Annotated in this window: 218 protein-coding genes and 5 pseudogenes (1 of these 223 only partly in view); 134 read left to right on the top strand and 89 right to left on the bottom strand. The window is 62.3% G+C overall.

What is annotated here, in order from left to right; genetic code table 11:
• The first annotated feature begins 178 nt into the window (after positions 1-178).
• From J2X76_RS11990 to J2X76_RS11960, 7 genes are all read left to right on the top strand, one after another.
• Positions 179-1,258, top strand: coding sequence for an enoyl-CoA hydratase/isomerase family protein (locus J2X76_RS11990; protein ID WP_310216203.1), 1,080 nt, complete (start codon positions 179-181; stop codon positions 1,256-1,258).
• 24 nt (positions 1,259-1,282) lie between these two features.
• Complete coding sequence (gene mmsB, locus J2X76_RS11985; protein WP_310216201.1) at positions 1,283-2,170, top strand: 3-hydroxyisobutyrate dehydrogenase; 888 nt, start codon at positions 1,283-1,285, stop codon at positions 2,168-2,170.
• A gap of 471 nt (positions 2,171-2,641) precedes the next feature.
• Positions 2,642-2,845, top strand: coding sequence for a DUF1059 domain-containing protein (locus J2X76_RS11980; protein WP_113130359.1), 204 nt, complete (start codon positions 2,642-2,644; stop codon positions 2,843-2,845).
• 240 nt (positions 2,846-3,085) lie between these two features.
• Positions 3,086-4,084: a thiosulfate ABC transporter substrate-binding protein CysP gene (gene cysP, locus J2X76_RS11975; protein ID WP_310216199.1), complete on the top strand. Its 999-nt coding sequence runs from the start codon at positions 3,086-3,088 to the stop codon at positions 4,082-4,084.
• A gap of 203 nt (positions 4,085-4,287) precedes the next feature.
• The gene (gene cysT, locus J2X76_RS11970) at positions 4,288-5,109 is read left to right on the top strand and encodes a sulfate ABC transporter permease subunit CysT (RefSeq protein WP_310216196.1); all 822 of its coding nucleotides are present in this window, start codon (positions 4,288-4,290) and stop codon (positions 5,107-5,109) included.
• 2 nt (positions 5,110-5,111) lie between these two features.
• A complete protein-coding gene (cysW, locus tag J2X76_RS11965) occupies positions 5,112-6,011 on the top strand; it encodes a sulfate ABC transporter permease subunit CysW (RefSeq protein ID WP_310216194.1) in 900 nt (299 codons plus the stop codon).
• Positions 6,008-7,030: a sulfate/molybdate ABC transporter ATP-binding protein gene (locus J2X76_RS11960; RefSeq protein WP_113130355.1), complete on the top strand. Its 1,023-nt coding sequence runs from the start codon at positions 6,008-6,010 to the stop codon at positions 7,028-7,030. Before cysW ends, J2X76_RS11960 begins: the two co-directional genes overlap by 4 nt.
• A gap of 181 nt (positions 7,031-7,211) precedes the next feature.
• On the opposite strand, the gene J2X76_RS11955 is transcribed toward J2X76_RS11960, so the two are convergent.
• Both J2X76_RS11955 and J2X76_RS11950 read right to left on the bottom strand, forming a co-directional pair.
• Positions 7,212-8,318 carry a DNA alkylation repair protein gene (locus tag J2X76_RS11955; protein WP_310216191.1) on the bottom strand — a complete coding sequence of 369 codons (1,107 nt, stop codon included), beginning with the start codon at positions 8,316-8,318 and terminating at the stop codon, positions 7,212-7,214.
• Positions 8,319-8,448: 130 nt separating this feature from the next.
• The gene (locus tag J2X76_RS11950; RefSeq protein WP_113130353.1) at positions 8,449-9,885 is read right to left on the bottom strand and encodes an NAD-dependent succinate-semialdehyde dehydrogenase; all 1,437 of its coding nucleotides are present in this window, start codon (positions 9,883-9,885) and stop codon (positions 8,449-8,451) included.
• Between the two features lie 336 nt (positions 9,886-10,221).
• On the opposite strand from J2X76_RS11950, the gene J2X76_RS11945 reads away from it, so the two are divergent.
• Together J2X76_RS11945 and J2X76_RS11940 are read left to right on the top strand one after the other, a co-directional pair.
• The gene (locus J2X76_RS11945) at positions 10,222-10,695 is read left to right on the top strand and encodes a VOC family protein (RefSeq protein WP_113130352.1); all 474 of its coding nucleotides are present in this window, start codon (positions 10,222-10,224) and stop codon (positions 10,693-10,695) included.
• Positions 10,696-10,843: 148 nt separating this feature from the next.
• Positions 10,844-11,335, top strand: coding sequence for an SRPBCC family protein (locus J2X76_RS11940; RefSeq protein ID WP_310216187.1), 492 nt, complete (start codon positions 10,844-10,846; stop codon positions 11,333-11,335).
• A 96-nt stretch (positions 11,336-11,431) separates the two neighbouring features.
• Here J2X76_RS11940 and J2X76_RS11935 read toward each other — a convergent pair whose 3' ends face one another.
• Complete coding sequence (locus J2X76_RS11935) at positions 11,432-12,607, bottom strand: acyl-CoA dehydrogenase (RefSeq protein ID WP_310216186.1); 1,176 nt, start codon at positions 12,605-12,607, stop codon at positions 11,432-11,434.
• 114 nt (positions 12,608-12,721) lie between these two features.
• Between J2X76_RS11935 and J2X76_RS11930 the strand changes: the two genes are divergently transcribed.
• The gene (locus tag J2X76_RS11930; protein WP_310216183.1) at positions 12,722-13,660 is read left to right on the top strand and encodes a LysR family transcriptional regulator; all 939 of its coding nucleotides are present in this window, start codon (positions 12,722-12,724) and stop codon (positions 13,658-13,660) included.
• A 248-nt stretch (positions 13,661-13,908) separates the two neighbouring features.
• On the opposite strand, the gene J2X76_RS11925 is transcribed toward J2X76_RS11930, so the two are convergent.
• The gene (locus tag J2X76_RS11925; RefSeq protein ID WP_310216181.1) at positions 13,909-15,336 is read right to left on the bottom strand and encodes an amidase; all 1,428 of its coding nucleotides are present in this window, start codon (positions 15,334-15,336) and stop codon (positions 13,909-13,911) included.
• 155 nt (positions 15,337-15,491) lie between these two features.
• Between J2X76_RS11925 and J2X76_RS11920 the strand changes: the two genes are divergently transcribed.
• The 21 genes from J2X76_RS11920 to J2X76_RS11820 all read left to right on the top strand — a co-directional run bounded on the left by J2X76_RS11920 (position 15,492) and on the right by J2X76_RS11820 (position 37,564).
• Entirely contained in the window at positions 15,492-16,583 is a 1,092-nt protein-coding gene (locus J2X76_RS11920) for a LacI family DNA-binding transcriptional regulator (RefSeq protein WP_310216179.1), read from the top strand.
• Positions 16,580-17,614, top strand: coding sequence for an extracellular solute-binding protein (locus tag J2X76_RS11915; protein ID WP_310216176.1), 1,035 nt, complete (start codon positions 16,580-16,582; stop codon positions 17,612-17,614). The genes J2X76_RS11920 and J2X76_RS11915 overlap by 4 nt, the downstream gene beginning before the upstream one ends.
• Before the next feature lie 248 nt (positions 17,615-17,862).
• Positions 17,863-18,705 carry an ABC transporter permease gene (locus J2X76_RS11910; RefSeq protein WP_113130342.1) on the top strand — a complete coding sequence of 281 codons (843 nt, stop codon included), beginning with the start codon at positions 17,863-17,865 and terminating at the stop codon, positions 18,703-18,705.
• Positions 18,702-19,484, top strand: a complete 783-nt coding sequence (locus J2X76_RS11905; RefSeq protein ID WP_310216174.1) for an ABC transporter permease — start codon at positions 18,702-18,704, stop codon at positions 19,482-19,484. The genes J2X76_RS11910 and J2X76_RS11905 overlap by 4 nt, the downstream gene beginning before the upstream one ends.
• The gene (locus J2X76_RS11900) at positions 19,477-20,502 is read left to right on the top strand and encodes an ABC transporter ATP-binding protein (RefSeq protein ID WP_310216171.1); all 1,026 of its coding nucleotides are present in this window, start codon (positions 19,477-19,479) and stop codon (positions 20,500-20,502) included. Before J2X76_RS11905 ends, J2X76_RS11900 begins: the two co-directional genes overlap by 8 nt.
• Positions 20,503-20,514: 12 nt before the next feature.
• Positions 20,515-21,459 carry a nucleoside hydrolase gene (locus J2X76_RS11895; protein WP_310216169.1) on the top strand — a complete coding sequence of 315 codons (945 nt, stop codon included), beginning with the start codon at positions 20,515-20,517 and terminating at the stop codon, positions 21,457-21,459.
• On the top strand, positions 21,456-23,243 hold the full coding sequence (locus tag J2X76_RS11890; protein ID WP_310216166.1) for an adenine deaminase: 1,788 nt from the start codon (positions 21,456-21,458) through the stop codon (positions 23,241-23,243). Before J2X76_RS11895 ends, J2X76_RS11890 begins: the two co-directional genes overlap by 4 nt.
• Positions 23,244-23,252: 9 nt before the next feature.
• Positions 23,253-23,930, top strand: a complete 678-nt coding sequence (locus tag J2X76_RS11885; protein ID WP_310216164.1) for a phosphoribosyltransferase — start codon at positions 23,253-23,255, stop codon at positions 23,928-23,930.
• A 92-nt stretch (positions 23,931-24,022) separates the two neighbouring features.
• On the top strand, positions 24,023-25,072 hold the full coding sequence (locus J2X76_RS11880; protein ID WP_310216161.1) for a dipeptidase: 1,050 nt from the start codon (positions 24,023-24,025) through the stop codon (positions 25,070-25,072).
• Positions 25,073-25,122: 50 nt separating this feature from the next.
• The gene (locus J2X76_RS11875; protein WP_113130335.1) at positions 25,123-26,766 is read left to right on the top strand and encodes an ABC transporter substrate-binding protein; all 1,644 of its coding nucleotides are present in this window, start codon (positions 25,123-25,125) and stop codon (positions 26,764-26,766) included.
• A gap of 80 nt (positions 26,767-26,846) precedes the next feature.
• Positions 26,847-27,851, top strand: coding sequence for an ABC transporter permease (locus J2X76_RS11870; protein WP_405030016.1), 1,005 nt, complete (start codon positions 26,847-26,849; stop codon positions 27,849-27,851).
• Positions 27,848-28,792, top strand: a complete 945-nt coding sequence (locus J2X76_RS11865; RefSeq protein ID WP_310216155.1) for an ABC transporter permease — start codon at positions 27,848-27,850, stop codon at positions 28,790-28,792. Before J2X76_RS11870 ends, J2X76_RS11865 begins: the two co-directional genes overlap by 4 nt.
• 5 nt (positions 28,793-28,797) lie before the next feature.
• On the top strand, positions 28,798-29,634 hold the full coding sequence (locus J2X76_RS11860) for an ABC transporter ATP-binding protein (RefSeq protein ID WP_310216556.1): 837 nt from the start codon (positions 28,798-28,800) through the stop codon (positions 29,632-29,634).
• Entirely contained in the window at positions 29,631-30,380 is a 750-nt protein-coding gene (locus J2X76_RS11855) for an ABC transporter ATP-binding protein (protein WP_113282669.1), read from the top strand. Before J2X76_RS11860 ends, J2X76_RS11855 begins: the two co-directional genes overlap by 4 nt.
• An 81-nt stretch (positions 30,381-30,461) precedes the next feature.
• Positions 30,462-31,391, top strand: coding sequence for a LysR family transcriptional regulator (locus J2X76_RS11850; protein ID WP_113130330.1), 930 nt, complete (start codon positions 30,462-30,464; stop codon positions 31,389-31,391).
• Positions 31,392-31,543: 152 nt separating this feature from the next.
• Positions 31,544-33,064, top strand: coding sequence for an ABC transporter substrate-binding protein (locus J2X76_RS11845; RefSeq protein ID WP_405030015.1), 1,521 nt, complete (start codon positions 31,544-31,546; stop codon positions 33,062-33,064).
• A 274-nt stretch (positions 33,065-33,338) separates the two neighbouring features.
• On the top strand, positions 33,339-34,289 hold the full coding sequence (locus J2X76_RS11840; RefSeq protein WP_113282671.1) for an ABC transporter permease: 951 nt from the start codon (positions 33,339-33,341) through the stop codon (positions 34,287-34,289).
• A 10-nt stretch (positions 34,290-34,299) separates the two neighbouring features.
• Positions 34,300-35,118, top strand: coding sequence for an ABC transporter permease (locus tag J2X76_RS11835; RefSeq protein ID WP_310216149.1), 819 nt, complete (start codon positions 34,300-34,302; stop codon positions 35,116-35,118).
• A 21-nt stretch (positions 35,119-35,139) separates the two neighbouring features.
• Positions 35,140-36,534, top strand: coding sequence for an amidase (locus tag J2X76_RS11830; protein WP_310216146.1), 1,395 nt, complete (start codon positions 35,140-35,142; stop codon positions 36,532-36,534).
• 227 nt (positions 36,535-36,761) lie between these two features.
• On the top strand, positions 36,762-37,109 hold the full coding sequence (locus tag J2X76_RS11825) for a YqjD family protein (protein WP_113125766.1): 348 nt from the start codon (positions 36,762-36,764) through the stop codon (positions 37,107-37,109).
• Positions 37,109-37,564 carry a hypothetical protein gene (locus J2X76_RS11820; protein WP_162732053.1) on the top strand — a complete coding sequence of 152 codons (456 nt, stop codon included), beginning with the start codon at positions 37,109-37,111 and terminating at the stop codon, positions 37,562-37,564. Before J2X76_RS11825 ends, J2X76_RS11820 begins: the two co-directional genes overlap by 1 nt.
• 17 nt (positions 37,565-37,581) lie before the next feature.
• Here J2X76_RS11820 and J2X76_RS11815 read toward each other — a convergent pair whose 3' ends face one another.
• Entirely contained in the window at positions 37,582-38,340 is a 759-nt protein-coding gene (locus J2X76_RS11815; RefSeq protein WP_113125764.1) for a Crp/Fnr family transcriptional regulator, read from the bottom strand.
• Between the two features lie 133 nt (positions 38,341-38,473).
• Here J2X76_RS11815 and J2X76_RS11810 point away from each other — a divergent pair, with 133 nt between their 5' ends.
• Positions 38,474-38,818: a hypothetical protein gene (locus J2X76_RS11810; RefSeq protein WP_162732052.1), complete on the top strand. Its 345-nt coding sequence runs from the start codon at positions 38,474-38,476 to the stop codon at positions 38,816-38,818.
• 24 nt (positions 38,819-38,842) lie between these two features.
• On the opposite strand, the gene J2X76_RS11805 is transcribed toward J2X76_RS11810, so the two are convergent.
• Both J2X76_RS11805 and J2X76_RS11800 read right to left on the bottom strand, forming a co-directional pair.
• On the bottom strand, positions 38,843-39,409 hold the full coding sequence (locus J2X76_RS11805; protein ID WP_038589909.1) for an RNA polymerase sigma factor: 567 nt from the start codon (positions 39,407-39,409) through the stop codon (positions 38,843-38,845).
• Positions 39,406-39,588 carry a NepR family anti-sigma factor gene (locus tag J2X76_RS11800; protein ID WP_113125774.1) on the bottom strand — a complete coding sequence of 61 codons (183 nt, stop codon included), beginning with the start codon at positions 39,586-39,588 and terminating at the stop codon, positions 39,406-39,408. Before J2X76_RS11800 ends, J2X76_RS11805 begins: the two co-directional genes overlap by 4 nt.
• A 168-nt stretch (positions 39,589-39,756) precedes the next feature.
• Between J2X76_RS11800 and J2X76_RS11795 the strand changes: the two genes are divergently transcribed.
• The 3 genes from J2X76_RS11795 (at position 39,757) to J2X76_RS11785 (ending at position 41,902) form a co-directional block, all read left to right on the top strand.
• Positions 39,757-40,551 (top strand): response regulator, encoded by a 795-nt coding sequence (locus tag J2X76_RS11795; RefSeq protein WP_113125762.1) that lies wholly within the window; start codon positions 39,757-39,759, stop codon positions 40,549-40,551.
• Between the two features lie 81 nt (positions 40,552-40,632).
• Positions 40,633-40,797: a DUF1328 family protein gene (locus tag J2X76_RS11790; protein WP_113125761.1), complete on the top strand. Its 165-nt coding sequence runs from the start codon at positions 40,633-40,635 to the stop codon at positions 40,795-40,797.
• Positions 40,798-40,960: 163 nt separating this feature from the next.
• Positions 40,961-41,902 carry a sensor histidine kinase gene (locus J2X76_RS11785; protein ID WP_310216140.1) on the top strand — a complete coding sequence of 314 codons (942 nt, stop codon included), beginning with the start codon at positions 40,961-40,963 and terminating at the stop codon, positions 41,900-41,902.
• 371 nt (positions 41,903-42,273) lie between these two features.
• On the opposite strand, the gene J2X76_RS11780 is transcribed toward J2X76_RS11785, so the two are convergent.
• The 3 genes from J2X76_RS11780 to J2X76_RS11770 form a co-directional block, all read right to left on the bottom strand.
• Positions 42,274-43,200, bottom strand: coding sequence for an ABC transporter permease (locus tag J2X76_RS11780; protein ID WP_113125759.1), 927 nt, complete (start codon positions 43,198-43,200; stop codon positions 42,274-42,276).
• Positions 43,193-44,203 (bottom strand): ABC transporter permease, encoded by a 1,011-nt coding sequence (locus tag J2X76_RS11775; RefSeq protein ID WP_310216135.1) that lies wholly within the window; start codon positions 44,201-44,203, stop codon positions 43,193-43,195. The genes J2X76_RS11780 and J2X76_RS11775 overlap by 8 nt, the downstream gene beginning before the upstream one ends.
• Positions 44,204-44,279: 76 nt before the next feature.
• The gene (locus tag J2X76_RS11770) at positions 44,280-45,989 is read right to left on the bottom strand and encodes a peptide ABC transporter substrate-binding protein (RefSeq protein ID WP_310216133.1); all 1,710 of its coding nucleotides are present in this window, start codon (positions 45,987-45,989) and stop codon (positions 44,280-44,282) included.
• 337 nt (positions 45,990-46,326) lie between these two features.
• On the opposite strand from J2X76_RS11770, the gene J2X76_RS11765 reads away from it, so the two are divergent.
• The 12 genes from J2X76_RS11765 (at position 46,327) to J2X76_RS11710 (ending at position 59,591) form a co-directional block, all read left to right on the top strand.
• On the top strand, positions 46,327-47,490 hold the full coding sequence (locus tag J2X76_RS11765; protein WP_310216131.1) for a M20 aminoacylase family protein: 1,164 nt from the start codon (positions 46,327-46,329) through the stop codon (positions 47,488-47,490).
• A 24-nt stretch (positions 47,491-47,514) separates the two neighbouring features.
• A complete protein-coding gene (locus J2X76_RS11760) occupies positions 47,515-49,362 on the top strand; it encodes an ABC transporter ATP-binding protein (protein ID WP_113125755.1) in 1,848 nt (615 codons plus the stop codon).
• Positions 49,363-49,466: 104 nt separating this feature from the next.
• Positions 49,467-49,661, top strand: coding sequence for a hypothetical protein (locus tag J2X76_RS11755; RefSeq protein ID WP_310216127.1), 195 nt, complete (start codon positions 49,467-49,469; stop codon positions 49,659-49,661).
• A 101-nt stretch (positions 49,662-49,762) separates the two neighbouring features.
• Entirely contained in the window at positions 49,763-50,269 is a 507-nt protein-coding gene (locus J2X76_RS31615) for a Fic/DOC family protein (protein WP_405030014.1), read from the top strand.
• Between the two features lie 87 nt (positions 50,270-50,356).
• A complete protein-coding gene (locus J2X76_RS11745; protein ID WP_113125752.1) occupies positions 50,357-51,310 on the top strand; it encodes a sugar-binding transcriptional regulator in 954 nt (317 codons plus the stop codon).
• A gap of 145 nt (positions 51,311-51,455) precedes the next feature.
• Entirely contained in the window at positions 51,456-52,781 is a 1,326-nt protein-coding gene (locus tag J2X76_RS11740; protein ID WP_113125751.1) for a sugar ABC transporter substrate-binding protein, read from the top strand.
• 190 nt (positions 52,782-52,971) lie between these two features.
• Positions 52,972-53,844, top strand: a complete 873-nt coding sequence (locus J2X76_RS11735) for a sugar ABC transporter permease (protein WP_310216122.1) — start codon at positions 52,972-52,974, stop codon at positions 53,842-53,844.
• 9 nt (positions 53,845-53,853) lie between these two features.
• Positions 53,854-54,678, top strand: coding sequence for a carbohydrate ABC transporter permease (locus tag J2X76_RS11730; RefSeq protein WP_310216121.1), 825 nt, complete (start codon positions 53,854-53,856; stop codon positions 54,676-54,678).
• Between the two features lie 11 nt (positions 54,679-54,689).
• Positions 54,690-55,694 carry an ABC transporter ATP-binding protein gene (locus J2X76_RS11725; RefSeq protein WP_113282681.1) on the top strand — a complete coding sequence of 335 codons (1,005 nt, stop codon included), beginning with the start codon at positions 54,690-54,692 and terminating at the stop codon, positions 55,692-55,694.
• Positions 55,695-55,716: 22 nt separating this feature from the next.
• Entirely contained in the window at positions 55,717-57,198 is a 1,482-nt protein-coding gene (locus J2X76_RS11720; RefSeq protein ID WP_310216116.1) for a mannitol dehydrogenase family protein, read from the top strand.
• 25 nt (positions 57,199-57,223) lie between these two features.
• The gene (locus J2X76_RS11715) at positions 57,224-57,934 is read left to right on the top strand and encodes an HAD family hydrolase (RefSeq protein WP_310216113.1); all 711 of its coding nucleotides are present in this window, start codon (positions 57,224-57,226) and stop codon (positions 57,932-57,934) included.
• A gap of 52 nt (positions 57,935-57,986) precedes the next feature.
• Positions 57,987-59,591, top strand: a complete 1,605-nt coding sequence (locus J2X76_RS11710) for an FGGY-family carbohydrate kinase (protein WP_310216110.1) — start codon at positions 57,987-57,989, stop codon at positions 59,589-59,591.
• Positions 59,592-59,679: 88 nt separating this feature from the next.
• Here the strand turns inward: J2X76_RS11710 and J2X76_RS11705 are convergent, their stop codons facing one another.
• Positions 59,680-61,434: a penicillin-binding protein 2 gene (locus J2X76_RS11705; RefSeq protein ID WP_310216106.1), complete on the bottom strand. Its 1,755-nt coding sequence runs from the start codon at positions 61,432-61,434 to the stop codon at positions 59,680-59,682.
• A 366-nt stretch (positions 61,435-61,800) separates the two neighbouring features.
• Between J2X76_RS11705 and J2X76_RS11700 the strand changes: the two genes are divergently transcribed.
• Positions 61,801-62,514: a sulfate transporter family protein gene (locus J2X76_RS11700; protein ID WP_310216103.1), complete on the top strand. Its 714-nt coding sequence runs from the start codon at positions 61,801-61,803 to the stop codon at positions 62,512-62,514.
• Positions 62,515-62,541: 27 nt separating this feature from the next.
• Here J2X76_RS11700 and nth read toward each other — a convergent pair whose 3' ends face one another.
• Positions 62,542-63,369, bottom strand: coding sequence for an endonuclease III (nth, locus tag J2X76_RS11695; RefSeq protein WP_310216102.1), 828 nt, complete (start codon positions 63,367-63,369; stop codon positions 62,542-62,544).
• A 36-nt stretch (positions 63,370-63,405) separates the two neighbouring features.
• Between nth and J2X76_RS11690 the strand changes: the two genes are divergently transcribed.
• Together J2X76_RS11690 and J2X76_RS11685 are read left to right on the top strand one after the other, a co-directional pair.
• Complete coding sequence (locus J2X76_RS11690; protein WP_310216099.1) at positions 63,406-63,888, top strand: DUF2244 domain-containing protein; 483 nt, start codon at positions 63,406-63,408, stop codon at positions 63,886-63,888.
• Positions 63,889-64,036: 148 nt separating this feature from the next.
• A complete protein-coding gene (locus J2X76_RS11685) occupies positions 64,037-64,918 on the top strand; it encodes a bifunctional helix-turn-helix domain-containing protein/methylated-DNA--[protein]-cysteine S-methyltransferase (RefSeq protein ID WP_310216097.1) in 882 nt (293 codons plus the stop codon).
• Between the two features lie 210 nt (positions 64,919-65,128).
• On the opposite strand, the gene J2X76_RS11680 is transcribed toward J2X76_RS11685, so the two are convergent.
• A complete protein-coding gene (locus tag J2X76_RS11680; RefSeq protein ID WP_405030023.1) occupies positions 65,129-66,061 on the bottom strand; it encodes a sugar-binding transcriptional regulator in 933 nt (310 codons plus the stop codon).
• A gap of 232 nt (positions 66,062-66,293) precedes the next feature.
• Between J2X76_RS11680 and tal the strand changes: the two genes are divergently transcribed.
• Positions 66,294-67,259, top strand: a complete 966-nt coding sequence (tal, locus tag J2X76_RS11675; protein ID WP_310216094.1) for a transaldolase — start codon at positions 66,294-66,296, stop codon at positions 67,257-67,259.
• A gap of 234 nt (positions 67,260-67,493) precedes the next feature.
• On the top strand, positions 67,494-69,203 hold the full coding sequence (locus J2X76_RS11670; protein ID WP_310216091.1) for a PAS domain-containing methyl-accepting chemotaxis protein: 1,710 nt from the start codon (positions 67,494-67,496) through the stop codon (positions 69,201-69,203).
• 88 nt (positions 69,204-69,291) lie between these two features.
• On the opposite strand, the gene J2X76_RS11665 is transcribed toward J2X76_RS11670, so the two are convergent.
• The 3 genes from J2X76_RS11665 to J2X76_RS11655 all read right to left on the bottom strand — a co-directional run bounded on the left by J2X76_RS11665 (position 69,292) and on the right by J2X76_RS11655 (position 72,013).
• Positions 69,292-70,116, bottom strand: a complete 825-nt coding sequence (locus tag J2X76_RS11665) for a methyltransferase domain-containing protein (protein WP_310216089.1) — start codon at positions 70,114-70,116, stop codon at positions 69,292-69,294.
• A 123-nt stretch (positions 70,117-70,239) separates the two neighbouring features.
• Positions 70,240-71,535, bottom strand: a complete 1,296-nt coding sequence (locus J2X76_RS11660) for an MFS transporter (RefSeq protein WP_113125736.1) — start codon at positions 71,533-71,535, stop codon at positions 70,240-70,242.
• Between the two features lie 76 nt (positions 71,536-71,611).
• Positions 71,612-72,013 carry a MarR family winged helix-turn-helix transcriptional regulator gene (locus J2X76_RS11655; protein WP_113282694.1) on the bottom strand — a complete coding sequence of 134 codons (402 nt, stop codon included), beginning with the start codon at positions 72,011-72,013 and terminating at the stop codon, positions 71,612-71,614.
• Between the two features lie 219 nt (positions 72,014-72,232).
• Between J2X76_RS11655 and J2X76_RS11650 the strand changes: the two genes are divergently transcribed.
• A complete protein-coding gene (locus tag J2X76_RS11650) occupies positions 72,233-73,630 on the top strand; it encodes a hypothetical protein (RefSeq protein WP_310216081.1) in 1,398 nt (465 codons plus the stop codon).
• 225 nt (positions 73,631-73,855) lie between these two features.
• Here the strand turns inward: J2X76_RS11650 and J2X76_RS11645 are convergent, their stop codons facing one another.
• The 4 genes from J2X76_RS11645 to J2X76_RS11630 all read right to left on the bottom strand — a co-directional run bounded on the left by J2X76_RS11645 (position 73,856) and on the right by J2X76_RS11630 (position 79,655).
• A complete protein-coding gene (locus J2X76_RS11645) occupies positions 73,856-74,404 on the bottom strand; it encodes a putative immunity protein (protein WP_310216078.1) in 549 nt (182 codons plus the stop codon).
• A 172-nt stretch (positions 74,405-74,576) separates the two neighbouring features.
• On the bottom strand, positions 74,577-76,076 hold the full coding sequence (gene lysS / locus J2X76_RS11640) for a lysine--tRNA ligase (RefSeq protein WP_310216076.1): 1,500 nt from the start codon (positions 76,074-76,076) through the stop codon (positions 74,577-74,579).
• Positions 76,077-76,308: 232 nt separating this feature from the next.
• A complete protein-coding gene (gltX, locus tag J2X76_RS11635; RefSeq protein ID WP_310216074.1) occupies positions 76,309-77,766 on the bottom strand; it encodes a glutamate--tRNA ligase in 1,458 nt (485 codons plus the stop codon).
• 116 nt (positions 77,767-77,882) lie between these two features.
• Positions 77,883-79,655, bottom strand: coding sequence for an SLC13 family permease (locus J2X76_RS11630; protein WP_310216072.1), 1,773 nt, complete (start codon positions 79,653-79,655; stop codon positions 77,883-77,885).
• Positions 79,656-79,862: 207 nt separating this feature from the next.
• On the opposite strand from J2X76_RS11630, the gene J2X76_RS11625 reads away from it, so the two are divergent.
• Positions 79,863-80,408: a glutathione peroxidase gene (locus J2X76_RS11625; RefSeq protein WP_310216070.1), complete on the top strand. Its 546-nt coding sequence runs from the start codon at positions 79,863-79,865 to the stop codon at positions 80,406-80,408.
• 111 nt (positions 80,409-80,519) lie between these two features.
• On the opposite strand, the gene J2X76_RS11620 is transcribed toward J2X76_RS11625, so the two are convergent.
• From J2X76_RS11620 to J2X76_RS11605, 4 genes are all read right to left on the bottom strand, one after another.
• Positions 80,520-80,882 carry a hypothetical protein gene (locus tag J2X76_RS11620; RefSeq protein WP_310216069.1) on the bottom strand — a complete coding sequence of 121 codons (363 nt, stop codon included), beginning with the start codon at positions 80,880-80,882 and terminating at the stop codon, positions 80,520-80,522.
• The gene (locus J2X76_RS11615) at positions 80,879-81,166 is read right to left on the bottom strand and encodes a DUF6516 family protein (protein WP_310216067.1); all 288 of its coding nucleotides are present in this window, start codon (positions 81,164-81,166) and stop codon (positions 80,879-80,881) included. The genes J2X76_RS11620 and J2X76_RS11615 overlap by 4 nt, the downstream gene beginning before the upstream one ends.
• A gap of 82 nt (positions 81,167-81,248) precedes the next feature.
• The gene (locus J2X76_RS11610; RefSeq protein WP_113125726.1) at positions 81,249-82,013 is read right to left on the bottom strand and encodes a TerC family protein; all 765 of its coding nucleotides are present in this window, start codon (positions 82,011-82,013) and stop codon (positions 81,249-81,251) included.
• A gap of 98 nt (positions 82,014-82,111) precedes the next feature.
• On the bottom strand, positions 82,112-82,813 hold the full coding sequence (locus J2X76_RS11605) for a TetR/AcrR family transcriptional regulator (RefSeq protein ID WP_113125725.1): 702 nt from the start codon (positions 82,811-82,813) through the stop codon (positions 82,112-82,114).
• A 135-nt stretch (positions 82,814-82,948) separates the two neighbouring features.
• On the opposite strand from J2X76_RS11605, the gene J2X76_RS11600 reads away from it, so the two are divergent.
• The 5 genes from J2X76_RS11600 to xylA all read left to right on the top strand — a co-directional run bounded on the left by J2X76_RS11600 (position 82,949) and on the right by xylA (position 89,933).
• Entirely contained in the window at positions 82,949-84,166 is a 1,218-nt protein-coding gene (locus J2X76_RS11600; RefSeq protein ID WP_113125724.1) for an HlyD family secretion protein, read from the top strand.
• Between the two features lie 21 nt (positions 84,167-84,187).
• Positions 84,188-85,780, top strand: a complete 1,593-nt coding sequence (locus J2X76_RS11595) for a DHA2 family efflux MFS transporter permease subunit (protein ID WP_113125723.1) — start codon at positions 84,188-84,190, stop codon at positions 85,778-85,780.
• 143 nt (positions 85,781-85,923) lie between these two features.
• Positions 85,924-86,964: a LacI family DNA-binding transcriptional regulator gene (locus J2X76_RS11590; protein WP_113125722.1), complete on the top strand. Its 1,041-nt coding sequence runs from the start codon at positions 85,924-85,926 to the stop codon at positions 86,962-86,964.
• A 22-nt stretch (positions 86,965-86,986) separates the two neighbouring features.
• Positions 86,987-88,441: a xylulokinase gene (xylB, locus tag J2X76_RS11585; protein ID WP_310216057.1), complete on the top strand. Its 1,455-nt coding sequence runs from the start codon at positions 86,987-86,989 to the stop codon at positions 88,439-88,441.
• 181 nt (positions 88,442-88,622) lie between these two features.
• A complete protein-coding gene (gene xylA, locus J2X76_RS11580; RefSeq protein ID WP_310216054.1) occupies positions 88,623-89,933 on the top strand; it encodes a xylose isomerase in 1,311 nt (436 codons plus the stop codon).
• 59 nt (positions 89,934-89,992) lie between these two features.
• Here xylA and J2X76_RS11575 read toward each other — a convergent pair whose 3' ends face one another.
• Positions 89,993-90,301, bottom strand: a complete 309-nt coding sequence (locus J2X76_RS11575; RefSeq protein ID WP_113282708.1) for a HigA family addiction module antitoxin — start codon at positions 90,299-90,301, stop codon at positions 89,993-89,995.
• A gap of 33 nt (positions 90,302-90,334) precedes the next feature.
• Complete coding sequence (locus J2X76_RS11570; protein WP_113282709.1) at positions 90,335-90,613, bottom strand: type II toxin-antitoxin system RelE/ParE family toxin; 279 nt, start codon at positions 90,611-90,613, stop codon at positions 90,335-90,337.
• 269 nt (positions 90,614-90,882) lie between these two features.
• Here J2X76_RS11570 and J2X76_RS11565 point away from each other — a divergent pair, with 269 nt between their 5' ends.
• The 14 genes from J2X76_RS11565 (at position 90,883) to J2X76_RS11500 (ending at position 106,399) form a co-directional block, all read left to right on the top strand.
• Positions 90,883-92,406, top strand: a complete 1,524-nt coding sequence (locus J2X76_RS11565; RefSeq protein ID WP_310216051.1) for a sugar ABC transporter ATP-binding protein — start codon at positions 90,883-90,885, stop codon at positions 92,404-92,406.
• Positions 92,406-93,407: an ABC transporter permease gene (locus J2X76_RS11560; RefSeq protein ID WP_310216048.1), complete on the top strand. Its 1,002-nt coding sequence runs from the start codon at positions 92,406-92,408 to the stop codon at positions 93,405-93,407. The genes J2X76_RS11565 and J2X76_RS11560 overlap by 1 nt, the downstream gene beginning before the upstream one ends.
• Positions 93,408-93,479: 72 nt before the next feature.
• Positions 93,480-94,430, top strand: a complete 951-nt coding sequence (locus J2X76_RS11555; protein ID WP_113125717.1) for a substrate-binding domain-containing protein — start codon at positions 93,480-93,482, stop codon at positions 94,428-94,430.
• 226 nt (positions 94,431-94,656) lie between these two features.
• Complete coding sequence (locus tag J2X76_RS11550) at positions 94,657-95,709, top strand: sugar phosphate isomerase/epimerase (RefSeq protein WP_310216044.1); 1,053 nt, start codon at positions 94,657-94,659, stop codon at positions 95,707-95,709.
• A gap of 218 nt (positions 95,710-95,927) precedes the next feature.
• Positions 95,928-96,155: a DUF4160 domain-containing protein gene (locus tag J2X76_RS11545; RefSeq protein ID WP_113125772.1), complete on the top strand. Its 228-nt coding sequence runs from the start codon at positions 95,928-95,930 to the stop codon at positions 96,153-96,155.
• A complete protein-coding gene (locus J2X76_RS11540; protein ID WP_113125715.1) occupies positions 96,148-96,561 on the top strand; it encodes a DUF2442 domain-containing protein in 414 nt (137 codons plus the stop codon). Before J2X76_RS11545 ends, J2X76_RS11540 begins: the two co-directional genes overlap by 8 nt.
• Positions 96,562-96,607: 46 nt before the next feature.
• Positions 96,608-97,780, top strand: a complete 1,173-nt coding sequence (locus tag J2X76_RS11535) for a Gfo/Idh/MocA family oxidoreductase (RefSeq protein WP_310216038.1) — start codon at positions 96,608-96,610, stop codon at positions 97,778-97,780.
• Between the two features lie 179 nt (positions 97,781-97,959).
• Positions 97,960-99,390: a GH1 family beta-glucosidase gene (locus J2X76_RS11530; protein WP_310216035.1), complete on the top strand. Its 1,431-nt coding sequence runs from the start codon at positions 97,960-97,962 to the stop codon at positions 99,388-99,390.
• A 143-nt stretch (positions 99,391-99,533) separates the two neighbouring features.
• Positions 99,534-100,283 carry an EAL domain-containing protein gene (locus tag J2X76_RS11525; protein WP_310216032.1) on the top strand — a complete coding sequence of 250 codons (750 nt, stop codon included), beginning with the start codon at positions 99,534-99,536 and terminating at the stop codon, positions 100,281-100,283.
• A gap of 339 nt (positions 100,284-100,622) precedes the next feature.
• Positions 100,623-101,660, top strand: coding sequence for an ATP-binding cassette domain-containing protein (locus J2X76_RS11520; RefSeq protein ID WP_310216551.1), 1,038 nt, complete (start codon positions 100,623-100,625; stop codon positions 101,658-101,660).
• Positions 101,650-102,318, top strand: a complete 669-nt coding sequence (locus J2X76_RS11515) for a methionine ABC transporter permease (protein WP_113125712.1) — start codon at positions 101,650-101,652, stop codon at positions 102,316-102,318. The genes J2X76_RS11520 and J2X76_RS11515 overlap by 11 nt, the downstream gene beginning before the upstream one ends.
• Before the next feature lie 68 nt (positions 102,319-102,386).
• Positions 102,387-103,163: a MetQ/NlpA family ABC transporter substrate-binding protein gene (locus J2X76_RS11510; protein WP_113125711.1), complete on the top strand. Its 777-nt coding sequence runs from the start codon at positions 102,387-102,389 to the stop codon at positions 103,161-103,163.
• Between the two features lie 115 nt (positions 103,164-103,278).
• Positions 103,279-105,477 (top strand): EAL domain-containing protein, encoded by a 2,199-nt coding sequence (locus tag J2X76_RS11505; RefSeq protein WP_310216029.1) that lies wholly within the window; start codon positions 103,279-103,281, stop codon positions 105,475-105,477.
• A 523-nt stretch (positions 105,478-106,000) separates the two neighbouring features.
• Complete coding sequence (locus J2X76_RS11500) at positions 106,001-106,399, top strand: RidA family protein (protein ID WP_113125709.1); 399 nt, start codon at positions 106,001-106,003, stop codon at positions 106,397-106,399.
• Between the two features lie 45 nt (positions 106,400-106,444).
• Here J2X76_RS11500 and J2X76_RS11495 read toward each other — a convergent pair whose 3' ends face one another.
• From J2X76_RS11495 to J2X76_RS11485, 3 genes are read right to left on the bottom strand one after another with little or no spacing between them, the layout of a single operon-like run.
• Complete coding sequence (locus tag J2X76_RS11495) at positions 106,445-107,401, bottom strand: rhodanese-related sulfurtransferase (RefSeq protein WP_310216024.1); 957 nt, start codon at positions 107,399-107,401, stop codon at positions 106,445-106,447.
• Positions 107,402-107,446: 45 nt separating this feature from the next.
• Positions 107,447-108,412: a CHAD domain-containing protein gene (locus J2X76_RS11490; protein ID WP_113125707.1), complete on the bottom strand. Its 966-nt coding sequence runs from the start codon at positions 108,410-108,412 to the stop codon at positions 107,447-107,449.
• Entirely contained in the window at positions 108,412-108,885 is a 474-nt protein-coding gene (locus J2X76_RS11485) for a CYTH domain-containing protein (RefSeq protein WP_113125706.1), read from the bottom strand. The genes J2X76_RS11490 and J2X76_RS11485 overlap by 1 nt, the downstream gene beginning before the upstream one ends.
• A gap of 165 nt (positions 108,886-109,050) precedes the next feature.
• On the opposite strand from J2X76_RS11485, the gene J2X76_RS11480 reads away from it, so the two are divergent.
• From J2X76_RS11480 to J2X76_RS11470, 3 genes are all read left to right on the top strand, one after another.
• Positions 109,051-109,689 (top strand): 2-dehydro-3-deoxy-phosphogluconate aldolase, encoded by a 639-nt coding sequence (locus J2X76_RS11480; RefSeq protein ID WP_113282720.1) that lies wholly within the window; start codon positions 109,051-109,053, stop codon positions 109,687-109,689.
• A gap of 45 nt (positions 109,690-109,734) precedes the next feature.
• Positions 109,735-110,115 carry a GFA family protein gene (locus J2X76_RS11475; RefSeq protein WP_310216015.1) on the top strand — a complete coding sequence of 127 codons (381 nt, stop codon included), beginning with the start codon at positions 109,735-109,737 and terminating at the stop codon, positions 110,113-110,115.
• Between the two features lie 109 nt (positions 110,116-110,224).
• Positions 110,225-110,941 (top strand): tellurite resistance TerB family protein, encoded by a 717-nt coding sequence (locus J2X76_RS11470; protein ID WP_113125703.1) that lies wholly within the window; start codon positions 110,225-110,227, stop codon positions 110,939-110,941.
• A gap of 108 nt (positions 110,942-111,049) precedes the next feature.
• On the opposite strand, the gene J2X76_RS11465 is transcribed toward J2X76_RS11470, so the two are convergent.
• Positions 111,050-111,454: a heavy metal-binding domain-containing protein gene (locus tag J2X76_RS11465; protein WP_310216011.1), complete on the bottom strand. Its 405-nt coding sequence runs from the start codon at positions 111,452-111,454 to the stop codon at positions 111,050-111,052.
• Between the two features lie 243 nt (positions 111,455-111,697).
• On the opposite strand from J2X76_RS11465, the gene J2X76_RS11460 reads away from it, so the two are divergent.
• The 3 genes from J2X76_RS11460 to J2X76_RS11450 all read left to right on the top strand — a co-directional run bounded on the left by J2X76_RS11460 (position 111,698) and on the right by J2X76_RS11450 (position 113,839).
• Complete coding sequence (locus J2X76_RS11460; protein ID WP_113125702.1) at positions 111,698-112,408, top strand: GNAT family N-acetyltransferase; 711 nt, start codon at positions 111,698-111,700, stop codon at positions 112,406-112,408.
• On the top strand, positions 112,405-112,611 hold the full coding sequence (locus tag J2X76_RS11455) for a hypothetical protein (protein ID WP_310216008.1): 207 nt from the start codon (positions 112,405-112,407) through the stop codon (positions 112,609-112,611). The genes J2X76_RS11460 and J2X76_RS11455 overlap by 4 nt, the downstream gene beginning before the upstream one ends.
• A gap of 166 nt (positions 112,612-112,777) precedes the next feature.
• Positions 112,778-113,839: an acyltransferase gene (locus tag J2X76_RS11450; protein ID WP_162732051.1), complete on the top strand. Its 1,062-nt coding sequence runs from the start codon at positions 112,778-112,780 to the stop codon at positions 113,837-113,839.
• A gap of 26 nt (positions 113,840-113,865) precedes the next feature.
• Here J2X76_RS11450 and J2X76_RS11445 read toward each other — a convergent pair whose 3' ends face one another.
• The 4 genes from J2X76_RS11445 to J2X76_RS11430 form a co-directional block, all read right to left on the bottom strand.
• The gene (locus J2X76_RS11445) at positions 113,866-114,936 is read right to left on the bottom strand and encodes a nickel/cobalt transporter (protein WP_310216004.1); all 1,071 of its coding nucleotides are present in this window, start codon (positions 114,934-114,936) and stop codon (positions 113,866-113,868) included.
• Positions 114,930-115,574, bottom strand: a complete 645-nt coding sequence (locus tag J2X76_RS11440; RefSeq protein ID WP_113125699.1) for a DUF1007 family protein — start codon at positions 115,572-115,574, stop codon at positions 114,930-114,932. Before J2X76_RS11440 ends, J2X76_RS11445 begins: the two co-directional genes overlap by 7 nt.
• Before the next feature lie 81 nt (positions 115,575-115,655).
• Positions 115,656-116,831, bottom strand: a complete 1,176-nt coding sequence (locus J2X76_RS11435; protein WP_310216000.1) for a glycosyltransferase — start codon at positions 116,829-116,831, stop codon at positions 115,656-115,658.
• Between the two features lie 157 nt (positions 116,832-116,988).
• Complete coding sequence (locus J2X76_RS11430; protein ID WP_007766786.1) at positions 116,989-117,882, bottom strand: LysR family transcriptional regulator; 894 nt, start codon at positions 117,880-117,882, stop codon at positions 116,989-116,991.
• A gap of 530 nt (positions 117,883-118,412) precedes the next feature.
• Between J2X76_RS11430 and odc2 the strand changes: the two genes are divergently transcribed.
• From odc2 to J2X76_RS11415, 3 genes are all read left to right on the top strand, one after another.
• Complete coding sequence (gene odc2, locus J2X76_RS11425) at positions 118,413-119,546, top strand: ornithine/lysine decarboxylase (RefSeq protein WP_210008362.1); 1,134 nt, start codon at positions 118,413-118,415, stop codon at positions 119,544-119,546.
• A gap of 120 nt (positions 119,547-119,666) precedes the next feature.
• The gene (locus J2X76_RS11420) at positions 119,667-120,236 is read left to right on the top strand and encodes an N-acetyltransferase (protein WP_310215994.1); all 570 of its coding nucleotides are present in this window, start codon (positions 119,667-119,669) and stop codon (positions 120,234-120,236) included.
• A gap of 253 nt (positions 120,237-120,489) precedes the next feature.
• On the top strand, positions 120,490-121,179 hold the full coding sequence (locus J2X76_RS11415; RefSeq protein ID WP_113282730.1) for an OmpW family protein: 690 nt from the start codon (positions 120,490-120,492) through the stop codon (positions 121,177-121,179).
• 118 nt (positions 121,180-121,297) lie between these two features.
• On the opposite strand, the gene J2X76_RS11410 is transcribed toward J2X76_RS11415, so the two are convergent.
• From J2X76_RS11410 to J2X76_RS11400, 3 genes are all read right to left on the bottom strand, one after another.
• On the bottom strand, positions 121,298-122,377 hold the full coding sequence (locus J2X76_RS11410) for an aspartate-semialdehyde dehydrogenase (protein WP_310215989.1): 1,080 nt from the start codon (positions 122,375-122,377) through the stop codon (positions 121,298-121,300).
• 281 nt (positions 122,378-122,658) lie between these two features.
• Positions 122,659-122,877: a 4-oxalocrotonate tautomerase family protein gene (locus J2X76_RS11405; RefSeq protein ID WP_113125693.1), complete on the bottom strand. Its 219-nt coding sequence runs from the start codon at positions 122,875-122,877 to the stop codon at positions 122,659-122,661.
• Between the two features lie 33 nt (positions 122,878-122,910).
• Positions 122,911-123,651, bottom strand: coding sequence for an SDR family oxidoreductase (locus tag J2X76_RS11400; protein WP_310215986.1), 741 nt, complete (start codon positions 123,649-123,651; stop codon positions 122,911-122,913).
• Positions 123,652-123,751: 100 nt separating this feature from the next.
• Between J2X76_RS11400 and J2X76_RS11395 the strand changes: the two genes are divergently transcribed.
• Positions 123,752-124,645: a LysR family transcriptional regulator gene (locus J2X76_RS11395; protein ID WP_113125691.1), complete on the top strand. Its 894-nt coding sequence runs from the start codon at positions 123,752-123,754 to the stop codon at positions 124,643-124,645.
• A 254-nt stretch (positions 124,646-124,899) separates the two neighbouring features.
• On the opposite strand, the gene J2X76_RS11390 is transcribed toward J2X76_RS11395, so the two are convergent.
• From J2X76_RS11390 to J2X76_RS11375, 4 genes are all read right to left on the bottom strand, one after another.
• Complete coding sequence (locus J2X76_RS11390; RefSeq protein WP_113125690.1) at positions 124,900-125,139, bottom strand: hypothetical protein; 240 nt, start codon at positions 125,137-125,139, stop codon at positions 124,900-124,902.
• Positions 125,139-125,405, bottom strand: a complete 267-nt coding sequence (locus J2X76_RS11385; RefSeq protein ID WP_113125689.1) for a hypothetical protein — start codon at positions 125,403-125,405, stop codon at positions 125,139-125,141. The genes J2X76_RS11390 and J2X76_RS11385 overlap by 1 nt, the downstream gene beginning before the upstream one ends.
• A gap of 184 nt (positions 125,406-125,589) precedes the next feature.
• The gene (locus tag J2X76_RS11380; protein ID WP_310215981.1) at positions 125,590-126,576 is read right to left on the bottom strand and encodes a WD40 repeat domain-containing protein; all 987 of its coding nucleotides are present in this window, start codon (positions 126,574-126,576) and stop codon (positions 125,590-125,592) included.
• Positions 126,576-127,676 (bottom strand): GTP-binding protein, encoded by a 1,101-nt coding sequence (locus tag J2X76_RS11375; RefSeq protein WP_310215979.1) that lies wholly within the window; start codon positions 127,674-127,676, stop codon positions 126,576-126,578. Before J2X76_RS11375 ends, J2X76_RS11380 begins: the two co-directional genes overlap by 1 nt.
• Before the next feature lie 250 nt (positions 127,677-127,926).
• Between J2X76_RS11375 and J2X76_RS11370 the strand changes: the two genes are divergently transcribed.
• Positions 127,927-128,568: a GNAT family N-acetyltransferase gene (locus J2X76_RS11370; RefSeq protein WP_310215976.1), complete on the top strand. Its 642-nt coding sequence runs from the start codon at positions 127,927-127,929 to the stop codon at positions 128,566-128,568.
• Positions 128,569-128,579: 11 nt separating this feature from the next.
• On the opposite strand, the gene J2X76_RS11365 is transcribed toward J2X76_RS11370, so the two are convergent.
• The 3 genes from J2X76_RS11365 to J2X76_RS11355 form a co-directional block, all read right to left on the bottom strand.
• Positions 128,580-128,978 carry a type II toxin-antitoxin system VapC family toxin gene (locus tag J2X76_RS11365; RefSeq protein WP_310215972.1) on the bottom strand — a complete coding sequence of 133 codons (399 nt, stop codon included), beginning with the start codon at positions 128,976-128,978 and terminating at the stop codon, positions 128,580-128,582.
• Positions 128,975-129,232 carry a type II toxin-antitoxin system Phd/YefM family antitoxin gene (locus tag J2X76_RS11360; RefSeq protein ID WP_113131686.1) on the bottom strand — a complete coding sequence of 86 codons (258 nt, stop codon included), beginning with the start codon at positions 129,230-129,232 and terminating at the stop codon, positions 128,975-128,977. Before J2X76_RS11360 ends, J2X76_RS11365 begins: the two co-directional genes overlap by 4 nt.
• Positions 129,233-129,492: 260 nt before the next feature.
• The gene (locus tag J2X76_RS11355) at positions 129,493-130,284 is read right to left on the bottom strand and encodes a creatininase family protein (RefSeq protein ID WP_310215969.1); all 792 of its coding nucleotides are present in this window, start codon (positions 130,282-130,284) and stop codon (positions 129,493-129,495) included.
• Positions 130,285-130,367: 83 nt separating this feature from the next.
• On the opposite strand from J2X76_RS11355, the gene J2X76_RS11350 reads away from it, so the two are divergent.
• Both J2X76_RS11350 and J2X76_RS11345 read left to right on the top strand, forming a co-directional pair.
• Positions 130,368-130,868 (top strand): MarR family winged helix-turn-helix transcriptional regulator, encoded by a 501-nt coding sequence (locus J2X76_RS11350; RefSeq protein ID WP_113130657.1) that lies wholly within the window; start codon positions 130,368-130,370, stop codon positions 130,866-130,868.
• A 107-nt stretch (positions 130,869-130,975) separates the two neighbouring features.
• The gene (locus tag J2X76_RS11345; RefSeq protein WP_113130658.1) at positions 130,976-131,998 is read left to right on the top strand and encodes a LacI family DNA-binding transcriptional regulator; all 1,023 of its coding nucleotides are present in this window, start codon (positions 130,976-130,978) and stop codon (positions 131,996-131,998) included.
• A gap of 2 nt (positions 131,999-132,000) precedes the next feature.
• On the opposite strand, the gene J2X76_RS11340 is transcribed toward J2X76_RS11345, so the two are convergent.
• On the bottom strand, positions 132,001-132,774 hold the full coding sequence (locus tag J2X76_RS11340) for a gamma-glutamyl-gamma-aminobutyrate hydrolase family protein (protein WP_310215966.1): 774 nt from the start codon (positions 132,772-132,774) through the stop codon (positions 132,001-132,003).
• A gap of 296 nt (positions 132,775-133,070) precedes the next feature.
• Here J2X76_RS11340 and J2X76_RS11335 point away from each other — a divergent pair, with 296 nt between their 5' ends.
• A complete protein-coding gene (locus tag J2X76_RS11335; protein WP_113130660.1) occupies positions 133,071-134,177 on the top strand; it encodes a TRAP transporter substrate-binding protein in 1,107 nt (368 codons plus the stop codon).
• 405 nt (positions 134,178-134,582) lie between these two features.
• Here the strand turns inward: J2X76_RS11335 and J2X76_RS11330 are convergent, their stop codons facing one another.
• Both J2X76_RS11330 and J2X76_RS11325 read right to left on the bottom strand, forming a co-directional pair.
• Positions 134,583-136,091, bottom strand: a complete 1,509-nt coding sequence (locus J2X76_RS11330) for a TRAP transporter large permease subunit (RefSeq protein ID WP_310215963.1) — start codon at positions 136,089-136,091, stop codon at positions 134,583-134,585.
• A gap of 27 nt (positions 136,092-136,118) precedes the next feature.
• Positions 136,119-136,658, bottom strand: coding sequence for a TRAP transporter small permease subunit (locus J2X76_RS11325; protein WP_310215961.1), 540 nt, complete (start codon positions 136,656-136,658; stop codon positions 136,119-136,121).
• A gap of 316 nt (positions 136,659-136,974) precedes the next feature.
• On the opposite strand from J2X76_RS11325, the gene J2X76_RS11320 reads away from it, so the two are divergent.
• The 11 genes from J2X76_RS11320 (at position 136,975) to J2X76_RS11270 (ending at position 146,404) form a co-directional block, all read left to right on the top strand.
• A complete protein-coding gene (locus J2X76_RS11320) occupies positions 136,975-139,296 on the top strand; it encodes an EAL domain-containing protein (protein WP_310215958.1) in 2,322 nt (773 codons plus the stop codon).
• A 169-nt stretch (positions 139,297-139,465) separates the two neighbouring features.
• Positions 139,466-140,224, top strand: a complete 759-nt coding sequence (locus J2X76_RS11315) for an N-acyl amino acid synthase FeeM domain-containing protein (RefSeq protein ID WP_113130664.1) — start codon at positions 139,466-139,468, stop codon at positions 140,222-140,224.
• A 197-nt stretch (positions 140,225-140,421) separates the two neighbouring features.
• Entirely contained in the window at positions 140,422-140,646 is a 225-nt protein-coding gene (locus J2X76_RS11310; protein WP_113130665.1) for an aa3-type cytochrome c oxidase subunit IV, read from the top strand.
• An 86-nt stretch (positions 140,647-140,732) separates the two neighbouring features.
• Entirely contained in the window at positions 140,733-142,013 is a 1,281-nt protein-coding gene (locus J2X76_RS11305) for a Re/Si-specific NAD(P)(+) transhydrogenase subunit alpha (RefSeq protein WP_310215954.1), read from the top strand.
• Entirely contained in the window at positions 142,013-142,411 is a 399-nt protein-coding gene (locus tag J2X76_RS11300) for a proton-translocating transhydrogenase family protein (RefSeq protein WP_113286154.1), read from the top strand. Before J2X76_RS11305 ends, J2X76_RS11300 begins: the two co-directional genes overlap by 1 nt.
• Positions 142,412-142,423: 12 nt before the next feature.
• Complete coding sequence (locus J2X76_RS11295) at positions 142,424-143,824, top strand: NAD(P)(+) transhydrogenase (Re/Si-specific) subunit beta (RefSeq protein WP_310215951.1); 1,401 nt, start codon at positions 142,424-142,426, stop codon at positions 143,822-143,824.
• A gap of 101 nt (positions 143,825-143,925) precedes the next feature.
• Positions 143,926-144,192: a type II toxin-antitoxin system ParD family antitoxin gene (locus J2X76_RS11290; RefSeq protein WP_310215948.1), complete on the top strand. Its 267-nt coding sequence runs from the start codon at positions 143,926-143,928 to the stop codon at positions 144,190-144,192.
• Positions 144,185-144,478 carry a type II toxin-antitoxin system RelE/ParE family toxin gene (locus J2X76_RS11285; protein ID WP_310215946.1) on the top strand — a complete coding sequence of 98 codons (294 nt, stop codon included), beginning with the start codon at positions 144,185-144,187 and terminating at the stop codon, positions 144,476-144,478. Before J2X76_RS11290 ends, J2X76_RS11285 begins: the two co-directional genes overlap by 8 nt.
• 54 nt (positions 144,479-144,532) lie before the next feature.
• A complete protein-coding gene (locus J2X76_RS11280) occupies positions 144,533-144,703 on the top strand; it encodes a hypothetical protein (RefSeq protein WP_310215944.1) in 171 nt (56 codons plus the stop codon).
• A 10-nt stretch (positions 144,704-144,713) separates the two neighbouring features.
• Positions 144,714-145,679, top strand: a complete 966-nt coding sequence (locus J2X76_RS11275) for an acetylxylan esterase (protein WP_310215942.1) — start codon at positions 144,714-144,716, stop codon at positions 145,677-145,679.
• Positions 145,676-146,404 carry an esterase family protein gene (locus J2X76_RS11270; protein ID WP_113130670.1) on the top strand — a complete coding sequence of 243 codons (729 nt, stop codon included), beginning with the start codon at positions 145,676-145,678 and terminating at the stop codon, positions 146,402-146,404. Before J2X76_RS11275 ends, J2X76_RS11270 begins: the two co-directional genes overlap by 4 nt.
• 17 nt (positions 146,405-146,421) lie before the next feature.
• On the opposite strand, the gene J2X76_RS11265 is transcribed toward J2X76_RS11270, so the two are convergent.
• Both J2X76_RS11265 and rpsU read right to left on the bottom strand, forming a co-directional pair.
• Positions 146,422-147,243 (bottom strand): tetratricopeptide repeat protein, encoded by an 822-nt coding sequence (locus J2X76_RS11265; protein ID WP_310216547.1) that lies wholly within the window; start codon positions 147,241-147,243, stop codon positions 146,422-146,424.
• Positions 147,244-147,479: 236 nt separating this feature from the next.
• On the bottom strand, positions 147,480-147,710 hold the full coding sequence (gene rpsU / locus J2X76_RS11260; protein WP_113130672.1) for a 30S ribosomal protein S21: 231 nt from the start codon (positions 147,708-147,710) through the stop codon (positions 147,480-147,482).
• 456 nt (positions 147,711-148,166) lie between these two features.
• Here rpsU and J2X76_RS11255 point away from each other — a divergent pair, with 456 nt between their 5' ends.
• The 5 genes from J2X76_RS11255 (at position 148,167) to J2X76_RS11235 (ending at position 153,679) form a co-directional block, all read left to right on the top strand.
• Positions 148,167-149,420: a sarcosine oxidase subunit beta family protein gene (locus J2X76_RS11255; protein WP_113130673.1), complete on the top strand. Its 1,254-nt coding sequence runs from the start codon at positions 148,167-148,169 to the stop codon at positions 149,418-149,420.
• A gap of 15 nt (positions 149,421-149,435) precedes the next feature.
• On the top strand, positions 149,436-149,777 hold the full coding sequence (locus J2X76_RS11250; protein WP_113130674.1) for a sarcosine oxidase subunit delta: 342 nt from the start codon (positions 149,436-149,438) through the stop codon (positions 149,775-149,777).
• Positions 149,774-152,749 (top strand): sarcosine oxidase subunit alpha, encoded by a 2,976-nt coding sequence (locus tag J2X76_RS11245; protein WP_310215936.1) that lies wholly within the window; start codon positions 149,774-149,776, stop codon positions 152,747-152,749. The genes J2X76_RS11250 and J2X76_RS11245 overlap by 4 nt, the downstream gene beginning before the upstream one ends.
• Positions 152,742-153,305, top strand: coding sequence for a sarcosine oxidase subunit gamma (locus J2X76_RS11240; protein ID WP_310215933.1), 564 nt, complete (start codon positions 152,742-152,744; stop codon positions 153,303-153,305). The genes J2X76_RS11245 and J2X76_RS11240 overlap by 8 nt, the downstream gene beginning before the upstream one ends.
• Positions 153,306-153,370: 65 nt before the next feature.
• The gene (locus tag J2X76_RS11235) at positions 153,371-153,679 is read left to right on the top strand and encodes a hypothetical protein (RefSeq protein WP_162732415.1); all 309 of its coding nucleotides are present in this window, start codon (positions 153,371-153,373) and stop codon (positions 153,677-153,679) included.
• A 10-nt stretch (positions 153,680-153,689) separates the two neighbouring features.
• On the opposite strand, the gene J2X76_RS11230 is transcribed toward J2X76_RS11235, so the two are convergent.
• The 19 genes from J2X76_RS11230 to J2X76_RS11140 form a co-directional block, all read right to left on the bottom strand.
• Positions 153,690-153,818, bottom strand: coding sequence for a hypothetical protein (locus J2X76_RS11230; protein WP_310215929.1), 129 nt, complete (start codon positions 153,816-153,818; stop codon positions 153,690-153,692).
• Positions 153,815-154,054, bottom strand: a complete 240-nt coding sequence (locus tag J2X76_RS11225; protein ID WP_113286144.1) for a hypothetical protein — start codon at positions 154,052-154,054, stop codon at positions 153,815-153,817. Before J2X76_RS11225 ends, J2X76_RS11230 begins: the two co-directional genes overlap by 4 nt.
• The gene (locus J2X76_RS11220; RefSeq protein WP_310215927.1) at positions 154,051-155,109 is read right to left on the bottom strand and encodes a DUF2332 family protein; all 1,059 of its coding nucleotides are present in this window, start codon (positions 155,107-155,109) and stop codon (positions 154,051-154,053) included. The genes J2X76_RS11225 and J2X76_RS11220 overlap by 4 nt, the downstream gene beginning before the upstream one ends.
• Before the next feature lie 5 nt (positions 155,110-155,114).
• Entirely contained in the window at positions 155,115-155,600 is a 486-nt protein-coding gene (locus tag J2X76_RS11215) for a MaoC family dehydratase (RefSeq protein WP_113130680.1), read from the bottom strand.
• Between the two features lie 133 nt (positions 155,601-155,733).
• A complete protein-coding gene (gene glgX / locus J2X76_RS11210) occupies positions 155,734-157,683 on the bottom strand; it encodes a glycogen debranching protein GlgX (RefSeq protein ID WP_310215924.1) in 1,950 nt (649 codons plus the stop codon).
• Positions 157,684-157,978: 295 nt separating this feature from the next.
• The gene (locus J2X76_RS11205) at positions 157,979-159,607 is read right to left on the bottom strand and encodes an alpha-D-glucose phosphate-specific phosphoglucomutase (protein ID WP_310215921.1); all 1,629 of its coding nucleotides are present in this window, start codon (positions 159,605-159,607) and stop codon (positions 157,979-157,981) included.
• A 2-nt stretch (positions 159,608-159,609) separates the two neighbouring features.
• On the bottom strand, positions 159,610-161,067 hold the full coding sequence (gene glgA, locus J2X76_RS11200) for a glycogen synthase GlgA (RefSeq protein ID WP_113130684.1): 1,458 nt from the start codon (positions 161,065-161,067) through the stop codon (positions 159,610-159,612).
• A 6-nt stretch (positions 161,068-161,073) separates the two neighbouring features.
• Positions 161,074-162,336 carry a glucose-1-phosphate adenylyltransferase gene (glgC, locus tag J2X76_RS11195; RefSeq protein WP_113130685.1) on the bottom strand — a complete coding sequence of 421 codons (1,263 nt, stop codon included), beginning with the start codon at positions 162,334-162,336 and terminating at the stop codon, positions 161,074-161,076.
• 20 nt (positions 162,337-162,356) lie between these two features.
• Positions 162,357-164,567, bottom strand: coding sequence for a 1,4-alpha-glucan branching protein GlgB (gene glgB / locus J2X76_RS11190; protein WP_113130686.1), 2,211 nt, complete (start codon positions 164,565-164,567; stop codon positions 162,357-162,359).
• Positions 164,567-167,029 (bottom strand): glycogen/starch/alpha-glucan phosphorylase, encoded by a 2,463-nt coding sequence (locus J2X76_RS11185; protein WP_310215918.1) that lies wholly within the window; start codon positions 167,027-167,029, stop codon positions 164,567-164,569. Before J2X76_RS11185 ends, glgB begins: the two co-directional genes overlap by 1 nt.
• 199 nt (positions 167,030-167,228) lie before the next feature.
• A complete protein-coding gene (locus J2X76_RS11180; RefSeq protein ID WP_162736528.1) occupies positions 167,229-168,464 on the bottom strand; it encodes a TadE/TadG family type IV pilus assembly protein in 1,236 nt (411 codons plus the stop codon).
• Between the two features lie 133 nt (positions 168,465-168,597).
• A complete protein-coding gene (locus J2X76_RS11175) occupies positions 168,598-169,479 on the bottom strand; it encodes a transglutaminase family protein (RefSeq protein WP_310215915.1) in 882 nt (293 codons plus the stop codon).
• Entirely contained in the window at positions 169,479-171,890 is a 2,412-nt protein-coding gene (locus J2X76_RS11170) for a circularly permuted type 2 ATP-grasp protein (protein ID WP_310215912.1), read from the bottom strand. Before J2X76_RS11170 ends, J2X76_RS11175 begins: the two co-directional genes overlap by 1 nt.
• A gap of 8 nt (positions 171,891-171,898) precedes the next feature.
• Positions 171,899-175,225 carry a transglutaminase family protein gene (locus J2X76_RS11165; RefSeq protein WP_310215910.1) on the bottom strand — a complete coding sequence of 1,109 codons (3,327 nt, stop codon included), beginning with the start codon at positions 175,223-175,225 and terminating at the stop codon, positions 171,899-171,901.
• A 160-nt stretch (positions 175,226-175,385) separates the two neighbouring features.
• Entirely contained in the window at positions 175,386-176,546 is a 1,161-nt protein-coding gene (locus J2X76_RS11160; RefSeq protein WP_310215909.1) for an ABC transporter permease, read from the bottom strand.
• Positions 176,543-177,493 carry an ABC transporter ATP-binding protein gene (locus tag J2X76_RS11155; RefSeq protein ID WP_310215907.1) on the bottom strand — a complete coding sequence of 317 codons (951 nt, stop codon included), beginning with the start codon at positions 177,491-177,493 and terminating at the stop codon, positions 176,543-176,545. Before J2X76_RS11155 ends, J2X76_RS11160 begins: the two co-directional genes overlap by 4 nt.
• On the bottom strand, positions 177,490-178,455 hold the full coding sequence (locus J2X76_RS11150; RefSeq protein WP_310215904.1) for an HlyD family efflux transporter periplasmic adaptor subunit: 966 nt from the start codon (positions 178,453-178,455) through the stop codon (positions 177,490-177,492). Before J2X76_RS11150 ends, J2X76_RS11155 begins: the two co-directional genes overlap by 4 nt.
• Entirely contained in the window at positions 178,452-179,072 is a 621-nt protein-coding gene (locus J2X76_RS11145; RefSeq protein ID WP_310215903.1) for a TetR/AcrR family transcriptional regulator, read from the bottom strand. Before J2X76_RS11145 ends, J2X76_RS11150 begins: the two co-directional genes overlap by 4 nt.
• A gap of 115 nt (positions 179,073-179,187) precedes the next feature.
• Positions 179,188-179,379, bottom strand: a complete 192-nt coding sequence (locus J2X76_RS11140; protein WP_310215900.1) for a hypothetical protein — start codon at positions 179,377-179,379, stop codon at positions 179,188-179,190.
• 198 nt (positions 179,380-179,577) lie between these two features.
• Between J2X76_RS11140 and J2X76_RS11135 the strand changes: the two genes are divergently transcribed.
• Together J2X76_RS11135 and J2X76_RS11130 are read left to right on the top strand one after the other, a co-directional pair.
• A complete protein-coding gene (locus tag J2X76_RS11135) occupies positions 179,578-181,356 on the top strand; it encodes an ABC transporter ATP-binding protein/permease (protein ID WP_113130696.1) in 1,779 nt (592 codons plus the stop codon).
• Position 181,357: 1 nt separating this feature from the next.
• Entirely contained in the window at positions 181,358-182,080 is a 723-nt protein-coding gene (locus tag J2X76_RS11130; protein WP_113130697.1) for a DUF1003 domain-containing protein, read from the top strand.
• A gap of 63 nt (positions 182,081-182,143) precedes the next feature.
• Here the strand turns inward: J2X76_RS11130 and J2X76_RS11125 are convergent, their stop codons facing one another.
• The 3 genes from J2X76_RS11125 to J2X76_RS11115 form a co-directional block, all read right to left on the bottom strand.
• Positions 182,144-182,854 carry an alpha/beta hydrolase gene (locus J2X76_RS11125; protein ID WP_310215898.1) on the bottom strand — a complete coding sequence of 237 codons (711 nt, stop codon included), beginning with the start codon at positions 182,852-182,854 and terminating at the stop codon, positions 182,144-182,146.
• A 132-nt stretch (positions 182,855-182,986) separates the two neighbouring features.
• Positions 182,987-184,039: a dipeptidase gene (locus J2X76_RS11120; RefSeq protein ID WP_310215896.1), complete on the bottom strand. Its 1,053-nt coding sequence runs from the start codon at positions 184,037-184,039 to the stop codon at positions 182,987-182,989.
• A 138-nt stretch (positions 184,040-184,177) separates the two neighbouring features.
• Positions 184,178-186,247 carry an ATP-dependent helicase gene (locus J2X76_RS11115; RefSeq protein WP_310215893.1) on the bottom strand — a complete coding sequence of 690 codons (2,070 nt, stop codon included), beginning with the start codon at positions 186,245-186,247 and terminating at the stop codon, positions 184,178-184,180.
• A gap of 286 nt (positions 186,248-186,533) precedes the next feature.
• Between J2X76_RS11115 and J2X76_RS11110 the strand changes: the two genes are divergently transcribed.
• The 4 genes from J2X76_RS11110 to J2X76_RS11095 all read left to right on the top strand — a co-directional run bounded on the left by J2X76_RS11110 (position 186,534) and on the right by J2X76_RS11095 (position 190,477).
• Complete coding sequence (locus J2X76_RS11110) at positions 186,534-187,547, top strand: iron ABC transporter substrate-binding protein (RefSeq protein WP_113129495.1); 1,014 nt, start codon at positions 186,534-186,536, stop codon at positions 187,545-187,547.
• Between the two features lie 72 nt (positions 187,548-187,619).
• Positions 187,620-189,188: an iron ABC transporter permease gene (locus J2X76_RS11105; RefSeq protein ID WP_310215889.1), complete on the top strand. Its 1,569-nt coding sequence runs from the start codon at positions 187,620-187,622 to the stop codon at positions 189,186-189,188.
• The gene (locus J2X76_RS11100; RefSeq protein ID WP_310215886.1) at positions 189,185-190,213 is read left to right on the top strand and encodes an ABC transporter ATP-binding protein; all 1,029 of its coding nucleotides are present in this window, start codon (positions 189,185-189,187) and stop codon (positions 190,211-190,213) included. Before J2X76_RS11105 ends, J2X76_RS11100 begins: the two co-directional genes overlap by 4 nt.
• A gap of 90 nt (positions 190,214-190,303) precedes the next feature.
• A complete protein-coding gene (locus J2X76_RS11095) occupies positions 190,304-190,477 on the top strand; it encodes a DUF1328 domain-containing protein (RefSeq protein WP_113129493.1) in 174 nt (57 codons plus the stop codon).
• A gap of 243 nt (positions 190,478-190,720) precedes the next feature.
• Here J2X76_RS11095 and J2X76_RS11090 read toward each other — a convergent pair whose 3' ends face one another.
• The gene (locus J2X76_RS11090) at positions 190,721-190,960 is read right to left on the bottom strand and encodes a hypothetical protein (RefSeq protein WP_113129492.1); all 240 of its coding nucleotides are present in this window, start codon (positions 190,958-190,960) and stop codon (positions 190,721-190,723) included.
• A gap of 424 nt (positions 190,961-191,384) precedes the next feature.
• Here J2X76_RS11090 and J2X76_RS11085 point away from each other — a divergent pair, with 424 nt between their 5' ends.
• From J2X76_RS11085 to J2X76_RS11075, 3 genes are all read left to right on the top strand, one after another.
• Positions 191,385-192,128, top strand: a complete 744-nt coding sequence (locus J2X76_RS11085; RefSeq protein ID WP_162736522.1) for a hypothetical protein — start codon at positions 191,385-191,387, stop codon at positions 192,126-192,128.
• Between the two features lie 213 nt (positions 192,129-192,341).
• Positions 192,342-193,247: a hypothetical protein gene (locus J2X76_RS11080; protein ID WP_113286212.1), complete on the top strand. Its 906-nt coding sequence runs from the start codon at positions 192,342-192,344 to the stop codon at positions 193,245-193,247.
• Positions 193,248-193,369: 122 nt separating this feature from the next.
• Complete coding sequence (locus J2X76_RS11075) at positions 193,370-194,968, top strand: DUF927 domain-containing protein (protein WP_162736523.1); 1,599 nt, start codon at positions 193,370-193,372, stop codon at positions 194,966-194,968.
• Positions 194,969-195,076: 108 nt separating this feature from the next.
• Here J2X76_RS11075 and J2X76_RS11070 read toward each other — a convergent pair whose 3' ends face one another.
• Positions 195,077-195,331 carry a hypothetical protein gene (locus tag J2X76_RS11070; RefSeq protein ID WP_113286214.1) on the bottom strand — a complete coding sequence of 85 codons (255 nt, stop codon included), beginning with the start codon at positions 195,329-195,331 and terminating at the stop codon, positions 195,077-195,079.
• 381 nt (positions 195,332-195,712) lie between these two features.
• Positions 195,713-195,943: pseudogene (locus tag J2X76_RS11065) on the bottom strand (enoyl-acyl carrier protein reductase FabMG); the annotation flags it as partial.
• 963 nt (positions 195,944-196,906) lie between these two features.
• Between J2X76_RS11065 and J2X76_RS11060 the strand changes: the two are divergent.
• The 7 genes from J2X76_RS11060 (at position 196,907) to J2X76_RS11030 (ending at position 200,552) form a co-directional block, all read left to right on the top strand.
• A complete protein-coding gene (locus tag J2X76_RS11060; protein ID WP_310215880.1) occupies positions 196,907-197,470 on the top strand; it encodes a hypothetical protein in 564 nt (187 codons plus the stop codon).
• 373 nt (positions 197,471-197,843) lie between these two features.
• A complete protein-coding gene (locus J2X76_RS11055) occupies positions 197,844-198,098 on the top strand; it encodes a DUF1488 domain-containing protein (protein ID WP_113286217.1) in 255 nt (84 codons plus the stop codon).
• 29 nt (positions 198,099-198,127) lie between these two features.
• On the top strand, positions 198,128-198,394 hold the full coding sequence (locus J2X76_RS11050) for a hypothetical protein (RefSeq protein ID WP_113286218.1): 267 nt from the start codon (positions 198,128-198,130) through the stop codon (positions 198,392-198,394).
• Positions 198,395-198,443: 49 nt separating this feature from the next.
• Positions 198,444-198,701: a hypothetical protein gene (locus J2X76_RS11045; protein ID WP_113286219.1), complete on the top strand. Its 258-nt coding sequence runs from the start codon at positions 198,444-198,446 to the stop codon at positions 198,699-198,701.
• 52 nt (positions 198,702-198,753) lie between these two features.
• A complete protein-coding gene (locus tag J2X76_RS11040; protein ID WP_113286220.1) occupies positions 198,754-199,041 on the top strand; it encodes a hypothetical protein in 288 nt (95 codons plus the stop codon).
• A gap of 671 nt (positions 199,042-199,712) precedes the next feature.
• A complete protein-coding gene (locus J2X76_RS11035; RefSeq protein ID WP_132408640.1) occupies positions 199,713-199,916 on the top strand; it encodes a hypothetical protein in 204 nt (67 codons plus the stop codon).
• Positions 199,917-200,297: 381 nt separating this feature from the next.
• Positions 200,298-200,552 (top strand): DUF6894 family protein, encoded by a 255-nt coding sequence (locus tag J2X76_RS11030; RefSeq protein WP_113286221.1) that lies wholly within the window; start codon positions 200,298-200,300, stop codon positions 200,550-200,552.
• Between the two features lie 11 nt (positions 200,553-200,563).
• On the opposite strand, the gene J2X76_RS11025 is transcribed toward J2X76_RS11030, so the two are convergent.
• Positions 200,564-200,851, bottom strand: a complete 288-nt coding sequence (locus J2X76_RS11025; protein ID WP_310215875.1) for a hypothetical protein — start codon at positions 200,849-200,851, stop codon at positions 200,564-200,566.
• Positions 200,852-201,474: 623 nt separating this feature from the next.
• Between J2X76_RS11025 and J2X76_RS31610 the strand changes: the two genes are divergently transcribed.
• The gene (locus J2X76_RS31610; RefSeq protein ID WP_113286224.1) at positions 201,475-201,885 is read left to right on the top strand and encodes a DUF982 domain-containing protein; all 411 of its coding nucleotides are present in this window, start codon (positions 201,475-201,477) and stop codon (positions 201,883-201,885) included.
• 70 nt (positions 201,886-201,955) lie between these two features.
• On the opposite strand, the pseudogene J2X76_RS11015 reads toward J2X76_RS31610, so the two are convergent.
• The 3 genes and pseudogenes from J2X76_RS11015 to J2X76_RS11005 all read right to left on the bottom strand — a co-directional run.
• Positions 201,956-203,075, bottom strand: a pseudogene (locus J2X76_RS11015) (ISNCY family transposase); the annotation flags it as partial.
• A 255-nt stretch (positions 203,076-203,330) separates the two neighbouring features.
• Positions 203,331-203,438, bottom strand: a pseudogene (locus tag J2X76_RS11010) (DUF1488 family protein); the annotation flags it as partial.
• Positions 203,438-203,725, bottom strand: a complete 288-nt coding sequence (locus J2X76_RS11005) for a hypothetical protein (RefSeq protein WP_113286226.1) — start codon at positions 203,723-203,725, stop codon at positions 203,438-203,440. The gene J2X76_RS11005 and the pseudogene J2X76_RS11010, both read right to left, overlap by 1 nt.
• Positions 203,726-204,045: 320 nt before the next feature.
• Between J2X76_RS11005 and J2X76_RS11000 the strand changes: the two genes are divergently transcribed.
• Together J2X76_RS11000 and J2X76_RS10995 are read left to right on the top strand one after the other, a co-directional pair.
• Positions 204,046-205,185, top strand: a complete 1,140-nt coding sequence (locus tag J2X76_RS11000) for a glycosyltransferase family 4 protein (protein ID WP_113286227.1) — start codon at positions 204,046-204,048, stop codon at positions 205,183-205,185.
• Positions 205,186-205,193: 8 nt separating this feature from the next.
• Entirely contained in the window at positions 205,194-207,380 is a 2,187-nt protein-coding gene (locus J2X76_RS10995; protein ID WP_113286228.1) for an amylo-alpha-1,6-glucosidase, read from the top strand.
• Between the two features lie 240 nt (positions 207,381-207,620).
• Here J2X76_RS10995 and J2X76_RS10990 read toward each other — a convergent pair whose 3' ends face one another.
• Positions 207,621-207,887 (bottom strand): DUF982 domain-containing protein, encoded by a 267-nt coding sequence (locus J2X76_RS10990; RefSeq protein ID WP_105381551.1) that lies wholly within the window; start codon positions 207,885-207,887, stop codon positions 207,621-207,623.
• Positions 207,888-209,114: 1,227 nt separating this feature from the next.
• On the bottom strand, positions 209,115-209,774 hold the full coding sequence (locus J2X76_RS10985; protein WP_310215866.1) for a substrate binding domain-containing protein: 660 nt from the start codon (positions 209,772-209,774) through the stop codon (positions 209,115-209,117).
• A gap of 9 nt (positions 209,775-209,783) precedes the next feature.
• Between J2X76_RS10985 and J2X76_RS10980 the strand changes: the two are divergent.
• Both J2X76_RS10980 and J2X76_RS10975 read left to right on the top strand, forming a co-directional pair.
• Positions 209,784-210,122, top strand: a pseudogene (locus J2X76_RS10980) (hypothetical protein); the annotation flags it as partial.
• 12 nt (positions 210,123-210,134) lie between these two features.
• Positions 210,135-211,121 carry an NAD(P)H-quinone oxidoreductase gene (locus J2X76_RS10975; RefSeq protein WP_113286229.1) on the top strand — a complete coding sequence of 329 codons (987 nt, stop codon included), beginning with the start codon at positions 210,135-210,137 and terminating at the stop codon, positions 211,119-211,121.
• A gap of 154 nt (positions 211,122-211,275) precedes the next feature.
• On the opposite strand, the gene J2X76_RS10970 is transcribed toward J2X76_RS10975, so the two are convergent.
• Both J2X76_RS10970 and J2X76_RS10965 read right to left on the bottom strand, forming a co-directional pair.
• Positions 211,276-211,827 carry a recombinase family protein gene (locus J2X76_RS10970; RefSeq protein ID WP_113286230.1) on the bottom strand — a complete coding sequence of 184 codons (552 nt, stop codon included), beginning with the start codon at positions 211,825-211,827 and terminating at the stop codon, positions 211,276-211,278.
• Positions 211,828-211,964: 137 nt separating this feature from the next.
• Positions 211,965-212,231: a DUF982 domain-containing protein gene (locus J2X76_RS10965; RefSeq protein ID WP_162736525.1), complete on the bottom strand. Its 267-nt coding sequence runs from the start codon at positions 212,229-212,231 to the stop codon at positions 211,965-211,967.
• Between the two features lie 399 nt (positions 212,232-212,630).
• Here J2X76_RS10965 and groES point away from each other — a divergent pair, with 399 nt between their 5' ends.
• From groES to J2X76_RS10940, 5 genes and pseudogenes are all read left to right on the top strand, one after another.
• The gene (gene groES / locus J2X76_RS10960; RefSeq protein WP_113128648.1) at positions 212,631-212,927 is read left to right on the top strand and encodes a co-chaperone GroES; all 297 of its coding nucleotides are present in this window, start codon (positions 212,631-212,633) and stop codon (positions 212,925-212,927) included.
• Positions 212,928-212,992: 65 nt separating this feature from the next.
• Complete coding sequence (gene groL, locus J2X76_RS10955; RefSeq protein ID WP_113319071.1) at positions 212,993-214,618, top strand: chaperonin GroEL; 1,626 nt, start codon at positions 212,993-212,995, stop codon at positions 214,616-214,618.
• A gap of 265 nt (positions 214,619-214,883) precedes the next feature.
• The gene (locus J2X76_RS10950; RefSeq protein WP_113128646.1) at positions 214,884-215,792 is read left to right on the top strand and encodes a beta-1,6-N-acetylglucosaminyltransferase; all 909 of its coding nucleotides are present in this window, start codon (positions 214,884-214,886) and stop codon (positions 215,790-215,792) included.
• A gap of 13 nt (positions 215,793-215,805) precedes the next feature.
• Positions 215,806-216,069 carry a hypothetical protein gene (locus J2X76_RS10945; protein ID WP_113286740.1) on the top strand — a complete coding sequence of 88 codons (264 nt, stop codon included), beginning with the start codon at positions 215,806-215,808 and terminating at the stop codon, positions 216,067-216,069.
• A gap of 40 nt (positions 216,070-216,109) precedes the next feature.
• Positions 216,110-216,220: pseudogene (locus tag J2X76_RS10940) on the top strand (transposase domain-containing protein); the annotation flags it as partial.
• A 191-nt stretch (positions 216,221-216,411) separates the two neighbouring features.
• On the opposite strand, the gene J2X76_RS10935 reads toward J2X76_RS10940, so the two are convergent.
• A complete protein-coding gene (locus J2X76_RS10935; protein WP_113286736.1) occupies positions 216,412-216,789 on the bottom strand; it encodes a VOC family protein in 378 nt (125 codons plus the stop codon).
• A gap of 253 nt (positions 216,790-217,042) precedes the next feature.
• Here J2X76_RS10935 and J2X76_RS31605 point away from each other — a divergent pair, with 253 nt between their 5' ends.
• Complete coding sequence (locus J2X76_RS31605) at positions 217,043-217,261, top strand: DUF982 domain-containing protein (protein WP_405030022.1); 219 nt, start codon at positions 217,043-217,045, stop codon at positions 217,259-217,261.
• Between the two features lie 84 nt (positions 217,262-217,345).
• Here the strand turns inward: J2X76_RS31605 and J2X76_RS10930 are convergent, their stop codons facing one another.
• The 3 genes from J2X76_RS10930 to J2X76_RS10920 all read right to left on the bottom strand — a co-directional run bounded on the left by J2X76_RS10930 (position 217,346) and on the right by J2X76_RS10920 (position 218,929).
• The gene (locus J2X76_RS10930; protein WP_113286734.1) at positions 217,346-217,990 is read right to left on the bottom strand and encodes a hypothetical protein; all 645 of its coding nucleotides are present in this window, start codon (positions 217,988-217,990) and stop codon (positions 217,346-217,348) included.
• Complete coding sequence (locus J2X76_RS10925; protein ID WP_113286733.1) at positions 217,983-218,336, bottom strand: hypothetical protein; 354 nt, start codon at positions 218,334-218,336, stop codon at positions 217,983-217,985. The genes J2X76_RS10930 and J2X76_RS10925 overlap by 8 nt, the downstream gene beginning before the upstream one ends.
• Positions 218,337-218,410: 74 nt before the next feature.
• Positions 218,411-218,929, bottom strand: a complete 519-nt coding sequence (locus tag J2X76_RS10920) for a DUF805 domain-containing protein (protein WP_113286732.1) — start codon at positions 218,927-218,929, stop codon at positions 218,411-218,413.
• 138 nt (positions 218,930-219,067) lie between these two features.
• On the opposite strand from J2X76_RS10920, the gene J2X76_RS10915 reads away from it, so the two are divergent.
• The gene (locus tag J2X76_RS10915) at positions 219,068-219,334 is read left to right on the top strand and encodes a helix-turn-helix domain-containing protein (RefSeq protein ID WP_113286739.1); all 267 of its coding nucleotides are present in this window, start codon (positions 219,068-219,070) and stop codon (positions 219,332-219,334) included.
• 59 nt (positions 219,335-219,393) lie between these two features.
• Here the strand turns inward: J2X76_RS10915 and J2X76_RS10910 are convergent, their stop codons facing one another.
• The gene (locus tag J2X76_RS10910) at positions 219,394-219,795 is read right to left on the bottom strand and encodes a DUF3768 domain-containing protein (protein ID WP_310215850.1); all 402 of its coding nucleotides are present in this window, start codon (positions 219,793-219,795) and stop codon (positions 219,394-219,396) included.
• A gap of 7 nt (positions 219,796-219,802) precedes the next feature.
• Positions 219,803-220,351, bottom strand: coding sequence for a hypothetical protein (locus J2X76_RS10905; RefSeq protein ID WP_113319072.1), 549 nt, complete (start codon positions 220,349-220,351; stop codon positions 219,803-219,805).
• Here J2X76_RS10905 and J2X76_RS10900 point away from each other — a divergent pair.
• Positions 220,350-220,568 (top strand): hypothetical protein, encoded by a 219-nt coding sequence (locus tag J2X76_RS10900; RefSeq protein WP_113319073.1) that lies wholly within the window; start codon positions 220,350-220,352, stop codon positions 220,566-220,568. The two genes, J2X76_RS10905 and J2X76_RS10900, sit on opposite strands and share 2 nt — an antisense overlap.
• A 591-nt stretch (positions 220,569-221,159) precedes the next feature.
• On the opposite strand, the gene J2X76_RS10895 is transcribed toward J2X76_RS10900, so the two are convergent.
• Positions 221,160-221,606 (bottom strand): hypothetical protein, encoded by a 447-nt coding sequence (locus J2X76_RS10895; protein WP_113286730.1) that lies wholly within the window; start codon positions 221,604-221,606, stop codon positions 221,160-221,162.
• A 216-nt stretch (positions 221,607-221,822) separates the two neighbouring features.
• Here J2X76_RS10895 and J2X76_RS10890 point away from each other — a divergent pair, with 216 nt between their 5' ends.
• Positions 221,823-222,089: a hypothetical protein gene (locus J2X76_RS10890; protein ID WP_310215846.1), complete on the top strand. Its 267-nt coding sequence runs from the start codon at positions 221,823-221,825 to the stop codon at positions 222,087-222,089.
• A gap of 59 nt (positions 222,090-222,148) precedes the next feature.
• Positions 222,149-222,974: the 5' portion of a site-specific integrase gene (locus J2X76_RS10885; RefSeq protein WP_310215844.1), read on the top strand. It continues 101 nt past the right edge of the window; only the first 826 of its 927 coding nucleotides appear in the window; it begins with the start codon at positions 222,149-222,151; its stop codon lies off the right edge, out of view.

Raw genomic sequence — 222,974 nt, 5'->3', positions numbered from 1 at the left:
GTGCCCCTCACCCTAACCCTCTCCCCGCAAGCGGGGAGAGGGGACGTGCCATACGCCACGCCGCAGTTTGAGGCAGCGGTGCGGCATATGTCCTTCTCCCCGCGTGCGGGGAGAAGGTGGCGGCAGCCGGATGAGGGGCAGACGTGGCGGCAAAACGTTTATTGTAAAAGGAAACAACATGGCGGACGGAACGATCAAGACCGACGAAGTCCTCATCGATTACATCGGCTCGGCGGCCGTCATCCGGCTCAACCGGCCGAAGGCGCTGAACAGCCTGAGCCTTGCCATGGTGAGGGCGATGAAGGCGGCGCTGGAGCGGTTCGCCGGCGACCCGGAGATTTCCTGCGTCATCCTGACGGGCGAAGGAGAACGCGGTCTCTGCGCCGGTGGCGATATCCGCGTCATCTACGAGAGCGGCAAATCGGACGATCCCGAGGTCACGCGGTTCTGGCGGGAGGAGTTTCCCGTCAACTACATGATCTCCCGCTACGAAAAACCCTATGTGGCGCTGATGGACGGCATCGTCATGGGCGGCGGCGTCGGGATCGCCTCGCATGGCGCGCATCGGGTCGTCACGGAGCGCACCCGGCTCGCCATGCCGGAAACCGGCATCGGTTACGTGCCGGATGTCGGCGCCACCTGGCTGCTGCCCCGCGCGCCGGGCGAAACCGGCACCTGGACGGGGTTGACCGGCGAGGTGATCGGCGCGGCGGATGCCATCTATGCCGGTCTCGCCGATGTCACCGTGCCCTCGGAACGGCTCGGCGCGCTGGTCGAGGCGCTGGGGGAGCTGAAGGGCGGCGCGTCCGACGAGCAGGTGAGGGCGGTGATCGACCGCTTCGCCGTCGTGCCCGGCCAAAGTCGGCTCGAAGCTCATCGCGAACTGATCGACCGGAATTTTTGCTTCGATACGATCGAGGAGATTGTGGAAGCGCTGAATAGGGAGGATGATGCATTCTCCATCGCAGCGCGCGAGACCATCGCCAAGCGTTCGCCGACCAGCCTCAAGCTGGCGCTGCGGCTGCTTCGTCGCGGCCGCGAAAGCTCGAGCCTGGTCGAGTGCCTGGAGCGGGAATTCACCGCCGGCGCGGAAATCCTGCGCAACCACGATTTCTACGAGGGCGTGCGCGCCGCGATCATCGACAAGGACCGCAATCCGAAATGGTCTCCGGCAACGCTGGAGGAAGTCGCGGACGCCGATCTCGACCGCTATTTCGCCGCGCGCCATCCGGTGCTGTTTCCGGATCACAGGCTTTAGGACAGATAAGACGGGAGGAAGACAATGACCAGGATCGCTTTCGTGGGGCTCGGCAATATGGGCGGGCCGATGGCTGCCAATCTGGTAAAGGCCGGTCACGACGTGCGCGGCTTCGATCTCTCGGAAGCCTCGGTGAAGGCGGCCATCGAGACGGGCGTCAAGGGGACCGTGGCGCTTGCCGAAGCCGTTTCGGATGCGGATTGCGTCATCACCATGCTCCCCAAGGGCCAGCATGTGATCGCGGTCTGGACCGATCTCGCCACCCTCATTCCGGAAGGTACCCTGGTCATCGACTGCTCCACCGTCGACGTGGAAAGCGCCCGCAAGGCGCATGAGCTGGCGGATGTGATGAACTGCATCTCGCTGGACGCCCCGGTCTCCGGCGGCACCGGCGGTGCCGCGGCCGGCACGCTCACCTTCATGGTCGGCGGTTCGGAAAAGGCGTTCGCGCTCGGGCTGCCGATCCTTCAGGCGATGGGCAAGAAGATCGTACATTGCGGCGGCGCCGGGGCGGGCCAGGCGGCAAAGATCTGCAACAACATGATATTGGGCATTTCGATGATCGGCGTCTGCGAGGCATTCGGCCTGGCGGAAAAGCTCGGACTTTCGCACCAGGCGCTGTTCGATGTCGCCTCCACCTCGTCCGGCCAGTGCTGGTCGCTCACCACCTATTGCCCTGTTCCGGGCCCGGTGCCGACTTCGCCGGCCAACCACGATTACAGACCGGGCTTTGCCGCGGCGCTGATGCTGAAGGATCTGGTGCTGTCGCAGGAGGCTGCAAGCCAGTCCGGCGCCGCGACGCCGCTCGGTGCCCACGCGGCGGAGCTTTATGCCGCCTTCGAGAAGGCAGGCCATGGCGGCGACGATTTTTCCGCGATCATCCACATGCTGCGCGAGAAGGCGGGTTCCTGAACCGGTGCCGGCGGTAACGCGTCCGGCCACGCCGGCGATACCGGCATGGTTGGGAATGGGGCAGGCAGTGGGTGATGTGGGTATAGGTAGATCTGGTCTGCCTGCCCCGGCCGCTTAGATGATCTTTCCGAGGATTGCCAGGCCCTCGTCCATTCACCTTGTCGACCATCATCGGAACCGAGCCGAAAACCCGTGAGGAAGGCCGGTTCGCGAACCCGGTTCCCATCCGATGACATGTGGATTGTCGCGCCGGTTCCGGAGGCGGGGACGAAGTCGAGCCGCTGGAGCGGCCAAGCCGTTGATCGCAGGCGGAGATATTTTCCGGGAGGGTGAATTCATCCCCGCGAACGAACGATTGGCCCGCGAACGAACGATTGGCTTCAATCTTTTGGGTCGTTTGTCTGTGATCGACGAAGGGAGTAAAATCGCTGCTCCTGACCGATCGGGTCAGGGTTTGCGATGGAGGCAGACATGGGACGCCAATACATCGATTGCCGCGAATTTCCGAGCGAGATGAAATGCACCGTTGCCATCTCGGCGGACAATACCGATGAACTCGTCAATGCAGCCGTGCAGCATGCGATGACCGTGCACGGTCATCAGGACACGCCGGAATTCCGCTCCGAGATCAGAAAAGCCATCCACGAGATGGAAGCTCCCCGCAGCGTCGCCTGACGGGGTCGTGCCGGAGTTCCGGTCATGCCGGGACGCCGCCTCTCTTCACGAGGGCGGCGTTTCTCGATCGGTCCCTCGGGCGCGGACAAGGCTTGCGAGCGCCCCGAGGGAAAAGCTCCGCCGAATGTGGCTGAAAATGGACAAAATTTCTAAGGTGCCCGCCATGCGGGGTGCCCGGTTCCTCGCGATCCGATGCGTCTCCCGGTAGTTTGCAGTCACAATCCAACACCGGAGACTTGCATGAACCGCCTCCCGATCCTTGGGCTTGCCCTTAGCGCGTCCTTGGCTGCGCTTTTCGTTAACCCGGCGCTGGCCCAGTCGCCGACGAAACTGCTCAACGCGTCCTACGACGTGTCGCGCGAACTGTTCGTCGCCGAGAACGAGGCCTTCATCAAGAGCCATCCGGGCGTCACCATCGACCAGTCGCATGCCGGCACGTCCAAGCAGGCCCGCTCGATCCTCGAAGGCCTGGAAGCGGACGTGGTGACCTTCAACCAGTCGACGGATATCGATTTCCTCGCAAAGAACGGCTTCGTTTCGAAGGATTGGACCAAGGCTTATCCCAACAACGCCTCGCCCTTCTACTCCTTCCCGTCCTTCCTGGTGCGCGCCGGCAATCCGAAAAACATCAAGGACTGGGGTGATCTCGCCCGCGCCGACGTGCATGCCGTCTTCCCGAACCCGAAGACCTCGGGCAATGCGCGCTACACCTATCTGGCGGCCTATGCCTGGGCGAAGGAAACCTACAAGGGCGACGCCGAGAAGATCGACGCCTACATCACCAAGATCTTCGACAACGTCCCGGTCTTCGATACCGGCGGCCGCGCCTCCACCACCACTTTCGTCGAGCGCGAAACCGGCGACGTGCTGATCACCTTCGAGGCCGAGACCCGCGGCATCGCCAAGCAGTATGGCGCGTCCAAGGTCGAAAGCGTCATCCCGTCGGTCAGCCTGCTCGCCGAATTCCCGGTCGCGGTGGTCGACAAGGTCGCCAAGAAGCATGGCACCGAAGCGCTTTCCAAGGCCTATCTCGATTTCCTCTATACCGAGGAAGGCCAGCGGATCGCCGCCCAGTTCGGCCATCGCGTCAACAACGAGAAGGTCGCCGGCGAGTTCAAGGATCAGTTCCCGGCGATCCGCCTCGTCAAGGTCGACGACGTCTTCGGCGGCTGGGACCAGATCCAGAAGGAGCACTTCGCTTCCGGCGGTACTCTCGACAAGCTCTACGGCAGCCGTTAAGCGGTCTTCGGTAACTGATCGGCGGCGCGAGCGCTCCTCCGTCATGCTCGGGCTTGTCCCGAGCATCTGCCGAGGCTAGATCGTGAGCACAGCAGATCCTCGGCACAAGGCCGAGGAGGACGTCGAGGAGAAGCAACGTCTGTCATCCCTTCCTCCCGGTGGATCTCATCCGCCGGGTTTTGCTGTGAAAAGGAAACGACCGCTTGAGACGCAATGTCCTGCCCGGATTACGCCTGTCGCTGGGTGTGACGCTGCTTTATGTCGGGCTGATCGTCGTCCTGCCGCTGGTGGCGCTCGTCTTCAAGGCGGCGAGCCTCGGTCCGGAGGACTACTGGCGGATCGTTTCCTCCACCCGGGCGCTCGCCAGCTACCGCGTCACCGTTCTCAGCGCGCTGGGCGCCACGATCTTCAACCTGTTCTTCGGCTTAGCACTTGCCTGGGTGCTGACGCGCTACCGCTTTCCGGGTTGGCGCATCGTCGATGCCATGGTCGATCTGCCGTTCGCATTGCCGACGGCGGTTGCCGGCATTTCGCTGACGGCGCTGTTCACCGCCAACGGCTGGTTCGGCTCCATCCTCGCCGATCTCGGCGTCAAGGTCGCCTATACGCCGCTCGGCATCATGATCGCCATGTGCTTCACCTCGCTGCCCTTCATCGTGCGGACCGTGCAGCCGGTGCTGGAGGATCTCGATCCGGCGCTGGAAGAGGCAGCGCAGTCGCTCGGCGGCTCGGACTGGACGATCTTCCGCAAGGTCATCCTGCCGCTCCTGACCCCGGCGCTGCTGGCCGGCGTGTCGCTTTCCTTCGCCCGCTCGCTCGGTGAATTCGGCGCGATCATCTTCATCGCCGGCAACCAGCCGATGTCGACGGAGATCACCGCGTTGCTCGTCTTCATCCGGCTGGAGGAATACGACTATCAGGCGGCTGCGGCGATTGCCTCGGTGCTGCTGCTCACCGCCTTCGTCATGCTCGCGCTCACCAACTGGATGCAGTCGCGGGCGCTTCGCTACACGGTGAGGAACTGACCATGAGCGCCACACCCAGAGGCCGCAAACCGCCGCGCGTCGGCGACGGGCCGCTCTTCCGCCGTCTGCTGATCGGCATCGTGCTGATCGTCGGCGCGTTCCTGATCCTTGCGCCGCTTCTGATCATCGGCGTGGAAGCCTTTTCCAAAGGCTGGCAGGTCTATCGGGACACCATCGCGCATCCCGATACGCTGCATGCGATCGGGCTTACCGTTTTGACGGCGCTGGTCGCGGTGCCTGTCAACACCGCTTTCGGGGTGGCGGCCGCGTGGTCGATCACCAAGTTCGATTTCCGGGGCAAGCGTTTCCTGCTGGTCGTGATCGAGATCCCGTTCTCGGTGTCGCCGATCGTCGCCGGCGTCGCCTATCTGTTCGTCTACGGCCTGCAGGGCATTTTTGGCCCGACGCTCGATGATTACGGCGTCAAGATCCTGTTCGCGATACCCGGCATCATCCTCGCCTCGATGTTCGTGACCGCCCCCTTCGTCGCCCGCGAGCTGATCCCGCTGATGCAGGCGCAGGGGCGCGATCTCGAAGAGGCGGCAACCTCGCTTGGCGCTTCCGGCTGGCGCACCTTCTTCTCGGTGACGCTGCCGAACATCAAATGGGCGCTGCTTTACGGCGTCGTGCTGTGCAACGCCCGCGTCATGGGCGAGTTCGGCGCGGTCTCGGTCGTTTCGGGCAATATCCGCGGCCAGACCAATACGCTGCCGCTGCATATCGAACTGCTCTACCACGACTACCAGGCGGCCGGCGCCTTTGCCGCCTCCTCCATCCTGGCGCTCATCGCCGTCTTCACCATCATCGCCAAGGTGGCGCTGGAACGGCAAGGCGCCGGCCGGGTCCGTCGCCCCGCCACCCGGCCTGCTCTCGTTGCCAGTCCCGCGGAGAAAACCTCATGAAAATCCGCCTCGACCACGTGGTCAAAACCTTCGAGACTTTTCGCGCCGTGCGGGATGTCTCACTGGAGATCGAAAGCGGCGAGCTCGTCGCGCTGCTCGGCCCTTCCGGTTCGGGCAAGACGACCATCCTGCGCATGGTCGCAGGCCTCGAATATGCCGATGGCGGCCACATCTATTTCGGCGACCAGGACGCGACCGACATTCCCGTGCGCGACCGCGGCGTCGGCTTCGTTTTCCAGCACTACGCGCTTTTCCCGCATATGACGGTGGCGGAAAACATCGCCTTCGGCATGAAGGTTTCCCGGGTAAAGCGCGAGAAGGCAGCGATCGAAGCCCGCGTCGCCGAGTTGCTACGGCTCGTGCGCCTCGAAGGTCTCGGCGACCGGTTCCCGGCGCAGATCTCCGGTGGCCAGCGGCAGCGGGTGGCGCTCGCCCGGGCGCTGTCGGTCGATCCCAAGGTTCTGCTGCTCGACGAGCCGTTCGGCGCGCTCGACGCCAATGTGCGCCACGACCTGCGCCGCTGGCTGCGTGAGATCCACCGCGAGCTCGGCATCACCACGATCTTCGTGACCCACGACCAGGAAGAGGCGCTGGATCTTGCCGACCGCGTCGTCATCCTGAAGGACGGCCATATCATCCAGCAGGGCACGGCGGAGGAAGTCTGCCGCAACCCGCAATCGGCGTTCGTGATGAAATTCCTCGGCGACGCCAATGTGCTTGCCGCCGAAGTGCGCGACGGCCGGGCCTATGCCAGCGGCGCGGCGATCGATGTCTCCGGCATGGCGGACGGCAAGGCCGAACTTTACGCGCGTCCGGCCGATCTCGACTGGTCCGCCCAGGGACCGGGCATTCCGGCCAGCATCACCCGCGTCCTCGACCGCCCGGACGGACGGCGGGTGCTGGCGACCGCCGAGACGGGTGAGCAGCTGGAATTCGACGTCGAGCCGGAACGCGCGCTGCAGGCCGGCGACGGTGGGTTCGTGACATTGCGGCGCGCGAAGGTGTTTGCGCTGGGGTGAGCGGGTTTCGGGGGCGGGAGATGCCCCTCATCCGCCTGCCGGCACCTTCTCCCCGCCTGCGGGGAGAAGGACACGTGCCGCGCCGTCTCCGTTCCCCCCCTCGCCCCGCGAGCGGGGAGAGGGTGCGCCGAGCGAAGCGGAGGCGGGGTGAAGGGCCGCTCGGTCGATTCGGTTGAAGATTCTACGCCAGAAGCTCGAACACGCCCTCGGCCAGCACCTCGCCATTGACGATCAGCTCGACCGCATGCCGTCCGGCATAATGAACGCGGGTGGTGAAGTCGCGAATGGCGCGGCTGATCGCGAGTTCCAAGGTCCGGCCCGGATCAAGGGTGACCTCCTTCCACTTGAAGACCTTCTTCGAGGTTCCGCCCGCCTTCTTCACGTAGTGGACCGCATAGTCGATGACGAGCTTCTGCGGCGACGATGCGGTCGAGACGAGCCTTGCCGATATCTTCACCGCCCCGCCGAGTTTCAGGGATGACGGTGTCACGGAAAAACTCTCGACCGTCACCTCCGCCTTATGCCCGGCGCCGAAGAAGTGCAGCGCCCGGGTGTCGCCCTTCTTGATCAGCGTGCGCAGCGCCTGTTTCATGATCCAGGCCGTGCACGGGTCGTCCTTCGGCCAGTCGGCGATCCGGTGGAAGACCCAGGCCGGGTGATCCTTGGTGATGTCGTTCAGATGGTTGGCGACGGACTTGCGGACATAAAGGCTCGGATCGCTCCGCAGGTTTTCGAGGATCGGGGCGACGGGCGACGGGTCGGCAATCAGCTCTTTCAACTGGAAGGACCAGGGCAGGCGTGGCCGGCAGCCTTCGCTCGACAACCGGCGCACATGCTCGTTGTCGTCCCGCGACCAGCGTTCCATCACCTTCAGCGTCCGGGCGAGGTCCTTCGCCAGGAAATGCCGGACGGCGAATTCGGACGAGCCGAAGCGGGTAAAGAAGGCGAGCGCATCCATCGACAGGTCGAAATGGTCCTGGCCGTAGAGCGCCACATATTCCGGCAGGACCATCGAGGCGAAGCCGTGGTTGACGCGCGGCGCGAGCGCCCGGAGGATTTCGAGATTGGTCGCAAAACCGCCGGGCAGAATGTCGTGGTAGACGACCGCGATCTGCCGCAGCCGCTGCATGATGCTGAGATCGTCGAGGCCGATGGAGGCGAGCGTCAGGAAACGTGCGCCGTCGAAACCCGGATGCACGGCGACCGTCTCGCGGGCGAAATGCTCCAGGCGCTCGCGGTTGAAGATTTCCTTCAGGAGCGGTGCTGCTTCGGTCTCAGTCTCGGCCATGGCGCTTCATCCGGTGTTCACTGTTTGTTTTCGTATTCGACTCGGACGCAAGCGGCAAGCGCAAAAGAAAACGCCGGCCGATGCGTCAGCACCGACCGGCGTTGAGAACTTAGGTCGAAAAACCGTCGGATCAGCTCATCTGGCTGACGAAACGGGTTTCGAGATAGGCTTCGGTGGCTTCCGAGCCGCCTTCCGTGCCGTAGCCCGAGTCCTTGATGCCGCCGAACGGCACTTCCGGAAGCGCAAGGCCGTTGTGGTTGATGGTCAGCATGCCGGCTTCCACCTGGCGGCTCAGCGCATGGGCGGTCCTGACCGAGCCGGTAAAGGCATAGGAGGCGAGGCCGAAGGGCAGGCGGTTGGCTTCCGCGATCGCATCGTCGTAATGCGAGAAGCGGTTGATGATCGCCACCGGGCCGAAGGGTTCGTCGTTCATGATATTGGCCGAGGTCGGGACTTCGGCGAGAACGGTCGGCTCGAAGAAGTGGCCCTTGTTGCCGATGCGGTGGCCACCGGTCTTCAGTTCGCCGCCATGGCTGATGGCGTCCTGGATCAGCGCTTCCATGGCCGGGATGCGGCGCTCGTTGGCGAGCGGGCCCATGCCGACACCCTCTTCCAGGCCGTTGCCGACCTTGATCGCCTGCGCCGCCTTGACGAAGCCGGCGGTGAACTTGTCGGCGATGCCGTCCTGCACGAGGAAGCGGGTCGGCGCGACGCAGACCTGGCCGGCATTGCGGAACTTCGACATGGCGGTCACTTCGATCGCCTTTTCGAGATCGGCATCGTCGAAGATCATCACCGGCGCATGGCCGCCGAGTTCCATCGTGGCGCGCTTCATGTGCTTGCCGGCCAGCGCCGCCAGATGCTTGCCGACCGGGGTCGAGCCGGTGAACGAGATCTTGCGGATGACCGGATGCGCGATCAGGTATTCGGAAATCTCGGCCGGAATGCCGTAGACGAGGTTGACGACACCCGCGGGCACGCCGGCATCGACGAAGGCGCGGATCAGTTCGGCAGGCGATGCCGGGGTTTCCTCAGGCGCCTTGACGATGATCGAGCAACCGGTGGCAACGGCTGCGGAGAGCTTGCGGACCACCTGGTTGAGCGGGAAATTCCAGGGCGTGAAGGCTGCGACCGGGCCGACCGGCACCTTGATCGCAAGCTGCGAGACGCCCGTGAAACGGGCCGGGATGACCTGACCGTAGGTGCGGCGGGCTTCTTCGGCGAACCAGTCGATGGTGTCGGCGGCGCCCATCACCTCCATTTTCGACTGGGCGAGCGGCTTGCCCTGTTCGCGGGTCATGTAATAGGCGACCTGGTCGACGCGCTGACGCAGCAGGTCGGCAGCCTTGCGCATCACCTTGGAACGGTCGAAAGGCGAGGTGTCGCGCCAGATCCTGAAGCCCTTGTCCGCTGCTTCCAACGCCAGATCCAGATCCGCCTTGCGGGCATGGGCTATTCTGCCGATCACTTCTTCGGTCGCGGGATCGGAAACCTCGAGGGTTTCGCCGCCGATGGCATCGCGCCATTCGCCGTTGATGAAAAGCTTGACGTTCGGATAGCTGTGCATGGTGTCCACTTTCGGTTTGAAACATTGCGGGCGGGACGGGCTGAAGACGCGGGAGGCCTTCCGGAGCCGCCGGCGGATGCGCGGGGGGAATCCGGTGCCTGAGTTAAGATATCTGCGCCCGGTAATCAACGGTGTGCGCGGCTTTAAAGCGAATTTTTTGCGTTAAAGCCGCGGCTGGATGAGGGGCAGAATTCGCCGATGGCGAACGGATGTCGGAGGCGATGGAGGATTTTCAGTTTTTTTCGAATGGATGTCGGATCGCCGAAAGTACCTGCGTCTTTAAGGCATGGTCGTGACCAACGGCCGAGTAGCCAGATTTCAAAAGGGAGAAATGAAATGGCAAAGAACACGATCTGCCTGTGGTTCGACAAGGACGCAGAAGAGGCTGCCCGCTTTTACGCCAAGACCTTTCCGGATAGCGCGGTCGGCGCGATCACCCACGCGCCCGGCGATTATCCGGACGGCAAACAGGGAGACGTGCTTGTGGTGGAGTTCACCGTTGCAGGCGTCGCCTGCATTGGCCTGAACGGCGGCCCCATCTTCAAGCACAACGAAGCCTTTTCCTTCCAGATTTCGACCGAGAACCAGGAGGAAACCGACCGCTACTGGAACGCCATCGTCGGTAATGGCGGTCAGGAAAGCGAATGCGGCTGGTGCAAGGACAAGTGGGGCATTTCCTGGCAGATCACGCCACGCGTCCTCCTGGAGGCCATGGCAGCCGGTGGCGCCGAGGCAAAGCGCGCATTCGACGCGATGATGAAAATGCAGAAAATCGACGTTGCGGCGATCGAGGCTGCCCGGCGGGGTTAAGGAGGCATCCCCCAACGATGGTCCATTGCCGGCTGGCCATGCCAGCCGGTGGAAGGCGGCCTGGATCGATCAGGCCAAGAGATCAAGAAGCCGCGCTTCGACGTGCTGAAAGAAGCCGTCGATGCTTTGAAACGGAAGGAGAAAATCGATGGGTACGAATGTGAGTGACGGCCATACCGCGGTCGAGCGGAGGTCCGAACGCGAACTCGTGGTGACGCGCAGTTTCAACGGCCCGGTCCGCCTCGTATTCGACGCGTGGACCAAGCCCGAATTGTTCAAGCAGTGGTGGGCGCCGAAATCCAGCGGCGTCCCGCTTCTTTCCTGCGAGATGGATGTCCGCACCGGAGGCGGCTACAGCGTCACGTTCGGACATGATGCCGATAGCTCGATGACCTTCTTCGGCAAATATCTCGAAGTGTCGCCGCCCTCGCGCCTCGTCTGGACCAATGACGAAAGCGAAAACGGCTCCGTGACCACGGTCACCTTCGAAGAACGGTATGGCAAGACGCTGCTGGTGCTGAGCGAACTCTATCCTTCCAAAGAAGCCTGCGACGAGTCCTGTGCCGGCATGGAAGGGGCGATGCCCGAACAGTTCAGGCAGCTTGATGAACTTCTCGCCACCCTTCGCGCGAGCGCCTAAACAGACGATCGCTGCTTGGCCGAAAATGCGGGCATAAGAAGGCCCGGCGCGCTGGAAAGCGGCCGGGCCGGTTTGTCAAAGCGGTATAGTTTCCGCTCAGAAGAACGCCTGAATGCCCGTCTGGGCGCGGCCCAAAATCAGGGCGTGGACGTCGTGCGTGCCCTCGTAGGTGTTGACCGTTTCGAGGTTCTGCGAATGGCGCATCACGTGGTATTCGATCTGGATGCCGTTGCCGCCATGCATGTCGCGAGCCTGGCGGGCAATGTCGAGCGCCTTGCCGCAATTGTTGCGCTTGACGATCGAGATCATTTCCGGGGCCATCTTGTGCTGGTCCATCAGCTGGCCGACGCGCAGCGAAGCCTGCAGGCCAAGCGTGATTTCGGTCTGCATGTCGGCGAGCTTCTTCTGGTAGAGCTGCATGCCGGCGAGCGGCTTGCCGAACTGCTTTCTGTCGAGGCCGTATTGGCGGGCGCGGAACCAGCAGTCTTCGGCAGCGCCCATGACACCCCAGGAAATGCCGTAGCGGGCGCGGTTGAGGCAGCCGAAGGGACCCTTGAGGCCCGAAACGTTCGGCAGGATCGCATCCTCGCCGACTTCGACGCTGTCGAGCACGATCTCGCCGGTGATCGAGGCGCGCAGCGACAGCTTGCCGCCGATCTTCGGAGCGGAGAGGCCCTTCATGCCCTTTTCGAGCACAAAACCGCGGATCTCGTTGTTATGGGCTTCCGACTTCGCCCAGACGACGAAGACGTCGGCGATCGGCGCGTTGGAAATCCACATTTTCGAGCCGCGCAGGCGATAGCCGCCCTCGATCTTTTCGGCGCGGGTCTTCATGCCGCCCGGGTCGGAGCCGGCATCCGGCTCGGTCAGGCCGAAACAGCCGATCAGTTCGCCGGAGACGAGGCCGGGGAGGTATTTCTTCTTCTGTTCGTCGGAGCCATAGGCATAGATCGGGTAGATGACCAGCGACGACTGCACGCTCATCATCGAGCGGTAGCCGCTGTCGATGCGTTCGATCTCGCGGGCGACGAGGCCGTAGGCGACGTAGGAGGCGTTAGCGGCGCCGTATTCCTCCGGCAGGGTGACGCCGAGCAGGCCGGTCTGGCCCATCAGCCTGAACAGGCCCTTGTCGGTGGTTTCATCGAGATAGGCTTCGTTGACGCGCGGCGCGAGTTCGGACTTGGCGAAGGCGGCCGCCGCATCGCGGATCATCCGCTCCTCTTCGGTCAGCTGTTCTTCGAGAAGAAAAGGGTCGTTCCAGGAAAAAGCCACGGGTCTCGCCTCCGGTTTCGATTTTGGCAATTTGAAGTTTGAAGAATTATCGCCAGCCGGTGCCGGAGAGCAAGCACCGTTTACTCATCCTGCCATGATCTATAGTAATAGGGCATGGTCAGCCTCTCGCGAAAACTGCTTCCCTCCACCTCGGCGCTCGCCGCCTTCGATTCCGTCGCGCGGCTCGGCAGCTTTTCGGGGGCTGCGGAAGAGCTGTCGCTGACGCAAGGTGCGATCAGCCGGCAGGTTTCGGGGCTGGAAGAGCAGCTTGGCATCCAGCTGTTCGACCGCACCAGCCGCGGCGTGGCGCTGACGGCCGCCGGCGCTGATTATGCCAAGGCGGTCGCCAACGCACTGTCGCAGATCCGCTCGGCCTCGCTGGCCGTCATGACCAAACGGCATAGCGACCAGTTGAACCTTGCCATCCTGCCGACGTTCGGCACCCGCTGGCTGATGCCGCGCATCCCGCAATTCGTCGCCCGGCACCCGGAGATCACCCTCAATTTCGCCACCCGGATCGGCATTTTCGATTTCGACCGCGACGGCATCGACATGGCGATCCATATTGGGCCCATGGGTGAAAAGGGGCCGGACTGGCCAGGGGCGGAGTGCACCTTCCTGATGGAGGAAATGGTGGCGCCGGTCTCATCGCCGGCGTTCCTTGCCGCGCATCCGATCAAAAAGGGCGAGGACCTCATGCGCCTGCCGCTGCTGCACATGGCCTCGCGGCCGGGCGCCTGGAACCACTGGTTCGAAAGCCTCGGCGTTACCGGCACGCCGGCGCAGGGCATGCGGTTCGAGCAGTTCGGCAATGTCGCGCAGGCCTGTATCGCCGGGCTCGGCGTCGCGCTGATGCCGCTTTTCCTGATCGACTCGGAGCTGGCGAGCGGCCAGCTCGTCGAGGCCTTTCCGCATCAGGTAACGAGCCCCAGCGCCTATTATGCGGTGGCGCCGATGAGCAAGACGGGTTTCCGGCCGGTGGTGGCTTTCCGGGCGTGGCTGCTGGAGGAGGTGGGAAGGTATCGGGAGAATGTGGATGTGGTGGGGTGGTAGGCGCTGAGGTGGTCTTAACCCTCCCACAAGGGCAGAGGCTTAACCGGTTGAACCAAAAGGGCTGAGAGGGCAAAACGGTGCGGCATGTCGATCTCCCCCCTTGAGGGGGAGATGCCCGGCAGGGCAGAGGGGGGTATCGCGGCATACTCCCTCTTCTATTGAGTTCGCGGCTGCACCCCCCTCTGTCACTTTCGTGACATCTCCCCCTCAAGGGGGGAGATTAGAGGGAGTCCGTTGGGCCCTCGCGGCTAAAGCGTCGGCCTCCTACCCAGCCAGTCCGTCGCCTCCTCATAAGCCAGCGCGATCTCCAGCACCGCCTTGTCGGCGCGCGGGCGGCCGATGATCTGGATGCCGGCGGGCAGGCCGTTGTCGCCGAAACCGGCGGGCATGGCGGCGACCGGCAGGCCGGCCATCGAGGCGGGGATGACGACTTCCATCCAGCGGTGATAGGTGTCCATGGTCCGCCCCGCGATCTCCTTCGGCCAGTGGGTTTCCGCATCGAAGGGGAAGACCTGGGCGGCGGGCAGGATCAGGTAGTCGTAACTGTCGAACACCGTCAGCAGATATTGATACCAGGCGCTGCGGCGCTTGGAGGCGAAATGGATTTCGCGGGCGCTCATGTCGAGCCCGCGTTCGATTTCCCAGATGATCTCCGGCTTCATCCTGGCGCGCTTGGCGGGATCGTCGTAATTGTCGCGCATGCCGCTGGCGGTCAGCCAACTTCTCAGTGTCGTCCAGGAGCGCCAGACGTCGGCCATGTCGAAATCCGGCACGAGATTTTCGACGGTGCAGCCGATCTTTTCGAAGACCGGCAGCGTCGCCCGGCAGAGGTCGAGCACGCCGGGTTCGAAGGGCAGGTAACCGCATAGATCGCCGAGCCAGGCGATGCGGGCGCCGGAAAAATCGCGGCCTTCCCGCGGCGTCAGGTCCTCGGTCGGCAGGGACAGCGGATCGCGCGGATCGTAGCCGGCCTGGGTCGAAAGCAGGGCGGCGACATCGCGCACGGTGCGGCCCATCGGCCCGAGCACGGAAAGCTGGCCGAGGAAGCTTTCGGGCTTCAGGGAGGAGGGGACGCGGCCGAAGCTTGGGCGGAAACCGACGACATTGTTGAAGGCGGCGGGGTTGCGTAGCGAGCCCATCTGGTCGCCGCCATCGGCGACCGGCAGGAGATGCGCCGAAAGGGCCGCCGCCGCGCCGCCGCTCGATCCGCCGACGGTTTTGGTCAGGTCGTAAGGATTTCTCGTGACACCGTGCACCGGGTTGTAGCTCTGCGAGCCGAGCCCCTGTTCCGGCGTATTGGTCTTGCCGATGATGATCGCGCCGGACGCGCGGATGCGCTCGACCATTACCTCGTCCTTGTCGGGCACGAAGTCGGCAAAGATCGGCGAGCCGTAGGTGCAGCGGATGCCCTTCACCTCGCAGAGATCCTTGATGGCGATCGGCATTCCATGCATCCAGCCGCGCGATTTTCCGGAAACAAGCTCGGCATCGCATTCGGCCGTCTCGGCCAGAAGCGCGTCCCGGCCGCGCAGGCTGACGATCGCGTTGATTGCCGGATTGAGCCTGTCGATCCGGTCGAGATAGGCGGTCATTACCCGAACGCAGGAGGTCCGACCGTCGTGGATCGCTTCCGAAAGGGCTGTCGCCGAAAGTCCGGTGATCTCGTCGTCCCGCATCGCTCTTCCCTCGTGAATACCTTGAGGATTTCCACTGGTCGAAGCCAAAGAGTCAAGGCAGGATGTGGGGATATTGGTCGGCCGGTAGTTACAAACGACTCGACAAAGCCTTTTCATCAAAGTATGCGTGCTTAAACGTTTAATCAGAGACTATCATGGCTTCACCCCGTCCCGGCTCCAACATGAGCGCAATCGCCGCCGCGCTTGGCGTGTCGGCTGCGACCGTGTCGAATGCGCTTTCGGGCAAGGGGCGGGTCTCTCCGGAGCTCATCGAGAAGGTGCGCGCCAAGGCAATCGAACTCGGTTACGTGCCGAGCCTCACCGCGCGGGCGCTGCGCACCGGCCGTACCGGCGTGCTCGGCCTCGTGCTACCCGACATTGCCAATCCGCTCTTTCCGCAGATCGCCCAGGCGATCGAGAACGCCGCCTCGAATGCCGGCTACGGCGTTTTGATCGCCGACTCCCGCGGCGACATCGCCACCCAGACGGAAGCGATCGGCCGGCTTCTGGAACGCGGCGTCGATGGCATGGTCATCGTTCCCCGGCGCGGCACGCGGATCGCCGATATCGGCTGCCCGGTCGCCGTCATCGACACGCCCTCCACCCCCGGCAACACGGTTTCTGCCGACCACTGGGAAGGCGGTGCGCAGATGGGCCGGCATCTTGCCGAGCTGGGCCACGCCAAGGTCCTGCTGATCGGCACCAGCATATCCTCGAACGTGCAGAACGACCGGATCGGCGGGCTGAAGGCCGGTCTCGGCCCGGACGCCGAATGCGAGACGATGTGGATCGAAAGGGTCGAGGCTGTCTCCGGCGAAGGCTGCCCGCTCGGTCTCGCAGACAAGGCGGCGGCGGGGTTCACGGCTTTTGCGGCGGTCTCCGACCTTTCGGCGCTTCGGGCGCTGACCGAGCTGCAGCGCGCCGGCATCGGCGTGCCGGAAATGGTCAGCGTCACCGGTTTCGACGACCTCATCTGGTCGCCGGTGGTGACCCCAGCACTCACCACCGTGCGGATGGATATGGCTGCCATCGCCGATCTCGCGATCGCGGCGCTCATGCGGGCCATCGAATCCGAGGGCGAGCCGGGGGGCGATGAGAACGAGGTTGTTGCCGGCAGGGTGACCTCCGAGACCGACCGGGTCCCGATGCAGCTCGTCGTACGCCAGTCGACGGGCACTGCCAATTTACATGCCAGTTCAGACGCCAGAACCCCAAACAAGCCGACAGCAGGAGAACTCAAATCATGAACAAGGTCATTCTCGCATCCGGCGCCGCCCTGATGCTTACCATCGGCGCCGCACAAACCCCGGCGCTCGCCCAGCAGAAGACGCTGACGATTTCCGTCTATGCGCTCGCCCAGGACGAATACAAGCAGATCGTCTACGAACCCTTCGAGAAGATCTGCGGCTGCAAGCTGGTCGTCGAGACCGGCAACAGCGTCGAACGCATTGCCAAGATGGAAGCCAACAAGGCCAACCCGGTCGTCGACATGGCCGTCGTGTCGATGGCGGATGCGCTCGCCGCCTCCCGCGCCGGCCTGATCGACAAGATCGACACGTCGAAGCTCGCCAATTTCGGCAAGCTCTATGACGTCGCCAAGGACCCGAACAAGGACGGCATGAGCGTCGGTTATACGTTCTACGCCACCTCGATCGCCTATCGTTCCGACAAGATGAAGATCGAAAGCTGGGCGGATCTCCTGAAGCCGGAATATGCAAGCCATGTCGCATGGCCTAATGTCACCACCAACCAGGGCCCGCCGGCGCTCTACATGCTGGGCCAGGCTCTCGGCAAGGACACGCCGGACCTCAAGGCTCCGATCGAAGCCGTCGGCGCCAAGAAGGGCGAGCTCGTCACCTTCTATGAAAAATCCTCGCAGCTCGTGCAGCTGATGCAGCAGGAGGAAATCTGGGCAGCGCCGATCGGCCGCTTCACCTGGGCTCCGTTCACCAAGCTCGGCTTCCCGATCGCCTGGGCCATGCCGAAGGAAGGCCAGACGGGCGGCATGAACGTCATGATCCTCACCAAGGGCGCCAAGAACCAGGAGCTCGCCCTGCAGTTCATGGATTACTGGTTGTCCACCGATGTTCAGACCAAGCTCGCCGAAAAGCTGATCGACAGCCCGGCCAACAAGGACGTCAAGCTTTCCGACGCGATCGCCAACAACCTCACCTATGGCGAGGAAACGGCAAAGAGCCTGAAGCTGATCCCGTCCGCCGTCGCCCTCGACAACCGTGCCGGCTGGCTCAAGACCTGGAACGAGAAGGTGGGGCAGTAAGCCTTTCCATCTGCGGCGTGCCCCTCATCCGGCTGCCGCCACCTTCTCCCCGCTCGCGGGGAGAAGGGATATGCCGCCCCGTTTCGGCCCATTCCTTCGCCGGAGGGAAGACGGGCTCGAAGAGTCCGCCGCTCGTGTCCTTCTCCCCGTCCCGACGGGGAGAAGGTGCCCGGCAGGGCGGATGAGGGGCACGCACTAGATCAAGATCAAAGCCGTCCGGACCGGACGGCGCAGGAGAAAGACGACCAATGTTCCAGAACAGGACTGAAGCGCTGGCGCTTGCGCTGCCGGCCGCGATCTTCGCGGCGGCGGTGTTTCTCGTGCCCGTGGTGATCCTGCTGTCGGATGGATTTCGCGCGCCCGCCGGCGGCTGGACGATTTCCGCCTATACGGATTTCTTCTCCAATCCGCTGAACCAGGCCGTCTTTCTGCGCACGCTCAGGCTCGGCGCTCTCGTCACCATCGCCTCGGCGGTGATCGGTTATGCAGCGGCGTTCGCGATCGTCAGCCTGGAGCCCGGCGCCAAGGGCAAGGTCACCGGCCTCGTCGTGCTGCCGCTGATGATCTCGCCGGTCGCCCGCACCTATGCCTGGATCGTCATCCTCGGCCGGACCGGCATCGTCAACCAGGCTTTCCAGGCGCTCGGCATCACCGAAGCGCCGCTGCGCATCCTGTTTTCGGAGACGGCGATCTTCATCGGCCTGTTGCAGCTCTTCCTGCCGCTGATGATCATCTCGCTGATCTCGGCGCTCGAGAACATGCCGAAGGACGCGATACCGGCGGCCCGGGTGCTCGGCGCCAACTGGTTCCAGGTGTTCTGGAAGGTGGTGCTGCCGCTGACCAAGGAGGGCCTCGTGATCGGCGGCACGCTGGTCTTCACCGGCTCGCTGACCGCCTATATCACGCCTGCCATCCTCGGCGGCTCCAAGGTGCTGATGCTGGAAACGCTGCTTTACCAGCAGGTTTCGGTTTCCAACAATTTCGTCGCCGCAAGCGTCATCGCCTTCATCCTGATCGTCATGAGCTTTGCCGCCAACATTCTCCTGAAGCGCGTCGCCACGGCGCGCAACAAGCAGAGGAGCCCGCAATGACGGCGCGCAGCCTCTTCATCCCGATCACGCTCTTGCTGGTGATCGCCTTCCTGATCGGGCCATTCCTGATCATCGTCGCGGCCTCGTTTTCGGCCGGCGAGACGCTCGCCTTCCCGCCGCAGGGCTTTTCGCTGCGCTGGATCGCCAAGGTGTTCACGGTCGAGAGTTTCCGCGCCTCGTTCGGCATGTCGCTGTTCCTGGCGATCGGCGGCACGGCGGCGGCACTGGTTCTGGGCATCCCGGCCTCCTATGCGCTGTCGCGCTACAAGCTGCCGGGTGCGGAAATCGTGCGCACCGTCGTTTCCGCGCCGATCATCGTGCCGGGCATCATCGTCGGGCTGGCGCTGCTGCGCTATATCGTCGTGCCCTTCCAGGTCGGCATCACGCCGGCGCTGTTCCTCGCCCATACGGCGCTGGTTCTGCCCTATGCGGTGCGGGTCGTGTCGGCCAGCCTCGACAACCTGCGCTCCGATATCGAGGAAGCGGCGGTGCTGCTCGGCTCGTCGCGGCTGGGCGCCTTCTTCCGGGTGGTGATGCCGAATATCCGCGGCGGCATCATGTCGGCCTTCATCCTCGGCTTCGTCACCAGTTTCAACCAGGTGCCGGTCTCGCTGTTCCTGTCGGGGCCGGGCGTGCGCACCCTGCCGGTCGACATGATCGCCTATATGGAAATCGTCTTCGATCCGTCCGTCGCGGCGCTTTCCTCGCTGCTCGCCTTCCTTTCCATCGGCATCGTCTTCATTGCCGAACGTTTCCTGGGGTTCTCCCGCTATGTCTGATGCGTCCTATCTCTCTCTCGAAAAGCTGACGCTCGCCTATGGCGATTCCGTCGCTGTCGCGAACCTCGATCTCAACATCGGCAAGGGCGAGCTGATCGCGCTGCTCGGCCCCTCCGGCTGCGGCAAGACGACGACGATGCGGGCGATCGCCGGCCTGCTGGCGGTGAAAAGCGGCCACGTGCGCCTGGATGGCGCCGATATCACCCGCGTGCCCGCCAACAAACGCGCCGTCGGTCTGATGTTCCAGTCCTATGCGCTCTTCCCGCATCTGTCCGTCTACGAGAACGTCGCCTTCGGGCTGAAACTCAAGGGCATGCGCGGGCCTGAGCTCGATGCCAAGGTCCAGTCCGGCCTCAAGTCTGTCGGCCTTTCGACCTTCGCCAACCGCAAGCCGGCCGAGCTTTCCGGCGGCCAGCAGCAGCGCGTGGCGCTTGCCCGGTCGATGGTGATGGAGCCGAAGGTTCTGCTGCTCGACGAGCCGCTCTCCAATCTCGACGCCCGACTGCGTCTGGACATGCGCACCGAGTTGCAGCGCGTCCAGAAGGAGACCGGCGTGACGATGATCTTCGTCACCCACGACCAGGCCGAAGCTTTGGCGCTCGCCGACCGCATTGTGGTCATGAAGAGCGGTAAGATAGAGCAGATCGGTTCGCCGGAAGACATCTACAACCGCCCGACATCGTCCTTCGTTGCGGACTTTGTCGGGTTCGAAAACATTTTCCCGCTCGAAAACGGAAAGATGAAGACCAGCGCAGGTCTGGTCGATCTCTCGGGCAAGACCCCTTCAGCGGCGGGTCTTGCCTGGCGGCCGCGTATGGTGACCCTGGGGACAGGTCCTTTCCAGGGCACCGTGCGCGGTACATCCTTTGCCGGCGACAGCAGGGAGTATCTGCTGGATAGCCCGCTCGGCCCGATCAAGGCCGAGGTGGAGGCGAGCCAGCCGGCGCATGCGCTGGGCGCCGGGCTGTCCTTCGATCTGCCGGCCGAAAAGGCCGCGCCGCTGTCGCGGTTCGTGTAAGGAGCGGCTGACATGGGCATCTGGATCGACACCGACATGGGCTTCGACGACGTCGCCGCGATCATGGTCGCGGCGCATGCCGGGCTCGGCATTGACGGCGTTTCGCTGGTCTTCGGCAATGCGCCGCTGGAACATGTCCGGCGCAACGCGGCCGGCGCCGCATCGGCCTTCGTCTGGCCGTTTCCGGTGCATGCCGGTCGCGCCGCACCGGTGCTGGCGAGGCTGGAGACCGCAACCGGCATTCTCGGCGAGAGCGGCATCCCGACTGCGGGCCAGGCCCTGCCGGAAGCCCCCGACACGTTCCATACCGACGCATTCGAAGCGCTCTGCGCCTGGCTCGAAAAGGGCAGGGAGGATGGCGAAGAAGAAGAGGGCGAGCGCCGCATCATGGCGCTTGGTCCGCTCACCAATATCGCGGCGGTGGCGCTGGCCCGGCCGGATCTCGCGGCAAGGATCACCGACCTCACCTGGATGGGCGGCGGCGTCACCACCGGCAATCACACGGCATCCGCCGAGTTCAACGCCTTTGCCGATCCGGAAGCGCTGGCGATCGTGCTCGCCCACAAGATCCCGTTGCGGATGATCGATCTCGATCTCTGTCGCAAGGTGCTCTGCGGACCGCAAGACGTTGCGCCGATCCGGGCTGCCGGCGGGCGCAATGCGGAACTGGTCGCCGATCTGCTCGCCGGTTTCGTGGCGATCGCCACCAGCCGCGGCCGTCCGGCCATGGCGCTCTACGATGCGGTGGCGGCCGTCGCCTTCGCCTTTCCCGAACACGTTACCTGGCGCGAGGCACGGCTCGACATCGAACTTTCCGGCACGCTGACGCGGGGCCGCACCGTGATCGAGACACGCGCCGGGCGGGGCGAATTCAATGCGGCCTACGGCGTCGAGATTGACGTCGAGAAGGCGAAGGCGATCATTCTCGAGACATTGCATGCGGAGGCGAGCTGGTGAAGAACATCATCTCAAGCGTACAGGAATTCACCGAACCGGGCTTGCGTGATCGCGCCGTCACCGCGGCACGCGGCGATGCGCCGTTCGACATCCTGATATCGGGCGGCACGCTGGTCGATATGGTGACGGGCGAGCTGCGCCCCGCCGATATCGGCCTTGTCGGGCCGGTGATCGCCAGCGTCCACGAGGCGGGCACGCGCTCGGATGCCATGGAGATCGTCGATGCGACGGGCATGTTCATCTCGCCCGGCCTGATCGACACGCATATGCATATCGAAAGTTCGATGGTGACGCCGGCGACCTATGCCGGCGCCGTGCTGCCGCGCGGGGTGACGACCATCGTCTGGGATCCGCATGAATTCGGAAACGTGCATGGGACCGAAGGTGTCGCCTGGGCGCTGGAGGCGGTGAAGCCGCTGCCGTTGCGCGCCGTCGTTCTGGCGCCGTCCTGCGTGCCGTCCGCGCCCGGCCTGGAAATGGCCGGCGCCGATTTCGACGCCGCCACCATCGAGGAAATGTTGTTCTGGCCGAAGATCGGCGGGCTTGCCGAAGTCATGAACATGCGCGGCGTCATCGACCGCGACCCGCGCATGAGCGCCATCGTGCAGGCGGCGCTGGTGTCCGAAAAGCTCGTCTGCGGCCATGCCCGCAGCCTGGCCGGCCCGGATCTGGCGGCCTTCATGGCGTCGGGCATCACCTCCGACCACGAGCTGGTCTCCGGCGCCGACCTGATGGCGAAGCTGCGCGCCGGCCTGACCATCGAGATGCGCGGTTCCCACGATCACCTTCTGCCGGAATTCGTCGAGGCGCTCAATACGCTCGGCCACCTGCCGCAGACGGTGACGCTCTGTACCGACGACGTGTTTCCTGACGATCTGGTTCAGGGCGGTGGCCTCGACGACGTGGTGCGCCGGCTGGTGCGCTACGGGATGAAACCGGAATGGGCGCTGCAGGCGGCGACGCTCAATGCGTCGGTTCGCATCGGTCGTCCCGACCTCGGCCTGATCGCCGCCGGCCGCCGGGCCGATATCGTCCTCTTCGACGACCTCAAGGATTTTCGCGCCCGGCACGTCTTCGCCAGCGGCATGCGGATCGCGCGGGACGGGGTCATGACGGTCGGGCTTCATGCGACCGATCCCTCTCTCCTGCAGGGCTCGGTGAAGCTCCAGCCGCTCCGGGCGGAGGATTTCAAGCTGCCTGCCGAGGGCCGCAAAGTCAGGCTTGCGACGATCGATCGTCCGCGCTTCACGAACTGGGGGCAGACGGATGCGGATGTCGTCGATGGTTACGTGGTACCCCCGGAGGGCGCGACGCTGATCGCCGTGACCCACCGCCACGGCCGTGCCGACAGCCGCACCCGTCTTGGGTTCCTGACCGGCTGGGGCGTCTGGAAGGGCGCATTCGCCACCACGCTCGCCCATGACAGCCACAACCTCACCGTCTTCGGATCCGATCCGGCCGACATGGCCGCGGCCGCCAACGCGGTGATCGAAGCCGGCGGCGGAATGGCGGTCGCAACCGGCGGCAAGGTGGAAGTACTGTTGCCGCTGCCGCTCTCCGGCCTCGTCTCCGAAGCGCCGATGGCGGAGGTTGCCGAAGGTTTTCGAAACATCCGTGCCGTCATGGACCGTCTCGTCGACTGGCAGCCGCCCTATCTCGTGTTCAAGGCCTGTTTCGGCGCGACGCTTGCCTGCAATCCCGGCCCGCACCAGACCGATCGCGGCATTGCCGATGTCGCCACCGGCACGCTATTGGAATCGCCGATCCTCGAAATTCTCGAATAGGAAAAGCGAATGCAGCCGCATGATTTCTGGCAGGACGTCCATCCGGCGGGTTCGTTCGATCGGGCAGGGCCGTTTTCCGGCTTCTTCCCGGCGACGCTCGAGGACGGCCGACAGATCCGGCTGCCGATCCGGCCGCTTGCCGACGGAGAGCATGCGCTCGCCTCGCTGATCATCAACCAGGCGAGTTTCGACGTTCAGGACGCGCTTGCCGCCGATCTCGCGCCGAAGCTCGCGGCGTTTCGCCCGGAAGTGATCGTCGGCCTGCCGACGCTCGGCCTGACGCTTGCCGCTGCCGTCGCCCGGGCCCTGGGTTATGCGCGCTATGTACCGCTCGGGACCTCGCGAAAATTCTGGTACGACGAGAGCCTCTCCGTGCCGCTCTCCTCGATTACGACACCGGAACAGCAGAAGCGCCTCTATGTCGATCCGCGCATGCTGCCGCTGATAAAGGGCAAGCGCGTCGCGCTGGTCGACGACGTGATCTCCAGCGGCACCTCGATCGTCTCCGGCCTGACCCTGATGGCCTCGCTCGGCATCGAACCGGTCGTCATCGGCGCCGCCATGCTGCAATCGGAGCGCTGGCACGACAAGCTCGATGCCTTCGGCGCAGAGTGGCGACCGCGCGTCGCCGGTGTTTTCAGAACCCCGATGCTGAAAAAGGCGGGTGAGGGGAGCTGGGCGGCCTGACGCGTTTTCCGGCTTGCGAAAGAGGAGGGGCTGGCTAGGATCGGCGCATTGCTCACCTTGGAACTTTCACAAGAAAATCGGGAATAGACTTCATGGAACTGGTGTTCGACGGCCATAACGACGTGCTCCTGCGGCTCTGGCGGAACATGAAGGCCGGCGGCGATCCGATTGCCGAATTTGTCAACGGCACCCCGAGCGGCCATATCGACGGGCCGCGGGCCAAGGCCGGGGGCCTGGCCGGCGGTCTCTGCGCCATCTATATCCCGTCGGGCGAGCTGGTGCTGAAAGAGCCGGATCAGAACGGCCATTACGTCACGCCGCTCTCCACCCCGCTCGATTATCTTCCCTCGCTGACGATCGCGCTCGAAAAGGCATCGATCGCGCTGCGCCTCGACCGCGCCGGCGCCTGGCGGCTGTGCCGTTCGACCGCCGAGATCCGCAAGGCTATGGAAGAGGGCATTTTCGCAGCCGTCATGCATATGGAAGGCTGCGAGGCGATCGATCCGGACCTCGACAATCTCGAAGTCTTCCATGCCGCCGGCCTGGGGTCGCTTGGCCCCGTCTGGAGCCGCCACAACATCTTCGGCCATGGCGTGCCGTTTGCCTTTCCGATGTCGCCCGACACCGGCCCCGGCCTCACCGACCACGGCTTCGAACTGGTCAGGGCCTGCAATACGCTCGGCATCCTGATCGATCTCGCCCATATCACCGAGAAGGGGTTCTGGGATGTCGCCAAGACCTCCGACCAGCCGCTGATCGCCAGCCATTCGAACGCGCATGCGCTGACGCCGGTCGCCCGCAACCTCACCGACCGGCAGCTCGATGCGGTCAAGGAAAGCGGCGGTCTCGTCGGCCTCAACTATGCCGTGACGATGCTGCGCCCCGACGGCCGCGACAATGTCGCGACGCCGATCTCCGACATGGTGCGCCATGTCGACCATATGGTGAAGCGCATGGGCATCGATCACGTGGCGCTCGGATCGGACTTCGACGGCGCGTCGATTCCGCAGGAAATACATGACGCTGCGGGCAATCAAAATCTGGTTGCGGCGCTCAAGGGAGCGGGCTACGCTGACGCAGAGCTAAAAAAGCTGTGCCGGGAAAACTGGCTGAGAGTTTTGGGGAAGGCCTGGCACGAATAGGGCCGTTTTCCCCAGAGGTCCAACAAATAAAACCAGGGGAATATAGAACCATGATCCATTCGCTCAACAAGAGCCTTCGAGTACTGTCCACCAGCGCGGCACTCGGGCTGCTGCTGTCTGCGGCACCCCAGGCCTTTGCCGCGACGCCGGCCGATACGCTCGTGGAAGGCTTTGCGATCGACGACATCATCACGATCGATCCGGGCGAAGCGTTCGAATTGTCCACCGCCGAGATCACGGCCAATTGCTACAGCAAGCTCGTCATGCTGGATCCGGCCGATACATCCAAGGTGATCGGCGACCTGGCCGAGAGCTGGACGACGTCCGCCGACGGCCTCACCTACACGTTCAAGCTGAAATCCGGCCTGAAATTCGCATCGGGCAATCCGATCACTGCCGCCGATGTTGCCTATTCCTTCGAACGCGCGGTCAAGCTCGACAAGTCGCCGGCCTTCCTGCTCACCCAGTTCGGCCTGACGGGCGACAATGTCGCAGACAAGGCCAAGGCCGCCGACGACGCGACCTTCGTATTCACTGTCGACAAGCCCTATGCTCCGACCTTCGTGCTGAACGTGCTGACCGCCACGGTCGCTTCCGTCGTCGACAAGAAGGTCGTGATGGAACATGCAAAGAAGGTGACGCCGAATGCCGACTACAAATACGACACGGACTTCGGCAATGAATGGATGAAGACCGGCTATGCCGGCTCCGGCCCGTACAAAACGATGGCCTGGCGCGCAAACGAAGCCGTCATCATGGAAGCCAACCCCAACTATTACGGCGAAAAGCCGAAGCTGAAGCGGGTCATTTACCGTCACATGAAGGAAAGCTCGGGCCAGCGCCTGGCCCTTGAAAACGGCGATATCGACGTTGCCCGCAACCTGGAGCCGGGCGATCTCGATGCGGTTCAGAAGAAGAACGGCATCCAGCTCACGTCCGCGCCCAAGGGCACGGTCTATTACTTCAGCCTCAACCAGAAGAACAAGAACCTGGCCAAGCCGGAAGTGGCCGAAGCCTTTAAGTATCTCGTCGATTACGAGGCGATCGGCGCGACGCTGATCAAGGGCATCGGCGAGATCCACCAGACTTTCCTTCCCAAGGGCCAGCTCGGCGCGCTCAACGACAATCCCTACAAGCTGGACGTGGCGAAGGCCAAGGAGCTGCTGGCAAAGGCAGGTCTTAAGGACGGTTTCACGGTGACCATGGACGTGCGGAATAATCAGCCGGTGACCGGCATTGCCGAAAGCGTGCAGCAGACGCTGGCGCAAGCCGGCATCAAGCTTGAGATCATCCCAGGCGACGGCAAGCAGACGCTGACCAAGTTCCGTGCCCGCACCCATGACATCTACATCGGCCAGTGGGGCTCGGATTATTTCGATCCGAACTCCAACGCCGAGACCTTCACGATCAACCCCAACAATTCGGACGAAGGCAAGACCAAGACGCTCGCCTGGCGCAATGCCTGGGACGTTCCAAAGGATCTCTCGGACGCGGCCAAGGGTGCGCTGCTCGAAAAGGATGCGGGCAAGCGCGCCGCCATCTATGAAGACCTGCAGCGGAAGGTTCTGGCGCAAAGCCCGTTCGTGCTCATCTTCCAGCAGACTGAAGTTGCCGGCTATTCGGCCAAGCTCAAGAACTTCAAGCTTGGCCCGAGCTTCGATACGAACTTCGTTTATACGGTGTCGAAGGAATAGCCTGAAAGGCCGCTTCCTTGACCTTGATCGATACGACATCCGCGACACGGCGCAGACGGCGCCGTGCATCGTCTACAACAATGGTATTGCTGCGGTTCATCGTGACCGCGGCCACCACATTTCTCGGCCTCCTGGCCGTCACCTTCTTTATCGGCCGCGTCGTGCCGATCGATCCGGCACTCGCTATCGTCGGCGACCGGGCGCCGGCGCATGTGGTGGAGAGGGTGCGGGAAGAGCTCGGCCTCAACCTGCCGCTCTACCAGCAGTTCTGGGTCTATCTCAAACAGGCCGTGACGGGCGATTTCGGTACCTCGGTGCTGACGACCAATCCTGTGATGGCCGATATCGCGCGGGTGTTTCCGGCAACGGTCGAGCTTGCCACGATCGGCACGATCATCGGGGCGCTCATCGGCGTGCCGCTCGGGGTGCTGGCGGCGGTCAAGCGGGGAAGCATCGCCGACCAGATCGTTCGCGTGATCGGCCTGATCGGCTATTCCGTGCCGATCTTCTGGCTGGGCCTGCTGTCGCTGGTACTCTTTTATGCGCGCCTCAACTGGGTTGCCTATCCGGGCCGCATCGACATCGTCTACGAATACACGTTCACGCCGATAACCGGCTTCTACCTTCTGGATGCCATCTGGCAGGGTCAATGGGACGTAGCCTGGGATCTGTTCCGTCACATCATCCTGCCGGGCTCGCTGCTCGGTTATTTCTCGCTCGCCTATATCAGCCGCATGACCCGTTCCTTCATGCTGAACGAACTGGCGCAGGAATATGTGGTGGCGGCGCGGGCAAAGGGATTATCGGAGACGCGGATCATCTGGTTCCACGCATTGCGCAATGCTGCGGTGCCGCTGGTGACGGTCATCGCGCTGTCCTATGCGGGTCTGCTCGAGGGCTCGGTGCTGACGGAAACGATCTTTTCCTGGCCGGGGCTCGGCCTCTACATCACCAACTCGCTGCAGAATGCCGATATGAATGCGGTGCTCGGCGGTACGATTGCCATCGGCGTCGTTTTCGTCAGCATCAATCTCTTCTCCGACCTTCTGTATCGGACGCTTGACCCCAGGACGCGAAACCGATGAGCCGGCCCTCAATCACCCTGGGCGAGACCCCGAAGCCCTATAGCCGCGAATGGCTGCTTTCCGACCGGCCGGCCTCCCGCCACCAGGCGCGCTTAGGTCGCGCCTATGTGATCTGGCGGCGGTTCGCCGAAAACCGGCTGGCGCTCGTCGGGCTCGCCATCCTCGTCCTCCTGCTGTTCGTCGCGGCCTTCGCCGACCTGCTGGCACCCTACAATCCTGTGCAGGGGGATTTGCGCAATGCCCGGCTTTTGCCGCCCGGCACCGCCGGTTACCTGCTCGGCACCGACGACCAGGGCCGCGACATTCTCTCGCGCCTGATCTACGGCTCGCGGCTGACGCTGCTGGTCGTCGTGCTGGTGGCGATCATCGCCGCGCCAATCGGCCTGATCGTCGGCACGGTCTCCGGTTACGCCGGCGGCTGGGTCGATGCGGTGCTGATGCGGATCACCGACATTTTCCTCGCCTTCCCGAAGCTCGTCCTGGCTCTGGCGCTGGTGGCGGCGCTCGGCCCCGGCATCGAGAACGCCATTCTGGCGATCGCCGTCACCTCCTGGCCGCCCTATGCGCGTATCGCCCGCGCCGAGACGCTGACCTTCCGCAATTCGGAATTCATCGCGGCGGTGAAGCTGATGGGTGCCTCGCCCTTCCGCATCGTGCTGCGCCACGTCATGCCGCTCTGCGTCTCGTCGCTGATTGTGCGTGTCACGCTCGACATGGCGGGCATCATCCTGACGGCGGCCGGCCTCGGTTTCCTCGGCCTCGGTGCCCAGCCGCCGCTTCCCGAATGGGGCGCGATGATCGCATCCGGCCGCCGCTTCATTCTCGACCAGTGGTGGGTCGCCGCCATGCCGGGTGTCGCGATCCTGATCGTCAGCCTCGGCTTCAACCTGCTCGGCGACGGCCTGCGCGATGCGCTCGACCCGAAGGAGGCCGGCCAATGACAATGTTGGGGAAACCGCTTCTGACGGTCGAGGATCTGCGCGTCACCTTTCCGACCCGCACCGGCGACGTGCAGGCGGTGCGCGGCGTTTCCTTCGCGCTCGGCCGCGAGAGGCTCGGCATCGTCGGCGAGTCCGGCTCCGGCAAGTCGCAGACCGGCCGTGCGATCATGGGCCTGACGCCCGGCCACGCGAAGATCAGCGCGCGAAAGCTCGCTTTCGGCGACCGCGATCTCCTGAGGATGCGGGCGAGCGAGCGGCGCCATCTGCGCGGCAAGAAGGTCGCGATGATCCTGCAGGATCCGAAATATTCGCTGAACCCGGTGATGACCATCGGCCGGCAGATCGTCGAGACGCTGAAGACGCATGAGCGGATTTCGACCTCCGCGGCCAAGGCCCGGGCGCTCGCCATGCTGGAGGCGGTGCAGATCAACGACCCGGAACGGGTCTTCTCGCTCTATCCGCACGAAGTGTCCGGCGGCATGGGCCAGCGGGCGATGATCGCGATGATGCTGGTCTGCGGCCCGGAACTTCTGATCGCCGACGAGCCGACCTCGGCGCTCGATGTCACCGTGCAGCTCGAAGTGCTGGATATCCTCGACAAGCTGGTGGCCGACCGCGGCATGGGGCTGATCTTCATCTCCCATGATCTCCGCCTCGTCTCCTCCTTCTGCGACCGCGTCATCGTCATGTATGCCGGCCGGATCGTCGAGGAACTGCCGGCTGCCAATCTGGCCGACGCGCAGCATCCTTACACGCGCGGGCTGCTCAACTGCCTGCCGACCATCGGTTCCGACCGGCACCCGCTGCCCGTCCTCGACCGCAAGCCGGAGTGGGCGCTATGACATCGGCTCTTTCGATCCGCGACATGGTCGTCACCTATGATGAATTCACCGCGCTCGACCATGTCAGCTTCGATATCGGCGCCGGCGAATCCTTCGGCATCGTCGGCGAATCCGGTTCCGGCAAATCCACGCTGCTGCGGGCGGTCTCCGGCCTTGCCTCGTTCGATCAGGGCACGCTTACGGTGAACGGCCACTCCTATTCCGGTCGCAAGCGGGACAAGGAATTCTACCGCACCGTCCAGATGGTGTTCCAGGATCCCTATGGTTCGCTGCATCCGCGCCAGACGGTCGACCGTCTGCTGCTAGAGCCGCTGCTCATCCACGGGTTCACCGATATCGAGACACGCATCAACCGCGCGCTGGACGAGGTGGGTCTCGGTTCGGGCTTCCGCTTCCGTTATTCGCACCAGCTTTCCGGCGGCCAGCGGCAGCGCATCGCGATCGCGCGGGCGCTGATCCTGGAACCGAAAATCCTGCTGCTCGACGAGCCGACCTCGGCGCTCGATGCCTCGATCCAGGCCGAGATTTTGAACCTGCTCGAGCAGGCGCGCCGCGACCGCAACCTCACTTTCGTGATGGTCAGCCACGATCTCGGCGTTATCAGCCATATGTGCGAACGGCTGGCGGTGATGAAAAACGGCAAGGTGGTCGAGACCGTGCCGCGGAAAGCACTGGAAAACCGCGAGTTTTCCGCCGACTATACCCGCCAGCTGCTCGTCGCCAGCGAAGGTTTCCGCCGCGGCTGACGGGCGCCCTGATTTTATGTATGTCACTATTCCGAAACCGGTCGCCGTGTTCTGGTGACATATTTTAGCCGGCAGGATCGCATGCAGCTTCGGGCGCTTATGTATTTCGACGAACTGGTCCGTACCAATTCCATGCGGGCGGCGGCCGAAAACCTCAACGTGGCGGCGACCGCCGTGTCCCGGCAGATCGAGAACCTCGAGCATTATTTCGGAACGCCGCTTGTCGAGCGCAGCAATCGCGGCATCAAGCTGACGGCGGCGGGCGAGCTTCTGGCGGCGCGGGCAGGGAAGACGCTGCGCGAACTTGAACACGTCCACCAGCTGATCGACGACCTGCAGGGCCTGCAGCGCGGCAAGGTGGTGATCTATGCCAACGGCGCTACCGTCGCCAACCTGATCGCCCCGGTGCTGGCGGAATTCAGCCTGCGTTATCCCAAGCTTCGGTTCGAGGTGGCGATCACCAGCGCGCGCGAAGCGGTCGAGGCGCTGGCCGCCGCCGAGGCCGATCTGGTGGTGACGCTGTTTGCGCCAAAAATCTCCGGCGTAAAGGTGCGGCTGCGCTCCGAGATCACCTATGACGTCATCATGGCCGCGGACCATCCGTCTGCCGGCGCCAGGGAACTGACGCTGCGCGACCTCGTCCACATGCCGCTCGCGCTCCCCGACAAGAATTTTGGCGCCCGGCAGGCCTTTGAGGAGCTGTTCGCCAAGGATGGGCTGGAGCTTGATCCCGTCTTCGTCACCGGCTCGCTGGAAATGCTGAAGGAACTGGTTTTGCGCCGAGCGGCGGTCACGCTGCTGCCGGCACTTGCGGTGCAGCGGGAAATCGACGCGGGGCAGCTTGCCGCCGTGCCGATCGCGGCCGGCAAGGGAGTGCGCACCCCGATCGATCTCTGCGTCGCACCCGACCGCCAGCTTTCGTTTGCCGCAGGCAAGCTCGTCGACTTCATCGAGCGCTTCATGCGCGGCGCCGATACCCGAAAATCCGCGCCCAGGAAAGCGTCAGCTTAAATGTGTTTGTGTAGCGTTTTCGGCTACACAGAGCACACAAAATTCTGCATTGTGTGTGCACCTGCGAAATGACACACTTTTGGCAATCGACGATCCCGCAGGTGCCGATCAGGCGGGTCTCGTTCCAAAAAAGGGGATGACGGATGGGCAGAATGACGCTCTTGGGCTCTGCTACCATATGGAAGAATGCGGCCTTTGGCCTGGCTATGAGCACGGGTCTGCTTCTGGGCCAGACGGGCGCAGAGGCCGCGGCGAAGACCGCGATCACGATCGGCATGGCGATCGAGCCGGCCGGGCTCGACCCGACGATCGCCGCACCGGTCGCGATCGGCCAGGTGACCTGGCAGAACATTTTCGAAGGCCTGACGACGATCGACAAGGCCGGCAAGATCCAGCCGCAGCTTGCCGAAAGCTGGCAGATCTCGCCCGATGGCCTGACCTACACGTTCAAGCTTCGCCAGGGCGTCAAGTTCCACAATGGCGTTGCGTTCGACAGCTCGGTCGCCAAGTTTTCGATCGACCGCGCCCGCGGCGCCGACAGCGTCAATCCGCAGAAGCGCTATTTCGCCTCGATCGATACGATCGAGACGCCGGATGCCGCGACGCTTGTCCTGAAGCTCAAGCAGCCGGCCGGCAGCCTGCTCTACTGGCTCGGCTGGCCGTCCTCGACGATCGTCGAGCCGAAATCCGCCGCCGACAACAAGACGACCCCGGTCGGTACCGGCCCGTTCAAGTTCGTCAGCTGGTCGAAAGGCTCCAAGGTCGATCTTGCCAAAAATGCCGACTACTGGAACAAGGCCGTATCGCTGAAGCTCGATACCGCCGCCTTCCGCTTCATCAGCGACCCGCAGGCCCAGGCCGCGGCGCTGAAGGCCGGCGACGTCGATGCCTTCCCGGAATTCGGCGCGCCGGAACTGATCAAGTCCTTCGAGGGCGACAAGCGGCTGGCGACCGTCATCGGCAATACCGAGCTCAAGGTCGTCGCTGGCATGAACAACACCCGCAAGCCGTTCAGCGACAAGCGCGTCCGCCAGGCGCTGATGATGGCCGTCGACCGCGCCACCGTCGTCGAGGGCGCATGGTCGGGCTTCGGCACGCCGATCGGCAGCCACTACACGCCGAACGACCGCGGCTACAAGGACCTGACCGGCGTCTATCCCTATGACGCCGCCAAGGCGAAGGCGCTGCTCGCCGAAGCGGGCTTCCCGAACGGCTTCACCTTCACCATCAAGGCGCCGCAGATGGCCTATGCGCAGCGTACCTCGCAGGTGCTGCAGGCGATGTTTGCGGAAATCGGCGTGACGATGAACATCGAGACCACCGAATTCCCGGCGAAATGGGTGGCGGACGTGCTGAAGGCCGCCGATTACGACATGACCATCGTCGCCCATGCGGAACCGATGGACATCGACATCTATTCCCGCGATCCCTACTATTTCAACTACAAGAACCCGGCCTTCAACGAGGTGCTGAAAAAGGTCGAGATGACCTCGAGCGCCGCCGAGCAGGAAAAGCTCTATGGCGAGGCGCAGACCATCCTCGCCAACGACGTGCCATCGCTCTTCCTGTTCGTGATGCCGAAGCTCGGCGTGTGGGACGGCAAGGTGAAGGGATTGTGGGAAAACGAGCCGATCCCGTCGAACGTGCTCACGGATGTGCATTGGGAAGAGTGATGCATCTGCCCCTCACCCTAACCCTCTCCCCGCTTGCGGGGAGAGGGGACCTGGCTCGCGAAGCGTCCGGTGGGGGCGAAATCGGGGCGGCATACCGATCTCCCCCCTTGAGGGGGAGATGCCCGGCAGGGCAGAGGGGGGTGACCTCTCCACATATTCTCCTGCCACTGCATCTGCCGCACCGTCGCCACCCCCCTCTGTCACCTTCGGTGACATCTCCCCCTCAAGGGGGGAGATCATTGGGAGACTGCCGCGCCGGCATGGTGGCCTGCCCATGATCTCCATCCTCATCCGCCGCGTCCTCAGCCTCGCCATCACGCTGCTCGTCGTCTCGCTGCTGATCTTCACCGTCATGGACCTGCTTCCCGGCGATCCGGCCTCGATCATGCTGGGCACGTCTGCGAGCCCTGAAACGCTGGCAGCGCTCCAGAAACAGCTCGGCCTCGACCAGCCGCTGCCAGTTCGCTACCTCGCCTGGCTCGCCGGTGTCTTCCGGGGCGATCTCGGGCAGTCCTATACCTATGGCGTGCCGGTTGCAGGGCTGATTGCCGAGCGCCTCGCGGTCACGTTGCCGCTGGCGCTGATCGCCATCGTCCTTTCGGTCGCGATCGCCATTCCGCTCGGGGTGCAGGCGGCGCGCAAACATAACGGCGTGTTCGATTTTGCGGCCGGCCTGTTCTCCTATATCAGCATCGCGGTGCCGGCCTTCTGGGTCGGGCTGCTTTTGATCATCCTGTTCTCGACCATGCTCGGCTGGATGCCGGCCGGCGGGTTTCCGGGCTGGGATGCCGGGCCGTTCGCCGGCCTCAAGGCGCTCCTCCTGCCGGCCGTGGCGCTCGCCCTGCCGCAGGCCGGCGTGCTGACGCGCGTGGCGCGGGCCGCGGTGCTGGAGGTGATGAACGAGGATTTCGTGCGCACCGCCCGCGCCAAGGGGCTCAGCGAAGGCACGGCGCTCTGGCGGCATGCGGTGCCCAATGCGCTGGTGCCGGTGTTCACCATGCTCGGGCTGCAATTCACCTTCCTGATCGCCGGCGCGGTTCTGGTCGAAAACGTCTTCAACCTGCCGGGCCTCGGTCGGCTTGCCTATCAGGCGCTCTCCCAGCGCGACATCATCGTCATGCAGGATGTCGTGCTGTTCTTCTCAGGCCTGGTGATCCTGATGAATTTCCTGGTCGATCTCGCCTATCTGGCGGTCGATCCGCGCCTGAGGGCCAATGCGCAATGAGGCGGGCCCAATGACAAGAGCCCTCCGCCGCCCCGTCCTCCTCATCGGGCTCGCCATCACGCTGGCGCTGTTTGCCGTGGCGCTCCTCTCTCTCGTCTGGACGCCGTTTGCGCCGACCAAGATGAACATCGTCCACAAGCTGAAAGCCCCGCTGGATTTCGGCCTTCTCGGCACCGACCAGTTCGGCCGCGACGTCGCCTCGATGCTGATGGTCGGGGCGTGGAATTCGCTGTCGACCTCCATTCTCGCCGTACTTCTCGGTGCGAGCATCGGCACGGCGACCGGGGTCGTCGTCGCCATGCGGCGCGGCTGGCTGGAACTCGTCGTGATGCGCGGCTGCGACATCGTCTTCGCGGTGCCGCCGATCCTGTCGGCGATGATGCTCGGCGCCTTTATCGGTTCGGGCCGGTTCACCGCGATCATCGCCATCGGCACCTTCATGGTGCCGGTCTTTGCGCGGCTCGCCCTTGGTGCTGCGCTGCAGATCTGGACGCGGGATTATGTCACCGCCGCCGTCAGCATGGGCCGGCCGAAAGCCAGGATCACGCTCGTGCATGTCTTGCCGAACATTTCCAACCAGATCATCGTACAGGTGACGATCCAGCTGGGTCTCGCCATCCTCACCGAGGCAGGCCTGTCCTTCCTCGGCCTCGGCATGCCACCGCCGACGCCGACCTGGGGACGGATGCTGGCGGATGCGCAGACCTTTCTCGGCCAGGCACCCTGGCTGGCGCTGATGCCGGGCCTGGCGATCGCGCTTGCCGTGCTTGGCCTCAACATGCTCGGCGACGGCCTGCGCGATCTTCTCGATCCCCGCGACAATTCCTGATTTCGAAATGAAGATATTGCCATGAATGACCTGCTCAAACTGACGATCCGTGAATTGCTCGCCCTTTATTCAGCCCGGAAACTCTCCCCCTCGGAATACTGGCTGGCGGTGGAAGACCGCGTCGCCGCCTTCGAGCCGCATGTGCAGGCGCTCTACCTCTACGATCCCGAGAGCGCGCGGTCGCAGGCCGCGGCCTCCACCGACCGCTGGATGAAGGGCGAGACGCTGGGCTTGCTCGACGGCATACCGGTGACGCTGAAGGAGCTGATCGCCACCAAGGGTCAGCCGGTGCCGCTCGGTACGGCGGCTGTCCAACTGGTGCCCGCCGCCGAGGACGCGCCGATCGCGGCCCGATTGCGCGAAGACGGCGCGGTGATCTTCACCAAGACCACTTGCCCGGATTACGGCATGCTTTCTTCCGGCCTGTCGAGTTTCCACCAGCTCAGCCGCAACCCCTGGGACCTGACCCAGAATCCCGGTGGTTCCAGCGCTGGGGCATCGGCTGCCGGTGCGGCTGGTTTCGGGCCCCTGCATATCGGTACGGATATTGGCGGCTCGGTGCGGCTGCCGGCCGGCTGGACCGGGCTGTTCGGCTTCAAGCCGAGCCAGGGCCGCATTCCGGTCGATCCCTATTATGTCGGGCGCTGCGCCGGGCCGATGACCCGCACGGTGGAGGACGCTGCCTATTCCATGGCGACGCTGTCGCGCCCCGACTGGCGCGACGGTACCTCGCTGCCGCCGAACGATTTCGACTGGCTGGATTTCGATATCGACGTGAAGGGGTTGAAGATCGGCCTGATGCTCGACGCCGGCATCGGCCTTGCCGTCGACGAAGAGGTCCGCAATGCGGTGGTGGCCGCGGCGAAGCGCTTCGAGGAAGCGGGCGCGATCGTCGTTCCGGTGGAGCCTGTGATGACCCGCGTCATGCTCGATGGGCTGGACAATTTCTGGCGCTCGCGGTTCTGGGGCGATATCGAGACGATGCCGCAGGAGCGCCGGGCGCTGATCCTGCCCTATATCTACCAATGGGCGGAAGGCGGCACCTCTATTTCGGGCGTCGAGGCGGTGCGCGGCTTCAACCAGACGATCGAGATGCGCAAGGCATGCGGTCGCCTGTTCACCGCCGTCGATGCGGTGATTTCGCCGACCAACCCGATCGTTTCCTATCCGGCGGAATGGGCCTCGCCAACCAACGATCCGGCTTTGCCCTTCGAGCATATCGGCTTCACCGTGCCGTGGAACATGTCGGAACAGCCGGCATCCTCGATCAATTGCGGCTTTTCGAAATCCGGCATGCCGATCGGCCTGCAGATCGTGGGACCGCGCTACGACGACCTCATGGTGCTGAAACTCTCCCGGGCCTTCGAGCAATGGACCGGCGGCGTCACCGCCTGGCCCGAACCGCCGGCAGCCTGAGGCCGCCAGCCCCCGGATATTTCCGGCCCGGCACATTCATGCCGGGAACAATCACGCTTTTGCCGCGTTCACCGCCGGCGACAAGAACCGTGAAGCGAGCTGCGGGTGCCGGTTGCACGGCATTCGCCTGGGAAACCGATCCCGATCCACGTTTCTGACGCCGTTTGATTCCGCGCAAAGCCATTTCCGGCGCGCATCCTCTAAGGTCCTCAAAACAGGAGATCGATATGCCCGCAGCCAACTCCACCACCGACTTCGCCCGCAATGGCACCGGCCCGAATTCGGCAGCCAGCAAGGATGTCGAAGCCCAGATCCAGCAGCTCCGCGAGGACATCGCAGCGCTCGCCCGCAGCGTTGCCGCAGTCGGCAACGACAAGGCCAGCGAATACAAGGGCAAGGCCCGCCGGGTTGCGAGCGACGCCGCCGACGCATCGATGCAGATGGTGGAAGCCGCGCGCGATCAGGCCCTGTCGATGGAAAAGGACCTGGAGCGCCAGATCCGCACCAACCCTATCCAGGCCGTCGCCATCGCCGCCGGCGTTGGCTTCCTGTTCGCGCTTCTGACGCGTCGCTGATGATGACAGGACTTGGTCCGCTTTTGGCTTCGCTCGCCGCGATGGATATCGCGGCGCTGATGGGCAGGCTGAAAAGAAACGCAATCCTCTACGCCTTCGCGCTGCTGTTCGTGCTGACGGCCTACGGGTTGGCGGTTGCGGCGCTCGCGGTCTATCTGGCCGGCATATGGGGGGCGCCGCTGGCGCTGCTTGCCGTCGCCGGAGGCTCTCTCGTCCTGGCGCTGATCATGTATCTGTGCGTGGTGATCGCCAATCGCGCCGAACAGCGCCGCAAGCGGGAAGCCGCCGCATCCAACAGCTCCAAGGCGCTGATGATGACGGCAGCCCTGACGGCATTGCCGCTGCTCGCCAAATCGCGTCCGCTGCTGCTTGTCGCGATCGTTGGCGGTCTCGGTTTCCTTGCCACGAAGACCATGGGGGCTTCGAGCCGCCGATATTCCGAGCCGGCCGAATAGGGGGCCGGTGAAATCGTCTAGATGAACGGCCGCCGGCCTTCCGCCGGCGGCCGCCATTCTGCGGCCTGATAAAGCCCCTCGCGGTTCAGCACCTCGCAACCGCGATCGAGCCAGCGGACCAAGCCCTGATCGACGAGCTTGCGCAACGTCTTGTTGGTGTGCACGAGCGACAGGCCCAGCGTGTCGGCCACATGCTGCTGCGTCAGCGGCAGGGGCGCAGGCTTGTCCGCCGGGGCCGCACCCGCCGCCCTGGCGCGCGCATCGAGGAATGCCAGCAGATAGGCTGCACGTTCGCGTGCCGTGCGTCGTCCGATACTGAGGATATGCTCGTCGAGCATGGACTCCTCCCGCGCCGCGAGCCAGGTGATGTCGTAGGCGAGCGACGGGTGGTTCTGGAACAGGGTGGAAAGCCGGTCGCGCTCGAACATGCAGAGCGTCATCTTCGTCAGCGCCTCGACGGAATGCTGCATCTCGACCATGATATTACCCTGCAGGCCGACTAGGTCGCCGGGCAGCACGTAGTTGAGGATCTGCCGCCGTCCGTCCTCCAGGATCTTGTAGCGAAAACCCCAGCCGGACAGTACCGTATAGAGTTGCGGGTTGCGTTCGCCTTCGACCATGATCGACATGCCCGGATCGGCCAGCAATTCGCCGATCTTGAAGCTCGACACGAAGGCCAGCTCCTCGGGTGCGAAGTCACGGAAACTGGGGCGCCGGCGCAGCGGACACTGCTCGCAGGGTATGCGGGTGGGAAGGACAGGTCTGGAATTGGCCATGGGACTCAAGAAAAGGTGGGACCCGCGGACATTAGAGGGCTGTATGGATGTCGTCTGTGTCTTTTTTAAATGACCACACTTTCTTTCGGTGATCTAGCCGAATTTCGTTGTCGAAATTCAGGCGGACATTTTATTGAAAATCCTCGTTGTCGATCGGGAGTTTCTGGTAGCCATGGAAGTGGAGACCGTGCTCACCGAGGCCTTTCCCTGCGAGGTCAAGATCGCCACGCCGCGCAGCTATGCGATGGAGCTGGAACGCGGGTGGTTCGATGTGATCGTCATCGATTCGGCGCTGGTCGGCACGGGGAGCGGGGACGAAGCGCTCCGGGCGAGAGCCGCGGGAACAGGTCTGGTCTTCACCACGCTCAGCGTCGAGGACATGGACGGGGTAGAAGGTTGGGAAGGGATAGCGGTGGTTTCCAAACCGTTCGACGACCATCACCTCGTGGATGCCGTCAAAAACGCCGCCGGCATGTGAGCGGCGTTTTTTCGGGTTTCAGGATCAGCTGCCGAAGGCGCGGGAAGTGATGGCCGCGTCGCCCGCGTCCGGGCCGTAATCGCCCTCGCCGGAAACGCCGAGCAGTTCCTGCAGGCGCGCACGGGCACGCGAAACGCGGCTCTTGATCGTGCCGACGGCGCAGCCGCAGATCGCAGCCGCCTCCTCGTAAGCGAACCCGGCGGCGCCGACGAGGATGATCGCTTCGCGCTGATCGTCGGGCAGCTTGTCCAGCGCCTTGCGGAAATCCTGCAGGTCGAGCCGGCCGTACTGTTCCGGATGGACCGAGAACCGCTCGCTGAACAGCCCGTCGCTGTCCTGCACTTCGCGGCCGCGCTTGCGCATCTGGCTGTAGAATTCGTTGCGCAGGATGGTGAACAGCCACGCCCGCATGTTGGTGCCGGCGGTAAAGCTCGTCTGGTTGGCCCAGGCCTTCATGATCGTGTCTTGTACAAGGTCGTCTGCCTTGTCATGTCGGCCGGTCAGGGATACAGCAAAGGCGCGCAGGTTGGGCAGCGACGCGAGGAGGTCGCGCTTGAAACCGCGATCGTCGATCTCGTCTTCTTTACTCATTTTACGTTCACCGACTTGGCGTTCTTCTCCGCCTGCTCCAGGCGTTCAAGAAGATCGAGAAAGCGATCCGGAATTCCTTCTTCCTGTACCGCATCGTAAAAGTCCCGCAGCTTGCGGGATATGGATGCATTCGGCTGCACCGCTCCGGGTCTGACTTCAGGGGGTTGGATTGCTGTCATCTCTTGTTTTTTTCTGTTGTCGTCACTCATCACGCCGGCAGCCTGTTGCGATATCGTCGGGCAAAGAAATTCCCGGCGGCAAAAAAAGTTCCACTCTTGCGGAACTTTTTTTGCAGGCCCACGTTCATTGCAGGTCAATTGCCCACTGGGCACCGAGGGAGATTATGTATGTCACTCACCACACGCGTTGCGTCTCACCTTCCATATCTGCGTCGGTATGCTCGCGCCGTCACCGGATCACAGACTTCGGGAGACGCTTATGTTGCCGCGGTCCTGGAAGCGTTGATCGCAGACGTTTCGATATTCCCCGAAACGTCCAAGGACCGTGTCTCGCTTTATAAACTCTTTGTCGCAATTTTTGGTTCCACGAACATCGAGATCCGCCCCATCGAATCTCCGTTCGCCTGGGAACAGCGCGCTGCGGCCAATCTCTCGATGCTTCCCTCTCAGTCCCGGCATGCCTTTCTGCTGGTCTCGGTCGAGGGTTTCACCATCGACGAAGCCGCTGAAGTCCTCGATGTCAGCGCTGCCGATGTGAACCGCCTGCTCGACGACGCCACCCGCGAAATCTCGCGGCAGGTCGCAACCGACATCATGATCATCGAGGACGAGCCGCTGATCGCGCTCGATATCGAGCAGATGGTGCAGGATCTCGGCCACCGCGTCACGGGCATCGCCCGCACCCACAAGGAAGCGGTGTCGCTCTTCCAGTCCTCGCATCCGAAGATGGTGCTGGCCGACATTCAGCTCGCCGACGGCAGCTCGGGCATCGACGCGGTCAACGAGATTCTGAAGTCCTCCAGCGTGCCGGTGATCTTCATCACCGCCTTCCCGGAGCGGCTTCTGACCGGCGAGCGGCCGGAACCGGCCTTCCTGGTCACCAAGCCGTTCAATCCGGACATGGTCAAGGCGTTGATCAGCCAGGCGCTGTTCTTCAACGAGGCTGTCAAGGCAGCCGCTTGATCCCACGGACGGCAGTCGGACAGGGCAGGCCGGAACAAAATGCAACAGGTGGCGTTCTGGCGCATCCGAAGAGGAAAAACCATGTTGTATTATGCTCTTGTCTGCCTGCTCGTCGCGCTGTTCACCGGCGCACTCGGCTTCAGCGGTATTGCAGGAACGGCGACCGGTCTCGCGCAACTCCTGTTTTTCCTATTTCTCGCGCTGCTGCTGATATCGCTGGTCGTCGGGTTGTTCAGGCGCGTTTGACGTCCTATAAAAGGTGGATAATCATACTCAAAAATCCGGGGGTATATGTGTGCAGCAGGCGCCCGGTTTCCCCAGCAAGCCCGCAGACGGAGTGAGAAATTTGGTGCATCCCCTGACATGGCAGCAGGCTGGTCAGAGTGATGACAAGTTACGCGAATTTTTCATGCCGGCGCTGGTGGATCTCGGCGCCAGCATCATGATCCAGGACGCGGGCCGCAACTATCTCTTCGTTACCCATCTTCCCGAGGTCTGGGCGGTCGAGCATGTCAGGACCCCCACCGATGTCGGCCTGTTCGGGGAGGAGGTCGGGGCAAAACTCGCGGTCCTCAAGGACGGCATGACGGAACCCGGCCGCAAGGGCCATATCGAGATTACTATCGGCACCGAGCAGATCTACGAGTTCCGCGTCCAGACCGTCGAATTCGCCAGGGGCGGGCTGCATTTCGTCACCACGATCATCGACCGTTCCGAAGAGCGCCACCGCGAGCGGCTGCTGCGGGCGCTGCTGCGCGAAGTCAGCCACCGCTCCAAGAACCTGCTCGCCATCATCCAGAGCATCGCGCTGCAGACGGCCCGCTATTCCGGCTCGCTGGAACTGTTTCTGCACAAGTTCCGGGGGCGGCTTTATTCGCTCTCGCAGAGCCAGGACCTGATCACCGATTCCAGCTGGCGCGGCGCCTATTTCTTCGAACTGGTGCAGCAGCAGACTGAAAAATACCTGCCGGAAAACAAGCATCTGGTGCGGGTGCACGGCGACAATATCCTGTTGACGCCGAACGCCTCACTGCATATCGGCCTGGCGCTGCACGAACTGATCGTCAACGCCGTCAGCCACGGTTCTCTGTTGCGCAGCGGCCGGGTGATCAACGTCACCTGCACCCGCATGCATCTCAACGGCCACGACTCGCTCGAAATGATCTGGGACGAGGTGCTGGATGCAAGCCGGAGCGCCGAGGATACCGAGGATTCGCTCAAGGCGCATTTCGGCAGTACCGTACTGGAACGCGTGGTGCCGGCCTCCGTCAACGGCAAGGCGCAATACGTCATTTCGAACGACCGTATCAGTTACCGGCTGGTATTCCCGCTGGAGAGCGGCGGGGAGTGAGGGATAGTCTGTGGTGATTAGTCGTTAGTGAGTAGTTTTCGAGGTCACCCGCGACGTCTTGCAACGAAAGCATTTGCCAAAATCCAGCTCCGTCGTAGCTGTCCACTACCCACAAAACTGAGCTGGCTCGGTTCCGGTTGACGGAGCCGAGCCAGTTCGTCTCTTCGAGGGGGATTGAAGAGTATGTCCGAAGGCTTTGTAGGGCGGGGGACGGGGGGTCGCCTTCGAACACTGACATAACGAGCGTCCCGGAAATAGGTTCCGGCGGTTCCGAACTTTTTTGAAAGTTTTTTCAACGCTCCATTTTCGCAGGGGGCCGAACGAAAAATGGCGGCTTTGCAGCCGCCATTCGGGTCAGGTCCTTTGCAGGATCAATGTTTGAGGGCTCTCGGATCGAGCGCATCGCGGATCGCATCACCCATGTAGTTGACGCTGAGGACGGTCAGCGAGATCGCCAGGCCCGGCCACAGCACGCGCGAGGGCGTCAGCTGCAGGAAGTTGGCACCGTCGAAGAGCAACCGTCCCCAGGTCGGGAAATCCGAGGGAAAGCCGAGGCCCAGGAAGCTCAGCGCCGATTCCGTGATGATCGCCGAGGCGATGCCCAATGTCGCGGAGACCATGATCGAACTCAGCACGTTCGGCAGGATGTGCCTGAGGATGATCCGGTATTCCCGCATGCCGCTCGCCTTGGCCGCCAGGATGAATTCCTGGCTTTTGACCGCCAGCACGTCGCCGCGCACGATGCGGGCGGTGTGCATCCAGCTGGTGATCCCGATCACGAAGACGATCAGGATGAAGATGCCGGTTTCAGGCCCGAAGGCCGCCCTCAGCGTATCGCGGAAGAGCATCAGGATGACCAGCAGCAGCGGCAGGAGCGGCAATGCCAGGAACAGGTCGGTGATGCGCATCAGCGGGCCGTCCAGCCTGCGGATGTAACCCGAGAGTACGCCGACCAGCGTTCCGAGGAAGAGCGCCAGGAGCATCGCCGTGATGCCGACGGCGAGCGAAATGCGGCCGCCGGCGAGCACCTGGGCGAGCATGTCCTTGCCGAGGTTGTCGGTGCCGAACGGATGGGCGAGCGACGGCCACTGGTTCTTGTCGCGGATGTTGATGGCATTCGGCGCGACGCGGTGGATATAGGGGCCGACAAAAACCGCCAGCACGATGAATGTGAAGACGATCAGCCCTGCCACCCCGCCCTTGTGGGAGCGGAACTGGCGCCACATGTCGGCAAAGGCGGACCTTGTCGGGGTTGCCGCCTTGGCGGGCGGCGTCGCTGTCATGGTCGCATCAGTCATAACGGATCCTCGGGTCAAGAATGCCGTAAAGCACGTCGGCGATGAGGTTGAAGAGCACGATCAGCACCGCGAAGATGAAGGTCAGGGTCTGGACGAGCGGGATATCGGCCCCCTGAACCGCGATGATGAGAAGTTGGCCGAGGCCGTTCACGCGGAAGATCTGCTCGGTGATGATGGCGCCCGAGAAGATTGTCGGCACGCCGAGCGCGATCACGGTGACGACCGGGATCAGGCTGTTGCGCAGCACGTGGATGAGCAGAACCGACTTCTCCTTGACGCCCTTGGCGCGCGCCGTGCGCACATAGTCCTGATGCAGGTTGTCCAGCATCGAGGCCCGCACGAAACGGGTGATCTGAGAGGCGTTGAACAGCGACAGAACCGTGACCGGCAGAGCCATCTGCTTGACCTGCTGCAGGAAGCTCGAGAAATCGTTGACCACCAGATTGGTGTCATAGACTGACGGGAACCATTGCAGGTAGGAGGAGAAGATGACGACCAGCAGCACGCCGGTGAAGAAGGTCGGCACCGAATAACCGACCATCGACACGAATGTGCCGATCTGGTCGAAGATCGAATACTGCTTGTATGCGGAGATGACGCCGATCGGAACGGCGATCAGGACGCCGAACAGATAGGCGAGGCCGACGACCCACAGCGTCTGGGGCAGGCGCTGGACGATCAGGTCGACGACCGGGCTTCGGGTCGCCCAGGACAGAACCCGCATGCGGGATCCATCGCCGAACTGCCATCCGGTCAGGCGTTCGAGAATGTTGAGCGGTTCGTTGATGAAGAACTGCTGCAGCCAGTAGAGATAACGGAAGAAGAAGGGCTGATCGAGGCCGAGCGATGCGCGGATCTGTTCGCGGACCTCCGGCGGGATCGTCAACGGCAGGTCGCCGGTTGGATCGTTGGGTGCAAGATCGAGCAGCGCGAAAATGACGAAGCTGATGATCAGCAGCGTCGGGATTGCAAACAGCAATCGCCGCAGAGTGTAGGTGAACATCAATAAGTCTCCAGACTAGCGCGGAGAAGACGATGCGGCCGCCGGACCTGCCGTGAGGCAGGCCCGGCGATCGGCATCACTTCGAGCGCGACCAGTCGGCGACGTTCCACAGTTCGCTGTCCCAGGCATTCATCCTCACGCCGGCAAGCTTGAGGGAGTGCGAGGAGACGCTGCCGCGGTGGACGAGCGGAATATGCGCGCCTTCCTCGGTCAGCATGTCGTTGAGCTGCTTGGCAAGCGCGGCGCGCTTGTCGAGCTCGGCGGTCTTGGAGAGCTCGCCGACCAGCTTGTCATAGGCCGGGTTGCAGTAACGCGGGATGTTCTGGCCCTGCCAGCCGTTCGCGGGGCCGGGAACCTTGTCGCACAGCCATTCCGCCAGATATTTTTCCGGGTCGGTGCCGTCGAAGTTGTTGGTGTACATTTCGACGTCGGCATAGAATTTCTGGAAGGTGTCGGGGCTTGCCGGATCGCCGCCGAAGAAGACGGAGGCGCTGGCGTTGCGCAGTTCGGCGGCGACGCCGATCTGGGACCACATGTCCTTCACCAGTTCCTGGGTCGCCTGGCGGACCGAGTTGGTGGAGGTCGCGTAGAGGAAGGAGAGCTTGACGCCGTTCTTGGCGCGGATGCCATCCGGGCCTTTCTTCCAGCCGGCATCGTCGAGCAGCTTGTTGGCCGCCGCAACATCCTGCTTCAGGCACCAGCTGTCGTTCTTGGTGGAGGCGACGGCGGCCGGGGCGGGCACGATGTTGCAGGTCGCCTTGCCGGCAGCGCCGTAACCGGCTTCGACGATGATGCTGCGGTCGATGGCGAGCGACAGGGCGCGGCGGACGGCCGGGTCGGAGAGCGACGGATGCGGACCGGCTTCCTTGGTGGAGCGCTTGGCGCCCAGCGACGGATCGGCATTGTAGTGGTTGAGGTTGATACGCTCGACCTGGGTGCCGAAGGCGGTTTCGAGCTTGCCCTTGCCGGCGGCGACCATCTTGGCAAGGATTTCCGGCTCTACCTGCATGTTCCAGGCATAATCGTATTCGCCGGTCTCGAGAACGGCGCGCGCGGCAGATGCTGCGTCACCGCCGCCCTTGAGCGTGACGGTCGCGAAGGCGGGCTTGGCCGCATCGCGGTAGTTGGTGTTGGCAGTCAGCGTGATGACGTCGTTCGGCTTGAATTCCTTGACGACGAACGGGCCGGTGCCGATCGGGCCGAAATTGGCCGAAGTGCAGCCCGGAGCCTTGGCGCCGACGCAGTTCTCGAACTGCTTCTTCTGGATGACCGGCGACTGGGCGCCGACGAAGGCGCTGTAGGGATAGGGCTTCGGTTCGGTGAAGGTGATCTTGACCGTCTGCGGATCCGGAGCCTCGACGCTCTTGACACCTTCATACTGGGCGGCCTGGGCGCAGCCGCCATCCGGCGCGATGCAGTATTTCCAGGTGAAGATGACGTCGTCGGCCGTGAAAGGCGTGCCGTCCGACCATTTGACGCCCGGCTTGATCTTCCAGGTCATGCTCATGAGGTCCTTGGCGACCCCGCCGTTCTCGACGGTCGGGATCTCGGACACCAGCATCGGCACGAGGGCGCCCTTCTCGTCGTAGCGGGCGAGCGGCTCGATGACCATGGAGGATGCGTAGACTTCCTTGGTGCCGCCGGAGAGGTAGGGGTTCATCGTCGAAACGGCCTGCCAGAACAGGATCTTCAGATCCCCGTCCGTGCCCCGTTCGGCATGCGCGGCAGAGCCGGCCAGGCCAAGGGCGGCAACCGTGCCGGCCAGAAGAAGTTTGAGGTTTTTCATGCTGCTATTCCCCTTATCGTTCTCTTATGAGTTGTGGTTGGGCATGCCGGTCGAGCCGGCTTTTTATGCCTCGGGACTGCGAAGTCACCTTCCTCAACTTATTGACTTCGCAGCGTGATCTTCTTCTTTTCCTCCGTGGAAACTACATTAAGGACGAGTTAAATCCTGCCGCCTTTGGCGAGCATGATCAAATTTTGAGCCATCTAAGCATAGGCCTATTTTCCGTTCAAGTCGGAAAATTGAAGCTTGCAAAGTCGTCTCTCCACGTCGCAATATCTGGGCGACATCCGCTCTTTGGCCAGGGTGGAAACAGCAAAAAAACAACGAGGTCTTCGTAATGCCAGTGATCAATCGCGTCGCCGAAATGCAGGATCAGGTCGCCGAATGGAGGCGCCATCTGCACGAGAATCCGGAGCTGCTTTACGACGTCCACGAGACATCGAAATTCGTCGCCGAAAAGCTCAGGGCCTTCGGCTGCGACACCGTCGAGACCGGTATCGGCAGGACCGGCGTCGTCGCCGTCATCAAGGGCAGCCAGGGGGACGGCCCGGTCATCGGCTTCCGCGCCGACATGGACGCGCTGCCGATCCTCGAGACCTCCGGAAAGCCGTGGGCTTCCAAGATCCCCGGCAAGGCGCATTCCTGCGGCCATGACGGCCACACCGCCATGCTGCTCGGCGCCGCGCAATACCTCGCCGAAACCCGCAATTTCAAGGGCTCGGTCGCGGTGATCTTCCAGCCTGCGGAAGAGGGCGGCGGCGGCGCGCTTGCGATGATCAACGACGGCATGATGGAGAAGTTCGGGATCCGGCAGGTCTACGGCATGCACAACGAGCCGCGGCTTCCGGTCGGCAATTTCGCCACCCGCAAGGGCGGCATCATGGCAGCGGCCGACACGTTCGAGATCACCATCCACGGCCGCGGCAGCCACGCCGCCCAGCCGCACAATTCGATCGATCCGATCCTGGTATCTTCGCATATCGTGCTGGCTCTGCAGTCGATCGTCTCCCGCGAGACGGATCCGCTGAAGTCGCTGGTCGTGACCGTCGCCTCGATCCATGGCGGCGAGGCGAGCAACGTCATCCCGGCGCATGTGACGATGACCGGCACGGTGCGCACGCTTTTGCCGGAAACCCGCGATTTCGCCGAGAAGCGGCTGAGCGAGGTGGCACAGTCGACCGCCATCGCCCATGGCGCAACCGCCGAGGTGGTGTATCGCCGAGGCTACCCCGTCACCTTCAACCATGACCACGAGACCGATTTTGCGGTCGAGATCGCCGGCAAGGTGGCTGGGCCGAAGGCGGTGCAGACAGGCATGGCGCCGCATATGGGCGCGGAAGATTTTTCCTACATGCTGGAAAAGCGCCCCGGCGCGTTCATCTTCATCGGCAATGGCGATACCGCGAGCCTCCACAACGCAGCTTACGACTTCAATGACGAAGCCATCCCCTTCGGCGTCAGCTATTGGGTCACGCTCGCCGAAACCGCGCTCGCCGCCTGATCGACCGAACCCAGGAGACCCTCCATGCTGCTTTCCGGAAATTCCATGGAACAGGGCGGCGGTTCGGTGACCCCCGTCCTGTCGGTCCGCAACCTGTCGACCTCTTTCCGCGTCAACGATGAATGGCGCACGGTCGTGCGCAACATCTCCTTCGACGTGGCGCCGCGCGAAACGGTGGCAATCGTCGGTGAATCGGGCTCGGGCAAGAGCGTCACCTCGCTGTCGATCATGCGGCTGCTGCCCAAAAATTCGAGCAGGATCGAGGGCCAGGTTTTCCTCAACGGCCGCGAACTCCTGTCGCTGCCGGAAGAGCAGATGCGCCGTGTGCGCGGCAACGACATCTCGATGATCTTCCAGGAGCCGATGACTTCGCTCAACCCGATTTTCCCGATCGGCAAGCAGATCGCAGAAGCGCTGACCGTCCATACCGACATCAGCAAGGCGGATGCGAAGGCGGAAGTGATCCGCCTGCTCGAAAAGGTGCGCATCCCCAATGCCGCCTCGCGGTTCGATGAATATCCGCATCAGTTTTCCGGCGGCATGCGCCAGCGCGTGATGATCGCCATGGCGCTCGCCTCCAAGCCGAAGCTGCTGATCGCGGACGAGCCGACCACGGCGCTCGACGTCACCATCCAGGGCCAGATCCTCGACCTCATCAAGCTGCTGCAGGAAGAGGAGGGCATGTCGGTTCTCTTCATCACGCACGACATGGGCGTGGTGGCCGAAGTCGCCGACCGCACCATCGTCATGTATCGCGGCGATGCGGTCGAGACGGGGCCTACCGGGGATATTTTCCACCGTGGGCAGCATCCCTATACGCGGGCGCTTCTTTCCGCGGTGCCGAAGCTCGGCTCGATGGGCGAGCGCAGGCTCCCGCTTCGCTTCCCGATCGTCGATATCAAGACCGGCGAGCAGATGCCGCTTGCCGACGTTACCGACACGGTCGCCAAGGGCAAGACGCCGATCTTGGACGTCAAGGACCTGACCACACGGTTCGACATCCACTCCGGCCTGTTCGGGCGCAAATCCGGCGCCGTGCATGCGGTCGAAAAAGTCTCCTTCAACCTCTTCGAGGGCGAGACCCTGTCGCTTGTCGGCGAATCCGGTTGCGGCAAGTCGACCACCGGCCGTTCCGTGACGCGCCTGATCACGCCGACCAGCGGCGAAGTCACCCTTGACGGCTACGAGGTGATGAAGCTCGACCAGCCGACGTTGCGCCAGATGCGCCGGTCGATCCAGATGGTCTTCCAGGACCCGTTCGCCTCGCTCAATCCGCGCATGAGCGTTGGTTCGGCGGTCATGGAACCCTATATCGAGCACGGGCTCGGCACCAAGCAACAGGCCCGGGACAAGGCGGCTGGCCTGATGGAGAAGGTCGGCCTTTCCGCCGACATGATGAAACGGTTTCCGCACGAATTCTCCGGTGGCCAGCGCCAGCGCATCGCGATCGCCCGCGCGCTGATGCTCGACCCGAAGGTGATCGTCGCGGACGAGGCGGTTTCCGCGCTCGACGTGTCAATCAAGGCGCAGGTCTGCAACCTGCTGCTTGACCTGCAGCAGAGCCTGAACCTCGCCTTCCTGTTCATCAGCCATGACATGGCGGTGGTCGAACGCGTCAGCCACCGCGTCGCGGTGATGTATCTCGGCGAGATCGTCGAGATCGGCCCGCGCGCGGCGGTGTTCGAAAACCCGCAGCATCCCTATACGAGGAAGCTGATGTCGGCGGTGCCGGTGCCGGATCCGTCGCGCCGGCGGATCAGGCGCAACATGTCGACCGACGAGATCAAGAGCCCGATCCGCCCGGTCAACTACGTGCCGCCGAAGCGCGAATACCGCGAGGTTTCCGCGGGGCATGTGGTGCAGGTGGCGTAGCTTCTTGCATGCTCGAATTTGCCGCTCGCCCGGATTTCTGGTATCTTGGGGATGCCTGCAATCCGGGCGCTTTGCCAATTCAGGCATCGAGGAAACGGTCTTTCATGAGCGACAAGGACACGATCCGGCAGCGCACCCTCGAGGCGACGCATCTTCAGGCGATCGAGGGCAATCCTCTCGATGCGGAACAGTTGGCGATGTTTGAGATGTTTGATCGCGAGGGATGGTCGCCTGAGCGCCAAAGAGCGTATATCCTTGAGCGCGCCCGCTCCGCCGCCGCACAGCAAGCGGCGGAATGAGCGACGATCCTTACGTCTATCCAGGCACCGGTGTTCTGTGAAACAAGCTTGGTTTAACCGATGCCGGCAAGTTCAACTATTACGAACGCGAAATCGTTACGATGCGGGCGCGCGAAGATATCCCGCAAGGCGACTTTGATCTCAAGCACCTGAAGGCGATCCATCGCCATCTTTTCCAGGATATCTTCGAATGGGCGGGGCAGGTGCGCACCGTCGAGATTTCCAAGGGCGAGAGCCAGTTCCAGTTCCGGCAATATATCGAAACGGGAATGGCAGATGTTTACCGTCGCGTCGTGAAGTCCGATTTTCTGCGAGGTCTGGAGCGATCGGCATTCGCGGCCGAAGCTGCCCGAATCATGGGGGACGTGAACTACGTCCATCCCTTCCGCGAAGGAAACGCGCCGCACCCAGCTGCAATATCTGAAGCAGCTTTCCAAGCGGGCGGGTCATCCGCTCGACCTGACGAAGATCGATCCCGCCGGATGGCTGGAGGGATCGAAAGAGGCCCACCGTGCCCGATACGATCTCATGGGACGGGTGATAGGCGATGCGTTGCGCCTGACGTGAGGGCGTCGATCGTCGGGAGGTTTACGAAGGTTGCAGCATAAAGCCTGCCTCGCTTCTCCTGCGTCGTTCCACCGTTTGACAGACGATCCGAAACCATGGCAGCAACAGGCGGAGGAGAATTTTCTGCCATGGCAAAACGGTCTGATACGCAAGGGCGGCTCGACGATGCGGCAAGGGCCGGCTGGCTCTATTATGTCGCGGGGCGCACCCAGGACGAGATCGCGGCGGCCATGAGCATTTCGCGGCAGTCGGCGCAGCGGCTGGTGTCGCTGGCGGTCGCCGAGCGGCTGATCAAGGTGCGGCTCGACCATCCGATCGCCGCCTGCCTGGAACTTGCCGAAGGCCTGCGCAGGAAATACGACCTGAAACATGTCGAAGTGGTGCCGAGCGATCCGGCCGGGGTTTCCAGCACCGTGGGGATCGCCGAAGCAGGAGCAGCCGAGATCGAGCGCTGGCTGAAGCGGCCGGATCCGATCGTGATTGCGGTCGGCACGGGCCGCACGCTGAAGGCCGCCGTCGACCAGTTGCCGCCGATGGAGTGTCCGCAGCACCGCATCGTGTCGCTCACCGGCAATATCGGGCCGGACGGATCGGCCGCCTTCTACAACGTCATCTTCTCGATGGCCGACGCGATCAAGGCGCGGCATTTCCCTATGCCGCTGCCGGTTCTCTGTTCGTCGGCGGAGGAACGCGAGACCCTGCACGACCAGGCGCTGGTACGATCGACCTTGGCGCTCGGCGCGCAGGCCGACGTCACCTTCGTCGGCATCGGCGAACTCGGGCCCGACGGGCCGCTCTGCGTCGATGGCTTCCTCGGCAAGGAGGAGATGCTGAAGCTCGTCCAGGACGGTGCGGCCGGCGAGATCTGCGGCTGGGTCTATGACAGCCAGGGTCGGCTTCTTGCCAATTCCATCAACGAACGCGTCGCCAGCGTGCCCATCCCGTCGCGGGAGACCTCCGCCGTCATCGGGATCGCCCAGGGGCGGAAAAAAGTGCGGGCCATTTCCGCCGCGCTCGAGGGCGGTATCATCAACGGCGTGATCACCGACGAAGCGACGGCGGAGCAATTGCTCGCCCGCTGAGCAAAATTATCTCTAGGTAAATCAACGACCTGACCCTTCTGCGCTGCAATGCAGCGACGAATGGCGATTGACATTTCGCGCCAATAAGTGAGTAATTGCCCATGAGCAAAGCGAATGCTCGTTACCCATCTTCTGGGAGGAAGATATGACATTGAAGACGATTTTGCTGGGCGCCTGCTCGGCGCTGGCGCTTGCCGGCCTTTTCTCCACCGCGGCCTCGGCTGAAACCCTCACCATCGCGACGGTCAACAACGGCGACATGGTCCGCATGCAGGGCCTAACTTCCGAGTTCACCAAGGCCAATCCGGACATTCAGATCAACTGGGTCACGCTCGAAGAAAACGTTCTTCGCGAACGCGTCACCACCGACATCGCCACCAAGGGTGGCCAGTACGACATCCTGACGATCGGCAATTACGAAGTTCCGATCTGGGCCAAGCAGGGCTGGCTGCTCGAGCTCAACAAGCTCGGCGACAAATACGACACCAACGACATCCTGCCGGCGATCAAGGGCGGTCTGACGGTCAACGGCAAGCTTTATGCCGCACCGTTCTACGGCGAGTCGGCGATGATCATGTATCGCAAGGACCTGTTCGAGAAGGCCGGCCTGAAGATGCCGGAAAACCCGACCTGGGAATTCATCGGCGATGCGGCCCGCAAGATCACCGACCGGAAGGGCGACGTGAACGGCATCTGCCTGCGCGGCAAGGCCGGCTGGGGTGAGAACATGGCCTTCATCACCGCGCTCACCAACTCGTTTGGCGGCCGCTGGTTCGACGAGAAGTGGAACCCGCAGTTCGACCAGCCGGAATGGAAGGCCGCCCTGCAGTTCTATGTCGACCTGATGAAGGATGCCGGTCCGGCCGGCGCCTCCTCGAACGGCTTCAACGAAAACCTGACGCTGTTCCAGCAGGGCAAGTGCGGCATGTGGATGGACGCCACGGTTGCTGCGTCCTTCGTATCCAACCCGAAGGATTCCAAGGTTGCCGACAAGGTGGGTTACGCGCTCTTCCCGGTGAAGGGCGAGATGAAAAACCATGGCAACTGGCTGTGGTCCTGGAACCTGGCCGTTCCGAACTCCTCCAAGAAGGCGGACTCGGCACAGAAGTTCATTTCCTGGGCGACCAGCAAGGAATATACCCAGCTCGTCGCCTCCAAGGAAGGCTGGGCCAACGTTCCTCCGGGCACCCGCACCTCGCTTTATAACAACGAGGATTACAAGAAGGCTGCCGCCTTCGCGGTCCCGACCCTTGCTGCGATGAACGCTGCCGACATTACCAAGCCGACCGTCAAGCCGGTGCCCTACACCGGCGGCCAGTTCGTGGCGATCCCGGAATTCCAGGCGATCGGCACCAATGTCGGCCAGCTGTTCTCGGCGGTCGTCGCCGGCCAGTCCACGGTCGCCGACGCGCTTGCCCAAGCCCAGACGGCAACCGCGCGCGAAATGAAGCGCGCCGGTTATCCGAAGTAAGCCTCCCGAGGTTGCGCCGGCAGATGGTGAGTGCCCCTCATCCGCCTGCCGGCCCCTTCTCCCCGTTTTGACGGGGAGAAGGGGCGCCGAGCAAAGCGGAGGCGAGGTGAGGGGCTTACGGTTCCGCGGTCTCATGGCATATCCAATAGCGTAAGAGCCGCATCAAGGCGGCCAAAGGGAGGGCGTCGATATGGCAACGCAAAACACCAAGACTTTGGCGCGCCTGATGATGGCGCCCTCCGTTCTGCTTCTTCTGGTCTGGATGATCGTACCGCTGGCGATGACGCTGTGGTTCTCGTTCCAGAACTATAATCTGCTCGATCCGTCGAATGTCAGCTTCACGGGCCTGTTCAACTACCAGTTCTTCTATACCGATCCCGCCTTCTTCCAGTCGATCTGGAACACGCTGGTCATCGTCGTCGGCGTGCTCCTGATCACCGTCATCGGCGGCATCGCCATTGCGCTGCTGCTCGACCAGCCGATCTTCGGGCAGGGGATCGTGCGCATCCTGGTCATCTCGCCGTTCTTCGTGATGCCGCCGGTCGCGGCGCTGATCTGGAAGAACATGATCATGCATCCGGGTTACGGTGTGCTGGCGGACATCAACAAGTTCTTCGGGCTGCAGCCGGTCGACTGGTTCGCGCGTTATCCGCTCTTTTCGATCGTCGTCATCGTCGCCTGGCAGTGGCTGCCGTTCGCGACGCTCATCCTGCTCACCGCGCTCCAGTCGCTCGACGGCGAGCAGAAGGAAGCGGCCGAGATGGACGGCGCCAACTTCCTCAGCCGTTTCATCTACCTGGTGCTGCCGCATCTGGCCCGGGCGATCACGGTCGTCATCCTCATCCAGACGATCTTCCTGCTCGGCGTCTATGCGGAAATCCTGGTCACCACCAATGGCGGCCCCGGTTACGCTTCCACCAACCTCGCCTTCCTGATCTACCGCACGGCGCTCCTCGGCTACGACGTCGGCGGTGCCTCGGCAGGCGGCATCATCGCGGTCGTGCTCGCCAATATCGTCGCCTTCTTCCTGATGCGCGCCGTCGGCAAGAACCTGGACCGGTAGGAGAAGATCATGGCCCGTTCCGTCACCACAAGACACAAGGTCACCGCCACTGCCGCCGCCTGGGTCGTCGCGCTGATCATCTTCTTCCCGATCCTCTACACGCTGATCACCAGCATCAAGACGGAGCCGGAGGCGATCGCCGGCTTCAACCTGTGGCCGTCCGGGACGTTCGAGAACTACATCACCGTCCAGACCCAGCGCGACTATTTCAAGCCGTTCATGAACTCGGTGATCCTGTCGGTCGGATCGACGATCCTGGCGCTGATCATCGCCATCCCGTCCGCCTGGGCGATGGCGTTTTCGCCGACCAAACGGACCAAGGACATCCTGATGTGGATGCTCTCCACCAAGATGATGCCGGCGGTCGCGGTACTGGTGCCGATCTACCTGATGTTCCGCGATTTCGGCCTGCTCGACAGCCGCATCGGTCTCACCGTCATGCTGACGCTGATCAACCTGCCGATCGTGGTCTGGATGCTCTACACCTATTTCCGCGAAATTCCCGGCGAGATCCTGGAAGCGTCGCGGATGGACGGGGCGGGCCTCTGGCAGGAGATCGTCTACGTGCTGACGCCGATGGCGGTGCCGGGTATCGCCTCGACCCTGCTCCTCAACATCATCCTCGCCTGGAACGAGTCCTTCTGGACGATCCGGCTGTCCACCACCAATGCGGCGCCGCTGACGGCCTTCATCGCCTCCTTCTCCAGTCCGCAAGGTCTGTTCTGGGCAAAGCTCTCGGCAGCCTCGACCATGGCCATCGCGCCGATCCTCATCCTCGGCTGGTTCTCACAGAAACAACTCGTTCGCGGCCTCACGTTTGGCGCGGTTAAGTAAGGAAAACGGACATGGGCAGCATCACGCTCCAAAAAGTCTCGAAAGTGTTCGGCGAGGCGAAGGTCATTCCTTCCATCGATCTTGAAATCAACAACGGCGAATTCGTCGTCTTCGTCGGCCCGTCCGGCTGCGGCAAGTCCACGCTGCTGCGGCTGATCGCCGGGCTGGAGGACGTGTCCGGGGGGCATATCCTGATCGACGGCAAGGACGTGACCGACGCGGCACCCGCGGCACGTGGGCTTGCCATGGTCTTCCAGTCCTACGCGCTCTATCCGCATATGAGCGTTCGGAAGAACATCGCCTTCCCGCTGAAGATGGCGAAGATGGAGCAGTCGGCGATCGACAAGAAGGTTGAAGCCGCCGCCCGGGTGCTGAACCTCACCGACTATCTGGAGCGCCGCCCCTCGCAGCTTTCCGGCGGTCAGCGCCAGCGCGTCGCGATCGGCCGCGCAATCGTGCGGGAGCCCTCGGCCTTCCTGTTCGACGAGCCGCTTTCCAACCTCGATGCCGCGCTGCGCGGCACGATGCGGCTGGAGATCAGCGACCTGCATCATCAGCTGAAGACGACAATGATCTACGTCACCCACGACCAGGTCGAGGCGATGACCATGGCCGACAAGATCGTCGTCCTGAACCGCGGTAACATCGAGCAGGTCGGTTCGCCGCTCGAACTCTACAAGACGCCGCGCAACCTGTTCGTCGCCGGCTTCATCGGCTCACCGCACATGAACTTCGTCACCGGCACCTATGCGCAATCGAAGAGCGCCAAGACCGCCGGTATCCGGCCGGAGCATCTGATCCTTTCGAAGGACAGCGGGTTGTGGACCGGCACGGTGAAGGTCGCCGAACATCTCGGCGCCGATACGTTCCTGCATCTCGATGTCGATGGCATCGGCCAGGTCACCGCCCGTGCAGGCGGCGAGTTCGGCGCCCAATACGGCGACCGGGTTTACCTCACGCCCGACGAAGCCAAGCTGCATCGGTTCGATGACAAGGGCCTGGCCCTTCGCGCCTGAGCGCGAGACTGGAGTAAAGACAATGACTGTGAAGCTTTCGCTGGCGCGCTTGAACGACGCTGCGGCCACCGCCGCCGTGCCGGCCTATGATCCCAAGGGCCTGACCGCCGGTATCCTGCATTTCGGCGTCGGCAACTTCCATCGCGCCCACCAGGCGATCTATCTCGATGACCTGTTCAACACCGGCAAGGCGCATGACTGGGCGATCATCGGCGCCGGCGTGATGCCGTCCGACGCGGCCATGCGCGACAAGCTGAAGGCCCAGGATTATCTCACCACCGTCGTCGAGCAGGACAACAACAGGACGGCCGCGCGCATCACCGCGCCGATGATCGACATCATCGCGCCCGGCGACGTCGCGACGCTCGTCAATACGCTGGCCGACCCGAAGATCCGCATCGTCTCGATGACGATCACCGAGGGCGGCTATTTCATCGATGCGGCGGGTGCGTTCAATCCGGCCCATCCGGCAATCGTCGAGGATGGCCGCAATCCGGCGAACCCGAAGACGGTATTCGGCCTCATCCTGGCCGGCCTCAAGGAACGCAAGGCGCGGGGCATCGTCCCGTTCACCATCATGTCCTGCGACAACATTCCCGGAAACGGCGAGGTGACCGAGCATGCGGTCATCGGGCTCGCGCGGCTTTCCGACCCGGATTTCGCCGACTGGATCCACGAGAACGTCGCCTTCCCGAATTCGATGGTCGATCGCATCACGCCGGCCACAGGCCAACGCGAGATCGATATCCTCCGACAGGATTTCGGCATCGACGACAACTGGCCGGTGTTCTGCGAGGAATTCAAGCAGTGGGTGATGGAGGACAAATTCCCCTCGGGCCGGCCAAGGCTGGAAGAGGTGGGCGTCCAGTTCGTGGCCGATGTGGCGCCCTACGAGCTGATGAAGATCCGCATCCTCAACGGCGGGCATGCGGCGATCGCCTATCCGGCGGCACTTCTCGACATTCATTTCGTGCATGAGGCCATGGAGCACACGCTGATCCGTGCCTTCCTCGAAAAGCTGGAGAAGGACGAGATCATCCCGGTCATCCCCCCGGTGCCGGATACCAATCTCATCGACTATTACAAGCTGATCGAGCGGCGCTTCTCCAACCCGAAGATCGGCGACACGATCCCGCGCCTGGCGCAGGACGGCTCCAACCGCCAGCCGAAATTCATCCTGCCCTCGACCGCGGATCGGCTCGCCAGGGGCCAGGATATCGTCGGCCTGTCGCTGGTCTCGGCGCTGTGGTGCCGTTACTTCGCCGGCACGTCGGACAGCGGCAAGGAGATCGTCTTCAACGACGCCAGTGCCGACCGCCTGAACGCCGCGGCGCTGAAAGCCAGGGATAACCCGGACGCCTTTCTTGCGCTTGGCGATATTTTTGGGGACGTTGCGAAATCCGAGCTGTTCCGCACCCGCTTCGCGCATGCGCTGAAGACGCTTTGGGCCGAGGGGACGGCAAGGACGCTGGAGCTTTATCTGGGCGGCAAGCTGGTCAAATAGCGGGTGCCAAGGGAGGATGCGCATCGTGCAACAGTCGGCGGGACCGCTGGTGATCTTCGATTGCGACGGGGTCCTCGTCGACAGCGAGCCGGTATCCGTGCGCGTCCTCGTCGATGCGCTGCGCCGCAAGGGTGTCGAGATGGATGCGGCGGAGGCCTATCGCCGCTTCCTCGGCCGCAGCCTCGGTACGGTCACCAAGGCGATGCGCGAGGAGTTCGGGGTCGAGGCTGACGACGCGTTCCTGGAGGGCATGCGCCGCGATCTCTATGCCCGTTTCCGCGCCGAGCTGCAGCCGATGCCGGGCATTGGCGAGACCCTGGATGCCCTGGGTTTCCGCCGTTGCGTTGCGTCCTCCAGCCAGCCGGAGCGCATCCGCCTGTCGCTTTCGCTGACCGGTCTCATCGACAGGCTGGAGCCGAACATCTTTTCCGCGACGATGGTGGAAAAGGGCAAGCCGGCGCCGGACCTCTTCCTGCATGCGGCGAGCGAAATGGGCGCCGATCCCGCAAGCTGTATCGTCATCGAGGACAGTCCCGCCGGCATAGAGGCGGGTCACAGCGCCGGCATGGCGGTGTTTGCCTTCGTCGGCGGCTCGCATGCCTCGGTTCCCGGCTACCGGGAGCGGATCGATGCGCTTTCACCGGAAGTCGTGTTTGACGCGATGCCGGATTTGATCCACCTTGTCCGGAAACATATAGAGGGTCGCAACGGCCCCGTTCCGCAGACGGCGCCCTAGGTGAAGTCTGGGGAATTCGTGAGCGGACACAAGGGACAGGAAACAGAACCGGATGCGTGATCACCTCGTTGCGGTCGATATCGGCACGGGCAGCGCCCGCGCCGGCATCTTTGATCGCGACGGGCGCCTGCTCGCCAAGGCGAAACACCCGATCCTGATGTTCCGCCCGAAGCAGAATCACGCCGAACACGATTCCGAGGACATCTGGGCCGCCACCTGCCGTGCGGTCAGGGAGGCGATGGCCGAAGCCGGCATAACCGCCGCCCATATCGCCGCGATCGGCTTCGACGCCACCTGTTCGCTCGTCGCGCGCGACCGGGAGGGGAGGCCGCTGACGGTCTCGACGACCGGCAGGGCCAATCAGGACACGATCGTCTGGCTCGACCACCGGGCGATCAAACAGGCCGACCAGCTTTCGGCCAGCGGCCACAAGGTGCTCGAGTTTTCCGGCGGCTCGCTCTCGCCCGAAATGGAAATGCCGAAGCTGATGTGGCTGAAACAGCAGCTGCCGCAGAGCTGGGAGAGGGCGGGCTATCTCTTCGATCTTGCCGATTTCCTCACCTGGAAGGCGACCGGCTCGCTCGCCCGTTCGCGCTGCACGCTGACTGCCAAGTGGAACTATCTCGCCCACGAGAACCCCGGCTGGAGCGCCGATTACCTGGCGCTGGCCGGCCTTGAAGACCTGCTCGGAAAGGGCGGCCTGCCGGACGAGACGGTGGGCATCGGCACGAGCATGGGCAGCCTCAGCCGTCGGGCGGCCGAGGAGCTCGGCCTCGACACGGGAGTGCAGGTGGCACCCGGCATGATCGACGCCTATGCGGGCGCTTTCGGCGTGCTCGGAGGAGTTTCCGGCGGCGCCTCCGAAGGCGCTAAACTCGAAACCAGCGTGGCGCTGATCGGCGGCACGTCGAGCTGCATCGTTGCCTTCACCAGGGATTCCAAACCGGGGCGCAGCCTCTGGGGCCCCTATTACGAGGCGATCCTGCCCGGCCGCTGGCTGGTCGAAGGCGGGCAGTCGGCTGCGGGCGCGCTGCTCGACCATATCGTGCTGATGCACGCGGCCGGCGGCGAGCCGACGGCGGAGCTGCATGGCCGCATCATCGCCCGCGTCGGCGAGCTGCGGAACGAGATAGGGGGCGATATCGCCGCCGACATCGCGCCCGGTCTTCACGTCCTGCCGGATTTCCATGGCAACCGCTCGCCGCTTGCCGACCCGCACGCGACCGGCGTGATTAGCGGGCTGACGCTCGACACCTCCTTCGACGGCCTCTGCCGGCTCTACTGGAGAACCTGCGTGGCGATCGCGCTCGGCATAAGGCACATTCTCGATGCGCTCTCCGAGTACGGCTACCGGTTCGAAACCCTCCACGTCACCGGCGGCCACGTCAACAACCCTCTTCTGATCGAACTCTATGCCGACGTCACCGGCCGCAAGGTGGTGATCCCCGAGAACCGCGACGCGGTGCTGCTCGGCACGGCGATGGCGGCGGCGGTTGCCGGCGGGGTGCATGGTTCGCTGTCCGAAGCGGGCCAGGCGATGGACGGCGGCGGGACCGAGCGCCTGCCCGATCCGGCGCGGGCCGAGCACTACGGGCGGGATTACCGCCTGTTCCTGGCGATGGTCAGGCACCGGGAGGAATTGCGGGGAATGGAATAGGCACCTTGCCCGCCCTCGCAGGACCGGGGCTTGCGCGGCCACTCCGGCGCAGTCGTGCTGTCCCAGCCGGCTTAAGGCACTCTGCGGTCTAATAGTTCTCCAGCAGGCGTGGCGCGTCCGGAGGCCCGAAACGGGGCTGCACGCCGAGCAGGGGCGCCGATCGGCCGATGATCTCCTTGATCATCGGGGCGGCGGTGGAGGCCGCCGTCCGTCCTCCGTGTTCGCCCGTCTGCGGAGCGTCGATGATCGAAAGCACGATGTATTTCGGCTTGTCCATCGGGAAGGCGGCGACGAAGGCGTTGAAATTGATGTCCTTGGCGTAACGTCCGTTGATCACCTTGTCGGCGGTGCCCGTCTTGCCGCCGACGTGGAAGCCTTCGACCTGCGCGCCGCGCCCCGAGCCCTTCACGCCGTTCCAGGTGAACAGATAGCGCATGTCGGCGCCGGTACTGGGCTTTATCACCCGGCGGGACATCCGTGTGGCCTCCTCCGCAGAGCGGGGAAGGAAGGTCGGAGGAATGAGGGTTCCGCCGTTGATCAGAGCGGCGGCGGCAACCGCGGTCTGCAGCGGGGTGGTCGCGACCCCGTGGCCGAACGAGATGGTGACCGAGTTGATCTTCTTCCACGTCCTTGGCTGGGTCGGCGTCGCCACGCCCGGCATCTCGGTTTCCATCCGGGACAGAAGGCCGAGCTTGGTGAGGAACTGCTGATGGCCTTCCACCCCAACCCGGTCCGCGACCGCGGCGGTGCCGATATTGGATGAATACTGAAAGACTTCGGGAATGGAGAGCGGCCGGTTCTTGCCGCGAAAATCCTTGATGGTGAAGCCGCCCATGCGGATCGGCCGGGACGCATCAACGACGGAATTCAAGTTGATCTTGCCCTCGTCCAGCCCCATCGCCAGCGTGAAGCTCTTGAAGGTCGAGCCCATCTCGAACGTGGCGTTGCTCATCCGGTTGAACCAGCCCTTTTCATAGTCCTTGTCGACGCTGCCGTCCGGCAGCGTTCGGGAAGGTTCATTGAGGTCGTAGTCGGGCACCGACGCCATCGCCAGCACCTCGCCGGTATCGACATCGAGAATGACGGCGCCGGCGGCCTCGGCCTTATAGGCCGTCATCGCGTTGGCAACGACCTGGCGGACGATGTTCTGGACGCGAAGATCGATGGATAGCCGGACGGGCTCGAGCGGGGCGCCGCCGGTCAGTCCGGCGCGGCGAAGATCGCCGAGGCCCTGCTGGTCCAGATACCGTTCCATTCCGGCAAGGCCCTGATTGTCGACATTCACATGGCCGACGACGTGAGAGGCGGTCGGGCCGCCCGGATAGAACCGACGTTTTTCCGGTCTGAAGCCGATGCCCGGAATGCCGAGCGCCAGGATATCGGATTGCTGTTTCGGGGTGAGCTGCCGCTTCAGCCATTGGAAGGCGGTTCCCGATCGCAGCTTCTTGTGCGTCTCGCTCCAGTCGAGGCTGGGGATGACCATGGCGAGCTTCTCGACGACTTCGTTCGCATCGACGATCCTGCGCGGGTCGGCGTAGAGCGAGATCATGTTGAGGTCGGTTGCCAGCAGCGCCCCGTTGCGATCGACGATGTCCGGCCTAGAGGTGACCGGGCTGCTGCCGATCATTCCCGTCACCGCCGGTTCGGCAAGGCCGTATTGGACCAGGCGGGCGCCGATGATGAAATAGACGGCAAGAAACCCGGCGATCAGGATTGCGAGCCGTTGCCTTGCCTCCTTTCTGCGGCTTGCCCGCGCGCCGAGAAAGGTCGCATTCGCGCCGCCGAGATTGCTCTTCACGATGAAATGTGCACGGCTTCTGAGCCGGATGACAAATGAGATCATTCCGAAAAATCCACAAAATATGTCAGCCGAAGCGAAAGTCGGCGGTGCGTCAGCCGCCGGGTTGCAACCTGCACGTTGCCGGGCCGGAAGCCAATCGTTGAGGTCCCGGGCGGATCGAGATGTTTAAAGTGGCATTAATATACAATTAAAGTTGTATTCGATCCGGTGGGAGAAAGTTAACCGGGGCCTGTCGGCTGCAGACGCGCCCTTGCCGTCTCCTTGCGGGGCCGAGGAGCTAAACCGAGGATCGTAGCATCTGCTGTCGTGCCGGCTCTCCCGGTCGGGAGCAGGCTTCCCCCGCTATCCGCGCTCCTTGCTCCTCCGCCTGCGCCAACCTACATGTCTTTCGCCAACCTGGAGACGCCGATGATTTTCGACGCCGCGAGACTTTCGCTCCTCAACCTCTTTGCGCCCGAGACCCGTTCCGTGTTCTGGAAGACATTGGGCCTCACCGCGCTTGTATTGATCGGCATCTGGTTCGCACTGCGCGAAATCTTCATCCTCTACGCCTGGCCATGGTTTGCGGCCTTCTTCCCCGACCTGCCGGATTGGGCGGGGTGGCTCACCTTGCTTGCGGCGATCGCCGCCGGTATCGGGCTGGCGTTGGCGCTCGCCCTGCTGATCGCGCCGATCACGGCCCTCATCGCCGGTCTCTTCCTCGACGACGTCGCGGACGTGGTCGAGAAACGCGACTATCCGGGCGACCCGCCCGGCCAGGCGATGCCGCTCGGCCAGGCGATCATCGGCTCGGTCCAGTTCCTCGGCGTCGTCATCATCGGCAATATCGTCGCGCTCTTCCTGCTATTCATCCCCGGCATCAACCTGATCGCCTTCTTCCTGGTGAACGGTTACCTGCTCGGTCGGGAATTCTTCGAGTTCGCCGCGATGCGGTTCAGGACGCCGGCGGAGGCGCGGGCGTTCCGCGCGAAACATTCCTCGACGGTGTTCATGGCCGGCCTGCTGATCGCCTGTTTCCTGGCGATCCCGATCGTCAACCTTCTGACGCCGCTGTTTGCCGCGGGTCTGATGGTGCATCTGCACAAGGCGGTCTCGAAGCGCGACCCTGGTTTCAGGCTGTAGGCGGGTGGCGCCGGGGCGATCGCGGCTTTACTCGACGGCCTCGCCGATGAGCTGCTGCGGCAGTTCGACAAGCGGCGCCGGCACGTCGACGGTCTTTTCCGGCGAGCGGCAGAGATCGGCGATGACGCAGCGCTCGCATTCCGGTTTTCGCGCCTTGCAGCAGTAACGGCCGTGCAGGATCAGCCAGTGGTGGGCGTGGAAGAGATACTGGTCAGGGATCACCTTGAGCAGGTTTTCCTCTACCTCGTCAGGCGTCTTGCCCGGTGCCATCAGCAGCCGGTTGGCGATGCGGAAGACATGCGTGTCGACCGCCAGCGTCGGCACGCCGAAAGCCATGGACATCACCACATTCGCCGTCTTGCGGCCGACGCCCGGCAGGCGGATCAGCTCTTCGCGGGTCTTCGGCACTTCCGAGCCGAATTCGTCGATCAGCATCCGACAGAGCGCGATGACGTTTTTCGCCTTGTTGCGGTAGAGCCCGATCGTCTTGATATATTGGGTGACGCCTTCTTCGCCGAGATCGAGCATCTTTTCCGGCGTGTCGGCTATTCTGAACAGCGCCCGCGTCGCCTTGTTGACGCCGGCATCGGTCGCCTGGGCCGAGAGCGCCACCGCCACGACCAGCGTGAACGGGTTCACGTGCTCCAGCTCGCCCTTGGGCTCCGGCCGCTGCACCGAGAAACGGCGAAAGATCTCCTCCATCTCCGCTTTCGAATAGGCGGATTTGAAGCGCTTCGCCTTGCCCGCACCCTTGCCCGCGCCGTTGGCCGCCCGCTTGACTGCGTCCTGGCGCTCGGGGGCGTGATTTGACTTTTGCGGGGTGCTGGTTTTGGATTTGATCTTTGGAGTCGCCATATGCCTGTATAGGCATCCCGCAGGAGGGAAATCAACGTGGACGTTTCCGAGGATCAGCCTGTTTTCGCAGCCGAACTGACGCCTTACCGGTCGCTGGGCAAGACGGGTTTTCACGTCGTGCTGGTGCTGACGGGCGGGGTCTGCCTTCTCTATGGCGGCTTTTTCCTGATCACCGGCGCCTATCCGATCGGCTTCTTCTTCGGGCTGGATTTCCTCGGTCTCTATATCGCGCTGAAAATGAGCTACCGCGCCGGCCGGGCGCGCGAGGAAGTCACCGTTTCGCGCAGCAACCTGTCGATCCGAAAGTTCTCGCCGGCGGGACGCATGGTGGAGCATCGCTTCAACCCGTTCTGGGCGCGCTTCAACGTCAGCCGCCACGAGGAGTTCGGCATCACGTCGATGTCGGTGACGGGCGAGGGACGCGGCACCGATATCGGCTCCTTCCTCAATCCGGACGATCGGGAGAGTTTCGCCAAAGCCTTCAGGCGCGCGCTCGCAACCGTCAGGCAAAGGATCTGAAACGGCCGGAAAAACCTGCGATCGGGCAAGAAACGGGTGGTTTCGGCAAAGCCGAAGAGGCATTTAAGCAGCATATCAGTTGCACAGCGATTGCTGCGCGCCCAAGGTCCGGGTTGATCGGCGTGCGGCGCTGCAGAGGAGACAAGCCATGAATGCTCTCGCCCAGATCAATTCGCCGCCCATCGACGTGACGCCTGATGGCTCCGATTACGAAACCGTCCGTCGCGTCATCGAGATGATCACGCTCGACTATCGCGACCAGCCGTCGCTGGAGGCGATCGCGTCCGAACTCGGGCAGTCGCCGACCCAGCTCCAGAAGGTGTTCACCCGCTGGGCCGGCCTTTCCCCGAAGGCCTTCCTGCAGGCGGTCACCCTCGATCACGCCAAGCGGCTGCTCGGCAAGGAGGAGCTGCCGCTGCTCGAAGCATCCTACGAACTCGGACTTTCCGGTCCCGGCCGCCTTCACGACCTGTTCGTCACCCATGAGGCGATGTCGCCCGGCGAATGGAAGGCACGCGGCGGCGGCCTGACGATCCGCTACGGCTTTCACCCGTCGCCTTTCGGCCAGGCGCTGGTCATGGCGACCGACCGCGGACTTTCGGGCCTCGCCTTTGCCGATCTCGGCTGCGAGCAGCCGGCGCTCGACGACATGATGCGCCGCTGGCCGAATGCCGAGTACGTTCCCGACCAGGAGATGACGTCGCCCTATGTCCACCGCGTCTTCGACCGTTCGAACTGGTCCTGCGACCAGCCGTTGAAGGTCGTGCTGATCGGCACCGACTTCCAGGTGCGCGTCTGGCAGAGCCTGCTCAAGATCCCGTTCGGCAAGGCCGTCACCTATTCCGACGTCGCCAGGGACATCGGCCAGCCGACCGCAAGCCGCGCCGTGGGGGCGGCGGTCGGTGCGAACCCGATCTCGTTCGTGGTGCCGTGTCACCGCGCGCTCGGCAAGAGCGGGGCGCTGACGGGGTATCACTGGGGGCTGACGCGCAAGCGGGCGATTTTGGGGTGGGAAGCCGGGAATGCTTGAGGTGTTTGTTTGGGTGCGGCTTGCCCCTCATCCGGCTGCCGCCACCTTCTCCCCGTTCTGACGGGGAGAAGGGATATGCCGCGCCGGCTTCGTTCTTCTCAAGCGGTGAGCGGCCTAGTTTATTTTGGGCAAGTGGGCGCGGCGCGGGTCCTTCTCCCCGCATGCGGGGAGAAGGTGGCGGCAGCCGGATGAGGGGCGAGCCACTCCCGTCTACGCCTCCTCCGCCAGCCGCAACAACTCCTTTGCCGCCGTCTCATCCGTGATCAGCGTATTGCAGCCGACCCGGCGGATCGTCGCCCGGATCGCCACCGCCCGGTGCGCGCCGCCCGACGACAGCACGATGTGTTTCGCCTTCCTGAGCGTATCGAGATCCACCGACATCACCCGCTCATTCAGCTTGTGATCCACCGAGCGGCCCTGCTCGTCGAGAAAGTTGAACATGGTGTCGCAGACGCAGCCGGCGGCGATCAGCCGGTCGAGTTCCGCCTTGGAGATGAAGCCTTCCGACAGCGAGGTGGAATGGGGGCCGATATCGCCGCAGCTCACCACCGCGAGATCGAGGTTTTCGGCAAGGTCATAAATGGTGTTGAGCCCGCATTGCTCGATCAGCGCGCGCTTGGTTTTCACAGAATCGACCAGGAGCGGCGCCAGGAACATGTAACATTCGGCGCCGAGCTGGCCGGCGAAGCGCCAGGTATAGTCGATCGGATTGGTCTGGTGCACCGCGACGATGCCGCCGAGCAGCGACACGACCTTGCAGTTTTCCCGCCTGGGCGGGCGAAAGCTGCCGAGCGAGGCGGTCATGGTGCGGCCCCAGCCGACGCCGATCGTCATGTCGTCCTGCACCACTTCGGAGAGGAACTGCCCGAGCGCCAGGCCGACCGAGCTGGCAAGCGCCGTGGCGCTTCCATCGCGCGGCGCCGGTACGACCAGTGCCTCGTCGAGCCCATAGGCCTTTTCCAGCCGGATCGCCAGCTCGACGCAGGTGTCGATGCCTTCGCTGATCCAGATCTGCACCTCGGAACGCTTCATAGCCTCGTCGAGCAGGCGGATCACGGTCGAGCGGCTCAGGCCCAGCCGTTCCGCGACATCTTTTTGCGTCAATCCCTGGTTATAATAAAGCCATGCCGCGCGCAGCCGCATGGACGCGGCTTCGGAATAGGCGGTGTGGGTCTCGCGTCTGAGCCTGGCCAACGGTCCTCCCGGGCAAGATGGTGGAAAAGTGCATTGATATTTGTTCCGGCTGACACATATGTCAATTCCAAAGGACAAATGTCTTGACTTTTTAACCATCGACGGAGGATAGTCTCTCCAACGCGCCGGAGGAGCCAATCGCGCGACAGGCGTTTAGTTCTCCATTTTGAGGAATATTCGGATGACGTCTAAACTAGAGCAGCTTCGTTCCATGACCACGGTCGTTGCCGATACCGGCGACATCGAGGCGGTTGCCCGCCTGAAGCCCGTGGATTGCACCACCAACCCGACCATCGTTCTGAAGGCGCTCGGCACGCCGATCTTCGCCGACAAGGTGAAGGAAGCGATCGCCTGGGGCCGGAAGCAGTCCGGTACGCCGGATGCCGTCGTATCCGCCGTGGCCGACCGTCTGGCGATTACCGTCGGCGCCGCCCTGTCCGAACTTGTTCCGGGGCGCGTTTCGACCGAAGTCGATGCCGATCTTTCCTTCGACACCGAGGCGTCTATCGCCAAGGCGCGCCAGATCATCGCCGCCTACAAGGAGCGCGGCATCGAGCGCGACCGCATCCTGATCAAGCTCGCCTCCACCTGGGAAGGCATCCGCGCCGCCGAAGTGCTGCAGACGGAAGGCATCGACTGCAACCTGACGCTTCTCTTCAGCCAGGCCCAGGCGATCGCCTGCGCCGAAGCCAAGGTGTTCCTGATCTCGCCCTTCGTCGGCCGCATTCTCGACTGGTACAAGAAGTCGACCGGCCAGGATTACACGGCCGAGACCGATCCGGGCGTCGTTTCCGTCCGCGCCATCTACAATTACTACAAGGCGAACGGCATCAAGACGATCGTCATGGGCGCCTCCTTCCGCAATGCCGGCGAAATCGAAGCGCTGGCCGGTTGCGACCGGCTGACGATCAGCCCGGCGCTGCTCGACGAACTCGACAAGGATACCGGCAAGCTGGTGCGCAAGCTGCAGCCGGAAACCTTCAAGGCCGAGCCGCTCCAGTCGCTCGACGAGAAGTCCTTCCGCTGGATGCTGAACGAGGACGCGATGGCGACCGAAAAGCTTTCGGAAGGCATCCGGGCGTTTGCCAAGGACCTCACCTCGCTGCGCCAGATGGTCAAGAAGGAACTGACCCTCGCTGCGGCCTGATCAGTTCGCCCGCAACAGATGCAAGGCCCGCCCCACGGCGGGCCTTTTTGCTTTGATAATACATTGTAGAGGGCCTCACCGTGGCTGGTTCGTCCGGAGGGCGTCAGCGCGGGTGCCATAATAGCGGGAAAAAATTGAATACGGTCAATTTTCGGTTTAACTGAAATTTCAACTGGACCAGCTAAGCTTATTCCACTTGTCAGAAGCGATCTCGCTTGAGCACGGAGTGTGACTATGGCTGGTGTGCCGTTCGGCCGCATATTATCCAACGCCGCCCTATTGGAGGCGCTGGACAAATCGCAGGCGATGATCGAATTCGACCTCAAGGGCATGATCCTTCATGCCAACGAGAACTTCTGCAAGACGATGGGATATACGCTCGAGGAAATCGTCGGCAAACATCACCGTATCTTCGTCGATCCGGCCGAGGCGGTGTCGAAGGCCTATGAAGACTTCTGGAAACAGCTCGTCGGCGGTCAGTACGATCAGAAGCAGTACAAGCGCATCGGGAAAGGCGGCCGCGAGATCTGGATCCAGGCTACCTACAATCCGGTATTCCGGGGCAAGAAGCCCTTCAAGATCGTCAAGCTGGCGACCGATATCACGGCTGCAAAGCAGAGCGCGGCGGAGGACAAGGGAAAGCTGCAGGCCCTGTCGCGCGCCCAGGCCATTATCGAGTTCAGCCCCAGCGGCGAAATCCTGACCGCCAACGAGAATTTCCTGAAGACGCTCGGCTATTCGCTCGCGGAGATCGTCGGCAAGCACCATTCGATCTTCTGCGAGCCCGACTATGTGCAATCGGCAGCCTATCGGACCTTCTGGCAGAATCTTGCTGCCGGCCGGTTCGCGGCCGATCAGTTTACCCGCGTCGCCAAGGGCGGGCAGAAGGTCTATATCCAGGCCTCCTATAACCCGATCGTCGACGACAGCGGACGGGTTTTCAAGGTGGTGAAGTTCGCGACCGACGTCAGCGAGCGGGTCACGGTGGTGAAGGAGCTCGGTGCCGGCCTTGCCCGGCTTGCGGACTGCAACATCCGGCAAACCATCGACGTGCCCTTTATCGAGGAATTCGAGCCTCTGCGACGCGATTTCAACGCCTCGATCGGCGCGTTCCAGGAAACGCTCGTCAATGTGCTGAAGCAGACCAACAGCCTGAACGGCAACAGCCAGGAAATGCACGAGGCGGCCGATCAGCTTTCGATGCGTACCAAGGAACAGGCAGCCTCCCTCGAACAGACCTCGGCTGCGCTGGAACAGGTCACGTCAACGGTCCGGTCCTCGACCGTCAGCACGGAGGACACGCGAAAGCTCGTCAAGAACGCGCTGCAAAGCACGTCGACTTCCTCTTCGGTGGTGGAGGAAACCATCACCGCGATGAAGCGCATCGAATCCGCTTCCGCGGAGATCAGCCAGATCATCGGGGTCATCGACGAGATCGCCTTCCAGACCAACCTGCTTGCCCTCAATGCGGGCGTGGAAGCCGCCCGAGCCGGAGAGGCGGGCAAGGGATTTGCGGTCGTCGCCCAGGAAGTGCGCGAACTGGCGCAGCGTTCGGCCAAGGCCGCCAAGGAGATCAAGGGGCTCATCGAGAATTCCGGCCGGGAAGTTACCGAGGGGGTTCGCCTTGTCGATGCGACCGGGGACGCTCTTCGCGAGATCGAACAGTTCGTCGCGTCGATCGACAAGAACGTCCAGTCGCTGGCGACTGCCGCCTCGGAACAATCGATCGGCTTGTCGGAGATCAACAACGCGGTTTCCCTGATCGACCGCATGACGCAGCAGAACGCCGGCATGGTCGAGCATACGACCTACATAAGCGAGCAGCTTGCCACGGGAGCGGGCAAGCTGGTCGAACTCGTCAACCACTTCAAACTGAACCGGCGCTCGGCCATCCGCGAGCCGGGATCTGCCGCGGCCGGGGCGAGACCGGCCAAGGTCGCCTGATGCCGGACGGCTGCCGGCTCGCTGGCAGGTCTGTGATTGGAACAGCTTTCGGGAGAGCCGCGGTTCGGCAGCCGCGGCTCTTCTGTTTTCAGGCCGGCTGCGGCACCAGCCCGGCGGCGTCGGGCTTTCTGCTGATGAACAGGCCGGTTTCCTTCTCCACTTCGAGCACGCCGTGGCCGCGCTCGAATGCGGCAGCGATCGCCGTGCGGAAGGCGTCCAGCTGAACCTCGCTCGCGCCGTCTCCGGGCGGGTATGACGTCAGCGCCAGGAACACGTCTTCCGGCTCGGTGATCCGCATGCTTGCGGGATGTTGAAGAAAAGCAACATTGCCGAACCGGGCGCGCATCAGTTGCTCGGCCTTGTCGTATCCGAAGGCGGCCGCGCTCGGATCGAATGGCTCGCTGCCGAACACGGTGGTGAGCTGGTAGATCCCGAGCATGTTGCCGGCGCCGTTCGTGGTGACGGCGAGCGACCCTCCGGGCTTCAGCACCCGGAACATTTCCGCGATGCCGGCCGCCGGATCTGCCACGTGATAGAGCATGTGCATGGCCATGACGATATCGAAACTGTCGTCCTCGAAGGGCAGGGCGGCGGCTTCCGCCTGGCGGCCCGTCACCGATCCGAAGGGGAGGGGTGTGCAGCGCGCCAGGGCCTCCTCCACCATTCCGGTGGACTGATCGGCAAGCGTCAGATCGAGATTTTCCGGGATTTCCCCGATCACCGAGGCCCAGAACCAGGCCGGGCCGCAGCCGATATCGAGCACGCGGTCACCCCGCCGAAGCGGCAATTGCCGGGCGACCCACGGAAACCAGCCGGTTTCGGCGATGGTGTACTCCCTGTTGAGGCGTCCCCGGGCCGCGAGCTTGCGGCTGTCGGCGTATTGAACGGCATTGCCAGATGTGATCGATGACATGGTGCCTCCTGCGGGCGACGGCGGCTCGCCTCGCGCACCCATTATCATATCCGGCCGGCTTGCAATTTTACAATGCCGGGCCGCGTTTCCGGCGGCCAATCTGGCCGCCGGAGAGGGGAGTGGTCAGGCCGGCTGCGGCACCAGCCTGGCAGCGCCCGGCTTGCGCAGGAGCAGGACGGAGACCGCGGCGATCATGCACATCACGCCGGCGATCTGCAGGGCGGGCATGTAGGTGTTGAAGTCGCTCTTCAGGAAGCCGGCGCCGAAGGCGGCGGTGGCGGCGCCCAGCTGATGGCCGGCAAACACCCAGCCGAAGACCAGGCCGGCCCGTTCGCGGCCGAATTCGGCCGCGGCAAGCTTCACCGTCGGTGGCACGGTCGCCACCCAATCGAGGCCGTAGAAGATCGCGAAGACCGACAGTTCGACGAACGAGAAGCCGGAGAAGGACAGGTAGACCAGCGACAGGCCGCGCAGGCCGTAGAACCAGAACAGCAGCCAGCGATTGTCATAACGGTCCGACAACCAGCCGGCAAAGATGGTGCCGAAGAAGTCGAAGATGCCGATGACCGCAAGCGTGCTGGCGGCCGTCACCGCGGCCATGCCGAAATCGCCGCAGATCGAGATCCAGTGGGTCTGGATCAGGCCATTGGTCGACAGGCCGCAGACGAAGAACGTGCCGAACAGGACCCAGAAGGTGGGGCTTGTCGAGGCGTGGCGGAGCGCGCCGATCGGCGAATAGAGCGTCGCCAGGAACTTGTGGTCCTGCTTGGGCGCCGGCGTGATCGCCGTCTCGCCATAGGCCGGCAGGCCGACATCGGCGGGATAGTCGCGCATCAGGAGCAGGACCAGCAGCATTGCCGCGGCGATGACGACGACGGTGAAGGTGAGCGCCGTGCGCCAGCCATAGGCTTCCGTCATGGCGGCGAGAAGCGGCAGGAAAACGAGCTGGCCGGTGGCGTTGCTGGCGGTCATCAGGCCGACGACGAGTCCGCGGCGCTTGGAGAACCAGCGGGTCGCGACGGTGGCCCCCAGAACCAGCGCCGTCATGCCGGTGCCGACGCCGATCACCACGCCCCAGAGCGCCACGAGCTGCCAGACCTGCGTCATGAACAGCGACACGACGATGCCGCTCATGATCAGCCCGAGCGCGAAGGTGACGACCTGACGGACGCCGAAATGGTTCATGAAGGCGGCGGCGAACGGTCCGAGCAGGCCGAAGAGCACGAGGCGCACGGCCATGGCCGAGGAGATATCGGCGATATCCCAGCCGAATTCCTGGTGCAGCGGCTGGATCATGACGCCTGCCGAGCCCATGGCGCCGGCGGTCGAGAGCATGGTCAGGAATGTGGTGACGGCGACCACCCATCCATAATGCAGGTTCCTGGCCGCCATCCATTGGGCGGCGCGATTGGAGATCATGGTTCTGTCCCTTTCCTGGTCGTTGCCGCACCGGCAGCGTGTAATTTTCGGGTATATGCCCGCTTTTGCGCGAAAATCAGAGAGCCGCCAGCAGCTCCTGCAATTGTCTGGTTTTCTCGGCCCCGAGCCGGGCCTCGATCTCGTCCTGCACGCCATCCCAAAGAGGCGCGCCCTGTTTGAGGATCGCCGCGCCCTTCGGCGCAACGGTCAGCATCGCCTCGCGCTGATCTTCGCCGTGGCCGATCGCGACCAAGCCCATGCGCTCCAGCACCTTGGCATTGCGGCCGACCGTCGAACGGTCCAGGTCCACCTGGATCGCGAGATCGGTGAGCGAGACCGGCGCCAGCCGGTTGATGTTGCGCAGCAGGCTGAACTGCCCGATGTTGACGCCAAGCGGCGCCAGCGCCTCGTCGTAATAGGACGAGACCTTTCGCGAGGCTTTGCGCAGCAGGATGCAGTGGCAGGTGTCGTTCGGCATAGAGCGGGTATATACCCGCGGTTCGATTTACGCAAGAGGGGTCGGCGAAAGTCCGGATCGTTTCGGAATGAAGCAGGCAGAGGCCAGGAAATACCTTCGAGGCGGCAAAAAGAATCCCCCGGCTTAAAGCTTCCTCAACAAGAATAGGCGACTATCCCGGCACTATTCCATCCTGTTGTTTTGCGTAGATATGGAGTTGACCATGCCGGAGCTCGGCAAGTGAAGGGTCTGAAGTTCCGGTTTTCCAAGAAGCTCGTCTTCATCCTCATGGGCAGCATCGTTGTGCTCGGCGGCGGCAGCGGCGCGGCGGCCGTGCTTATCGGCACGGACAAGATCCTCGGCCCCTCCTATCTGGAGATCAACGGGCTTAAATGTACTGCGCTGGAAACGGTCAAGATCAAGCGGGATCAGCGTTACTGGGTCCGCAAATATGTGGTGAGCGACGAGGCCGGTGACGGCATGGCGCGCATCCGCACGGCGTTGCGCGTCGCCAAGGCGGTCCAGGAAAAGGAAAAGGCCGATCTCGTCCAGGTGGCGATGATCGACAAGGCCGGCCCCCGCGACCGCGCCCAGATGCGCGGCCGTGCGATCGGAGCCCAGGTCGTCTATATCCCCGACCCCAAAAAGGCGCCCGAAGGCACCGGTGCACAGGCCTATTCGGCCTATTACCTCGACGGCACGGCCAATCCGAACGGCGAATATTACGGCATGCGCATCGACCTGCCGCTGGAGGATGCCGAGCTGCTCACAGCCCGGCTGACCGATCATGCGGATTGCGTCGAACCGGTGGTCGCCAAGCCGGAAGGCGAACACGGTGCGCCGAGCGGCCATGGCGAAAAGCCCAAGGCTGAAGGTCACGGGGCGCCGAGCGCGCCTGCCGGTCACGGCGAACCCGCCGCCAGCGGCCATGGCGCTCCCGCGGAGGCCCATGGCGCTCCGGCCGAGGGGCACGGCGACGAGGTCGCCGCCAAGGAAAGCGGCGGCTTCCTCAGCTCCATCACCGGCATGATCTTCGGCTCCAAGCCGGAAGCGCCGGCCGAGGCCGCTCATGCGCCCGAGGGCGAAGCCCATGCGGCGGCAACTCCGGCCGATGCGCATGCAGCGCCGGTCGGCCCGGAGGCGGCACCGAACAAGCCGGGCAAGACTGCGGCCGCACAGGGCAAGACCGCCGCAGCCCAGGGCCATGGCGACCAGAAGCAGGCCGCTGCCACCGAGGTTGCGTCGGCCGAGCCGAAAAAGGAAGAGGGCGGTTTCCTCTCCTCGATCATGGGCATGTTCTCCGGCAGCAGCGAAGAAAAGCCCGCCGCGACGCCCGCCAAACCCGCCGCGACGCAAGCCAAGGCCGCGGCACAGGAGCCGGCCCCCGAGCCCAGAACCTCCGCCGAGGGTGGCAAGCGCTGGTCGAAATCGACCGGCGCCGATGCGAAACGCTCCGAGGAGGTGGCCATTGAAGCGGCTCCGCCGCGGACCGACGGCTCTACCGATGCCGACGCGGCAGGTGCCGCCTGGCTCGCCAAGATGCGCGGGCAGCCGGCTTCGGCTCCGGCGCCCGCCAAACCCGCCCAGGCGGCGTCGGCTTCGGACGCCAAGAGCCCGGCTGCGAAGGCCGTGCACTGAGAGTGGGGGAGGACCCCCTACTTGCGATTTCCAACTTGGCTTTGCAAGATATTGAAACTCCTATCTCTCCCGCTGGAGAGATAGGGATGCCGCCGTCGCGATCGCCACCACCCTCTCTGTTGTCATCCCTGGGCGGGTGTCACCGAGCCCCGACACTTGCTAGGTGGCGATCCGAGCGTCGGATCTTGGGTGCTCTCCTAATCGTAACTTCCCAGAGAGCCTTCTCTATTCAGCTTGTCGGAGCGAAGCATCGAGCTGACGGACCAGTTCGCCGATCCGTCCGCCGCCAGTTGGAGCGGCTGGATAACGCTTGAGGACGTCCACCACTACTGGATGCGGGTGGATTGGTGTTTGCGTCATATGGCTGGCTTCGCCAGCGGGGTTCTCTTGGGAGGCGAGTTCGAACGCGCGCGCGGCGTGAGCGGCCGATCCGAGGATGTGCTTGACCTGAGCCGCCTTCGCCAGTGGGTGGAGAAAGGCCGCCCCGGCTGCCGCAAGCGCCGCGAGGGCGGCCTCGCTCGCAGCGGCCTTTCCAGCGTCGCGGGCTTCCTGAGCTGCCCGTTGCGCCCCCCAAGCGCTGTCCCGGAGCGCTTTGGTCCGGCGGCCTCCGTCGGCGAAATCCTGCGCGGCGTTGATCGCGTCCCGTGGGCGCGGGTCCTCGGGGCGTTCACGTTCGAAGATCGCCAATGCGGGTCGACCGCACGCTGCCGCATAACCGGTGACCTCGCGGAGTTCCGCCAGGCTGAGTTCGATGATCAAAGTGTCTTCCGCCATGGCCCCAAACGTTCCGGGTCGAATTTATCGGCATGCGGGCCTGCTTCGCACCCGGACAGGCGATCATGAGGCCTGTTCCGGTGCCGACGACCGGCGTTGTCGCTGGCGGCGTGTCCCCGTCATCCTCAGCTTGACCCGAGGATGACGGCATTTGCGGTGCGGCGAACCGCTATCAATCCGCCTTCGCCCGCCGTGCCGGGAACAGGATCACGTCGCGGATCGAGGGCGAATCCGTCAGCAGCATGACCAGGCGGTCGACGCCGATGCCGAGGCCGCCAGCCGGCGGCATGCCCTGGTCGATTGCGTCGAGGAACTCGTCGTCAAGCTGCTTGTCCTTCTCGCCGCGGGCATGCGCCTGTTCGAGCTGCTCGACCATCCGCTTGCGCTGTTCTTCCGGGTCGTTCAACTCGGAAAACGCATTGCCCAGTTCCCAGGCGTTGCAATAGGTCTCGAAACGTTCGACGAGGCGCGGTTCGCCCGGGACCTCCTTGGCGAAGGGCGAGATGTCCTTCGGGAAATGCGTCACGTGGCTTGGCTGGATCAGCGTGCCTTCGACCTTTTCCTCGAAGATGAAGGCAAGGCATTCGCCCCAGGTCCAGTCCTTCTCGACCGCGAAACCGGCGGCCTTGGCGGCGGTGCGGGCTTCCTCGTCGGTCTTGATGGCCAGGAAGTCGATGCCGGTCGCTTCCTTCACCGCGTCGGGCATCGGCACGCGCTTGAACGGGCCCTTGAAGGACAGTTCCTTGTCGCCGAACTTCACCTCGGTCGTGCCGTGGATGGTCATGGCCAAGGTCGAGAACATGCGCTCGACGAGGTCCATGATGTCCTCGTAGTCCGCATAGGCCCAATAGCACTCCATCATCGTGAATTCTGGATTGTGCCTTGTGGAAACCCCTTCGTTGCGGAAGTTGCGGTTGATCTCGAACACCTTGTCGGTGAGGCCCGAGACCAGCGTGCGCTTCAAAAACAGTTCCGGCGCGATGCGCAGGTACATGTCGAGCTTCAGCGTGTTGTGATGGGTCTTGAACGGCTCGGCGGTGGCGCCGCCATAGACCGAATGCAACATCGGTGTCTCGACTTCCATAAAACCGTCGTTTTCCATGAAGCGGCGGATGCCGGAGACGATGCGCGAGCGCTGCTGGAAGCGGAGCTTGGATTCCTCGTTGGTCATGATGTCGAGGTGGCGCTTGCGGTAGCGCAGCTCGACGTCCGACAGGCCGTGCCACTTTTCCGGCATCGGCAGCAGTGACTTGGTCAGCATGGTGATCGACTGGGCGTTGATCGACAGCTCGCCCCGCTTGGTGCGGCGGACCACGCCGGTGACACCGATGATGTCGCCGATGTCGATCATCGGCAGCATGTCGCGGGCCTCTTCCGGCGTGACGTCCTTGTGGGAGAAGATCTGGATTTTTCCGGATGCATCATGGATGTCCATGAACATGCCGGAATTGCGGGAGGAATAGACCCGGCCGGCGACGGTGACGATGTCCTGCGTCTCGACGTCCGCTTCCAGGTTCTTGTATTTCTCGGCCAGTTCCGCATTGGTCATGGTGCGGTGGAAATGCGCCGGATAGACGTCGCCGATCTTTTCGCGAAGGATGGCAAGCTTCTGGGCGCGCACCTGCGTGGCGTCGGAGGAGAGGGCGGTTTCAGTCGTCGTGTTCTCGGTCATCGTGTTTCGCCTTTTTCGGGCAGGTTTGTTGGTTTTGCAGTTGCAGCGGCTCGGCATGACCCTCCGCACAACCTCACGTTCGTCATCCTCGGGCTTGACCCGAGGATCCCATCTTTTAGCGCTCCGCTTCCTGCGTTCCAGCCTTCTCGGGCTGGGCTTGGATCCTCGGGTCAAGCCCGAGGATGACGGCGAGGAGGTGCCCGTCAACCGCCACGAGAGCGCAGCATATGCCTTACTTTCCGTCGCCCACCATGGACGCCACCACCGTCGCCGCGATCTTCAGCCGCTGCCTGACGACCGAGCGGCCGAGCAGCGCCATCGAGTCGAACAGCGGCAGCGAACGCTGCGAACCGGACATGGCGACGAAGAGCGGCGGGGTGACGACGCGCAGTTTCTTGCCCAGCTTGTCGGCGATGGCACGCAGTTCGCCGTCGATCGATTCGACATTGAACTCGATCATCTTCTCGAAATCGGCCTGAACCGTATTGATGATCTCCAGCGTTTCCGCCGGGCTGGTCTTCAGGCCCGCGAACGAAGCCGGCGTCAGGCCGACATCGGAAGACAGCAGGAAACCGGCGAGGTTCGGCAGTTCGCCGAGCTTGGAAATGCGGCTCTGAGAATGTTTCAGGCCTTCGGTCAGGCGGCTGTTCTCCATCGCCCATTCCAGCACGCGGGCGACGAATTCGTCGGGCGACAGCTTTTCGCGCAGCCAGCGGCCGTTCAGCCAGTCGAGCTTCTGGATGTCGAAGATCGCGCCGGCCTTGGAGAGGTTGTCCGGATCGAACTTTTCGGTCAGCTCGTCCATGGTCAGCATCTCCTCGCCTTCGGCGATCTGGATGAAGAACAGGCCCAGAAAGTTCATCAGCGCTTCCGGCAGGTAGCCGAGCGCGGAGTAATAGGAGATCGAGGTCGGGTTCTTGCGCTTCGACAGTTTCGACTTGTCGGCATTGCGCATCAGCGAGAGGTGCATGAACACCGGCTGTTCCCACTCGAAATAGCGGTAGAGCAGGATGTGCTTCGGCACCGAGGCCAGCCATTCCTCGCCGCGGGCGACGTGGGTGATCTTCATCAGATGGTCGTCGATGACATTAGCCATATGATAGGTCGGCATGCCGTCGCCCTTGATCAGCACCTGCATGTCGACCGAATCCCACGGGATCGACACGTCGCCGTAGACGCCGTCGTGGAAGTCGCAGGAGCCTTCGGTCGGGATCTTCATGCGGACGACCGAGGTCTCGCCAGAGGCCATCCGGGAGGTCACTTCCTCGGCCGTATAGCTCAGGCAGAGCCCGTCGTATTTCGGCGGCTTGCCGGCGGCGCGCTGGCCTTCGCGCATCTGCTCCAGGCGTTCCGGCGTGCAGAAGCAGCGAAAGGCATGACCCTTTTCGAGCAGCTGCTGCGCATAGGGCTGGTACATGTCCTTGCGGTCGGACTGGCGGTAGGGACCATAAGGTCCGCCGACATCCGGGCCTTCCGCCCAGGTCAGGCCCGTCCAGCGCAGCGCATCCAGAACCTTCTCCTCGAATTCCTGCGTCGAACGCGTCGCATCGGTATCCTCGATGCGCAGGATGAATTCGCCGCCGTGTTTCTTGGCGAAGAGATAGTTGAACAGCGCGATATAGGCGGTGCCGACATGCGGCTCGCCGGTCGGCGACGGGGCAATGCGGACGCGGGGCTTCGTGGCGATCATGAAGAATGCTCTATCTGTGGCGGCCGGAAAGGCGCCAAGCCTGTTTTTGAAATGCGGATTGGCGCAGGCTTAGGCCATATTCAGCCGCGAGCGTCAAGGTTTTTGGCCCTGGACCCCTACCTTACGGGCCAGACATACAGCAGTGCCGGCACGCTGACGAGGATGATCAGGAAGGAAAGCGGCAGGCCGAGCCTCGGATAGTCGGAAAACTTGTAGCCGCCGGGGCCGAAGACCAGCGTGTTGCACTGGTGGCCGACGGGGGTGAGGAAATCGCAGCCGGCGCCGATCGCCACCGCCATCAGGAAGGCTTCCGGCCGGAAGCCGAGATTGGTGGCGAAGCTCGCGGCGATCGGCCCCATAACGAGGACGGTGGCTGCATTGTTCAAAAAGGGTGTCACAGCCATGGCGGTAACGAGGATCAGGCCGATCGCGCCCCAGGCGGGCAGGCTTGCCGCCGCGTGGCCGAGCCAGCCGGCGATCAGCTCGCTGCCGCCGCTGGTGCGCAGCGAGTCCGAGACCGGGATCAATGCCGCGAGCATGACGAGGATCGGGCCGTCCACGGACTTGTAGAAGTCGTTGAGCGGGATCGCCCGGAAGACGACCATGCCGAGTGCGGCCGCAAAGAAGGCGACCGGAACCGGGGCGATGCCGACGGCGGTGGAGGCCATGGCAAGCGCCAGGATGACCAGCGGAATGAAGGCGCGGCGCTGTGTCCCGAGCAGGATCTCGCGCTGGGCGAGCGGCAGCAGTGAAAAATCCTGCAGCACCGCCGGCAGGTTCTTGCGGCTGCCCTGCAGTACCAGCACGTCGCCCGCCATCAGCGTGAGGTTACCCAGCCGCTCCTTCAGCCGCTCGCCGTGCCGGCTGATCGCCAGAAGATTGACGCCACGCGTATAGGCAAGCGCCAGTTCCTTGGCGGACAGGCCCTTCAGCGGGGATTCGCTTGTGATGATCGCCTCGACCGAAATCACGTCCGCCTGCGCCTGGCCGTTTTCCTTCAAGGGCTTGCCGGAGAGCTTCAGCTTGCCCGCCGAGACGATCCGGTCCAGCGCGGCCGACGGGCCTTCGAGGAGGACGATATCGCCTTCGCGCAGGACGAGATCGGGGAAGGGTGACATGCGGGCCGCTCCGCGAAGCACGGCGGTGGCCAGCACCTCGCCATCGCCATGCTTCAGGAGATCGCCGATCGATTTTTCCAGCAGCGTGGAATCGGCCGTCACGGAGACTTCCGACGTGTAGTTCTTGATCTCCACCGCCTCTTCGATCGAGCTGTTCTCCCTCGTTCGGCTCGGGACCAGCCAATGGAAGAACAAAAGGAAGGTGATGCCGACGACGGTGAGGGTCGCCCCCATCGGCGTGAAGTCGAACATCGTGAACGAGGTGCCGGTCAGTTCCTGGCGCAGCCGGGAGACGACGATGTTCGGCGAGGTGCCAATCTGCGTCATCAGCCCGCCAAGGAGAGCGGCAAACGCCATCGGCATCAGGTATTTGGATGGCGAGGCGCCGGATTTCCTCGAAAACTGGAAGGCGACCGGCATCATGATCGCCAGCGCCCCGATGTTCTTGATGAAGGCGGAGAGCAGGGCGACGACGATCATCAGCAGCGCGAGCTGGGTGTGAAGCGTGTTGAGGTTCGGGAAGAATTTCTTGATCGCGGTGTCGACGATGCCCGAGCGCGCCACGCCGGCGCTGACCACCAGGGCGCTGCCGACGATGATGACGATATCGTCGGAAAAGCCGGAAAACGCCTTGTCGACCGGCACGACGCCGAGCGCGACCGCCAGAACCAGCGCACAGCAGGCGACCACGTCGTAGCGGAAGCGATCCCAGATGAAGACCGCCATCATGATGGCGATGACGGAAAAGGCGAGGATCTGCTGAGTGGTCATGCCGCCCTTTATGTCGAGAGGATCGGCGGAAGGAAGACCGCCGGCAGAAGGAGGAGATGGCGCTGTTGCGCCGCCCGTCAATGCGGTGACGCGTTCAAAGTTACGGCGCGCCTGAGCGTTGGGGACGCGTGTCCACTGGACAATGAAGGCCGCTTCGTTAGGGTGTCGCGGCAAAACGACCGAATTGTTTTGAATGGAGATTTGTCGATGAGTGATGTTTTGAACGTGCCGGTGAAGCTGGCCGACGGGCGCGAGATCGCGCTTTCCGAATACAAGGGCAAGGTGATGCTGGTCGTCAACGTCGCCTCGAAATGCGGCCTGACCAAGCAGTATGAAGGCCTCGAAAAGCTCTATGAGGACAAGCGCAGCGACGGTTTCGTGATCGCAGCCTTCCCAGCCAACAACTTCAAGGGCCAGGAGCCGGGCACGGACGAGGAGATCGTCGAATTCTGCCAGCTCACCTATGATGTCAAATTCCCGATCTTCTCGAAGATCTCCGTCAAGGGCGAGGATAAGCACCCGCTCTACCAGGGGCTCACCGGCTCCGGCGTGCCGACCACCGGCGACGGCCCGATGAAGGAAAGGCTGCGCGGCTTCGGCATGGCGGTGGAGGACGACAACGAGATCGTCTGGAACTTCGAAAAATTCCTGATCGGCCGCGACGGCGAGATCAAGGCCCGGTTTGCGCCTGATGTCGATGCGCAGGACACCCGGCTGGTCGAGGCGGTCGAGAGGGAACTGGCGAAGGGGTGAGGGTCTCCACAACCCCGAGGCGCTGATCTGGTAAGGATTTTCGCGACGAGCCCGAGGACACGTGAGTCGCCGGATGCCATGGAAGCAACCGGCGGCGGTCCAGTCTTTCGATTATGCAGCTTCGGTGATCGCCATTTCCGCTGTGATGCGGTCCCAGGGAACGGTGATGCGGCCGTCTTCGCGCTTTTCGATGAGCCCGGTTTCAATCAATGCGATGACATCGGCATGGACCCCGCGATAATCCCGCTTCAGGGAATGGGCGAGCTGGCGGATGGAAGAAGCGCCAGCCGCCTTTAGGGCGCGCAGAAGCCGCCATCGATTGGCGGTCAACACCTTCAGGAGAAGATCCATGCTCTCGAAGGCGATCTCCCCTTCCTGGGCCTTCAAATCCCCGGCGTCGATCCGTGCGGCAACGCTCGCGGCATCTTTGAAAAATGCGCCCATATTCGAAACGTGGATTCGAACTTCGCTCATGCTTTCAACTCCCGGCGGACATCCTCCTCGAAATCCCGTATCATTCGCTCGAGGCTCACGAAACGATAAGGTTCCTCGTGATCGCGATAGTGACGATGATCGCCTTTGCCAGCCTCGTTGTCGTAACCGATGATCCTCTCTCCGGGGTTTCCGAAGAAAAACGAATATTTCAACCCATGCGGACGTTCTGGATTGCGATCGGGAAGCTGCCAGACCTTCATCTGGATGATCTTTCCATCATCCAGATGAAATTTCCGATCCATGATCAAGGTCGCACGCGCCATATGATGATCCATATAGCATATGCTGCAGATAGCATCAATCAGGCCCGGCCAAACCTATCCCGAAAGGCAGCGTTGGCCAGGATCAATGCAGCGTTTGCCCGCCGGCCTTCTTCCGCTTGCGGGCGTTCCTCGCCACCATGTTGAGCACTTCGACGCCGGCCGAGAATGCCATGGCGGCGTAGATATAGCCCTTCGGCACGTGCACGCCAAAACCCTCGACGATCAGCGTGCCGCCGATCATCAGCAGGAAGGCGAGTGCCAGCATCACGATGGTCGGGTTCTTCTCGATGAAGTTGGCGAGCGGGGTGGCAGCGACCAGCATCACGGTAACGGCGGCGACAACGGCGACGACCATGATCGGCAGGTGCGGCGTCATACCGACGGCGGTGATGATCGAGTCGATCGAGAAGACGAGGTCGAGCAGCAGGATCTGGCCGATCGCCGAGGCAAAACTCATCTTGACCACGTCCTTGCCGGCGCCGACCAGATCCTCCTTGTGATCGTCGACGTCGACGGAGTGATGGATTTCCTTGGTCGCCTTGTAGACGAGGAACAGGCCCCCGGCGATCAGGATCAGATCCTTCCAGGAGAAACCGTGGCCGAAGGCCTCGAAGATCGGATTGGTGAGCTGGACGATCCAGGCAACGGTGCCGAGCAGGCCGAGACGCATGACGAGCGCCAGACCGATACCGATCTTGCGGGCTTTCTCGCGGCTTTCGGGAGGCAGTTTGTTGGTAAGGATGGATATGAAGATCAGGTTGTCGATGCCGAGCACGACTTCCATGACCACGAGTGTAACAAGCGCTACCCAGGCCGCCGGGTCTGCTACGAGCGCTGCAATGTCCATCCATATCTCCTGTTTTCAATCGCTAGGCGTAAATGCCAGCCCGATTTAAGGACTGAAGACGGGAAGACAAGAGGAGGTTGCGCCACAACCTCCCGGAATCAGGCATGTTCTTTGGTTTTTGTGGTCACGGACGCGTTATGAACGCCATAAGCCGCCATGAATACCTTGATCGCACCGGTCACGGACCGGTCGAGTTCGCGGAACGGCGGCACGTCGTCGAGGTCGCCGAACAGGCGGAACTTGAAGAAGCTGCCGCTCACCATGTCGATGAACTGCCGAGCCGCCAGGTCCGTATCCTCGACCTCCAGATTGCCGAGCGCGATGTGGCGTTTAAGGAAATCCTCAAGAACTGTGCGTACGTTGTGAGACGGCGAATTGAAGAAGTGCTGGCAGATGCTCGGCAGGCGGTCGACAACACCGATGACGGTACGCATCGCGCTGATCACCTGCGGGGAGGTAATATGCGTCGCAAATCCCATGCCGAAGCGGTAGAGCCCACTTTCGACCTCCTCGCTGCCGGCAAGAATGTCGCGCATTCGAAGCGTGATGCGCTCGCGCTCGCGGGCGACGATGGCGCTGAACAGGTCTTCCTTGTTCTGGAAATAGACGTAGATCGTCCCTTTCGAGACGCCCGCCTCGCGGGTGATGTCGTTCATGCTCGCGGCGTCGAAGCCGAGCTTCATGAAGACACTCTTTGCCCCGTCGATGATCTGTTCCCGTTTCGCCGGATCCTCGCCCGCTGCGAACCGTCCGCCGGGAACCGGATCGCATGTTTCCAGTTTCCTAGTCTGCCTGGCCATTTCGATGCCCTTTTTTAACCTTTTCGAACCGAGCGGTTCGATTGCTCTTGATATGTGTCATCGAAGGGTCTATGTCAAGCTCGCTGAACCGATCGGTTCGATGAAATAAGACGCTCCCAAGACGGTAGATAGAAGATGACGTCCTCTCAGAATACCGGCGCATTGCGCGCCGTGACGACGGAAAATGCCGGCCTGTCCGAGGCCGAGGCGCGCAAGGCGCCGCTGCCGGCTGCGGAACAGCCCGCGGCCGCCGAGGCGATCGCGGCACCGGCCGCCGCCAAGGCGCCTGAAAAGAAGAAGCGGCGTGGCCTCCTTCTGCCGATCATCGCGCTTGCCCTCCTCGGTGGCGCCGGTTGGTATGGTTACAACTGGTGGATCGACGGTCGGTTCCTGGTTTCGACGGACGATGCATATGTCGAAGGCGATATCGCCGTCATCTCGCCAAAGGTTTCCGGTTACGTCGCCAAGGTCAATGTCGTCGAAAACCAGGCCGTCAAGGCGGGCGACCCGCTCGTGACCCTCGACGATGGCGATTATCAGCTGGCGCTGCGCAAGGCGCAAGCTGCGATCGAATCCGCCAATCTCGCCGTTTCCCGCATCGATGCGCAGATCGTCGGCGGCGAGGCTGCCGTCAAGCAGGCTCGGGCCCAGCAGGGCGCACTGGAAGCGGCCGTTCGCGGCGCTGAGATCAACCAGAAGCGTGCAAGCAGCCTGCAGCAAAGCGCGGTCGGCACCGCCGCCTCTCTCGATACCGCCCAGATCGCGCTCGAGCAGGCGCGGGCGAACCTCGTCGCCGGCCAGGCGGCGGTCGCGTCGGCCGAAGCCAATATCGGCCTCCTGCATGCGCAGCGGGACGAAGCGGTCAATACGATCCATACCCAGGAACTCGCCCGCGACCAGGCGCAGCGCGACCTGAACTTCACGGTGCTGAAGGCGCCCTATGACGGCGTCATCGGCAACCTCGCAGTCCAGACCGGCGACCTCGTGTCGACGGGCAAGCGTCTTGCGTCGCTGGTGCCGCTGACCGAGCTCTATATCGAGGCGAATTTCAAGGAAACCCAGCTCGGCAACCTGCAGCCGGGTTCCAAGGTCCGCGTCCATGTGGATGCCTATGACGATCACAACATCACCGGCACGGTAGTGTCGATCGCGCCGGCTTCCGGTGCCGTGTTCTCGATGCTGCCGCCGGAAAACGCGACGGGCAACTTCACCAAGGTCGTGCAGCGCGTACCGGTGCGCATCTCGATCCCCAAGGAAGATCTGGAGCGCCAGCATCTTCGCGCCGGCCTGAGCGTGGTCGTCGATGTCGATACCCGCACCGCGCCCGGCACCAGCGCCGTCGCCGCCAAGTAAAGAGAAACGAGGAGAGCGGCCATGGCAGGAGCAACGGCCACGGCGGGCGCCCACCCGATCGCAATGCCCGCCGACCAGCCCATGGACCGGCGCAAGCTCATCGCCTTCTTTGCGATGGTCTTCGGCATGTTCATGTCGATCCTCGACATCCAGATCGTCTCGGCATCGCTTGCGGAAATCCAGGCCGGCCTTTCCGCCGGCTCGGACGAGATCGCCTGGGTGCAGACCTCCTATCTGATCGCCGAAGTGATCATGATCCCGCTGTCGGGAACGCTGGCGCGCATCATCTCGACGCGTTATCTCTTCGCCATCTGCGCCGCCGGCTTCACGCTTGCCAGCGTCCTGTGCGCCACGGCCACCAATATCGAGCAGATGATCGTCTACCGCGCCCTGCAGGGCTTTATCGGCGGCGGGATGATCCCCTCCGTGTTCGCTGCCGCCTTCACGATCTTCCCTCCGTCGAAGCGCAGCATCGTCTCTCCGATCATCGGCCTCGTCGCGACGCTGGCGCCGACCATCGGCCCGACGGTCGGCGGTTACCTGTCCAATTCCTTCTCCTGGCACTGGCTGTTCCTGGTCAACGTGATCCCGGGCATCATCGTGACGGCCGTCACCTTCACCATGATCGATTTCGACAAGCCGCAGCTGCAGCTGATGAAGAAGTTCGACTGGTGGGGCCTCGCTTCCATGGCGGTTTTCCTCGGTTCGCTGGAATACGTGCTGGAAGAGGGCAACAACAAGGACTGGTTCAGCGACGAGAAGATCGTCATCGGCAGCGTTTTCATCGTCATCGGCGCGGTCGTGTTCTTCTGGCGGGCCTTCAAGGTCGAGTTTCCGGTCGTCGACCTCAGAGCCTTCGGCAATGCCAATTTCGCCTTCGGTTCGCTGTTCTCCTTCATCATGGGGGTCGGGCTCTACGGGCTTACCTACCTCTATCCGCTCTATCTCGGCCGCATCCGCCACTACGATTCGCTGATGATCGGCGAGACCATGTTCGTCTCGGGCATCGCCATGTTCGTCTCCGCGCCGCTGGTCGGGCGGCTGTCGAACATCGTCGACCTGCGCGTCCTGATGGCGGTCGGTTTCGGCTCGTTTGCGGTCGGCACCTACCTGATGACCGGACTGACCGCCGACTGGGATTTCTACGAGCTGCTGCTGCCGCAGATCCTGCGCGGGTTCGGGATGATGATGTGCATGGTGCCGATCAGCAATATCGCGCTCGGCACGCTTGCGCCGCAACGCATCCAGGGCGCATCGGGCCTTTTCAACCTGACCCGCAATTTGGGCGGCGCGGTCGGCCTCGCCGTCATCAACACGGCGCTGACCCAGCGTTCCGACGAGCACTACGCCCGGCTTTCCGAACACGTCAATTACGGCAATCCGGCCGCGATGAACTGGCTCGACAGCGTCGGCGCCAACTACAATTCGTTCGGCCTCGACGGCAGCTCCGTCGCGCTTCAGAAGATCTCGGGCATCATCACCCAGCAGGCCTGGCTGCTTTCCTTCATGGATGTCTTCTACATCCTGACCGCCCTGTTCGGCAGCCTGATCTTCTTCGTCTTCCTGATCGCCAAGCCGGCCCGCCCCGCGGGTGCCGGCGGCGGCGGGCACTGATTTCAGCATTCCACCGCCGAGAAGGGGCCGCCACGCAAGTGGCGGCCTTTTTCTTTTGGTGTTTTCGCGGTCCTGAAACACGTACCTCAAATTTTGATTTACGTACCTCAGAATTTCGGCTAACACGGTCCGCGGAGGAATTGATGAAGCCCACCGTCCACGACATAGCGAAGATTGCAGGCGTCAGCCTCGCCACCGTCGATCGGGTTCTGAACGGCCGGCCGGGCGTGCGTTCCGTCACCCGCGGCAAGGTGGAGGAGGCGATCACCTCGCTTGGCTACGTGCGCGATCTCGCTGCCGCCAATCTTGCCAAGAGCCGGACCTATTCCTTCGTCTTCATCCTGCCGGCCAACGACAACTCGTTCATGATCGGCTTGCATGAGGAAGTGCGGGGCGCGGTCGCCCGTTCCAGCGCCGAGCGCACCGATATCCGCATCGTCGACGTGCCGCCGTTCGATGCGCGTGCCCTGGTCGCGGCGCTCGAAGCCGTGCTTGTCGAAAAACCGGCGGGGGTCGCCTTCGTCGCCATCGACACGCGGGACGTCCGTGCCGTCACGGAGCGCCTGCGGCAGGCCGGCATCCCGATGGTGACCCTGGTCTCCGACCTGCCGGATTCGTCCCGCGACCATTATGCGGGCATCGACAATATCGCCGCCGGCCGCACGGCGGGCAGCCTGATGGGCCGTTTCCTCAGCGGTCCTTTCCTCGGCGAAGGGGGCGCGACCGTCGCGGTGCTGGCCGGCTCCATGCTGGTGCGCGACCATCGCGAGCGGCTGGAAGGGTTTTCCGCCGTCATCGACCAGGCCTATCCGAAGGTTCACATCCTGCCGGTCCTCGAAGGGCGCGACGATCCGGCACTTGCCGAAACGATGATCGCGGATACGCTGCGCCGGAACGCCGACATTGCCGGCATCTACAGTCTGGGCGCCGGCAACCGCGGCCTCATTCGCGCGCTGCACAGGGCGCGCGGCCCCAGCCGGCCGCTCGTCATCGCCCATGAACTAACCGCCTCGACCCGTGCGGCACTTGCCGACGGTGTCATCGACGCGGTGCTGAACCAGGATGCGGGGCACGAGGTCCGCAGCGCCATCCGCGTGCTGAAGGCCAAGGCCGACGGGCTGCCGGTGCTTGCCGCGCAGGAGCGCATCCGCATCGACATTTTTCTGAAAGACAATCTGCCCTGAAGGCAGAAGAGGGAGTAGCACCATGTATCTCGGTCTCGATCTCGGCACGTCCGGCGTGAAGGCCATGCTGATCGACGGCGATCAGCGGATTATCGGCTCGGCCAGCGGCTCGCTCGACGTCTCGCGTCCGCATTCCGGCTGGTCGGAGCAGGATCCGGCCCACTGGATCCGCGCAACGCAGGAGGCCGTCGCCGGCATCAAGGCGAAGTTCCCGAAGGAGCTGGAGGCCGTGAAGGGCATCGGCCTTTCCGGCCAGATGCATGGAGCGACGCTGCTCGATGCCGAAGACGAGGTGCTGCGGCCCTGCATTCTGTGGAACGATACGCGTTCCCACGTGGAAGCGGCAGCTCTCGATGCGAACCCGATCTTCCGCAAGCTCACCGGTAACATCGTCTTCCCGGGCTTTACCGCCCCGAAGCTCGTCTGGGTCGCCAAGAACGAGCCGGAAATTTTCGCCAAGGTCGCCAAGGTGCTGCTGCCGAAGGATTACCTGCGCCTCTGGCTGACCGGGGAGCATATGTCCGAAATGTCGGACTCGGCGGGCACGTCCTGGCTCGATACCGGCGCCCGCAAGTGGTCGTCCGAACTCCTGGCGGCGACGGGGCTTTCCGAACGCCAGATGCCGTCGCTGGTCGAGGGTACCGAGCAGGCCGGGAAGCTTCGCTCCGAGCTCTGCTCGTCCTGGGGCATTTCCGGTGAAGTCGTCGTTGCCGGCGGGGCAGGGGACAACGCGGCGTCGGCCTGCGGCATGGGCACGGTTGCGGAGGGCAATGCCTTCGTATCGCTCGGCACGTCCGGCGTGCTGTTTGCCGCCAACGGTTCCTACCTGCCGAAACCGGAAAGCGCCGTGCATGCCTTCTGCCACGCGCTGCCGAAGACCTGGCACCAGATGGGCGTCATCCTGTCGGCGACCGACGCGCTCAACTGGTATTCGCACATTGCGGCGAAGGCCGCGGCCGAACTCACCCAGGAACTCGGCGATACGCTGAAGGTCCCGTCCGGGGTCACCTTCCTGCCTTACCTTTCCGGCGAACGCACGCCGCATAACGACGCGGCCATCCGCGGCGCCTTCATCGGCCTCGAACACGAAAGCAGCCGCGCGGTGCTGACCCAGGCGGTGCTCGAAGGCGTCACGTTCGCCATCAGGGACAATCTCGAAGCGCTCAAATCCGCCGGCACCTCGATTTCCCGGGTCACCGCGATCGGCGGCGGCTCGCGCTCGCGCTACTGGCTGGCCTCGATCGCCACCTCGCTCGGCGTGCCGGTCGATATCCCGGCGGACGGCGATTTCGGCGCTGCCTTCGGCGCCGCCCGGCTTGGCCTGATCGCTGCGACAGGTGCCGACCCGGTTGCGGTCTGCTCGGCGCCGAGGACGGAAGAGACGATCGAGCCGGTCTCGGGGCTTTCGGAGGCTTATGAGACCGCATACGCCCGCTACCGCGCGCTCTATCCGGCGATCAAGTCGCTGGCGCAGTGAAATCGAGGTTTGCCCCTCACCCTCTCCCCGCTTGCGGGGAGAGGGGACATGCCTCGCTCGACGTTCAAGGGGGCGGATAGCTCACTGCGAGCCCCCTTCGCCCCGTTTACGGGGAGAAGGTGCCGGCAGGCGGATGAGGGGCGCTTAAGAAGATCGAACACATCACAATGAGGAAACGACCATGAGCACAGGCTTTTTCGGAGACATCCAGAAAATCAAATACGAGGGCCCGGACAGCACCAATCCGCTCGCCTTCCGCTTCTACAATCCCGACGAGATCGTCGCCGGCAAGCGCATGGAGGATCACCTGCGCTTTGCGGTCGCCTATTGGCATACCTTCACCTGGCCGGGCGGCGATCCCTTCGGCGGCCAGACCTTCCAGCGCCCCTGGTTCTCGGACACGATGGAAGCCGCCAAGATGAAGGCCGACGTCGCCTTCGAATTCTTCCAGTTGCTCGGCGCACCTTTCTACTGCTTCCACGACGCCGACGTGCGTCCGGAAGGCAATAACTTTGCCGAGAATACGAAGAACCTCAACGAGATCGTCGATTATTTCGAGAAGAAGCAGGCCGAGACGGGCGTGAAGCTTCTCTGGGGTACGGCGAACCTGTTCTCCAACCGCCGCTATATGTCTGGCGCCGCCACCAATCCGGATCCGGACGTCTTTGCGTTCGCAGCGGCAACGGTAAAAACCTGCCTCGACGCAACCAAGCGCCTCGGCGGTTCCAACTACGTGCTCTGGGGCGGTCGCGAAGGGTACGAGACGCTGCTCAACACCGATCTCTCGCGCGAGCTCGACCAGATGGGCCGCTTCCTCAACCTCGTCGTCGAATACAAGTACAAGATCGGCTTTGAAGGCACGATCCTGATCGAGCCGAAGCCGCAGGAGCCGACCAAGCACCAGTACGACTACGACGTCTCGACCGTCTACGCCTTCCTGCAGAAGAACGGGCTCGAGAAGGAAGTGAAGGTCAATATCGAGCAGGGCCATGCAATCCTTGCCGGCCATTCCTTCGAACATGAAATCGCCATGGCCAACGCCTTCGGCATTTTCGGTTCGATCGACATGAACCGCAACGACATGCAGTCCGGCTGGGATACCGACCAGTTCCCGAACAACGTGCCGGAAATGGCGCTCGCCTATTACCACGTGCTCGCCGGCGGCGGCTTCCAGAACGGCGGCACCAATTTCGACGCCAAGCTTCGCCGCCAGTCGCTCGATCCGGAGGACCTCTTGATCGGTCATATCGGCGGCATGGACTGCTGCGCACGCGGCATCAAGGCCGCGGCGAAGATGATCGACGACGGCGCGCTCAAAGCTCCGCTCGACGCTCGCTACGAAAAGTGGGACAGCCCCGAATACCAGAAGATGCTGCGCGGCGAATACAAGCTCGACGACATCGCCTCCTGGGTCGAGAAGCAGGACATCAACCCGGAACCGAAGTCGGGCCGCCAGGAATACCTGGAAAACGTCGTCAATCGTTACGTTTGAAATGTCTTATGTCTGCCGTGCTCTTCCAGGAAGGGCACGGCAGTGCGGTCTCTCGGCGTTCAAGCGACCTTGAGGGTGGGTATATTGCTCGTGTCAATTTCCCTTTCCGCATGCCAGGCGTCGTAGGCGGCCTGCATGCGAAGCCAGATGGCGGCGCCATCGCCGAACATCTTTCCCAGCCGGGCGGCTACGGAAGGAGAAACAGGCTTCCTTTCGCGAATGATGTCGTAGAGCTGCTGGCGTGAAATGCCGAGCAGCTCGGCAATCTCCACTTTCGTCTTGCCGGTGGCAGGAATAATTTCGTCCAGCAATGCGCCAGGATGAGAGGGGCATCTTTCAGCGCCCCGAGTCGCGACATATTCGATCATTGTTCAGTCTCCTTCTCGGTCGCAACCGACCTGTCAGTGGTACTGCTCGAAATCGACACGAGCAGCATCCCTTCCATCGAATTCGAACGTCACGCACCACGGCCCGTTGACATGTACTGTGTAGCGCGTCGGGTCGAACCCGTTGAGAGCATGGAAGTTAAATCCGGGGAGATTGAGATCCTCCGGTTTCTCTGCGACATCCAAACGGTCAAGTCGGACAAGAATGCGCTTATGCAGTCTGGCATCAATTTTGCCGGTTTTCCCGGTTGCAAAAAGATCCGCCAGCGCTTTGCTCCTGAATGACTTGATCATGTTTTATGTATGCAAATAGCTTACATAAAGTCAATGCGAAGGTTGCGCATGCGACTGGAAGTCCATATCAACCAAGGGGAGAATTTTCGTCGGCCATTCTCCTACGTTCCCGTGCAAGCGTGGGAAATCTGCTTTACGTACCTCAGAATCTGGGCTAGCGTTCTCGTCGGAGGAGCTTGGGAGCAGATGATCATATACAGGCGTGCTGTCCGTAACGTCACGGTCCGCTGTCGGGCTGCGCATGGCCCCATGGTCACGGGTGCCGCCCGATGATCTCCGCGGACGCGAGCCCCGCCGTGCCTCTGTTCGAAGCGACCGGCCTTTCCAAGACATTCGGCGTCGTCGAGGTGCTGAAGGACATCAACCTCACTGTCCGCGCCGGCGAGGTGCATGCGATCATCGGTGAAAACGGCGCCGGCAAGTCGACGCTGATGAAGATCATTGCCGGCAACCAGCCGCCGACCCGCGGCGAGATGAAGATCGACGGCGAGACCGTCACCTTTTCCGGCCCGGTCGACGCGGAACATCGCGGCATCGTGCTGGTGCACCAGGAGATCCTGCTCGCGCCGGATCTGACGGTCGCCCAGAATATCTATCTCGGCCGCGAGCTGCACAAGGGCGTCTTCATCGACGACCGCGCCATGAACGAGGGTGCCGCAAAGGCGGTCCGTGGCCTCGGCAGCGATATCGACCCGAACACGATCGTCAGCCGCCTGTCGATCGCCCAGCGCCAGCTGGTGCAGATCGCCCGCGTACTCCTGGTGCCGCACCGCATCGTCATCTTCGACGAGCCGACCGCGTCGCTAACGCCGCACGAGACGGAGGCGCTGCTGAAAGTCATCCGGCAGATCCGCGCCAAGGGTGTCGGCGTGCTCTACATTTCCCACCGCCTGCCGGAGGTAAAGGAGATCGCCGACCGGGTGACGGTGCTGCGCGACGGAAAGCTCGTCGCCAGCCATGACGTCAGCGAACTCCAGCCGGCCGACATGGCGCGGCTGATGGTCGGCCGCGACGTTGCCAAGCTCTATCCGGACCGCCATGCGGGCGCAGCGCGCGAAACCGTGCTCGAAGTCGAGCATCTCAACGTACCCGGTTATGCACAGGACGCCTCGTTCCAGCTGAGGAAGGGCGAGATCCTCGGTTTTGCCGGCCTTGTCGGTGCCGGTCGCACGGAGCTGATGGAGGGCATGGTCGGCCTTAGGCCGAGCCGCGGCACGGTCCGGCATCTCGGTAAACCGGTCAATTTCCGGGACGTGCATGCGAGCCTCAAGGCCGGCATCGTCTATCTGTCGGAAGACCGCAAGGGCAAGGGCCTGCTGCTCACCAAGGACCTGATCGTCAACCTGACGCTCGCCTCGCTCGGCAAGTTCGCGGGCGCCCTGCAGATCGACCGCAAGCGGGAAAGTGCCGCGCTCGACAAGGCGATCCGCGACTTCGATATTCGAACCGGCCGAAAGGATATCCTCGCGGGCCAGCTATCGGGCGGCAACCAGCAGAAACTGCTGCTCGCCAAGATGATGCTGCTCGATCCGTCGATCGTCATCATCGACGAGCCGACGCGCGGCATCGATATCGGCAACAAGGAACAGATCTACAAATTCATCGCCAACCTGGCGGAGGAGGGCCGTTCGATCATCGTCGTCTCCTCGGAAATGCCCGAACTGATCGGCATCTGCGACCGCATCCTGGTCATGCGCTCCGGCCGGATCGTCGGCGAGGTGACGGGGGACCACATGAACGAAAACGAAATCGTCGTGCTCGCCACGGGCGTCACCAAAGGGGAGGCTGCGTGATGGCGAATGTCGCGACCGAAACGGCCAAGGCGCCGAAGACCTCCAAGGACTGGGACATGGCGGCGGTGGCGCCGTTCATCGCGCTCGCCCTTCTGCTGGTGCTCGGCTATTTCGCCAACCCGAATTTTATGACGACCGCCAACCTTATGAACGTCGTCACCCGCAGTTCTTTTATTGCCGTCATCGCGCTCGGGGCGACCTACGTGATCACCTCGGGCGGGCTCGATCTTTCCGTCGGGGCGATGCTCGCCTTCGTCGCCAGCCTGATGATCCTGTTCCTGAACTCGGGCACGGTCGCCGACCCGACGCTTGCTCTCATAGCGGGCATGGCGCTGGCGATCGCGATCGGGGCCGCCTGTGGGCTCGCCAACGGCCTGGTCACCACGATCGGCCGGATCGAACCCTTCATCGCGACGCTCGGCACGATGGGCATCTATCGCGGGCTGACCACCTGGCTTTCCCAGGGCGGCGCCATCACGGTGCGCGACCGCGATATCATGACGCTCTACCGGCCGTTCTATTCCGGCTCTGTCGTCGGCGTGCCGGTGCCGATCATCGTCATCTTCGTGACCGCCGCGATCGCCGCCTTCGTGCTCTACCGCACCCGCTACGGCCGGCATGTGACGGCGGTCGGCTCCAACGAGGACGTGGCGCGTTATTCCGGGATTTCGATCAACCGGGTGCGCACGGTCACCTATGTCATCCAGGGGCTGTGCGTCGCCGTTGCAGTGCTGCTCTACGTGCCGCGCCTCGGCTCGACATCGGCGACGACCGGCAGCTTCTGGGAATTGCAGGCGATCACAGCCGTGGTCGTCGGCGGCACGGCGCTCCGGGGAGGGGTCGGCCGTATCTGGGGCACGATCTGCGGCGCCTTCATTCTGGAAATCGTCGGCAACATCATGCTGCTGTCCAATTTCGTCAGCGAATACCTGATCGGCGCCATCCAGGGAGCGATCATCATCATCGCCATGCTGGTTCAAAGGTCGCTGATGCGGAAATGAGGAGATTGACCGGGCTGATGGGTCGCGTCCGGTCTTCAAATAAAGGACCCTGATATGTGGGAGAGAGAAACAATGCGCAGACAAATTTTGGGACTGGCCGTGGCGTCGCTGGCGCTTCTCGCCGGCACAGCCTTCGCCCAGGACAAGAAGGTGACGATCGGCGTTTCCATTCCGGCCGCCGACCATGGCTGGACCGCCGGCGTCGTATTTCATGCCGAACGCGTCGCCAAGCTGCTGATGAAGGAACATCCGGGCCTCAACGTCATCGTCAAGACCTCGCCGGATGCGGCAAGCCAGGCGAACGCCGTGCAGGATCTCGCGGTCCAGGGCCTCGATGCGCTGGTCATCCTGCCGTCCGACCCGGATCCGCTCGTCAACGCCATCCAGCAGGTCAAGGACAAGGGCACGTTCGTGGCGCTCGTCGACCGCGCGCCTTCGGTCAACGACAGCACCATCCGTGACCTCTATGTCGCTGGCAACAACCCGGCGCTCGGCCAGGTCGCCGGTGAGTACATCAAGAAGACGACGCCGGACGCGCAGGTCGTCGTCATCCGCGGCTTGCCGATCCCGATCGACCAGCAGCGCCAGGACGGCTTCGACAAGGGCATTGCCGGCTCCAAGGTGAAGGTCCTCGATCGCCAGTTCGGCAACTGGAGCCGCGACGACGCGTTCAAGGTCATGCAGGACTACCTGACCAAGTATCCAAAGATCGACGTGGTCTGGTGCCAGGACGACGACATGGCCGTCGGCGTTCTCGAAGCCATCGCCCAGGCCAAGCGGACCGACATCAAGTATGTCGTCGGCGGCGCGGGCTCCAAGGACATGGTCAAGAAGGTCATGGACGGCGACAAGATGATCCCGGTCGATGTTCTCTATCCGCCGGCAATGGTGGCGACCGCCATGGAACTCACCGCCGGCAATTTCTACGACAAGGTTCCGGTCAGCGGCACCTACATCCTTGACGCCACGCTGGTGACGAAGGACAACGCCAAGAACTTCTACTTCCCGGATTCTCCGTTCTGATAACGGCGTCCTGATGAAGATCGGCGGCGCCCGCTTGTGTGGGCGCCGCTATCCCCGGTCACCTCATTCCTGTGCTTGTCACGGGAATCCAGCGCGCCCAAGTCCTTGGGCGCGAAAGAGCCTTCCCAAGGCGCCGACGCATCTTGGCCGGGTTCCTGTGACAAGCACAGGAATGAGGGATGAGGGTTGTTCCAGACCAACTGCATGTAGCCGAAGAGGAAACATCATGAAGACGATCAAGGGCCCCGCCATCTTTCTCGGCCAGTTCGCGGGCGACGCGGCGCCGTTCAACACCTGGGACGGGATCACAAAATGGGCTGCCGACAAGGGTTATGTCGGCGTGCAGGTGCCGACCTGGGCGGGCCAGCTCATCGACCTGAAAAAAGCCGCCGCCTCCAAGGATTATTGCGACGAATTCGCAGGCGTGGCGCGGGCGAACGGCGTCGAGGTGACCGAGCTCTCGACCCATCTGCAGGGCCAGCTGGTTGCCGTGCACCCCGCTTATGACGAAGCTTTCGACGGCTTTGCCGCTCCCGAAGTGCGCGGCAATCCGAAGGCACGCCAGGCCTGGGCGGTCGAGCAGGTCAAGATGGCGCTCACCGCCTCGAAACATCTCGGGATCAAGGCGCATGCGACCTTTTCGGGCGCGCTGGCCTGGCCGTTCATCTATCCCTGGCCGCAGCGCCCGGCCGGTCTCGTCGAGACCGCCTTCGACGAGCTTGCCAAGCGCTGGACGCCGATCCTCAACCACGCGGAAGACTGCGGCGTCGACGTCGCCTACGAGATCCATCCCGGCGAAGACCTGCATGACGGCGTCACGTTCGAGATGTTCCTGGAGCGGGTGAAGAACCATCCGCGCGCCAACATGCTCTACGACCCGTCGCATTACGTGCTGCAATGCCTCGACTATCTCGACCACATCGACATCTACAAGGACCGGATCAAGATGTTCCACGTCAAGGACGCGGAATTCAACCCGACCGGCCGGCAGGGCGTCTATGGCGGCTACCAGGGCTGGGTCGGCCGCGCCGGCCGATTCCGCTCGCCCGGCGACGGCCAGGTCGATTTCGGCTCGATCTTCTCGAAAATGGCCGCCAACGATTTCGACGGCTGGGCCGTGGTCGAATGGGAATGCGCGCTGAAGAATTCCGAGGACGGAGCCCGCGAGGGCGCCGAATTCGTCAAGGCCCACATCATCAACGTCACCGAGAAGGCGTTCGACGACTTTGCGTCGGGCGGCACGGACGAGGCGGCGAACCGGCGGATGCTGGGGCTCTAGGCCCGGCGTCGGCTGCGCGGATGCCGCCCCTCACCCTCACCCTCTCCCCGCGGGCGGGGAGAGGGGACTTGCCACGTGCAACGCTGGAGAGGGACGGAAACGTCGCGGCACCTGTCCTTCTCCCCGTCAGAGCGGGGAGAAGGTGCCCGGCAGGGCGGATGAGGAGCGTCCCACACGGAGATGAGCTTGAGATACCTAACAAGTTGGGTTATGGATGCATGGTCACCGTCCTGCGGCAACATGGCCTGCGGTTCGTTATCTATACGGCGGATCACGAGCCTCCCCACGTGCATGTCTACGGCGACGGCGAAGCGCGCATTGATATCGAGACACTAAAGATCCTGACGCAGGGTGGGATGTCTGACCGGGATGTCCGCCGAGCCGCCGAGATTATCGAGGCCAACCGGCAGTTATTCCGGGAGACTTGGAGAAAGTACCATGGTTGAGATCACGGATGCCGAACTCGCCCAGGCAAAATTACGGTGGGATACGGAGCGGGCGCAAAGGCCCCTACCGGTCTCGGTTCGTTTCGACCCGTCCTCCGGCCGCATCGTCGTGGAATTCGCCAACGGGGCGGCGTTCATGGTCCCGGCCCGTTCTCTCGAAGGCTTGGCTGAGGCGACGGACGAACAACTGTCCGAGGTCGAACTGCTCGGGGAAACCGGCCTGCACTGGGAAAGCCTGGATGTCGATTATTCGATTTCAGGCCTGATGAGCGGCATCTTCGGCAGCCGGACCTTTATGGAAGCACAACGTCGCGGCGGGCAATCGAAGTCGCCGGCAAAGATCGCGGCAAGCCGCGCCAATGGCGCCAAGGGCGGGCGGCCGCGCAAGGCTGCAACGAACACCTGAGGCCTCGTGGCCTCTCGATATATTCAAATCTTTCAGGAGAAACATCATGGCAATTGAAGGCAAGGACGAACAGGCGCGGGAGCCGCGGATTCGGCTCGGCATGGTCGGCGGCGGTGCGGGGGCGTTCATCGGGGCGGTGCATCGCATGGCGGCCAGGCTGGACGACCAGTTCGAGCTCGTCGCCGGGGCGCTGTCGTCGTCGCCGGAAAAGGCGATCGCGTCGGGCCGCGATCTCGGGCTCGATCCGTCGCGCACCTACGGGTCCTACAAGGAGATGGCGATCCGTGAGGCACGGCTGAAGGACGGGATCGAGGCGGTCTCGATCGTGACGCCGAACCACGTGCACTACGAAGCGGCGAAGGAATTCCTGAAGCGCGGCATCCATGTGATCTGCGACAAGCCGCTCACCTCCAACCTCGGGGATGCCAGGAAGATGAAGAAGGCGGCCGACGAGAGCGGCGCGCTGTTCATCCTCACCCACAATTACACCGGTTATCCGATGGTGCGGCAGGCCCGCGAAATGGTCGCCAACGGCGATCTCGGAAAGATCCGCGTCGTGCAGGTCGAATATCCGCAGGACTGGCTGACCGAGGCCGTCGAGCAGACCGGCGCCAAACAGGCCGTCTGGCGCACCGATCCGGCCCAGTCGGGTGCCGGCGGTTCGACCGGCGATATCGGCACGCATGCCTATAACCTCGCCGCCTTCGTCACCGGGCTGACGCTGGACAGCCTCGCGGCCGATCTCGACAGTTTTGTCGAAGGCCGCCGCCTCGACGACAATGCGCATGTGATGCTGCGCTACGAAGGCGGCGCCAAGGGCATGCTCTGGTGCAGCCAGGTGGCGCCGGGCCACGAGAACGGGCTCAAGATCCGCGTCTATGGCACCAAGGGCGGCATCGAATGGGTGCAGGCGGATCCGAACTATCTGTGGTTCACGCCATTCGGCGAGCCGAAACGCCTGATCACCCGCAACGGCGCCGGTTCCGGCCCGTCCGCCGCCCGCGTCAGCCGCATCCCTTCCGGCCATCCGGAAGGTTATCTCGAAGCGTTCGCGACCATCTACACGGAAGCCGCCCGCGCCATCAACGCCGCCAAGAAGGGCGTCGCGATCGACAAGGCGGTGGTCTACCCGACCGTGGACGACGGCGTTAAGGGGGTTGCGTTCGTCGAGGCGTGTGTCGCGTCTTCGAAGAAGAACGGGGCTTGGGTTAAGCTTTAAGGCTTCATGAAAACTGGCGCCGGCTCAGTCGGCGCCAATGTGCCTTTGTTAAAGCGGTTGTGTCCTCTGCAACGTTTCAGGAATCTCCACATAAACCTGTACAACCGGGCTTGGCTTGGTTAAATCGCCGCGAAAGATGGTCCGGCTGACCTCGCGCAACCAGATATGGCGGCATCCCCATGACCGATCCCAAGATGAGCAATTCCCAGACCCGCAGTCCCAAAACGCCCGATCCCCAGAAATTCGCCTCCCGTTTCCCCGGCGATTTTCTCTGGGGTGTCGCGACGGCCTCCTACCAGATCGAAGGTTCGACCAAGGCGGATGGCCGCAAGCCGTCGATCTGGGATGCGTTTTCCAACATGCCGGGACGGGTCTTTGAGCGTCATAACGGCGATGTCGCCTGCGATCATTATAACCGCTGGGAAGCCGATCTCGATCTGATGCAGGAAATGGGCGTCGGGGCCTATCGGTTCTCGATCGCCTGGCCGCGGATCATTCCGGACGGCACCGGACGCATCAACGAGAAGGGGCTGGATTTCTACGACCGGCTGATCGACGGCTGCAAGGCGCGCGGCATCAAGACCTATGCGACGCTCTACCATTGGGACCTGCCGCTTTCGCTGATGGGCGAGGGCGGCTGGACGGCGCGGTCAACGGCCTATGCCTTCCAGCGGTATGCCAAGGTGGTGATGGCGCGGCTCGGCGACCGGCTGGATGCGGTGGCGACTTTCAACGAACCCTGGTGCATCGTCTGGCTTTCCCACCTCTACGGTATCCATGCGCCGGGCGAGAAGAACATGCAGGCGGCGCTTCATGCCATGCACCATGTTAACCTCGCCCATGGCCTCGGCGTCGAGGCGATCCGGCATGTGTCGCCGGACGTGCCGGTCGGCACGGTGATCAATGCCGCATCGATCATCGCTGGATCCGACAGCCCGGCCGATCTCGCGGCAGCCGAGCGCGCCCATCAGTTCCACAACGGCGCCTTCTTCGATCCGGTGTTCAAGGGCGAATATCCTCCGGCATTCCTCGAAGCGCTCGGGGATCGCATGCCGGTCGTAGAGGACGGTGATCTGAAGGTCATCAGCCAGAAGCTCGACTGGTGGGGGCTCAATTATTACAAGCCCGACCGCGTCCATGACGATGCCGAGCGCAAGGGCGACTTCCCTTGGACGGTCGAGGCGAAACCGGCCAGCGAGGTCAAGACGGATATCGGCTGGGAGGTCTATGCGCCGGGCCTGAAGCTGCTGGTCGAGGATCTCTACCGCCGCTACGAGCTGCCGGATTGTTACATCACCGAAAACGGCGCCTGCTACAACATGGAGCCCGTGGCCGGCGAGGTGGATGACCAGCCGCGTCTGGATTATTATGTCGAGCACCTTTCCGTCGTCGCCGACCTGATCAAGGACGGTTATCCGATGAAGGGGTATTTCGCCTGGAGCCTGATGGACAATTTCGAATGGGCGGAAGGCTACCGGATGCGGTTCGGCCTCGTGCATGTGAACTACGAAACCCAGGAACGGACGATCAAGAAAAGCGGCAAGTGGTATCGCGAGCTCGCCTCGCTGTTCCCGAAGGGCAATTTCGCGCCGGCAAAGCCGAGAGAGTGACCGGCTTGCCGGCGGATGCCCAGTCCTGTGAAGAGGTACGGGATTGCCGCGCCGCTCATCTATATACGTGCTCCTGATACAGAATTTGGACGATTGTTAAGGTATTGCTGATATGCGTTGTCTCCCATGACGGAGATGAAGCCATGACTACCGCCTGCCAGGGTTGCCGCGACGGCGCGGCCTTTGAACTTCCCTTTTCCATGGCTTTCCAGCCCATCGTCGATCTGAACACAGGCACCGCTTTCGCCTATGAGGCGCTGGTGCGCGGCAGCGGTGGCGAAGGCGCCGGCAGCGTGCTGTCGAAGGTGACCGAGAAAAACCGTTATGCCTTCGACCAGCAGTGCAGGGCCAAGGCGATCGAACTGGCCGCGGCGCTGAGGCCGCAGTCGGACGCAAACCTCTCCATCAATTTCATGCCGAATGCCGTCTACGAGCCGCGCGCCTGCATTCGCCTGACGCTCGCCACGGCCTCCCGGATCGGCTTTCCGCTCAACCGCATCATTTTCGAATTCACCGAAAACGAGAAGGTGGATGCCCGTCACCTCCTGAACATCCTCCACGCTTACAAAGACATGGGCTTTAAGACGGCGATCGACGATTTCGGCGCCGGTCATTCCGGATTAAACCTGCTGGCCCAGTTCCAGCCGGATATCGTCAAGCTCGACATGGATCTCATCCGCGGCATCGATACTGATCGCGCCAGGCGCACCATCGTCAGGCATACCGTCGCCATGCTGGAGGAACTGTCGATCACAACTGTCTGCGAGGGCATCGAGACTGTCGACGAGCTCGCCGCCCTGCGGGATCTGGGCGTCTCCCTCATCCAGGGTTACGTGTTCGGGCGGCCCGCCTTCGAGCAGTTCCTGCCGCCTGAACTGCCGGCGGCGGCGTGATCTTTCCCGGGGTGGGATTTTTCTCTCTTTTCCTCAAGTCGGAAATTTTATTGCTCGGCTTCGGCCGTGCTGCAGTGCAATAAGGCTATCGGCAATTGCATAGCTCACATGCAACTCGATGGTTGAAAGAAGGTTCTGGAGAATGGTAGATCGACGGGCAATGCGTCGAATGTGTTGCTGAAACAGCAATCCATTTTCCACGACCGGGCGCGCGCCATTCGCGCAGCCGAAAAGAGCTTCAAGATGAGACCGACAATCCAGACCGTGAGTCCCGTGCCGGCAGGCGGTTTTGCCGCGCCCGCCGACACCGTTCCAAAGCCCGTTTGCGCACCGGCGCCGATGGTGACCTTCGAAGCGGTCACCAAACGTTTCGGCAGCGACGGTGAAAACCAGTTCACCGCGCTTGACGGCGTCGACCTGTCCGTTGCGCGCGGCGCCATCACCGGCATCATCGGCCGTTCGGGCGCCGGCAAGTCGACGCTGATCCGGCTCGTCAACGGGCTGGAGAAGGCGACATCCGGCCGCGTCGTCGTCGATGGCGTCGAGGTCGGCGGCCTTTCCGAGACGGGGCTTCGGGATCTGCGTCGCGAGATCGGTATGATCTTCCAGCATTTCAATCTTCTCTCCTCGCGCACCGCCTTCGACAATGTCGCGCTGCCGCTGGAGGTCGCCGGCCTCGACCGCGCGGCAATCAGGGCCAAGGTGGCGCCGCTTCTCGACCTGGTCGGCCTCGGCGACAAGTCGGACCGCTATCCGGCGGAGCTTTCCGGCGGCCAGAAGCAGCGCATCGGTATCGCCCGGGCGCTCGCCACGTCGCCGAAACTGTTGCTCTCCGACGAGGCGACCTCGGCGCTCGACCCGGAAACGACGCAGTCGATCCTGGCGCTCCTGAAGCAGATCAATGCCGAACTTGGCCTCACCGTGCTTTTGATCACCCACGAGATGGAGGTGGTGAAGACCATTGCCTCGGATGTGGCGGTGATCGACCGCGGCAGAATCGTCGAGGCTGGCCGCACCTTCGACGTCTTCACCGGCGCCAAACACGAGACGACCCGCTCGCTTCTGTCGGCCGCACTCGGCACCAACCTGCCGGACTGGATCCGCGCGAACCTGAAGCCGCAGCCGTCTGCCGGCGACCGCGTGCTGGTGCGGCTGATCTTCTTCGGCGCGACCGCCTTCCAGCCGCTGACCGCCCGGCTGGTTACCGAGCTTGGCGCGGACGTCAACATCCTCGCCGGCACGATCGAGGAGATCGCCGGCGAGCCCTATGGTTCGCTGGTGGTCGCCTATCCGGCCGATCCCGCCGTCACCGAGCGGGCCGAGCGTTTCTATGCCGCAACCGGCCTTTCCACGGAGGTGCTCGGTTATGTCGCCTGACATGCTTTTCAGCCTGCTCTCGAAGGCGCTGTGGCAGACCCTGCAGATGGTGGTTGCCGCCGGCCTGATCGGTTCGCTGATCGGCCTTCCGATCGGCGTGTTCCTTGCCACCAGCGGCAAGGGCGAGCTTTTCCCGGCTCCCGTTTCGAACCGCATCATCGGCGCGATCGTCAATGCGGCGCGCTCGACGCCGTTCATCATCCTGGTCGTGGCGATCATCCCGTTCACGCGCCTCGTCACCGGCACCTCGATCGGCACCTATGCGGCGATCGTGCCGCTGACCGTCGCCACCATTCCGTTCGTCGCCCGGCTTGCCGAGGCGGCGATCCGCGAGGTCGACAAGGGCCTGATCGAGGCCGCCCGCGCCATGGGCGCCACGCCGCTGCAGATCGTCTTCAAGGTGCTGCTTGCCGAAGCCAAGCCCGGCCTCACGCTGGCGCTGACGCTCACCCTCGTCAGCCTGGTCGGTTATTCGGCCATGGTCGGCGCGGTTGGTGGCGGGGGGCTCGGCGATCTCGGCATCCGTTACGGCTACCAGCGTTTCATGCCGGATGTGATGCTTGCCGTCGTCGTGGTGCTGATCGTGGTCGTCCAGGCGATCCAGAGCGCCGGCGACGCGCTCGCCCGCCGCTTCGACAAGCGCAACCGCAAGACCTGAAACTCAATCCCGGAAATCCAGCCTCCCAAGACTGGCGTGCCTAAAAAACGAAACCCAAGGAGACACTCATGAAGAAGCTCATCATCGCGGCCGCACTCGCCGCCTTCGCTGCCGGTTCGGCGCTTGCAGAAGACATCAAGATCGGCGTCACGCCCGGCCCGCATGCCCAGATCATGGAAAAGGTCAAGGAAATCGCGGCCACCAAGGGCCTCAACATCCAGATCCTCGAATTCTCAGATTACGTGGTGCCGAACCAGGCACTGGCGGATGGCGAACTCAACGCCAATTCCTTCCAGCACCAGCCCTATCTCGACAACCAGGTCAAGGATCGCAAGTTCGACCTCGTCAGCGTCGCCCAGACCGTCAACTTCCCGATGGGCGTCTATTCCAAGAAGGTGAAGAGCCTCGCCGAACTGAAGCAGGGCGCCACGGTCGCCATCCCGAACGACCCGACCAATGGCGGCCGCGCGCTGCTTATCCTCGCCGACCAGGGCTTGATCAAGGTCAACGCCGCCAAGGGCCTGAAGATCGGCCCGGCCGACGTCACTGAGAACCCGAAGAAGATCGAGTTCGCCGAACTCGACGCCGCGCAGCTGCCGCGCTCGCTCGACGACGTCGACGCCTCGGTCATCAACACCAACTACGCATTGGAAGCCGGCCTCAACCCGAAGACCGATCCGATCGCCCGGGAAGGCGAAAAGGCCCCTTACATCAACGTGATCGCCGTCAAGTCCAAGGACAAGGATGCAGCCTGGGTGAAGACCCTGATCGAAGCCTATCACAGTGCTCCGGTGAAGGATTTCGTCAATACCCAGTTCAAGGGTGCCGTCATCGCGGCCTGGTAATACCGAACTTTCGAAAATTCTTCGAGGCCGGCGCTCAAGTGTGAGCGCCGGCCTCTTGCTTTAACGCTATCTGAAGGAATACCCGCGAAAGATGTAGGACTTCACGAGGTCTTCGATGCGGCTTCTCCCGTCCCGCTTCCGCCGCTCCGCAACACTTGGCCGTCGCTCTGCCGTGACGTCGATGCTGCTTGCCTTCGCAGTGGTCGTGGTGCTGGTGACGATCTTCATCCTGACCGCGATCGACCGGATCGCCGACTACGCCAACCGCCTCGATGACGGTCGCTCGCGGGAAACGACATCCGGCGCCATCCAGACCTTCGAAGAGCAGCTGCATGCGACGCTCAACGACTATGCCGCCTGGGACGATGCCGCCCAGTTCGTTTATGCCGGTGACCAGGCCTGGATCGTCAGCAACTATGGCGACATGACCGCCAACAGCGACCTCTTCGACGTCGCGATCGTCATGGACATGAACCGGAACGTCCTTTTGGCCTATCAGGACGGTGCGCCGGTGAGCTGGGCTCCGCGCGACTATTTCGACGCGTCACTCTGGACGCTGTTCGACAAGGCCAGTTCCGCCGGCGCGGAAAACCTGCCGGAGGCAACCGGCTTCGTGGGGACCGAAAAGGGTGTGGCGGCGGTCGGCGTCGCGCTGATCCGGCAGAAATCGGGACACCTCGACCAGCCGGTCACGAACCGCCGCTTCCTGGTCTTTGCCCGGCATCTCGACGAGGCCAAGGTTCAGAAGCTTTCCGACACCTATGTCATCGACGGGCTTCGTTTCGCGAGCGGTTCGGATCCCGGGTCGAACAGGGTGGAGATCCGCAATATCCATGGCAAGGTGCTGCAGGGGCTGGTCTGGCATTCGCGCAGGCCGGGCGACATGGGGTATCTCCAGGTCCGGCCGCTTGTCTATTGCGCGCTCGCCATGGTCGGGCTGTTCTTCCTGCTGCTCTTCGTCAGCGGCAGCAACACGCTCAATCGCCTGACGGCGGACGAGGCGGCGGCGCGGCATCTGGCCATGAGCGACCGGCTGAGCGGACTGCTCAACCGCGCCGGCTTCTTCGCCGCGCTCGATGCGCTGGTGGCGCAGAGCCGCCGTAACAACAATGACGTGGCGCTGCTTTATCTCGATCTCGATGGCTTCAAGGAAGTCAACGACGCCTATGGCCATGGTACCGGCGACAAGCTGATCCGCGGCGTGGCGGCCGGCCTCAAGACGCTGGTCGGGGATACGGCGGTGCTTGCGCGCGTCGGCGGCGACGAGTTCGCCATCGCGCTGGCGACCACCGATATCGCGCGCGTCGTCGATATGCTGAGCGACCGCATTCTCGGTTTCTTCGACGAGCCCTTCGTGATCGGCGAAAGAGTGGCGACGATCGGTACCTGCATCGGCGTCGCGATCTCTCCGCGCGGCAAGGTCTCCGGCGAGGAACTGGTGCGGCGTTCCGACATGGCCATGTATCATGCCAAGGAAACCGGCCGTGGCCGGACCGAATATTACCGGCCGGAAATGGATGCACAGCGCGAAGAGCGCAACATGCTGGAAATCGACCTCAGGATCGCCATCGAGCGCCGCGAACTGAGTGTCGTCTATCAGCCGGTGGTGGATGCAAGAACCTGGCGGATCATCGGCGTCGAGGCGCTGGCGCGCTGGAACCGCACCGGTTACGGCCCGGTGTCTCCGGACGTGTTCATCCCGATCGCCGAGTCGACCGGGCTCATAGACCAGCTCGGCCTGTTCGTGCTGCACCGCGCCTGCGAAACGCTGGCGCTGTGGCCGGAGCTCAAGCTCGCGGTCAACATTTCGCCCGGCCAGTTTCGCGACCCGGCATTTGCCGTGCATGTCGCTTCGGTGTTCCGCAAGACTGGTGCCGATCCTTCCCGCATCACGCTCGAAATGACCGAAGGTTATTTCATCCAGAGCCCGGACCGCGCCCGCGCCGCACTCGCCAAGCTGAAACAGCTCGGGGTGAAGATCGCTCTCGACGATTTCGGCGCCGGTTTTTCGAGCGTCGGATATCTGCGCCAGTTCGGCTTCGACCGGATGAAGATCGACAAGTCGCTGGTGCATGCGCTGGAGGAGGGCGGCCGTGCCGTCGATCTCTTGCAGGCGACGGTGGCGCTGGCCCGCTCGCTGGAAATTCCGGTCACCGCCGAAGGCGTCGAGACCGAGGCGCAGGCCCTGCAATTGCGGCTCACCGGCTGCGACGAGCTGCAGGGCTACCTGTTCGGCAAACCGATGTCGTCGGAAAAGATCGACGCGATCTACCGCGGCAACCGCCTGCCGGGAGGCTTGAGCGGGGCGGCGTAACGCCCGACGCTTCACGCGGGCATGGCGTTCTGAGCTCTGGATCCTCGGGTCAAGCCCGAGGATGACGACCGAGAGGTGGTGTCCTGGGCTCTAAAAGACGCCTCACCAAATTACGCTAGATCGCGGGGCTGGGCGATTGTCGCCAGCGGTCCCGCACATCCCGTCATCCTCGGGCTTGACCCGAGGATCCACCCTGCCGGTAGAACAGGGGATTTTTGTTGCGAGAAGAAAGACTGACGGCGGAGCGCCGCTGGCGATTATTCACCGGAGAACCGTCGGCCCAATCTGTCCGTGGCACACGCCAAACCGTCTCCCGCCGTCAGGCTTCATACCATGCTTCTTCATTATGCATACGTTGCGTATGTTAATTGACATACGCGACGTATATCGGCATATGGACGCATACGAGGCGTATGCCAACGCGCCCGTATGACGCAACCAAGGCCGGATACCCAAGAGCCGAAGCCATCCCGATAGCGTCAGGAGGCTGCGGAAACCGGCCTCTCAGAAAAGGAATGAAGCAATGAGCTCACGCGAAGCGATCTTCCCGGCCGGCCGGCACGCGCTCTACGAACAGCACCGCTATTCGGCAGCCATCCGTTCGGGAGACCTTCTGTTCGTTTCCGGCCAGGTCGGCAGCCGGCAGGATGGGTCGCCGGAGCCCGATTTCGAAAAGCAGGTTCAGCTTGCGTTCGACAATCTGGATGCGGTGCTGAAAGCAGCCGGCTGCACGTTCCGTGACGTCATCGACGTCACGAGTTTTCATACCGATCCGCAGTCCCAATTCGAGACCATGATGGCCGTGCGGGAAAAGGTGATCGGCGAGGCGCCCTATCCGACCTGGACGGCGGTTGGCGTCAACTGGCTTGCCGGTTTCGATTTCGAGATCAAGGTGATCGCGCGGATACCGCAGGCGGCTTGAGCCGCCGGTCCTCCGCCCGCGCCGGCCGGACCGGCGCGGGCAGGCTTACCCGCCGATATGCTTGACGCCGCGCTTCCTGGCGAGCGCGATCTGGAACTGCCGCTGGCGGTAGCGATCGCGGTCTTCCTCGGTGCGGGTCGGGTAGCAGGTGGAGCAGGAGACGCCTTCCTCGTAATAGGGCGAGGTCACCTCTTCCGCGGTGATCGGGCTGCGGCAGGCATGGCAGAGCTTGTGGTTGCCCTCCCTCAAACCGTGCTCGACAGAGACGCGTTCGTCGAAGACGAAGCAGGCGCCTTCCCAGAGGCTTTCCTCCTGCGGCACCTCTTCGAGATATTTCAGGATGCCGCCCTTGAGGTGGAAGACCTCGTCGAAGCCCTGTTCCTTCATGAAGGCGGTCGCCTTCTCGCAGCGGATGCCGCCGGTGCAGTACATGGCGATCTTCGGCTTGTTATGCAGGCCGGGATTGTTCTTCACCCAGTCCGGAAACTCGCGAAACGTCTTGGTCTGCGGATCGACCGCGCCCTTGAAGATGCCGATCGCCGTCTCGTAGTCGTTGCGGGTATCGATGACGATCGTTTCCGGATCGGAGATCAGCGCGTTCCAGTCCTTCGGATCGACATAGGTCCCGACGATGCGGTTGGGGTCGATATCCTCGACACCCATGGTGACGATTTCCTTCTTCGGCCGCACTTTCATGCGCAGGAAGGGCATCTTTGACGCGCGGCTTTCCTTGTGCTCCAGGCCGGTGAATTCCGGCTGGGCGCGCAGGTAGGCGAGGAGACCCGATATCGCCGCGTCGGAGCCGGCAACGGTGCCGTTGATGCCCTCGCGGGCGATCAGCAGAGTGCCCTTGATGCCGTTTTCGTCGCAGAAGGCCTGCAGCGGCTCGCGGAAGCTCTCATAGCGGTCGAAACGCGCGAAATGATAGAGCGCGGCGACGAGCCAGGCGCCCGTCGCTTCCGGGCGGGCCTCCGGACGGGTGGGAATGATGTTTTCGGTCATGGCGCTGAAATACAGCGTCAGGACACGCCGCGCAACGCGGTTTCTTTACTCGGCAGCCTCGTGCACCCTGTGCAGCTTTGCCGCACGGCGCTCCTTGCGCGGCGCAGTCGCGGCCTTTTCCCAGAGCACGGCGATCAGCCCGCTCTCCGTCTCGGCACTGTCGGCAAACACCTCGTGGGCGGCTTCCAGCGCTTCGTGCCTGAGCGCCTGCTGGCGGGTGATGATGGAACCGAGCACCAGAGCCAGCGTGTCGCTGTCGCCGAACAGTTCCGGGCTTTCGTTGACGAGCCCGGTCAGCACCGAAAGGTCGTGTTCGTGGCCGAGCAGGTCCACCAGCGCCTTTGCCTGTTGCTGCTTGGCGAGCATGGCGGAGGGCCAGATCCCGCCCAGCAGCGAAAGATGCATCCAGTAGGTCTGGCCGCATTTGCGCAGCTCGTGATAGACCTCGCCGTCCGCGTGTTCCTCGCAGCCGGCAAGGGCGCCCAGCGCCTTCTGTCGCTGGTTCTTCCAGGCTTTCGCCAGCCGTTTTGCCGTCTTTTCCGGATCGTCGTCGAGGTCGAGATGGTCGAGCGCCTTGATCGCCTCCCGGCAGGTCGCCACGGCGGCCGCCATCTTGGCCGGCAGGTCGTGTTCCTCCGAGGCGATCCGGTCGCGCCGCTCGATCAAGGTCCTCGAGGCAAAGGCGAGCGCGGCCATTTCCTCCGCCGAACCGGCCTGGGTGGCGAGATAATCGACCGTCTCGACCAGCGCGGTCGCATCACGCACGGCCGAAAGCGTCTGGGCCATGTCGCGGATGCGGGTGTTTTCCTGCCGGCGGAAGGCCTTTGCGTCCGGCTGCACCAACCGGTACAGCGCGCGCACCCGCTTGAAACGTTTTCGCGCGTCGTGCACCGCTTCGTGGGGGCCTTCCGGCTGGTCTTCGAGCAGCCGGATCGCGTGGGAAAGCTGGCTTTCCGCAACCGAACGGAACTCGGCGGTAAAGGGTTTGGCGGGCCGCAGACGGTAGGCCATTACAGAATTTCTCCGCTCAAGTCCTCGGTCGCCATAACAGTGTTGGAATACCGCCGGTCGCCGGTGATCTCCTCGCCGATCCAGTCGGGAATGTCGGGCAGGGCGCCTTCGTCTTCGATCTCCACCTCGGCGACCACGAGCCCCTTGTAGGTTCCGCCATAGACATCCACTTCCCAGGTATAGCCCTGGTGCCGGATCTCGTGGCGGGTCTTTTCGAGCACCACGCCGACGGCAGCGACGGCCATCTCTTCGGCATCGGCAAGCGGAATTTCGTATTCGAATTCGTCGCGGACACTCAGCTCCCGGCCGATCTTGATGGTGAGCTTGGCGCGCTTGCCGTCCATGATCCGCACCCGCACCGAGCGGTCGTCGCCGTAAGCGATATAGGCCTGGAGGAATGCCGAGGATGACGAAACCTCGGAACGCCAGCCGTCGCTCTTCACCAGAAATTTGCGTTCGATTTCCTTGGCCATGCCACGCCCGCCATCCGGGGAAGTTTTACACACTATTGCAACCCTAGTGCAAACTCCGCGTGCCGCAAACCCGTTCAATGGTGGAGCCCTGTTTTTTCTCGACAATGACGGCCTTGAGGGGTATCTCGACCTCAACGTTTCAATCGTTTTAGCGGAGACCGCATCATGACCGGCAAGACCGAAAAGCTGCTTTCCATCCTGAAACTGCAGCCGGTGGTGCCGGTGCTGATCGTCGACGACGCCAAGTCGGCGGTGGGTCTGGCGCGCGCGCTGGTCGCCGGCGGCCTGAAGGCGATCGAGATCACCATGCGCACGCCGGCCGCGCTCGATGCGGTGAAGGCGGTGGCCGCCGAAGTCGAAGGCGCCAATGTCGGCGCCGGCACGATCCTCAACGCGCGCGACTACGAAGCGGCGGTCAAGGCAGGCTCGACCTTCATCGTTTCGCCCGGCGTGACCCCCGGCGTGCTTTCCGCCGCCAAGGATTCTCCGGTGCCGCTGCTGCCGGGTGCTGCGACCGCGAGCGAAGTGATGACGCTGCGCGAAGCCGGCTACGAAGTGCTGAAATTCTTCCCCGCCGAGCAGGCCGGCGGCGCAGCCTACCTGAAGGCCTTGTCCTCGCCGCTCGCCGGCACGCTGTTCTGCCCGACCGGCGGCATTTCGCTGAAGAACGCCAACGACTATCTGTCGCTGCCGAACGTCATCTGCGTCGGCGGTTCCTGGGTGGCGCCGAAGGACCTCGTTTCGGCAGGCGACTGGGCCGGCATCACCAAGCTCGCGTCGGAAGCGGCGGCGCTGAAGGCATAGCCGGACCTCGTTTCCGGGCTTTGCGGTGTGGCCGGGAGGGGTTGCATGCACAAGGGATCATGTCTCTGCGGCGCGGTCACCTTCGAGATCGAGGGTGAACTGTCCGCGCCGGATGCCTGTCACTGTTCGAAATGCCGGAAACATTCCGGCCACTATTTCGCATCGACGGATGTGGCGCGGGATCGGCTGACGATCGGTGGCGCCGGGAACATCACCTGGTTCCAGTCGTCCGAGAAGGTCCGGCGCGGATTTTGCGCCACCTGCGGCTCCTCCCTTTTCTGGGATCCGCCGCACAGGGACTGGATCGCCGTTGCCATGGGCGCTTTCGACGGCCCGACCGGGACCCGTTTGAACAAGCATATCTTCGTCGCCGACAAAGGCGATTATTACGACATCGGCGACGGCCTGCCCCAAAACCGGCAGTGAACCGCTCCGATCCCTCGTTTCGCCGCGACATCGGAACACTGCAACCCGCCTTTGTAATTCCATAGTCGAATGCCTATCTCTCCCCGGAAACACAACAGGGAGATGTGCGATGTTCGACGCGAAGAAGCTTCTCGACCAATTTCTGGGGTCCCAGATCCCCGGCATGTCGGGGGGAAGCGTGAGAGACCGGGCAGGGCAGGCGACCCAGCTTGCCAAGAACAACCCGCTCGCAACAGGCGCGATCCTCGCAGCCGTGCTCGGCACCAAGACCGGGCGCAACATCGCCGGCAATGTCGCAGCCGTCGGCGGCATCGCGGCGATCGCCGGCCTCGGTTATCTCGCCTACAAGAACTATCAGTCCGGCCAGTCGCCGCAGACGGCGCCGCAGCCGGCACCCCAGGCGGACAAGCCGCTTCTGACGCCGCCGGCCGATTCGCCTTTCCATCCGCAGTCTTCCGCTCTCACCAACGATTTCGCGCTGACGCTGGTGCGGGCGATGATCGCTGCCGCCAAGGCCGACGGGCATATCGATGCCGGCGAGCGCGCCAACATCATGGACAAGGTGCATGCGGTCGACCTCGGCGCGGAGGCGGAAGCCTTCATCGAGAACGAGCTCGCCAATCCGGTCGATATCGACGATCTGGTTGCGGCTGCCCGTACCGAGGAGCAGAGGGTCGAGATCTACGCCGCTTCGCGCCTTACCATCGACCCGGATACCCGCGCCGAACGCGGTTATCTCGACCTCTTGGCCGGCCGGCTTGGATTGAACGACGCGCTGATCGACCATATCGATGCGACGGTATCGGCGGCGAAGGTGAAGGCGTAAGGAACGGCCGGCCAGCGGCTCTTTGCCAAGCGGTTGTGCCCTTTCCTGTCTCGGCCCGGTCTGGTGGGGTCGGAGGGTTGGGGACGGCGGCCGTCCGGCAGATTGCCGTCAGCTGGTGAGTTTGACGGCCGTGCCGGTCGCCGCGACGAACAGGATGCCGCCGGCCCCGCCGGTCGACAATTCGCTGAAATCGATCTTGATGGCGATGATCGCGTCGGCATTCAAGCGGATCGCCTCGCGGCGAAGCTCGATCATGCAGACCGTCCGGGCGTCGCGGACAGCGGACTGCACGGTCTTGCTGCGGCCGCCGAAGAAATCGCGGAAATTGTTGGCGATATCCTTGAAGATGCTCAGCCCCAACGCCGTCTCGGCTCCGACGATTCCAACGATGCTGTCAATCTGTCGGCCCGGAATGTCGCTGCCGGTGGTGATGATGATCCTCGCAAGCGCCGGGTCATTGAGATCTTCGGGCGAGACGATACCTTGCTCGATCTTCCGGTAGGCGGATGCCATGCTTGCTGCCTCGGCCTTCGCGCGGCAGTCCCGGCAGACGCCGCCCCGCAGATCCCCGAAACCGAATTCCCGATTGCATGAGGTACAGACCGCCATTGGACAACTCCCGTGATCTATCCTTGAAGGGAAGCAGACAGCAGAGGTCGTGTCCATATCAAAGTGAAGATGCCAGCCCTGGCCGGCCGCCCGGTTGCCTTTCCCCCGCCGCTGGCCTAAGCCTCAGACGCGATGCAAGAGGCTGATATGCGCGATCTGAAGAACTACAAAGTTGCCGCCCCGGCTCCCGTCACCCTCAAGGGCCGTTTCGTGACGCTCGAACCCTATGACAGGGAGATCCATCTCCAGGCGCTGTGGGACGGGCTCGGCGGCGCCGAGGGCATCAATCCGCTTCTCAAATATTTCCCCAACGACGATTTCCCCGATGTGAACGCCTTTGGCGACTGGCTGGAAAACGCCCGCGTCAATTCCAATTTCGTGACCCTCATCTCGCGCGACAATGCGACGGGGAAAGTGGTGGGCATGGCGAGCTATATGCGGCCCGACCCCAAGAACGGCGTCATCGAGGTCGGCTCGGTCGCGCATGGCGCCTCCATGAAGCGTTCGCCGCTGTCGACTGAAGTGCATTACCTGATGGCGAAACACGTCTTCGAGGGGCTCGACTATCGCCGCTACGAGTGGAAATGCCACAACGAGAACGAGCCGAGCAAAACGACCGCCCGCCGTTACGGTTTCACCTTCGAAGGCGTCTTCCGCCAGCATATCATTTCCAAGGGCGCCAATCGCGATACCGCCTGGTTCTCGATGATCGACACGGAATGGCCGCTCCTGAAGGCCGCGTTCGAAGCCTGGCTGTCGCCCGACAATTTCGAGGCGGACGGCACCCAGAAACGGCGGCTGGAGGACATCCGCGGCGCGCTCGCCGGAGAAGCCGCGGCCAAGGGAGCAGGCGCATGACGCCCGAAGCGAAGTCGCAGGCGACCGCTGCCGCGGTGATCCTCGTCGGGATCGGGCTGGTGATCTATTTCCTGCCGACGATCGTGATGTGGATCGCCCGGTTTTCGCCGGTGCTCGCCGTCGTCATCGGCTCGGCGCTGCTGCTCGGCTTCTTCGCGATTTTCTGGCTGCGGGCTCGCTACCAGCGCAATCGCGGCCGCTGACAGCTCCTTCCGGGCTCAGGTCCCCGTCCTAAGGCGTAGCCCCCTAGCCTGATGGCCGGATTGTACGTTGTTCCCGCCCCTGTAAGCTGCCCTCACGGCCTTGTTTTACAGGCGTTAGAGGGCTTAAACGGCGATGGGCGAAATCAGGTCGACGGAAATCCGGTCCATGACGGGTGTTCGCGGGGCGGCTGCCCTGTTCGTGATGGTCTATCATTTCGAGCTCGACCGCATCCCCTCGGACGGCGCGTTTTCGACCTTCCTCAATCACGGCTATCTGTCGGTCGATCTGTTCTTCATCCTCAGCGGCTTCGTCATGGCGCATGTCTACGGGCCGTCGTTCCTGTCGGGTGCCTTCCGGTTCGGTGATTTCCTGTGGCACCGCATCGCCCGCATCTATCCGCTCTATCTCGCCGTGACGCTCGCGTTCATTGTGCTCGCCTTCGTCAAGACATTCCAGCTCGATATCGGGCCGGACGTGTTCGTCTCGAACGTGCTGATGCTGCAGGCGCTCGGCAACTGGCCGAGCATCGATCCGCCCGCCTGGTCGGTCAGCGCGGAAGTGATCGCTTACCTGCTGTTTCCGGTGATCGGCCTTTTGTGCCTGAAGTCGAGCCGGATGACGGCAGCGCTTCTCGGCCTCGGAGCGATCCTGTCGATCCTCATCCTGACACTTGCGGCCTCCCGTCACTATATCGGCTCCAGCATCGCCCAGGGCCTGCTCGACCTGTTCGCCGCGCCCTTCACGGTCATCCGCTGCCTCGCGGGTTTCACCCTCGGCCAGCTGGTCTGGCGGGTGCATAACAATTCCGCCGCCGCATCCTTCGCGGCGCGGAGCTCGGTGCAGATCTGCGTGGCGGTTCTGGCGATACTGACGCTGACCTTTCACGATTCGGATTTCCCGGCCTATCTGCTGATCATCTCGCTGATCTTCTGTCTCAGCACCGATCGCGGCATGTTCTCGGGCTTCTTCGCCTCACGGCCGCTGCATTTCCTCGGTGACATTTCCTTTGCCGTCTATCTCACCCATTACCGGGCGATCAGCGTCTGGAGCATGGTCGAGGCGAGGCTCGGCAATGCCGGCTTTGCGGTTCGAAACCTCGTCGCGACCGTGGTGACGAGCATGGTCGTGATCGGGGTGTCCTGGCTGCTGCATGTGGCGATCGAGCGGCCATGCCGGCAATTGATGCGCAAGGGCGGCGCCACCCTGGTGCGCAAGCCGGTCGTCTGAGAAGCCGGCCGTCTGGAAAAAAGGCGCTAAGCCTGCAGCGCCGCGCCGAGCAGAGACAGCCCCACCAGCAGCACGAACAGCGCGCCGCCGATCTCGATCGCATGGGTGATCCGCCTTCCCGTGCGCGAGCCGGGGCCGGCGAAGCGCACCGCGAGGTCTTTCGCGGTGACGGCAAGCGTGGCGAGGATGGTGACGGTGATCGCCGTGCCGATCGACATGGCGAGGACCGACAGAACACCGCCGAGATAGAGGCTGTTGAGCAGCGCGAAACTCATTACCAGGATCGCGCCGGAACAGGGGCGCAGGCCGACGGCGATGATCGCCGACCAGGCCTCGTGCAGACTGAAGTCCTTCGATTTCAGCATGGCCGGGTCCGGCATGTGGCTGACCCCGCAGGCCTCGCAATAGTCGCCGGTGCCCTGGTAGTCGTGATCGTCGATTTCGACCGCCTGGAAATTGAGCCCGGTCGGACCGCGGCCGATGCCGGCGGGGGCTGCGACCGGCATGCTGACCACGCGCATCCGGAGCGCCCGGATCTTTTTCACCAGCAGCCAGGCGCCGAACAGCGCCACCATGGCGAAACTGGCGATCTCCATCGCCTGGGTCGCCGCGGTCATGGTAATGCCGGAACCGCGCAGCACGAGATAGGCGGCGCCGACCAGCAGCACCGCCACCACGCCCTGCAGCAGCGCCGAGATGAAGGAGATGACGACGCCGCGCTTCAGCTCGATCTCGTTGGCGATCATGTAGGAGGAGATCACCGCCTTGCCGTGGCCGGGACCGGCGGCATGGAAGACGCCATAGGCAAACGACAGTCCGATCAGGCCGGACAGCGCCCAGGGGTCCTCGCGCATCGCCTTCAGCGACCCGGTCAGCGCCCTGTAGAAGGACTGCTGGTAAAAATTGATCCAGGCGAAGAACGGGCCGAGCGGTCCGCCGATGGAGAAGGCAGGTTCGGCCGAACCCACGCCGAGCGGCGACTGCGCATGCGCCGAACCTGCCGTCAGGATGCCGACGGCCAGGGCGGCGAGAAGAACGGGGAGCACGATGGAAGAGGAAAGCGCGATGCGGGTTTTCGGACTGCTTGTCTTCAGCATGTCAGTTCCAGTCGGGTGGCGAAAAGTTTCGACATGTCGGTGCCGGTCGGATCGTTGAAGAAGGCGTCGGTCAGCGACGTGCTGTTCTGCGAGATAACCTCGTCGGGATCCGGTCTCACCACCTTGTGCTGGCAATGGGAAAAACCTTCGCCCTTGGTGATCAGGTCGCCATCGGTCGGGAAGTCGATCGAGGTGTACATGGAGGGGTCGTAGATGCCGAAGGTGAGGCGGCCCTTGAGGGGCACCGGCTTTTCGGGCTTGACCGCAAACAGGACCAGAAGCTGGTTGCCGTCGAGCGAGACATGGATCACGTCTGGCTTCTGCACTCCGACGACTGCGCCGTTGACCGTGATCGTCGTGAAATAGTGGTAGTCGGCGAGCGACTTGCGCATCACCTCGCCGAGCGCGGCCAGTTCCTTGGCGTCGAGTTTCAGATCGGTATTCTTGTCGAAGTCGAGCAGCACGCTCGAGGAGAACACCTCGTCGAAGCGCCAGACATTGTGCAGTTCGGCGACATTGCCGTCGGTACCCGCGACGATCTCAAGCCGTGCCTCGGCGAAGATATGCGGATGGGCGAGCGCGGGGAGGGGAATGCTGGCGGCCGCCAGTGCCGCTATGGTCAAGACTCGGTATCGCATTCGCCCTGTGGCCCCCGGTTCGTCCGCCCCTTGCAGTGCAGCGCAAATGAGACGGAATTTCGACTCGAACGGGGGCTGCGTCTAGTGCCGGGTGAGATTTTCCAGATGCTCCATGCGTTTGCGGAACTGGCTTTCGAAATCCCAGCCCTTGGCGAACAGAAGCGCGTTTTCGCCACGTTCCAGGATCGAGGGGCGATCCCTGTCGAGGGCCTCGATCCGATCGGCCATCGCTCCGACATCCCCGAGCGGGGCGATCCAGCCGGCCATCGATTCGGCCATCAGCGCCGACCACATCCTGTTGTCGTAGCCGGCGATCGGAACGCCACAGCCCATCGTCTCGATATAGGTACAGGAGGGATCGGACTGCCGGTGGCAGCTGAGGAAGATATCGGCACGGTTGCGCGTCAGCGGCACGAGTTCCCGCTCGAAATCGACCGGGTCCTTGAGAAAGACGCAGTCCTGGAGCCAGTGCCTGTGGATGTCCGCGGCGATCTCGCCGGCAAGGCTTCCTTCGCCATAGATGGTCAGCGTGAAATCCACGCCGCGTTCGTTGAGCATTCTCGCGATCGGAACGAGGTCCTGCGAGCCCTTCATCGGTTCGAGCCGTCCCGAATGGATGAGCCGCAACGGTTCGCCGGCGAGGAGATGCCGTTTTCTGGCGTTCATTTCCTCCGGTGTCGCAAACATTGCCGGCTTCATGCGGTTGTCGAGATAGAGGAGCTGGCTGCCGCCCATGTTGTGGTAGGCGGCATGGGCCGGATAACCGTTCGCCTGGATGCCGCGGGCGGCGCGGAAGGCGCGCTTGCGCTTGTATTCCTGCATCACCGTCCAGGCCATGCCGTAGATTTTCCGCGGCAGGCTGCGGCTGTCATCGAGCGAGATGATCTGCAGCCGGGTCTGGTGGGTGTATTCGATCGAATAGACGACGGCGCTCTTTGCCTGCCGGATCACGGCAGGTGGCAAAAGGTCCAGATAGGAATCGCCCGACAGCAGGGCGAGGTCGAAATCGGCGAGATGATCCGCCGAGACCCGTTCCTCGGGTTCGAGAATCCGCACCCGGAAATTGAGGTCGCCGATGTCGTAACGGCCGCCGAAGGGGATGTCGGTTGCGCCGCGCCGGATGAAGCAGGTGACCGGCCCCGACCAGTGCTGCACATGCAGCGCCATGCCGGAGACGAACTTCTTGTCGAGCACCAGCGTGCCGATCCCGGCCTCGATGACCGGGGCCGACACGAACATCGCCAGGCTTTTCTGCATGGATATCGACCCTCCGCGGTGTCCGGACCTCGTCACCCTGAGCTGCACTATGCTGATCGGAAACAGGCAGAGGCAAGCCGGCCAATAGGTCGACCTCTCGCGGAGGCATTACCTCATTTGCGGTAAGGCGCGGGAAAGCGCGCCGGGCCAGGGCCCGTCAATGCTGGCGGCGGAACCAGGCGGAGAGGAAATCGACGAAACTTCTGACCTTCGCCGGCAGGTAGCGGCGATGCGGATAAACCGCATAGATGCCGCGATCCTTGGCGATATAGTCGTCGAACAGCGTCACCAGTTCGCCCGACTGGATCGAGGCATTGGCGATGAAATCCGGGATGATCGCGACGCCGAGCCCCGCGCGGGCGGCACGCAGCGTCGCCTGCGGGCTGTTGATCTCGACCGGGCCGCTGACGGCGACCGAAATCGTCGAGCCGTCCTTGTCGGTGAAGCGCACATTGTTGTGCCAGCGGGAATTGGTGTCGATGATGAAGGGGACGCGGTTCAGGTCCTGCGGATGTTCGAGCGGGCCGTATTTCGCGACGAAATCTGCGGTCGCCACCGTATAGACCCGGAAGTCGGAGAGCTTTCGGGCGATCAGGCCGGAATCCTCAAGCTTGGTGATGCGGATCGCGAGGTCGAAATTTTCCTCGATCAGGTCCACGAACCGGTCCTCGGCGACGATTTCCAGCGATACTTCCGTATGGCTCTTGGCGAAATCGATCAGCGACTGGCCGACCTCCGCATCGACGAAGGTGCGGGGCACGGAAACCCGCAGCCGGCCCTTGAGGTCGGCATTGTTCTCGCGCACCAGGTCGGCGAGGTTGTCGATCTCCTTCAGGATATCGGCGGCGGTCCTGTAATAGGTATGGCCGGCTTCGGTCATCGAGAACTGGCGGGTGGTGCGGTTGAGCAGCAGTGCGCCCAGATCGTCCTCCAGTTCGCGCACGTATTTGGAAAGCAGGGCCTTCGATCGCCCGGTCCGCCGGGCTGCGGCGGAAAATCCTTCTGCTTCAACCACATCGATGAAGGCCCGCATGCGCGTCAAAGTGTCCAAATGTCGCCCCTTTTGGTCTGGTCGATCCTAGTTGGGATTTTGCACGGAATTGTGCAATGCGAATTTTCGTCGAAGGTCAAAAAAACTCTTGATTATGACGGCGAATATTCTTATCTCCCGGGCTGCCCAAAGTCGCACGTGCCTGTGGGTGTCCGCCGACCCTCGATTAGGTGAGGTCATCGGTAAGGTACCTGGAACTAACCCCTCCAGTCGCTATTCCGGCCAACCGGGAAATGCGAGGACATCTTGAAGCAACGACGGTGCGGGCCTTTCTGGTCTCTGCAGGCTTTCCATCAGCCTGCAATACTGAAGAGGCACACCATCATTGCCGGAAGTGCGGTAGGGACAACCCTCCAATCCAAGGCAGACAAAGCCGGATCATTGCTCGTGGCAGGGCGTTGATCCACATATCGCGCGTTTGAGCGTGTTCGCGGTACCGGTGTCTCCACCAACTGGGCCGAGCGCATTCTCATCCGTCCTTTGTCCTCCGGTTCGCAGCCGGAGCTTTGAGATTTTGAAGGGACTGACCGATGACCACTGCTCGTATCCTCGACTTCATCAAGACCCAGCGTCCTGAAGGACCGTTTCTTGTCGTCGATCTCGACGTCGTGCGCGATAATTTCAACGCCTTCCGTCATGCACTGCCGGACAGCGCGATCTATTACGCGGTCAAGGCCAACCCGGAACCGGCAATCCTGAAGCTGCTCGCTTCGATGGGTTCCAACTTCGACTGCGCCTCGGTCGCCGAAATCCAGATGGCACTCGATGCCGGCGCGTCCGCGGACCGCATCTCCTTCGGCAACACGATCAAGAAGGAACGCGACATCGCCCGTGCCTTTGCGCTCGGCGTTGGCCTCTATGCCGTCGACAGCCACGAGGAAGTCGAGAAGATTTCCCGTGCCGCTCCCGGCGCGAAGGTGTTCTGCCGCGTGCTGACCGATGGCGAAGGCGCCGAATGGCCGCTGTCGCGCAAGTTCGGCTGCGTGCCGCAGATGGCCGTCGACGTGCTCGTCTACGCTCACCAGATGGGTCTGGAGTCCTACGGCGTGTCCTTCCATGTCGGTTCGCAGATGACCAAGGTCGATGCCTGGGATGCGGCGCTCGCCGATGCCAAGCGCGTCTTCGGCCAGCTCGCCAAGCAGGGCATCGTGCTGCAGATGGTCAACATGGGCGGTGGTTTCCCGACCAAGTACCTGCGCGACGTGCCGAAGGCCGAAGAATACGGCAAGGCGATCTTCGCTTCGCTGCGCAAGCATTTCGGCAACAACCTGCCGAAGACGATCATCGAGCCGGGTCGCGGCATGGTCGGCAATGCGGGCGTCATCAAGGCTGAAGTCGTGCTGGTGTCGAAGAAGTCGGACAACGACAATCACCGATGGGTCTTCCTCGACATCGGCAAGTTCGGCGGTCTCGCCGAAACCATGGACGAGGCCATCCGTTACCCGATCCGCACCGAGCGGGACGGCGACGAGATGGAACCCTGCGTGCTGGCCGGCCCGACCTGCGACAGCGCCGACGTGATGTACGAGAAGAACATGTATCCGCTGCCCGTGACGCTCACGATCGGCGACGAGGTTCTGATCGAAGGCACCGGCGCCTATACGACGACCTACTCGGCCGTCGCCTTCAACGGTTTCGACCCCCTGAAGGCCTACGTCATCTAAGGGGCGGCTTGCCGCTCCAGAAGGCGTATCACTTCCGCCGGCCCCGTAATCAGCCGGGGCGGCAAATCCACAATTCCTCTTCATCGCCGCTGATAACGGTATTGGGTACGGGAGGCCACGATGGCCGCTGTTCTTGATTCTGTACGCGCATTCTTTGCGCCGAATTCCACCTTCACCATCGACGCCGAAACTCCGGCCGACGTGGTCGCCCGCGAGACCTTGCTCGACCGTGCCATGGGCCCGGATCGCCGCAAGAAGTCGTCGGAAAAGATCCGCCGCAACCGCGTGCCGGCCGAAGGTCTCGCGATCGTCGCCCGCGACGGTTCCGGCCACGTGATCGGCACCGTGCGCCTGTGGCACATCGAAGCCGGCATCTCCTCCGAGGGCCAGGTGCTCGATGCGCTGCTGCTCGGCCCGCTGGCGGTCGATTCCGCTCACGAAGGCAAGGGCATCGGAGCAGCGCTGATGCGTGCTGCCGTTGCAGAAGCCCACAAGCGCGGCCACGGCGCGATCCTGCTGGTCGGCGATGCGGCCTATTACGAGCGGTTCGGCTTCTTTGCCGACAAGACCCGGCATCTCGTCATGCCCGGCCCCTTCGAGCGTTCGCGTTTCCTGGCGCTCGAACTCAAGGCCGGCTGGCTGGAAGGTGCCGCCGGCATGATCGTCGCCAACGGGCGCAAGCTGGCCTGAGCAAGGTCGAGTTTCGACCTCAAGGCATTCAGCACTCAAGGCCTCGCGCCCCGACGATCTGCCCAACCCCGTCTCCCCGGTGGAGCGTTCCTATGGAACGTCCCGGTGAGGCGGGGTTTTTCATGCGACAAATTCTCCCTTTCGGGCCGCGATCACCCATCCGGCGGATGCGGTTGATCCTGATCAATCCGACTCTCTCCGGCCGCTCCTAAGCCTCTCTCCGCAAGATCAAAACGCAAGCAGGAGAGCTTACATGAAGACGAACGGGATACGGCATTTGAGATGGATCGCAGGCGCGGGTGCGGCTTTTTTCGCATTCGGGGCGGCAGCGGCGGATCTGACGCCGGCACCCGTCGCCCCTGTGGCGCAGGAGGCCGCAACCGGCCAGAACCCCTGGCAGATCCGCGTGCGCGGCTTGGGCGTCATCACTGAGAACCGGGGCTCGATCAACGGCGTACCGGGCTCCGATCTGTCTTTCTCCGACTCGGTCATCCCGGAACTCGATATCAGCTACTTCTTCACCGACAATATCGCCGCCGAACTGGTCCTCGGCACGACCTATGCGAACATCAAGGAAGACGGTGCCGTCGGCGTGCCGGTCGGCCGCGCCTGGCTTCTGCCGCCGACGCTGACGCTGCAATACCACTTTACCGATTTCGGCGCCTTCAAGCCCTATGTCGGCGCGGGCGTCAATTATTCGTTCTTCTACAATCAGTCGAACAAACCGGGCTTCCACAATCTCGACGTCGACAACCATGTCGGCGCCGCACTGCAGGTCGGTTTCGACTATATGATCGACCAGCATTGGGGCGTGAACTTCGATGTCAAGAAGATCTTCCTCGAAACCGACTGGAAGGCCGACCACGACGTGCTCGGGCCGCTGAGCGGCAAGGCGAAGATCAATCCCTGGCTGATCGGGACAGGCGTTACCTACCGGTTTTAGAAAAACAACGAGGGCGGTAGGGACGGGGCCGGCGCCAGACAGGTGGCGCCGGCTTTGTTTTTCAGGATTTCAACCCATGCGGCGGTATTGCGCGTGGTTTTGGCGGGGGCTGGGAGCCTTACGACTTCCGCACGACGTTCTCGAGCAGTCGCTCGGCGATCTGCACGGCATTGAGCGCCGCACCCTTCAGCAACTGATCACCGGCGACGAAGATCGCCAGCGTCCGGCCCGACGGATCGCCGATATCGGTGCGGATGCGGCCGACCAGGACATCGTCTGCGCCGGATGCTTCCGACGGCATCGGGAAATGGTTGGCTGCGCGGTCATCGACGAGGCGCAGGCCCGGGGCGGTTTCAAGCAGGCTGCGGGCCTCCTGCGGGGAGACGGGCTGGTCGAACTCGATCGAGATCGCCATGGCATGGGCGCGCAGCACTGGCACGCGGATGCAGGTGATGCCGATCGGCAGCGCAGGCACGTGGAGGATGCGGCGGGTCTCGGCCACCACCTTCAGCTCCTCGCCGTTATAGCCGCTGTCCGGGTCCATATCGGCATTGTGGCTGAATAGGTTGAAGGCGTAAGGGTGCGGCAGGACCTTGGGCTCGAAGGCCTCGCCGGCGAGATAGGCAGCGGTGGACAGCCGTAATTCTTCCATGGCTGCAGCACCGGCACCGGAGGCTGCCTGATAGGTCGAGATGTTCAGCCGACGGATCGGGTGGGCGCGATGGAGGGGTGCCAAGGCGACGGTTGCGATCGCCGCGACGCAGTTCGGATTGGCGACGATGCCGCGATGCTGGTGGAGCACTTCGCCGTTCACTTCCGGCACGACGAGCGGCACCGACGCTTCCATGCGGAAGGCGGAGGAATTGTCGATCACCACGGCGCCGGCCTTCACCGCAATCGGCGCAAAACGCTTGGAAATGCCGCTGCCGGCCGAGAACAGCGCGATATCGACGTCGTCGAAACTGTCTTCGGTCAATTCCTCGATAAGGAGTTCGGCACCGTTGAAGGTGAGGGTCCTGCCGGCCGAGCGGGCCGAGGCGAGCAGCTTCAGGCCGCCCAGCGGAAAATTGCGCGCCGAGAGGCAGCTGAGCAGCTCGACGCCAACCGCGCCGGTGGCGCCGACAATCGCGACGACGGGGGTGGCGGTCGAAAGGGCGGCGGATTGGCCGGAAGCAAGATTTTCAAGATCGGTCAGCATTTCGTCTCTCCTTGGGTTTTCGAGAGAGACAGGGCTGTGCGTCACCTTTGAACCCCGTCCGTCTCTGGCGGGGTTTTGAGGATGATGTCGCGACTACCGCGCACGCACCCGTAAACGCCCCGCGTCAGCGGTCGTTTTCGTGGTGGTTTTGGTGGTCAGGTTTGCGAACATGGCGGTTTGAATAACACGGGCTTGCGGTGTCGCCAAGCGGGCCGCGCCCGGATATTTCGGCGAGCACTCCCTCGTCCGGCCGGAAACCGGGCGAGGGAGTGGCGGGTTCCTCAGTCGCTCTCTTTGGCGCGATAGGCATCCGGAATGACGAAGATTTCGTCGGCGCGGCCATAACCGCCGTCCTTGACCTCCTCGATCAGCACCATGGTGTGAGGCCGCGCGGCCTCGCTCATGTATTCGACCAGCATCTCGGTCGTGCGGTGGACGATCTCTTGCTTCTGGGCCTTGCTGAGCGCGGCTTCGGGGGTTTTGATGTTCACGAATGGCATGGGAATGTCCTTCAGGTTTGATATTTCGGGGTTTCAGATCATGCCGCCATTGGCGCGCAGAACCTGGCCGTTGACCCAGCCGCCGTCCGGGCCGGCGAGGAAGGAGACGACGGTGGCGATGTCCCGCGGCTGGCCGAGGCGGCCGAGCGGGATGGTTTTCACGATGTTCTGGACCAGTTCGTCGGACTTGCCGGTCATGAACAGTTCGGTTTCGACAGGGCCCGGAGCGACCGCATTGACGGTGATCTTCCGGCGGCCGAGTTCCTTGGATGCGACGTGGGTGAGCGCTTCGACGGCGGCCTTGGTGGCGGCATAACCGCCATAGGCCGGACCGTAGGCACCGACGACGCTGGAGGAGAAGTTGATGATGCGACCGCCGTCGCGCAGCCGTTTGCCTGCTTCGCGAATGCCGCGGAACGTGCCGGTCAGGTTGATGGCAAGCAGGGTTTCGAAGGCCTCGTCATCCATCTCCGCGAGCGGCGCAAGGCTCATCACGCCGGCATTGTTGACGAGAATGTCGGCGCCGCCGAAGTTTTGTTCGGCTGCATCGAACAGGGTGGCAGCTGCGGTCGGGCTGCCGACATCCGCCTGCACGGCGACTGCCTTGCCACCGCCCGCCTGGATTTCCGCAACGACCTCGTCGGCGGCCTGCCGGCTGGTCGCATAGTTGACGACGACGGCGATACCGTCCTCACCGAGGCGAAGCGCGATGGCTCTGCCGATGCCTTTCGATGCGCCGGTGACGATCGCGACGCGTTGTGCTGTATTGGTCATGTGATCTCTCCTTGGTTGGTGGCCAAGAGATATTGCTGACACGATCCAGGAACAATTGCCGGCCCATTGACATCAGAATTCGTCCGTGGTGAACAAAGCCATGGATCGTCTCGACCGCATGCAGCTTTTCGTCCGGATCGTCGAGCGGCGCAGCTTCTCCGCTGCCGCCGCCGATCTCGGCCTCGCGCGCTCGACCGTCACCGAGGCCGTCAAGCTGCTAGAGGAGGGGATCGGCACGCGGCTCTTGGAGCGGACGACGCGCCACGTCACCCCGACGCTCGACGGCCGGGCCTTCTACGAGCGTTGCCTTGCGATCCTTGCCGAAGTCGACGAGGCGGAAAACATCTTTCGCGATGCGCAGCCGCGGGGCCTGTTGCGGGTCGATGCGCACGGGTTCCTGACCCGCACGTTCCTGTTGCCGCGCCTCCACGAATTCCTCGACCGCTATCCGCTCCTCGACCTGCAGATCGGCCAGGGCGACCGGCTGGTGGACCTCGTGCGCGAGGGCGTGGATTGCGTGATCCGGGCGGGTGAGATCGACGACAGCGGCCTGATCATGCGCAGGCTGGGGACGATCGCCGAGATCACCTGCGCCAGCCGGACCTATGTGGAGAAGCACGGGATGCCGTTGTCGCCCGACGCGCTGGAAGGACATTTCTCCATCGGCTTCATCTCGTCGCGTACCGGCCAGACCATGCCGCTCGAATTCACGGTCGGTGACGAACTGCGTTACGTCACCCTTCCGAGCCGGCTGACGGTCAACAATTCAGACACGATGGTCGATCTTGCCCGGCGCGGCTTCGGCCTGATGCAGGCGCCGCGCTATCGCCTGCAGCGGGACATCGACGAGGGCCTCCTCGTTGAGGTGCTCGCCGATTTCCCGCCCTCGCCGACGCGGCTTACTGCCCTCTACCCGCAGAACCGCCAGCTTTCACCGCGGGTGCGCGTCTTCATCGACTGGATCGTCAAGGTGTTTGCCGAAGCCGGTCTCTGAGACAGATGCGGTGCTGCGAAACACATCAGGTGCCGCGAAACACAAAATCGCGATGATTGCCGCAGTGCGGGAACATTTCCGCGCAGCGTGCCTTTATCCGGAATTCGTTCGACCTCTCGCCAACAGTTAGCGTTTCGGGCTCCCTGCCAAGGGCTGGCCATCCGGGCGTCCTGAGGTTCCCTGCCGGGACGTTCGAGGGCGCGGGTGTCCATCAGCCACCCGCGCCCTGCTGTTTCCGGGTGTCGGGAAGCCGGCTACGGCCGGTAGATCGCCTGCAGCCTGGCGAGGTCTGCGATCTTCAGCTCGACGGGATCCATCTCGTCGCGCGAAGGCTTGAACCAGGCTGCCGCCTCCTGGATGTGCCGGCCGTGAGGTTCCGGATACATGCCAAGCCCCAGGACCCACTGCCGGACGATCTCGCGGTCCATTCGGCCCGCGGCATAGCGGTCGTGGATCGTCCTTGCCGAGGTGGTGAGGTCTTCGACCTTCTTCATCAATGCACCGCCGGTTGCGGCTCGGGCTCGCCGAAGAAGGAGCGGATGCCGTCGCGCTCGACGGTCGCCAGGAACTCGTCGAAGGCTTCGCGGTCGGTCGGAAACGGCTCCTCCCAGGAGGTGACGTCATCCTCTTCGGTGATGACTTCAAGCGTCCAGTCGCCCTGGGTGCCAGCGGGGCGGTAGATATCGACCAGCACGGTAATGCCGTCGTCCGTGAATTCGCCGGCGAGTTCGGAATGTTCGGTCTTGGGTGCCTTGGCCATGTCCTGTCCGATCGTGGAAACGGTCGTCCTTGCCGCAGGTCCGTTCCATGGGGAATCAGGCGCGCGGCGGGAGACCGTCGGGAAGGGTCCCCATACACTGCTTTCCCTTTCCGCTCCACTGGGCGCATGGATCAGGCCGCGGCGGAGATTTTCCGCCGCGGTTGTTCGTGCCGGGATGATTGCCTCACGCCGAGATATCGATGACGCCACAATCGCCGGCATCGGAAGAGAAGGCGACGAGCTTGCCGTTGGCGCTCCAGCTCAATCCGGTAATGCCGCCCTTGCCGGGCCGGCGCAAGAGCGCTTCCTTGGCATCGGCAAGCCTGACGCCCAGGATCATGCCGTCGATAAAACCGATGGCGAGCACTTCCTCGGCCGGATGGAAGGCGACCTGGGTGACCATGATATTGGCGCGGGTGCCGAGTTCCTGCGGCGCCTTGCCCATCGGCCCGTCTTTCGCCGAAAACGGCCAGACGATCGCCGCCGGCGCGCCGGACGAAGCGAGCCATTTGCCCTTGGGCGACCACGACAGCGATTTCACCTTGGCCGGATAACCGGTCATCCGCATATGGCGGTTTTCGCCTGGCTTGCCGTCAAGCTTCCAGCCGTGCAGGGCGTTTTCCTGCATGGTGGTCACCAGGAAACGCCCGTCGGGAGAAAACGTGACGGAGTTGTGCGCGCCTTTCCATTCGAGATCGACCGGCGGCGCATTGGTGCCGACCCAGTGCAGCGAGACGCCGTTGTAACGGGCAGCCGCGATCCTGAGGCCCTTGCCCGCAAACGCAAGTCCTTCGACGCTGCGCTCTTCGGGATATTCCTTCAGCGTGCCGTCGTTCAGCTTCACGAAGCTCGACTTGCCGTAAGCATAGGCGACCGCATTCTGCGGCCCGCCGGCGACGACGCTGATCCACTTGCGCGGCGCTTCGGCGACGAGCGTCGCCTCGCCATCGCTGCCGATGCGCATCACCTTGCCATCCTCGCCGCCGGTCAGCAGCGTGGCGCTGAACGGGTCGCGGATGCAGGTCAGCAGGCCCTGATGGGCCTCGGTCACCTTCTCGCCGCCATCCAGACGGTGAATGGCGCCGGCGGCGGTGGCGAAGAACGGGACGTCGCCGATGAAATGCGCGGCGACGACATGGCCTTCCAGATCAAGCGGTGCAACAGTTGGCATTACGCGGCTTGTGCCTCACACGCCCGGAAGCTCTTCTCGATCTTGTCGAAATCGAGATCGCGGCCGATGAAGACGAGACGAGACTCGCGCTTTTCGCCGTCCTTCCACGGGCGCTGGTGGTCGCCCTCGACGATCATGTGGACGCCCTGAACGACATAACGTTCCTCGTCGCCCTTGAAGGCGATGATGCCCTTCAAACGCAAGATGCTCGGGCCGTCGGTCTGGGTGATCTTCTGGATCCAGGGGAAGAACCGTTCCGGGTTCATCTCGCCGCCGCGCAGCGAGATCGACTTCACCGTCACGTCATGGATCGGCGACATTTCGCCGTGGTGGTGATGGTGGTGGTCATGATCGTGCCCGTGATCATGATGGTGGTGATCGTGGGCATGATGATGGTGATCGTGATCGCAATCCGGGCCGCAGACATGGTCCTCGTGATCGTGGTCGAGGAAATGCGGGTCGTTTTCCAGCGCGCGCTCCAGGTTGAAGGCCCCCTGATCGAGCACGCGGGCGAGATCCACGCCGGAACGGCTGGTCTTGTAGACGCGCGCCGTCGGGTTGATGGCGCGAACGACATCCTCGATGACCGCCAGTTCTTCCGGCGAAACGAGGTCGGTCTTGTTGATGACCACGACATCGGCAAAGGCGATCTGGTCTTCGGCCTCGCGGCTGTCCTTCAGGCGCAGCGGCAAATGCTTGGCATCGACCAGGGCGACGACCGCATCGAGCTCGGTCTTGGCGCGCACGTCGTCGTCCATGAAAAAGGTCTGTGCGACCGGGACCGGATCGGCAAGGCCGGTGGTCTCGACGATGATGCCGTCGAAGCGGCCGGGACGGCGCATCAGGCCCTCGACGACGCGGATCAGGTCGCCGCGCACGGTGCAGCAGACGCAGCCGTTGTTCATTTCGTAGATTTCTTCGTCCGACTCGACGATCAGGTCGTTGTCGATGCCGATCTCGCCGAACTCGTTGACGATGACCGCGTATTTCTTGCCGTGGCTTTCGGAAAGAATGCGGTTGAGCAGCGTCGTCTTGCCGGCGCCGAGATAACCGGTGAGCACGGTAACGGGAACGGGCTTGGCTGTGACTGTTTCGGCCATGGGGAAACCTCGAGAGACTGAAAGCGCCCGCCGGGCGCGAAAGCTTGTCGGCCTCATATAAGGGCAAGCCGGGAGGAGTTCAAAGGGTTTGTATGTTATAAGATCACATCGGTCCACGGGATGCCGCGCAAGCGGTGCACCTCCCCAGCGGAGAGCCTTGTGAAAACTCATCGGTGACTAGCCGCTCTATCAAAATATCCGCGTCTCCTCTAACAAATGTTCCCGGGGAAAAGCGGGGCCTGTTATCCGGATGGAAGGTCAATATGATGGGTTTCTTCTGTGTTATCCGAATCCATCGGGCACAGAGGGATCAGGCATAAGGGACAGGGTCCAGCGCGGCAGGACCTCGCTCAGATATTTTCTCGGCGACGACCAGCGCCGCAGCCGTTTCTTTGAAAACAGCGTCAACGACGACCGCATCGTCGCCATCGGGTCCGGCGGCGAGATGATCGGTTACGCCGCCTTCTATCTCCACGGGCGAGGTCCTCTGTCTCCCGCCTTCCCGGCATTCCTGTCCGAATACGGGCTTTTCAAGGGTTTCGGGAACTTCCTGCTGTTCAAGGCGACCGAGCCGCGCATCAAGATATCGACGCTCTATCTCTACAACATCAATGTCGATGCGACGCAGCGCGGCAAGGGCGCCGGCGCGGCGCTGATCGATGCGGTCTCCAACCTTGCTGTGGCTAACGGCTGCACGTCCGTCAGGCTCCAGGTCGCCGCCCACAATCGTGCGATGATCCTCTATCTCAAGAAGGGTTTCGTCGTGACCGGCGCGATGAAGATGCGCTGGCTCCGGCGCTTTTTCCCCTTCGAATGCCTGGTGGACATGGAATTGCGGCTTGCCCCGGCAAAAGTGCAAATGTTCCCGGTTGCGGTCGCCGAGGCGGCCTGATTTCTTGCTGCTCAGGCGGATGATGACGTAATCGCGGAAACCACGTCGGTCTTGGCAAAATCGTCACCCACATAGAGAAGCGGACAGTTGAATTCCTTGGCTGTCGCATAGGCGAAGCAATCGCCGAAATTGAGCGAGGCCTTGTGGAAACCTTTTCCGAACAGGGCATAGGCTGTTGCAGCGCGTTCTGCTCTTACTGCGTCCAGTTCGATGATGGTGATGGGGAGCCGGTCGATCAGGTTCGTAAGACCGGCCAGACATTTTTTCCCTCGAGCAACAATCAATGCTTCAGCGAGAGTAGCAGCATTGAGCAGCACCTTGGTTTCTCTCGTAAGCACCTCCTGGCAATCAAGGGCTCCAATTTCGTTTTTGACGATGGCGATCAGCGCTGACGTATCAACGACAATCATGCCGGCAAGCCGTCATCACCATAGAGGAAATCCTGGCTTCGCTCAGCAGGGACGTCATCGGTCTTGGGTTCGGGAGCCATGGCCCTGATTTCCTCGATCAATGCCCTGCGTTGATCGCGTGTCAGTTCCGGCTCAATAGGTACAAGCCTTGCGATCTTGTGACCTCTTCGCGTGAGAACAACATCTTCTCCAGCTTCCGCGCGATGAAGGAGTTCAGTCAGACTTGCTTTGGCCTCGCTTACCGAAATTTCCATGACACGCTCCATTGGTCCAATTACATGGTCCATATAATGCACTTGTCATATTGCAGATTCAACTGTGCCCCAATATTACGGGATCGCCATATCCCGGCAACTCGCCATTGCCGGACGCGCGCGTTGTCGGCGACCGTGAGGATCCACTTGATCCCCACGGTCGCCTATCGACGTCGGCCCAGCGCAGAAGCTGGTCGAGAGGAGAGGCTGCTGCATCGCTCTGGCCAGCCTCGCGAATGTCGATGCTGTGTAGCTCGTTCCTACTTCAATATTGCGAGATCGAACTTCGCCACATCCTCCAGCAGCTCTATGATGCCTTTCACGGCATGGGCGACCAGCTCCTCGCCCCTCTCCGCGCTCGCCGCGGCCGCGCTCCCTGCGACGCCCCGGGCGTTGAGGTCGGACATCCTCCAGCCGAAGGCATGGGGGCCGTAGGCGCGCAGATGTTTGAAATCGCGGGAAAAATCCGACTGGCGGGAGGGGAAGTTCTCGGCTTTTGACATGTCGACCCTGTCCGGATGAAGCGCCAGCATGACCGAAGTCTCGATGTCGCCGCCATGGATGTCGACCGCCTTGTCCGCCGGCGCGATCCAGCCCTCCGGCTGGCCGAATCGGGTCCAGCTGGTCGCCACCACCAGCATGCCGAACCGCACCCGGGCCTCGGTCGCGACGATCGTCATGAGCGGCGAATTGCCGCCATGGGCGTTGAGCAGCACGAGTTTGCCGATGCCCCTTGCGTGGAGGTCGCCGGCAATGCCGAGCCAGCGATAGACGGCCTCGTCGAAGGCAAGCGTCCGGGTGCCGGCGACATCCATGTGTTCTATCGAATAACCGACGGGCTCCGCGGCCAGGAAGGTGACCGGGAGATGGGCGGGCAGGGCGGGAATCAGGCGCGCGACAAGGCCTTCGGCGATCAGCGTGTCGGTCTCGAAAGGCAGGTGCGGTCCGTGCTGCTCGTGGGCGCCGAGCGGTAGCACGGCGATCCAGTCTCGCCTTTCTGTGGACGCAAGTGTCGTATCATTGTCATGATAACGCGGCGAAGGGTGCGGCATCTGGCGGTGGTTTCCCGGTTTCGGTATGGATAGCGCGGCACAGATATAACGGTTCCTTCTTTAGGGCAAAACGGGCAGAGCGAATGAGCAAGAAGAAGGGCGACAAAAAAGCCAAGTCCGGCAAGAAGAGAGAGCTTGAAGGTCTGGCGGCGACGGATCTGGCGCCGGCGATCACCCAGGCGGCCCGCTCGATGCGCACCGCGCTCAGCCGCAGCCTCGGCGAAAGCGGGCTTTATGCCGGCCAGGACGGCGTGATCCTGATCCTTGCCGAAGAGGACGGAATGACCCCCGGCCAGCTCGCCATGCGGCTCGGCGTCAAGGCGCCGACCATGACCCGCACGATCGGCCGGATGGAGGCGCAGGGCTTCCTGGAGCGCCGGGCCGACGGCACCGATGGGCGGCTCACCAAAGTGCACCTGACCGAGGCCGGGCTGCAGACCGTCGAGCAGATCGGCCGCTCGGTCTCCGAATGCGGCTCCATGGCCGCCAAAGGCCTTTCTGACAAGGAAATCCGCACCCTTCTCAAGCTCCTGAAGACCGTCGAGCAAAATCTCCAGTCCGATCTCTCGGACGAGCGAAGCTGATTCCTTTGAATAATCGCTGTCACAGGATTGTCGCACTGAATTAAATTGTTTATTTAAAGTTTAATTCGAGCGTCGGATAGCGACGCCGGCCATTGCGGGTGGGGGAAATGGCGCAAAAGATCAAGTTGTCGACGATCGGCGAAAGCCTCGGTCTTTCCACCGCCACGATATCGCTTGCACTGCGCGACAGCCCTCTGGTGGCGGCCGACACGCGGGAAAAGATCAAGGAACAGGCACGGGCGCTCGGCTATATCTACAATCGCCGCGCCGCCAGCCTCAGAACCTCGCGCTCCGGCATCATCGGCGTCGTGGTGCACGACATCATGAACCCGTTCTACGGGGAAATCCTGAAAGCGATCGAAAGCGAGCTCGACCGCAGCCGCCATACCTTCATCCTTTCCAACCATTACGACTCGGTGGAAAAGCAGCGCACCTTCATCGAAACGCTGCTGCAGCTCGGCGGAGACGGGGTGATCATGTCGCCGGCGATCGGCACGCCGATCGAGGATATGAGACTCGCGGAAGAGAACGGCATGCCGGCCATCCTGGTTGCCCGCTCGATGGAAGGCGTCGAACTGCCGACCTATCGCGGCGACGACAGCTACGGCATTTCGCTTGCGACCAATCACCTGATTGGCCTCGGGCATCGGGTGATCGCCATGATCGGCGGCACCGACCAGACGTCCACCGGCCGCGACCGCTACCAGGGTTATGTCAACGCGCTGCGCAAGGCGGGTATCGAGGTGGATCCGAACCTGCGCATTCCGGGGCCGCGTTCGAAGCAGGGCGGGTTCGAGGCGGCGGTGCATTTCCTCTCCCTGCCGCAGAAGCCGACCGCTGCCGTCTGCTGGAACGATCTGGTGGCGATCGGCCTGATGAACGGCATCGCCCGTGCCGGGCTGATGCCCGGCCATGACATTTCCGTCACTGGTTACGACGATCTGGAAGAGGCTTCGATCGCGACGCCTGCACTGACCACGGTGTGGAACGGCCAGACGGAAGTCGGCCGGCTTGCGGCGCGCGCCCTGCTCGACCGCCTGGCCGGCAGCCACGAGCCGGACGGCATCCACCTGATCAAGCCGGAAATGCGCATCCGCCAGTCGACCGGGGTGCACCGGCCGCGGGTCTGAGGTCAGGCCGCCACGTTGGTCAGCATCTTGCGGGCGGCATAGGCGCGCACTGCCTCGCCGAAAGCATGGAAGAGCGCCCGGGACGGCGCATCGGTTTCCGCCCAGTATTCCGGATGCCATTGCACGCCGACCGCGAAATTCTTGGCGTCGATGACCGAGACGGCCTCGATCGTGCCGTCCTCGGCCGTCGCTTCGACCTGGAGGCGCGGGGCGGTTTCGGCGATCGCCTGGCGATGCAGCGAATTGACCTGCACTTCGCCGGCAAGGCCGAGGTAGTTGGCGATACAGGATCCTTCCTGGACGAAGACCGGCTGGCGGATCGCGTACATGCCGTCGCGCTCCTTCACATCGGGCTTGCGATGATCCCAGATGCCCGGCTGCTCCTGGATTTCGCTGGCGAGCGTGCCGCCCAATGCGACATTGAGTTCCTGGATCCCGCGGCAGATGGCGAGCAGCGGGATGCCGCGGTCGATCGCCCGGCGGATCAGCGGCAGCGAGGTGGCGTCGCGGGCGGGATCGAAGGGCCCGTCGCCGGGTGCCGCTTCTTTGCCGTAAAGCGAAGGGTGAACATTGGTGGCCGAACCGGAAACCAGTACACCATCGACGCGGTCGAGGATGGCGTCGGTCTCGTTGCCCTCTTCGAACGCGGGGATGATGAAGGTCATCACGTCTGCCACCTTCAGCGCCGCCTGGACATACTGGTTGGGCGAGGCATGCCAGATCGCTCCGTCCAGTTCGCGGATATCGGCGGGCAGGGCGACGATCGGTTTTGGCATCAGGCTCTCCACGAAGCAGCGGCTCCGTTCGTTGTGCCGCCGGAAGCCGCCGCAAGTCAAGTTCGAGGGTGCCTTTCGGTTCCGGCACTGCCCAAAGAATGAGCATTCCCGCTTTGAAATATCTGGCGAATCCTGTCCGGGCGGAACGCTACGAAAGTCTTAGATCAAAAGACGTTCCCGCATTAAGGAATATTAGCGCCGGTGCTTGCAACCCATAGACCAAAATGTTTACCTCGCCGCAGGGCCGGGGAGTGGGAACAGAAAATCCCCCGGTTTGTCTTACTGGGAGGTATTTTATGGATCGTCGTTCATTCTTCAAAAAGGCAGCCGTCACCGGCGCCGGTGCAGCCGCCGCAACGGTGCTCGCCGCTCCGGCCATCGCGCAGTCTAGCCCGAAAGTCACCTGGCGCCTGACGTCGTCATTCCCGAAGTCGCTGGACACCATCTATGGCGGCGCGGAAGACATCGCCAAGCATGTCGCTGCCGCAACCGATGGCAATTTCACCATCCAGCCGTTTGCCGCCGCTGAAATCGTGCCGGCCATGCAGGCAGCCGACGCCGTCAGCAACTCGACGGTCGAAATGTGCCATACCTGCTCCTATTATTTCGTCGGCAAGGATCCGACATTCGCGATCGGCACCGCGATCCCGTTCGGCCTCAACGCCCGGCTGAACAATGCCTGGTTCTACCAGGGCAACGGCAATACGCTGATGAACGAGTTCTATGCCAAGCACAACATCTACGGCATGCCGGCCGGCAATACCGGCGCGCAGATGGGTGGCTGGTTCCGCAAGGAGATCAACACCGTCGACGACTTCAAGGGCGTCAAGATGCGTATCGCCGGCATTGCCGGCCGCGTGCTGGAGAAGCTCGGTGCTGTGCCTCAGCAGATCGCCGGCGGCGACATCTACCCGGCGCTGGAAAAGGGCACGATCGACGCGGCCGAATGGGTCGGTCCTTATGACGACTACAAGCTCGGCTTCTACAAGGTCGCCAAGTACTACTATTATCCGGCCTTCTGGGAAGGCGGCCCGACCATCCACGCCTTCGTCAACCTGGAAAAGTGGAATGCGCTGCCGAAGGCCTATCAGGCGGCACTCTCCGATGCCTGCGCCTTCGCCAACACGAACATGATGGGCAAATACGACCTGAAGAACCCCACGGCGATCAAGCAGATCGTCTCGCAGGGCACGACGCTTCGCCCCTTCAGCCAGGAAATCCTCGAAGCCTGCTACAAGGCGACGCTCGAGGTCTACAAGGACATCTCGGCGACCAATGCCGACTTCAAGAAGGTCTACGAAGACCAGGTCGCCTTCAAGAAGGAGGCCTATCTCTGGATGCAGCTGTCCGAATATACCTACGACACGTTCATGATGATCCAGCAGCGCAACGGCAAGCTCTGATCCCGGATCAGGAAGCTATCAATCAAGCAACCCCGGATCGAAAGGTCCGGGGTTTTCTGTTGCGTGTGCAGCTGGTTGCGGCAGGTTGTGCCGTATCGACAATTGCACGCGCTTATCTATGATTGCAACGTTCGAGGGCTGAAGCAGCACGCTCCGTGGCCAGCCGGAGCATCGGTGAGGACGGGCTTCACCGACTTGAGGCAAAAGCCTTGCTCTCGAACTGGAGGTAATGTGATGTGGAAATCACTGATCATTACGTTGTTGTTTAGGAAAAACCGGACGAGCTGGTCAATCTCCGTCCGGCTTAAATTCCTAGCATAACAAAAAGGGAGGGCAGGGTTGGCGCTCTGCCCTCCACTCCGAATATATACTCTCCCATCAGCGGACTGACAAGAGAAGCCACCCTCAAGGGTTGATCTTGGGCGGCTCGCCGAAGTTCGGCATGGCCGGTTGCGCCGGCTGGCCGGGCACGGCCGGCGCGCCATCCATCGGAGGCAGGCCGAAATTCGGCATCTGCCCGCCGCCACCATTGCCGCTGCCGAAGCCGGGTACTTCGATCTTGATCGTGTTGAGGTCCACGGCCGGCGCCTTGTCCAGCCAGTAGGTGACCGATTCCGGCCAGAAGATGATGATGGCAACGAGGATCAGCTGCATGCAGAGCCATGGAATCGCCCCGAGATAGATGTCCTTGGTCTTCACGCTCTTCGGGGCGATCGAGCGGAGATAGAACAGCGCAAAGCCGAAGGGCGGATGCATGAACGAGGTCTGCATGTTGACGCAGAGCAGGACGCCGAACCAGATCAGGTCGATGCCGAGCGAGCTCGCGACCGGCGCCAGCATCGGCAGGACGATGAAGGCGATTTCGAAGAAATCCAGGAAGAAGGCGAGGAAGAAGACGAAGATGTTGACGAAGATCAGGAAGCCGACCGCGCCGCCGGGGACGTGGCTCAGCAGGTATTCGATCCACAATCCGCCGTCCATGCCCTGGAAGACGAGGCTGAAGCAGGTGGCGCCGACCAGGATGAAGACGACCATGGAGGTGATCGTCATGGTCGAATGCATGCCCTGCTTGATGAGGTCCCAGGTGAGGCGGCGGTGCATGGCGGCGAGCACCATGGCGCCGACCACGCCGAGCGCGCCGGCCTCGGTCGGGGTGGCGAGACCCATGAAGATGGTGCCGAGCACCAGGAAGATCAGCACGATCGAGGGGATCATGCCCCACAGCACCTTGATGACCAGCGCCGCGTTGAGCTCGCCGCGGGCTTCCAGCGGCAGGGCGGGCACGTCCTTCGGGCGGAAGATGGACATGGCGAGGATGAACAGCAGGAAGATCACCACCTGCAGGATCGAGGGGCCGATCGCGCCGAGATACATGTCGCCGACGGAGCGGCCGAGCTGGTCGGCGAGAACGATCAGAACGAGGGACGGCGGAATGACCTGGGTGATCGTGCCGGAGGCGGCGATGACGCCGGTCGCAAGCCGCGGGTTGTAGCCGTATTTCAACATGATCGGCAGCGAAATCACGCCCATGGTGATGACCGAGGCTGCCACCGTGCCGGTGATTGCGCCGAGGATGGCGCCAACCAGGATGACGGCGTAGGCGAGGCCGCCCGGAATGGCGCCGAACAGCTTGCCGGTGCCTTCAAGCAGGTCCTCGGCAAGGCCGCAGCGCTCCAGCACCGCGCCCATGAAGGTGAAGAAGGGAATGGCAAGCAGAAGATCGTTGGAGACGATCCCGAAGATTCGGAACGGCAGCGCCTGCAGGAAGGCGAATTCGAAATGGCCGGTGGCGATGCCGAGAAGGCCGAAGAACAGGCCGACGGCGGAGAGCGAAAAGGCGACCGGGAAGCCGTAGAGCATGAAGATGATCATGCCGAGGAACATCGCAGGCGGCATTATACCGAATTCGAACATGAGCGGCTTATCCCCCCGGGTTTCTTATTATTGAAGCGGCTTTTCGTAGGTCGTGTCGACCTGGAGGACGCCTCTGAGGCCGGCGACGCGCTTCACCAGTTCGGAGAAGCCCTGCAGCGCCAGAAGCGAGAAGCCCGCGACGATGACGAGCTTGATCGGCCAGCGGATGAGGCCGCCGGCATTCGACGAGATTTCGCCCTGCGCGTAGGAAAGCGTGAAGAAGGGCCAGGCAAGCCAGGCGAGATAGAGGCAGGCCGGAATGAGGAAGACGATCAGGCCGATCGCGTCGATCCACAGGCGCGCCCGGTCGGAGACCGAGCCATAGATCAGGTCGACCCGCACATGCTCGTTGAGGCGCAGCGTATGCGAGGCCCCGAGCAGCACGATGAAGCCGAAGAGATACCACTGGATTTCCAGCCAGCCGTTGGAACTGTAGTTGAAAAGGTAGCGGATGATGGCGTTGCCGGCGCTGATGAACGTGCAGGCGAGGACCAGATAGCCGGAAAATTTGCCAATGATTTCGCTCAAGCGATCGATGAGACCGCTGATCTTCAACAATGCAGCCATGATTTCCCCAATTCCAACGGGTCTGTCTTATCCCGCCCGCTCTTGGTTGGCGATGTAAACCAAGGTCTAAGAAAAGGAAAGTCCTAATAAGCCCGGTTTTCGTCTACAAAAAGCCGGGATTATGGCGGGTTGTGCAAGGCGTGGGCCGGTTGTATCGGTCCCGGGGTCAACCTGCAGAAAAATTTAGCTATCCCATTGGCAATTTGTTCAGCAAACTCTCAAGAACCCCCCAATGAAAGGGGGGTAAACGGCGCGCGGACAAGCAATTTTTAAAGGGTTTCCCGCAGTGTCGACAGGAATGCAAGGGATGAACCCGATGAAAGAGACTGAAGCGAAGACGTTGTCGACAGACGTGTATCTGTCGTTCGTCACGTCGCTGTTTGGAAATCGCGGCACATTGTGGACAGGCGTGGTCGTTCACGTGCTGTGGTGCCTGCTCGTTTTCCATTACAGCGGTGCGCAATTCTATCTCCTTTTCGCCTGCGGGTTCGCTGCGGTGTTTGCCTACCGCATGTACTGGTTCCAGCGCTTCGACAAGGTGGACAAGGCGTCGCTCAGCTACGACGACATCGCCGCCTGGGAGCAGCAATATGTGATCGGCGCCTTCCTTGCGGCATTTCTGCTCGGCGTCGCCAGCGGCTATGCGCTGCTCGTGCTCGAAAACCCTTTCGTCGGCTTCACCTGCATCGCCATGACGCTCGGATCGATGATGTCGATCGTCGGCCGCAACTACGGTTCCCGGATCGCCGTCGATCTCCAGACGCTCGGCTGCTGCGGCCCGATCCTGATCGCCTGCCTGTTCACCGAGGACCTGCATCTGGCGCTGATGTCGCTGCTGCTCATCCCGTTCGGCCTCACCACGCGGTCGATGGCCAATGGCGTGCGCGAATTCCTTTATGAGAATGTCATCGCATCGCGGAAAATGGCGATCATCGCCGGTCGTTTCGACATCGCCCTGAAGACGATTTCGCATGGCCTCGTGATGCTCGACGGCGAAGGCAAGATCCAGGTGATCAACCGCCGCGCCCGCGACCTGCTCGGTCTCGACAAGAAGAGCGACCTTAAGGACCGCGATTTTGCGGCCGTGCTCTGCGAGGATGCCGAGAATGCGCCGGAGACCATCCTGCGGCAGCTTTCCAAGCTCGCGGACGGCACGCTCGAACGCGCACTTTTCAAGTTCAAGGACGAGCGCCACCTCGAATTTTCGGTCAGCCCGCGTTCGGACGGCGGTGTCGTGCTGATCTTTGAAGACGTCACGGCCCGCCTCGCTGCCGAGGAAAAGGTGCTGCACATGGTGCGGTTCGACGCCTTGACCGGCCTGCCGAACCGCGGCCACTTCGCGGAGCTTTCGACTAGGAAGCTGAAGCGCCGCGGCGAGGCGCTGGCGGCACTCGCGGTGTTCGACGTGGACGGTTTCAAGCATGTCAACGACCTGCGCGGTCACGTGGTCGGCGACCGGCTGCTTGCGGCGATCTCGGCCAGGCTTTCGGCGCTGAAGAACGACGGGCTGTTGGCGGGCCGCCTGGTGGGCGACGAATTCGTCGTGCTTTTGACCGGTGGCGACGACAGCTGCGAACTGGAGCGTCAGGTCCGGCGCATTCACGCCGAGATCCAGGGCGACTATTATGTCGATGGCCTTCGCCTTCCCGTGTCGATGAACAGCGGCTGCGTCATGCTGCCCTCGCAGGACTTCGACATGGAAAACTGGCAGATCAAGGCTGACCTTGCCCTCAACCATGCGAAATCGACCGGTAACGGCACGCTGACGGTGTTCCGCTCGGAAATGGACGCGCAGTATATCGACGAGCAGAAGCTGCGGGTCGATCTTCGCCAGGCGATCGAGAACAATGGCCTGCATGTCGTCTATCAGCCGATGTATCGCCCAGACGGCTCCGGCATCGAATGCAGCGAGGCGCTGGTGCGCTGGCGCCATCCGGAGCGCGGCATGGTCGGGCCGAACGTGTTCATCCCCATGGCCGAGGATATGGGGCTCGTCTCGCACATTACCCGTCTGGTGCTCGACCAGGCCTGCCGCGACTGCGCGACCTGGCCGGATCCGATGGCAGTCTCCGTCAACCTGTCGATCCAGGACCTGCGCAACGACGATATCGTCACCTACGTCGCGGACGTCCTGAAGCGTTATGCGCTCGATCCGTCGCGACTGCATCTGGAAGTCACCGAAAGCTGCTTCATGGACGAGCCGGTGGCGGTCAGCGCCATCCTCAACCAGTTCCGCGTGACCGGCGTGACGATCGCGATCGACGATTTCGGCACCGGTTTCTCGAGCCTCAGCTATCTCGACTCGCTGCCGCTCGACGTGGTCAAGATCGACCGTGCGTTCATCCGCAATATCGCCGATGATCAGCGCAAGCTGAAGCTCCTGCGCGGCATCGTGCATCTTTCCAGGGAGCTCGGCCTCAAGATCGTCGTCGAAGGCGTCGAGACGAAGGAGCAGCTCGCGCTGGTCAACCGTCATCGGTTCTCCGACCTGGTCCAGGGCTACGTGTTTTCCATGCCGGTCGCTTCCGAAAAGATCATCGAACTGGCGGCCGAGGCTGTTCCCGCGGCCAAGCTTTCAGCCATCCGACGCGGCGCCAAGAGTGCACCGACCTCACCGCTTCGGGCCGCGGCGCGCTGACTTCTGCCTAAAATTGAAACAATGTTAACGGTTTTGGCACGTCCCAAAACGGTGGTTAACTCTTTGTTAACCATACCATTTAGAATTTTACTCAATTTGCGGCTGATTCATTGCAGGCTAAGGGCGATTTAGGGTTAATCCATGGTTAAAGCTCATGGAACAAATGCCAATGCCCTTAGGCCAGACCTTTCCCGACGGAAATTTTTCAGCAAAGCTTCTTTCCACTCTCGACCATGTCGAGTACCGGCGGATCGAGAGTAACGAGGATTTCGAGGATATCGCACGGCTGCGATACAAGGCCTATAAGACGCATAACGTGCTGCCGGTGGCGGCAACCAAGCTGATCGACGAGATCGATTTCGACAAGAATGCGCATGTCTTCGGCGTCTATTACGACGAGGAACTGGTCAGTACGATCCGGCTCCACTACGTCACGCCGGAACACCGGGTCTGCCAGTCGATCAGCATCTTCCCCGAGGCCGTGAACGGGCTTCTCGATGCCGGCATGACGCTGATTGATTCCGCGCGTTTCGCCATTGCCCCGGAATATGCCAGCGAACTTTCGGCCATGCCTTACCTTACGGTGCGGCTGACGCCGGTCGCGGCGATCTATTTCGATGCGGACCGTGTGCTGCAGCCGATCCGCCCGGCGCATGCGGCATTTTACCGCCGGTTCTTCTACGCCCAGCCGCTCGTAGCCCCGCGTCGGATCCCGACATACGACTTCGATCTGATGCTGCTTGCCTCGCAGACGCGCGAATTGCGCTCGAAGATGATGAAGCGCTTCCCGGCCTTCCAGTCGGAAGCCTACGAGCGCCGCATGCTGTTTGCGCGCTCCTCGAATTTCGACACCGCGCCGCTCACCATCCTGCCGACGGCCCGCATCGCCGGCCGGCCGAATTCCCCCGAAATGTCCTATCTGACCTGAAGCGCTGGTGCTTCATGCTTCGGCGTACCGGAAGCCATTGTGGCGGCATTGCGCTTTCCCCTTGCTTTGTGTAAGGCCTGAAGTGACCTCCATCGTGCCGAACGAGGCATGATTCCGGATGTCGACAAGGGTTTTCCCGCCCGCGCCCACGCTTCGATCAAGCGGACCGCGTGCGGCTGATGAAGGAGACGGGACTGATGGACAATCACCATAGCGGGCCGGTGGAAACGGGTGCTCCCATGGATTATGCGGAACACGACAGGACCTACAACGCATTCCTCGCCGGTGCGAAATGGGGCACGATGGCCGTCGTCATTCTGATGATCGCGATGGCCGCTGGTTTCTTCGGCGGGGCCGGCTTCATCGGCAGCCTCATCGTCTTCATCATTCTCAATATCGCCGGCGTTTTCCTGCTGCGTTGATCCGGCTCGGCCCATCGGGCGGCGGGCCTTGAGGCAGGGCGAAACATTTCGCCCGCCTTGCGATATCGACTGGGAGGAGACAGTCTTTGCCGAAGATCGTATTTGTATGCCGCGAAGGTTCCGACGAACCGCGCGTGGCCGCTTCGCCCGAGAGCGTCAAGCGGCTTTCCGGACTGGGATTGTCCGTTCTGGTTGAGAGCGGAGCAGGTCTTTCCTCCGGTGTTCCCGACAAGGATTTCGAAGCCACGGGCGCTCGCATCGCCGGTCCCGGCGAGATCGGTTCGGCGGATATCATCCTCAAGGTCAACCGGCCGACGGCGGTGGAGATGGCGTCCTACAAGCCAGGCGCCGTCGTGTTCGCGGTCATGGACCCCTATGGCAACGAGGCGGCGCTTGCGGACATGGCGAAAGCGGGGCTCACCACCTTTGCCATGGAACTGATGCCGCGCATCACCCGTGCCCAGTCGATGGACGTGCTATCCTCTCAGGCGAACCTTGCCGGTTATCGCGCCGTCATCGACGCTTCTCACGAATACGGCCGCGCCATGCCGATGATGATGACCGCCGCCGGCACCGTGCCTGCGGCAAAGGTGTTCGTCATGGGCGCCGGTGTTGCCGGCCTGCAGGCGATCGCCACGGCCCGCCGTCTCGGCGCTGTGGTCTCGGCGACCGACGTTCGCCCCGCCGCCAAGGAACAGGTCGCCTCGCTCGGTGCCAAGTTCATCGCGGTCGAGGACGAGGAATTCAAGGCGGCCGAAACCGCTGCCGGTTATGCCAAGCCGATGTCGGCCGAATATCAGGCCAAGCAGGCAGCACTGGTTGCCGAGCATATCGCCAAGCAGGACATCGTCATCACCACGGCCCTCATTCCCGGCCGGCCGGCGCCGAAGCTGGTGTCGCGCGCCATGCTGGCGTCGATGAAGCCGGGTTCGGTGGCCGTCGACCTTGCCGTCGAGCGCGGCGGTAATATCGAAGGTTCGGAAAAGGGCAGGGTCGCCGATGTCGAGGGTGTCACGGTGATCGGTTACGCCAATGTCGCCGGCCGTATCGCAGCCTCGGCTTCCGCGCTTTATGCCCGCAACCTGTTCGCCTTCATCGAGACCATGGTCGACAAGGGTACCAAGGAATTTGCGGTCAATGCCGAGGACGAGCTCGTCAAGGCGACCATGCTGACCAATGGCGGCCGGGTCGTGCATCCAAACTTCGCCGAGGCTGCTGCTGCGTTCGTCGGCGAGACGCCGGCTGTTGCACCGGTCGGAGACCCGGGCGAGGTGCCTGACGGTTCCAAACCGGCCCGTGCCCGCAAGAAACCTGCCGCCGCAGAAGCCGAGAAGGCCGGGGATGCCGCAGCCGAGGAGACGCTTTGATGGCCACTGAAGCAATGAACAAGGCACTGGAGCAGCTCGACCAGGCCGTGAGCGCCGTGATGACCGCTGCCGCCCAGGCACCGGAAGCGGCAAGTGCTGCAACCGGCGGGGCGATCGATCCCTTCGTCTTCCGCCTGGCGATCTTCGTGCTGTCGATCTTCGTCGGCTATTACGTCGTCTGGTCGGTGACGCCGGCGCTGCATACGCCGCTGATGGCGGTTACCAACGCGATCTCCTCGGTCATCGTCGTCGGCGCGCTGCTTGCGGTCGGCGTATCTGCGAGCGGCTTTGCGACCGGCTTCGGTTTCGTGGCGCTGGTGCTCGTCTCGGTGAACATCTTTGGCGGCTTCCTGGTGACCAGCCGGATGCTCGCCATGTACAAGAAAAAAGATCGCTGAGGTTCGGATACCATGTCGCAGAGCCTCGCAGCTTTCCTCTATCTCGTGTCCGGCGTGCTGTTCATCATGGCGCTCCGGGGGCTTTCCCACCCGACGACCAGCCGCAAGGGCAATGTCTACGGCATGGTCGGCATGGCTATCGCCATCGTCACCACCCTTCTGCTCGCCACGCCCACGTTCGGGGGCTTCATCCTGATCGTGCTGGCGCTCAGCATCGGCGGCGGGGCAGGGGCCTATATCGCCCGCACCATTCCGATGACGGCGATGCCGCAGCTCGTCGCCGGCTTCCATTCGCTGGTCGGCTTCGCCGCGGTGATGGTGGCGGCAGCGGCGCTTTATGCGCCTGACTCCTTCGGCATCGGAGCGATCGGCCATATCCACGGCCAGGCACTGATCGAACTGGCGCTCGGTGCGGCGATCGGCGCGATCACCTTTACCGGATCGGTCATCGCCTTCCTGAAGCTCGACGGACGGATGTCCGGCAAGCCGATCATGCTGCCCTACCGCCACGCCATCAATATCGGCCTGCTGGTCCTGGTCGTCGTCTTCATCTTCGGCCTGGTCCAGACGGAGAGCCATTTCGATTTCTGGCTGGTCGTGGTGCTGGCCCTGGCGCTCGGCGTGCTCCTGATCGTGCCGATCGGCGGTGCCGACATGCCGGTCGTCGTCTCGATGCTGAACTCCTATTCCGGCTGGGCCGCCGCCGGCATCGGGTTTACGCTCGGCAACCTGGCGCTGATCATTACCGGCGCGCTGGTCGGCTCGTCGGGTGCGATCCTTTCCTACATCATGTGCAAGGGGATGAACCGGTCCTTCATCTCGGTCATCCTGGGCGGCTTCGGCGGCGAGACGGCGTCTGCCGGCGGCGACGACGGCGTGCAGCGCACGGTGAAGCAGGGCTCTGCCGACGACGCTGCCTTCCTGATGCAGAACGCCGAGAAGGTGATCATCGTGCCGGGTTACGGCATGGCCGTCGCCCAGGCGCAGCATGCGCTACGCGAGCTTGCCGATACGCTGAAAAGCCACGGCGTCGAGGTCAAATACGCGATCCATCCGGTCGCGGGCCGCATGCCGGGCCATATGAACGTGCTGCTCGCCGAAGCCAACGTGCCCTATGACGAGGTCTTCGAACTCGAAGACATCAATGCCGAGTTCGCCCAGGCCGACGTTGCCTACGTCATCGGCGCCAACGACGTCACCAACCCGGCGGCCCGCGACGACAAGACCTCGCCGATCTACGGCATGCCGATCCTCGACGTCGACAAGGCCAAGACCTGCCTGTTCGTGAAGCGTTCGCTCGGTTCGGGTTACGCCGGCATCGACAACACCCTGTTCTACAAGGACGGCACGATGATGCTCTTGGGCGACGCCAAGAAGATGACCGAGGACATCGTCAAGGCGATGAAGCACTGAGTAGTGGTCAGTGAGCAGTGAATAGTGCATGGAAGCCCGGCAGTGCCGGGCTTTTTTGTGACGGCGGGTCGTGCGATATTGGAAGGGAGCAGGAGGCCAGAATGGCAGACATAACGGTATCTCTTCCAGACGCGACGAAGGACTGGATCGAAGATCAGGTTCGCAGCGGCAGATTTGCGAACGCGGGCGAGTTCGTCAGCGAACTTGTGATGCGTGAACGCATCCATCAGGGCGAGGAGCTTTCGCTGGATGAGATGCGCCAGCTCGTGACCGCCTCACGCGAAAGCGGAACAAGCCCGCGCAGCGTCGAAGAAATCTTCGCAGAGGCGGAGAAAGTCGTGGCTCGTCGGAAGGCTAAGCGTGTCTGAATACAGGCTGACGCGTCGGGCGGATAAGGATCTGCTCGATATTTTCGTGTTTGGCCTGGAAACGTTTGGCCGCCTCCAGGCGCTAAAATATACCGATGAATTTCGGCATTGCTTCGGACTTCTCGCTGAAAATCCCAGGATGGGACGTCCTTTTGCTCCGCTTGGCGCGGGAGTTCGCCGGCATGAGCATCAAAGTCACATCATCCTCTATGAAATAACCGACTTTGGGATTCGCGTACTTGGGGTCGTTCACAAGCGTAATGCGCGTCGATTGATGCCCCACTGATGGTTTTTTTGTTAAGCTGGACCGTGTGACATTGGAAGGGAGCAGGAGGCCAGAATGGCGAAGATTGCCGATCAGACACACGCTGCCGAAGAGCTTTTGCAGCGGGAATCGCAACAGCCTGCCTCTCAAGCCACCCGTGAAGAGGCTTTGAGACGATTGGAAAAATTCCGTGGCAGGCTGCCCGAAGACTTTGTTTTCGACCGGGACGAGGCGAATCTCCGGTAATCTCTCAAGCATGACCATCCCCACCAGCCACCCTTTCGATTTCGATCCCACCTACGGCATGGGGCTCAAGCAGCTTCAGGCCGTCGTGCCGCCGCAGGCGCCTGATGGGTTCGATGCGTTCTGGAAAGACCGCTACCGGCGGGCGATGACCGTCGATCCGGAGCCGGGGCTGCGCAAGAACGGGCTCGACCATCCGAAGTGGCATGTCTTCGACATCGCCTACATGTCGAGCGGGCGGTTTCCGATAGGCGGCTGGCTGCTGTTGCCGAAAAAGGGTGAAATCCGGCGCGGCCTCGTCGTCGGGCATGGTTATGGTGGACGCGATGCGCCTGAACTCGACATTCCGGTCGAGGAAACCGCGGTGCTGTTTCCCTGTTTTCGCGGCATGTCGCGCAGCACCCGTCCGCCGATCTCGCCGGACAGCTACTGGCATGTGCTGCACGATATCGACAAGCCTGACCGCTACATCATCGGCGGCTGCGTCGAGGACCTATGGGTGGCTGTGAGCATGCTGATCGCCCTTTATCCCTGGCTGTCGGGCCATGTTGGCTATAGCGGCATCAGTTTCGGCGGCGGTATCGGCGGGCTTGCCATCCCTTTCGACAGCCGGATCGACCGGGGGCATCTGTCGCTGCCGACCTTCGGGTATCAGGAACTCAGGCTGAAACTGAAAAGCATCGGCAGCGCCGCGTCCGTGCAGGCCTATCAGGCGAAATACGGAAATGCCCTGAAGACGCTGCGCCTGCATGATTCGGCGGTGGCGGCGAGCCGCATCACCGTGCCGATGCTGATGAGCGTGGCGCTGTTCGATCCGGCGGTCGCGCCGCCCTGCCAGTTCGCGGTGGCCAACGCAATTGCGAAATCAAAATTTAACGAAAACTTCATCCTCGATGCCGGACATTTCGATTATCCTGATTGTGCGTCGCAAGAGGCGGCCCTTCGCGACAGGGCCGGACAGTTCTTCAAGGTGTCATGAACCGCGAATATCTGCGCTGGTACAGCCAGCGGCTCCATCGAGACATGGAACTCCTGGTGTTCGGCCATGCCGGCGCCAAGGTGCTGATGTTTCCGACCCGGGAAGGACGTTTCTGGGAATATGAAGAGCTCGGCGTCGTTGCAAGCCTTGGCGACAAGATCCACGCCGGCCAGCTGCAGCTCTATTGCGTCGATGGGCTGGCGACCGAGACCTTCTACGACAAGCGGCAGCACCCTTCTGTGCGGATCCGCCGGCACGCGGCCTTCGAGGATTATATCCTCAACGAAGTCCTGCCGCTGATGGCCGACCGGAACGGACATGACTGCACGATTGCGCAGGGCTGCAGCCTCGGGGCCTTCCAGGCAGCCAGCATCGCCTTTCGCCATCCGCATCTGTTCCGCAAGCTCGTCGCTTTTTCGGGGCGCTACGACCTGACGCTCAAGGTGGAGGCCTTTGGCGACCTGCTGGACGGCTATTACGACGATGCGGTCTATTTTCACACCCCGTCGCATTTCCTGCCCGGCATAACCTCCGGCGAGCAGCTCGACAGGCTGCGGCAGGTGGAGATCGTGCTGACCATCGGGGATGCCGACCCGTTCCTTGACAACAACCAGCATCTCAGCCGGGTTCTGTCCGAAAAGGGCGTCGGGCACCGGATGCATGTCTGGGAGGGGCGCGCTCATCGGGCAGGCGCCTGGCGCAGGATGGCGGCGCTTTATATCTGAAACCGGGTGCGCCGACCCTAGCTGCTGGCGCGGGTGCGGGACGCGCCGTCCTGTGCCGGCTTGTAGTTCGGGTCGAGCCGCATGGCATGCGAATAGGACTTGTAGGCACGCCCCTTGTCGCCGCGTCGTTCGTAGACCAGCGCCTGGTTCGCCCAGGATTCGGCGAGCTTGTCGTTGAGCTCGATCGCGTGGTTGAAATCGGCGAACGCGTTGTCGTCGTCGTTGAGGGCGACATAGGAAATGCCTCGGCCGTTATAGGGCTCGGGCGAATTCGGCGACAGCGAGATGGCCTTCGAGAAATCCTCGATCGCCTGGGCGTGCTGGCCGCGCAGCTGGTAGATCAGGCCGCGATTGTGCCAGGCGCGGCCATCGGTGGTCTCGAGCTGGATCGCCTTGTTGAAGTCGTTGAAGGCTTCATTGGTGCGGCCGGCCTGGCGATAGATATTGCCGCGGCCGATATAGGCGACGTCGTAGTTCGGGTTGATCTGGAGCGAGCGGTTGTAGTCGTTCGCCGCTTCGACGGGCTTGCCCATGTTGCGGTAGACGAGCGCCCGGTTGGCATAGGCCTGGTAGAATTGCGGATTGAGCTGGATGGCGCGGTTGAAGTCCTCCAGGGCGCGCGAAAATTCGCCGGCGCGTCCATAGGCGGTGCCACGGACGTTGTAGCCTTCCGGATCCTGCGGGCTGGAATTGATGACCGACGAAAGAGAAGCGATGTTTTCTTGCGACCCCTGGGCGCGGTCGACGGTGATCATGTCGGTGGAGGTCGTGGTCGCGCAGCCGGCAAGCGCCAGGAGGGCGATCAGTGCAGCCGGCAGGGCAGGTTTGCTGCGTGACATTCTGGGCGAGAGGCCGGAAATTTGGGTTCCACGATCGAGAACGGCATATTTGGCGGCCATCAGGCGCATTTCCTCATGTCGGGCAAAGAGCGGTTTATTGTTCTGCATGTCGAAATCCCAAAACCGTTTCAGATTCGGGCGAAATGCAGTCGGTGCTCAGACCAAATCAAAAAGAGCGGCGGCGCCCATGTCGCCACCGCCCTGAAAGCATACGAAAACGTCCAAAAAACGGCCGATCAACGGGCCGGGCGCGCCGGAGCGGCAATCAGACCTTCGCGCTGCATGCGCTTGCGGGCCAGCTTGCGAACGCGGCGAACAGCCTCGGCCTTTTCACGGGCGCGCTTCTGCGACGGCTTCTCGTAATAATCGCGCATCTTCATTTCACGGAAAATGCCTTCGCGCTGCATCTTCTTCTTGAGAGCGCGGAGCGCCTGATCAACGTTGTTGTCGCGGACAAGTACCTGCACGTGAATCCCGTTCCTTTGGTTTTGTTGCTCGCCTGGATCGGTACGATTCGAGGCGAAAGAATAACGTCCGCTCGGCCTGGAGCCGTGCGATTGATGACGGCAGATAGCAGAAGAGATACGGGAAGTCCAGACGCATTAAGGACGATTGCGCCATTTCGGCGGCGTTTTGCGGAGGTGACGCCAAATGTGAAGAGCCTGTCTCGGTTCGCGGCAAGAGTGTGGTAGATCCGGGCGCTGCCGGTTCGCGCGGTTATTCCTCGCCGATTTTCACAATGCGCGGCCGGGCGGCGCGACCGGGCTCGCGCGCGGCTGGCAGAGGATTTGGCCCGTGTCGATGGAGGGGGCGAATGCGTCGCAATAGAGCCATTGCGACGCATATTGATTTGCGATGGGTATGGCACTACCCAAAAGCCGCCCCCGCGATCGGGGCTGACGATCCGAGGAGTTTGAGGCGAGATGCGCAGATATTCGGTTTTCGCCGTCGCCCGCGAGGCGATGCGTGCCCACAAGGGCTGGGAGGCGCAGTGGTCCTCGCCGGAGCCGCGCAGCGCTTACGACGTGATCATTGTCGGGGCCGGCGGACATGGTCTCGGAGCTGCCTATTACCTGGCCAAGGAACACGGCATCACCAATGTCGCGGTGATCGAAAAGGGCTGGCTCGGCGGCGGCAATACCGGCCGCAACACGACGATCATCCGCTCCAACTATCTCTATGAAGAGAGCATGGACATCTACGAGCATTCGCTGAAGCTCTGGGAGGGCCTGAGCCAGGACCTCAATTACAATGTCATGTATTCTCCGCGCGGCGTGATGATGCTCTCGCACAACACGCACGACATGCAGAGCTTCAAGCGCCATATCAATGCCAACCGGCTCTACGGCATCGACAACGAATGGCTGACCCCGGAAGAGGCCAAGGCCTATGTTCCGGTTCTCGATATCGCCAAGACGGCGCGCTACCCGATCAACGGCGCGGCGCTCCAGCGGCGCGGCGGCACCGCCCGCCACGATGCCGTCGCATGGGGTTATGCCCGTGCCGCATCCGATCGCGGCGTCCACATCATCCAGAACTGCGAGGTCACCGGCATCCGTCGCGGACCGAACGGCGAGGTTCTGGGCGTCGAAACGTCGAAGGGCTTTATCGGCGCCAAGAAGATCGGCGTTTCGGCGGCCGGACATTCCTCCGTGGTGATGGAAATGGCGGGCGTGCGCGTGCCGCTCCACAGCACTCCGCTGCAGGCGCTGGTGTCGGAGCCGCTGAAGCCGATCTTTCCCTGCGTCGTGATGTCGAACACGGTTCACGCCTATATCTCGCAGTCGGACAAGGGCGAGCTCGTGATCGGCGCCGGCACCGACCAGTACAATTCCTATTCCCAGACCGGCGGCCTGCAGATCATCACCCATACGCTCGACGCCATCTGCGAGCTTTTCCCGATCTTCCGGCGGGTCAAGATGATGCGCCAGTGGGGCGGCATTACCGACAACACGCCGGATCGTTCGCCGATCCAGGGTGTGACGCCGGTTCCGGGCCTGTTCGTCAATTGCGGCTGGGGGACCGGTGGCTTCAAGGCGACGCCGGGTTCGGCCAACCTTTTCGCCCACCTGATCGCCAGGGGCGAGCCGCACCGGCTGGCGGCGGGGCTGACGCTCGACCGGTTCCGCACCGGGAGGCTGATCGACGAAGCGGCAGCCGCCGCCGTTGCGCATTAAAACAGGGACATCAAGATGCTGCTGATCCATTGCCCCTATTGCGAGGAAGATCGCTCCGAACTCGAATTCCGATGGGCCGGCGAGGCGCATATCGCGCGGCCGGAGAATATCGCGGCGATCTCGGACGAGGAATTCGCGGAATATTTCTTCCTGCGCAATAACGAAAAGGGCCTCACCTATGAGCGCTGGCGGCATATCCATGGCTGCGGTCGGTTCTTCAACGCGGCCCGCGACACCGTGAGCGACAGGTTCCTGACCACCTACAAGGCGGGCCTGCCGAAACAGGTGCTGCCGGAAACAGGCGCGTCCGAAAAGACCGTCGAGACCTATGAAGCAACCGAGGGAGACGCACGATGAGCGCTTCCTCCAATTCCGGCGCTTGCCGAATCAAGGGTGCGGGACGTCTGACGCCGGCCCGCACGGCGCGCTTCACCTTCGACGGCAAGAGCTATACCGCGCTGGAAGGCGATACCATCGCCTCTGCGCTCCTGGCGCATGGCGTGCATCTGCTCGGCCGTTCGTTCAAATACCACCGGCCACGCGGCATTCTGTCCGCCGGGCCGGAAGAGCCGAATGCGCTGATCGACGTGTCGCGCGACGCGGCCCGGCGCCAGCCGAACGTGCGCGCGACGGTGCAGGAAGTGTTCGATGGGGCGAAGATCGCCTCGCAGAACCGCTGGCCGTCGCTGAAGTTCGATGTCGGGGCGATCAACAATCTCTTCTCGCCGTTCTTCGCGGCCGGTTTCTACTACAAGACCTTCATGTGGCCGCGGGAGGCCTGGGTGAAGGTCTACGAACCCTTCATCCGCCGCGCGGCCGGGCTCGGCGTCGCGCCGACGGAGGAGGATCCGGATCACTATGCCAGCCGCTACGCCCATTGCGACGTGCTGATCGCCGGCGCCGGCGTGGCCGGCCTGACGGCGGCGCTCTCGGCCGCCGCCACGGGGCAAAGCGTTTTCCTCGTCGACGAGCAGCCGCAAGTGGGCGGGGCGCTGCATTACGATACCGCGACCACGATCGACGGGCAGAACGGCTATGACTGGGCGCAGGCGGCGGCGGCGAAGCTGCGGGCGATGCCGAACGTCACCGTGCTGACCCGCACGACCGTGTTCGGTTATTACAACCATGGTTTCATCGGCCTCGTGGAACGGGTGACCGACCATGTCGCGAAGCCGGGCAAGGATCTGCCGCGCGAGCGGCTGTGGCAGGTGCGGGCGAAACGGGTGGTGCTGGCGACCGGTTCGATCGAACGGCATATGGTGTTCGCCAACAACGACCGGCCAGGCATCATGCTGGCGTCCGCGGCGCGCACCTTCCTCAACCATCACGGCGTCGCCGTCGGCCGCAAGGTCGGCGTCTATACGGCGCATGATTCGGCCTACGAGGCCGCCTTCGACCTGAAACGGGCGGGGGTCTCCATTGCGGCGATCGTCGACAGCCGTCCCGATCCCGGCGAGGCGCTGCTGGCGGAAGCCCGGGCGCTCGGGATCTCCGTGCTGAGCGGCCATGCGGTGACCGACACCGGCGGCCGGCTGCGGATCTCCTCGATGACCGTGGCGCGCAACGGTGGCGGCGATGCCCGCAAGATTGCCGTCGACGCGCTGATTGTCTCGGCCGGCTGGACGCCCTCCGTGCATCTGTTCTCGCAATCGCGCGGGAAGCTGCGGTTCGACGAGGCCAACCAGCGTTTCCTGCCGGACATCTATGCGCAGGACTGCGTCTCGATCGGCGCCTGCAACGGCACGGACGATCTGGCCGAGCTGATCGGAGAGGCGATCGCGGCCGGCGGCGGTTCGGTGGCGCTGTCGGGCGAGAACCGGTTCGAATGGACCGGCGGCATGATCGGTGCTGCCGAAGGGGCGGGACCGGATACGACCGTCAAGGCTTTCGTCGATTTCCAGCACGACGTGACTGCCAAGGACATCCGCCTTGCGGTGCGCGAGGGCATGCACTCGATCGAGCATATCAAGCGCTTCACCACCAATGGCATGGCTTCCGACCAGGGCAAGCTTTCCAACATGCACGGCCTTGCCATCGCGGCCGAAATGCTCGACCGGCCGATCCCGAAGGTGGGCCTGACGACATTCCGCGCCCCCTATACGCCGGTGACCTACGGCACGCTGGTTGGCCATTCGCGCGGTGAATTGTTCGACCCGGCGCGCAAGACGCCGATGCATGCGCTGGAAACGGCGGAAGGCGCCGAGTTTGAGGATGTCGGCAACTGGAAACGCGCCTGGTACTATCCGAAGCGCGGCGAGGACATGCTGGCCGCCGTCAACCGCGAGTGCCGTACGGTGCGCGAGGTGGCGGGCGTGTTCAACGGATCGACGCTCGGCAAGATCGAGGTCGTCGGGCCGGACGCCGCGGAATTCCTCAATCTCCTCTACACGAATGCGTGGGGCAACCTGAAGCCCGGCAAGAGCCGCTACGGGATCATGACCCGGGAGGACGGGTTCGTTTACGACGACGGCGTCGTCGGGCGGCTCGCCGAGGATCGGTTCCATGTGACGACCACGACCGGCGGCGCGCCGCGCGTGCTGCATCACATGGAAGATTACCTGCAGACGGAATTCCCGCATCTGCGCGTATGGCTGACCTCCACCACGGAGCAATGGGCGGTCATCGCCGTTCAGGGTCCGAAGGCGCGCGAGATCATTGAGCCCTTCGTCGAGGGCGTCGATCTTTCCAACGAAGCCTTCCCGCACATGAGCGTGGCGGAATGCTCGGTGATGGGCGCGCCGGCACGGCTGTTCCGCGTCTCGTTCACCGGCGAACTCGGTTACGAAATCAACGTGCCGGCGGATTACGGCCCGGCGGTGTGGAAGGCGATCTGGGAACGGGCCGAGCCGATGGGCGCCTGCCTCTACGGCACCGAGACCATGCACGTGCTGCGCGCCGAAAAGGGCTATATCATCGTCGGCCAGGATACGGACGGCACGGTGACGCCGGACGATGCCGGGCTTGCATGGGCCGTCTCTTCGAAGAAGCCGGATTTCGTCGGCATTCGCGGGCTGAAGCGTCCGGACCTGGTGCGCGAGGGCCGCAAGCAGCTCGTCGGCCTCCTGACCAAGGATCCGAATGTGGTGCTGGAAGAGGGCGGCCAGATCGTCGTCGATCCGAACCAGGCCAAGCCGATGACCATGCTCGGCCATGTCACCTCCGCCTACTGGTCGGAAAATTGCGGCCGCTCGATCGCGCTCGCCCTGGTCGCCGGCGGCCGGGCTCGGATGGGAGAGACACTTTATGTGCCGCTCGCCGACCGGACGATCGAGGTGGAAGTGACCGACATGGTGTTCTTCGACAAGCAGGGAGGCCGTATCCATGGCTGATCATATCGCCGTCCGCACGCTTCCGCTTACCGGCTTCCATGGCGGCTCATCGGCCGTCCGGCTCGAGGCGGCGGCGCCTGCCGAACGCATTTCGCTGCGCGTCAGGGCCGAGGATGTCGCCGCCCTTTCGGGGCCGCTTGGCATCGATCTGCCGGTGAAACCAAAGACCTCGTCTTCCGGCAACGGTCGCACGGCGCTCTGGCTCGGGCCGGACGAATGGCTGGTGATCGCAGAAGGCGGCAGCGATGTCGGCAACAGCCTGATGCAGGCCGCGAAGAATTCCGGTGCGCTGCATTCGGCAGCCGATGTCTCCCACCGCAATACGGCGATCCTTGTTTCAGGGCCGGGCGCGGCGGCGGCGATCAATGCGGGCTGCCCGCAGGACCTGTCGCTGAAAGCGTTTCCCGTCGGGGCGTGCTCGCGAACCGTTCTCGGCAAGGTGGAGATCGTGCTCCTGAGGACGGCGGAAGAGGCATTCCGGGTGGAAGTCTGGCGGTCGTTTTCAGACTATGCGTTCGGGCTTTTGGCCGAGGGCGCGCAGGACGCTGCGGTATAAGACGATAGCCTCACTTGACTTGCGCGGCGGGAACCGCACTCTCCTTCAAGCAAGGGGAGGATCTCATGGGACAATTTACACTGATGGCGATTGCCGTCGTCGCCGCGGTGATCGGCGGGGCGATCGCAGCAAGGCTTGCCGGGATCGAGATCTGGAAAGGGGCGTTGGTCGGTGGCTGCGCGTCGATTGCGGGCGTGCTCGCCTTCTTCGCCCCGGGGATCGACCGGAACCTCTCAATCCCAATGGCCGGCCTGATCGCTGCCGGCATTTCCGGCTCGGCCGTCGGCCTGACGCCGGCGCGCACCGCCAATATCGCCATCGGTGCCGCCCTGCCGCCGCTTATCGGTTTCGTGCTGATGGAAATGGGCGTTTAGACAACGCGGGTCATTCGCCGGGCTGGTGGGGCTTGTGCTTGCGGTCGAGGTCCCATTCGTGCAGGCGATAGGCCGTGTAGGCGATGATCCCAATGATCGCCGGCATTCCGAACGAGACGAAAAGCCATTCTGCCGTCATGCCAGTCTCCTCAGGGTTAGCCTCGCCAAGTAATGTAGGAAGACCGCAATCATGAGCCAACCTAAAAAATATCCTACCACAGCGAAGCCGAACTGGGTACCGACATTGCCGATGCCATAAAGCATCGCCGCAACCGGTGTGACGACGCCGACCGTGACGCAGGCTGTCGAGGCTCGATCGAAGGCATTCGCCAGGAGCTTCGTCTGCTCGATCTCGGCTAGGTTCAGGTCGCTCAAATCTCCCAGCCCTTCCATTTCACCCAGCGGCCGTGCGGATCGACGCGGGCGAGTTCGCGGGTTTCGCCGGTCGGCCAGATCTGCAGGCTGAGCGATGCGCTGTTCGGGTCGTCGTCCATTTCCATCTGCAGGCGAGCGAGCGGAGCTTCCTGCGTCGCGCGGCGGCCGGCCTCGGCGATGATCGCCTCGCCGGCGGTGCGGGCTTCCGGCGGCAGGTATTGCCACGCGATCGAGTGGAAGACGACATGCACGGTGCCGGGTCGGAGCGTTTTAAGGCGTTCGTCGCGCAGCCAGGCCAGTGCGTCGCCTCTCACTACCGGTGCCTTATGCTGCCTGGCGATATCGAGAGCGGCGCGGGTGCGGACCACGCGGTCGGTCTGGTCGGCCCAGAGATAGGACAGAAGCCGCAGGCTGTCTTCCGGCGCGTGCGGGTCAAGGGGATTGAGGTCGCATCCGGCACGGTCCTCGACCGTGATGTCAGCGCGAGGCGGCGGCGGACCTTCCCAATCCGGCCGGAGTTCGACCGGTGACGACGGATCGCCCCAGAGCAAGCCGCCGAGATCGTAGCGATAGCGGTCCCAGTTGAGGTTGAGGCCCATGCTGGCGCCGAATTCCGAAAGGATCAGCGGCTTGCCGAGCCGCTCGGCCACGGTGAGGAAGCCGGCAAGCAGGGCGCTGGAGCGGCGCACCTCGTTGGTCTGCGGTGCAAAAGCCAGCCGTTCCAGAATGAAGGTCTCGTGCGTCTCGAAAGCCTGGCGGATCGCCGCCCAAAGCGCATCGTCGGAAACGTCGTTCGGCGGATAGGCAGCCCTGAGCTCATCGTCCTTGCCGTCGATCACCAGGGCATGCAAGGCACCGGCGAGGCGGGTCGGCAGGATGTCGCCGCGAGTGCCCGGATCGCCTTCCCAGCTCAGGATGCGCCGGCCGACTGCGCTGGAGCGGTCGAGACGCGCCAGCATCAGCTTGCCCAAGCGGCTGGTGAACGGTGAGCCCAGGAGTTCGCCGGCAACCACCTGTTCGCGGAACGACTGCCAGATCCGTTCTTCCGAGGCCATGGCGCTCACACTCCTTCGGGGCGGTCCTTCGGGTCGAACTGGATGATGGTGGTCCAGATGGCCGTGAGCGCCGGCTTCTTTTCGTTGTCGATCTCGACCGACACGTCGTAGGTGGTCATCAGCATGCCGGCGCCGCGGAAGCGGATTTCGGCAAGGGTGAAATGGCCGCGGATGCGGCTGCCGCTTTTCACCGGAGACATGAAGCGGATGCGGTCGAAACCGTAGTTGATGCCCATCGTCTGTTCGCGGATCTTGGGCACGCAGTTGTAGTTCATGGCAGACAGCAGCGACAGCGTCAGGAAACCGTGGGCGATGGTGCCGCCGAAGGGGCTTTCGGCAGCGGCGCGCTGCGGATCGACATGGATGAACTGGTGATCGTGGGTGGCGTTTGCGAAGAGGTCGATCATCGGCTGGTCCACCGTGATCCATTCCGATGTGCCGACTTCCGTGCCAACCAAACCCTGGATTTCGGTTAGCGAAATTTCACGCATGCGACCTCACTGATTTCCTTGAGACGTTGATGCAATTCCGGAGGGAAGAGACCTGCTGGCGTGCCGGAACCGTTCGGGGAACGGGCGGACTTTACAGGGTTTACATGGGTTGGCGAGCGTTTTTTGCGCCGCATCATTCCTCGATGCAGAAACGCACGGAACGAGGGGGAAGCACCTGATTCCAGAGCTCGTGGGAGGCGAAATGCCTCCAACCCCAGCCGGGAAGGGCAAAACTTACCGGCTCCGGGCCACGGTTGAAGAGGATGGCGATCCGGGTGTCCCGGTCGGTCTGCCGGTCGAGCGTTTTCAGCACCATGCCGAACGCCGGGTTGTCCGGATTTTCCCAGTCGCCGACCTCCATCGGCCTGCCGGAGGCCGACAGCCATTCGACATCTCCCCTGCCGGTGAAGAAGGAGGTCTGCGAAAAGACAGCGAAGCGTTTGCGGATCGCGGCGAGCATGGCGGTGTGCTCGACCAGCGCCTTGTCGGCCCTGCTCCAGTCGAACCAGGTGATGGCGTTGTCCTGGCAATAGGCGTTGTTGTTGCCGCGCTGGCTGCGGCCGGCCTCGTCGCCCATGGTCAGCATCACCGTGCCGCGGCTGGCGAAGAGGGTGGAAAGGAGGGCGGCGACATCGCGGCGGCGGTTTTCATTGATGGCGGAATCGTCGGTTTCGCCTTCGACGCCGTTGTTCCAGGAGAAATTCTCGCCGTGGCCGTCGCGGTTTCCTTCGCCGTTCGCCTCGTTGTGTTTATGCTCGTTGGAGACGAGGTCCATCAGCGTGAAGCCGTCATGGGCGGCGAGGAAGTTGACGCTGCGCGTGCGGCCGGACTTTTCGAAGATGTCGGAGGAGCCAGCGAGCCTCGTCGCCAGCGCGCCCAAAGTCCATGGATCGCCGCGCCAGTAGCGGCGCATGTCGTCGCGGGCGCGGTCGTTCCATTCGAGGAAGGGCTCGGGGAAATTGCCGAGCTGATAACCGCCGTGGCCGATATCCCACGGCTCGGCGATCAGCACGCGGTCCTTCAGCGCCTCGTCCGAGATCATCGCCTTCAGCGTCTCGCCCTTGGCGTCGAAACCACCTTCCGTGCGGCCGATGATCGGGGCAAGGTCGAAGCGGAAACCGTCTATGCCGGCATGCACGACGAAATGGCGGAGCGTATCGACGATCAGCCGGCGGACGGAAGGATGGTCGCAGGCGACCGTGTTGCCGGTGCCGGTGTCGTTGACGAGGTGGCCGGGCTCGCCGTGCATGTGGCGATAGTAGGAGCGGTTGTCGAGGCCGCGCATGGAGAGCGTCGCGCCAAAACGGTCGCTTTCACCGGTATGGTTGAAGACGAGGTCGAGGATCACGCCGATACCCGCCTGATGCAGGGTCGCCACCGTCTCGCGCAGTTCCCGGATGCCGCCGGGGCAGAGGCGCGGATCGAGCGCCATGAAGGCGACGGGATTGTAGCCCCAGCCGTTGGTGAGGCCGAGCGGGGGCAAATGCCGTTCATCGATCCAGGCAGTGATGGGCATCAGTTCGATTGCATCGACGCCGAGCTTTTTCAGATGCGCGATGATCGAGGGATGGGCGAGTGCTGCGACCGTGCCGCGCTGTTTTTCCGGTATCGCCGGGTGCAGCATGGTGAAAGGCTTGACGGCGACCTCGTAGACGAAACCGCCGGGCGGCAGGATCGGACGGCCGATCTTGGCGAGCGGATCGCGGGTGATGATCGTCTTCGGTACGAGATCGGCGGTATCGACGCCGAACATCGAGAGCCGGGCGTCGTGCCGGAAGGGCCGGTCGAGTTCGCGTGCATAGGGATCAACAAGCAGTTTCGATGAATCGAACCAAGCACCGTTGTCGGGATCGTAGGCGCCCCAGGCGCGGTAGCCGTAGCGCGCGCCGGCATTGAGCGCCGGCACCGAGACGCGGTGGATGTCGTCGCGGCCGCGCACCAGGCGGTGGCGGGCGGTTTCCCGCTTTCCCTCAGTGTCGAAGAGGCAGAGTTCGATGCGTTCGGCATGGTGCGACCAGACGGCAAAGTCGGCGCCGTCTGTGGTCAGGGTTACGCCGAGTTTCGGATCAGAAGGTCTGGCCAACGGTGTTACCCCTCGTTTGCCCTGCCGTGCCTCCCCTTGAGGGCGGTGCTATCGCATTTGGGAGTGGGGGCGGCGCGGCATCCCGAACCCTCCCCCTTGCGGGGAGGGTGGCCGGCAGGCGGGAGGGGTTTTTATGCTGGATGAAGACCCCTCCCCAACCCCTCCCCACAAGGGGGAGGGGCTCCACGCCGCCTCGCATCTCCATATGCGATAGCACCGCCCTCAAGGGGGAGATGCCCGGCAGGGCATAGGGGGGTGAAAGCATCCGTGGCGTCCCGAATCTGGCGTGTGGGTCTTAGGTAATCACAGTCGGCTTGTCGCGGCCTGTCCTCTTGCGCAGGTCGGAGATCTGGTCTGCAACCGCGATCAGGTCGGCTAGGGCCTCCTGCGTGTCGATGCCGTGCTTGGCCGCATCCGGTTCGTAGCGCTCGACATAGACGCGGATCGTGGCGCCCGAGGTGCCGGTGCCGGAAAGGCGGAAGACGACGCGGGAGCCGCCTTCGAAGAGGATGCGGATGCCCTGGTTCTTGGAGACCGAGCCGTCGATCGGATCGTGATAGGCGAAGTCATCCGCGGTCGCGACTTTCAGCGCGCCGAAGGACTGGCCGGGCAACGAGGTCAGCTTTTCGCGCAGGGCGGCGATCAGCTGGTTGGCGGCCTCCGAATCGACCTCCTCGTAGTCGTGGCGGGAATAGTAGTTGCGGCCGTATTCGGCCCAGTGCTTTTTGACGATCTCTTCGACGCTTTCGTTGCGGGCCGCCATGATGTTCAGCCAGAAGAGCACGGCCCAGAGGCCGTCCTTCTCGCGGACGTGATCCGAGCCGGTGCCGAAGCTTTCTTCGCCGCAGACGGTCGCCTTGCCGGCGTCGAGCAGGTTGCCGAAGAATTTCCAGCCGGTCGGGGTTTCGTACATGCCGATGCCGAGCTTTTCGGCGACGCGGTCGGCGGCGGCGCTGGTCGGCATGGAGCGAGCGATGCCAGCGATGCCGCGGGCGTAACCGGGGGCGACGGTGGCGTTGGCGGCGATGATCGCAAGGCTGTCCGACGGGGTGACGAACATGCCCTTGCCGACGATCATGTTACGGTCGCCGTCGCCGTCGGAAGCGGCGCCGAAATGCGGGCCGTTCGGGCTCATGACATCGTCATAGAGGTCCTTGGCGTGGACGAGGTTGGGGTCCGGGTGATGGCCGCCGAAATCCGGCAAGGGGGTGGCGTTGCGCACCGAGCCTTCCGGCGCGCCGAGGCGTTTCTCGAGGATTTCGGTGGCGTAGGGGCCAGTGACGGCGCCCATCGAGTCGATGACCACGTTGACGCCGCTGGCGATCAGGGCGCGGATCGAGGGGAAGTCGAAGAGCTGTTCCATCAGTTCGGCATAGTCGGCAACCGGGTCGATCACCTCGACCGCCATGCCGGCGACGTCGAAGGAGCCGAGCTCGTCGAGGTCGAGATCGACGACGTCGGCGATTTTATAAGTGTCGATGACCTTGGAGCGGGCGAAGATCGCGTCGGTGATCTTTTCCGGCGCCGGGCCGCCATTGCCGATATTGTACTTGATGCCGAAATCCTCGGTCGGGCCGCCGGGATTGTGGCTGGCCGAGAGGATGATGCCGCCGAAGGCCTTGTACTTGCGGATGATGTTGGAGGCGGCGGGGGTCGAGAGGATGCCGCCCTGGCCGACCATGACCTTGCCGAAGCCGCTCGCGGCGGCCATCTTGATCGCCTTCTGGATGACTTCGCGATTGTAGTAGCGGCCATCGCCGCCGATCACCAGTGCCTGACCCTGGAAACCTTCGAGACTGTCGAAGATCGACTGGATGAAGTTTTCCGCATAGTTCGTTTGCGCAAAAACGGGGACCTTCTTGCGCAGGCCGGACGTGCCGGGCTTCTGATCCTGAAAGGGTGTCGTCGAAACGGTCTTGATCATGGTCATGATCCTTTTTTGGCAATGAGGGTCTTGTAGAGCTCGGCGTAAAGCCCGGCGCTCTTTTCCCAGGAAACGTCGGATTTCATGCCCTGCTTCTGCATCTGCGTCCAGACTTTCGGCTGGTGGTAGAGGCGGACGGCGCGGCGAAGCGCGCGGCGCAGGTTGTCGGTGGTGACGGGGCCGAAGGAGACGCCCGTCGCGGCCTTGGTGGCAATCGCCGCATGGCTTGCGTCGATCACCGTGTCGTTCAAGCCGCCGGTACGGGCGACGACTGGAATACAGCCGTATCTGAGGCCATAGAGCTGGGTGAGGCCGCAGGGCTCGAAGCGCGAGGGGATGACGATCGCATCGCAACCTGCCTGCATCAGGTGGGAGAGCGGCTCGTCATAGATGGAAAGCATCGCGACCTTGCCGGGATGGCGCCTGGCGGCGGCATGGAAGGCGTTTTCGAGCGCCCGGTCGCCGGAGCCGAGCACGGCGAGGCGTCCACCCATGGCGACGAGGTCGTCGAGTGTTTCGGAGAGAAGGTCCATGCCCTTCTGCCAGGTGAGACGCGAGATGACGCAGAACAGCGGTCCGGCCTCCTGGTCGAGGCCGAAACGTTCAGCGACGGCCTGCTTGTTCTCGGCGCGGGTCTTCAGCGTCGTCGCGTTGTAATGGGATTTGACCGCGGGATCTTTGGCCGGGTCCCAGATGTCGGCGTCGATGCCGTTGACGATGCCGTGGAGATCGCCCTGGCGGAGCGCCAGCAGGCCTTCCAGCCCCATGCCGAATTCGGGCGTGAGGATTTCCTCGGCGTATGAGGGACTGACCGTGGAAATCGCCCAGCTCGTCTGCAGGCCGGCCTTCAGGAAACCGACGCCTCCGAAATATTCGACGCCCTCGATGCCGAAGGCATGCGCCGGCAGTTCGAGATAGGGGAAGATGTCGGCGCCATACTGGCCCTGGAAGGCGATGTTATGGATGGTGATGAGGGTTGGCACCTCGGGCACCGAGGAGTAACGCATGTAGGCCGGCACCATCGCCGCCTGCCAGTCGTGCACATGGACGATATTCGGCCGCCAGCCCTTTTCGCCATCCGCCATCGCACCCTGCGCGATCATCGCACCGGCCTTGGAGAGCGCCGCGAAGCGCCGCCAGTTGTCGAAGTGGTCCTTGGACGCGGCATCGACATAAGGCCCGCCCGGGCGGTCGAAGAAGACGGGCGAATCGAGGATCAGCAGGTCGAGGCCCTGATGCTCGACTTCGAGCACGTCGGCCCTGGCGCCGAGCAGGTTCTCGAAGCTGATGACGAGCTTCGGGTCCTTCACGGCCCGCATCACCGCCGGATAACCGGGCATCAGCGTCTTGACCGACACGCCATGCCCTTTCAGGGCAAGCGGTAGCGCGCCGGCCACATCGGCCAGCCCGCCGGTCTTCACGAGCGGATAGACTTCGGACGCGACCGAAAGCACTTGCATAAGACGTTACAGATCCAGTTTGTCGATCATCGACTGGGTAATCAGGCAGATGCCGTTTTCGGTGCGGCGGAAACGCTTCGCATCGAGTTCGGGATCCTCGCCGACCACCAGGCCTTCGGGAATGGTTACACCGTGATCGATGACGACATTGCGAAGCTGCGCGCGCCGTCCGACCCTGACATTGGGGAGCACGACCGCGCCGTCGAGACGCGAATAGGAATTGGCCCGCACCCCGGTGAACAGCAGGCTCCGGTTGAGCGACGAACCGGAGATGATGCAGTCGCCGGACACGACCGAGGAGGTCGCGGAGCCGCGGCGGTCGTCGTCGTCATGGACGAATTTCGCCGGCGGGGTGATTTCGGCATAGGTCCAGATCGGCCAGGACTTGTCGTAGATATCGAGGCCGGGGACGATTTCCGTCAGGTCGATATTGGCCTGCCAATAGGCATCGACCGTGCCCGCATCGCGCCAGTAGGGCTCGCGCTCGAAATCGGAACGGACGCAGCTGTCTGCGAAACGATGGGCGACGGCTTTGCCGTGCTCGACGATATAGGGGATGATGTCCTTGCCGAAATCGCGGCTGGAGCCGGGGGTTTCGGCGTCGCGCTTCAGGAGTTCCATCAGGAACTTGGTGTGGAAGACGTAGATGCCCATCGAGGCGAGCGCGAAACCCGGATTGCCGGGAATGCCGGGCGGATCGGCGGGCTTTTCGACGAAGGCGATGATCTCGTCCTTCTCGTTGACATGCATGACGCCGAAACCGGTCGCTTCCATGCGCGGCACTTCCAGGCAGCCGACGGTGACCTGCGCGCCCGAGTCCACATGCTGCTGCAGCATGTATTCGTAGTCCATCTTGTAGACGTGGTCGCCGGCGAGGATGACCATGTATTCGGGCGCATAGGCCTCGATGATGTCGATGTTCTGGAAGACGGCGTCGGCGGTACCCTCATACCATTGCGTCTCGGAGACGCGCTGGGAGGCGGGCAGGATGTCGAAGCTCTCGTTGCGCTCGGGCCGGAAGAAGTTCCAGCCGCGCTGCATGTGGCGGATCAGCGAATGCGCCTTGTACTGGGTGGCGACGCCGATGCGGCGGATGCCCGAGTTCAGCGCGTTCGACAGCGCGAAATCGATGATGCGCGCCTTGCCGCCGAAATAGACCGCCGGCTTGGCGCGGCGGTCGGTGAGCTCCTTCAAGCGGCTGCCGCGGCCGCCGGCAAGCACATAGGCCATTGCATCGCGCGACAGGGGCTGAATTCTCTTTTCGTTCATCGTTTCCCTCCCAAGGTCCCTTATGCCTGTTCCAGTTCGAGCATGATCGTCGCGAGCGGAGGCAGCGTGACTTCGGCCTGGACGGTTCCTCCCGCGTTCACGGCGTGAACGCGACCGCCATTGCCCTTGCCGCTGCCGCCGTAGATCTCGGCGTCGGTATTCAGGATTTCCCGCCATCTGCCCTCGTTTGGCAAGGGGATACGGAAGTTTTCACGATAGACGGGGGTGAAATTGCTGATCACCGCCACCGGCTTTTCTCCCGGCGACATACGCAGCCAGGCATAGACGGAATTTTCCGCGTCGTCGGCGATCAGCCAGCGAAAACCTTCGCCCTCGCAGTCGCGGGCATGCAGCGCGGGCTTCGAGCGGTAGGTGAAGTTGAGGTCGCGCACCAGGCGGCGCATGCCCTCGTGCGGATGGTACTGGAGCAGGTTCCAGTCGAGCGAGCGGGCCTCGCTCCACTCGCTCCACTGGGCGAATTCCTGGCCCATGAACAGCAGCTTCTTGCCGGGATAACCCCACATGAAACCGTAATAGGCACGCAGGTTGGCGAATTTCTGCCAGTCGTCGCCGGCCATCTTGGCGATCAGCGAGCCCTTGCCGTGCACGACCTCGTCGTGGGAGAGCGGCAGGACGAAATTCTCCGTATAGGCGTAGAGCAGGCCGAAGGTGAGTTCGTTGTGATGATGCTTGCGATGGATCGGCTCGCGCTTCAGGTAGCTCAGCGTATCGTGCATGAAGCCCATGTTCCACTTGAAGCCGAAACCGAGGCCACCCTCGTGGACAGGCTGCGAGACCTTCGGCCAGGACGTGGATTCTTCGGCGATCGTCATCACGCCGGGATGGGCGCCGTAGGAGAGCGAATTCATCTTCTGCAGGAAGCGCACGGCTTCGAGGTTTTCGCGGCCACCATATTCGTTCGGTACCCATTCGCCCTCTTTGCGCGAATAGTCGAGATAGAGCATGGAGGCGACGGCATCGACGCGCAGGCCGTCGAGATGGAATTTTTCCGACCAGTAGAGCGCGTTGTTGACGAGGTAGGAGAGGACTTCGTTACGGCCGAAATTGTAGATCGCCGTGTTCCAGTCGGGGTGGAAACCCTGGCGGGGGTCGGCGTGTTCGTAAAGGGCGGTGCCGTCGAAGAAGCGCAGGCCGTGGGCATCGGTCGGGAAATGCGCGGGCACCCAGTCGAGGATGACGCCGATGCCGACCTTGTGACAGCCGTTGACGAAACGGGCGAAACCTTCCGGCTCGCCGAACCTTGCGGTCGGGGCGAAAAGCCCGGTCGTCTGATAACCCCAGGACGGATCGAAGGGATGTTCGGTGACGGGCAGGAACTCGATATGGGTGAAGCCCATATCGGTGCAATAGGGGATGAGTTCGGAGGCAAGCTCGTCCCAGGACAGGAAGGAGCCGTCCGGCTTCTTGCGCCAGGAGCCGGCATGCACCTCGTAGATGGTGATCGGCTGGCGGCGATGGTCGGCCTTTTCCCAGAACTCCCGATGGGCCGCATCCTCCCATTTCTGGGAGAGCTCCGGCGCCGTGACCGACGCGGTGTCGGGGCGCAGCTCGGCGCGGCGGGCGTAAGGATCGGCTTTGAGCGGCAGGAGCTTGCCGTTCTTGCCGACGACCTCGAACTTGTAGGCGGAGCCGGCCCGGACGTCCGGGGCGAAGATTTCCCAGATGCCGGTATCGACCCGCAGGCGCATCACATGCCGGCGGCCGTCCCAGCCGTTGAAGTCGCCGACCACCGAGACGCGCTTGGCGTTCGGCGCCCAGACGGCAAAATGGAAACCCTCGACGCCCTCGTGTTTCAGGGCATGGGCGCCCATCTTGTCGAACAGGCGCAGGTGAGAGCCCTCGCGGACAAAATAATCGTCCATCGGGCCGAGCACCGGACCGAACGTATAGGGGTCGGTGACCGCCCATTCGTCATCGCCGCGGCGGGCGCGGTAACGGATGGGTTGAAGCTGCGTGGCGTTGACGAGGCCTTCGAAATATCCGGCCTCGTGGCGGCGCGTCAGTTCACCGAGTTCGGTGCCACCAAGCGAAATCGCGGTGACCGCTTCGGCTCCTGGCACGAAACAGCGGACCCTGAAGCCGTCCCCGAGCTTGTGAAGCCCGAGGACGGCGAAGGGGTTGGTATGCCTGCCTTCCAGAATCGCCTCGATCTCGGATAACGGTATTTCGCCAGGGGCTCTCCCGTCATCGACGCGCGGCGATTTTTTCATCAGGCTCTCCAGATTTCCGACGCATACTGACGAATAGTCCTGTCCGAGGAGAACCATCCCATCCGGGCGGTATTGCGAATTGTCTTCGAATACCAGGATTTAGGGTCTGACCAGATTTGGTCAACGTTGCGCTGGGCTTCCGCATAGGCGTCGAAATCGGCAGCAACCATGAACCAGTCGTGATTGTAGATGCCGTCGATCAGGCTGGTGAAGCGCGAGCGGTCGTCCGGCGAAAACACGCCCGATGCGATCGCGTTCAGCGCCTGGGCGAGTTCGCGCGACTTCTCGATGATGGCGCGCGGCTGGTGGCCTTCCTCGCGAACCTTGGCGACCTCGTCGGCGGTCATGCCGAAGATGACGATATTGTCCTCGCCGACATGGTCGCGCATCTCGACATTGGCGCCGTCGAGCGTGCCGATCGTCAGCGCGCCGTTCAGCGCGAACTTCATGTTGCCGGTGCCGGATGCTTCCATGCCGGCGGTCGAGATCTGTTCCGACAGGTCGGCGGCCGGGACCATGATCTCGGCGAGCGAGACGTTGTAGTTCGGCACGAAGACGATCTTGAGCAGGCCGCGGACGGCCGGGTCGTTGTTGATGGTGCGGGCCACGTCATTGGCAAGCTTGATGATCAGCTTGGCGTTGTGATAGCTCGGCGCCGCCTTGCCGGCGAACAGTTTGACGCGCGGGACCCAATCCAGTTCGGGATGCGAGCGGATCTGGTCGTAGAGGGCGACGGCCTCGACGATGTTCAGAAGCTGGCGCTTGTATTCGTGGATGCGCTTGATCTGGATGTCGAACATCGCCGACGGGTCGATGCGAATGCCCATGCGGCTGCCGACGAGGTTGGCGAGCTGCACCTTGTTGGCCCGCTTCACGGCGGCGAACTTCTCCTGGAAGCTCCGGTCGTCGGCATGCGCGTCGAGTGCCCTCAGCGCTTCGGTATTGTCCAGGAACTCGTCGCCGATCGCTTCCTGGATCAGCGAGGTGAGGCCCTGGTTGCACTGCATCAGCCAGCGGCGGGGGGTGATGCCGTTGGTCTTGTTGTTGATGCGGGCCGGATACATCGTGTGCAGGTCGGCAAACACCGTGACCTTCATCAGGTCCGTATGCAGGGCCGAGACGCCATTGACCGAATGTGAGCCGACGAATGCGAGATTGCCCATGCGAACGCGACGGTCCCCGCTTTCGTCGATCAGCGAGATCGAGCGGATCTGGGTGTCGGAGAAGCTCTTCTGCTTGCGCGCCTCGATCAGGATGATGGCGTTGATCGCATAGACGATCTGCATGTGGCGTGGCAGGAGGCGCTCGAACAACGGCACAGGCCAGGTTTCCAGCGCTTCCGGCAGAAGCGTGTGGTTGGTGTAGGAGAAGGTCTGGCGGGTGACAGACCAGGCCTGCTCGAAATCCATGCCGTGGATATCGGTGAGCAGGCGCATCAGCTCGGCGATCGACACGGCCGGATGGGTGTCGTTGAGCTGGATCGCCACCTTCTCATGCAGGTTGGTGAAGTCCGGATATTGCTGCAGGTGGCGGCGCAGGATGTCCTGCAGCGAGGCCGAGGAGAAGAAGAATTCCTGGCGCAGGCGCAGTTCCTGGCCGGCCGGGTTGGCGTCGGCCGGATAAAGGACGCGGGTCAGGCTTTCGGCCTTGTTGCTTTCGCGAAGGGCGCCGATATGGTCGCCGGCGTTGAAGGCATCAAGCAGGATCGGGTCGATCGGCTGGGCCGACCAGAGGCGCAACGTGTTGACGCGCTTGCCGCGCCAGCCGACGGCCGGGGTATCATAGGCCATGGCGATGACCCGTTCGGCCGGCTTCCAGACGTAACGGGGCGTCTCGTCGTAACCGCCGACGGTTTCGACCGTGCCGCCGTAACCGATCTCGTAGGAGCTCTCGCGGCGTTCGAATTCCCAGGGGTTGCCGTGGGCGAGCCAGCTTTCCGGAAGCTCGACCTGCCAGCCGTCGGCCATCTGCTGGCGGAACAGGCCGTGGACGTAGCGGATGCCATAACCATAGGCGGGGATATCGACGGTCGCCATCGATTCCATGAAACAGGCGGCGAGTCGGCCGAGGCCGCCGTTGCCGAGCGCCGCATCGGGTTCCAGAACGGCGATCACGTCGATATCGACGCCGAGCGAGGAGAGCGCGTCGCGGATTTCGCCCATCAGGCCCATGTTGCTGACGGCGTCGCGCATCAGCCGGCCGATCAGGAATTCGAGCGACAGGTAATAGACGCGCTTGTCGCCGGTCCGGTAGACCTTGCGGGTGCTCTCCATCCACTTGTCGATGATGCGGTCGCGCACGACGAGGATCGTGGCGGTCAGCCAGTCGTGCGGCTTGGCCACCTTGGCGTCCTTGCCGATACGATAGGTCAGGCGCTCGATGATCTCTTCCGCCATGATTTCGGGGCGGGAGCTGCGGGGGGCCGGCTGAGGAATTTCGACCGGAGAAGAGGTATTATTCATATGTCGCCAACTTTCTGGGGAGCGGGAGGAAGGGCGTCCGATTCAGTCCATCTGGCATGATGTATAGAGACAGTTTATGCACCGTTATGACACTGTTGCAATGCTCGATTTATCTTTGGGCATTTCGATCGGAAAGGACCAACGAAAAACGCCCCGCCGATAAGGGCGAGGCGTCTTTGCGACCGGTTTCGGAGATGGGTCAGTTGGTCAGGCGCGTGCCGGTCTTGGCGGCCTTGCGGGCGATCTCGCCGAAGCTTTCGACCAGCGTGGTCATATCGTCGGGCTCGTAATAATAGTCCTTCTTGCCGCTCGAGCAGTATTCCAGCAGGCTCTTGCCGTTGTCGGGCGCCATGAAGGCGATCGTGTAGATCTTGATGCCGTCCTTCTTGGCGTCGTCGCAGATGCCGCGCACCTTGGTGTCGAGCGTCTTGTTCCAGCTCGAACTGTTGCCGGTCATCTCGCCGTCGGTCATCAGGACGATGAAGCGCTCGAACGAGGTGTTCTTTTTGCTGTCGTGGGCGGTCTTTTCGGTGGCGTTGGCCGCCTTCAGCGCAGCAAAGGCGTTGGTCATCGCGCCGCTTGCATCGGTGCCGCCGTCCGGGACCGCCGGCAGCTTGTTGACATAGGTCGAGACGGCGCTGGTGCCCCACGCGATCTTCTGTTCGGCCTTGGTCTTGTCGTCGTAGCTGTCGGCGCCGACGCGGATGAGTTCGCTGTTCGGATCCGCCTTCTTCAGTTCCGCGAACATCACCGCGGCGGCGGTCTTCAGCGAGAGCATCTTGGACAAATAGTTCGGCACGTCCCTGGTGCAGGTCTTGTACTGCCACCGGGTACTGCAGTCGTAGGATTCCTGCTTGGTCGGGTTGGTCGGGTCGACCGTGGTCGTATCCCAGGCCATCGAGCCCGATTCGTCGAGCGCCAGATACATGGAAAGCGCATTGCCTTCCCGGCCGCTTGCAGACTTGCTGTCGACGGCGACGCGCATGGTGGTGAAGCCGAGGAGCGAGGTGAGCCCGGTCAGCGGCACGTCGTAGGCGGACGTCATGGTGACTTCATAACTGGCCGCCGTATTCGAGGTCGTCGAGATGGTCGCGACGGCGGCGGTGTCCTTTTCGAGCTTGGCGATGGCAGCGTCCTGCTCGGCGGGGGAAAGACCGGAATTCCTGATGTCAGCCTTCTTGGGGCCGAGCAGGAAGGTCTTGGCCAAGGTCTGGGCCTCGTCCGCCGTCATCGTGCCCTTGTCGGCCATTGCAGCCGCGGCGGCGAGCGTGGCGCTGTCGGCCAGCGCCTGAAGCTTGTTCTTTTCTTCCATGACGTGCGTGAGGTCGACCGCGACGCCGCCGACCGCGAGCAGGACGGGAAGCGCGACCGCCGTCATGATACCGAAATTGCCGGCGCGGTCCTTTGCCAGCCGCGCAAAGAGTGTGTGCCTCATCATAGCCCCCAGATACGTTCAAATCATTTGAACTCTAAGGGCATGATCTATTCCTGGCGGGTATAGGAAGGCCTAAGCCATTCGCTGCAATTTTACCGATCGTAAAGAATCAGCGTCAAAACGAGGCGGGACGTCACGATTTCAGCGGAATGACGTCGACGGCCTGGACGGCCTTCTGGTTTCCGTAACCTTTGAGCACGCCGATGACCGGGGCGACATCCGAATAGTCGCGGCCGTAACCGACGACGATGTGGTCGCTGCCGGCGGGGATGTCGTTGGTCGGGTCGAGCTCGACATAACCCATGGCCTCGCCGCACCAGACCCGCACCCAGGCATGCATGGCGTCAGCGCCTTCGAGCCGTTCCTTGCCCGGCGGCGGAATGGTGCGCAGGAAACCGGAGACGTAACCCGCCGGGATGCCGAGGCTGCGGAGCGCCACGATCATGATATGAGTGAAATCCTGGCAGACGCCGCGCTTCAGCCGGAAGGCCTCTTTCGGCGTGGTGTCGACATTGGTCGCCTTGGCGTCGTAGGTGAAGTCCTTGTGGATGCGGGCGCAGACGGCGAGGGCGATCTCAAGCACCGTCTGGCCGGGCCTGGCGATCTCGCGGGCATAGGCGGCGATCAGCGGCTCTTCCATAAGGCGCGGGCTCGCGCCCGTCAGGTGATGCGGAGAGCTGGCATCGACCGACCAGAAATCCGCCAGTTCTTGGCCAAGCGTATCGAGTTGCGGCGACAGGTCTGCCGTCATGGAGCTGGCCTCCACCATGACGCGGGCCTGCATGCGGATGTCGAGCTTTTCGTGCGGCGCGCGCAGCAGAACGGAGGTCGCCTGCTGGCCGAAAAAATCGATGAATGTGGTGCGCTCGTCCGCGTTCGGGCCGACGGTGATCGAGCCGGCGATCAGGCGCTGCCGGTCGGGGAGCGACAGCGGCAGCAGGCGGATGACGTGGCGGGCGCCGGAGGCCGGCACGTCGTAGGTATAGCCCATGTGCAGCGAGAGATCGTAGAGCATCAGCTGAAATAGGTCTGGCCGAGGATATCGGACAGCTTCTCCATCTCCTGTTCGAGCTTGCGGTAGGTTTCCTCGCTCATCGCTTCCGGGGTCATGACGGCAAGGCCGGAATGCAGCCGCATCGCCTCGCGGTAGAAGGGCGACATCTGGCCGTTGACGAAGGCGTTCGGCAGCTGCTCCACTTCGGTGCGGATCTCGTTCAGCTGGAAGAGGATCGAGCGCGGGTTGAGCGGATCGAGCGCCAGCAGGTCGGCCACCGTCAGCCTTGCGGTGGCGACGTTGTAGCGGCGGCGGTGGGTCATGACGCTGTCGCCGATCTCAAGCAGCATGTCGAGCGAACCGTCGGGCGCGTCCGGGCCGGACATGTGGCCGAGCAGGCGGGTCATGTGCATGCCGCGTTCGAGATGGCGGCCGATCGACAGGAAACGCCAGCCGGTGAAGCGATACATGTTTTCATGCACCAGACCGGCAAAGCCCGCGAGCTTGCGGAGCAGGATGGTCATGGCATGCGAGGCGTCGTCGCCCGCGTGCACGGTGTCGTGGAAGCGGCGGGCGGTCTTGGCAAGGTCGGTCAGCGCCAGCCAGCCATCGGGCGAGAATCGGTCGCGGATATTGCTCGCCGAATAGATGGCGCTGTCGATATTGCGCAGAAGCGGTGCCGGCACCGCCTTCACCATCTCGATGTCGATGCCCTTCAGGTAACGGGTGACGTCGGCCAGCAGCGGCGCGTTGGGATCGGCGGATTCGGCATAACGCTGATGCCAGGCGCGCAGGATGCGCAGCGCGCCTTCGGCCCGCTCGATATAACGGCCGAGCCAGTAGAGATTGTCGGCGGCGCGGCTCGGCAGGCTGCCGGGCATGTTGCGGGTAAAGCTTTCCTCCGGCGGCAGGAGAGTCGGCCTTGCGACCGGCTTGTCGGAGACGATCCAGACGTCGGCAGCGGCCCCGCCGGACTGCATGGCGATCGCCGCGACGTCGTCGCCGGCGCCGATGCGGGCAAAGCCGCCGGGCATGATCTGCCAGCCGTGTTCGGTGCGGGCGGCGAACACGCGCAGCGACATCGGCCGCGGGGTGAGCTTGCCATTCACATAGGCGGGCGTGGTCGACAGCGTCACCACTTCCTGGCCGACCAGCTTGGCCCCTTCCGTCGCCAGCCAGTCGCCGATGGTGTCCTTGGCGGTCGTGCGCAGCGACGAGCCGAGCACCGACTGGCCGTTGTCGTCGAAAAAGGGTAGCCGCGAATAAGCGGGGCCGATGACCATGCGCTCGATGTTCTTCGCGACGTGCTCGCGTTCTGATCGCTGCCCGCACCACCAGGTGGCGATCGAGGGCATGATCAGGTCCTCGCCGATCAGCCGCCGACAGACGGTCGGCGCGAAGGCGAGCAGGGCGCGGGTTTCGAGAATGCCGGAGCCGAGCGCGTTGACGAAGGTGAGCGCACCGGCCCGCAGCGCCTGCACCATGCCGGGCGTGCCGATATGGGAATGCTGGTTGAGTTCGAGCGGATCCGCATAGGCCGCATCGAGGCGGCGCCAGAGCACGCCGACCGGTTTGAGACCCGCGACGGTGCGGACCATGACGCGGTCGTTCACAACGGTCAGATCCTCGCCTTCGAGCAGCATGAAGCCGAGATAACGGGCGATATAGGCGTGTTCGAAATAGGTCTCGTTGGCGGGGCCGGGAGACAGAACGGCGATACGGTCGTCCGGATATTGCTTGTGAGACTGCAGCGCATCGCGGAAGGCGCCGAAGAAGGAGGCCAGCCGGTGCACATGGCTTTCCGCATAGATATCGGAGAAGGAGCGGGTGGTGGCAACGCGGTTTTCGAGCGCGAAACCGGCGCCGGACGGGGCCTGGGTGCGGTCGGCGAGCACCCACCAGTTGCCGTCCGGGCCGCGGCCGATCTCGAAGGAGCAGAAATGCAGGTAATGGCCGCCGACCGGCTTGACGCCAACCAGCGGGCGCAGGAACTCCGAGTTTCCGGCGATCAGCGCCGGCGGCAAAAAGCCCTCCTGGACCAGCCTGTTGTCGCCGTAGATATCGGCGATCAGCGCTTCCAGGAGATCGGCGCGCTGGATGAGGCCCTTGCAGACCGTTTCCCATTCACGGCCGTCGATCAGCACGGGGACATGGCTGATCGGCCAGTTGCGCTCGCCGCTCCCCTGAGCGCCGTAGGTCCGGTAGAAGACGCCGGCATCGCGCAGGTAACGGTCGGCACGGGCGAAACGCTCGCGCAGCTCGCCCTCGGTCATGCGGCCGAGATGGGAGATCAGGTTGCGCCAGACCGGGCGGATCTGGCCGTTCGCATCGAGCATCTCGTCGGCAACGCCCGGCAGCGCGGCATAACCAAGCAGGGGATCGCGAGCGATCCCCTCTTTTGCCTTGCGTTCGGTTGCCGGTGCCTTGGACATCGACTTGTTCAGACTCCTTGCGGCCGGCGCAGATCGAGCGTCAGCGGGAATTCGGGCGAGGGCGTTTCCGCCAGAAGCGCATAACTTCCGGCCGTGTGACCCCATGGTTCGAACCGCGCGAGCCGGCGTGCTTCCGCCTCGTTGCCGTTGACCGGGAACGTCTCATAGTTACGCCCGCCCGGATGGGCAACATGGTAGATGCAGCCGCCGATCGAACGGCCGGACCATGTATCATATATGTCGAATGTGAGCGGCGTATTAACCGGCAGGACCGGGTGCAGGCCGGCGGCCGGCTGCCAGGCCTTGAAGCGGACGCCGGCGACCGAAACGCCGGACGTGCCGGTGCCCTTGAGCGGAACCGCGCGGCCGTTGCAGGCGACGGTGTAGCGGGCCGGATTGGTGGTTTCCAGCCGCACCTGGAGACGCTCGACCGACGAATCGACATAACGCACGGTGCCGCCGATCGCCCCTTGCTCGCCCATCACATGCCAGGGTTCGAGCGCCTGGCGCAGCTCCAGCTTCGAGCCTTCGTATTCGACCTCGCCGAAGAAGGGGAAGCGGAATTCGAGCTGCGCCTCGAACCATTCGGGGCGAAGGTCGAAGCCGTTTTCGCGCAGGTCCTGGAGGACGTCCATGAAGTCGGCCCAGACGTACTGCGGCAGCATGAAGCGGTCGGCGAGTGCGGTTCCCCAGCGCACGAAGCGGCCCTGCAGCGGGTTCTTCCAAAAGCGGGCGATCAGGGCGCGGACGAGCAGCTGCTGGGCAAGCGACATGCGGGCGTTCGGCGGCATTTCGAAGCCGCGGAACTCGACGAGGCCGAGGCGGCCGGTCGGACCGTCCGGCGAAAACAGCTTGTCGATGCAGATTTCCGAGCGGTGGGTATTGCCGGTGACGTCGGTCAGGAGGTTGCGGAACAGGCGGTCGACCAGCCAGGGAAGCGGCGGTACGCCCTGGCCGGGTGCCGGCACCTGGGCAAGGGCGATCTCCAGCTCGTACATCGAATCGTGACGGGCCTCGTCGATACGCGGCGCCTGGGAGGTCGGGCCGATGAACAGGCCGGAGAACAGGTAGGAGAGCGAGGGGTGGCGCTGCCAGTGCAGGACCAGGCTCTTCAACAGGTCGGGGCGGCGCAGGAAGGGGCTGTCGTTCGGATTGGCGCCGCCGACCACGACATGGTTGCCGCCGCCGGTGCCGGTGTGGCGGCCGTCGATCATGAACTTGTCGGCGCCGAGACGGCTCTGGCGGGCTTCCTCGTAGATCGCGGTGGTAATGCCGACCGTTTCCTTCCAGCTCGCGGCCGGATGGATGTTGACCTCGATGACACCCGGATCGGGTGCAACGCGGATGACGTTGATGCGCTCGTCGTGGGGCGGCGCGTAACCCTCGATATGCACGGCGAGGCCCAGTGCGGTGGCGGCGTTCTCGGCCGCGGCGATCAGTTCGAGATAGTCCTCGATCCGCTCGACGGGGGGCATGAAGACGCAGAGACGGCCATCGCGCGGCTCGACCGAAATCGCGGTGCGCACCGCCCCGCCGATCTCGCCGATCGTCTGTTCGACCCGGCCCGGATTGGCGGCATCCCCCGCCTTGAACGAGGATTCCGGCATGGCACGGCCGGCCGGGACGATCACGTCGGGCAATGGCTTGCGCGGGATGGAGGGATCGGCCTCGTGGATATAGGGGAACTGCGACGGAGAAATGTAAGGCAGGGTGCCGAGCGGCAGGCGGTAACCGACCGGGCTGTCGCCGGGCACCAGGAAGATGCGGCCGCGGCGGGTGCGCCATTTCTCGCTGATCCAGCGCTTGCCGCTCGCTTGCGCGTTCCAGGCCTGGACGGGCAGAACATAACCGCTCGGGCTGGTCAGGCCGCGTTCGAAGACGCGGGCGATGCGGTTGCGCTCTTCCGGATCCTTCAGTTTCGAATTGGACGGATCGACATTGTCCGGCAGCGACCCTTCCTTGATGATCCATTCGGCCGGGTCTTCATAGGCCGGCACGACCATGTCGGGGCCGATGCCGAGTTCGGCGGCGATGCCGGTGAGCAGCCTTTCGGAATCCTGCGCGCCGATGCCGTAGTCGCGGCCTTCCTCGGCGACGAGGTCCGGATTGCTCCAGATCGGCCGGCCGTCCTTGCGCCAGTAGAGTGAGAAGGTCCAGCGCGGCAGGCTTTCGCCCGGATACCACTTGCCCTGGCCGTAATGGAGGAAGCCGCCCGGCGCGAAACGCTCGCGCAGCTTGCGGATCAGGACATCGGCCTTTTCGCGCTTGGTCGGGCCGACGGCATCGGTGTTCCATTCGCCCGATTCGAAATCGTCGATCGACACGAAGGTCGGTTCGCCGCCCATGGTGAGGCGCACGTCCTGGGCATGCAGGACGCGGTCGACCTGTTCGCCGAGGTCGTTCAGCGCATTCCAGGATTCGTCGGAGAAGGGTTTTGTGATGCGCGGATGTTCGGCGACGCGGTTGACCTTCATGTCGAAGGCGAAGGAGGTTTCGGCCTCGCCGAAATACCCGCCCGAGATCGGTGCGGCGTTGCGGTAATGCGGCGTTGCTGCAAGCGGGATATGGCTTTCGCCGGTCAAGAGCCCGGAGGTCGGGTCGAGGCCGACCCAGCCGGCGCCGGGGAGATAAACTTCGCACCAGGCATGCAGGTCGGTGAAGTCGACCTCGGTGCCCGACGGGCCGTCGAGCGCCTTGAGGTCCGGCGTCAGCTGAATCAGGTAACCGGAGACGAAGCGGGCGGCGAGGCCGAGATGGCGCAGGATCTGGACGAGCAGCCAGCTTGTGTCACGGCAGGAGCCCATGGCGGAAGTGAGCGTCTGTTCCGGCGTCTGCACGCCGGGCTCCATGCGGATGACATAACCGATCGCCTTCTGCAGGCGGGCGTTGATGCCGACCACCATGTCGACCGTCGGCTGGCCGGGGGACATGTCGAAGGTCTTCAGGTAATCGGCGAGCGCCGGTTCCGGCGGCTCCGGCGTCATGTAGATCGACAGGTCCTCGACCAGTTCCGGCGGGTAGGCGAACGGCCATTTCGTCGCCTCCTCCTCGACGAAGAAATCGAAGGGATTGTAGACCGTCATGTCGGCGACGAGATCGACCTCGATCTTGAACTCGGTGACCGGGTCGGGGAAGACGAAGCGGGCAAGATAGTTGCCGTAGGGATCCTGCTGCAGGTTCACGAAATGGTTGGACGGCGTCACCTTCAGCGAGTGGCTGAGCACCTTGGTGCGGGAATGGGCGGCCGGTTTGAGGCGGATGATCTGCGGTCCGAGACGGACGGGTTTGTCGTACATGTAATGGGTAAGGTGGTAGATACTCGCCTTGATCGACATGCTGCCCCTTCGGCCGCCCCTCTGGCTGCCCTTGCCGGCCTTTCGTGGCCGGTCGATGATCGTTGCCAGGATTTTGTGCAATGCACGAGAATAATGCAAGGCGGAATCCGGGCTTATCGCGATGCGGCAACACCGGCGAAATACGTAGGTTTTACCGATCTCAATCCAGCGTGCGGCGGAACCGGCGGACCGCGATCAGCATGGCGACGGCCATCAGGCCGGCCAGCGCCAGCGTGTCATAGGCAAGGGTCTCGATACTGGCGCCCTTGAGCATTACCGCGCGGACGATGCGGATATAGTGGGTGAGCGGCAGCGCCTCGCCGATCCATTGCGCCCAGTCGGGCATGCCGGCGAAGGGGAACATGAAGCCGGAGAGAAGGATGTTCGGCAGGAAGAACATCATCGCCATCTGCATGGCCTGCAGCTGGTTGGCGGCGATCGTCGAGAACGTGTAGCCGATCGACAGGTTGGTGACGACGAAGAGCGAGGTCGCCGCCGCCAGCGACACGGGATCGCCGAGGATCGGCACGCGAAAGACGAGGATGCCGACGCCGATGATGACAAGCGCCTGGATGAGACCGATCAGCACGTAGGGCGCGATCTTGCCGAGCATGATTTCGAGCGGCTTGATCGGCATGGAGAGCAGGTTCTCCATCGTGCCGCGCTCGACCTCGCGGGTGACCGAAAGCGCGGTGAAGATCAGCAGCGTCATGGTCAGGATCGTGCCGAGCAGGCCGGGGACGATGTTCAAAGTCGAGGAGCCGGCGGGATTGTAGCGGCGATGCTGGACGATCTGGAAGGCGGGTTTCACCGGTTCGGCGAAGGCGACATGCCGGTCGTTTTCGAGTGCGGTGGAAACGATGCCGGAGAGCGCGCCGAGCGCGGAGCTTGAGGCGACCGGGTCGGTGGCGTCGGCTGCGACCAGGAGCGAGGGAGAATCGCCGCGGCGCAGCGACCGCTCGAAACCTTGGGGAATTTCGACGACGAACAGGGCCTCGCCGGATTGCAGGAGGGCGTCCATGTCCTCGGCGCGCGTGACGACCGACTTCACCTCGAAGAAATCGGTGTTCTTCAGGGCGGCGAGGATGGAGCGGCCGACATCGCTGTTTTCGCGCATCAGCACGGCGGTCGGCAGGTTGTGCGGGGTGGTGTTGATCGCAAAACCGAACAGGAAAAGCTGCATGATCGGCAGCATGACCATGGTCGCGAGCGTGATGCGATCGCGGGTCATCTGGATAAATTCCTTGACCGTCATCGCCCAGAAGCGGCCGAAGGAGCCGCCATTGCCGTTGCCGTTCACGCTGCCTGGTGCCGGGGTCATTTGAAATTGTCCTCCGAGCGGCGCATCAGGTCGATGAAGGCGTCCTCGAGCGTCGGCTCGCCCTTTTCCCACTTGAGACCGGGCTTTTCGCGATAGGGGACGATCGCCTGTTCCAGCGCCGCGGCATCGCGGCCGGCGACATGCAGGCTGGTGCCGAAGGGGGCGATCATGTCGATGCCGGGCCGGTTTTCGAGTTCGGTTTGCAGATGGTGGACATCCGGGCCGGAGACGGTGAAGGTGACGAGGCCGGTGCCGGCGATCACTTCGTCCACCGTGCCTTCGGCGAGCAGTTTTCCATAGGCGATGTAGGCGATCTCGTGGCAGCGCTCGGCCTCGTCCATGTAATGGGTGGAGACGAGCACCGAGAGGCCGTCGGCGGCAAGCGCGTGGATCTCGTTCCAGAAATCGCGGCGGGCCTTGGGGTCGACGCCGGCGGTCGGTTCGTCGAGCAGGAGGAGCGCGGGTTCGGGCAGGATGCAGGCGCCGAGCGCGAGGCGCTGCTTCCAGCCGCCGGACAATTCGCCGGCCAACTGTTTCTCGCGGCCCTTGAGGCCGAGGCGTTCGATCGCCGCACTCGCCTTGCCGTGCGGATCGGACAGGCCGTAGACGCGGGCGACGAATTCGAGGTTTTCGCGGATGGAGAGATCCTGGTAGAGCGAGAATTTCTGGGTCATGTAGCCGACCCGGCGGCGGATGCGGTCGCTCTCAGTCAGGATGTCGAAACCGAGGCAGGTGCCGTCGCCGCTGTCGGGCGTCAAGAGGCCGCAGAGCATGCGGATGGTGGTGGTCTTGCCGGAGCCGTTGGGGCCGAGAAAGCCGTGGATGCGGCCCTTTTTCACCGACATCGAAACATCGTCGACCACCTTGCGGCCGCCAAAACTCTTGGTGAGGTGATGGACGTCGATCACGGTTTCGGGGGCGTCGGCTTCGTAGGTTCCGGCGGTCATGGGCGTGGTCCGGGCACGACATCGACCGGCTGGCCGGGGCGCAGCGCCTTCGGATCGGCCGGGACGGCTTCGACGCGATAGACGAGCTTGGCGCGCTCCTCGAGGCTGTAGATTTCCGGCGGGGTGTATTCCGCGTTTTTGGCGATGAAGCTGAGCTTGGCATCGGTCGGCCGGCAGGCGTCGCATGTGACGCGGACCGGCTGGCCAAGCGACAATCTGGCGATCTCGGTTTCCGGCACGAAGAAGCGGATACGGACGGTTTCGGGCGGCAGGAGGGCAATGACCGGCCGGCCGGCCGGGACGACCTCGCCGATGCGGTAATAGAGTGTCTCGATGCTGCCGGCGGCCGGTGCCGAAACCGAGCGGCGGGCGAGGGCTGCCTCGGCCGAGGCAAGCTCGGCCCTGGCGGCGGCGACCGTTTCGCGTGCCTGGCGCAGCGTTTCGTTGCGGGCAGGCAGCGCCGCGAGGACGATCTGGCTGCGGACATTGTCGAGAGCGGCGTGGTTGGCGGCTTCGGTGGCGGTGGCGGTGTCGAGATTGGCGCGGGTGGCGGTGCCGCGCTCGACAAGGACCCGGGTGCGGTCGAGATCCTGTTCGGCAAGCTCCAGCCGGGCGGAGGCTTCCCGCTCGGAGGCACGCAGCACGTCGATTTCTTCCGGGCGCTTCTGCGCGGCCTCGGAAAGATCGAGCGCAGCCTGCGACTGGGCAAGGGCGGCGCGTGCCGCGGTGACCGCCGCCTCTTCGCCGGATGTGTCGAGCCTGAAGAGTGGCGTTCCGGCCTCGATCGCCTGGCCTTCGGCGACATCAAGCTTTGTCAGGCGGCCGATGGTCTCGGTGCCTATGAACAGCGTGTCGGCCTCGACCCAGCCCTGATAGGGGCGTGGCGCGCGATCGGCGAAAATGAAGGGCAGGGCGGCGAGGGCGGCGCCTGCGAGGATCAGGATGACGAGGATGCGTCTCATGATGCGCTCCCCTCCGGCACGAACAGGGTATCGAGGAAGGTGTCGAAGAGCTTTTGGGTGTCGAGATGCTCGTAAGGTTCGAACAGCGTCGTCCAGATGATCGAGAGCAGCGCTGGCGACATGACGATCTGCGGCATTTCGGCCAGCGCCGGATTGTGCAATTCGCCGCGGTCAGCCGCTCGCTTCAGGAGGATGCGCAACACGCCAAGGCCCGTGGAGATGATCTCACGGTGGTAAAATTCCGTGACGCCCGGAAACATCGGGCCCTCGGCCAAAATCAGCCGAAGAAGATGACGGCGCTCGGTCTCCAGCACCTCGCGCTTGAAGAGGGTGTAGAACATCGAGATGGCGAAACGCGGCGGGATCGCCTGGTTGGCGGCCAGCCCGTCGATCTGGCCGAGGATCGGCGAGGCGATGCCGGAGACGAGTTCGGTGAACAGCGCCTCCTTGTCGGGGAAATGCAGGTAGACGGTGCCCTTGGCGATGCCGGCGCGAACAGCGACATCCTCCATGCGGGTGGCGGCGAAACCGCGTTCGGAAAAACAGGCGAAGGCGGCGGCCAGGATTTCCGTCCGGCGCTGCTGCGGATCGCGTCTTTCTCTTTTCTTCTCGGCCATGGCGGGCTCACATTTATGACTGACTGGTCGGTCAGTAACATATAGGCACGGAAATAGCAATAGTTTAGCGGGACGTAGAAGCTGCGGGAGAGGCGAAGCTTCGGCGGCGGGGAGCTTAGAACGCCTCGGGAAAAATCGCCGCTATTGCCGTCCCGAAGATGAAGGCGAGGATGATCGCCATCAGTCCGATCGTGCCGGTTCTGTCCCCCATGTTGAAACTGCCGAACATGAGGTGCCGAGAAATAATTCCGGCGACTGCGATGAACATCACAAAGGCAAGCAATGCTATCTTTTGGCCGATCGTCATATTGGTCCCCCCAGCCGAATGGTCGATCGTGACCGTATGACGTTGACGAATTGACCGTCATTCGGGATCGAAATGCTGGGCGGCGTGCAGATCGACGATTGCGCCACCATATAAACCACGTCCGACCCTTCAGGCTGCGCAAGCCGCAAACGCATGCTAAGTTCGGATCGACGAGGGTGATTGTAGGAGTCGCAGTAGATGTCGCAGAATTCCGAAGGCGTAGTGCCGGCCTTCGAGCTTTCCCTGGGTGGCCAGCTCCGCATGATGGGCGGGGCATTCTGGAATGCGCCGGTGCGCAATCGCGTCCTGGTGCTGACGGCGGCGCTGCTTCTGGTCATCTTCGCGACGACCTATGCGACTTACCGGCTGAACGAGTGGAACGGACCGTTCTACGATGCGCTCGAACGTCGCGACATGCCGGAATTCCTAAACCAGCTCGTCATTTTCGGCGTCATCGCCTTTTCGCTGACCCTGCTCAACGTCGTCCAGCAGTGGCTGAACCAGATCACGGCGATGCGGATGCGCGAGGGGCTGGCGCGTGATCTCGCTGACGTCTGGCTGAAGCCTGGCCGGGCGCTGAAACTCGCCGGGGCCGGCACGATCGCCAGCAATCCCGACCAGCGGCTGCACGAGGACACGCGCATCCTGGCGGAAAACACCACGGCGCTGGCGATCGGCCTCGTCAATTCCACCATCCTGCTGGCAAGCTTCATCGGCGTGCTCTGGGCGATCTCGTCGGATTTCGTCTTCCATCTCGCCGGCCGCACCATTTCGATCCCCGGCTACATGGTATGGGCGACGGTCCTTTACGCGCTCCTCGGTTCTGTGCTCAGCAACGTAGTCGGCAACCTGTTGCCGCGGCTCAATGCCGAACGTTACGCGCGCGAAGCGGACCTGCGCGCAGCCCTGGTGCGGGCCAACGAGAACCTGAAACCGATTGCCCTGGCGCGCGGCGAGGCGAACGAGCTCACCCGCGTGCATTTCGCGATCGACGGGGTGCTGGGCATGCTGCGCAAGCTCGCTTGGGCGCTCGCCAATCTCACCTGGGTGTCGGCCGGCTTCGGCTGGCTGGCCCTGGTGGCGCCGATCATCATCGCCTCGCCGATGTATTTTTCCGGCGAGCTTTCCTTCGGCGGACTGATGATGGCGGTCGGCGCCTTCAACCAGGTCAATCAGGCGCTGCGCTGGTATGTCGTCAATTTCAGCGTCATCGCCGACTGGCGGGCGACGCTGAACCGCGTTTCCTCCTTTCGCAATGCGCTGCTCGCCATGGACAGTCCGGCCGAGGGGGGCGAGGTGATCGCCTATCGCGAGGCGCCGGCCGGCCAGGGCATCAGCCTTTGCGGGATCACGGTTCATGGCGATCCCGAGCTGGCCGGGGCGGGACACGGTGTGCGCGTCGTGGAAGGCGATTGCCGGATCAAACCGGGCGAGCGGGTGATGATCAACGGCGATCCCGGCGCCGACAGGCACCTGTTCTTCCAGGCGCTGGCCGGCATCTGGCCCTGGGGGCGCGGCGAGATCGGCTTGCCGCCGGTGAGCAGCATGATCCTGATGCCGCAGGACGGATACCTGCCGACGGCGACGCTGCGCGAGGTGATGACCTATCCGGCCGGGCTTGCCGGCGTCGACGACAGGGCGCTGACGCAAGCGTTGGAAAAGGTCGGGCTCGGCCGCCTGGTGCACAGGCTGGACGAGGTGGAGCGCTGGGACCGGCTGCTCGACAAGGACGAGGAAGCGTCGCTCGCGATCGCCAACGCGGCGCTGCGGAAGCCGGAATGGCTGATCATGGACGACGTGCTGGAAGGCCTCGAGCCGGAAACCCAGGATCGGCTGCTGGACGTGCTCAGCCGTCTCGATGGGATGACGCTCATCTATATCGGTCGTTCGGAAGCGTTTCGCGATAAGTTCTCGCCGCGGCTCTTCCATCTGTCGCCGCTGCAGATGCATACGGAAAAGAAGACGGAAGAGGCATGAAATGAGCAGGCATCTGGCCTCCACCAAGACCGGACAATGCATCATCTGCGGCCGCACCTTTCCGTTGTCGAGACTGCACAGGACCGGATATCTGCGACCGCACCTTGCCGAGATGATCGTCGAGGAGGTGAAGGGTTGCGATGAGAACAGCCTGATCTGCGACGAGGACCTTGCGCGCTTCCGACGCCGTTACGTGGAAAGGCTGCTCGACGAGGAGCGTGGCGAGCTTTCCGAGCTCGACAAGCAGGTGCTCGACAGTTTCGAGAAGGGCGCCTCGACCGTGCAGACGAGCGCTGCGAACCTGCTCGAGCGCAGTCCCACCTTCGGCGAACGGGTGGCCGACAAGGTCGCTGCCTTCGGCGGTTCCTGGACGTTCATCCTGAGTTTCCTCGGCGTGCTGGTCGTCTGGATGGGGATCAACGTCGTCGGCCTGTTCGCACAGCCTTTCGACCCTTATCCGTTCATCCTGCTCAATCTGGTGCTCTCATGCCTTGCGGCGCTGCAAGCGCCGGTCATCATGATGAGCCAGCGGCGGCAGGAGGAGAAGGACCGGATGCGCTCCGAGAACGACTACATGATCAACCTGCGCGCCGAACTGGAAATCCGCCAGCTCCACGAAAAGATCGACCACCAGATGGCGCATCAATGGGAGCGGCTGGCGGAAATGCAGCAGATACAGATCGAGCTTCTGGAACGGCATGGGGGCGGGCGGGAGAGCCGGTAGGGGCTGGCGGGACCTTCTCTGAGCGGTACGGGTGATCGCCGACAAGAGTGGCCGGCTGCCGTCTCAGCCGATGAAGTCAGCGATGATGCGGGCGATCTTTTCCGGCATTTCGAGCTGCAGCATGTGGCCGCTCGGCACCTCCATGGATGCCCAGGACGGATCGGCGCCGACCTTGGCGTAGATGCCGGAAAAGATCTTCGACTGGTCGATATTGGCCGAGACGTAGAGCCTTTTCGCGATTTTCCGGTAGGCGCCGGTCAGCCTGATCTTCTGGATCATCGAGGCGAAGGGATGCGGCGAGCGGCTGGTCATGTAATGGCGCAGATGTTCCGGCACGCGGGTGGCGTGGCGGGCCGGAGGCGGTACCGCGACGCCGCCATGTTCGCCGGCCATGGCAAGGTTGGCCATCGCGACTTCGGGACCAAGCAGATCGAGCGCCGACTGGCCGTCTTCCGGCAGGAAGGCGTCGAGATAGGTGAGCGTGCGGATGCGGGGCGCGAACCGGTCGGCGACGCCGGTTATCACCATGCCGCCATAGGAATGGCCGACGAGATCGAATTCCTCCAGGCCTTCGGCTTCGATCAGGCCGCAGACATCGGCGATATGGGTGTCGAGGTTGATCGCTCCGGAAAACAGGTGGGTGCGTTCGCCGAGCCCGGTGAGGCTCGGCACGAAGACCTGATGGCCCATGCCGCGCAGAATATCTGCGACCGGCGTCCAGCTCGCACTCGAACCCCAGGCGCCCTGCACAAGAACGATCTTGCGGCTGGTCATCTCGATCCCCTCCCTGGATACCCGAATGATGTCGGTTGTTTCCCACCCGGCCCGGGCGAAGTCAATGCGACAGGCGAGGGGACAAGCCGGGATAAAACCATTGCAGGACCGCCATTTGGCCGTCTTCTCCGGTCAGCACTGCCAAGTCAGGCCGAAGACGCGGAGCCAGTTTTCGAAGGCGAATTTCTTCAAGGCCGGTTCATCAAATCCGGCCTTGCGCATGGCTTCTAAGAGGCGGGGAAGGCCGCTGGCATCCTTGATCTCGCGGGGCACGACGGTGCCGTCGAAGTCCGATCCAAGGGCTACTCTATCGGCTCCCACGTGGTTGACGAGATATTCGATGTGGCGGACGACGAGGTCGAGCGGCGTATCGGCATCGAGATGCGCATCGGCGCGGATGTCGTAGACTGCGAGGTTGAAGCCGATGACGCCGTCCGTATCGCGGATGGCGTCGAGCTGCCGGTCGGTGAGGTTGCGGGTCGAGGGGCATATGGCATGGGCGCAGGCATGGGTGGCGACGAGCGGGGCGGTGCTCAAGGCTGCCACGTCCCAGAAGCCGCGCTCGTTCAGATGCGCGAGGTCGATCATGATACCCAGCGTATTGCAGGTCCTGACGAGATCCCGGCCGGCATCGGTCAGTCCGGGGCCCGTGTCGGGCGATCTCGGATAGGCGAAGGGAACGCCGTAACCGAAGATGTTCGGGCGGCTCCAGACCGGGCCGAGAGAACGCAGGCCTGCTGCGTGAAGGGTGTGGAGATAGTCGAGACCGGGGCCGATCGCTTCCGCGCCCTCCATGTGAAGCACGACGGCCAAGGCGGAAGCGGCCCGGGCGGCGTTGATTTCATCGACGCCGGTGGCGAGCCGCATGCGGCCGTCCGAGCGCCGGATCAATCGGTTCATCGCATCAAGCTGGGCGTCGATCAGCCGGCGGGCATAACCCTCGTCCAGGGCCTCCGCATAACGGACCTCGTATCCGTCGCTGGTCTGCGTCACGTTGTTTTCCGGCTTGCGCTCGGGATGGGCATAAAGGGCGAACAGCCCGCCGACGAGACGCCCCTCCATTGCGCGGGGAAGATCGAGAGGCCCCGCCTCGGAGCGGGCCAGGAAATCCCGGCCGCCGGGTTTGTAGTCCGACATGTACTGAACCGAGTCGTTGTGCCCGTCGAAGACGTCGATGCCGTTCATGCGAATTCGATCCTCCGGTATATCCAGGCCTCACATGCAGACAGGCGCCGGCTTACCCGGCTGTTGCAATCGGCTGATGACGGCTCATCCCACAATCGTGTCCAAAGCTTATGACGACCGGTACGATTTTCGGGCTCGCTATCGCCACATGCCGCGCATGCGGGCGGTGACGTCGATGCGGACCTGGTGGCGGGCCTGGCGTTCGGCCTCGGACATCGGCGCGACGACCGGCCAGGCGGCGGTTTCGAAGAATTGCAGCAGGGTGGCCGGGATGAAACGGGTGCGGGCCGCATAGACGTGCCGGTCGCCCTGCGAGGCCTGGCCGTGCACGAAGAAACGCTGCGGCGTCATCAGGTGCAGATGGTCCTTGGCGCGGGTCATCGCCACGTAGAGGAGGCGGCGCTCCTCCTCGATCTCGGCGGTCGAGCCGACGCCGAGATCGGACGGGATGCAGCCGTCGACGCAGTTCAGGAGGAAAACCGAGCGCCATTCCTGGCCCTTGGAGGAGTGGATGGTTGAGAGGATCAGGTAATCCTCGTCGAGCAGGGGCGTACCGGATTCGGCGCTTGTCGCATCCGGCGGGTCGAGGGTCAGTTCGGTGAGGAAACGCTCGCGGGACGTATAACCCGAGGCGATCTGTTCGAGCTGCAGCAGGTCGGCCTTGCGGGTCTCGGCGTCCTCGTGGATGCGGGAAAGATGCGGTTCGTACCACTGCCGGGCAAGGCCGATCTCGGAGGGCCAGCCCTGGCCCTTGCGGACGGCGGCGAGCATCTCGACGAAGGCGGGCCAGTCGGCACCGGAGCGCGGCGGGGCTGGGATTTCCTGCAGGGCTGCCAGCGGTTCCGGGTCGGCGGCGATGGCGTCGAGGATTTTTCCGGCCGTCTGGGGCCCGATGCCGGGGATGAGCTGCATCAGCCGGAAGCCGGCGACGCGATCGCGCGGGTTCTGGGCGAAACGCAGGGCCGCCAGCATGTCCTTGACATGGGCGCTGTCCAAAAATTTCAGACCGCCGAATTTCACGAAAGGGATGTTGCGGCGGGTGAGCTCGACTTCGAGCGGGCCGGAATGATGCGAGGAGCGAAACAGCACTGCCTGCTGCTTGAGCGTCATGCCGGTCTCGCGGTTTTCGAGGATCTTCTCGACGATGTAGTTGGCCTGTTCCGTCTCGTCCTTGACGGCGACCAAGCGGGGGCGTTCCTCCGACTGGCGGTCGGTCCAGAGGTTCTTGGTGAAGCGCTCGCGGGCGAGATCGATGACGCCGTTGGCGGCGGCGAGGATCGTGCTGGTCGAACGGTAGTTGCGGTCGAGGGTGACGATATTGGCCGGCGGGTCGAAGGTGTTGGGGAAGTCGAGGATGTTGCGGATCGTCGCGGCGCGGAAGGAATAGATCGACTGGGCGTCGTCGCCGACGACGGTGAGGCCAATGCCGCCGGGCTTCATCGCCATCAGGATCGACGATTGTAGGCGGTTGGTATCCTGGTATTCGTCAACGAGGACATGGTCGAAACGGCCGCCGACATCCTCGGCAATCGCCGGTTCGCTCATCATCTGCGCCCAGTAGAGCAGGAGGTCGTCGTAATCCAGCACGTTCTGGGCCTGCTTGGCCTCGACATAGGAGGCGAACAGTTCGCGCAGCTGCGGCTCCCAGGCGGAGCACCAGGGGAAATAGAGTTTCAGCACCTCGTCGAGCGGGGTTTCGGAATTCACGGCGCGCGAATAGATCTGCAGACAGGTGCCCTTGGTCGGAAACCGGTTCTCGGTCTTCGAGAAGCCGAGTTCGTGGCGCACCAGGTTCATCAGGTCGGCGGAATCTTCCCGGTCGTGGATGGTGAAGTCGTGGTCGAGACCGATCTGATCGGCATGGAGGCGCAGCAGGCGGGCGCCGATGCCGTGGAAGGTGCCGGCCCAGGCGAGCGCATCGGTCATGATGCCGGCATTGGCGCCGAGCACCTGGGCGCAAATGCGCTCGACGCGGCGGCCCATTTCCGAAGCCGCGCGGCGGGAAAAGGTCATCAGCAGGATGCGGCGCGGGTCGGCGCCCGAGACGATCAGATGCGCGACGCGGTGGGCGAGGGTGTTGGTCTTGCCGGAACCGGCACCGGCGATGACCAGAAGCGGGCCGGCCGCGCCGCCGTTCGGCACGTCCGCGCCATGCTCCACCGCGCGCCGCTGCGCGTCGTTCAGCTTTTCCAGATAAGCAACAGCCATGCCCGTTCCCGATGTGTTCGAAAGAGCCATAGCTGATTCGTGCGCCCGCGCGGATATCCGCGTCGATGCTGATGGACGTTGTTGCCGGCAACTGTGCGTGGGACACGGCCTATGGCGATAGGGGGTGCACCGAGACCGCGACAGTTTGGCCTGATGTTGTTATCTCCCTGTAATGTAAACGGAAGTCACGCGTTTGTTACATATTAGGCGGAAATAAACTTGACCGCAAATCTCTGCTTTGGTTAAGACGGCCTCGTCAAATTCCTGACTTCTTGCGGAGGCGATCTTGAAGACTGCATTCAGCTTGGCCGCGGGCGTTGCCCTGGCCTTTTCCGTTCTCGCCCTTTCCTCGCCGGCTTCGGCGCAGGTGGCCGACAGCCTCACCATCTACAATGCCCAGCATGAAGGGCTGACCAAGGAATGGGCGAAGGCCTTCACGGAAGAGACCGGCATCGTCGTCACCATCCGCCAGGGCAGCGACCTCGAAATCGCCAACCAGATCGTTCAGGAAGGCGCCAATTCGCCGGCCGACGTGTTCCTGACCGAAAATTCGCCGGCCATGGTGCTGGTCGACGGCAAGGGCCTGTTTGCGCCGATCGAAAAGGCGACGCTCGACCAGGTTCTGCCGGGCTTCCATCCGGCCAACGGCAACTGGGTTGGCATCGCCGCCCGCTCGACCGTTTTTGCCTATGACAAGACCAAGCTGACCGAAGACAAGCTGCCGAAGTCGATGCTCGACCTTGCCAAGCCGGAATGGAAGGGCCGCTGGACGGCTTCTCCGTCGGGCGCCGATTTCCAGGCGATCGTCGGTGCGCTGCTGCAGCTCAAGGGCGAAGAAGCGACCGCCGCCTGGCTGAAGGGCATGAAGGAAAATGCAACCCCGATCCGTGGCAACTCGACTGCCATGAAGGCGGTCAATGCCGGCCAGTTCGAAGGCGCGCTGATCTATCACTACTACTATTTCGGCGACGTGGCGAAGACCGGCGAGAACACCAAGAACGTCGGCATGCACTATTTCAAGAACCAGGATCCGGGCGCCTTCGTGTCGATCTCGGGCGGCGGCATCCTTGCCTCCTCCAAGCACAAGGAACAGGCCCAGGCCTTCCTCAAGTGGGTGACCGGCAAGGGCGGCCAGAAGGTTCTGCGCGACGGCACCTCCTTTGAATACGCCGTCGGCAAGGGCGAGGCTTCCAACAAGGCCCTGACCCCGATCGCCGATCTCCAGGCGCCGAAGGTCGAGCCGTCGACGCTCAACAACGCCAAGGTCACCGACATGATGACCGCCGCCGGCCTGCTCTAAAAAGCGGCCGATACCAGTTGCATGGAGACATCGCAGGGCGTACCTGCGATGTCTCATCTTTTCGGACCGGCAATGACTTCCACCACAGAGACCAGGATCACGATCGCGCCGCGAGCCCGCCTGCCGGCGGCATCGTCCTGGACGCTGACGATCGCGGTCGTGGTGGCGCTGCTGGCGCTTCTGCCGCTCGGCTTTGTGCTCTGGGCCACCGTCGTCACCGGCTGGGAGACGGCCTTGCAGCTGATCTTCCGTTCCCGGGTCGGCGATCTGCTCGTCAATACCGTCCTTCTCGTCGTCCTGACCATTCCGATCTGCGCCGTGCTCGGCGTTTCGCTCGCCTGGCTGACGGAGCGCTCGGACCTGCCGGGCGCGCGGTTCTGGTCGTGGCTCTGCGTCACGCCGCTTGCGGTCCCGGCTTTCGTGCATTCCTATGCCTGGATCGGGTTGTGGCCCGGCTTCAACGGATTGCCGGCCGGCGTGGCGATCTCGGTCGTCGCCTATTTTCCGTTTCTCTATCTCCCTCTTTCGGCGGCCTTCCGGCTGCTCGACCCGGCGCTGGAGGACCAGGCGGCTTCGCTCGGCCTTGCGCCGTTTGCCGTCTTCCGGCGCGTCGTGCTGCCGCAGCTCAGGCTCGCGCTTTGCGGCGGCGCGCTGCTGGTCGGCCTGCATCTGCTTGCCGAATACGGGCTGTTTGCGATGATCCGCTTCGACACATTCACGACCGCGATCATCGACCAGTTCCAGTCGACCTATAACGGCGTTGCCGCCTATATGCTGGCGCTGGTGCTGGTGCTTTGCTGCTTCGTGCTGCTCGGCCTCGAAGCCTCGTTGCGAGGCCGCAGCCGGTATGCGCGGCTTGGGCCCGGCGTCGCCCGCCGGCCGAAGATCGCAAGGCTCGGCAAATGGAAATACGTCGCTCTCCTCCTGCCCGCCGTGACGGCCGCGTTTGCGCTCGGCGTTCCGGTGCTGACCCTCAGTCGCTGGCTGATCGCCGGCGGGGCCGGCGTATGGCGGCTTGACGAGGTGGGGCTGGCGCTTTGGCAGACGCTCGCCATCTGCCTGATCGGCGGGCTTGCGACGACGGCCGCCGCCGTGCCGATTGCCTGGCTTTCGGTGCGTCGGCCGACCCGCGCCAGCCGGTTCCTGGAAGGGTGCTATTATCTCGCGAGCTCGATGCCGGGCGTCGTCGTGGCGCTGGCGCTGGTGACCATCACCGTGCGGGCCATGCTGCCGCTCTACCAGAGCGTTGCGACCATCGTGCTTGCCTATGTGGTGATGTTTTTGCCGCGCGCGCTGGTGAGCCTGCGCGCCAGTATTGCACAGGTGCCGGTCGAGATCGAACAGGCGGCGGCAAGCCTCGGCCGTTCGCCGGGCAATGCGCTGCTCGCGACCACCATCCGGCTTGCGGCGCCGGGGGCTGCGGCGGGCGTGGCGCTCTCCTCGCTCGGCATCATGAACGAACTGACCGCCACCCAGATGCTGGCACCGAACGGCACCCGCACGCTCGCCATGGCCTTCTGGGCGCTGACCGGCGAGATCGACTATGCGGGCGCCGCGCCCTATGCGGTGCTGATGGTCGCCTTCTCGCTGCCGCTCACCTTTCTTCTCCACCACCAATCGAAAAAGATCGCCGGGCGATGACGTTTCTTACCCTGACCTCCCTGCGCAAACAGTATGGTTCCGTCGCGGCCCTCGACGGCGTCGACCTGTCGGTCACGGCCGGCAGCCGCACCGCGATCGTCGGGCCTTCCGGCTGCGGCAAGACCACGCTTCTGCGCCTAGTTGCCGGCTTCGATGCGCCGGACGAGGGCCGCATCGTGTTCGCCGGCCAGCAGCTTGCCGACGCCCGCTCCCAGGTGCCGGCGCACAAGCGCGGCATCGGCATCGTCGCGCAGGACGGCTGCCTGTTTCCGCATCTGACGATCCGGCAGAATATCGGTTTCGGGCTGGAGGCGGAGGCCTCGGTGAAGAACGCCCGCATCGCCCAGCTGATGGATATGGTGGGGCTCGACCCGGCCATGCTCGCCCGCAAGCCGGACCAGCTCTCAGGCGGCCAGCAGCAGCGCGTAGCGCTTGCCAGGGCGCTGGCGCGCAAGCCGAGGCTGATGCTGCTGGACGAGCCCTTCTCGGCGCTGGATACCGGCCTCAGGGCCGCGACCCGCAAGGCGGTGACCGACGTGCTGACCGCGGCCGGCATCACCACGCTTTTGGTGACCCACGACCAGGGCGAGGCGCTTGCCTTCGCCGACCAGGTGGCGGTGATGCGGGCGGGAAAATTCGCGCAGGTGGGGAGCCCGCGCGAGGTCTATTCGCGTCCGGTGGACGTGGCGACGGCGGCCTTCCTCGGCGAGGCGATCGTGCTGCCGGCCGAGGTTGCCGATGGGCGCGCCCAGAGCCCGCTCGGGGTATTGCCGGTCGATGACATCGCCTATCGCGGCAAGGCCGAGATCATGCTGCGGCCCGAACAGATCACCGTTGCGCAAAACGGCGGCGACGGGGTTTTCGCAACGGTCGCCGAGATCAATTTCTGCGGACCGATTTCGGATGTGCGGATCACGCTCGGCGATGCCTTCACATTCCGCCTCGACATTCCGAGTCGCGAGACCCTGTCCGCGGGCGACAGGGTGACGATCGGCGTGGCTGGCGCGGCGCATCTCTTCCGGTAGGCCGGTTCCGGCCGCAAGGTCTTAGGGCTGTTGGGAACCCTGGAACATTTCTTCGCGTTATCGGACCATCAACGTGAAGGAACACATTCCATGCTGAAATGGGCTCTCATCTTCCTGGTCATCTCGCTGATTTCCGGTTTCCTCGGCTTTTCGGGCATTTCCGCCGCGACAGCCGGGATCGCAAAGATTCTCTTCTTCCTTTTCCTCGTCGTTTTCCTGGTTTTCGTGGTGCTCGCGTTTGCCGCCGGCAATGCGATTCTCTGATTGCCGGGTGTAACGCGCTCGGCCCCCGTTAAAGGAACCCGGCCGAATCAGATGCCCGGAACAAAAAAGCCCCGCCGAAGGTCGGGCGGGGCAAATTGGGGAAAATCCCGCATCAATGACGCGGTGGGTCGCATTTGGCACATTCCATGTCGTGGTGCGAGGCGGGTTTCGGCCGATTCAGTACGCTCCCGCGAAAAAAGAGCCGAATTCAAAAACAGCATGAACCGTTGCCGATGCGAGCCGTCAGGGACGCGAGGGGTGTTTCTGAGCGAAGACGAGCAGCTTCCAGGTCACGGGGCCGAGGAGCGAATGCTCATGATGAATATGGGGGATGGCGGCGTCCTTGTGGACGACGATCTCGTCGCCGCAGGTCCGACAGCGGTAGATGCCCGCATTCGGCACCTTCTGCCCCGGCATCCACTCCTTCTCAAAAGCCGGCGCTGCGGCCTGGACGAGATGTTCCGAATTCTTGAACTGCGCCATGCTGCCCCTCCCTGATGCCGTAACACCGTAACAGGCGCAGATGACCAAATTGCCAGCAAGGCTGGTGAAGAATTTTGGACGCAGCTGTGCCGTTTCGGGACGGGCGGGTTAACGGGGAGGCCATAAACGAAAAAATCCGCCGAAGCGGATTTCTTAACGATGTCAACTAACTGGATGGTGGGCGTGACAGGGATTGAACCTGTGACCCCTACGATGTCAACGTGGTGACTACGCCGCGAACGCTGGCTTCGTGCCCAAACGGCCTCGATAAAGATGCCAAGATCGCAAGCGCGCTAAATACGTTGCTTGGGCAATGCTTGGGCATAAGTGTCCGCAAAGATCCAATCATCACCCCGGTAAATTAACCTAGCTGCTAGGCATAAGCCGAGCCGCTGTTCTTAAACATGAGATCTGAGGGTAGGTCATGGACTTCACATTTGCTGAGGGCCAGCGCGATTTGCTGGACCATTTTTTTCGCCTCCAAAAACATCTACCACCGCTGCCGGCGTGTGACGATGGTTTCCCATGTTTAGACGGGCGCTGCCCGCGGTGCGGTTCCGACATGGAAGCGGTGTTGACAAAATTCCGGCGTAAGCCCGAGTTTCAGATGGATGACTGGTATAGAGGAGCGTTAATTCTCGAAGACGCGTCTATCAAAATCGGCGACGGGAGCATGGCCCCGATCTCGGCAGGCAACGGGTTACTTCGCCGTCTTGGCTCTTCGCTCACCCGCGGAGGTTCCCTTTTCATCGGCACCACTGGCCTGGTCTTGGAACAAGCTCGTCGTCGTAAGGTAGTCGCGATTGAATTCTCCGGCACGCGGCGTGCTGACGCTGACGAACAGGTTGCTTCGATTTTAAAGAATTATGACGGCGGTGTTGCTTCTCTCGTTCCCCATGGAAGCATTGCTAGGCAATTTGGAGCCAGTGCCTTCCTTCATGAAAATCTCCTGTACGGCTACATTCACCGAAATCCGCGCGTCCCGGCATGGCCATATTGCGTGGAAAGTGAAGAACTGATTGGCGAACTTGCCCAAAACTACGGTGTCCATCGGATCACCGACCGCGTGATTACATTCGGTGTTGGTGTTTTGGTCAATCGCCTTGTCCAGGCGCCCGGGTCTCGTGACCAGCTTAATTTGACAGACTTTGGCGACCTCCGGGACTAGCAGCATATCCGAGGCGAGAGGCGGTGAGATCGCCGCCTCTGCCGCTTGAATTCCCCCTCCCTATAAAAAGGTTACCCATGGATTATCATGCTGCCCGACGGCTGCGCGACGCGTTTGGTTATAAACAAAGATCCTTCGCACAGAAGGTCAATCGAACTTGCCGCCCTCCAACGACGACACTCCGTGCACGTCGTTTTATAGGAGGATGCGCTCATGAGTAAAACATCGACCGGGCGAAGTGGACTGGAGCGTTATCTGCACGATCGCGAATTTGAGATCCGCGGGTCCCTGAAAAGCATTCACAGTTCTAATACATTCTCGGTGGACGGCATCGTAGCTGCGCAGCTAAATCGGCTCGAAGCCCTCCAGGCAGCACGGGTTGATCTTGCCTCCAATGCCTTACATCTCGATTGGAACAGGGTTGACCTCCGTAGAGCGAGTGCCGCTTGCGCCTTCGAGCAATTCCGTGCCCGAGCTTGGGCATTGGGAGAGCTGAACAAGTCCCTCTCTTCCACCTATACAGATCTCTACCATCTTACCTTTGCCGATACCGCTGACCGGCGGCGATCTGGCGATCTCACGCGGTTTAACATCGACGCCTTCAAACGCGGAATCCGCAGGGCCCTCAACCTGCTCCAGAAATCATTCCCTGACTTTTGGGCGGTTGGCATGGTGGAAATCTCCGCGGCTCCTACGTCTGGTCAGGCGGTTTTATTCGAACCCCACTGCCATCTCCTTGTCGACGGCGTGCCCAGCATGGACCTTCGGGCTGTTTTTAAATCCGTGCTGAAAAAGCGGTCCTCGGCCCTTCGGCCGGTACAACTTGAGCCTGTGAGAACGCCGGCGGATCGTGCTCGAGTCCTGAGCTATTTCTTCAAGCAGGTCCCTGAACTTCGAAATCAAATTGTAGGAGAAGATGGCCGCCTGATTGAAGGCAGATCCAATCATCTGACAGGGCCAGCCAAGGTCGAATGGTTGGCTTGGATGGCTGCTCATCACGTCACCGAATTACTTATCGGTACCGGCCTTCCGGCCGTAGTGATTGAAAAATTCGAATACCGTGATTTGCAGCTGATTATCGATGAATTGCTCAAAGGTGGGTCCCAACATGGCAATTAGAGGCAAGGATGCGTCTGTTTGCGAGGTGGGTATCGAAACTGCAGGGCGAGGTCGTTTTACATCCTCGCCGTAGGGGGCGGTGAAATTTCAGGTAAGTGAGTAAGTAAAAAATGGAGAGCCTGATGGCTGAAGAATTGGTGATCGAAGTAAGGAAGGAAGCCCAAGTTGAGGGTGAAACTAGACCCAGCGTCGGCGTCTACGCTCGAGTAGGCAACAGGCCGGTCGTGCGTATCTGGATGCCAGCAGAAGATGCAACAGATGCTGGAAAATGCGTGCCGGAACTCCTTAACGCGGGGCTGCAGTTTTTCGATCGGCCTGTCATCAAGCAGCGGTTGGCCGAGGCGTTGAAAAACGTTCGTCCTTCCTCAGCAGTGGTCGCGGTTCGGAGTGGTTGGCATGGAAGATGTTTCGTATTCAATGGCGAAATACACAAAGAAAAAAACAGTGCGGATTTCTTTCTTCATCAGGAATTACGCCGAAAGCACATACCTTATCCTGAAGCGCGGAACGACGAATTGATAGACTTCGTCGACGAGGCTGCAACGAAGAGCGACTTCGTCGCGGCGGCAACCATGATCGCTTTTGCTCAGCCTTTATTGGGTCTATTGCCGTCGCCTGAGCGTCCTGTGATTTACTTTGGGGGCGAGAGCCGCACCGGGAAGACGACGCTGGCTGCGCTTATCAACGGAATCACTCGCCCGCCGTCAGATAGGCAACTGCAGCCATTCGATTCCACTCCACGCGCATTCGAGGAGGCGTTGCAATATTGCTCCGACAACGTGGCTGTTTTTGACGAGTTGAACTCACTTGATGTTCCGGCGATTGAGCAGGCTCTATCCCCTTTCATCTATACGGCCGCGAACGGAAGGGGAAAGTCCCGGTCGAAGGGCGCCAATTTCCCAAATCTGCGGTGGTGCACGACCGCTGTCTTAACCGGTGAAGTAGATCTTGATACGCTGAAAGCTAGACGAAAGGGCAGCGGGCAAGATGCCCGATTGATGACGATTGCCGTGCCCCTCCGCAGGCACGGAGGTATTTGGCCGTCTTCATGGACTGAAGATGAACGGGCGAAGCAAACAGATGAATTGTCAGCCTTGATAGCCACTTATTCCGGTCATAGTTATCTAAAGTGGATCAAAAGGCTTGTCAAAAATCAGGACGAAATCAAGGCGAGATTTGCACGCAACGTATCGGCTTATATAGAACATTTAGCTGGGGCAGGTGCTGACAGCCTCGTTCGGTCGACCGCGGCTAGGTTTGCTCAGCTCGCTGCGTCGGGAGACGAACTAATCCGCGCTTGCGTTGTCGATTGGGAAAAAACTTTGCCCATCGAGGCGATCTCCCGATTGTATCAAGCTGCTTGTGCGTCGAAAGGCAATACGACCGCCGGTAATGATACGGCGCGCCAATCTGCCTTGACGATCCTTGCACACGTTGGACTCGGGCATATCCCATGTGGGAAGGCTGAGGGAGATATCAACAACACGCAGGCTTTCATCTCGCATTGGGATGGTGAGCAGCTTGTCATGATCGAGAAGGGGTCTGTTTCGCGTTTCACTGGGGTGTCTGAGGTCGACGTTGTGTCAGCCTTTCGGGCCTTGGGCTCAAATATCGCTTCCGGATCGACGCCGTATTTTCAGGATCGAAAGCTGGGAAAGAGGTTCCTGCGAGTTCCACTCGCCACATTGGAGCGAATTGCCTTTGCCGCCTCCTGGGAGTGACCGCCAGCTAAATATCGCGGGCGGGGCGGAATGTGCCCATCGGCGTGATCGCTACAATCGAAGACGGTTTCGATAGAGCGATCACAAGGCCAACGATGTGCCCTGAAACTACTCGTTGGCTTTTTCTGATTCATAATCAAGGCGCGCTGCTTCGAACTCCTCACCAGCGGTAGGACTGCCACCCGTCCATGTGCGAAAGCGAGATCTTGCGACGGCTTCGGTTTCAGTTCTCAATAGCGATATTGCCAAGTCGTACTGGTGAGCTCGTTCATCCGCCTGAACCTTTATCTTACTCATATTTCCCTCCTTGTTGTTGACCGTCGAGATACATTGACTTTTAACCTGGTCCTGCGCGTCCGTCATGATACCTTCCGCATCGATCCCCAGTGGTGAGGGACCCGCTCGATGCCACGCTCACCCTCGCCGATGCCGTATGAAACTACGCGTTCGAAAATCGAGTGAGGGCCGTAGATATCTGCGATTGACCGCAACAGCCGTCGATCGTGAACCGGAGCCCTCTCGGAGGGTTCGTCTACTTCGCGAGAGCTGTACGGGGCGAGAAGGTTCTCAAGGAGGAAGACAAAGTTATTCTCGGCGGCATCATCCTCAGTGACGAGCATTAGCGGCCGACATTTCGATCCAAATCTTGCACGGAGAGTGCTGCGGATCACCTGTTCCTCCCATGCTCCCCCCCGAGCACATAACCTCGGCAGCGACCACGAGCCGACCAGGGTCTCTGACGTGCAGCTGGGCCTCCGCCGAAGACAGTTCCTCCGCGTCGAGCGGCCGCAGGGCGTTGTTCTCGTCGCACCGCCCGACGGTGATCCCTACAATCTCCATTCCGACCCGTCTGGCTTCCTCGAGCAAGCCGGTGGCATATCCGCGGCCGAACAGTTCGCCGAAGAGTACGAAGACATCCCCTTTACGGAAGACCGTGTTCTCGGAACGACGATTCAGTGCAACCGGATTTTCCATAAATCAGCTCTTTGATTCGTGTGTCGTCGAGCAACGGCTCGTACGAGCGTTCACAAAGACATGACCGCACTGGCACAGAATGGGAACTCATTTTCGGTGACCATTCATTTTAAAGCGTGAAGTTGGTCTCTGTTGTTCCTGCAATGCAGCAAAATGCGGAGGGCGTTGGTCGGCGCGCCGATACCGAAACGAGTTCGCTGGAGAGGCTCGTCCTACGGATGCTACGAGACTATTGACGCTGTCTGAGGCTCATGTTGGGCGTTCTGTCATTATCGAAGTCACCTATCGGCCGCGTTCCGGACGTGGCCGCTCGAACAGCAGACCGACAGCTTCCAGAAACTAGTGCGGGTGGTGTGAAGGACCGGCATGACGGCGCAAAGCCGCCGGGCGCTTTCTGGCCGCCTCACCGCAAACTTGAGGTTCGAAAGCGGAAATTATTGCCGCTCTTCCGTCCTGTTGACTGATGCCCAAAGGTTCCCCAGAAAATCTATATTTCTTCTTATTTTTCAGCTACTTAATAGAAGACTGTCAAAGGCAACCGGAACAGTTTTCCGCATCACTTTTCCGGATCTTGCCGGCCCTTAGCCAGTGACTAGAGACCCTCTCCATCAACACCTTCGCCTCTCAGCCTTTTGAGAGTCCCGATCGGGGCGATTTGCGCCCTTGTCCAACGTTTCAACCATCAATCGTCCCGTTCGGTCCTTTTTCCTGAAATTATCGAACGATGGCGCTTCAATCATCCCGAAGCAGATGCGCGCCTTTCGCTTGCCGGAGCCCGAGACAAGTTGGCCGTCGCCGTCACCAATGGTCAGATATCGCAGCCCGAGGGCGAAGACCGATGACACGCCTTCTGAAGCCGTTTATCGAGGACCTCGATGGGGCGGTGGAGAACAAAGTCTTCTGCATGAGCCTCGGACGCAGTGTTGGCATGTTCCTGTCGTATCGAAGGGCACGGCCGGCGAGATGGAGATCGATATCGTCATCGGCACCAACATGCTGGATGTCAGTATTGACTGCCCGGTGATCAGTCTTATGCAGCTGGCCGAAGAAATGAAGGCGGAAGTCGCCCTTCGTCAGCGCGTCGGCCGTGGACTGCGCGCCAAGAAGACCGGCGTAGCGCTCAATGCCGCGAATTCAATAAGCCTAACCGGTCGCCTTGTAACTCGGAGATTCATGGCCATATCTAGGAGACGTTGCAGCCTTTTTGGCTACCCGATCCTCCCGGCACAGCCGGTTGCTTGGCAAACCTCGATCTTTGTGGACGTTAAGAACTCCGCCGTCGGCAGGAGTGGGCAAGGCACATGTGTCTTGCCGGAACCTGGGGATGTCAAAATGATCAGAAGTAACTATCACTCCATTGAGCAACTGTTCAACCGACCCATTGCTGAAGAGGGTTCTGATGCGGTCAAGCTTCAAGACGTAAGAGGAAGGCTTGCTCTGCACCGACGAGAGGCACGGTTAGATGAGCGGCAAGTTCGGCTAAGGAAACGCCAAAAGAACCGTTCTCTCGCCGTCTTCACGCAGTGACCGGCCCCTCCCAGTTGGTATCGTCGGCCAAACAAGTGGCCGTCCCGTTCAGCAGCAAGTCCCGGTTCAATTATAACGAGGGGGCGGGCTTCTATCCGTGCCGGAGCAGGCAACGAGCAAGCGGCCACCGTTACCGGCGCTTTGAGACGGCTGCCGAAGCTCTGCGTTTTGCCATTGAGGAATTCCCGAGCTCCCTGCTTCGCGGTTCGGTCCTGGAAGTGGATGAAGCGCGGTACGATGGCGCCCAGATGCAGGCACTCTATGACGGTGATGCCTACCCACTGACACGGCGCACCTAAGTCGTCCACAACGATGGCAGCCTCGTACAGGGGATCTCCCCGGATGGCCGTCAGACCCACAATCGGAGCATATTATGACATTAGCTTTCCCGAACACGAGCAGAAGCTTCGACGACGTCAGGAACCTGATACGCTTCACCGGCTATGACGGCATGTTCGAAGTCAAGTTCTTCGTGGACGCTGGCGCTCTTTCAGCCACCAGACTGTCAAAGCAAGATTACCTGCGTGCCTTTGATGCTGCTCGATCCAAAATCCAGCAGATTGCACTGAAGCTCTACAATCCGAAACGCGGCATGACCTACACGCTCAGAGCTGCCGATTTACGCTAGCCTGAGTGGCACTGTTCGAGGAGCTAATCATGAACATAAAGACAAGCGTAAGGCGGGTCGCCTTCCAGAACGCCTTCATGTTGCCGGGAATGGATAAGGCACATGCTCCTGGCGAATTCGATGTTCAGGTCGTCGAGGAGCCGCTCAATGTGATGTGGGAAGGCTACCACCGAACCCTGACGATCATGCTGACCTCAGGTGCCTTCACGGAAGCCATTGCGGTTACCGAAGCCGCCCTTGATGAGGCTCTGGCTAACGATCGCCAGCCTGGCCGGCCCCCTGCCTCCTCAACATGACGAGAGCATGCGATCCGGCCGGCCTCCATACCAAACGGGAACAAGCGACATGAACAACCTACAACAGTTTTCCACCAGCTCGAATGGGGATCGATGGTTCCTGCTCACCGACGACGCTACTCACCAAGCTTTCGTTCTTCATAAAGCAAACGAGCCCTCGGGTGGCCATCAGACACAAATGCCCGTTGCCGACTTTCTCAACCAGAAACCGTTCGGCCCAGAAAGAGAAGCGCTCATCAACATCCTTGGTGTGGGTGACGACACCGCAGACGCAACTCAGGCCAGCTACACCTCTTCGTCCCTATAACCTTTCAAACAGGCTGCCTCGGTAAATGCCATGGCCGTCGCTGGAGGACAATATGCGCATAACCAAAACCATACTCTATGACGGCATCGGCCACGTCGGCGTCTTCTTTGAAGGGCTGCCAGAAGCGACCCTTCTTGGAGCCTACAGCACGCTCCCTCAAAGCTCCTACCACGCAGACGAAGTTGAAGCCTTTGTTGCTTTCGACGTCCTCGGCACTGAGGCCGCTGTCTTAGAGCTAGCCGTTATCACCGGCCATCCGGAAGACGGCGTCCGTCATGCGATTGGGCAATACAGAGAAGAACTTCGCAGGAAAACGGACGACTACGCGGTACCTAATTAGCGATACCCATAACAGCAGAAAAAGTCACCATTTCAAACAACTCACGACTCGGTCACACCTACTCCGCCCTGCAGGGTACGGGTGCGACGGTTGTGCAAATCTGCTGTCGGACGGGTCTGGTCGCCAAACTAAGGCCTGTCGCTTGGGCGTTTCTGCGCCCAACCACCCGACATTTCAGGAGGTGAACCTACTTTACGCGCGCGCGCAAACGCTGCCGAGGCACCGAATTCGGTCTCCGTCAATTGGGAAAGCGGTATGAGGAATCCAGGAGAGGTCGTCGAACGAAACATGGGCGGGAATGATCGCCATGAACCTCACTTACACGGTGCGCATGTCGAGGAAGGTTACGGCGTCGGCCATTTCCTCGGGACCCGGGACGGGCTGGGCCATAAGAGCCCAGACATGGTCGAGAGCCATATCTTCCTCCACCACAATGGTGTAGGCGTGAAATCCAACTCAAAGGTGCGGTTGGGCATCTCCGGATGCTACCGGATACGCCCTATGTCGGAAACCCTCTAAAGGGATGGGTCTCCAGGAGCACTTCCGTTCTTTCGGCCTCGGGAGACGGGTTCGCCGAATTAGCGAGGAGTCGGCGCCCATACATGCTAATGTACTTAAGATCGGTGGACACAACGACCATCTTGGCCATTGCCATCCTTCATGAGGTTAGCATGGCCGACGAAACAATGAGGTATGCGGTTCGTCAGGAACTCGATCTCGGCTGGACGGTTTACGACGTCTTTACCGGTGGGCCGGCAATGCCTTCCACCTATTGCCTTACAAATCTCTCCGAGAGTCAGGCCGACATGTACTGCACGGTGATCAACGCGAGAGATATCGCCCGTCGACAGCGCGTGGGGTTCCCGTTTCCGTGATGGTGTTGCAAAGCAGGAAGGGATAAGGGGCGCTATCGTGCTTTTACCCGTTGGAGCTATTGACGCCCAACCCCACAGGTGACCCGATGAATATCCGACAGACTGTTTGAAGGCCCGGGCGGGAAAAACGCCTGGGTCTTCTCTTTGCTCACCATTTGTGACTCGGGCGAGCAGGCGCGAAGCACATTTGCTGCAAATAATTGATTATTCTCTGAGACATTGACTGCGGGTTCAGTGACATGGCCCAAGCGACGTCGCTGGCCTCCGATTTCTCTGGACATGGCGGTCAGCAAGGCGCAGCCTGTTTTTAGCGATGACAGTTGCCCCGGGCGCCGTCGCGTGAGCACACAGCTTCCGCCCATACCAGGTCGGAGGTGGCCCATGCCAAGATACTTCTTTCACACAAAAGACGGCAGAATGGCCGTTGATCATGGGGGCCTCGTGCTCGGCAGCGAGGACGAGGCGCGTATTGAAGCCATGCAGGGCGCGAGTGAGATGTTGATTGATAACGACATGAGCCTCTGGTTGGGAAACACGTGGGTCATGACAGTGGTTGATGAAGAGGGCACCGTTCTCTTTAACCTGAACTTCTCGATCGACCGACCGAAACGTCCAGAGTTGGCCTCGCTTCAGTGAAGTGTCCCACGCTAGTCTGGTTCAGTGTTCGAGGGGAAACGGTTCAAGATAGTGCGGCTCATTTTTTCCCCAAGCCATTGATCTGCGAGTCGTGTGTTCTTGCTATCCCAGTCACTCAAAGCCGCTACGAAAAAAGAGGCGTTGTTTGGGGCGGCGAGGGAAATGTTTGTCGTCAATTCCTTGGCGGTGCCCTCGAAATCCACAAACACAAGAGGACCCGCTGAGGTTATATCAAAGTGCTCCCCGAGTTGCCGTTTGACGTGGGCGGACTCTGCACTCAGGTCGGTGGTCAGCGACAATAGGAAAATCATAGGCTTGTTCTCGCGTTGTATAGAACAACGCATCACCTCCGTTATCGGCCCAAACTATTTTGGTGTCTTGACACCCGCTCGGTGGTTAGGGCGGTGGTCCGCCTTCGACACCACCTGGTTGTCATGAAGACAAATCCGCGCAAGCCTTGCCAGACACTTGACTTACGCCACGACCACAATGGGTGGCAGTGGACGGAATGAGGCGGTCCGCCTCGCTCCGCGCGCTATAGGATTTGGATCGGTTACTTTCATCTTTGTTGTTGCTATATCCAGGCAATGAGCGCGTTATGGAATGGGAGGCGCCAAGTCTCCTAAGGAGAATGCAATGTTCACCCAATGGAAAACCCGGGTCCGCGACTTGCTGAGCGCTCGGTATTCGCTTCTTCGGGCTCAAAGGTCAGAAAGCCAAGGCTACTAAGGCTCTTAAAGAGCAGGCCTCTAAGCAACCCTATCAAAATCCCGGGAAGGATAAAATCCACCCCGGCGACGACGCCGCAGTTCGAGCGTCTACTGAGCCCCAGGAAGTGCAACCGGCTCATCGGTAGCACCGTCTCGGCCGAGCGGTGCCCCAGCCGATCGTTTACCAGAAACGGGGAAGTGGCAGGATCATCATGTCCATAAACGATAGTTGTTCCATCACAAGGAGCCTCATCCGCTCGTATTCCCGAATACGTCGGACTCGGACCTCTGCCCGTCGAAGCGAAGCCGGTCGCGAGATTTTTGGTGATCTTTCGAGGAGTGAATATCCCTTGAATACCGTAATCAGGATCGCATTTACCGCCCGCTGGAGAAGTCCAGTGCACGTTGGGGGCGCCGACTTGCTTGACAGAGCCATCATAGGCCCCAGCGATGCTCTTCGATACATGCATGAGCACTTCCATCACAAATCGGGGCCGCTTTACTGGAGCGCATTTAATCTCTGTCACAGCGCGATCCGCGGCGAGGTGCGTATCGAACAAGCCCGCCCCCATTTCGTTGCAGCCTGTGCTGAGGAAGATGCCCGCCATCACCTCCACCATTAGAATCTCTCCTCTTGCCGCATGTGGACGTGGCTTTCATAGTCAGTCAGATACTCAGCCAAGGTGGTGAGGCCGCGCTTCTTGTGAAGGCCATGTCGCGGATGCCGCGGGCTTTGGCTCCGCTCAGATTTTCGCGGCTGGCATAGCCGCCGTCGGCCGCCGCCTGACGCGGCGGTTCGCCGTAAAAGGCAATGTGGCGTTCCAGCATCGGCAGCAAGCGCTCGCTGTCGGTCGGGTTGCCGGCTTCGATGACGAGGTCGAGGATTAGTCCGCTTCTGCCGTTGGTGAGATTGAGTTTGTGGCCGTAGTCGACGTCGCGGCTGCCCTTGACGATGATGTCGGCATGCGGCTCGAACAGGCTCACCAGCTTCTCGCCGGCCGGAACCGGATCCCCGGCCAGGACCCGCCGTTCGGTCTGGGCGATGATCCGCTCGATCAGCGGCGGTAGTGGCGGAGTTGGGCCTGCCACAGTTCGCCGGCCGAGCCTGCCGTCAGCGGCAACTGTTCACTGGCCTGCTGCAGAGAACTCAGGGTCGTGCGCGTGATCTTGAGCAGTTCGCGGTAGTGCTTGATCCGTTTGGGGCGGCAGCGGATATATTCGATCGCCCGAGCCCGCTCCTTTGCCGCGCGGCGATGGTCGTGCCATGGAATGGTGCTACCCAGTGCCTCGGTTTGCTGCAACAGCCGCACCGTCACCCGGACAGCGTCCCATAACAGGCTGCTACCGCTCGGTTCATGGATCAGTGCGGCAGTAACGGTGCTGTCCACGCGCATGACCTTGCCACTTTCCAGCTTCTCCTGCCGGTTGCTCGCCAGCAGCACCCCGTTGATCTCTTCAAAGGTTTGCGCCCGGATCGCGCTGATCGTCTTGTGCAAAACCGACTTCTTCGGGTTCCAGCCCCACGGCAGCCGGGCAACTCCCGGAACGAGGCGGAGTCTTCGAGGTGGAAGGCCAGTTCCTGGTAACTCAACTGGTGATGCTGCTTGAGCAGCGCGCCGCGCAGCACAGCCTCGGCTGGTGGCCCCTCGCGGCCGGTCTGTCTGAGACCATGCCGGCGCAGGTCCCGCGCCACCAGCCCGAGCAAATCGCCATGCTCATCCAGCCATTCCGACATCTCCTTCAGTTCACGACCGATCTCGTGTTCGGCGAAAAGATCAAATATGCTGGCTTGGACGGTGCGTTCTTGGCACATTGTCGGTTCCGGCGGTTACGGGTTTGTCTTTAGAATCAGTAGCTTGATCTAATGTATACTGAAACCGCCGGGCTTTGCCCGCGCAGATATCGCGATTCGTCCAATAACTTCAGCAGTTTACCGCTTATGGACGGGCACTAGCTCGATCGATTTGTGGATTACAGCCCGTTGGCGCTGATAATGCTCGCCACCTGGTCCGCGACCGTATCCATGGCCGGCTGTATTAAACGTTGTGCTGGTAAAGGTTCCAGCAGTAGCAAGCACGTAAAACCTCACCTCGAACATACCGTCATGGCCGAGGAACCGAATGCGTGCATGGGCTTCGTCGTAGCTTCTGGCGGAGTTCGGAAAGGAGAGAGCCATCACTGGCCTCCTTCGTCCTGCCACCTTTTCAACCCTTCGGTCATGGGTAAACCATCACCTGCTGACCGCTCTGGATGGGAGCGTTGTTTTCTTCGAATAGCGAGGAGCAGACTTTCCCGCGTCCGGTTCCCGTTGTGGAATTCCGTTTGGAGAAAGTCCGACGCGGCGCGTTTAGCGTCTGAACTCTTCTGTGCGTCGAGACCTCTGAAGCCTTCGGTTCTCAGCACGTCCCTGATCATTGCAAGATCAGCAGGATCAAGTTCTTCTCGGTTGGCAATGGAAGACATGACGTCCTCCTTCGTTGGGGCACAAGCTTGGTAGCCCGCAACAGCAGCGCCCGTAAGACGAGCTGCTATCTCTATACAATTCGTGCTACCTGATCTTCTTTACAAGTGGCGCGGCTGCCACGTGGCAAAATCGTTGCGCGTTAAGAGCTGAGCGGGCCACGCCTCGTTAATGAACGAACGGACCTAGCCAAACCCGTTGGCTGCTCCATATACCGTTCTTCGCTGTTCTTGTGCACTAGCAACGCCCTCGTGAGCGGATGCCGGCGGTCCCTACGACAATTCGTGCTGGACTGACGCTTGGCGCAACAGAGATCAATCAAATGCGTATCGCGCAAGTCGCACCCCTGGCGGAATCCGTTCCGCCGAAACTCTATGGCGGCACCGAACGCGTCGTCTCCTGGCTCACAGAAGAACTCGTCCAGCAGGGTCACGATGTCACGCTCTTTGCCAGCGGGGATTCCGAAACTTCCGCTGAACTCGTGCGAGCAGTCTCCGAGGGACTGAGGTTAGGGGGCATACGCGATCACACTGCGAGCCTCCTCGTCATGCTGGAAGAGGTTCGGCGGCAGGCTTCCTCGTTCGACGTCATCCATTTCCACGTCGATTTGCTTCAGTTTCCAGCGTTCCGAAATTCTCCGGCACAGTGCCTGACCACGTTGCACGGGAGACTGGATCTACCGGATTTTCATCCCGTGTATCGTGCATTCACGGAGATGCCGCTCGTCTCGATCTCCAGGAACCAGCGCCTGCCGCTTCCCAATGCCAATTGGCAGGCCAACATCCAGCATGGCCTTCCCCCAGGTCCCGCGCCTTTTGAAGTGGCGAAGCGGGATTATCTTGCATTTCTGGGACGCGTTGCCCCGGAGAAACGGCCGGATCGGGCAATTGAGATTGCAAAGCGAACCGGTATTCCGCTGAAGATGGCCGCGAAGATTGACCCCGCTGACCAAGACTACTTCGATCATGTCATTCGACCACAGCTCGATCATCCCTTGATCGAGTTCGTCGGCGAGATTGGTGACCACGAGAAACGAGACTTCCTCGGGAATGCGATCGCGCTCCTGTTTCCCATTGATTGGCCCGAACCATTCGGCTTGGTCATGATCGAGGCCATGAAGGAAGGAACACCGACGATCGCTTGGCGTCGCGGCTCGGTCCCGGAGGTTATCGACGAGGGCGTAACTGGATTCACTGTCGAATCCATCGAGGAGGCAGTTGAGGCAGTCGGTAAGGCTGCGGATCTTGACCGGCGGGCGGTCCGGCAGCGGTTCGAAGAACGGTTCACCGCTGCACGCATGGCTCGCGACTACGTTGCCGAATACGGCCGTCTGGCAGAAACGTCGGCGATGATGGTGCCGCACCACCGTCGCAACGCAAATAATTCCCTATTGCCCTTGGATCCTGTCGTTGCTGCGGCAAAGGTTTCCGGCGGCGGCGCTGGGGCAGCCTTGCCCAATTAAAGGTCCGTATGATGATGCTTGATTCTGATCCGATCATCGATGATGCCGGGAGCTTCGACACCGTTCGGTATGATCTGGAAGTAGACACTTCTCTTGTGGGTCGCCCACTTCAAAACCTCAAGGATGGAGATGCGTTCGCTGTCTTAAACAGCCATGGCGACATTGCCGGGAGCAATTCGGTGGAAGGCCTGTTTTACCGTGACACACGGTACCTGTCTAAGCTCGAACTGCGTGTTCAGGGGCGAAAGCTCCTACTGCTTAATTCGTCCAATCATGACGACAAAGCAGCGCTTTCTGTCGATCTTACCAATCCCGAGGTCGATCATGATGCTGAGACCTTGCCCCGCGAGACCATCTTCTTCGAGCGTACGAAGTTTCTCCATCACGGGGTCTGTTACGAACGCCTCAGTGTCCGAAACTTCTCGACGACTGAACGCCGGTTGACCATCGACTACACCTTCCACGCCGATTTCCGCGACCTTTTCGAAGTTCGCGGGATGAAGCGGGAGGTGCGGGGGCAGGAGAGCTCTAAGCTCGTCGCTCCAGACAAGGTGGAATTTCGCTATGGCGGCCTTGATGACGTGGAACGTTGCACCTCGATCGCCTTCACACCTGTTCCGAAAAATCTCGAGTCACACCGAGCGACCCTGGAGGTAACGATCGCGCCGGGGGAAAAGACATCGATCTTCGTGACGGTTGCCTGCGAGGAAGGCGGGCCCGCTGTCGTGATGGATTTCTTCCGCGCCTACCGCGAGAGCCGCCGCGCCAGACGCAAACAGACGCGGCACATTGCTACCGTGCGGAGCTCAAGCGATCTGTTCAACGAAGTAGCGTGTCGAGCCACCTCCGACGTCTACATGCTGACCACCTCGACCCGCTTCGGTGCTTATCCATACGCGGGAATTCCTTGGTTCAGTACGATCTTCGGGCGCGATGGGATCTTCACTGCGATGTTCATGCTGTGGATGGACCCGTCGATTGCGCGGGGTGTATTGCGAACGCTGGCGGCAATGCAAGCCCAGCAGACTGATCCTAATGCCGATGCGCAGCCGGGCAAGATTCTCCACGAGATGCGTCACGGTGAAATGGCCAATCTTGGCGAAGTTCCATTCGGTCGCTACTACGGAAGTGTCGATTCGACGCCGCTGTTCGTCATGCTGGCGGGGATGTATCTCGACGCCACAGGCGACCTGGACACCGTTTCTGAGATCTGGCCAAACATCCTTGCTGCGCTGCGCTGGATTGATGACCGTGGCGACCGGGACGGCGATGGCTATGTGGAGTATCAGGCAGAAAGCAGCGGCAGCCTGAAGAACCAAGGCTGGAAGGACTCCCACGACTCCATCTTCCACCAAGACGGTACGGACGCGGTAGGGCCGATCGCCTTGTGCGAGGTTCAGGGATATGTATTCGCGGCAAAGCGTTCTGCGGCACGTATGGCTGAGCGCCTTGGGCATCGCCAACTTGCAACTGATCTGACAAGGGCCGCTGAAGACCTGCGCCACCGTTTCGAAGCAGATTTCTGGGATGAAGAACTCGGCACCTACGCCCTGGCCCTAGATGGGAAGAAGCGACCGTGCCGCGTGCGGAGCTCCAATGCGGGGCATGCCTTGTTCACCGGCATTGCCGCGCCGGAAAGGGCTAAGCGTGTCGCGGCAACACTTCTCAGCAAGGAAGGGTTCAGCGGCTGGGGCATCCGGACACTTGCGCAGGGCGAGGCCCGGTTTAACCCCATGTCCTATCATAACGGTTCCGTTTGGCCCCACGACAACGCCGCAATCGCAATCGGCTTCGCCCGCTACAATCTCAAGCATGAGGCAGCGCGCGTGTTCGAAGGTCTGCTTGATGCTGCAAAACAGCAGGAGATGCGGCGCCTGCCGGAACTCTTTTGCGGCTTCATTCGGCGCCCCGGTCGCGGGCCGACGCCTTATCCAGTCGCGTGCTCACCGCAGGCTTGGGCGGCTTCTGCCGTGTTTGGCGTTCTGGGAGCCTGCCTTGGCCTTGAGCAGGCTCATTCCGAGAATGAATTCCGGGTCCGCAACCCGATCATGCCTGCATTCCTGGATGAGATCGTCTTGCGCAATGTGCGGCTCGGTTCATCGCAAGCGGACTTTCGTATGCATCGCTATGGAGATGATGTGTCCACGAATGTTCTGGATCGGAAAGGGAACGCGAAGATCCTTGTTGTGAAGTGAACCATTGGTCGTCGAGGGAGTGGATGCGGCCGTAACCTCTCTGACTGTCCACCCTCGGCCGTTCGGAAGTGGCAGCAGGCCACAGCCCCTTAGCTGAGGACTGCGTCCCAGTGCAGAACCGCCTAGACTAAGGGGAACACTTCTAACGTCGCATTGACCTCTGCGCGCTCCACCTAGCCTCGCCGTGCTATCCACGAAGCGTCGGCTTCGTGCATCACAGGCACTGACCGTTATGCATCCCTAAGGATGCACCCGCACCATATATTCGGCGTAAGCAACGATGAAACGGGTACGGGCATCCTCTATATCGCCGCGGCCAAGCAGTGCCGAGATACATGCTCCGACTGCCGTCCAGTAGGCTTGGCCCGACCGCATTTCCAGTTCCTCTTGCAGGTACTTCAACGCTACTCGCGGCCCAAGGATAAGCTTGTCGTTGATGGGACCATCTCTTACGCTGACCGGGAACTCCCATTCGGCGCGAAAATCAACGTTGATCACCGTTAGCATCGACTACCCCTTTTGAGACAAGAGGCACCGCGTCAGTCTTCAAAAGCGTACGGTTAAACGGTGGCCATGCGTTCAGTGGAGGCTTCTCCCTAGCATTATGCTTCCCATTCACGATGGCGCAGCAAATACGCGCCTCGCGGTTTGATAGACCTCCGACCGACCACCCCAACGCGATTTCTGGTTCGCTCCTGTAGGTATCGTAGACAGTCCAGGAGCTATTTGCTTCCTGCCTCATTTCGTACCGGCATAGGTGTGAGGCGTTGTCATCTTGGGTCGTCGTGCACGATGGATTACTCATCCCTGACACCATTCGCGACCGAACCGATCTGGGTGTCACGGCGCTCACTGAGAGAAACGCTGGCGTGCGCGACCCCTCCTGGAGTGGGACCAGTGCCCCATAAATGGTTCTGGAGCCTGCGGATCAAGTAGCTCGCATGGCTTCGCCGGGTAAGTGCAGTTTCGTTGAGAGCGGTCTCGTCGGCGACACGCCGAAGTAGATGCGCGAGGGCAGCCGCTTTCGATGACCCTGCTTCTGGTGCTTCGGAAGACATGTCTGTCCTTCTTCGCTTGGGGCACGGGCTGTGTCGCTCGCAACGGTAGTGCCCTGAAGGAAGCCTACCGATAAAACACCATGCGCTCATTCGGCGACATTGCAAGGAAATCTTTGACACAGCCCAACGCTCACGCTGTCAGCAGCCTCTAAGGGCAGAAGCCAAACGAGGTTAAGCTCTTCAAAAGGTGGTGCACGAACCAATTCGCCCGCGATAAGTTCGGCGCAGTAAGCGGAAATTATTGCCGCTCGACCGTCCAGTTGACTGAAGCCCAAAGCCAGGGCACAAAGGTGGCATCCACGGTCGGTCGCGATGGGAAAACAAAGGGAATTTCAAGGCGTCTTCACTAAGTCATTGAAATTATGAGAGAATCCAGGCCTCCCCGGCAAGCCACTTTAGACCGATTTTCTGATTCAAATTGGCGACCATCTTCCGCACTAAAAAGTGACGTCTTCTCAATAACTTGGTCAATCTCGGCCGCAGTTCTTTAAGCTATCCGTAGTGTTCGAAAACGGCCAGGAAAATTGGCTGGGGACCTGCGAACAATGCCTGCAATGGAAGCGCAAAGTGACCGAGGGAAACGAGACACATAGGCTCCTCACCGCACAGGCCATCCGCTGGCGACTGCCGCGTGGGCCGAGAAACTCGGTTCGGTTGGCCTTCCCTTTTTCGCCTCTCAACTCCAGAATGGTGGGGTGCCGACGTGAACCTTCAGTGCCTGCGTGAATGCCTTGACTTTCGCGTGTGGCGCCGAAAGGGCGCGCAGGAGGTAGATGCCCGATGGCCTCTCATTCCACCTTTCGCCCGATATCGGAAGCCTTACAAGATCGCCTGACTTGACGGAAGGTCCCGATGCCCAGCTCGGGAGAAACGCAATACCCATCCCAGCCAATGCTGCCCCATTCAGCGCCTCAAAATCGTCCGATCGGAAGACAACCTGCTCACAGGCCTCGCCTGTCGGCGCGCCGAGAATGGCAGACCATCCAAGAAGATCGTTGCCGTGGAGCTTGTCGAGAAGGCGATGATTGCGAAGCGCGGCCTCAGTTTCCGGAACGCCGTGCTGTTCAAGATAGGCAGGACTTGCCACGAGTATGCGATCCTGTGGTGCCAACTTGGTTGCGATCAGTGTGCTATCCGGTAGCTCCCCCATTCTCACCACCAAATCAAGGCGCTCCGCCACCGGATCCGCCAGCCGTTCGGTCAGATCCAACTCGACATCCAAGGCTGGATATTGCCTTGAAAGCGATGCCAGAACAGGAATGACGTAACGTTTTCCGAAGGTCGGGAAGCAAGCGAGCCGCAGTGTACCACTGACCTCGCTGTCGAAAGCTGCCACCTCGGCATGCGTATCGGCTCGGGCCTCGTGGTGCAGCACTATGTCGCCGAAGTAGCCGAACCAACCTACTGCCGGATGAACTCTATCTCGGATGTCTTCACGGCCAATGGCAGAACCCAGGTCAATGTCGTCTGGGAACTCTCTGCTGAGAAGACCGACGACCGCAGGACGCGCTACACCAACAAGGTCACGGCCCATCCTACCGACGCGTTCATAAGCTTTATTCAAGTGCATGGGGTCACTTATGAAGATGCTGCAGCAGCCCGTCAGGCCGCGGGCGGAGACCATAACCGCCGCGAAACTCCGCTCTTTGCAGCCAGCATCGCCCGGCGTGCGCTTTCGAAGTAGGAGGCAATTGCGATGAAAGCGATTGTCTTCGATGACTTCGGAACCGCCGATGTTCTGCGCCTTGCAGACGTCCCGATGCCGGAAATGCGCCCAGACGATCTCCTGGTGAAGGTGATGGCAGCAGGCGTCAACCGCGCTGACCTTCTTCAACGCGAAGGTGTCTATGGATCTCAGACTTATGGCGATAGCAGCATTCTCGGCCTTGAGATCGCGGGCGATGTGGTGGCCGTCGGAAATGCAGTCCGCGGCTTTGCCGTTGGCGACCGTGTCATGGGGATTGTCGGCGGTGGCGCCTATGCCCAGTATGCGCGTCTCGATAGCGGCATGGCGGCTGTCATTCCGTCCTGCATGTCCTTCACCGACGCAGCCGCCGTCATGGAAAGCTTCGTGACAGCCTGGGAAGCGCTGGCAAATCTTGGACGGATCGCGAAAGGCGAGACGGTTCTCGTCCATGCTGCCGCAGGCGGTATCGGATCCGCTGCGGTCCAGCTTGCAAAGTCACAAGGGACGACGGTGCTCGCCACCGCGTCCGGCAACAACATCGAAAATGTGCTGGCCCTGGGTGCGGATGCCGTCTGCGACTACAGGCAGGTCGATTTTGAGGCTGAGATCGTTGACGTGACCGCCTCACGCGGTGTGGACCTGATCATCGACTTTGCCGGCGGGTCCTATCTGGCCCGCAATATCAGAAGACTGGCACCTGGCGGTCGGCTTGTCCAGGTCGGGCTGTTGGGGCGTGATGACAATGCCATCATTCCCCTCGGCATCGTACTTCACAACCACCTTCAACTGCTGGGCACCGTTATGAAATCCAGATCTCGCGCCGAGAAAAGAGCAATGATCCAGCGCTTCAGGGGCCAGGTTCTGCCCATGATCGGCAACGCACTTCAGCCCGTCCTTGGCGCGCGCTACCCGCTCTCGGCTGCGTCGGAGGCCCATCGTCGAATAGAGGCTGGTGGAGTGTTCGGCAAAATCGTTCTCTGCGATTTTCGTGAGTGAAGTCGGAAGAGGACGTTTCTGCGCAAGAAGGGACAAGGGTGGCGACCACCTCATCACATAGTGGCCCCAAGTTGATGATGTGTCGCCGCAAGCGCGTCTGCTTTTGGGAGCGTGGTACGGTGACTTCTATGACCGACATGGAGGCGCAAATCGGTCATGCGGTGCGCGCATTTAGCACGCGATAAACTTGCATTCGCGAGCAGCCGATTTCCTTGGCGATCTTAGTTACGCCAATACCCAAAGCCGAAAGGTGGCGAATTTTCTCATGATCGATCCGAACCTTTCCGCCCTTGTACTGCCCTGTTGACCTGGCCCGTTCAATACCCTCACGCTGCCTCTCCTTAATGAAACGGCGCTCCATCTGCGCCACCATGCCTAGAACGGTCAGCACCAGGTGCCCCATTTCGCCACGCGTCGTTACATGTGGGTCCAGCACGGTCACGAAGGCGCCACGCTGCTCGCACTCATAAATGATATTGAGCACATCCCGGGTATCGCGGCCTAAGCGATCAAGGCGCGAAACGACAAGCTCGTCGCCGGGCCGCAGAAACTCGATGACCGTGGCCAGCTCACCTCGTCCCTCTCGACTTGCTCCCGATATTTTCTCCGCTCGGACTATCTCGCAGCCTTCGGCCTTCAACCTGGTATATTGAATATCCAAGTCCTGGTCGGTCGTACTGACGCGTGCGTAACCAATGCGGGCCATATGTCACCTCAAGCTTTAGGCTCAAGGCTACTGTGTCACAAATAGTCGATGTCAACCCGGATGTGACGGCGCCAGGCACGACCGCGTGACGGCACACCACCGTATACCCCGGCGTTACCAGCTAAAACCCGGCGCCCTTATGCAAGAACATATGCCTCAATGGCTGCGGCTATAAACGCTTCGCGAGCTATCGAGCTCGAACGACTATGGAAGAGCGCAGCCTCACACGCTTGCTTCGCGGCCAGATAGTGTTTGTCGCGCTCATGCGGCCAACGTCTTTCAAGGAGTTCCAGCGCGTCCGCAGCATTCTCGATCAATTCGGACGAACCGTATCCGATCCGCACAACAACGGGCGTGCTCCATCGAACGCCCGGTTTGTAGGTCGTCAGTCGCTTCCATGCCATGGCGTTTCTCCTCCCGGCGCACGGCCGGAGATAACACCACGCGCTTTTTCCCATCAATTAGCAACACAATCGGAAGGTTGGCGAGACGGTCGGCGTTCGCCTAGGACGTTTCCCAAAGTGGGGCGTCCCAGGACCCTACCGACTTTGCGAGCCAGCCCACTCTCATCTGGTCGGCGACTGGTCGCGCCATCGTTTTGCGGTCGCGCGTCCCAACTCCAATGACCAAGCGCGCCAAAACACCCGATAGTCTAATATGTGGGCAGGAGCCGGGTGGTGCGTCAGTTCGGCCGCTGCGAGCGCCACCAAAGCGCGAATGACGCTGGCACTCTCGGCGAAAGACTGCTAAGTTGAATTATCGGGACTGGCCATTCGGCCGCGATCCCGTTGAGGAACCCCAAAATGATTAATACCATTTTCCGGCCGTTGCACGACCGCGTCGTCGTGCGCCGTATCGAGGCTGAAGCCAAGACCAAGGGCGGAATCATCATTCCGGATACAGCCAAGGAAAAGCCGCAGGAAGGCGAAATCGTCGCCGTCGGAGCCGGCGCGCGCGATGAGAGCGGCAAGCTTGTGCCTCTCGATGTCAAGGCGGGCGACCGCATTCTTTTCGGCAAATGGTCCGGCACCGAGATCAAGTTCAACGGTGAAGACCTGCTGATCATGAAGGAAGCTGATGTCATGGGCGTTATCGCCTGATCATCAGTCGCTTCTTCTATTTCTTCTCATGACGACCATTGGGCGATCAGCCCGGGAGTTTTCCCATGTCTGCCAAACAAATCAAATTCGGCCGTGATGCACGCGAAAAGCTGCTGCGCGGCGTCGATATTCTCGCTGACGCCGTGAAGGTCACACTCGGCCCCAAGGGCCGCAACGTCGTGATCGACAAGTCCTATGGGGCGCCGCGCATCACTAAGGACGGCGTCGCTGTGGCCAAGGAAATCGAACTGGACGACAAGTTCGAGAACATGGGCGCCCAGATGGTCCGCGAAGTCGCTTCGAAGACCAACGACGTCGCAGGCGACGGCACCACAACCGCGACCGTTCTCGCCCAAGCCATCGTTCGCGAAGGCGGCAAGGCCGTTGCTGCCGGCATGAACCCGATGGACCTGAAGCGCGGCATCGATCTCGCCGTTACCGCGGTCGTCAAGGACCTGCTGGCCAAGGCCAAGAAGATCAACACATCGGAAGAGATCGCTCAGGTGGGCACCATCTCTGCCAATGGCGAGAAGGAAATAGGCCAATACATCGCTGACGCGATGCAAAAGGTCGGCAACGAGGGTGTGATCACCGTCGAGGAAGCCAAGACCGCCGAAACCGAACTCGAAGTCGTCGAAGGCATGCAGTTCGACCGTGGCTACCTCAGCCCCTATTTCGTCACCAACGCCGAAAAGATGGTGGCTGAACTGGAAGATGCCTACGTGCTGTTGCACGAGAAGAAGCTTTCCAATCTTCAAGTTATGCTGCCGATCCTCGAAGCTGTCGTCCAGACCGGCAAGCCGCTGCTGATCATTTCCGAAGACGTCGAAGGCGAAGCTCTTGCAACGCTCGTCGTCAACAAGCTGCGTGGCGGCCTCAAGATCGCTGCCGTCAAGGCTCCGGGTTTCGGCGACCGCCGCAAGGCCATGCTTGAGGACCTCGCCATCCTGACCGGCGGCACCGTGATTTCCGAAGACCTCGGCATCAAGCTTGAAAACGTCACGCTTGAAATGCTTGGCCGTGCCAAGAAGGTCTCGATCACCAAGGAAAATACCACCGTCGTCGATGGTGCCGGCACCAAGGCTGATATTGACGGCCGCATTGGTCAGATCAAGGCTCAAATCGAAGAAACCACTTCGGACTACGACCGCGAAAAGCTGCAGGAACGTCTTGCCAAGCTCGCTGGCGGCGTTGCCGTGATCCGCGTCGGCGGTTCGACGGAAGTCGAAGTCAAGGAAAAGAAGGACCGCATCGATGACGCGCTGAACGCAACCCGTGCAGCAGTCGAAGAAGGCATCGTGCCCGGCGGCGGCACGGCCCTGCTGCGCGCCTCTATCGTCCTCGACATCAAGGGCGCAAACGACGACCAGAATGCCGGCGTCAGCATCATTCGCAAGGCCCTGCAGTCGCTGGTTCGCCAGATCGCTGAAAATGCCGGTGACGAAGGCTCCATCGTGGTCGGCAAGATCCTCGAAAGCAACATTGATAATTTCGGTTATAACGCTCAGACCGGCGAGTATGGTGACATGATCGCCATGGGTATCGTCGATCCCGTCAAGGTGGTTCGCACCGCTCTGCAGAACGCTGCCTCGGTTGCAGGCCTACTGGTGACCACAGAAGCCATGATTGCCGATCTGCCGAAGAAGGATGCTGCCGGCGGCGGCATGCCTGACATGGGCGGCATGATGTAGTCTTCCTTCGGGAAGCTCGCAGGTATTTGCGACATAGGGCTCCGACCGATCGGAGCCCTTCATACAGATGAGACGACATAAATATTTATCTGGTGGTACCCTGCGCCTCCAGTTTTACGCGCTTGCGCGCATACTCCCGAACCAAAGAACCTGTCGGCCGATCAGCTTTGCTGTTCGCCGCCCGACGCGATTCTGAAAGGATCGATGCGATGATGTCCTATTTCCTTCCACGCCTTGAAATGCCCGTATCTGGCGGGGTCAACGCATGATTGGCTATTTGATCCTCGTTCACCGCTATCCCGACCAATTCAAGCGCCTGTTCAGGGCGATCTATAACGCCCAGAACCATTACGTCGTGCATGTTGACAAGAACTCGGGGGCCGATCTCGAAACCGAAATCCGGGACTTCCTGCGTCCCTATTCAAACGCGGATATGATCAGAAGCGAGAAGGCCATCTGGGGCGGCTACAGTCTGGTAGATGCAGAGCTGCGCGGCATGGAACGCCTGCTGGAAATGGGTGAGTGGAGCCACTTCATAAACCTCAGCGGCCAAGATTTCCCGCTGCAGCCTCAAAAGCAAATCATGGCGTTTCTCGAGGTCAACGCGGACCGCGAATTCATCAAGGTCCTCAATCAGGATATGGATCGCCCGGACACGATGCATCGCGTCAGCGAATATGTCATAGAACTGGACCAGAGCATCCAGCGGACGGCTCGTTCGCGGCCCTTTCTGACTGATGCCACACCCTATATCGGCAATCAGTGGATGATCGTCACGAGGGCGTTCTGCGAGTTTGTCTGCGGCGACCCGAGCGTGGACCGCTACAAGGTATTTTACGAAAACACGCTGATCGCCGACGAGGGGTTCTTCCAGACGGTGATGATGAATTGCGCGATCGAAAGCGAGATTATCAGCGACGATTTGCGGATGATCGACTGGATTGCCGATGGTGACATCAAGCTGCGTCCCAGAACTTATCAGCACACTGACGCTGCCGACCTCAAAGCAAGCACCAATCTCTTTGCCCGAAAATTCGACCAGACGGTCGATGGCGAGATTCTCGTCGTCCTTGAGCGGCATCTTGCCAAACAGGCCGCCACCCATGTTGACAGGCCGCGCGCCGTACCGGCGAACGCTGCCGTGCCCGTCGCCCTGGAGGGGACCGCGGCGTGAGATGAGGAACACTATGTTGATATTGAACAAACCGCGGCAGGCCGGATCTTATCTCGACAGGGATATCGGCTGCCAGGAAGCTCTTGAGGAGGTCTTTCTGGAATTGGCCAAGGGGCTTAAGCCTGATGACATCACTGACGCGGCCGGCGGCAATCTGGCACCGGTGTTGGCGGGTCTTGCAAAACGCGCCGAAAGCGTCGGCTGGACGCTGGAGGAAGTAGAGGTGGCGATCAGCGAGCTGTCGCAAAACCTGTTGGATAACATGGCCGCTATGTAAATTGAGCTGAGGCTCCCTTTGAGCCGACGGTTCAACATAAACCTGCAAACTCAATGCCGTCGATCCCTTGGCCTATCTGACGAGTACACTCACCGCTATCACCAACGGCCACAAGCAAAGCCGGATTGATGAGCTTCTGCCGTGGAATTAACGGGGCGATTAAACGGCTGAAGGCTATTGTCGGCCTAACGCGGTCATTGGCCGACGCAAAAATCGGCCGCGAAACTGCTACTTTTGCGACAAGAATCCTCACCCTCCTTCGGGGAAAGCGGAGGGGGGTGTACAAGTTAGGAACTTTGCGAAAGCCGGACAGACGCCATTCCGCCCGGCTTCGGGAAAGCCTTAGATCACCTGGCCTACATCGATACGATTCCCGTCCGGGTCCTCGAATACGAAAGCTCGCAGGCCGTAGTCCTTGTCCTGAAGGCTTTTAATGATCCTCGCCCCATGTAGCTTGCAAATAGCGTGAAGCGCATCGACGTCATCCACCATCAGGTGGGCAATATTGAAATCCGCAGCTTTGTGGCCTGGCTGTAGGGTCAAGTGCAATTCACCCTCGTGGCGCTTGAGGATCATGAAGCCGACGGGGTTACCGTTCTCAAAAATCTTCTGGAATCCAAGAACTTTCGTATAAAAATCATGGGACTTGCCCATATCCCTTACGGGGAGCGTGGCGGCAATTCGTCCAAAACGGACACCGTGACCGGCGATATCGTTCATCGCAGAGCCTCTGATTGCAAAGTCGCGATCCCTCTCCAGGCCGTGCTGGTCGATATGACGCGCTTTGTTGTTTGAATCAGCAGGACGGTGCCTACAAAGAATATTTAACTTAGGTCAGCCCGAAGCGAAATAGCGAATCTGCCGCAAGTCTCCCAATTAAAGCGACATTTTTCCTGATTTTTGCAACGTCCCAGAATAGGGCGTTTTGCGGCAGCCGCGTAATGTCCGGTGTCGGCGCATTCTTGCCATCAATGTGGCAGCAGTGATTATCGGGAACGCCTATCGAGCTTTGGTCAATGCGTGGAGAACACACCGCTTACAGTGGAGGCGTATCAGCGACGCTGAAGCGCAGTTCTTTCGGGCCCGCGAAATTTTCCTCGACGTCATGAGTGGTAGCCGCCCAGTCGCCGAGGCGCGGCTCGCATTCCTGCGAGCGGCGGAGGAAGCCGACCTCGATATTAGTGGCAACTGAGTTGCAGGCAACATATCCCGAGGATTATCCGTGCCGAGCGTTCAAACTGAGGAGGGCGCCAAGGACCGAAATAATCGGAGAATGCTACTCTTGCGCAACTGGCGAGGTCTTGTCACCAAGCTTACGGCTGTCGAGCCTGTATAAATCAGCCGCTTTGCCACGAAGGTCGGCTAGGCAACGGTTGAGCTGACCATTGACACGATGCGTTTCCAGCTGACCCATTGGCGGAATGTACCATTCCGGCTCGTTGCCAGCGAATTTAACCCGCATGCTTATGCCGGTGCGGCGTGAATCCAGCATGTAAGACAACGCAGCTTCGAGGCTAAAGGATTTATCCGGACCGATCCTCTTGGGGTCCACCGAGCCTGTCAGGTTACTGCGGCTGTCAGCCGCGAGCTCGAAGCCTAGAGGACCGGCGACGGTGACTAGACTGACCTCCGTCTTCTTGCCGACCGGCAGCTCCCAATTCTTCGAATAGATCTGCAGGCGGGGCTCGATGTAATCGACGCTGGTGAGAACATACATAAAGTTCAGGCCCCTGTTTGGCCATGTTCGAGTTCCGAGCATGCAATAGGGTTTTTCGTCAGGATCAGCTTGGTCCTTCGCGGGAAGGTGCTGCCACACCCCCCACACCTCTCCAACGAAATAGGACAGCTCTTCGCCGCGAGAATTACCTGCTCCCGCCAGCAGGCCAATCAAAGTCAAGGCCGCGGTCGTGATCCTACGCATTGTTCGTCGCCGCCTTTGCCTTGCGGGCCGAACGCCACATGAAAAACGCCCCAACAGCGAGGATCAGGGCGACCACGGCCCAAACGGTCATGTCGCTGAAGCTCACGCTCGCACCGGCCGCGAAAGCCAGCAGCGAGGCCACCGCGAACACAATCATGGCTACCACTGGCAGGCCGAACGAAAATGCTCCGCCGATGAAGTAGAGAAGCCCGACCAGCATGCCGACCGCACCGGCATCGGCCGTGGCTTGCTCACCAAGCATGTGAGAGGCTGTGCCCACGGTGCAGGACTGCAGCAGCACCAGCAGCCCCAAAAACATGGAAATAATTCCGATCGCGATTTTCATTGTTCCTCCAAATTCACGAACTGTTTGAGGTGATGCTGCCCGGCGCGAGGACGGCAAGGCAAGGTTTCGCAGCATCAGCGAACCCCGCCGTTCAAGACCTGGTCTTTCAAGTGTGCGTACTCGGCGTCATCAATCGCGCCAGAGGCGCGCAGCGAGGCGAGCTTCTCGATGCGTTCGACCACCGACCCACCTGCTGGCTGAGACACTGCTGCGGGGGCCGCAGTGGCCGAATGCGGGTGGGGCCGAAGCGGTAAGCCCTGCCGGTTTTGCTCCGACGTTGACCGCATGCAGCCGATGACGATGAAGGCGACGATCCCGACGGGAGGAATGAGGCACAGCAGCACTAGCCAACCGCTCTTGCCGCTGTCGTGAAGGCGCCGGACGGTGATCGCCAGCGACGGGATATAGTGCCCTATCACCACCACGGCAGAGAGCAGCGGCCGCGGCTCGCCGCCTCCACCTATCGCGACGTCGATGATGAAGGTGATCGCCGCCAGCCCGAGGAGGACGAGGTAGTAATACCAAAACTGCGCCACCGTCGATCGACCGGAGAAGTCGAAGTAGTGGCGCATGGCGTTCATATAAGCGGTCATTATGAGTTTCCTTTGGAACGATAGTTGTCGCGTGACAGGCAAGGCACACCGCCCGGTTGGCGCGCGACACAGGTCGAAAGAATATGGGACTGACAGTCCGTCGATTGTCAAGCACTCAGTGTGCCCATGTGGGCCCTCATGGACGCCCGCAAACTCATCGGTTGGAATCTGCGTAAGCTGCGTGTCGAGCGAAGCCTTTCTCAAGAACGGCTTGCGCTTGAGGCGGCAATAGATCGTTCGTACGTGGGCCGCATCGAGCGCGGTGAAGAGAACGTAACGATTTCTGTGCTGGAGGATTTGGCGGCGGCGCTTCAGGTCAATGTCGGAAGCTTCTTCGCAGAAGTTGACCCTGCCGAACCTCGGCCGTCCCCACTTAAGGCCGGCCGGAAGGCGAATGGCACCTGATAAAAAAGAAGCCGCGAATTGATCGCGGCTTCGTGGGTTTATCTCTAGCGGGGAGGGTATCAATATTCGTCCTCCCGCATGATGGTCATGACGCGGCTTGTGACCGAGGCGTCGGCAGGGTCGGGCGACAGGTGCTGGAGATCGGTGTCGTAGTAGTCGAGCTTCCAAACGTAAGCTTCGCCCGCAACCGTCACCCTGCCGAAGTCATGCTCGCCGTGCGGGTCGTTTGCCGGTGTGAAAGTGCTGAATTCCTGAACGGCCCGCAGCACCTGCGTTCGGTCGTGTTCGGGAAGTTCCTGCACCGCCTTGGTCAGCATGACCCGCCCGGTGGTGAAGGTTTGCCGCAGCACGTCGTTCAATTCACGAACACGGCTTCGCCCTGAATGGCTTTCGCTTGTCATCGGTGACGGTATCCCGAGGTGACCCACGTCTATCATCGGCAAGATGGTGATCGTTCCCATCTTCATTTCACGCCGCCGCATGTTTTGGATGTAGCAGGGCGATATCGGCGATGGCCCGGGTGAAGTCGGGCAGCTCCGGCCAACCGCACCAGCGCAGCCGGAAGCGGCCATCAGCAGCCTGTTCAAGGACCGTTGCCTCGAACCAGCCCTCGTCAGGATCGTCTGTGGCCAGCACGAGGTCTCCGACCATCAACTTCGACCAATCCTCCGGCTGGCGCGGTGGCACTTCGCCCTTGCTGGCCTTGGCATAGCCTTCGGCAGCGGCGACTCGTGCAGCTTCAACCCGGGAAGCGGTCGCGGTGACGAACTCCTCGTCGAAGTGCTTAGCTAGCTGATCGTAGACTGTTCGCTTGACGAACGGCACAAACGCCTTGCCGCTTTCGAAGAGCTTGCCTCGCGGCAGCTTCGCGGCAATTTCGGCCAGCTCGACGTTGGTGATGTCGAGGAGTGCCATATCCATCAGGTCGGCGGCGAGGGCTACGGCATCGCCATCCTCTTCATCGAACCAGGAAGCGTGCGCCTTGCCTTGATCATCGAGGCCGACGAGGATGTGCATGGCGGTGGGGGCTTCGGCCGCTGCCGTTGCTGCCTTCGGCGTCACGGCGGGTATTGTCGATATTCCACCGAGTATCGAAACCGGTGGCAGTGAAATCTTCGATGAACGTGTGCTCGAAGGTACGCTTGACGATGTGTGCATTTGCGGTCTCCTGAAAAGCAAAGAGCGCCAAAATGGCGCTCAGTGGGGCATTCGCCGCTATGACCAAATTAGGTGACAATCAGCAACGCACTACAACTTATAAGATATTATTTGGCGTTTGTCAATCAAAGGTAGTTCTCCTGGTTTTTACAATTAGGTAGAAATCCGCAGATGGCCAGCAATTCTCATGACGACTGCGCCTACCGACCGTTCGCTTAGCGCCCTCGGCGAGGCCCCCTCTCGCCCCCATGACCATTGCGGCCCGGTGCGGCTGCAACAAGTCTGGGCAAAGTCAAGTTGGGGAAAACGTCGAAAATGATTCATCCAGATTCCAGTTGCCCTTGAAGCGGAAGGGCCAGACTTCCACATGCGCAGCAGCAGGCAGCACCACTCCTATTTTTAGAGAAAGGTGCGCCATGCCTGCAAAAGACCCCAAAGATTACGCGAGGTTCAAGATCTTCGGCCTGATAGAGGGCGGAGCTGGAGGGCCGTGGGGCTCGCTGCGATCGTTGTCATCGTCGCGATTGCCGCGATCTGGAGCTACCTGCGATAGCGTCGAGGACCCGCAACCGCCGCAACGGGTTAAGGTGATGGAGCAACTAGTCCGAAGGTTGCTTCGAGTGCAAAATTGTCGGAAATCGTAATTGTCACGCCAAAACGCGCGGAATCACACCGACGGAGTGTTTTTCCGAAGGAAACCTTCCATGACTTTGAAAGCCGCAGCCAGTTCGTCAGCGCTTTCATCCAGTTCCTTCAGTTTCTCTTCCGGATTCTCATACTCTCTGAACACCCGAGCTAGTTTGGTCATCGCCCGGACCGAGGTGATCAACTTCATCGATGTAAGGGCAAGTTCCGCTGGCACGTTTTGATGCTGCTTTGATGACTTCGAGGTGCCCGTAAGCTCTCTGGCTGCCTTTTTAGCAACTACAGTCGCCTCAGTGATCGCGTCTTCCAATCTTGGCAGGATACGATCCAGCGCAAGACCAAGTTTGCAAAGGCGTCGCAACGCATCTGCTCTGGTTGCCACTCTGTTGGTGAACCGCCACTCATCCACCTCCAGGAGTTCACGATCTGACATCATGAAGGGAACGCGCTTCTCTCGAGGGTCGGGCATGGGATCTCCTTGGGCTACCAGCACAAGTAAGCCTTGACATGCATTGTGAGAAGTGTAAATACAGCGTCAGTAACGCTACTGGCACAAATGGCGTCAGTTATGTCTGCATCGGAGGCGTCATTGGTGTCGTGTGAGGTGATAGCTGCTGGCGAAATTCGGATGGACAGCCCTTTAAGGTTGGCTGTGGCCGCAAAGCTTGGATTCCCAGACGGCTCGATGACCATCAGCGGCCTTCGTCGCGAAATTGAGAAGGGCAATCTCGCCTCCGAGCGAGTTGCGGGGAAAATTTACACAACGCTTAATGATATCGCCGATATGAGGATGAGATGCCGCGAAAATCAAAGGGAGCGCGGCTTCACTGGCGCAAACCACGCTCTGGTCGACCCGGACAATGGGTCATACTCGACGGAACGACTGAGCGCAGCACGGGCTGCGGCGAGTTCGATCGCGCTCAAGCTGAAGGCGCACTCCAAGCCTATCTAGCGAAAAAGCATCGCCCTGATTGGCGCCAGGGTCATCCGGGGGAGGTTGCAATCGCTGACGTGCTTGCCTTCTATGGACTTCACCGTGCGCCAGAGCTTGCTCATCCGGAATTGGTTGGCTGGCATATCGCAACCTTGCTGGAATACTTTGGCGATAAGATGTGTTCGTTTATTGACGGCACCTCGTGCCGAGCGTACGTCGCGGCGCGAACCGAAGGAAAGGTGGGCAAGCGTGCCGTAAAGCCGGGCACGGCGCGGCGGGAACTCGAATCGCTCGCTTCGGCGCTCAACTTCGCCCATAAGGAGCGAAAGCTAATTTACCCTGTGCCTGTGACCTTTCCGGCGAAATCTCCCGCCCGCGAGCGTTGGCTTAGTCGCTCTGAGGCGGCGATGCTTTTGGCGGGGGCGTTGGGCATTGTTCCGATCGCGGTCGACGTTGAAACAAGAAAGCCGGTCAAATGGGGCAGGATGTTTAAGCCGGCATATCATGTTGCACGGTTCATTCTCCTCGGTCTCTACACCGGCACTCGCCATGAGGCGATCCTTGCCTTGCGCTGGGAGGTAAATTCGGTCGGCGGGTGGGTCGACCTCGATCATGGCATTCTCTATCGGCGAGGGCAGGGGCAGGCAGAAACGAATAAGCGCCGGACACCGGTTCCTATTCCCGACAACCTCATGCCGCATGTCATTCGTTGGCGGCAGATCTCCAACGTCGGGCCGATCGAATACGCGGGCCGCCTGATCAAGAAAGAAAGGCGCGGATGGGGTCGAGCATGCGAGTTGGCGGGTCTCGGTGACGAGGTGACGCCGCATGTGATGAAGCATACGTGCATCACCTGGATGCTTCAGCGGGGTGTTCCGTTTTGGGAGGTGTCGGGCTTCACCG

It is taken from the genome of Neorhizobium sp. 2083 (assembly GCF_031455615.1).
Lineage (GTDB): Bacteria > Pseudomonadota > Alphaproteobacteria > Rhizobiales > Rhizobiaceae > Neorhizobium.
Note: the sequence above shows the minus strand (reverse complement) of the source record. Positions and strands in the feature narration are given on the sequence as shown.

Bases quoted from the DNA above. Each gene is read 5' to 3' on its own strand.
- J2X76_RS11005 (WP_113286226.1), bottom strand. From the start codon at position 203,725: ATGTCTTCCATTGCCAACCGAGAAGAACTTGATCCTGCTGATCTTGCA.
- J2X76_RS11700 (WP_310216103.1), top strand. From the start codon at position 61,801: ATGATTTTCGACGCCGCGAGACTTTCGCTCCTCAACCTCTTTGCGCCC.
- J2X76_RS11795 (WP_113125762.1), top strand. From the start codon at position 39,757: ATGTCACTCACCACACGCGTTGCGTCTCACCTTCCATATCTGCGTCGG.
- J2X76_RS11480 (WP_113282720.1), top strand. From the start codon at position 109,051: ATGACCGGCAAGACCGAAAAGCTGCTTTCCATCCTGAAACTGCAGCCG.
- J2X76_RS11120 (WP_310215896.1), bottom strand. From the start codon at position 184,039: ATGAACGGCATCGACGTCTTCGACGGGCACAACGACTCGGTTCAGTAC.
- J2X76_RS11105 (WP_310215889.1), top strand. From the start codon at position 187,620: ATGACTTCCACCACAGAGACCAGGATCACGATCGCGCCGCGAGCCCGC.
- J2X76_RS10915 (WP_113286739.1), top strand. From the start codon at position 219,068: ATGGACGCCCGCAAACTCATCGGTTGGAATCTGCGTAAGCTGCGTGTC.
- J2X76_RS11740 (WP_113125751.1), top strand. From the start codon at position 51,456: ATGACATTGAAGACGATTTTGCTGGGCGCCTGCTCGGCGCTGGCGCTT.
- gltX (WP_310216074.1), bottom strand. From the start codon at position 77,766: ATGATCGCCACGAAGCCCCGCGTCCGCATTGCCCCGTCGCCGACCGGC.
- J2X76_RS11685 (WP_310216097.1), top strand. From the start codon at position 64,037: ATGAATGCTCTCGCCCAGATCAATTCGCCGCCCATCGACGTGACGCCT.
- J2X76_RS11475 (WP_310216015.1), top strand. From the start codon at position 109,735: ATGCACAAGGGATCATGTCTCTGCGGCGCGGTCACCTTCGAGATCGAG.
- J2X76_RS11315 (WP_113130664.1), top strand. From the start codon at position 139,466: ATGCCCTTAGGCCAGACCTTTCCCGACGGAAATTTTTCAGCAAAGCTT.
- J2X76_RS11340 (WP_310215966.1), bottom strand. From the start codon at position 132,774: ATGCCAAAACCGATCGTCGCCCTGCCCGCCGATATCCGCGAACTGGAC.
- glgB (WP_113130686.1), bottom strand. From the start codon at position 164,567: ATGAAAAAATCGCCGCGCGTCGATGACGGGAGAGCCCCTGGCGAAATA.
- J2X76_RS11660 (WP_113125736.1), bottom strand. From the start codon at position 71,535: ATGATCTCCAATCGCGCCGCCCAATGGATGGCGGCCAGGAACCTGCAT.
- J2X76_RS11485 (WP_113125706.1), bottom strand. From the start codon at position 108,885: ATGGCCAAGGAAATCGAACGCAAATTTCTGGTGAAGAGCGACGGCTGG.
- J2X76_RS11075 (WP_162736523.1), top strand. From the start codon at position 193,370: ATGGCTGAAGAATTGGTGATCGAAGTAAGGAAGGAAGCCCAAGTTGAG.
- J2X76_RS11610 (WP_113125726.1), bottom strand. From the start codon at position 82,013: ATGGACATTGCAGCGCTCGTAGCAGACCCGGCGGCCTGGGTAGCGCTT.
- J2X76_RS11845 (WP_405030015.1), top strand. From the start codon at position 31,544: ATGACGCTCTTGGGCTCTGCTACCATATGGAAGAATGCGGCCTTTGGC.
- J2X76_RS11825 (WP_113125766.1), top strand. From the start codon at position 36,762: ATGCCCGCAGCCAACTCCACCACCGACTTCGCCCGCAATGGCACCGGC.
- J2X76_RS11355 (WP_310215969.1), bottom strand. From the start codon at position 130,284: ATGCCGCACCCTTCGCCGCGTTATCATGACAATGATACGACACTTGCG.
- glgC (WP_113130685.1), bottom strand. From the start codon at position 162,336: ATGAACGAAAAGAGAATTCAGCCCCTGTCGCGCGATGCAATGGCCTAT.
- J2X76_RS11500 (WP_113125709.1), top strand. From the start codon at position 106,001: ATGAGCTCACGCGAAGCGATCTTCCCGGCCGGCCGGCACGCGCTCTAC.
- J2X76_RS11215 (WP_113130680.1), bottom strand. From the start codon at position 155,600: ATGCGTGAAATTTCGCTAACCGAAATCCAGGGTTTGGTTGGCACGGAA.
- J2X76_RS11235 (WP_162732415.1), top strand. From the start codon at position 153,371: ATGGGACAATTTACACTGATGGCGATTGCCGTCGTCGCCGCGGTGATC.
- J2X76_RS11990 (WP_310216203.1), top strand. From the start codon at position 179: ATGGCGGACGGAACGATCAAGACCGACGAAGTCCTCATCGATTACATC.
- J2X76_RS11310 (WP_113130665.1), top strand. From the start codon at position 140,422: ATGGACAATCACCATAGCGGGCCGGTGGAAACGGGTGCTCCCATGGAT.
- J2X76_RS11920 (WP_310216179.1), top strand. From the start codon at position 15,492: ATGGCTTCACCCCGTCCCGGCTCCAACATGAGCGCAATCGCCGCCGCG.
- J2X76_RS11790 (WP_113125761.1), top strand. From the start codon at position 40,633: ATGTTGTATTATGCTCTTGTCTGCCTGCTCGTCGCGCTGTTCACCGGC.
- J2X76_RS11575 (WP_113282708.1), bottom strand. From the start codon at position 90,301: ATGATCGAATATGTCGCGACTCGGGGCGCTGAAAGATGCCCCTCTCAT.
- J2X76_RS11150 (WP_310215904.1), bottom strand. From the start codon at position 178,455: ATGAGACGCATCCTCGTCATCCTGATCCTCGCAGGCGCCGCCCTCGCC.
- J2X76_RS11960 (WP_113130355.1), top strand. From the start codon at position 6,008: ATGAAAATCCGCCTCGACCACGTGGTCAAAACCTTCGAGACTTTTCGC.
- J2X76_RS10925 (WP_113286733.1), bottom strand. From the start codon at position 218,336: ATGAAAATCGCGATCGGAATTATTTCCATGTTTTTGGGGCTGCTGGTG.
- J2X76_RS11820 (WP_162732053.1), top strand. From the start codon at position 37,109: ATGATGACAGGACTTGGTCCGCTTTTGGCTTCGCTCGCCGCGATGGAT.
- J2X76_RS10930 (WP_113286734.1), bottom strand. From the start codon at position 217,990: ATGCGTAGGATCACGACCGCGGCCTTGACTTTGATTGGCCTGCTGGCG.
- J2X76_RS11930 (WP_310216183.1), top strand. From the start codon at position 12,722: ATGGTCAGCCTCTCGCGAAAACTGCTTCCCTCCACCTCGGCGCTCGCC.
- J2X76_RS11780 (WP_113125759.1), bottom strand. From the start codon at position 43,200: ATGACTGATGCGACCATGACAGCGACGCCGCCCGCCAAGGCGGCAACC.
- J2X76_RS11115 (WP_310215893.1), bottom strand. From the start codon at position 186,247: ATGGCTGTTGCTTATCTGGAAAAGCTGAACGACGCGCAGCGGCGCGCG.
- J2X76_RS11050 (WP_113286218.1), top strand. From the start codon at position 198,128: ATGAACATAAAGACAAGCGTAAGGCGGGTCGCCTTCCAGAACGCCTTC.
- J2X76_RS11850 (WP_113130330.1), top strand. From the start codon at position 30,462: ATGCAGCTTCGGGCGCTTATGTATTTCGACGAACTGGTCCGTACCAAT.
- J2X76_RS11445 (WP_310216004.1), bottom strand. From the start codon at position 114,936: ATGCTGAAGACAAGCAGTCCGAAAACCCGCATCGCGCTTTCCTCTTCC.
- J2X76_RS11775 (WP_310216135.1), bottom strand. From the start codon at position 44,203: ATGTTCACCTACACTCTGCGGCGATTGCTGTTTGCAATCCCGACGCTG.
- J2X76_RS11710 (WP_310216110.1), top strand. From the start codon at position 57,987: ATGCGTGATCACCTCGTTGCGGTCGATATCGGCACGGGCAGCGCCCGC.
- J2X76_RS11620 (WP_310216069.1), bottom strand. From the start codon at position 80,882: ATGAGCGAAGTTCGAATCCACGTTTCGAATATGGGCGCATTTTTCAAA.
- J2X76_RS11405 (WP_113125693.1), bottom strand. From the start codon at position 122,877: ATGCCATTCGTGAACATCAAAACCCCCGAAGCCGCGCTCAGCAAGGCC.
- J2X76_RS11630 (WP_310216072.1), bottom strand. From the start codon at position 79,655: ATGACCACTCAGCAGATCCTCGCCTTTTCCGTCATCGCCATCATGATG.
- J2X76_RS11045 (WP_113286219.1), top strand. From the start codon at position 198,444: ATGAACAACCTACAACAGTTTTCCACCAGCTCGAATGGGGATCGATGG.
- J2X76_RS11545 (WP_113125772.1), top strand. From the start codon at position 95,928: ATGGTCACCGTCCTGCGGCAACATGGCCTGCGGTTCGTTATCTATACG.
- J2X76_RS11735 (WP_310216122.1), top strand. From the start codon at position 52,972: ATGGCAACGCAAAACACCAAGACTTTGGCGCGCCTGATGATGGCGCCC.
- J2X76_RS10920 (WP_113286732.1), bottom strand. From the start codon at position 218,929: ATGACCGCTTATATGAACGCCATGCGCCACTACTTCGACTTCTCCGGT.
- J2X76_RS11680 (WP_405030023.1), bottom strand. From the start codon at position 66,061: ATGCGGCTGCGCGCGGCATGGCTTTATTATAACCAGGGATTGACGCAA.
- J2X76_RS11125 (WP_310215898.1), bottom strand. From the start codon at position 182,854: ATGACCAGCCGCAAGATCGTTCTTGTGCAGGGCGCCTGGGGTTCGAGT.
- J2X76_RS10950 (WP_113128646.1), top strand. From the start codon at position 214,884: ATGATTGGCTATTTGATCCTCGTTCACCGCTATCCCGACCAATTCAAG.
- J2X76_RS11360 (WP_113131686.1), bottom strand. From the start codon at position 129,232: ATGGAAATTTCGGTAAGCGAGGCCAAAGCAAGTCTGACTGAACTCCTT.
- J2X76_RS11470 (WP_113125703.1), top strand. From the start codon at position 110,225: ATGTTCGACGCGAAGAAGCTTCTCGACCAATTTCTGGGGTCCCAGATC.
- J2X76_RS11080 (WP_113286212.1), top strand. From the start codon at position 192,342: ATGAGTAAAACATCGACCGGGCGAAGTGGACTGGAGCGTTATCTGCAC.
- J2X76_RS11865 (WP_310216155.1), top strand. From the start codon at position 27,848: ATGAGCCGGCCCTCAATCACCCTGGGCGAGACCCCGAAGCCCTATAGC.
- J2X76_RS11100 (WP_310215886.1), top strand. From the start codon at position 189,185: ATGACGTTTCTTACCCTGACCTCCCTGCGCAAACAGTATGGTTCCGTC.
- J2X76_RS11670 (WP_310216091.1), top strand. From the start codon at position 67,494: ATGGCTGGTGTGCCGTTCGGCCGCATATTATCCAACGCCGCCCTATTG.
- J2X76_RS11160 (WP_310215909.1), bottom strand. From the start codon at position 176,546: ATGACCCCGGCACCAGGCAGCGTGAACGGCAACGGCAATGGCGGCTCC.
- J2X76_RS11705 (WP_310216106.1), bottom strand. From the start codon at position 61,434: ATGATCTCATTTGTCATCCGGCTCAGAAGCCGTGCACATTTCATCGTG.
- J2X76_RS10970 (WP_113286230.1), bottom strand. From the start codon at position 211,827: ATGGCCCGCATTGGTTACGCACGCGTCAGTACGACCGACCAGGACTTG.
- J2X76_RS11175 (WP_310215915.1), bottom strand. From the start codon at position 169,479: ATGCTCTACGATCTCTCGCTGCACATGGGCTATACCTACGACGTGCCG.
- J2X76_RS11185 (WP_310215918.1), bottom strand. From the start codon at position 167,029: ATGAATAATACCTCTTCTCCGGTCGAAATTCCTCAGCCGGCCCCCCGC.
- J2X76_RS11550 (WP_310216044.1), top strand. From the start codon at position 94,657: ATGAAGACGATCAAGGGCCCCGCCATCTTTCTCGGCCAGTTCGCGGGC.
- J2X76_RS11460 (WP_113125702.1), top strand. From the start codon at position 111,698: ATGCGCGATCTGAAGAACTACAAAGTTGCCGCCCCGGCTCCCGTCACC.
- J2X76_RS11170 (WP_310215912.1), bottom strand. From the start codon at position 171,890: ATGTCCAAGGCACCGGCAACCGAACGCAAGGCAAAAGAGGGGATCGCT.
- J2X76_RS10975 (WP_113286229.1), top strand. From the start codon at position 210,135: ATGAAAGCGATTGTCTTCGATGACTTCGGAACCGCCGATGTTCTGCGC.
- J2X76_RS11180 (WP_162736528.1), bottom strand. From the start codon at position 168,464: ATGAGGCACACACTCTTTGCGCGGCTGGCAAAGGACCGCGCCGGCAAT.
- J2X76_RS11515 (WP_113125712.1), top strand. From the start codon at position 101,650: ATGTCGCCTGACATGCTTTTCAGCCTGCTCTCGAAGGCGCTGTGGCAG.
- J2X76_RS31615 (WP_405030014.1), top strand. From the start codon at position 49,763: ATGCGGGCGCGCGAAGATATCCCGCAAGGCGACTTTGATCTCAAGCAC.
- J2X76_RS10965 (WP_162736525.1), bottom strand. From the start codon at position 212,231: ATGGCATGGAAGCGACTGACGACCTACAAACCGGGCGTTCGATGGAGC.
- xylA (WP_310216054.1), top strand. From the start codon at position 88,623: ATGAGCACAGGCTTTTTCGGAGACATCCAGAAAATCAAATACGAGGGC.
- J2X76_RS11530 (WP_310216035.1), top strand. From the start codon at position 97,960: ATGACCGATCCCAAGATGAGCAATTCCCAGACCCGCAGTCCCAAAACG.
- J2X76_RS11265 (WP_310216547.1), bottom strand. From the start codon at position 147,243: ATGTCACGCAGCAAACCTGCCCTGCCGGCTGCACTGATCGCCCTCCTG.
- J2X76_RS11940 (WP_310216187.1), top strand. From the start codon at position 10,844: ATGGGTACGAATGTGAGTGACGGCCATACCGCGGTCGAGCGGAGGTCC.
- J2X76_RS11345 (WP_113130658.1), top strand. From the start codon at position 130,976: ATGGCGCAAAAGATCAAGTTGTCGACGATCGGCGAAAGCCTCGGTCTT.
- J2X76_RS11745 (WP_113125752.1), top strand. From the start codon at position 50,357: ATGGCAAAACGGTCTGATACGCAAGGGCGGCTCGACGATGCGGCAAGG.
- J2X76_RS11785 (WP_310216140.1), top strand. From the start codon at position 40,961: ATGCCGGCGCTGGTGGATCTCGGCGCCAGCATCATGATCCAGGACGCG.
- J2X76_RS11535 (WP_310216038.1), top strand. From the start codon at position 96,608: ATGGCAATTGAAGGCAAGGACGAACAGGCGCGGGAGCCGCGGATTCGG.
- J2X76_RS11280 (WP_310215944.1), top strand. From the start codon at position 144,533: ATGGCGAAGATTGCCGATCAGACACACGCTGCCGAAGAGCTTTTGCAG.
- J2X76_RS11880 (WP_310216161.1), top strand. From the start codon at position 24,023: ATGGAACTGGTGTTCGACGGCCATAACGACGTGCTCCTGCGGCTCTGG.
- J2X76_RS11870 (WP_405030016.1), top strand. From the start codon at position 26,847: ATGGTATTGCTGCGGTTCATCGTGACCGCGGCCACCACATTTCTCGGC.
- cysP (WP_310216199.1), top strand. From the start codon at position 3,086: ATGAACCGCCTCCCGATCCTTGGGCTTGCCCTTAGCGCGTCCTTGGCT.
- J2X76_RS11140 (WP_310215900.1), bottom strand. From the start codon at position 179,379: ATGACGATCGGCCAAAAGATAGCATTGCTTGCCTTTGTGATGTTCATC.
- J2X76_RS11730 (WP_310216121.1), top strand. From the start codon at position 53,854: ATGGCCCGTTCCGTCACCACAAGACACAAGGTCACCGCCACTGCCGCC.
- J2X76_RS11770 (WP_310216133.1), bottom strand. From the start codon at position 45,989: ATGAAAAACCTCAAACTTCTTCTGGCCGGCACGGTTGCCGCCCTTGGC.
- cysW (WP_310216194.1), top strand. From the start codon at position 5,112: ATGAGCGCCACACCCAGAGGCCGCAAACCGCCGCGCGTCGGCGACGGG.
- J2X76_RS11625 (WP_310216070.1), top strand. From the start codon at position 79,863: ATGAGTGATGTTTTGAACGTGCCGGTGAAGCTGGCCGACGGGCGCGAG.
- J2X76_RS11555 (WP_113125717.1), top strand. From the start codon at position 93,480: ATGCGCAGACAAATTTTGGGACTGGCCGTGGCGTCGCTGGCGCTTCTC.
- J2X76_RS11645 (WP_310216078.1), bottom strand. From the start codon at position 74,404: ATGGCGGAAGACACTTTGATCATCGAACTCAGCCTGGCGGAACTCCGC.
- J2X76_RS11395 (WP_113125691.1), top strand. From the start codon at position 123,752: ATGGATCGTCTCGACCGCATGCAGCTTTTCGTCCGGATCGTCGAGCGG.
- J2X76_RS11130 (WP_113130697.1), top strand. From the start codon at position 181,358: ATGAGCAGGCATCTGGCCTCCACCAAGACCGGACAATGCATCATCTGC.
- J2X76_RS11830 (WP_310216146.1), top strand. From the start codon at position 35,140: ATGAATGACCTGCTCAAACTGACGATCCGTGAATTGCTCGCCCTTTAT.
- J2X76_RS11030 (WP_113286221.1), top strand. From the start codon at position 200,298: ATGCCAAGATACTTCTTTCACACAAAAGACGGCAGAATGGCCGTTGAT.
- J2X76_RS11085 (WP_162736522.1), top strand. From the start codon at position 191,385: ATGGACTTCACATTTGCTGAGGGCCAGCGCGATTTGCTGGACCATTTT.
- J2X76_RS11220 (WP_310215927.1), bottom strand. From the start codon at position 155,109: ATGGCCTCGGAAGAACGGATCTGGCAGTCGTTCCGCGAACAGGTGGTT.
- J2X76_RS11035 (WP_132408640.1), top strand. From the start codon at position 199,713: ATGGCCGACGAAACAATGAGGTATGCGGTTCGTCAGGAACTCGATCTC.
- J2X76_RS11060 (WP_310215880.1), top strand. From the start codon at position 196,907: ATGGAGATCGATATCGTCATCGGCACCAACATGCTGGATGTCAGTATT.
- J2X76_RS11040 (WP_113286220.1), top strand. From the start codon at position 198,754: ATGCGCATAACCAAAACCATACTCTATGACGGCATCGGCCACGTCGGC.
- J2X76_RS10905 (WP_113319072.1), bottom strand. From the start codon at position 220,351: ATGCACATCCTCGTCGGCCTCGATGATCAAGGCAAGGCGCACGCTTCC.
- J2X76_RS11420 (WP_310215994.1), top strand. From the start codon at position 119,667: ATGGCCGCTGTTCTTGATTCTGTACGCGCATTCTTTGCGCCGAATTCC.
- J2X76_RS11885 (WP_310216164.1), top strand. From the start codon at position 23,253: ATGCAGCCGCATGATTTCTGGCAGGACGTCCATCCGGCGGGTTCGTTC.
- J2X76_RS11910 (WP_113130342.1), top strand. From the start codon at position 17,863: ATGTTCCAGAACAGGACTGAAGCGCTGGCGCTTGCGCTGCCGGCCGCG.
- groES (WP_113128648.1), top strand. From the start codon at position 212,631: ATGATTAATACCATTTTCCGGCCGTTGCACGACCGCGTCGTCGTGCGC.
- J2X76_RS11000 (WP_113286227.1), top strand. From the start codon at position 204,046: ATGCGTATCGCGCAAGTCGCACCCCTGGCGGAATCCGTTCCGCCGAAA.
- J2X76_RS11495 (WP_310216024.1), bottom strand. From the start codon at position 107,401: ATGACCGAAAACATCATTCCCACCCGTCCGGAGGCCCGCCCGGAAGCG.
- J2X76_RS11565 (WP_310216051.1), top strand. From the start codon at position 90,883: ATGATCTCCGCGGACGCGAGCCCCGCCGTGCCTCTGTTCGAAGCGACC.
- J2X76_RS11720 (WP_310216116.1), top strand. From the start codon at position 55,717: ATGACTGTGAAGCTTTCGCTGGCGCGCTTGAACGACGCTGCGGCCACC.
- J2X76_RS11570 (WP_113282709.1), bottom strand. From the start codon at position 90,613: ATGATCAAGTCATTCAGGAGCAAAGCGCTGGCGGATCTTTTTGCAACC.
- J2X76_RS11365 (WP_310215972.1), bottom strand. From the start codon at position 128,978: ATGATTGTCGTTGATACGTCAGCGCTGATCGCCATCGTCAAAAACGAA.
- J2X76_RS11600 (WP_113125724.1), top strand. From the start codon at position 82,949: ATGACGTCCTCTCAGAATACCGGCGCATTGCGCGCCGTGACGACGGAA.
- mmsB (WP_310216201.1), top strand. From the start codon at position 1,283: ATGACCAGGATCGCTTTCGTGGGGCTCGGCAATATGGGCGGGCCGATG.
- tal (WP_310216094.1), top strand. From the start codon at position 66,294: ATGACGTCTAAACTAGAGCAGCTTCGTTCCATGACCACGGTCGTTGCC.
- J2X76_RS11090 (WP_113129492.1), bottom strand. From the start codon at position 190,960: ATGGCGCAGTTCAAGAATTCGGAACATCTCGTCCAGGCCGCAGCGCCG.
- groL (WP_113319071.1), top strand. From the start codon at position 212,993: ATGTCTGCCAAACAAATCAAATTCGGCCGTGATGCACGCGAAAAGCTG.
- J2X76_RS11330 (WP_310215963.1), bottom strand. From the start codon at position 136,091: ATGTTCGAATTCGGTATAATGCCGCCTGCGATGTTCCTCGGCATGATC.
- J2X76_RS11450 (WP_162732051.1), top strand. From the start codon at position 112,778: ATGACGGGTGTTCGCGGGGCGGCTGCCCTGTTCGTGATGGTCTATCAT.
- J2X76_RS11815 (WP_113125764.1), bottom strand. From the start codon at position 38,340: ATGGCCAATTCCAGACCTGTCCTTCCCACCCGCATACCCTGCGAGCAG.
- J2X76_RS11245 (WP_310215936.1), top strand. From the start codon at position 149,774: ATGAGCGCTTCCTCCAATTCCGGCGCTTGCCGAATCAAGGGTGCGGGA.
- J2X76_RS11760 (WP_113125755.1), top strand. From the start codon at position 47,515: ATGCTGCTTTCCGGAAATTCCATGGAACAGGGCGGCGGTTCGGTGACC.
- J2X76_RS11805 (WP_038589909.1), bottom strand. From the start codon at position 39,409: ATGAGTAAAGAAGACGAGATCGACGATCGCGGTTTCAAGCGCGACCTC.
- J2X76_RS11590 (WP_113125722.1), top strand. From the start codon at position 85,924: ATGAAGCCCACCGTCCACGACATAGCGAAGATTGCAGGCGTCAGCCTC.
- J2X76_RS11415 (WP_113282730.1), top strand. From the start codon at position 120,490: ATGAAGACGAACGGGATACGGCATTTGAGATGGATCGCAGGCGCGGGT.
- J2X76_RS11755 (WP_310216127.1), top strand. From the start codon at position 49,467: ATGAGCGACAAGGACACGATCCGGCAGCGCACCCTCGAGGCGACGCAT.
- J2X76_RS11875 (WP_113130335.1), top strand. From the start codon at position 25,123: ATGATCCATTCGCTCAACAAGAGCCTTCGAGTACTGTCCACCAGCGCG.
- nth (WP_310216102.1), bottom strand. From the start codon at position 63,369: ATGGCGACTCCAAAGATCAAATCCAAAACCAGCACCCCGCAAAAGTCA.
- J2X76_RS11925 (WP_310216181.1), bottom strand. From the start codon at position 15,336: ATGCGGGACGACGAGATCACCGGACTTTCGGCGACAGCCCTTTCGGAA.
- J2X76_RS11525 (WP_310216032.1), top strand. From the start codon at position 99,534: ATGACTACCGCCTGCCAGGGTTGCCGCGACGGCGCGGCCTTTGAACTT.
- J2X76_RS11855 (WP_113282669.1), top strand. From the start codon at position 29,631: ATGACATCGGCTCTTTCGATCCGCGACATGGTCGTCACCTATGATGAA.
- J2X76_RS11370 (WP_310215976.1), top strand. From the start codon at position 127,927: ATGGAAGGTCAATATGATGGGTTTCTTCTGTGTTATCCGAATCCATCG.
- J2X76_RS31610 (WP_113286224.1), top strand. From the start codon at position 201,475: ATGTCCATAAACGATAGTTGTTCCATCACAAGGAGCCTCATCCGCTCG.
- lysS (WP_310216076.1), bottom strand. From the start codon at position 76,076: ATGACCGAGAACACGACGACTGAAACCGCCCTCTCCTCCGACGCCACG.
- J2X76_RS11605 (WP_113125725.1), bottom strand. From the start codon at position 82,813: ATGGCCAGGCAGACTAGGAAACTGGAAACATGCGATCCGGTTCCCGGC.
- J2X76_RS11955 (WP_310216191.1), bottom strand. From the start codon at position 8,318: ATGGCCGAGACTGAGACCGAAGCAGCACCGCTCCTGAAGGAAATCTTC.
- J2X76_RS11560 (WP_310216048.1), top strand. From the start codon at position 92,406: ATGGCGAATGTCGCGACCGAAACGGCCAAGGCGCCGAAGACCTCCAAG.
- J2X76_RS11800 (WP_113125774.1), bottom strand. From the start codon at position 39,588: ATGACAGCAATCCAACCCCCTGAAGTCAGACCCGGAGCGGTGCAGCCG.
- J2X76_RS11435 (WP_310216000.1), bottom strand. From the start codon at position 116,831: ATGCAGAAAAGCCTGGCGATGTTCGTGTCGGCCCCGGTCATCGAGGCC.
- J2X76_RS11250 (WP_113130674.1), top strand. From the start codon at position 149,436: ATGCTGCTGATCCATTGCCCCTATTGCGAGGAAGATCGCTCCGAACTC.
- J2X76_RS11300 (WP_113286154.1), top strand. From the start codon at position 142,013: ATGGCCACTGAAGCAATGAACAAGGCACTGGAGCAGCTCGACCAGGCC.
- glgA (WP_113130684.1), bottom strand. From the start codon at position 161,067: ATGCAAGTGCTTTCGGTCGCGTCCGAAGTCTATCCGCTCGTGAAGACC.
- J2X76_RS11595 (WP_113125723.1), top strand. From the start codon at position 84,188: ATGGCAGGAGCAACGGCCACGGCGGGCGCCCACCCGATCGCAATGCCC.
- J2X76_RS11325 (WP_310215961.1), bottom strand. From the start codon at position 136,658: ATGGCTGCATTGTTGAAGATCAGCGGTCTCATCGATCGCTTGAGCGAA.
- J2X76_RS11240 (WP_310215933.1), top strand. From the start codon at position 152,742: ATGGCTGATCATATCGCCGTCCGCACGCTTCCGCTTACCGGCTTCCAT.
- J2X76_RS11095 (WP_113129493.1), top strand. From the start codon at position 190,304: ATGCTGAAATGGGCTCTCATCTTCCTGGTCATCTCGCTGATTTCCGGT.
- J2X76_RS11410 (WP_310215989.1), bottom strand. From the start codon at position 122,377: ATGCTGACCGATCTTGAAAATCTTGCTTCCGGCCAATCCGCCGCCCTT.
- J2X76_RS10935 (WP_113286736.1), bottom strand. From the start codon at position 216,789: ATGAACGATATCGCCGGTCACGGTGTCCGTTTTGGACGAATTGCCGCC.
- J2X76_RS11135 (WP_113130696.1), top strand. From the start codon at position 179,578: ATGTCGCAGAATTCCGAAGGCGTAGTGCCGGCCTTCGAGCTTTCCCTG.
- J2X76_RS11945 (WP_113130352.1), top strand. From the start codon at position 10,222: ATGGCAAAGAACACGATCTGCCTGTGGTTCGACAAGGACGCAGAAGAG.
- J2X76_RS11455 (WP_310216008.1), top strand. From the start codon at position 112,405: ATGACGCCCGAAGCGAAGTCGCAGGCGACCGCTGCCGCGGTGATCCTC.
- J2X76_RS11255 (WP_113130673.1), top strand. From the start codon at position 148,167: ATGCGCAGATATTCGGTTTTCGCCGTCGCCCGCGAGGCGATGCGTGCC.
- J2X76_RS10945 (WP_113286740.1), top strand. From the start codon at position 215,806: ATGTTGATATTGAACAAACCGCGGCAGGCCGGATCTTATCTCGACAGG.
- J2X76_RS11895 (WP_310216169.1), top strand. From the start codon at position 20,515: ATGGGCATCTGGATCGACACCGACATGGGCTTCGACGACGTCGCCGCG.
- J2X76_RS11465 (WP_310216011.1), bottom strand. From the start codon at position 111,454: ATGGCATCCGCCTACCGGAAGATCGAGCAAGGTATCGTCTCGCCCGAA.
- J2X76_RS11905 (WP_310216174.1), top strand. From the start codon at position 18,702: ATGACGGCGCGCAGCCTCTTCATCCCGATCACGCTCTTGCTGGTGATC.
- J2X76_RS11320 (WP_310215958.1), top strand. From the start codon at position 136,975: ATGAAAGAGACTGAAGCGAAGACGTTGTCGACAGACGTGTATCTGTCG.
- J2X76_RS11230 (WP_310215929.1), bottom strand. From the start codon at position 153,818: ATGACGGCAGAATGGCTTTTCGTCTCGTTCGGAATGCCGGCGATCATT.
- J2X76_RS11165 (WP_310215910.1), bottom strand. From the start codon at position 175,225: ATGTCGATCAAGGCGAGTATCTACCACCTTACCCATTACATGTACGAC.
- J2X76_RS11490 (WP_113125707.1), bottom strand. From the start codon at position 108,412: ATGGCCTACCGTCTGCGGCCCGCCAAACCCTTTACCGCCGAGTTCCGT.
- J2X76_RS11070 (WP_113286214.1), bottom strand. From the start codon at position 195,331: ATGACGGACGCGCAGGACCAGGTTAAAAGTCAATGTATCTCGACGGTC.
- J2X76_RS10900 (WP_113319073.1), top strand. From the start codon at position 220,350: ATGGCGGTGGGGGCTTCGGCCGCTGCCGTTGCTGCCTTCGGCGTCACG.
- J2X76_RS11055 (WP_113286217.1), top strand. From the start codon at position 197,844: ATGACATTAGCTTTCCCGAACACGAGCAGAAGCTTCGACGACGTCAGG.
- J2X76_RS10895 (WP_113286730.1), bottom strand. From the start codon at position 221,606: ATGCCCGACCCTCGAGAGAAGCGCGTTCCCTTCATGATGTCAGATCGT.
- J2X76_RS11665 (WP_310216089.1), bottom strand. From the start codon at position 70,116: ATGTCATCGATCACATCTGGCAATGCCGTTCAATACGCCGACAGCCGC.
- J2X76_RS11950 (WP_113130353.1), bottom strand. From the start codon at position 9,885: ATGCACAGCTATCCGAACGTCAAGCTTTTCATCAACGGCGAATGGCGC.
- J2X76_RS10890 (WP_310215846.1), top strand. From the start codon at position 221,823: ATGACCATCAGCGGCCTTCGTCGCGAAATTGAGAAGGGCAATCTCGCC.
- J2X76_RS11335 (WP_113130660.1), top strand. From the start codon at position 133,071: ATGGATCGTCGTTCATTCTTCAAAAAGGCAGCCGTCACCGGCGCCGGT.
- J2X76_RS11375 (WP_310215979.1), bottom strand. From the start codon at position 127,676: ATGGCCGAAACAGTCACAGCCAAGCCCGTTCCCGTTACCGTGCTCACC.
- xylB (WP_310216057.1), top strand. From the start codon at position 86,987: ATGTATCTCGGTCTCGATCTCGGCACGTCCGGCGTGAAGGCCATGCTG.
- J2X76_RS11270 (WP_113130670.1), top strand. From the start codon at position 145,676: ATGAACCGCGAATATCTGCGCTGGTACAGCCAGCGGCTCCATCGAGAC.
- J2X76_RS11145 (WP_310215903.1), bottom strand. From the start codon at position 179,072: ATGGCCGAGAAGAAAAGAGAAAGACGCGATCCGCAGCAGCGCCGGACG.
- J2X76_RS11505 (WP_310216029.1), top strand. From the start codon at position 103,279: ATGCGGCTTCTCCCGTCCCGCTTCCGCCGCTCCGCAACACTTGGCCGT.
- J2X76_RS11655 (WP_113282694.1), bottom strand. From the start codon at position 72,013: ATGCCGAACGACACCTGCCACTGCATCCTGCTGCGCAAAGCCTCGCGA.
- J2X76_RS11840 (WP_113282671.1), top strand. From the start codon at position 33,339: ATGATCTCCATCCTCATCCGCCGCGTCCTCAGCCTCGCCATCACGCTG.
- odc2 (WP_210008362.1), top strand. From the start codon at position 118,413: ATGACCACTGCTCGTATCCTCGACTTCATCAAGACCCAGCGTCCTGAA.
- J2X76_RS11155 (WP_310215907.1), bottom strand. From the start codon at position 177,493: ATGACCGCCGGAACCTACGAAGCCGACGCCCCCGAAACCGTGATCGAC.
- J2X76_RS11835 (WP_310216149.1), top strand. From the start codon at position 34,300: ATGACAAGAGCCCTCCGCCGCCCCGTCCTCCTCATCGGGCTCGCCATC.
- J2X76_RS11540 (WP_113125715.1), top strand. From the start codon at position 96,148: ATGGTTGAGATCACGGATGCCGAACTCGCCCAGGCAAAATTACGGTGG.
- J2X76_RS11290 (WP_310215948.1), top strand. From the start codon at position 143,926: ATGGCAGACATAACGGTATCTCTTCCAGACGCGACGAAGGACTGGATC.
- J2X76_RS11900 (WP_310216171.1), top strand. From the start codon at position 19,477: ATGTCTGATGCGTCCTATCTCTCTCTCGAAAAGCTGACGCTCGCCTAT.
- J2X76_RS11440 (WP_113125699.1), bottom strand. From the start codon at position 115,574: ATGCGATACCGAGTCTTGACCATAGCGGCACTGGCGGCCGCCAGCATT.
- J2X76_RS11400 (WP_310215986.1), bottom strand. From the start codon at position 123,651: ATGACCAATACAGCACAACGCGTCGCGATCGTCACCGGCGCATCGAAA.
- J2X76_RS11385 (WP_113125689.1), bottom strand. From the start codon at position 125,405: ATGGCCAAGGCACCCAAGACCGAACATTCCGAACTCGCCGGCGAATTC.
- J2X76_RS11915 (WP_310216176.1), top strand. From the start codon at position 16,580: ATGAACAAGGTCATTCTCGCATCCGGCGCCGCCCTGATGCTTACCATC.
- J2X76_RS11390 (WP_113125690.1), bottom strand. From the start codon at position 125,139: ATGAAGAAGGTCGAAGACCTCACCACCTCGGCAAGGACGATCCACGAC.
- J2X76_RS11725 (WP_113282681.1), top strand. From the start codon at position 54,690: ATGGGCAGCATCACGCTCCAAAAAGTCTCGAAAGTGTTCGGCGAGGCG.
- J2X76_RS11350 (WP_113130657.1), top strand. From the start codon at position 130,368: ATGAGCAAGAAGAAGGGCGACAAAAAAGCCAAGTCCGGCAAGAAGAGA.
- J2X76_RS11510 (WP_113125711.1), top strand. From the start codon at position 102,387: ATGAAGAAGCTCATCATCGCGGCCGCACTCGCCGCCTTCGCTGCCGGT.
- J2X76_RS11275 (WP_310215942.1), top strand. From the start codon at position 144,714: ATGACCATCCCCACCAGCCACCCTTTCGATTTCGATCCCACCTACGGC.
- J2X76_RS11765 (WP_310216131.1), top strand. From the start codon at position 46,327: ATGCCAGTGATCAATCGCGTCGCCGAAATGCAGGATCAGGTCGCCGAA.
- J2X76_RS10995 (WP_113286228.1), top strand. From the start codon at position 205,194: ATGATGATGCTTGATTCTGATCCGATCATCGATGATGCCGGGAGCTTC.
- J2X76_RS10910 (WP_310215850.1), bottom strand. From the start codon at position 219,795: ATGGGAACGATCACCATCTTGCCGATGATAGACGTGGGTCACCTCGGG.
- J2X76_RS11520 (WP_310216551.1), top strand. From the start codon at position 100,623: ATGGTGACCTTCGAAGCGGTCACCAAACGTTTCGGCAGCGACGGTGAA.
- J2X76_RS11205 (WP_310215921.1), bottom strand. From the start codon at position 159,607: ATGATCAAGACCGTTTCGACGACACCCTTTCAGGATCAGAAGCCCGGC.
- J2X76_RS11380 (WP_310215981.1), bottom strand. From the start codon at position 126,576: ATGCCAACTGTTGCACCGCTTGATCTGGAAGGCCATGTCGTCGCCGCG.
- J2X76_RS11615 (WP_310216067.1), bottom strand. From the start codon at position 81,166: ATGGCGCGTGCGACCTTGATCATGGATCGGAAATTTCATCTGGATGAT.
- J2X76_RS10990 (WP_105381551.1), bottom strand. From the start codon at position 207,887: ATGCTAACGGTGATCAACGTTGATTTTCGCGCCGAATGGGAGTTCCCG.
- J2X76_RS11295 (WP_310215951.1), top strand. From the start codon at position 142,424: ATGTCGCAGAGCCTCGCAGCTTTCCTCTATCTCGTGTCCGGCGTGCTG.
- J2X76_RS11980 (WP_113130359.1), top strand. From the start codon at position 2,642: ATGGGACGCCAATACATCGATTGCCGCGAATTTCCGAGCGAGATGAAA.